The following is a 222,781-nucleotide window of genomic DNA, read 5'->3' on the forward strand; positions in this document are numbered from 1 at the left end:
GCCGTTCAGCTTGGCGACCTCTTCGACGACGTCGCGGGCGATGAGCATGGCCAGCCCGCCCAGCAGCACGATCCGGGCCCCGAAGCGCGCGCTGAGCCGGGCGGAGGCGAACAGCGAGATCGAGCCGATGCCGAGCGCGGCCGGCAACATCGCCAGCCCGGTGTCGAGGGCGCCGTACCCGAGCACCTGCTGCATGAAGAGCGCGACCAGCACCTGGAAGGCGAACATGCCCGACAGGGCCAGCATCTGGGCGAGGTTCGCCCCGGCGACGTTACGCGAGCGCAGCACCCGCAGCGGCATGAGCGGCGCCTTGGCGGTGGCCTGCCGGACGACGAACGCGACCAGCAGGGCCAGCGACACCGCGCCGAGTCCGAGGGTGTGCGTGGCGAGCCAGCCGTACTCCTCCACCTTGACCACGGTGTAGATGCCCAGCATCAGGCCGGACGTGACGAGCAGCGCCCCCAGGACGTCGGCGCCGGCCGACAGGCCGGCCCCGCGGTCGGCGGGCAGCGCGCGGACGGCCAGCGCGATGGTCACCACGCCGATCGGCACGTTGATGAAGAAGATCCACGGCCAGCTGAAGGCATCGGTGAGCACGCCGCCCAGCACCTGGCCGAGTGAGGCGCCGGCGGCTCCGGTGGAGCTGAAGATCGCGATGGCCTTGACCCGCTCACGGGGCTCGGTGAACAGTGTCACCAGGATGCCCAGGACGACTGCCGAGGCCATCGCGCTGCCCACGCCCTGCAGGAATCTGGCCGTGATCAGCAACCCGGGGCCACCGGCCGCCCCGGCCAGGAACGACGCGGCAGTGAAGATCACATTTCCGGCCATGAACATCGTCCGGCGGCCGATCAGATCGCCCAGCCGCCCCGACAGGAGCAGCAGGCCCCCGAAGGCGATCAGGTAGGCGTTCATCATCCAGCTCAGCCCGGCGGGCGAGAACCCGAGATCCTTCTGGATCGCGGGGAGCGCGACGGTCACGATGCTGCCGTCCAGGACGGTCATCAATGCGGTGGCGGACAACACTCCCAGCGCGGTCCACCGCGATGCAGGCAAATACGACACAGTCTCTCCCGTTCGAAGTCGGACAAGAGAGACCGTAACAGATGGTTCCGTTGCAGACGATATGCCTCGGGACTAATTCTTTCGTTCGCGTGCCCTGCGCGCCGGCTGCGGACCCTCCTCGGGGACGGCGAGATGGCCGGCGACCAGCCGGTTCAGCGCGCGGACCAGCACCTCGCGCTCATCTTCCGGCAGGGAGCCGAGCGCGTCCCTGTGCACGCCGTCCACGATCTCCTGGCTGCGTGCGGCGACCTCCGCGCCGGTACCGGTGACCGCGATGATCCGGGCCCGGCGATCGGTGCTGGAGGGGCGGCGCTCGGCGTACCCGGCCTTCTCCAGCGCGTCCACGGTCACCACCATCGTGGTCTTGTCCATGTCGCCCAGCTCGGCGAGCTGGATCTGCGTGCGCTCCGCCTCCAGCGCGTGGACCAGCACGCAGTGCATGCGCGGGGTGAGCCCGATCTCGGCCAGGGCCGCGGTCATCCGCGAGCGCAGCACGTGGCCGGTGTGGTCGAGCAGGAAGGACAGGTCGGTCTGGGTACGAGCGGGCGCCATCGCTGTCATGACCCCAGCCTACCCAGATGGTTTCGGAACGGATTATCTGCGACCGGACCAACCTCTCCTACGGAGCTCCGTCTCCCGTGGCGGAGAAGGCCTGCCGGTAGTGTTCGGCCGCGGCGGCCATGTCGTCGCTGAGGAGCTGGAAGAACCGGCCGGCGGTGCGGAGCCGGTCGCTGGCCGGGGTGCGGCTGCCGAGGACGTCCGCGCCCTCCCTGATGGTGCCGGCCCACAGGGCCATCGACCGGGTGCCCACCAGCCAGGCCCGGTACCAGACGTCGTCGTCGATGAAGTAGCGCTCACGCCGGTTGTCGCGCTCGCGCTTGACGAGCCCCAGCTGCTCCAGCGCGCCGACGGCCTTGGAGACCGACGCGGGGCTGACCCGCAGCCGCTCCGTCAGCTCGGCGACGGTCATGTTGCCGCTGTCGCTGGTGAGCAGCCCGACCAGCACCCTGGCGGCCATCGGCGGCCAGGCGCCCGACAGCAGCGCGGTGAGTTTCTGCTCGTATTCGCGCACCGCCGCGGGGTCACGCTCGGAGACCTCCGTGTGGACCTGCGCGCCGGGCGGCGGGCTGGGCCGGCGGCGGGCACGCCAGGCGGTCGCCTGCTGCGCCCGGCCCGCGTGGTAGCCGTGCGGGCCGCCGTTGCGGGCGATCTCGCGGCCGACGGTCGATCTCGGCCGCTCCAGGCGGCGGGCGATCTCCGCGTACGGGAGCCCTTCCGCCAGCCCGTCGGCGATCTTGCGGCGGTCGTCGTAGCTCAGATGGCCTCCCGGCATGCGCCCCTCCCTGATCGTCACGCACGCACAAGTATGCCCGACTGCTACACGAAGCCAAGGGCTGTTGCATTTGACGGCAAGGTCGTTGCGCCAATAGATAGCGCCTGACCTGCGGTAGCGCTGTTTTCTCATTGCTTGCTCCGCGAACACAGTCGTAGCTTTCCCTGTGCGTGAACGATCGCCGACCGCGTACGGCACGCAGAAGTGGAGAGCCTCGCATGACTGCCAAGATCTGCCTGGTCACCGGCGCCTCATCCGGCATCGGCCAGGCCACCGCGCTGGAGCTCCTGCGCGCCGGCCACACCGTGTACGGCGCGGCCAGGCGCGTGCACAGGATGGCCGCGATCCGCGAAGCGGGAGGTCACCCCCTGCAGGCGGACGTGACCAAGGAGGAGGACCTCCAGCGGGCCGTCGGCGCCGTCCTGGACGAGCACCGGCGGATCGACGTCCTGGTCAACAACGCCGGGACCGTCGTGCACGGCTCGGTCGAGGACACGCCGCTGGCGCTGGCCCGCGAGGCGTTCGAGGTCAACGTGCTCGCGCCGGCCCGGCTGGTCCAGCTCGTCCTGCCGGCGATGCGGCGGCAGGGGTCGGGCACGATCGTCAACGTGTCCTCGATCGGCGGCGAGATCGCCCTGCCGCTCGGCGCCTGGTACTACGCCTCCAAGCACGCCCTGGAAGCCTTCTCCGACACGCTCCGCATGGAGACCGGGCAGTTCGGCATCGACGTCGTCGTCATCCAGCCCGGCATCATCAGGACCGACTTCGAGTCAGGGACCGCCCGGCAACTGCGGGAGATCTCCGGGGACGGCCCCTACCGGCCGATGGCCGAAGCGATGGCGCGCGCGGCCGAGACGCCGATGGGCGAGTACGCCTCCGACCCCGGCGTCGTCGCCACGGCCATCCGGGAGGCCGTCGAGTCGGACCGGCCGCGCACCCGCTACGTCATGGGCTGGCAGGCCGAAGCCCTGCTGGACCTCAACCGGTCGCTCCCGGACCGCGAGTTCGACGCCCGGATCATCGGCCCGCTCACCTGAGCGGGACCGCCTGTACCCCGGCGGGGAGACCAAGGGTCGCCTCCCCGGCCGTGCTCAACGAGACCCGCACATCGGAGAAACCCATGTCCCCTGCAGCCATCGCCACGTCCGGGCTCGTCAAGGCCTTCGGGCCGGCCCGCGCCCTGGACGGGCTCGACCTCACCGTACGCACTGGCGAGGTGCACGGTTTCCTCGGCCCGAACGGGGCCGGGAAATCCACCACCATCCGCATCCTGCTGGGCCTGATGCGGGCCACCTCCGGCAGCGCCCGGCTGCTGGGCGGCGACCCCTGGGCCGACGCCGTCGCGTTGCACCGGCGGCTGGCGTACGTGCCCGGCGACGTGGAGCTCTGGCCCAACCTCACCGGAGGCGAGGCCATCGACGTGCTCGGCCGCCTGCGCGGCGGCCTCGACGCCGGGCGCAGGGACGAGCTGATCGAACGGTTCGAGCTCGACCCGAAGAAGAAGGCGCGCACCTACTCCAAGGGCAACCGCCAGAAGGTCGCCCTCGTCGCCGCCCTGGCCGCCGAGGTGGAGCTGCTGATCCTGGACGAGCCCACCAGCGGCCTCGACCCGCTGATGGAGGCGATCTTCCAGCAGGTCGTCGCCGAGGCCAAGGCCGCCGGCCGTACCATCCTGCTGTCCAGCCACATCCTGGCCCAGGTCGAGACGCTCGCCGACCGGGTCACCATCATCCGCGCCGGCAAGGTCGTGGAGTCGGGGACGCTGGAGCAGTTGCGGCACCTGACCCGCACGACGGTCGTGGCCGGCACCGCCACCCCGGTCACGGGGCTCGACCGGCTGCCCGGCGTCCACAACGCGAAGACCGAGGGCGCCAACGTGCGCTTCAGCGTCGACGCCGACCATCTGGACGCCGCCGTCCGTCACCTCGGCGGCTTCGGCATCCGCTCCCTGGTCAGCCACCCGCCGACGCTCGAAGAGCTCATGCTGCGGCACTACGGGATCAAGGAGGCGGCATGACCGCCACGCTCGCCCCGGCGCACGCTCGCACCGGATCCAAGGCGGCGCGCGGTCAGCTGACAGGCACCGGCGCCATGCTGCGGCTGGCGCTGCGCCGCGACCGGATCAAGCTCACCATCTGGCTGCTGGCCATCACGGCCCTCGTCCCGCGCTTCTACTACGCCGCCGTCGCCTCGGTCATCCCGACGCCGCAGGCCATGGCCGAGGCCTCGCAGATGATCCGGGTCTCGTTCATGAGGGTGCTGGCCGGGCCCATGTTCGGCGCGGAGATCACCGCGCAGCGGTACTTCCTCGCCGCCTACTGGGTGGAGTTCCTGCTGGCCGCCGCTCTGATGAACATCCTGCTCATCACCCGGCACACCCGCGCGGAGGAGCAGAGCGGCCGGGCCGAGCTCATCCGCGCCGCCGTCGTCGGCAGGCAGGCCCAGCTCACCGCGGCGCTGTCCCTCGCGCTGATCGGCAACGTCGTGCTCGCGCTCCTCACCGCCGCCGCGGCGATCAGCATCGGCTTCCCGGCCGGCAGCGCGCTGCTGTTCGGCCTCTCCCTGGCCGCGGCCGGGCTGGTGTTCGCCGCGGTCACCGCGGTCGCCGTCCAGGTCACCGAGCAGCCCAGGGGCGCCAGCGGGCTGGCCGGCGCCGCGCTCTTCGCGGCGTGGCTGCTGCGCGGCGCGGGGGCGATGCAGGCGCAGGAGGGCGGGCCGCTGTTCTGGTTGTCCCCGATCGGCTGGTCCCAGCAGACCCGGGCGCTGGGCGACGAGCGCTGGTGGCCGCTCGCCCTGTCGGCCCTGCTCACGGGGCTTCTGCTGGCGGGGGCCTACGCCCTGGCCGGGCGCCGGGATCTCGGCGCCGCCCTGGTGGCCGCGCGTCCCGGGCGGGCCTCGGCGCCGTCCTGGCTGAGCTCGCCCTTCACGCTCGCCCTGCGGCTCCAGCGGGCGACCATCGTGTGGTGGGCGGCCGCGTTCCTCGCCGTCGGGGTCGTCCTGGGCGCGATGACCGGCGGGATGGCGGAGACCGACCTGCCGATCTTCGCGGGGGCGGACTTCGGGCGGGCCTGGATCAGCCTCATGGTCTTCACCGGGTCGTTGTACACCGGCGTCTTCGTGGTCCTGGCGGTCGTGCGGATGCGGGCGGAGGAGGTGCGCGGCCGGGTCGCCCCCCTGCTGGCCGGCCCGACCGGCAGAACGGCGTGGCTCGGCTCGTCGTTGCTGGTCACCGCGCTCGCGGCGGTCCTGCTCCTGGCGGTGTACGGCATCGCGCTCGGCGCCGGCGCCGCCGCCTCGACCGGCGAGGCCGGTTTCGTGGGCGAGGTCGTTCTGGCGTGCCTGATCCGCGTCCCGGAGGTGCTGGTGCTGCTCGCCATCCCCGCCGTGCTGCTCGGGCTCGCCCCGCGGGCCATCAGCCTCGCCTGGGCCGTGCTCGTGTACAGCGGGTTCATCCAGATCCTGGGGTCCTACCTGGGTGTGCCGTCGTGGCTGGTGAACACCTCGGTGCTCTCGCATCTGCCCTGGCACCCGCTGGGGACGTTCGCGCCGGTCGCCACGGTGGTGCTCACCGTCCTGGCCGCCGCGCTGACCACCCTCGCCCTGTACGGGCTGCGCCGCCGCGACCTCAGCGCCGGTTAGCGATGCCATTCAGAAAACGGGGCTCCCTGTCGATCTGACAAGAAGCTAATGTGTGCTCATGCCCGCCGACGAATGGCGTCCGCCGAGCATCCTGCTCGCGGTCGACCTGGTGATCTTGACCCTCCGTGACGCCCACCTGACCGTCCTGCTCGTCCAACGCGGAACCGACCCCTATCGCGGGGCGCTGGCCCTGCCCGGCGGCTTCCTGCGCGACGAGCACGAGGACATCGAGGCGGCGGCGCGGCGCGAGTTGTCGGAGGAGGCCGGCCTGGCCGACGTGCACCTGGAGCCGCTCGGGGTGTACGGCGAGCCGGGCCGCGACCCGCGCGGCCGCGTCGTGTCCGTCGCCTATTTGGCGATCTCGCCCCACCTGCCGGAACCCGTCGCCGGCACCGACGCCGCCGGCGCCTCGTGGACGCCGGTGGACGACGCCCTGTCCGCGACGACGGCGCTGGCGTTCGACCACCGCCGCATCATCGCCGACGGCGTGGAACGGGCGCGCGCCAAGCTCGAACACACGGCACTGGCCACCGCGTTCTGCGCCGAGACCTTCACCCTCTCCGAGCTGCAGCAGGTGTACGAGGCGGTCTGGGGCGTGGAACTCGACCCCAGGAACTTCTACCGCAAGGTGCAGGGCGCACGCGGCTTCATCGTCGCCGAGGGGCCGATGCGCAAACCCTCCAACGGCCGCCCCGCCCGGCTCTTCCGTGCAGGCCCGGTCAAAGAGCTCTATCCCCCGATGACCCGGCCGTAGGAGGGCCGCAGAACGGCCTGCCCGGCCGTGCGATGTACGGCGGCCTCGGGCGGGTCCGTCTCGTCGAGCACGGCGGCGATTCCCTCGTGGGCCAGCGCCTCCGCGTACCGGTAACCCAGTTTCGGGGCCAGCTCCAGCGCTTGCCGGTGCAGCTTCATGGCCTCCTCAGGCAGGCCCGCCAGCCGGCAGGTCTCGGCGTAGCCGTTGAGGAAGTGGATCTTCCAATGCTCCTCGAACAGCTCGTCCAGCAGGGCGAACGCCTGACGATGGCAGGCGAGCGCCTCCTCGTGGCGGCCTGTCCGCCGCAGCGCGACGCCCAGGCAGTTGAGGCACCACGCCTCGTTGTGCTTGTGCCCGTCCTCGCGGGCCAGCGCCAGCGCCCGCTCCAGGTGCTCCATCGCCTCGTCGGGTGCCTCGTGGGCGATGGCCACGCCGAGGGTGATCCGGGCCGTCAGCGTGGGAGGCCACGCGGGGTCGGCGTGCGGGATGTCCAGCGCCGCGCGGGCCAGCCGCGCCGCCTTCTCGTACTGTCCGAGCTGCAACATCGCCCAGGCCTCGTACGCGGTGGCGTGGGCCGCGCCCATCGGGCAGTCGGCGGCCGTGTACAGCCTGCCCGCCAGCCGGAAGAGGTCGAGCGGCTCCTCGACGTGGCCCTCGTCCCACCTCAGGTAGCCGCGGCGCATGGTCAGCTCGGCCTCGGACCTGGTGTCCCCGGCCCGGGACACCAGCGGCGCCGCCGCGTCGTACGCGGCGCCCGCCTCCGCCATCCGGCCCGCGTTGTAACGGGCGAAGCCCAGGTCGCTGTGCGCCTCGGCCAGCTGCAGCGGGTCGCCCAGGCGCTGCGCGGCGACCAGCGAGCGCTCGAACAGGACGTTGAGGTGCGTCGTGCCGCAGCGCCGCGCGAAGAAGGCCCGCATGAAACGCGGCAGCTCGCACACGTGCGCGTCGGCTCCGGCGGCGACCGCCGCCTCGAAGACGGCCATCAGGTTGGTGTACTCCGTGGCGAACCAGAAGAGCGCCGCGTGCTTGCCGGCGAACGTCGGCAGCTCTGCCGGAGGCCGGCCCGCGGAGACCTCCCGGCTGGGAGGCACGTACGACATCACGGCGTCGGCGGCGGCCGCCGCGTACACGTAGTAGTCGAGCACCCGGCCCAGCGCCTGCTCCAGCTCCGCCGGTGAGTCCTGCTCGGCGGCGGCCCCGCGCGCGTGCCGGCGCACCAGGTCGTGCAGCCGGAAGCGGCCGGCCGCCGGCTGCTGGACGAGGTGCGCGTCGAGCAGGTCCTCCAGCATCGCCCGGGCGCCGCGCAACGGTATGTCCGCCAGCGCCGCCGCGACGTACTCGTCGAAGGTCGAGCCGGGCAGCAGGCCCAGCAACCGGAAGAAGCGGCGCTGCGCCCTGTCCAGCTGCCGTACGGACATGGCGAACGCCGTGTCGAACTCGGTGGCGCCCTCCGCCATCCGCTCGACGAGAACGCCCACGGTCCAGCCCGGCCGGTGCCGCAGCCGGGCCCCGGCCAGCCGCAGGGCCAGCGGCAGATGACCGCACAGCCGCAGCACCTCGGCGGCGGACTCCGGGTCGCGGGCCAGCCTGCCGTCGGATCCGCCCGGGTCGCCGCTGGCGCGGGCCAGCAGTTCGGCGCTCTCCTGCGGGGTCAGCACGTCCAGCGACACCGGGGGCACCTCCTCCAGGCCCAGCAGCCGGTTGCGGCTGGTGATCAGGGCGACGGCCGGGCCGGCGCCGGGAAGCAGCGGGCGGACCTGGTCGGCGTCGGCGGCGTTGTCGAAGACCACGACGGCCCGCCGGTGGGCCAGCTCCGACCGCCAGCAGGCGGCCAGCGGCTCGATGCCGCCCTCCTGCGGGATCTTCTCCGACGGCACGTCGAGGGCGGCGAGCAGGGTGCGCAGCGCCGGATCGGGATCGAGCGGTTCCCGCCCGTCGGTGAACCCGTGCAGGTCCACATAGAGCTGGGCGTCGGGGTAGTCGGCGGCGAGCCGGTGCGCGGCGTGCACCGCCAGGCAGGTCTTGCCGACGCCCGCCATGCCGTCCACGGCGACCACCCTGCTGTCGTGCACCGCGGCGAGCACGGCGGCGAGCTGGACCGCACGCCCGGTGAAGTCGGGCACGTCACGCGGCAGGTCGTTGCGCGGCGGGCGCGGCGCCCCGGCGGGCGGCGACGGGGGCTGGACCTGGCGGCTCGTCTTCGGGGGCGCGGGCAAAGGGCTGGAGGCCCGGTCCCACAGGGGGCGCAGCGGGCGGGGGTCACGCTTGACGAGGCGGCAGAGCGCGATCACCGCCGCCCAGGGCGGCACCGACTGGCCGCTGAGGTAGCGCGACAACGACGACGAGCTGAGGCCCGTGTCCCGCGCGAGGGCCCGCACACCGCGTCCGGACAGCTCCTGCAGCAGGCGCAACCGGGCCGCCAGCTCATCCTGCGGACTGGCCTTCCCCGTCATCCGCTCCTGCGTGACCACCCGTTCCCCGCCTCTCCGTCCCGCCCGGCGTTTCCGGGCCGCTGCTGGTCAGGACTGTTCAGCGGTCCCGTCGCCGTCGTCATAGTAGGCCCCTCCGGCCGTCGCGGAGTCACGCGGTGGTGTCACATATCCGGGCGCTGCCTTGTCTGAGCTGATGCACGGCCGGATCGAGCCGGCCACCGTCGCGAAGGAACCCTGATGAGCACCGATCACGCACACGCGCACCACCTCGAGAACCCCGACAAGAGCGGGCCGCCGCCGAAGATCGACGTGGTCGCCACCGTGCCGGGGGCGCCGCCCGCGCCGGAGGGGGCCGAGGCGATGACGATCCTGGTCACATTGCCGCCGAACAGCCCTGGCGCGCCGCCGCACCGGCACTCGGGGCCCGCGTTCGGGTACGTGGTCAAGGGGGCCGTCAACTTCGAGCTCGAAGGCGAGCCCGTGCGGGTCGTCCGGGCCGGCGAGGCGTTCTGGGAGCCCGGTGGCGACGTGATCCACTATCAGGACGGCAACCACCTCGACGACGACGAGTCGGCCTTCGTGGTGACGATGTTCTGCGCGCCCGGGCAGCCGATGTTGACCCCGGTCAGCGCGGAGGAGCTGGAGGCCCGTCGAGACCGGCGCGCGCCACGGTCATGACCTAGGTCACGGTGCCCGTCGTTCCCGCCTTCAGCTGGGCAGGCTGCGGCCCTCCGTGGCCGTGACGGCGAGCGTGCCGGTGGTGGCGCGCAGGCCGAAGCCGTACCGGTACTGCCGGCGGACCTGCGCGGTCCCCAGCACGCCGGCGACGGAGGCGGTGTGCAGCCGGCGCCATCTGCCGGCGTGCTCGGCGTAGGAGGTGACGGTGTCGCCGGTGAGCAGCAGGGCGAAGCGGTCCCCCTGGCCCAGGGTGAGCGGTATCTCGGTGGGGGCCTTGCGGAACCGCCCGCCCACCCGCAGGTCGAACCCGGTGCTCTTGCGGCTGTTGTTGTACCAGGCCGTGAGGTAGTTGTCCCCGTCCTTCACCCAGCCGACGAAGACGCTGTCCTCCGGCTGGCCGGAGCCGGTGAACGTGCCGGCGGTCAGCACGCTGACGGCCTGGTCGGAGGAGAGCGCCCCCGGGCCCGCCACCATGCCGAAGTACGGCGCCGCGCCGCTCGCGCTGAACCTGCCCCCGCCGACGGCGATCGCCGGCGCGCCCTCGCCGGGGGACGGCCGGTAGGCGGCGTACTGGCGCGAGGTGTCGCCGCCGAACCGGTCTGTCGCGTCGACCTGGGGCAACGCCGCCAGGTCGAGGCTCGCACCGCCCGGCTTCAGTGGCGGCGCACCGCGGAACCAGGTCGGCACGACGAGCACGCCCGCCGCCACCAGCAGCGCCGCAGAAACGGCCAGCACCGCGATCTTCAGCCCGGCGGGACGCCTGCGCACGGCCGATGGGCTGGTCGGCGCGGCTCCCGCGTCCACGAGCGTGTGCCCGTTGCCCGGACGGCCTTCGTTCGGCGTGGCGGCGCCGCCGGTCAGCTCCCGCAGCAACCGGGCGGCGCTCGGGCGCGCGGCCGGGTCCTTGGCCAGGCAGGCGATCACCATCGGCCGCAACGACTCGGGCACGCCGGACACGTCGGGCTGGTCGTGCAGGATGGCGTGCAGGACCGCGGGCACCGTCGAGGCGGGGAAGGCGGAGCGCCCGGTCGCGGCGAAGACCATGGTGCCGGCCCAGGAGAACATGTCGGAGGCCGGGGTGAGCGGACTGTCGGTGAACTGCTCGGGCGGCATGTACGCCGGAGTGCCGGCCAGCTGGACGTTGGTCGTCATGTTGCCGACCGCACGGGCGATGCCGAAGTCGATCACCACGGGCCCCTCGGGGCCGAGCACCACGTTGGCCGGCTTGAAGTCGCGGTGCACGATTCCGGCGCCGTGGATCGAGGCCAGCGCGGTCAGCGTGGAGACCGCCAGCCGTTCCATCCCGCCGCCCGCACGGGGGCCGTCGCGCTTGACCAGCGCGTCGAGTGACGGGCCGGGGACGTACTCGCTGATGATGTACGGCCGCTCGTCCACCAGCCCGGTGCCGAGGACCCTGGCCGTGCAGAAGGTGGCCACGCTCGCCGCGACCTCCGCCTCCCGCAGGAACCGCCGGCGCGTGTCGGGATCGTCGGCGAGCCACGGGTGCAGCAGCTTGATCGCCGCTCGCCTGCCGTCCGGCGACTCTCCCAGGTAGACCGCTCCCTGGCCGCCCTCACCCAGGCGCGCCAGGATCCGGTGGCCACCGATCTGCCGGTATTCCGGTGGGCGATCAACGGTCACAGCATCACTCCGCACGGTTCGGACGATCCGTATATGCCGCCGCTCAGGCTAGCCCACCGGTGCATACCCACCCGAATGCCCGGCGGCGGCGGGCCGACCGCCGCCGCCGGGTGCGCGGAAGCCCGGTCAGCCGCGCAGGACCGCCGGGAGTCGCATGCCTCAGGCGGGGAAGGCGTCCACGTCGCGGTCGTAGTGCCGGTGCCGGATGACGGCGTCGGTGAACGCCCGGGTGAAGCCGTCCCCGGCCGAGGAGTCGATGACGCCCTGGTGGCCGGGCAGAGCGGCGGCCCGCAACAGGGCCTCGCCGTCCGCCAGCGCCCCGATGGTCTTGCCGTGCCGGAAGGCCTCGCGTACGAACTGCACGGCATACGCGTTGCCGGTCAGCTCCTCGCCGCCGGCGCACAACACCGCGTCGTACAACACCGAGGAGGCCGCGCTGACCTGCTTGTCGACCGCCAGCGAGCCGACCATGCCCTCGTGCGGGGCGATCACGTCGCAGACCGCCTTGCCGCTCTCCAGCTCCTGCATCACCGGGTTCAGCGCGGCGGCGTCGGTGCCGTCGCCCACCAGGATCGCGATCTTGCGGGTGGCCAGGCCGGAGGGCTGGCCGGCCTGGCTGAGCGCGGGCGAGCTCTTGCCGTGGTTGGTGGTCCTGGCCGTCGGGGCGGGCAGGCCGAGCCCGGCGGCGACGTGCGCGGCCAGGCCGGTGTCGACGTTCGTCAGCCGCTCGACCACCTGCTCCTTGATGTAGCGGCGCTCCACGTGGCCGAGCTCGAACAGGAACGCCTTGACAATGTGCTCCTTCTCCCAGGGCGACATGCTGTTCCAGAACAGCGTGGCCTGGCTGTAGTGGTCGCCGAAGCTGGGGCTGCGCTTGCGGATCTTCTCGCCTTCGACGCGTTCTGTGTAGTGCCGGAACACCCCGTTCATGTCGCCGGCGAGCACCCCCGTCGCGGGGCAGCCGCCGCTGATGGAGTTCTTGGAGTAGCTCGTGTGGCTGGTGTGGATCATGTGCTGGTGGAAGCCGTCGCGGTTGTCGTTGTGCACGGGCGCGACCGGCCGGTTGATCGGGATCTGCTGGAAGTTCGGGCCACCCAGCCTCAGCAACTGGGTGTCGAGGTAGGAGAAGTTGCGGCCCTGCAGCAGCGGGTCGTTGGTGAAGTCGATGCCCGGCACCACGTTGGCGGTGCAGAAGGCGATCTGCTCGGTCTCGGCGAAGAAGTTGTCCGGGTTGCGGTTGAGGGTCATCTTGCCGACCATCCGCAGCGGCACCTCCTCCTCCGGGATGATCTTCGTGGGGTCGAGCAGGTCGAAGTCGAACTTGTGCTCGTCCGCCTCCGGCACCAGCTGCAGCCCCAGCTCCCACTCCGGGTACTGACCGCTCGCGATCGCCTCCCACAGGTCACGGCGGTTGAAGTCGGGGTCGTTGCCCTGGATGCGCAGCACCTCGTCCCACACCAGCGAGTGGGTGCCGAGCTTGGGCCGCCAGTGGAACTTCACGAACGTGCCGCGCCCCTCGGCGTTGACCAACCGGAAGGTGTGCACGCCGAAGCCCTGCATCATCCGGAAACTACGCGGGATCGCCCGGTCCGACATCAGCCACATGATCGTGTGCATCGTCTCCGGCTGCAGTTGCACGAAGTCCCACAACGTGTCGTGCGCCGACTGCGCCTGCGGGATCTCGTTGTGCGGCTCCGGCTTGACCGAGTGCACGAAGTCGGCGAACTTGATCGCGTCCTGCACGAAGAACACCGGGAAGTTGTTGCCGACCAGGTCGTAGTTGCCCTGCCGGGTGAAGAACTTGGTGGCGAACCCGCGCACGTCGCGTACCGTGTCGGCCGACCCGCGTGAGCCTGCCACGGTCGAGAAGCGTACGAACACCGGCGTGACCAGCGACGGGTCGGACAGGAAATCGGCGCAGGTGTACTCGGCCAGCGACTCGTACACCTGGAACACGCCGTGCGCGCCGGAACCGCGCGCGTGCACCACCCGCTCGGGGATGCGCTCGTGGTCGAAGCGCATCACCTTCTCCCGGAGGTGGAAGTCCTCCAGAATGGTCGGGCCGCGCTCGCCGATCGACAGTGAATTGTCGGTGTCGTCGATGCGGACGCCCTGGTCGGTGGTGTAGCGGGTGTTCGTCGAATCCACTCGGTACTGATCGAGCTGCTGCTGTTTCTGGTTGCTGTCGTCCGCCACGGTGGTCCCCCGGTAGAGATCGGCTCGGCATCGGGGGGCCAGCATTCGTCGTACCCCCGATCGATCCCCTCCCACCACCGCGCCGGAACTGCTCCACGGATGACGGCTAGACTCGCCGTGTGTTCGACTCGCCTGACTTCGATCTGGCGTCCTACGCCGGCTTCGACACGGCGGCGTATGTGCGGCACACGTACAACAGCTGGGACGACGCCGGTTGGCGGTCACTGCTCGTCCAACGCTTCGACCACGCCTCCGAGGCCGAACACCTTCCGCTGCCCGCGGCGTCCGACCTGCACCTCGTGCTCTGCGTGGCCGGGAACGCGGACATGGGCCTGCACACCGGCGGGAAGCCCGTCCGGCGCCGCTGGGTTCCCGGTCACCTGGAACTCATGGTTCCCGGCCGCGCCGCCTCACTCAGCTACCGGGCTACCTCCAGGTTGAGCACCGTCCAGGTGCACATCCCCTCGCCGGCCGTCCAGCGGGTCACCGAAGCACTGGGCGGCCGTGAGCCCGACTTCGAAGCGCTGTCCGCCGCTCTGACGGCGGGAGACCCGGTCGTCGAACAGCTCCTCCGCTCGTTGCCCGGCGCCGGCGGCGCGGGTGACCTGTACGCGGAGTCCGCCGCGGCGTTCCTCGCGACGCACCTGCTGACCCACGGCGGGAACGAGCGCCTGCCCGGTCCCGAGCACGCCGCCGTCCGCGCGGGCGTCGCCATCATGCGGGAGCGTCTGGCGGAGCCTCTGACGCTGGCCGCCATCGCCGCCGAGGTCCACCTGAGCGTGTACCACTTCGTCCGCGTCTTCCGGGAGGCCACCGGCCGGACACCCCACCGGTATCTCACCCGGTTGCGGATTGAGCGGGCGCAGCGGCTCCTGTCCACCAGCTCGCTCAGCGTCGAGCAGATCGCCGGGCGGTGCGGGTTCGCCAGTCCTGGCGCGTTGTCGTCGGCCTTCCTGCGCCAGACCGGCGTCCGGCCCTCGGCGTACCGCAAGAACTGATCGATCCTCGGCAATCGCGCGCATGTCCCTGGACGGCGGCGGTGCCTACGTTGGGGCACATGCCGTACTCCTATGGCGTGACCGCGCGCTCGCAGGCCGCTCCCGATGCCGTCTTCGCGGCGCTCACCCATGCCGCCACCTGGCCGTTGTGGTCGCCGATCGACTCCGCCGACGTCGAGAACGGCGACCCCGCGGACCGCCAGCAGTTCGGCGACACCAGGATCTTCCGCACCGGCCGCAGCGTCGCCCGGGAGCGGATCCTCGAACTGGTCACCGACCGGCGGTTCGTCTACGACAACGCGGGCGGGCCCTTCCGCTCCTACCACGGGACCGTCGATCTCGCCCCGGCACCCGGAGGGGGCACCGACATCTCGTGGTCCGCCACCTTCGAGCCCAAGGTGCCGCTCACGGGCGGTTTCTGGCGATGGTACCTGACCCGCTTCATGCAACGCATGGCCGACGGTCTCGCCGCGTACGCGGACGGCGCAACTGTGTGACCAGGGAGGTAAAGGCAGTCTTTGCCTCCATGGCGGCGGGTATGCGACGCCGGAGGGGAAGCCCATGATGGGGAGGTCATCACCATGGGCGAGGCGAGGCGGGAGACCGGTCGAACGACCACCGTCGCGGTGCTGGGCACCGGGCTGATGGGGTCGGCGATGGCGCGGCGCATGGCCGGCCAGGGCTTGGACGTACACGCCTGGAACCGCTCCGCCGACAAACTGCAGGCGCTCAAGCCCTGGGGTGTGACGGCGGCGGCGAGCGTGGAGGAGGCCGCCGACGCCCGGCGGCACATGCTCGACAGCCCTGTTTCCGGCAGCAGCGAACCGGCCGCGCACGGCAGGCTGACGCTGATCGTCTCCGGCGGCGAAGACGCGCGCGGCCCGTTCTCGACGTGCTCGGTTCACACACCCTGTACGTGGGCGCGGCGGGACAAGCCTCCCGGGTGAAGCTGATCGTCAACAGCTGGATGACGGCATCGGTCGTGGCGATGGCCGACACCCTGCTCGCCTGCGGGCAACTGGGGGTGGATCCGTCCCTGGTGCTGCAGGCGCTCGACGACGGTCCACTCCGCATGTCGTACGCGATGCAGAAGGCCGAGGAGATCCGCGCCCACAACTACCCGCCGGGATTTCCGCTGGAGCTCGCGCTCAAGGACCTGGAACTGCTGGCCGACGAGCGCGATCACCCCTCCCGGCTGTCCGGTCTGCTGCGCACGACGCTGCGACAGGCGGTCGAGGACGGCCACGGCCGCGAGGACATCGCGGCCGTCGCCTCCGTCGCCTCCGTCGCCGAACAAGTGGTGGAGTCCTAGGGCTGACCGGTGCGGGTGGCGGCCTGGACGATGACGGCGGCGACCACGGCCGGGTTGGACACGTACACCGCGTGGCTGCCCGCGGTCTCGGTGACGGTCGAACCGGCCCGTTCTGACATTGCGCGCTGGGCCGGCGGCGGGATCATCCGGTCGTCGGCGGCGACCAGGTACCACGACGGCTTGACCCGCCAGGCCGGTTCGGAGACCACGCCACCCAGGGCGCCGACGCCCCAGGGGAGCTGGGAGTCGGCCATGAAGGCGGCCTGCCGCGCAGGAAGGTCGGCCGCGAAGGACGCGGCGAACTTCTCCCGGTCCAGGAACAGGAGCCCGTCCTTGGGCGGCAGGATCGGCGGGACCGGCGCGCCCGGCGGCGGGTCGGCGATCAGCGTGTTGACCGACTCGCCCTTGTCGGGCGCGAACGCCGCGATGTAGGCCAGCGCGGCCACACCGGGGTGGGTGCCGGCCTCGGTGACGACGACGCCGCCGTAGGAGTGGCCCACCAGCACGGCCGGGCCGTCGAGGCCGTCGAGGATCTGGTGGGTCGCGGCGACGTCACCGGCCAGCGACACGGTCGTGTTCTGTACCACGGCCACCCGGTAGCCGTCCGCGGTCAGGAGCTCGTACACCCCCTGCCAGCCGGAGCCGTCTACGAACCCGCCGTGGACCAGCACGATGTTCTTCACTCCCGAAGCGGCGTTCACGACACTGCCTCCTTCACCCGCGAGTCCTGCTCACGAGCACGGTTGGGACGTGGTCCAAACGGTACACGGCCGGCGCGAGCGCGCATTGCGGCAAATGACGCGGATATCGACCGCCGTTCATGACGTAAGCCAATTGCAGGGCTATGGTTATTGCAAGTTATGTGCAAGCATGTGAGCTTTGGAGGAGAACGATCATGGGTGACTACAGCCTTCCTGACATGCCCTACGACTACGCGGCGCTGGAGCCCGCGATCACCGGCGAGATCCTGGAGCTGCACCACGCCAAGCACCACGCGGCCTACGTCAAGGGCGCCAACGACACCCTGGAGAAGCTGGCCGACGCGCGCGACAAGGGCGAGTTCGGCGGGCTGGTCGGGCTGGAGAAGACGTTCGCGTTCAACCTGTCCGGGCACGTGCTGCACACGATCTTCTGGCAGAACCTGTCCCCCGACGGCGGCGACCGTCCCGACGGTGAGCTCGGCGACGCGATCATTGAGCACTTCGGCTCCTTCGACGCCTTCAAGAAGCAGCTCACCACCGCCACCGCGAGCGTGCAGGGCTCTGGCTGGGGCGTGCTCGCCTGGGAGCCGCTGGGCCGCCGCCTGGTCGTCGAGCAGATCTACGACCACCACGGCAACGTCGGCATGAACAGCACCCCGCTGCTCGTCTTCGACGCCTGGGAGCACGCCTACTACCTGCAGTACCGCAACGTGCGCCCCGACTACGTCGAGAAGCTCTGGGGCCTCATCAACTGGAACGACGTCATCGCCCGCTACGACGCCGCCCGCGGCGCCTAGCCCCATGCCGGTGGCGCCCGCCTGGCACCTGGCGGGCGCCACTCTCGTGGACTTAATGCGAGTTGCTCGCAATTGCGACTTATGAGCAGAATGAGGATGATATTTCGTACGATCGTCCGACCTCTCGCCTCCGGAGACTCATCACATGAGCCGCCCGCCCCGTACCGCCCCAGCCATGCCGACCGTCAGCGCCCTGCTGAAGGCGGTAGCCGGATCATGAGAAGGTTGCTCGTCCTGGTGGCGGCTCTCTCGCTGACCGCCTGCTCGCAGGCGCCCGCCACACAGGAGGCCGGGCAGGCGGCGGCGCCGCAGGCCGGCTTCCCCGTCACGATCGAGAACTGCGGGCGCAAGCTCACCTTCGACAAGCCGCCCGCCAAGGTCGTGACCGGCTATCACCCCTCGCTGGAGACCCTGCTCGCCCTCGGCCTGGGCGACCGGATCGCCGGGCGCACGAACTTCTCGGAGAGCCCGTTCCTGCCGGGGCAGAAGGACCAGTACGCCAAGATCCCGGAGATCTCCGACACGATCATGCCGCCGCAGAAGGAGATCATGCTCGCCCAGGGGGCGGACTTCGTCCTGGACAACGCCATGGCCGGCTTCGACGCCGCCGGCGGGTACGCCACCGTGGAGGAGCTGGACTCGGCCGGCAGCCCGGTGTACATCCTGGGCGGCTGGTGCAGCCCTGAGGAGGTGCTCCAGTTCACCATCGACGACACCTTCACCGACCTGCGCGACCTCGGCGCGATCTTCGGCGTGCCCGACCGCGCCGACACGCTGATCAGCGACCTGCGGGGCCGGCTGGCCGACGTCAAGAAGCGCGTCGAAGGCCGTACCCCCGTCAAGGTGCTGGCCACCGACGGCGGCAAGGGCCCGATCAACGCCTACGGCGGCTCAGGGATCACCAACCAGATGATCGCCCTGGCCGGCGGCGTGAACGTGCTGGCCGACGTCAAGGGCGACTACACCGAGGTCAGCGTCGAGAAGATCAGCGCCGCCCAGCCGGAAGCGGTCCTGGTCAGCGACTACGCCACCCTGCGCGGCGAGGACATGCCCAGCTCCCCCGCCAAGGCCGCCGACGCCTTCGCCATCGCCAGGAACAGCCCGGCCGCCGAGAAGCAGCGCTACCTCGCGCTCCCCGTGGCGGCCCAGCACCCCGGCTACCGCAACATCCTGGCCATCACCGACATCGCCCGCTTCCTGCACCCCGACGCCTTCACCCAGTGACCACCACGACTCAGCAGAACCCGGTGCGGACCGAGCTCCGCCGTACGAGCCGGTTCCTCCTGCTCATCGCCGCGCTCCTCGTCGCCGTCGTCGCCTCGACCTGGCTGGCGGTGAGCATCGGCGCGGTCCCCGTCGCCCTCCCCCAGGCGTGGGGCATCGTCGCCGACCGCCTCGCCCCCGGCCTGGTGCCGCGCACCTGGACCCCGGTGCAGGAGCAGATCGTGTGGGAGTTCCGGCTGCCGCGCGCACTGCTGGCGCTCCTGGTCGGGGCCGGGCTGGCGGTGGTCGGGGCCGTGCTGCAGGCACTGGTACGCAACCCGCTGGCGGACCCGTTCCTGCTCGGGATCTCCTCCGGGGCCTCGTTCGGCGCGGTGCTCGTGCTGATCCTGGGCGCCTCCGCGCTGGGCGGGCTGTCGTTGTCGGCCGCCGCCTTCGCCGGATCCCTGCTGGCCTTGGGGCTGGTGTACGTGCTGGCCCAGCGGTCGGGGCGCATCACCCCGTCGCGGCTGGTGCTGGCCGGGGTGGCGCTGGCGTACCTGTTCCAGGCCGCCTACAGCTTCGTCCTGCAACTCGCCCAGAGCGGGCGGGCCGCCCAGCAGGTGCTGTTCTGGCTGATGGGCAGCCTCGGTGGCGCCCGCTGGCACCTGCTGCCGCTGCCGGCCGTCGTCCTGGCCGCCGGGGTGACGTACCTGCTGCTGCAGCACCGTCCGCTGAACGCGATCGCCGCCGGAGAGGAGAGCGCCATCTCGCTCGGGGTGAACGTGAACCGCTTCCGCCTGACCCTGTTCGTGCTGACCTCGTTGCTGGTCGGCGTGCTGGTGGCCACCAGTGGCGCGATCGCGTTCGTCGGCCTGATCGTGCCACACGCCGCCCGGCTGCTCGTCGGCGCCGACCACCGCCGGGTCCTGCCCGTCACCGCCCTGCTCGGAGCCGTGTTCCTCCAGCTCGTGGACGTCGCCGCCCGCACCGTCAACGCGCCTCAGGAGCTGGCGCTCAGCATCGTCACCGCCCTGTTCGGCGTGCCGTTCTTCCTGTGGCTGCTGCGCCGCCGCTCCGCGGACCGTGCGGTGAACGTCACATGAAGCCGGACCCCGCGTCACATGAAGCCGGGCTCGCCGGATCGGACGGTGAGCGTCACATGAAGCTCGACCTGCGCGGCGTGTCCGTCGCGCTCGATGGCAACCCGATCGTGCACGAGGCCGATCTGCTGGTGGACGACGGCGAGTTCGTGGGCCTGGTCGGGCCGAACGGCTGCGGCAAGTCCACCCTGCTCCGGGCGATCTACCGGGCGCTGCGCCCCGCCGCCGGGCTCATCAGCGTGGACGGCGACGACGTGCACCGGCTCGCCGCCCGCGAGGCCGCCAGGCGCACCGCCGTCGTAGCCCAGGAGACCCCGGCCGACCTGGACTTCACGGTGGCCGAGGTCGTCCTCATGGGCCGCACGCCGTACAAGGCCGATGCTCGAACGGACGAGGAGCTGTGCGCGCGGGCGCTCGACCGCGTCGGCCTGACCGGCGCCGTCCACCGCGTCTTCGCCACCCTGTCCGGCGGCGAGAAACAACGCGTCTTGCTCGCCCGCGCCCTCGCCCAGCAGACCCGCCTGCTCCTGCTGGACGAGCCCACCTCCCACCTCGACATCCGCCACCAGCTGGAGCTCCTGCACCTGGTGCGCGAGCTCGGCATCGCCACCCTGGCCGTCCTGCACGACCTCAACCAGGCCGCCGCCTTCTGCGACCGCCTGTACGTCATGAACGCCGGCCGCATCGTGACCGGCGGCCCACCGGAACAGGTCCTCACCCCCGACCTCATCTCCCAGGTGTACGGCGTGCGCGCCGTACACCGCACCCGGCTCGTCTTCGAACGGCTCAAGGAGGAGCGCTGATCCCCGGATGACCCTCACGCACCGATCAGCTCAAGGCCGACGACGCCCCCGCCGGGCAGATGGGTGAAGACGGCCGCGGACTCGGAGAGCTGGGTCAGCAGCAGGTGGTCGCGCCCGACGGCGATCGCGTACGCCGACACGCGCGAACATACGCGCATCAGTGCACCTCGGCGCGCAGCACACGGGCCAGGCCCGCCGCCATCGGGACGACGACCCACACCAGCCCCGACACGGCCAGCCGGGCGGGGGCGTCGCCCGTCCAGTCGCCGCTGAACAGCACATCGGTGTTGCCGCCCAGGTCGACCCAGTCGGCCAGGGTCTTGCCGAGGTCGCCGAACAGGCGGACGAAGGGCCACACCATGGTGTTGACCAGGCAGATCACGATGGCTGCCGGCGCGTTGAGCAGCAGCAGGCCCAAGGCCAGCCCCTCGGCGGTCATGATGAGCAATACGGCGATCCAGCCGAGGAACGCCTGCGGCGCGAGCTGCCAGGTGGGCTCCTCGCCCAGAACCGCGGCGGAGATCGCGGTGGCAGGAACCGCGATCAGCAACGAGAACAGACAGGCCAGCACCGTCGCGGCCAGCGCGGACAGGCTCTTGGCCGCCACCACCCGCCCCCGCCGTGGCTCCAGCGTGAACGTGGTCAGCGCGGTGCGATGGCTCCACTCGGCGGTGACCGTGAGAATCGCGAGCACCGGCAGCAGGTAGCCCAGGCCGATCGAGGCGGTCGAGGCCAGGGTGAGCAGCTTCGGCGGCCCCACGACGACGCCCCGCCCCACGACGAGCGCGGCCGAGACGAAGACCAGAACCCCCGTCAGGATGACACCGCCGCGCGTGTCAACGAGCTTGCGGGCCTCCACCAGCAGCAGCCTGCGGAACGGGATGGAATGGGAGAGAGTCGTGGTCATGCCAGGCTCCGATCGGCGTCGGCGGTCAGGTCGAGGAAGGTCTGTTCGAGGCCGCGGCCTCGGCTCAGCTCGGCCACCGTGCCCTCGGCGAGCACCCGGCCGCGGCCGATCATCACGATGTGGTCGGCGATCTGCTCCACCTCGTAGAGCAGGTGGGAGCTGAGCAGCACCGCGCACCCCGCTTCGGTCAGGTCGCGCAGCAGCCCGCGCATCCACTGGATGCCCTGCGGGTCGAGGCCATTGGCCGGCTCGTCGAGGATGAGCGCGCGGGGCCGGCCGAGCAGGGCGTGGCCGATGCCGAGCCGCTGCCGCATACCCAGCGAGTAGCCGCCGACGGCCCGCCTGCTCTCCTTGACGGTCAGCCCGACAAGCTCAAGGACCTCCGCCACGCGTGAACGGGGCAGGCCGAGCAGCATGGCGCCCAGGGTCAGCACCTCGCGCCCGGTGCGACCCGGGTGATGGGCGCTGGCGTCGAGCAAGGTGCCGACGTGGTAGCCCGGATGCCCCAGCTCCGCGTACGGAAGGCCGAGCACGGTGGCCGAGCCCGAGGTGGGCCGGGCGAGCCCGGCCAGGATGCGCAGTGCGGTCGATTTGCCGGCCCCGTTGGGCCCGAGGAAACCGGTGACGGTGCCCGGCTGGACGCTGAAGGACACGTCGTCGAGGGCTCGCACCTCTTGGTACGTCTTGCTGACGCGATGGAATTCGATCACGGACCCAGTCCACCGGAGACGCCGCCGCGGCCACATCGGACCTGGGGCGAGAGAACCGATCTGCGAGGCCAGATCCGCCGGACCCGCTGTGGACCCAGGTCGATACGACGATCGCCCCAGGTCGCTAAGAGCTCAGGCCCTCGAACTTCAGGCTGGAAACCATCCACGACCCCGCCACACATCGGCCGTTCCCGGAGAGGCTGGGTGCCGCGCTTCGTTACGGGCCGGCCGCGCTATCACTTCTGCTCTGCTGGTCAGAGACCGCGGCATCGTCTCCGAGCCCTGGCTCCTCGGGATTCTGACCGACATGGGGGCGGGCCTCGCCGGCCTGGCCCTGCTGCGGCGGCGGCACCGCCGGCCTGGTGTCTCCGGCCTTCGCCTCGGCCACACCTGCGTGCTCATTTCTGCCGCGAAGAGGCGCGGAGGTCGTGGCGGGCCGGGGGCGACGCACCAAGGCCCCCGGTGTCCTCTCAGTCACCGATGAAGTCGAGGAGGTCCTGGTTGAGCTGTTCGGCGTGGGTCATGAAGATGCCGTGCGCCGCTCCGGGATACTCCTTGTACACGTTGCCCGGCACCAGCTTCGCCAGTCGCCGCCCGCAGAGATCGATGGGAGCCGAGGCGTCGGCATCGCCATGGATGATCAGGGTCGGCACCTGGAGGGCGGCGGCCTCGTCTCGCAGGTCGGTGCTGAAGCCGATCTCGACCACCTCGACGGCGGCCTTGGCCGAGCAGTCGAGGCACCGCTGCACCGTCCACTCCAGGAGCTCGGAGGAGATCGTGTTGCCGAGGTGCGTCGCGAAGAACGCCTGCGCGTTCCTGGCCATCCACCTCGGGCGGTCTTTGGTCCGGTCCGCCGTCACGGCGTCGAAGATGCTCCGGTCGACACCCTCAGGATTGTCCGGCGTCCTGAGCGCCAGCGGCGCGGTGACCGCGATCAGCACGACTTTGCTCACGCGGTCGTACCCGTGGCGCGACAGGTAGCGGATCACCTCTCCGCCGCCCATCGAGTGCGCCACCAACGTCACCTCACGCAGGTCGAGGCGGTCGAGCAGGGCCGCGAGGTCATCGGCGAGGGTGTCGTAGTCGTACCCGTGGCCGACCCAGTCCGAGCGGCCGTGCCCCCGCCTGTCCATGGCGATGCAGCGCAGGCCCTGATCGGCCAGCGGGAGCATCTGGAACTCCCATGAACTGCTGCTGAGCCAGGCCCCGGCCACGAACACCACCGGCTTGCCCTGGCCCCAGTCGGTGTAGAACAGGTTCGTGCCATCAGAGCCTTCGAAGTACGGCATGGTGAATGTCCTTCCTGAACGCCATGTGCTGCTTATGCGATAACTCTGGCCGGGCGGAGGTCATCGCGTCGATTACCTGGGAGGTAGTGGAAAGCGCGAGCGACTGTCACGTGGGGCAGAGGGTGGCGAACAGGTGACGGTCGCTCTCGGGGGTGCCGGTGACGTCGCCCGCAGGGTCCGCCCGGGGGGACGGCCTGCCAGAGGCGGTTCAGGTCGGCCGAGGCGCCCCCGGGGAGGGGTGCCCATCAGAGCGGGAGCCCATCAGGGAGGGAGCCCGTCAGGGACGGGACCGGTTCGGGAGGGGACCGGTTCGGGAGGGGACCGGTTCGGGAGGGACCGGTTCGGGAGGGACCGGTTCGGGAGGGACCGGTTCGGGAGGGACCGGTTCGGGAGGGACCGGTTCGGGAGGGAGCCCGTCAGGGACGGGACCAGTTCGGGAGGGAGCCCGTCAGGGACGGGACCAGTTCGGGAGGGAGCCCGTCAGGGACGGGACCAGTTCGGGAGGGAGCCCGTCAGGGACGAGACCGATTCGGGAGGGAGCCCGTCAGGGACGAGACCGGTTCGGGAGGGCGGCGATGAGGGCCGCCGAGCCGCAAAGGATCGCCGTCCACGCCAGGGTGGCGTCGGTCGTGGTGTGATCGGCGACGAGCCCGGCGAGCCACGGCCCCGCCGTCTGGCCGGCCGCGAACAACGTGGTGAAGGCCGCCAGGGTGGCGGTCCATCCGGCGGCCGGGGTGTTCTTCTTGATGAGCGCGGTGACAGCGGCGGGAACGCCCATGAACGTGGCCCCGTAGACGATCGCGGAGATGAGGATGACCGCCGGCGTGGGCGCCGTCAACGCCAGTGCCGCTCCCCCGGCCAGCAGGCCCAGCAGGGCGGTCAGCGCCCGGCTGCCCGGCCAGTGGGCGGTGGGGCGGCTCCACAGCGCGGGCGCCGCCACGACGGCCAGGCCCAGCGCCGTCCAGGTGAGCACCACCTGCCCGAGCGAGGCCTGCTGGTCGGCGAGATAGGCGGACAGGAAGGTGATGTAGGTGATGTAGCCGGCGGAGAACAGCAGGTAGGCCAGGGCGATCCCCCAGAGGAGGCGCACGCGCGCCGATCCGGTCGCGGCCGGTTCCTCCTGGCCGCCCCGAGCGGCGGTCCAGCTCACCACCGCAGCCAGAGCTGCCGCGACGCTCAAGCCGGCCCAGGCGAGACTCCAGTGATCTCCGAGCGGTGGGATGGTGGCGCCGCTGAAGACGATGCCCAGCCCGGTGCCCGCGAAGTAGACGGTGATGGGTGTGCTTGACGCGGCGCGGGCGGCGATGCCCGACGCGATCACGCCGCCGGTGATGAACACGGCCGCCCCCGCCGCTCCGGCCACGAATCGCGCGACCAGCAGCAACAGGCGGTCATCGCCGATCGCCGTGGCCGCCAGCGCCAGCGCGGTGAGGACCATGCCGCCACGGAAGGTGGCCGCCGTTCCCCAACGGCGCACGACCCCGGCCGTCACGAGCGCCCCGAGCAGGTAGCCGAATCCGTTGGCGGCACTCATCGCCCCGGCCTCACCCAATGACCAGCGCAGGTCGTCACGCATCTCGGGCAGGAGCAGGCCGTACGCGAAACGTCCCAGGCCGAGCGCCGAAGCCGTGCCCAGGGCCAGCCGCGCTGCCTGCTGCGTAGGCGGGCTGATGACGAGTGGCATGGGGCCTCCAGATCGAACCGTTCGGTACGATCCTGGATCGTAACATTCGATAGAACCGATTGGTACCATCCTGTACATGCCGGTTCCCAAGGGCTCCACAATCGATCCCGAGCGCACGCGCGCCACCATCCTCGACGCGGCCACCCCGTTGTTGTACGAGCGCGGGCTCGACGGCATCGGCGTCGCCGAGCTCTGCGCCCTCCTCGGCGTCTCCAAAGAAACGCTCTACCGGCACTTCGGCTCCAAGGACGGGCTCGTAGAGGCCATGCTGGCGGAGCGCAGCGCGCGCGTGACACGCTGGCTGGCCGAATCCGCCGAGGCCGCGGGAGAGGACCCGCACGACCAGCTCGCCGCGGTGTTCGACGCCCTTCAGCGGTGGTACGACGATCCGGCCTTCCGCGGCTGCGCCATGCTGAACGCCGCCGCCCAGCACCACGTCGAGAACGTGCGTGCGCTCACCGCCCGTCATCTCGACCGCCACCTCGCGCTTCTGACCGGCATCGCCGAGCGTGCCGGAGCCGCCGATCCCTCCGCGTTGGGACGGCAACTGCTCACGCTGGTCGAGGGCGCCACCGTCCTCGCGGCCCATCACAAGGCCACCGGCGCCGCCGATCACGCCCGCCAGGCCGCACTCGCCCTCCTCTCCACCGCCTCCCGCCCCAGCCACTGACACCAGACCCGCCAACTCGCCTTGGGACCGACCCGAGCGAGCGGTCCAGGTCATGCGGCGGACTTCGCAAGCGGGCCCACCGATGCCCAACACAGGCAGGGTGGCGTGGGTCAGTCGGTGGGCTTGGTGAAGTGGGTGGTGAGGAAGGCCAGGATCGTGCGGGTCAGCGCCACGCGGTGGTCGGACAGGGCGTGATCGGTCGGGAAGAGGTGGTGTTCGAGGCGCTCGACCGGGTGGGCCCGGTAGGCGGCCAGGACCGGTTCGTAGTGCATGGGGGCGGGCGTGACGGTGTCGTGACCGGTGCCGATCAGTAGGACGGGCCGTGTGGCCAGGCGTCCGGCGAGCGCGGCCAGGCTCCAGTCTTCGCCCGCCGCCTCCATCTCGGCGACCAGCGCCTCGCCGCTGGTGCCGCGCAGGGGCAGCAACTCGGCCTCGAACGCCTCGACGTACGCCTGCCGGTCCGCGGAGCTGCGACGGCAGGCCGCCGCGCCCGCCCCGCTGTCGAACGCGGCGGCGGAGGCCACGGCCGCGATGGACGGGTCGGCCGCGGCCGTCATCAACGCCGCGAATCCGCCGAAACTGTGGCCGACGAGGACCACTCGATCCGAATCCAGCCGGTATCGCTGCGCCGAGGCGGGATCGCGTACGAAGGCGACGGCCGCGGCCGTGTCCGCCAGCACGTTCGCCCACGAGTACGTGCCGCCCACGCCCCAGGAGCCGCGGTAGTGAAAGACGAGCGCGGCATAACCGGCGCGGCGCAGGCTCTGCGCCACGTCGAAGTTCCGCTCGTTGCCGGGGAAGCCGTGCGTCAGCACCACCACCGGATGCGGCCCCGGCCCCGCAGGCACGTGCAACACCCCGAGCAGCGACACGCCGCCGCTGTCGAAGGCGACCGCGGGCGTGCTCGCGGCGGGCGCGAGACCAGCCGGAGGGTCGGTGACGAGGGGGTCCGCGGCGCTGACCATGACGACTCCTGACTAGATAGAACCAATCGGTACGACGAGACGCTAGCAGCTCCCCGAACCGATCGGTACCATCTACGGTAACTTGGCGATGGCGAACGCCACGAACCGTCATGGCCGCCCGGCGCCGAGAACGGCGAACGCCTGAAACCGTCGTGGTCGCCCAGCGCGGAGAACGCATAAGGCCGGAAACCGTCGTGGCCGCCCAGCGCCGAGAACGGCGAACGCCGGAAAGCATCATGGTCGTTCACCGCGACCACGCTCCTGCTGGACGTGGTCGCACCGCTGGCGGCGTTCTACGGGCTGCGCGCCGCCGGGCAGGCCAATGGACCTCGCTGGCGGTGGCCTCGCTGGCTCCGCTCGTCGGCATCGGCCTGACCTGGAGGCGCCGGCGCCGCCTCGACCCGACCGCCCTGTTCATGATCGCCGCACTGCTCCTGTCCGCCCTGATCACCCTGATCACCGGCGACCCGCGCACGCTCCTGGCACGAGAAAGCTGGATCACCGGCGCGCTGGGCGGGTGGATCCTCGCCTCCCTCGCCATGACCCGGCCCTTCCTGCTCGACGTGGCCATCAAGCTCAGCCCGCCAGGCGCGGGAGAACGATTCGACCACTTGTGGCAGGGCAGCCGCATCTTCCACCGGTGGGTGCTGGTGGCCAGCCTGGCCTGGGGCGTCGCCTTCCTCGCCGACGCGGCGGCACGCGTGGCGATGGCCTACACCCTGCCCGTCGACAGCGTCCCCCTGCTCGGCACCGTGCTGCTGATCGTCCTCATCGTCGCGGCGCAGGGCCTGGTGATGATCCACGGCCGCCGCACCGGCGCATTCGCCGTCCTACGCGAGCACGGGTGAGCCGGTCATATACGCGAGCACGGCCGAGCAGGTCATTTACGCGAGCGCGGCTGAGCAGGTCATTTACGCGAGCGCGGGTGAGCCGGTCATTCGTCGTCGCCTCCGGCCCGCAGGGCGATCTGATCCGCGTGCCCGGCCGGGAATCCGGGACCGGGTGAGGCGACGATCCGCCGTACGTCGATGGGCAGGCCCGTCGTCGCATCCACCACCTCGGGGCGTACCTTCTCCCCCGTGACCTTGTCGCGCAACGCGACCGGAGGCCCTTCGGGCCCGGCCAGCCAGCGGTCCCCCCAGCCGATCATCGCGGCGAGCACGGTGAAGAAGTCGCGGCCCTTGTCGGTCAGCCGGTACTCGTGGCGGGTCGGGCGTTCCTGATAGGGCACGCGCTGGAGCAGGTCCTCGGCCACGAGGCGCTCCAGCCGCTGGGTCAGGACGTTGCGGCTCACGCCCAGCCGCTCCTGGAACTCCTCGAAACGGCGGGCACCGTAGAACGCCTCGCGCATGACGAGCGGAGTCCACCAGTCACCGATCAGGTCGACGGTGCGGGCGATCGAGCAGGGCCAGTCATCGAACCGGGTACGACGCATGCCCACCACCTTAGTTGCTCAAATGAACTCACTCGTGCTTGGATGTCAGTTGTTCTAGAGAACTGACCTCGAGGAGCGCGCCATGCCGATGATCGACCTCACCATGCCCCGCGGTGCGCTGGACACCGACGCCAAGGCCGGGCTCATGCGCGAGCTCACCCACACGCTGCTGAAATGGGAGGGAGCCACCCCGGGGAACGAGGCCGCCGAGTCGATCGCCTGGACCTTCGTCCACGAACCGGAGCTCGTCACGGTGGCGGGCCGTCCCTCCGAGCTGCCGCGCTACCGGGTCGTCGTGGGCGTCCCCGAGGGCTCGCTCGACGACCGTACGCGAGAGGGCCTGGTCGTCGAGGTCACCGACCAGGTGCTCCGTGCCGAGTCGGGCGGAAAGGAGCCGGCCCCCGCCGACGCCCGCCGCGTGTGGGTCATCGTCAACGAGATCCCCGACGGGCATTGGGGCGGCGGCGGGCACATCGTCCGGCTGGCCGACATCATGACTTTCGCGGGCGCGAGCGAGCAGGAAATCCTGCGGCGCACCTCCCGCATCCGCGCCACCGCGTAGGCCGAGTCCAGACCTGTACCACCACGGACGCGCTCACCAGGTGCTCCGGGGCGTCGACCACAACCTGCGCGACGATGCCCACCTGGACGCTCTGCCTCAGCGGGCCATTCTCGGACGGGGCAGGGCGGAGGCGGCCACCTCCAGGGGAAGGTGGACGATGTTGGGTTCGTGCCGGGTTCCGAGCATGCCCAGGCTGGTCACGAGAAGCCCGTCGGCGGCGACGGCGATCGCGCTCGGGCCGTCGAGACCGTCGGCCTCGGTGGCCAGCACGGTCCTGACACCGTCAGGGGTGATGCGCAGGACGGTGTCGCGAGGGTGCAGGGCGAGGTAGAGCACACCGGAGGCGTCGAAGGCGAAGTCGTCGGCGGGGATGCCGTCGTACACCTGCCGCACCTCGCCAGGACCTCCCGCCTCGATGCCGATGCGCAGCACGGTGCCCTGGGCCGAGTTGGTCGCCCACAGGTCGCCGTCCCAGACCTTGACCCCGTTCACGCCCGTGGACGTCATCGGGTCCTCCCGCGTGGTCGGCGCCAGGCGCTCGTCGGCGAGCCACAACTTCAGCGTGTCCTGGCCGGGGGGACAGTAAAGGATCTCGCCCTGCTCGGAGTCCGCCGCGAACAGGGTGCCGTCCTCGGCGAAGGTGATGCCGTTGAGCCCCGCACCGGCCTCAGCGGCGGCGTACCGGGTCCAGTGCCGGCGGGCTTCACGCCGCCAGATTCCCGTCACGGTTCCGTCCGCGCTGCGCACGGCCGAGTAGAGCCGGTGGTCGGCGTCCGAGACGAGGCCCACGGTGATCGCGTCGGTTCGGTCCGGGACCACCCGTTCCGATTCACCATTGGACGACCACACGGCGCCCGACAACAACGACGCGCAGATCGTGCCGTCCTCAAGGACCACGATGTTCTCTGCCATCTCTCCTGCGCTGTAATCAAAGGTTTTTAGGATCATGGATTCACCCTCTCAAGGATTCGGCGTACATGCATCGGCTATGTCGCGGCGGCCCGGAGGCCGAGGACGACGAGCACCACCGCCGTCACCTTTCCCGCCGCCCGCTTGAAGCGGGCCTTGCGCACGAGGTGCGCGCCCTGGTGGATGAGGGCCGTCCAGGTCAGCAACCACACCGCCATCAGCAGGGCGTGGGCGGTGGCGAGGGCGAGGATCTGCCCGGAGATGGGGCGGCCGGCACGATGAACTGCGGGATCAGGGTCAGGTAGATGGAGGCCGCCTTGGGGTTGAGCACGTTCGCGAGCAGGGCTTGGGTGTAGACGGAGCCCGTCCGTTTCCTGGGCGGTTCGTGCGGCGGAGGCAGGGTGGTGGAGCGCCAGGTCCACAGGCCCAGGCCGACGAGGTAGGCCGCGCCGATGAGCTTGACGGCGGTGAAGGCCTGGCTGGAGTGCATGATCAGGGCCGAGAGGCCGGCGATGGCCAGGGTCGCGTGGGCGTACAGGCCGGTGACCGTACCGAGGAGGACGGGGAGGGCGTGCCGGCGACCGCCGGTCGTGACGTGCTGGATCAGCAGGGTCATGCTCGCGCCCGGGGTGGCGATGAGGGGCAGGACCGCCAGGAGGAACCCGGCGATCGCGGACGGGTGGATCATGCCGGGAGTACGACGCGGTAGTGCGTGGTGAGGCGGCGGTCGTCGTCGAGGATGTGGAAGGCGAGGCCGGGCGGTTGGTCGAGGTCGGCGGGCCGGTCGCCCTCCCACGGCAGGCGCAGGGTCCAGGTGACGGCCGGCGAGACGATCAAGGGGCGGCCGGCGAAGGTCGAGGCGGCCGCGGACGTTGCTGAGGCGGCTGCCATCGCCCGCGCCCCCCTCGCCGTCCGACCCGCGGGTGTGGATTCCGGAGAGCGGCCCTGCCCCGCCCCTGAATCACGGTTGCGCCGAGGCGCGGCGGCTGCGGAAGGTGGCGACGCGCGCGCGGTTCTGGCAGGTGACGGAGCAGAACCGGCGCCGGCCCGCAGGTGAGGCATCGATGTAGACGTCCGCGCAGCGCCGGCCCGTGCACACGCCCAGGCGCTGGGATCCGTGGTCGGCCAGGTGCCGGCGCAGCGCGACCGCCGCGGCGGCGAGCACCGCGTCCGCGCCGTCGCCGACGGCCCAGTTCGCGTGCGTGTGATCGCCCATGACGCTCAGGAGGGGCCGGACCCCGGTCTCCACGAGAAGTTCGTTGACCAGCCGGGCCTGCCCGGCCGCGCCGACGGTGGCGAAGACCGGGTGGAGGCGGTCGGCGGCGAGCGTCAGGGCCCGGTCGGTGAGCTCCGGACCGGCAGGCAGGGCGATCCCGGCGATGGGCGGATAGCCCTCGCCGGGATAGTCCACCGCACGTGCCTCGCGGGGAACCGACCCCCACCCGTTGACCAGCTCGACCAGGACGGCCGACGGCATCGCGTCCACTGTCATACCGCCACTGTAACGCGATGAAAGCTTCTTTCGCGTTGCATGCCATAGCCCGACCTTGTAACGTAATAAATCCAATCAATGCGTTACAAGAAAGGTCGGCGTGATCGATCCCCTCGTGCTGCCCGGCTTCCTCGTGACCGTGCTGCTGATCATCGTCGCCCCGGGACCCGACAGCGTCTACATCGTCGCGGTGGCGATGGACCGGGGCTTTCGTGCCGGGCTGCTGTCGGCCGTCGGCATGGCGCTGGGCATGGTGGTGCACGTCGTCGCGGCCACCCTGGGGCTGGCCGCGTTGCTGAGCTCGGCGCCTCGGGCGCTGATCGTCATACAGCTGGCAGGCGGGCTCTACCTCGGCTGGCTGGCGGTGACCACCCTGCGAACGGCCAGAACGTCCGGCTTCGGCGAGCGGATCAGGCCGCCCGATGGGCAGGTCCTGGGCCGGGCGATGCTCACCAACCTGTCCAACCCAAAGATCATTCTGTTCTTCGCCGCGTTCCTGCCGCAGTTCACCCGGACCGGGCATGCCCCGGTCCCGGTGCAGATGCTGACGCTCGGCCTCATCTTCCTGCTCATCGGCCTCGGCTGGGACAGCTTCGTCGGCGTCTTCGCCGGCAAACTGGGCACCGTGCTGGTCAAGGGCAGCCGCGCCGCGATCGCGCTGAGCGTGGGCGCCGGCCTGACCTTCGGCGTCCTGGCGCTGATCCTGCTCGGAGAGGCTCTGTGGGGCGGCTGAGGCCGATCACCGGTCCGTGGTGGCAGGGTGGAACGTGTCGCGGTAGACGCTGGGCGGGACTCCGACGCGTTCTTTGAACAGCGTGCGGAAGTTGGCCGGCGTGCCGAGGCCGCAACGGCGCGCGATGCCTTCCACCGTGAGGTCGGTGGACTCCAGCAGTTCGCGCGCGCGGCTGAGCCTGGCCTCCAGGAGCCACCGCATGGGCGGCTGCCCGGTCTCGGTGTTGAAGCGGCGGATGAGGGTCCTCCTGGACATGCCGGCCCGCTGCGCCAACCGGTCCACGGTGAGTGGCTCGTGCAGGTTGAGCAGTGCCCATTCGTACAACCGCGTCAGACCTGCGGAACGTTCTGGGCGCACGGGCAGGTCGATGTACTGGGCCTGGCCGCCGGCGCGGTGCGGGGCGGTGACGAGCAGGCGGGCCCGCTGGTTCGCCACGCGGGCCCCGAAGATGCAGGCACAGGTCGAGTCCCGCGGCGACTCCCGCCGAGGTCGGTGGACCAGGGCCGCGCGGCCAGCCATTCGATGAGGTCGTAGTTGTCGCGCTGCTCCTGGGCGCTGAACGGGTCGAGGTGGCCGGGCGAGTCGCCGGAGCCGCGGGCGTTGCAGACGGCGGCGTTGTATCCGCGTTCGACGAAGTACGCCGCCGCCCGGCCGAGGCTCTCCAGCTGGTCGTAGGCCGTGTAGTCGTACACGATCACCGGGAAGCGGCCGTCGGCGGCGGGCCGGTGCAGGTCGCAGGCCAGGTGGCCGCCGTCGCGCAGCGGGACCTGGACGCGCTCGGTGCGCACCTCGTACGTGGCGGGCCGGTCGTAGGAGAAGAAGGGGTCCGCCGGGGTGTGTGGCGCGAGAGGCACGGTCAAGGCGGTGGAGAGGGCGGCGAGGATCCGGCCGTACATCATCAAAGGAAGCTCCTCAGAACGAGATGGCGCCGGTCAGGAGCGCGACGACGGTCATGACGACGGTGGTCGCGAACGCCCAGCCGAAGATGAAGCGCTGGTGCTGGCCGAGTTGCACGCCGCTCATGCCGACGAGGATGAAGGTGGCGGCGGTGAGCGGGCTGAGCGGGAAGCCGGTGGTCATCTGGCCGAGGATGGCCGCCCTGGCGATCTCGGCGGACTCGATGCCGAAGCCGCCGGCCGTCTGGGCCAGCACGGGCAGCACGCCGAAGTAGTAGGCGTCCGGGGTGAAGACCAGGCTGAGCGGCATGCCGGTGATCGCCACGAGCAGCGGCAGGTGACCGCCGAAGGAGTCGGGGATGATCCCGACGAACGCGGCGGCCATCTGGTCGATCATCTTGGTGCCGGTGAGGATGCCGGTGAAGACGCCGGCCGCGAAGATCATGGTGGTGACCAGGACGACGCTCCTGGCGTGCTTGTCGAGCAGCGCCTGCTGTTTGTCCCACGTGGGCAGGTTGACCGCGGCGGCGATGGCGAAGCCGAGCACGAACAGCACCGGCAGCGGCATCGCCTGCAGGACCAGCGCGATCAGCAGCACGACGGTGAGCACGAGGTTGAACGTGGTCAGGGCCACGCTCCTGCGCTCGGGGGCGAGCGGTGTGCCGGGCCCGTCACCGCGTACCGGCTCCAGCTGGGGCTCGGGCAGGGTCACGGCGCCGAGGCGGCGGCGTTCGCGCAGCCCGATCAGGTACGACGCCACCAGCACCCACACGATGCCCGCGGCCATGGCCGGCAGCACCGGGGTGAACACCTGCGAGCTGTCCAGCTTCAGCACCGCCATCGCGCGAGCGGTGGGCCCGCCCCAGGGGGCCATGTTCATCACGCCCGCGCCGAGGCAGACGACGCCGGTCAGCACCAGTGGGCTCATGTTCAGCCGCTTGTAGACGGGCAGCAGGGCCGAGACGGTGATGAGGAAAGTGGAGGCTCCGTCGCCGTCCAGGGCCACGCACATCGTGAGGACCGCGGTGCCGACGGCGATGCGCAGCGGGTCGTCCTTGGCCAGGCGCAGGATGCCGCGGATCAGCGGGTCGAACAGCCCGGTGTCGATCATCAGGCTGAAGTACAGGACCGCGAAGGCGATCATGATCCCCGTGGGGGCGACCTTGCCCAGCCCTTCGAGGATCATCGGGCCCATGCCGGAGGCGAAGCCACCCACCAGCGCGGTGACCACGGGGACGAGCACGAGCGCGGTCAGGACCGAGACGCGCCTGGTCATGGTCAGCACCAGGAACAGGCCGATGGTGAGGAATCCAAGGATCGCGATCATCGGGGTCCTTTCGCCGGGCGGGAGGTTACGGGCAAGTTTCCGAGTACCGGCGTTTCACGTCCACCATCAAAAGTGGATTTATCCATGCGTTATGCGCAACAGTGGAGACTGTGGACGCCAGTCTGCGGCAGCTCGCCGCCTATGTCGCCGTGGCCAGAGCCGCCGGTTTCACCGCCGCCGCCGCGCAACTGCGCGTCTCCCAGTCGACGTTGAGCCGCGCCGTGTCCGATCTGGAACGTGTCCTCGGCGTGCAACTGCTGGAACGCGACACCCGCAACGTGCGGCTCACCGCGGCCGGCCAGGAGACCCTGCGCGTGGCCGAGCAGATCGTGGACGCCCACCGGTCGGGCATGAAACAGCTGCGGCGCTACCTGCTCGGCGAGTCCGGCGTGGTCGTCATGGCCACCCTCCCGTCGGTCGCGGCCGTGCTGCTGCCCCAGATGATCTCCACGTTCCGGGGCCGGCGGCCGGGCGTGAGCGTCCGGATCATGGACGGCCTCGAACGGGCCGTCATCGGCAGAGTCCTGAACGGCGACGCCGACTTCGCCGTCACGACCGTCGGCGCGGCCTCCGACCGGCTGGAGCACCGCCCGCTGATCCGCGACCGCTTCCGCGCCGTGCTGCCGCAGAGCCATCCGCTCGCCGCCCGCGACGAGGTCACCTGGGAGGACCTGGCCGCCGAGCCGTTCCTGGCCGTCGGCCCCGAGTCCAGCGTGCGCAGGCTGACCGACGCGGCGTTCGAGCAGGCCGGGGCCATGGTCACGCCTGCCGCTGAGGCCGGCAACGTGGCGACGGTGGGCGGGCTGGTCGCCGCCGGGCTCGGGGTGTCGGCGATGCCCGCCCTGGTGCTGCCCCTGCTGGGGCCCGGGCACGTCGTGCACCGCGAGCTGGTCGGCCCCGTGGTCGAACGGCGTCTGGACATCGTGGTGCGGGCCCGCCGCGCTCTGCCACCCGCCGCCGCCGCGTTCCTCGACCTGCTGGACGAGGTCCGCGCCGAAGGGCGGGAGGTGCCGGCCGGCGCGGCCTGGATCACCCATTGATGCGATAAGCGCATGAATTTATCCACTCAGCCTGCTGGACCCGCATTTCTGGGTCTGTGCACGATGAAGCTCCATCGAACGGGACGAAGGAGTTCATGCGTGGCCTCTGAACAGTGCGGGCAGTTGCGCGGATTGAAGGTGGTGGAGTTCGCCCACGTGGTCGCCGGGCCGCTGGCCGGCTCCATGCTCGCCGACCAGGGCGCGGACGTCGTCCACGTCGAACCGCCCGGCTCCGGCGACGCCGCCCGCGCGATGGGGCCGACACGTGACGGCGTGCCGCTGTGGTTCAAGGTCGCCGGTCGCAACAAGCGCTCGGTCACCCTGGACCTGCACGACCCCGGCGGCCGCGCGGTCGCCCACCGGCTGGTGGCCTGGGCCGACGTCGTGATCGTCACGCTGCGCGCGTCGCGGCTGCGGGCCTGGGAGCTCGACTGGGAGGCCGTGCACCGCGTCAATCCCACCGCCGTCCTGCTGCAGATCTCCGGGTTCGGCGCGACCTCGTCGCGGGCGGACGCCCCCGGCTTCGGCAAGGTCGGCGAGGCCCGCAGCGGCGTGGTGCACCTGACCGGCTTCCCTGACGGGCCGCCCGTGCACACGGGGTTCTCGCACGGGGACGCGGTGACCGGGCTGATGGGCGCGTACGCCGTGCTCGCCGCCCTGCACCGCCGGGCGAACGACCCGTCGTTCGACGGCGAGTGGATCGACCTGGCCCTCTTCGAGCCGCTCTTCCGGCTCGTCGAGTGGCAGGTCATCACGCACGACCAGCTCGGCGTCGTCCCCGGCAGGTCCGGCAATCAGCTGGCCGTCGCCCCCGCCGCCGTCATCAACACCTACCTCTCCGCCGACGCCGACTGGATCACCGTCACCTCCGCCACCCTGCGTTCCGTCCTGAACGTCGTCCGCCTCCTGGGCCTGCCCGAGCAGGAGTACGCCACCACCCGGCAGCAACTCGCCGGGCGCGAACGGCTGGACACCGAACTGCGCGCCTGGGTGGCGGCGCGCGGCACCGAGGAATGCCTGCGCGCGTTCGCGGACGCCGAGGTGGTCGCCTCGCGCGTCTTCACCGCGGAGGACATCGCCTCCGACCCCGTCTACGCCGAACGCGGCGACATCATCACCGTCGACGACCCCGACCTCGGGCCCGTCCGCATGCAGGCCGCCCTCCCCCATTTCCACCAGGCGCCCGGCCGCGTCTGGCGCACCGGGCCCGCGCTCGGCCAGGACAACGACCTGGTCTACCGCGAGTGGCTCGGGCTCGACGTCGACGATCTGGAGAAACGCGGTGTCATCTGAACGCCCGGCGCTGCGCTCCCTGCTGTTCGTCCCCGGCACCAGGACCGGCTGGCTCGCCAAGGCCGAGGCCGCCGGGGCCGACGCGGCCATCCTCGACCTTGAGGACGCCGTCCCACCTGCCGGGAAACCCGCCGCCCGCGACCACGTGGCCGAGGCCGTCGCGAACATGACCGGCGACATGGCGCTCTTCGTCCGGATCAACCCGCTCGACGGCTGGGCGGGCGCCCAGGACCTGCGCGCCGTCGCCCTCCCCCGTCTGGCCGGAGTGGTCCTGCCCAAGGTGAACGGCCCCGCCGACGTGCTACTCGCCGACCGGCTGCTGAGCTGGTGCGAACGCGAGCACGGCCTGCCCGACGGGCACATCGCCCTGGTGCCGCTGCTCGAAAGCGCCGCCGCCCTGAGGGAGGCGTACGAGATCGCGCGCGCCGCCCCGAGAGTCGCCTACCTCGGAGCGGTCACCGGCAAGGGCGGGGACGTCGAACGCGCGATCGGCTACCGCTGGAGCCGCGACGGGACCGAGACCCTGGCCCTGCGCTCCCGCGTCCTGCTCGACGCCCGCGCCGCGGCCGTGCCCTGCCCCGTCGCCGGCCTGTGGACGGACATCGCCGACCTCGACGGGCTGCGCGCCTTCGCCGAGCAGAACCGCTCCCTCGGCTACGAGGGCATGGTAGCCATCCACCCCTCCCACGTCCCGGTGATCAACGAGGTGTTCTCACCGAGCCCCGAGGAGCTCGCCCGCTACGAACGGCTGATCGCCGCCGTGGACCGGGCCCAGGCGGGCGGAGCCGGTGCGATCACCTTCGAGGGCGAGATGGTGGACGAGGCCATGGCGGCCAGAGCACGTGCCGCCCTCGGCGGTGGACCGTGACGTGGTGCGGGTCAGTCGCGGGGCTTCCTTCTGGCCAGGTCTCGTGCGCCGAACACGGCGACGGCCACGGCGACGACGACCACGACAGGGCCGATGATCGCCCAGGTGGTGACGCCGCTCATCGCGCTGCCACCGAGAATGCCCAGCCCTTGCAGCGTCCACACCGCCCCCATCAGGGCGAACAGCACGCCGACGATCAGCAGGATCCATGCCTTCACTGGCGTTCTCATCTCTTCCCGGAAAGGGTCACCGCTCAGTCTGCGCACTCGCGGACGAAGGGGCAAGCCCGCCCGGCAGATGGGGATCCCCTGTCACCAGCCGGGGATCAGGATTTGAGCGCGCGCAGGAGCTTGGGGTCGGCGGCCCGGTCCCAGGCGGGGGCGAGGGCGTGGTCCGCCTCGGCGGCCTCGTGGCGCTCTGTGGCCAGCAGCAGGCCGAGGGTGAAGGCGTCGGCGGTCGTCAGGCCGGGGCGTGTGGCGAGCTCAGTGAGCTGCCGCCGGGCGACCAGCGCGTCTTGACGACGGCCGAGCGCTTCCTGCAGGCGTTCCGCCTGTTTGGCGAGTTTCCTGGCGGGTTTGCCGAGAGAAGGCGTGGCCGCCTCGGCGGTGTAGCGGGCGCGCTTGGCCGCCTTGCGGGTGGAGTGCAGGGCGCGGTCGCTCTCGGGGCCTTCTGGCAGATGCCTGGCCTTGGCGTACTTGCTCAGGACCTTGCGCCAGCTCTTGGCCACCAGCGTGGGCGTGAGGCGGCTGACCTTACGTCTCGCCTGGTCGTGGAAGGGCGGGCCGGCGATGAAGTCGTCGATGGCGGCCAGCACGGCGAAGTAGCGCGGCGTGCGCAGCGTCCTGTTCAGCTCCTGCCGGGCCCTGCGTTCCCGCGCGGCCAGGTGGGCGGGCCATTCCGCGTCCGCCAGGTGTCCCTTGGTGTCGCTCTGGTCGGCGAGGCGCCGGTCGAAGCGGGCGGTGAGCACTTCGAGATCGCGGACCGTGCCCAGTTCGCCGGCCAACCATTTCAGCTCCGCGTCGAAAGCGCCGATCCGGTCGCGGTCCAGCAGCCGGGAGTGGGTACGCAGCAGGCTGCGGATCCGGCGTACGGCCACGCGCATCTTGTGCACCGAGTCGTCGTCGTGGTCGGCCAGCCGTACCAGTGGGTCGTAGGCGAGCAGTTGGTCGCGCTGCCGCCGCACGTACGCGATCAGCACCGTTCCCGCGCTGCGCCCGGGTTCGAGGGCGGGATCCGGGGCGAGGTCGTCGCCCAGCACGCGTGCCAGCTTGGAGCCGGCCGGGGACGGCACCGCCCCGGACTCGCGCAGCCTGGCCTCCACCGTGTCCAGGACGGCGGTGGGGCCGTCCACCAGTTCGACCTCGATCTCGCGCCACGACACGGATCGCTGGTCGCCGTCCAGGCGGCGCCCGTGAACCACGTCGTCGGCCACCTCCGCCAGCACCTCACCGCGGTCGTCACGCAGCCGCCGTATCGTGCGGGTGGTCTCCAGGGTGACGATGGGGACGAGTTCGCGCCCCCGTACGTGGGCCATGACCAGCTTGGCCAGCCGCGCGGGCACCCGATGCGCCCCCGTTCCGAGCGGAGCGCGCACCTCGCGCCTGGATCCCTTGGCCATCGGCAGCTTGAGATGCCAGCCCTCGTCCTGGCCGCCCCGGCGGCGGCGCAGCGTGATGCCGTGGCCGGCCAGGGTCAGGGCCTGGGTGTCGACATAGTCGGCCACCAGCCGCCGGGTCTCCGGCTCATCCACCGTGACCCGGCCGTCAGGTCCGGTGAAGTCCTCGATCGCGACCTCGTCGACGCCGTCGATCTCGTACTTGCGTTCGACCTCCACATGGCCGGCCATCACACGACTCCTCACCTCTCCGAAACACCCCCACTACCCAGGCGAACGGCACGAAACGAGTGAATCGCCCGATTCAGGGGGATGGCGCGGTGTGGTCCTCGTCGTAGATGTCGGACGCCGATCTGACGATCATCGGATCCGGGCAGCCGACCACGTCATGGTCCTTGTCGTCGTAGTCGAACCGGCTCAGCACGTGCCGCATCGCCTCCAGCCGGCCCCGCTTCTTGTCGTTGCTCTTGATGACCGTCCACGGCGCCTCGGCGATGTCCGTGTTGAGGAACATCTCCTCCTTGGCGGCGGTGTATTCGTCCCATTTGTCGAGGGAGGCCAGGTCCATCGCCGACAGCTTCCACTGCCGTACCGGATCGACCTGACGGATGATGAAGCGGGTGCGCTGCTCGGAGCGCGTCACCGAGAACCACAACTTGAACAGATGGATGCCGTCGCGGACCAGAGCACGCTCGAACATCGGCGCCTGCACCATGAACTCCTGGCATTCGGCCTCGGTGCAGAAGCCCATCACCCGCTCCACCCCGGCCCGGTTGTACCAGGAGCGGTCGAACAGCACGATCTCCCCGGCCGCGGGCAGGTGGGAGAGGTAGCGCTGCAGGTACCACTGGGTGCGTTCGCGTTCCGACGGCTTCTCCAGCGCCACCACGGTGGCGCCGCGCGGGTTGAGATGCTCCGTGAAGCGCTTGATCGTGCCGCCCTTGCCCGCCGCGTCGCGGCCCTCGAAGACGATCACCAGCCGTTCGCCGCGCTCCTTGACCCAGTACTGCAACTTCACCAACTCGATCTGCAGGAGTCTCTTGAAGTGGTCGTAGTCCTCGCGGGCCAGCCGCTCGGGGTACGGATAGTGCTCACGCCAGGTGTCCACCCGGGTGCCGTCGGGCCGCACCAGCACCGGATCGTCGTCGTCGCTGTCGTCTACCAGCAGGCCCGGGGTCGCATCCAACAGAGAGCTTTCCTCCACGACACTCCCTCTGCCCTCACGAACGCCCATTAGCGGAGGAAACCGTCCGCGAGCGAGCCGGCCGCCCGACCTGCGCTCTTCGACGATCGACGACGCGTCGGCGTACCCGATCGCGCCGAGCCTCGGCCGGGGTGATCGCTCCAGATCAGGGAGCCGTGATCCGGTACCCCACCCCGGGCGTCGTGGTGATGGCCGCGGGCTCGCCGAGCTTGCGGCGCAGGCGGCCGATGGTGACCGTGACGGTGTTGGTCAGGGGGTTGGCGTACTCGTCCCACACCTGCTCAAGCAGGTCCTCGGCGCTGAGGAAGGCGGGGAAGGCGCGCAGGAGCGCTTCGAGCAGGGCGAACTCCTTGACCGACAGGTCCAGGTGCCGGCCGTCGCGGGTGACGGTCCGGCACAGCGGGTCGAGCTCGATGCCCGCCGCGCGCAGCGTACGGGGCCGGGCGGAGGGCCGGCGGCGGGCCAGGGAGTGGATGCGCAGCACCAGTTCGGGGAAGTGGAAGGGCTTGGCCAGGTAGTCGTCGGCCCCCAGCGTCAGGCCGGCGACCCGGTCCATGGGCGAGTCGGCGGCGGTCAGCATCAGAACCATGGCGCGGTCGTCGCGGTCGGTGATCATCTGGCAGAGCGTGTCGCCGTGGATGCCCGGCAGGTCACGGTCGAGGACGACCACGTCGTAGGCGTTGACGTCGAGCTTGGCGGCGGCCTCCAGCCCGTCGTAGGCCACGTCCACGGCCATCCCCTGATCGCTCAGCCCTTCGACCAGTACGGCGGCGAGGGAGCGGGCGTCCTCGACCAGGAGCACTCTCATGCCGGAACCCGCGCGGTCGCCACGGGCAGCGAGATGGCGGCCCGCAGACCGCCTTCCGGCCGGGCCCGCAGGTCGAGGGCGCCGTCGTGCGCGGCGGCGATGGCCGCGACGATCGACAGGCCGAGCCCTGAGCCGTCGCCGGAGCGGGTGCGGTCGGCGCCGAGCCGCTGGAAGGGCTGGGCCAGCCGATCGACCTGCTCCTGGTCGAGAAGGCGCCCGCCGGTCTCGACGACGAGCCTGGCCGTCGCGCCCTCGGTGGTGGTGGCGAGGTGGATGCGGCCGCCGTGGTGGTTGTGGGTGATGGCGTTGTCGATCACGTTGTCGATCATGCGGGCGAGGAGCGTCCCGTTCCCCTGCGTCCACGCGCCGTCGTCGGCGTCGGCGTGCACGGTGAGGCTCTTGGCGGTGACGTCGGCCGCCCTGGCCTCCAGGGCGGCGCTCGCCAGGCGGCCGAGCGAGAGTACCGTACGGTCGGTCAGGGCGCCGTGCTGGGCGCGGGCGAGCATGAGGAACCCGTCGAGCAGCCGGTCGATCTGGTCGAGCTCGGTGCGCAGCCGGTCGGCCAGCCCGGCGGTCTGCGCCGGTACGGGCTCCGGCTTGGCCATGGCCACGTCCAGGGAGGCGCGCATGGTGGTCAGCGGCGTGCGCAGCTCGTGGGAGGCGTTGGCCACGAACCGGCGCTGCGCCGCGAACGAGCTCTCCAGCCGTTCCAGCAGCCCGTCGATGGTGTCGGCGAGATCTTTGACCTCGTCGGCCGGGCCCTGCGCGGCCAGCCGTTCGTGCAGGTTGTCGGCGGAGATCCGGCGGGTGGCCGCGGTGATCACCCGCAGCGGGCGCAGCACCCGGCCCGCGATGACCCGGCCCATGACGACCGACACCACGGCCATGACCGCCAGCGCCACCGCCGAGCCGATCAGGAGCTGACGCAACTGGGCCGTGTGGGTGTCCGACAGCTGGGCCTGGAGGGAGGCGATGTGGTCGTTGGCGGCGGCGAGCGTGACCGGCGGAGCCCCGGGGAACGTCGTCCGGCTGACCTGCGTCCCGCCGAGGCCCACGAGGTTGGCGATGACCAGCAGCACGACGCCGGACAGCATGAACATGGCACCGTACAGAAGGGTGAAGCGCATGCGCGCCGGGCGTCGCCACTTTCTCATGGGTTCCAGGATGCCGTGCCGGACCTAACAACGATGTGACAGCCTCCGTTCGGCCCCTGTTAGGGCCGGGGCCGTACAACCGATCGCATGCAGGCAACCATCGAAGTCAACGGGCTGCGCAAGCGGTTCGGCCGGACCATGGCGCTGGACGGCATGTCGTTCACCGTGTCGCCGGGACAGGTCACCGGGTTCGTCGGCCCCAACGGGGCGGGCAAGTCCACCACGATGCGGGTGATCCTCGGCCTGGACGCGGCCGACGAGGGTCACGCGCTGGTCGGCGGGCGGCCGTACACGAGCCTGCGCACCCCGCTCAGCCACGTCGGCGCGCTGCTGGACGCGGGCGCGTTGCAACCCGGCCGCACCGCGCGCAACCACCTGCTGTGGCTGGCCCATTCCCAGGGGCTGCACGGCAGGCGGGTCGACGAGGTGCTCGAACTGGTGGGGATGAGCTCCGCGGCCCGGCGCAGGGCGGGTGGCTTCTCGCTGGGCATGCGCCAGCGGATCGGCATCGCCGCCGCGCTGCTGGGGGACCCGCCGGTGCTCATGCTGGACGAACCGGTCAACGGCCTGGATCCCGAGGGCATCGTCTGGATGCGCGGCCTGCTGCGGTCGCTGGCCGATGAGGGGCGTGCCGTGCTGGTGTCCAGCCATCTGATGAGCGAGCTCGAGGACACCGCCGACCATCTCGTGGTGGTGGGCAGGGGCCGCGTCATCGCCGACACCGGCGTGGCCGAGCTGATCACGACCGCCTCCCGCGGCCGGGTCACCTTGCGTACGGCGGCGGGTCCCGCGGCGATGTCGGTGCTGGGTCCCGCCGGCGCCACCGTGGCCGTGACCGATCGCGACACGCTGGTGGTCTCGGGGCTGCCCCCCGAACGCGTCGTGGCCGTGCTCAACGCGAACGCGGTGCCGTTCTCCGAGGTGGCGGCGCATCGGGTGACGCTGGAGCAGGCCTACATGGACCTCACCGGCGACGCGGTCGAATACCGGGGAACGGCACGATGAGCGCCCTCTCCCATCGCTTCTGGCGACTGCTGCGCGCCGAGTGGACGAAGTTCAGGACGGTACGCGGCTGGATGGTCGCCATGACGGCGGCGGCGCTGGTCACCGTGCTGCTCGGGCTGCTGTCCGCGTCCAGCAATCATGCCTCGTGCAGCTCTGGTCCGGTCGAGGTCGCCTGTCCCCCGCCTCTGGTGGGTCCGGGCGGCGAAGCGGTGGACGACAAGTTCTATTTCGTGCACCGGCCGCTGGCCGGGGATGGCAGCATCACCGTCCGCCTCACCTCCATGACCGGCCAGATCCGTAAGCCCGACGTCACCCCAGGGCAGCGCAACGTGGTCGCCGGGGTCGTGCCGTGGGCGAAGGCCGGAGTCATGATCAAGGAGAGCACGAAGCAGGGCTCTGCCTACGCGGCGGTGATGATGACCGGTGAGCGCGGGGTGCGGATGCAGCACAACTTCACCCACGACATGGCCGGTCGGCCGGGCGGCGTGTCCAAGCAGTCGCCGCGCTGGCTGCGGCTGACCCGCTCCGGCGACACCCTCACCGGGTACGAGTCCGCCGACGGCACGAGCTGGGCCCAGATCGGCGCCACGGCCCTGACCGGGCTACCGCAGACCGTCCAGGTCGGAATGTTCGCGACCTCCCCCGGCGACCTCACGGTCACGCAGGGGGATCTCGGCGGGTCCATCGCGGCGGCCCGCTTTACCGAGGCCACCGGCGAGTTCGACCAGGTCAAGCTCCAAGGCAACACGTCCGGCGCGTGGCGCAACGACGACATCGGTGTCAGCGTCGCACCCGACGGGTCGGCGCACCACCCGGGCCGCGCCAGCCAGTCCGGTGGCACCTTCTCGGTAACCGGCGTCGGCGACATCGCGCCGGCCATCGAGGGCTCGCCCCCCGAACGTCCCCTCAGCAGCGCGCTGACCGGGCTGATCCTGGTGATCGTCGTGGCGGTCATGTTCATCACCGCCGAGTACCGGCACGGCCTGATCCGGACGACCCTGCTGGCCGGCCCGCACCGCGGCCGGATGCTGGCAGCCAAGGCGCTGGCGCTCGGCCTGGTCACCTTCGCCGCCGCCCTGCCCGCCACCGCGATCACGTTCACGGCCGGCGGGCGGATCCTGCGCGACAACGGCAACGCCGTCCTGCCGGTGTCCCTGCTCACCCAGGTGCGCGTCGTGGTCGGGATGGCGGCGTTGTTCGCGCTGGCCGCCGTGCTGGCCCTCGCCCTCGGCGCGCTGCTGCGACGCAGTGTCGCGGCGGTCATCACCGCCGTCGCGGTGATCGTGGTCCCGCACGTCCTGGCGACCACCTCGGTCCTCCCCGACAGCGCCGCGCAATGGTTGCTGCGCGTCACCCCGGCGGCCGGCTTCGCCATCCAGCAGAGCATCCCGGAGTACGCGCACATGCTCGGCCACTACGCGCCCATCGCCGGGTTCTACCCGCTGCCACCGTGGGCCGGCCTGGCCGTGCTGGCCGGCTATGCCGCGCTCGTCCTCGGCCTGGCCGTCGTCCAGCTCCGCCGGAGGGACGCATGAGAGAGCACCTGCACGCGGAGTGGACGAAACTCCGCACCCTGGCGGGCACCGGCCCGCTGCTGCTCACGATCGTCGTGCTGACCGTCGCCGTCAGCGTCGCGGCCTGCGCCGTCGTGTCCTGCGCCGCAAAGGGTTGCGGCTACGACCCCGCCGAGATCAGCCTCTTCGGGGTCCAGGTGAGTCAGGCGGTCGTCGCCATCCTGGCGGTCCTGGCGATCACCGGCGAGCACGGCAGCGGCATGATCCGCGTCACCCTGACGGCCATGCCGCGCCGGGCCGGCGTCCTGGCGGCCAAGGCGATCATCCTGGCCGGCCTGACCCTGATCGCCGGGAGCGTCGCCGTGCTCGTCTCCTCGCTGGCCGCACGGCGCATCCTGCTCGGCAACGGCTTCACCCCCGACATGCTCATCCTCACCAGCGGCCCCATGCTGCGCGCCGCCGTCGGCTCGGTCCTCTATCTGGCGCTGATCGCCCTGTTCAGCCTGGGGGTCGCCACCGCCGTGCGGGACTCCGCCACCGCCATCGGGGTCGTCCTCGGCCTGCTCTACCTCTTCCCCGCCCTCATCCTCATGATCGGCGACGATCACTGGCAGCGGATTCTCTGGCGGATCTCCCCCATGAACGCCGGCCTCGCCATCCAGGCCACCACCAACCTGTCCAGCCTGCCCCTCAGCCCATGGGCCGGCCTGGGTGTGCTCGCCGCATGGGCCGCCGCGGCGCTCCTGGGCGGCGGGCTGCTGTTACGGATGCGCGACGCATGACCGCCACTTGACGACGCAGGCTAATGCCATTAGCCTCTCGGTTATAGCAAATAGCCGAGAGGGAAAGACATGACCGAGTTCTTGGAGATCGACGGCGGGCGGCTCGCCTACGACGTGACCGGCGAAGGACCGCTGGTGGTGCTGGCGCACGGGATGGGCGATGGCAGGAAGGCGTTCAGGTTCCTGGTTCCCCAGCTGGTGGCGGCCGGTTTCCGGGTGGCGAGCCCGGACCTGCGCGGGCACGGCGAATCAAGCGCCGATTGGGCCTCCTACACCCGCACCGACGTGGCCGGCGACCTGCTGGCCCTGATCCGCCACCTGGGCGGTCCCGCCGCGATCGCAGGGCACTCGTTCTCGGGCGGAGCGGCCACCATCGCCGCCGCCCAGGCGCCCGAGCTGGTCAGCGCCCTGGTGGAGATCGGCCCGTTCACCCGGGCGCAGAAGATCGACCTGGGCGGCCTGCTGCGCAACGGCCACCACCGCAAGGGCATCACCCTGCTGATGGGCACGGCCATCCTGCGCAGCGTCGGGTTGTGGAAGCGCTACCTCGACCACGCCCTCCCGGGCGCCAAGCCCGCCGACTACGACGACTACATCGCCACCCTGGAGGCCGACCTGCGCAGGCCGGGCCGGATGGCCGTGGTCGCCAAGATGGGCCAGTCCGCCCCGACGGACGCCGGCGCCCAATTGCCTGACATCACCCGCGACGCCCTGGTCATCATGGGCACGCTCGACCCCGACTGGGCCGACCCGCGAGCCGAGGCCGACGGCATCGTCGCCGCCATGCCCGCCGGACGCGGCACCGTCACGATGATCGAGGGCGCCGGCCACTACCCGCACGCCCAATACCCGGCCGAGGTGGCGGCGGCGATGGTGCCGTTCATCAAGGAGCGCACCCGTGGCTAGGGCGGCGCTGTCGCGGGAGAGCGTGGTCGATCTCGCGGCGCTGGTGGTCGACGAGTGCGGGCCCGAGGCCCTGACGTTGTCGGCGGTGGCCGCGCGGGCGGGCGTGGCCACCCCCTCGCTCTACAAGCACGTACGCAACCTCGCCGAGCTGCGCGAGCTGCTGTCGGCACGGGTCACCGACGAGATCTCCGCCCTGGCGGGCGACGCGGTGCTCGGCCGCTCGGGCGACGAGGCGGTACGCGCCCTCATGAACGCCTGGCGCGCCTACGTCCTGCGGCATCCGCACCGCTACGCCGCGGTCATCCAGACGCCTCAGCCCGGCACGCAGGCGGCGGGCGATCGCCTGCTGGACATCCTGCTCGCGTCGTTGCGCGCGTACGGGCTGGGCGACTCCGGCACGATCCACGCGGCCCGCTGCCTGCGTGCGGCGGTGCACGGGTTCGCGGTTCTGGAGTCGGCGGGCGGCTTCGGGCTCGCGGAGAGCACCGACGACAGCTACGACCTGCTGACCCGCATGATCATCTCAGGGGTCGCCCGCGCGGACGAAGACCGCTGAGCCGGGCTCCTCACCAGCTCAGCGCCTTGGACCGGCCGGTCGGCGCCGGCAGCCGATCACGCGGCACCTGAACGCCGAGCGGACTGCCCGAGCGCCAGGCCGCGACGGCCAGCAGCAAGGTGCCGGGGAATGGGCCGACCGAGGCCCAGACCGGCACCCGCCACGCCCCTGTCGAAAGTCAGTTCACAGGTGGTAGACCCGGGTGGCCGTCGCGGAGAACACGTCCCGCTGCTCCTCCTCTGATCGGCCGGAGAGCACCTCCTGCCAGGTGGAGAGCAGGGTGGCCAGGTCGGTCCAGAGCTTCTCGATCGGGAAGTTGCTGCCCCACATGCAGCGCCGGGAGCCGAACAGGTCCAGGCAGGTCGCCGTCACCGTCTCGATCAGCGCCCGGTCCACGCGGTGCACGAAGGTGCCCTGGCCGGTGAGTTTCACCACGACGTTGGGCCGCTCGGCCAGCAGCCTCATGCCGCGGGTCCACTCGCCGAGGACCGCCGCCCCTAAGCCCACCGGCATCCCGGCGTGGACGAGCACGAAGGTCACGTCGGGGAAGTCGGCCACGAGGGCCGCGGCGTCGGCCATCTGCGCGGGGAACACCTGGAGTTCGAACAACCAGCCGAGGTCGGCCAGCGCGGCGATGTTGCGCCGGAAGACAGGGTCCTTCATCCGGTCGGGGCCGGCGGCGAAGCGGAACTCCGGCCGCTCGTGCCAGTGCAGTTGCAGCCGGGTGCCGCGGACGAGCGGGGTGAGGGCGTCCTGGCGGCGCATGACCTCGACCGCGCCCTCGTCGAACAGGTCGGCGGAGCCCACCACGGCGGTGGGCCAGCCGGTCTCGGCGTGTACCTCGCGCAACCACCGCACCTCATCCACGCAGCGGTCGATCCGCCAGTTGGCCTGGACGTAGACCGCAGAGGTGATGCCGCAGGCGGTGGCCTCGGCGGCGTACTCGGACGCGGGATAGTCACGGCGGATCGGCTCGTACGGGCCGAAGATGCGCGGAACCATCTCCCCCTGCAGCCAGGGCAGGTCGGCGGCGCGCCAGATGTGGTGGTGCGCGTCGACGATTTCGGCGGGGGCGTGGGTCATGGCGTCGTTCCCAAGGTTCGCGGGGTGGACCAGCGCCGCGCCGCGAGGTGGCGGGGGCCGGACAGGACGGCGGGGAGGCGTCGGACCTCCGCCAGCATGGTGGCCAGGTCGCGGACGCCGCCGAGGTGGTCCAGGCTCGGGAGCTGGGCGGCCATGGCGCGCGTGACGGGGCGGTAGGCCGGCGAGCAGGCCAGCGGGGACCACCAGACAAGCCGGTGGCTGAGCCGCGACAGGCGAGCCGTGGCGCGCACCATGGGGACGGGGTCGCCGCGTTCGAGCCCGTCGGACAGCACGATCACGAGCGCTCCGCGGGCGAGCGCCACGAAACGCGGGTTGCCCAGGAAGCCTTGCAGCGCCGTGCCGATCGCCGTACCGCCGTCGGCGTCCGTGACCAGCCTCGACACGGCCCGCAGCGCCTGGTCGGCGTGCGGGTGCGAGAGCGCGGCGGTGATCCGGGTGAGCCGGGTGCCGAAGGTGAACACCTCCGTACGTGCCGGCGCCGCGCGCAGCGCGGTGTGCGCGGCGCGGAGCAGGTCCGGGCTGTGCGGCCGGAGCGAGCCGGAGACGTCGATGAGGATCAGCAGCCGGCGCGGGCGCGGTGGGCGGGCGAGGCGGCGTAGCTGGATGATCTCCCCGTCGTGGCGGTGGGCCTGTCGCCACGCGTGCCGCACGTCCAGCCGGTCCCCCGACCGGGCGGGGCGGCGCCGCCGTGACGGGACGGCGGGCAACACGGCGGGCCAGGCGGCTTGGAGCGCGCGCATGTACGCGGCCCGGCCTTCGTCGGTCCTGCCGAAGTCGCGCGTGCCGTGGGTGCTCAAGGTGCTGGCCTCGATCCCGTCGCCCGGCCGCACCTCGCGGGGCGGCGGGTCGTCCGCGCCGGGGCCGCCGGGGGACTGCGCGCCGCCGTCGTCCGCTTCGAGCGGCGGGTCGGCGGGTCCGGGGCCGCCCCGCCGGAACCAGGCATCGAAGACGCGGTCGAAGGCGGGCAGATCGCTCACGTCCTGCAACAGAGTGATCCGGGCGTACCAGTACAGCACGGTCAGGTCGGGCGGCGGGGACTCGGCGATCGTCCGCAGCAGGTCCGCCCGTTTGGTCGGCGCGGCGGGCACGCCCGCGCCGCGCAGCGCGCTCAGGAACCCCCACAGGTGATCCGCCGCGAGCACGGCCGGATCAGGCATCGTCGAAGACCTCCTCCGCGAGCACGGCCGGGTCAGGGATCGTCGAAGACCTCCTCCGCGTGCCCGAGGAGCAGCCGGGTGTCCTCCTCGTCCTTGATCAGCAGGCCGAGTGCCCGGCGCAGCGCCACCGGCCACGGGCTGCCGCCCTCGGCCAGGGCCAGCGCGCCGCGGGCCCACTCCACCGACTCGGCGATGCCGGGGCGTTTGAGCAGCGGCAGGCGGCGTACGCGCTGCACCGCCCGGACGAGGCCCTCCGCCGCCCGCTCCTCCAGCCCGGGCACCGCGGCGCGCAGGATCGCCCGCTCGCGGCCCGGCTCGGGGAAGGCGATCCAGTGGTAGAGACAGCGCCGCTTGAGCGCGTCGTGCAACTCGCGCGTACGGTTGGAGGTCAGCACCACGATCGGCGGTGTGCGCGCCCGTATCGTGCCCAGCTCCGGGATCGTGATCTGGAAGTCGCCCAGGAACTCCAGCAGGAACGCCTCGAACTCGCTGTCGGCCCGGTCGATCTCGTCGATCAGCAGCACCGCGCCCCGCTCGGCCTGCACGGCGCGCAGCAGTGGCCTGCGCAGCAGGAACTCCTCCCGGTACAGGTCGCCGACGTCCTGGCCGCGGCTCTCGGCCACCCGGACCTGGAGAAGTTGCTTGGGGTAGTCCCATTCGTAGAGGGCCTGGCCGGCGTCCAGGCCCTCGAAGCACTGCAGGCGGATCAGGTCCAGGCCGGTGACGCGCGAGAGCACCGAGGCGACCTCGGTCTTGCCGACGCCGGGCTCGCCCTCCAGCAGCAGCGGCCGGTCCAGCCGCAACGCCAGGTGGACGGCCGTGCACAGCCCCTCGTCGGCGAAGTAGCCCTGCGCCTCCAGCGCGGCGGCCAGCTCGTGCTCGCGCAGGAGGCCGGGCGCGACGCCGTCGGTCGTCACAACTGCGCGTGCTCGGTGGTCAGCAAGTGGATGCGCTGTGAGGTGTGCGCCGCGGCGTCGGCCGCCGCGGCCTTGCCGTGCTCGGAGCCGAACGCGGCGGCCCGCGCGTCCTCATCGTCGAAGTACAGCTCGTTCACCGAGTCGTACGCCCCTCCGTCGGCGTTGGTCACGCTCACCGTGTACCTCCGCAGGCCTGGCAGCTTCCTGGCGAACTCGACGTGATCCTCCACCACCCACTTCGCGAACTCCTCGTGGGACAGTCCCTCGGCGCGCTTGAGCAGCGAGACGACCTTCAACATGGTTCCTCCTCAGATTTACGGTGACCGGTGACATCAGCCGCGCAGGTCGTCAAGCCCGCGCAGGACACGCTCGGGGGTGAACGGCATCGAGTCCAGGCGCACGCCGCAGGCGTCGAAGATCGCGTTGGCGATGGCCGGGATCGGGGCGTTCGCCGTCATCTCGCCGATCCCCTTCGCGCCGTACGGCCCGTTCGCGGCCGGGCGTTCCAGGAACAGGCTGTGCTGGACGGGGATGTCGGCGGGCCCGGGCATCAGGTACCCGGCGAAGTCGCGCGGCCCGTGGTCGCGAATCGGGTAGTACGGCTCGGTGGTCTCGAACAGCGCGTGCGACACGCCCATCCAGGCCCCGCCCTCCACCTGCTGCGTCGCCATGGCCGGGTTGAGCGCCCTGCCGACCTCGTAGACGTTGTACAGCTCCACCACCTCGACCACCCCGGTCTCGTCGTCCACCTCGACGACGGCGGCCGTGCACGCGTGCGCCTGGCAGGAGTCGGGGTCCATCTCCCCCGTCTCGGGCACCGGCGTGCTCGGCTCCTTGAGGTAGATGCCGCGTCCGGAGATCGTCCGCCCGTGCTTGAAGTGCGCGGCCAGCGCCAGATCGGTGATGTGGATGCGCTTGTCCTGCGCGCCCTTGAGCTGGATGAAGCCGGTGCCGTCGGTCTCCAGGTCCGCGGCGTCGACCTCCATCTCCTCGGCCGCGACCTCCAGCATCACGCCGCGTGCCTCGGATGCGGCCATGATGACGGCGTTGCCGACGCGGTGGGTGCCGCGGCTGGCGAAGGTGCCCATGCAGTGCGGGCCGGTGTCGGTGTCGGCGGTGTCGACGAGCACGTTCTCGATCGGCAGCCCCAGCGTCTCGGCGGCGCACTGGGCGGCGATCGTCTTGATGCCCTGCCCCAGGTCCACCGAGGACAGCGAGATCACGAACGTGCCCGTGGTCGTGGCGTGGACCAGCGCCTGCGAGGGGTCGCCGCCCAGGTTCATGCCGGTCGGGTAGTTCACCGAGGCGTACCCGCGGCCGCGCAGCTTCGCCATCGTCACAGCCCTTCTCTGCCGGTGGAGGACATGCGGCGGTACGCCTCGGGCAGCTCGTGCCCGGAGATCTCCGCCACCTTCTGGATCACTTCGACCAGGGCCGTGCCCTCGGCGACCTTGCGGTGGGCCTTGAGGTCCCCGTCGCGGTAGGCGTTGAGCAGCCGCAGCCGCAGCGGGTCCAGGTCCAGCGCGCGGGCGATCCGGTCCATCTGCGACTCCAGCGCGAAGTCGGCGATGGTCACGCCGAAGCCGCGCATGGCGCTGGACGGCGTGCGGTTGGTGAACACGCAGTGGCAGTCGGCCCACACGTTCGGGATCGAGTAGGGGCCGGGCAGGTGCGCGGCGGCCTTCGTGGTGCCGTACGGGCTGTGGCGGGCGTAGGCGCCCGCGTCGACGTACAGGGTGACCTTGCGGCCGATGATCCGGCCGTCGTTCATGACCGCGTCCTTGATGTAGATGCGCTCGGCGGCGCGCGGCGAGGAGACCTGCATCTCCTCGGCCCGGTCATAGACGAACTTGACCGGGCGGTCGGCCAGCATCGCGGCCACGCACGCGACCGGCTCGACCACCACGTCCACCTTGCCGCCGAAACCGCCGCCGACCGTGCCGCCGACGATGCGCAACTTGTTGAACGGCGTCTCCAGGATCAGGGCCGTGTTGTCGAGGGTGAAGAAGCACGCCTGGGTGTCGGAGTGGATGCGCAGCCGCCCGTCGGCCTGCGGGACGACGACGCAGCCGGTGGTCTCGACGGGAGCCTGCTCGATCGGCGCGGACTGGTAGCGCCACTCGAAGACGTGGTCGGCGCGCGCGAACGCCTCCTCCACGTCGCCGAACCTGATCCGCCGGCAGTGATGGCCCTCGTAGATGAAGTGGTTCTGCCCGTGGTACTCGTTGACCAGCGGCGCGCCCTCTTCCAGCGCCTCCTCGACGTCGAAGACCGGGGGCAGGTCCTCGTAGGCGACCTTGATCCGGGCCGCGCCCTCCAGCGCCGCCGCCTCGGTCGCGGCGACCACGGCGCAGATCGGCTCGCCGAGGTAGCGCACCTTGTCCACGGCCAGGATGGGCTCGTCGTCCGGCCCGACGCCGATCAGCTTGAGCGGGGTGAAGAGGTTGTTCGGGATGTCGGCGTGGGTGAGGATCCGCAGGACGCCGTGCACGGCCAGGGCCTCGCTCAGGTCCACGTTCAGGATCCGCGCGTGGTGCCGGGCCGAGCGGTGCATCTTGAGGTGGGCGAGTCGCGGCGGGGCCACGTCCTCGAAGAACTCGGTACGCCCGGTGACGTGCCCGCGCGCGTCGGAGCGCTGGACCACCGAGCCGATGACCGTGAGGTCGCCGGCGTCCGCGGCGGCCCGTTCGGCGGCGAAGGTGCTCGTGTCGATCGGGGCGAGCCGGTAGGTCATCGCGACACCACCGTACGGCGGCGCTTGGCCGCCTCCAGGATGGCGATCATGATGGGCCGGTAGCCGGTGCACCGGCAGACGTTGCCCGAGATCGCCTCGACCACGTCCTCCTCGCTCGGATCGGGGTTCCGGTCGAGCAGCGCCTCGGCGACCATGATCATGCCGGCCGTGCAGAAGCCGCACTGGGTGGCGAAACAGTCGACGAAGGCGCTCTGCACCTCGTCCAGCTCACCGCCGGCGGCGACCCCCTCCAGCGTACGGATCGAGCGGCCCGCGACGGTCTCCACCGCGACCAGGCAGGAGACCTCGGGCCGGCCGTCGACCAGGACGGTGCAGGTGCCGCAGGCGCCCTGCGCGCATCCCCGCTTGGCCGCGGTAAGCCCCAGCGACTCGCGCAGACTGGCGAGCAGCGTGGCGCCCGGCGCGGCGATGAACTCGCGTTGCTCTCCGTTGACGACGAGCGAGACGATCTGTGACGGCACGGTCCACCTCTTACTGATGCGGCCTTGCGTTGCTAGGGGAGAAAGGCGCGGCGCAGGTGCACGGGCAGGACCCGCGCCCGGTACCACGCGCTGGCGTAGGCGTCGTCGAAGGGGTCGATGTCGTCACGGGCCGCCTCGCCCGCCTCGGTGAGGGTCTCGTGGGTCAGCGGCCGGCCCAGCAGCAGGCGCTCGGCCGACACCGCGCGCACCGGAAGTGACGCGACGCCGCCCAGCGCGATCCTGGCGGAGGTGACCACGCCGCCGTCGACCCGGGTGACGGAGGCGACGGTCACGATCGCCGCCGAGTTCAGCCGGCGGCGCATGGCCTTGTGGTAGTACCAGTCGCCGGGCTCGGGCAGCGTGGCCCGTACCGCCACGACGACCTCGTCCGCGGCGACCCCGGAGGCCAGCACTTCGGCCACCGATGCGTCGCGCCGGCCGACCGGCCCGGCGATCTCGCAGGTCGCGTCGAGGGCGAGCAGGCAGACGGCCAGATCGCCGTAGGGCTGTGCGACGAACAGATTGCCGCCCACGGTGGCCTGGTTGCGGATGGTCGGGGAGGCGATCGTGCGCAGCGCGGGGCGCAGGAACGCGAGCCCCGGGTGCTCGCCGACGGCGGCGAACGTGGCCGCCGCCCCGATCCTGGCCACCCCGTCGCCCACCTCGACGCCGCCCAGCCCTGCCCGGCGCAGGCTGACCAGCTCGGTGACGGGCGCGGTCCCGCTGTTCACCAGCGGCATCACGGCCGTGCCGCCACCCATGATCCAGCCGCCCCCTGCCAGGCAGGCGATCACGGCGTCGGCTGACTCCGGCACGTGCACCGCGCGGATGACCATGTGCGGGCCTCCTTGGCTATGATTATCGATAATTGATTATCGACAAGTACGCGTCAAGAGCTCCCGCGAACAAAAGGATCACCTCATGACCGAAGAGCCCGCCAAGCTGCCGCGCCTCACGCTGGCGCGGCAGATCCGCGACTCGCTGGTCGCCAGCATCGTGTCCGGCCACTTCGGCCCGGGTGAGCGGCTGGTGGAGACGCGGCTCGCGGCGACCTACGGCACCAGTCAGGCGCCGGTGCGCGAGGCGCTGCGCGAGCTGGAGGCCATGCGGCTGGTGGAGACCCAGCCGCGCCGCGGCACTTTCGTGCGCCCCTTCGTACAGGAGACCCTGCGCGAGAGCTACGTCGTGCGGGCGGCGCTGGAGGAGACCGCCACCCGGCTCGCCCTGCTGGCCGGGACCGTGCCGGTGGAGGCGATGCGGGCGGATGTGGAGACGATGCGGGCCGCCGCGGAGAGCGGCGACGGGGAGGCGTCGGCGCGCGCCAGCGTGTCCTTCCACCGGCGCATCGTCGAGGCCGCGCACAACGAGTTGCTCAAGCTCACCTGGGAGGGCCTGCAGATCGAGGCGCGGACGTCGGTCACGATGGTCGCCACCGAGGTCGACCTGCACGACATCGTCCGGGACCACGCCGGGTTGCTGGCCGCGATCGAGGACGGCGACCTGGAGGTCGCGTGCAGACATGCCCGCGACCACCAATGGCACTACGCCGACCTCCCGCACGACGCCCACGGCCGCACCCGCGACTCCGCCGCCGGCTGACCGCCTGTTCTCATGGGCGCGGGACGCCGCTGAAGGCGTCCCGCGCTGGTGCTGTTCGTCGTCTGGGCCGTCAGGGACGAGTCTCGGCTAGCCGGGCGTCGAGCACTTGGTCGACACGAGTTTCCCGGACTTCTGGTCCACGCATTTCTCGCAGACCCGCTTCGGGTTGGTGGCGGTCGGCGCCGCGGCCGAGGTGCATTCGAGCTCTCTCGGGCCCCGCTCCCTCTTGCCCTCGCAGTACTGGCGCTTCCAGCCGCCCTTCTTTTTCTTGCAGTAATAGCAGCGCTTGTTGCCGTCTTCCATCCACTTGCAGTCGCGTCTATTCGCGGACGTGCAGATTCCGAGAGAGGTGGATACGGCGGACACGCCGATGGCGCGATTTTCCGTGGACTGGGCCGAAGCCGAGGTCGACGGGGCGAAAAGGGCGGCCACGAGGACGCCTATGGCGCCTGCTTCTTTCAGCATGAATCCTCCCGCTGCTGTCCTTCCTTTTGTCCTCTCATCGTGCCGGATCGCTCTCGGGAATCGTCAAGACATATCGGCAATATTCTTTCTCGGCCGATCCGGGTTTCAGCCGGTCCAAACAAATCGCCGGAGAATTCTTGCGTTGTGTTTCCGCTGTCGTCAGGCGTCCTTGGGATTGTCTTTGGCAATTGGCAGAATCTCCACGTATCCCTCGCTGCCGTTCACGCGGATGAGCTGCCCGTCCTCGATGCGCCTGGTGGCGCCCTCCACGCCGACGACGGCGGGGAGGCCGTACTCCCTGGCCACCACGGCGCCGTGCGTCATCACGCCCCCGACCTCCATGACGACGCCCTTGACGGAGACGAACAGGGGCGACCAGCTCGGGTCGGTGAAGACGGTGACGAGGATGTCGCCCTCCTGCACGTCGGCCTGTTCCATGCTGAGGATGACCCGGGCGCGGCCCTCCACGACGCCCGACGACACCGCGATTCCGGCCAGCGCCCCCTCCGGCAGGGTCCCCGCGTCGTATTCGCCGGAGATGACCTCGCCCTCGGAGGTGATGACACGTGGGGGAACGAGCTTCTGGTACGTCTCGTGCGCCTCCCTGCGCCGGCTGATGATCGAGTAGTCCAGCTCACCCGTGCCGACCACCTTCCTGAGCTCCTCAAGGGACAGGAAGTACACGTCCTCGGGCCGCTTGATGATCCCGCGCTCCACCAGCTTGCCCGCCTCTTCCATCAGCGCCCGCTTGTAGATCTCGTACCGCAACAGCAGGGAGTGCTTGGAGTACTCGCGGTAGCCGATGAAGTGGCGGATCAGGCTCATCTTCCTGGCCGCCTTCTTGGCCTTGCCCGCCCCGCCGGGCAGCTTCCTCAGCCTGTCGAGGAGATCGTCGATGGTGCGTCGCGCCTCGGCGCGGCCCTGCTCGGCCTTGCGCTCACGCTCTCCCGGCGGGAAGTTCTTGATGTTGCCGAGGAGCAGCGGGACGAGCAGCGTCGGGTCCTCGCTCCAGCGCGTCCTGGTGATGTCGATGTCTCCGGCGCAGTGCATGCCGTACGTGCGCAGATAGTCCTGGATGGCGTCCTTGACGAGGTCACCGCCCTCGAACCGGGCCAGGCCGGCGAAGAAGGTGTCACGCTCGGCGCTCTCCAGGTAGCGCATGACGTCGGGGTGCTCGCGGACGACGTCGGCGACGTCCAGCAGGCCGAGGCCCATGGCGGCCACGACGTTGTGGTCGGCCGACTGGGAGATGGCGTCGGCGGCGTTCTTCTCGCCCAGCCAGGCTTCCATGTGCTTGTTGACCCAGTTCACCGACTGGATGCCGAGAAAGGCCGCCGCCACGCTGCGCGGGTCGAAGGTGAGCTCGGCCAGCACGTCGTGGTCGTCGATGATGGCCTCGAACAACTCCTCGCCGGATTTGCCGGCCAGGCCACGCCGAAGCCGGTCGACCGTCGCCTCGGTCCGCGCGATGAGGTCGGGCACGACGCCGGGATCGTCCTCGCGGGCGAGCTTGAGGTACTGGCGCACGATCGGCAGCGGGCCGCCCTCACCGAAGTCCAGCATGGAGGTCTTGCCGTGGGCCAGCGAGGCGACGAAGTCCTTCCTCTTCAGCACGGTGCGCAGGGCGTTGGCCATCAGGACGTCGACCTGCCCGAGGCTCTTGAGCGTGGCGGGCCTGGCCCAGGCGGAGGTGAGCTCGGCCGAGACGTCCTTGTAGAACCGGTTGCCGGCCACGACGCCCGCCGTGCGGCCGAGCTTGTCGTGCAGCAGGGAGAACAACGACAGGCCCAGAGGGGCGAAGGCGTCGGTCATCATCTGCCGGTGCCCGTAGGAGACGTACACGTGATTCTTGTCGTCGTGCGCGGGCGGCACGGGGTAGAGCGTGGTGATGGGGCGGCTCTGCAACACGTAGAACCTGCCGTCGCACAGGGCCCACTCGATGTCCTGGGGCTTGCCGAAATGCGACTCGATCCGCCGGCCCAGACTTTCCAGCCGCAGGATCTGGCCGTCGCTGAGCTTCTGGGCGCTGCGCCGCTCAGGTTCGATCGGCTGCTCCTGGGTGCCGCCGGACGCGGAGGCGCGCAGTTCCTTCGTCTGCTCGACGATCTTCTTGTCGATGATCTGCCCGGCCTTGACCCGGTAGTTGTCGGCGTTGACGAGCCCGGAGACGAACGCCTCCCCGAGGCCGAACCCGGCGTCGATCGAGGTCACCCTCCGGTTGGCGGAGACGGGGTCCGCGGTGAACATGATGCCCGCGGCGTCCGGGAAGATCATCTGCTGGACGACCACCGACAGCCGGACCGCGCGGTGGTCGAAGCCGTTCTGGATGCGGTAGGCCGTGGCGCGGTCGGTGAACAGCGACGCCCAGCAGCGCCGCACGCTGTCGATCAGCGCCTCGGTCCCCCGGACGTTGAGGTAGGTGTCCTGCTGGCCGGCGAAGGAGCTGGAGGGCAGGTCCTCGGCGGTGGCGCTGGAGCGTACCGCGCAGGGCACGTCCTCGCCGCCCGCGTCCTGGAGGTGCCGGATGACCTCGTGCTGGATCTCCTCGGGCACGGTCAGGCTCTCGATGGCGGCCCGCAGGCGGGTGCAGGCGGCGGCGATCCCCGCCCGGTCGTCGGCACGCAGCCCGGCCAGCCCGTCGATCAGCGCGCTGATCGACGGGTCCCCCTCCACGACCTCCTGGTAGGCCTCGGTGGTGACGCAGAATCCGTACGGCACGCGAACCTCGCCGATGGCGGACAGTTCGCCGAGGTTGGCGCCCTTCCCTCCGACCAGGGTGAGCTGCGTCTTGTCGATGTCATGGAACCCGAGCACGTACGCACCCATGGTTGCTTCCCGTCTCTTGTGTGGCAATTACAATACAGTACACACCTGCATTCAAATATTACGATACAGTTCTGCTCTGTATTGTATAGTCTCTAGGAAGGCCACTCATGGCGGCCAAGATCTGCCTCGTGACCGGCGCCTCGTCGGGCATCGGCCGCGCCACCGCGCTGGAACTGCGCGAAGCGGGCCACATCGTGTACGGCGCCGCGCGCCGCGTGCAACGGATGGACGAACTGCGCCAGGCCGGCGGCCACCCCGTGGCGATGGACGTCACCAGGGACGACGATCTCGACCGCGTCGTGCGTACGGTGCTGGACGAACAGCAGAGGATCGACGTGCTGATCAACAACGCCGGGATCGGGCTGCACGGCGCCCTCGAGGACGTGCCCGTCGAACGGGCACGGCACCTGTTCGACGTCAACGTCTTCGGGCCGGCCCGGCTCATCCAGCTCGCCCTGCCCTACCTGCGCGAGCAACGTTCGGGGACGATCGTCAACGTCTCCTCGATCGCCGGTGAGATCTCGCTGCCCCTGGTCGGCTGGTACCACGCCTCGAAACACGCGCTGGAGTCGTACTCGGACTCGCTGCGGCAGGAGTGCAAGCCGTTCGGCATCGATGTCGTGGTCATCCAGCCGGGGATCATCAAAACCGAGTTCGAGGAGGACACGCCGCGAGAGCTCCGCGCCGTCTCCGGTCGCGGACCGTACGCGAAGCTCGCCGAGTCGATGGCGAGCCGGGCCGAGAACGCGACCAAGGCCTCCGACCCCGCCGTGGTCGCCAAGACGATCAGGCGCCTGCTCGAATCCCCGAAGCCGAGAGTGCGCTACCCCGTCGGCTACCTGGCCAGAACGATCCTGGCGCTGAACAAGCTCCTGCCCGACCGGACGTTCGACTCCATGGTCACGAAGATCGACAGGACATGACCGGTCCCGTGCACGCTCCGCGCCAGCCTGGGCGGCCGCGCAGCCAGGAGGTCGACACGGCGGTGCTCGCCGCCGCGCTCGACCTGCTGATCGAACGCGGCGCCAGCGACACCAGCATCGAGCAGGTGGCCCAGCGGGCCGAGGTGACACGAGCCACCGTCTACCGCAGGTTCCCCGACAAGACGGCCCTGCTGATCCAGGCCATCGAATCGGTGCACCACGACCACGCTCCGGAATGGCCCGACATCGAGCAGATGCTCGACAACTGGGCGACCTACCTCAGCGATCCCCGCAACCGCCGCATGCTGCGCCGCCTGTACGGGGCGGTGGACGACTACCCCGAGCTGCTGCGGACCTACCGGAACTCCCACGGGAGACGGCGCGCGGACGCCGAGAACGCCACCCTGCGACGCTCGCGCGAGCGCGGGCAACTGCCGCGGGACAAGGACCTGGACGTGGTGCAGCAGATGCTCAACGGCGCGGTCCTGCACCATCTCGGCGCGTACCCCGACACCGAGGGCGCCGATGCCATCAGGGCTTACCTCATGGCGGTTCTCCAGCAGGTCGGCTACCGGCGCGCCTGAGGCCTCACATGCGCAGAGGAAGCTCGACGGTGATCACCGTGGGCCCTCCGCGCGGACTGCGGATGTCGAGCGTGCCGTCCATCGTCCCGACCCGGGCGGTCAGGCCGCGCAGCCCGGATCCGGTGTCCATCGCCGCGCCGCCGACCCCGTCGTCGCCGACGAGCAGCGTCAGCAGACCACCCCTCCCCCGGACGTCGACCGTGGCATGTCCGGCGCCGCTGTGCCTGGCCACGTTGGCGAGCAGCTCGGTCGTGCAGAAGTAGGCGATGGCCTCGATGGCCGGCGCCGGCCGCTCGGGCAGGTCGGCTTTCAGCCGGACGGGGATCGGGCTCCGTGCGGCGAGCGTGGCCAGGGCGGTCTCCAGCCCCTTGTCGAGCGCGGGCGGATGGATGCCGCGGATCAGATCGCGCAGTTCGGCCACCGTCTCCTTGGCGCTGCGGTGGGCGCCGTCGACGAGGGCGCGGGCGCGCTCCAGCCGTTCGGGTTCCCGGGCGTCGTCCAGCTCCTCCTGGGCCATGCCCAGGTTCATGGCCAGCGTCACCAGCCGCGCGGCCGTCCCGTCGTGCAGGTCGCGCTCGATCTGGCGGAGTCTGGCGACCGCGTCGTCCACGGCCAGGGCCCGCGCCCGCTCCAGACGGCGGATCCGCATGTCGCCGGGGCTCGGCCCGAGCAGTGAACGGGCGAGCATGCGCTCCGGGGCCAGCGCGAGAGCGACGCCCCAAGGGGCGAGGAGCAGCAGCGCCACTCCTGCCGTGCTCATCAGAACCGCACCCGGCCAGCCGGTGAGCGACAGGTACGCCAGCGTGAAGGACTGCCACCACAGGGGGCAGAGGAGCAGGAGCAGGCCGCCTCCCCACAACCCGGCAGCGGCGGCGAAGGCGACGAAAGCCGTCGGCAGCCGGAACATCCCGTGGAGGACGGCCCGCCATCCCGTCGCGTCACCGAGCGCCGTACCGACCCAGTTCACCATCCCCCGCGTGGAGCGGAAGGGCAGAGGGTCGGGCACCGGCACGCCGGCCAGCACCCGCGCCAGCCGCCGGTTGGCCGTGCCCAGCCCTCTGGCCGCCCGCAGGCTCACGGCCAGCATCGGCACCCCGACGAGGTTGGCCGTCATGAGAACGCTCACCCCCACGAGGACGAGATGCACCAGGCCGATTCCCGCCATCAGCGGCAGCATCAGCGCGTAGGCGAGCTCGCGCTGCGCCCGCGCCTGCACAGCGGCGGTGAGCAGCACACGCCACGGGCCATAGCCGTCCTCCTCCGCCTGCTCGCCCATGCTCCTCCTCACCTGGCAAACGTCCCGGCTCCGAGCTACAGCCTGACGGACACTCACCGGCGAGAACACCCGGACAGCTTGTGGGGGACATCCCGAAGCCGGTACGGAGGATGTCCCGGTGGCGACTGATCATCCAGTCTCGCCAGGGTGATCACCATGATGACGACCAAGCAGTGGCACCGGCGTGGCAGGACCAGATGGCTGGTCATCGGTGTGGCGGTGGCGGTGGCGGCCATGGCCGGACCGGCGCCTGCGGCCTCCGCCGCCCGGGACGCCCAACCGGCCTGGCGGAGCTGCGCGGGCCAGGGCCTGCCCGCGGGCATGCAGTGCGCCGAGATCACGGTGCCCGTCGACTGGGCCGAGCCGGACGGCAAGAAGATCGAACTGGACCTGGCCCGGCTAACGGCCACCGAGCCCGCACGCCGCATCGGCAGCGTCCTGGGCATCCCCGGCGGACCCGGCGCCGACGGGATCGAGGACCTGAAGCGCGTCGCGGCCGACCTCACCGAGCTGGGGCGCAGGTTCGACATCTTCGGCTACAAACCCCGCACCAGGGTGTGGCTCTCGCAGGTGCCGCCCTCCTGCATGCAACCGGCGACGACGCTGTACGACCCCGATAACCGCAAGGAGTACACCGCGCAGGCCGCGGCGATGAACAAGGCCTTCAAGGCGTGCCAGAAGGCGGACAGGACCGGTCTGTTCGCCCACATGGACTCCCTGTCGGTGGCCAGGGACACCGAAGCGGTGCGCAAGGCCCTGGGCGAAGAACGGCTGAGCTTCATGGCCACCTCCTACGGAGGGGTGACCGCCGCCGCCTACGCCCGGCTGTACCCGAAGCGGATCCGCGCCATGTATCTCGACGGCGTGATCAACCAGGTCCGCGGCTGGCCTGACCAGTACCTGCGGAGTATGTCCGTCCAGGAGCGGGTGTTCACCAAGTTCACCACCTGGTGTGCGGCCACCCCTGCCTGCGCGCTGCACGGACAGGACGCCGCGGCGGTCTGGCGCGAGCTCATCCGGGATGCCGATCGCAAGCCGATCCCGGTCACGTCTTCCGAGTTCGGCAAGGGCGAGCTCACCGGATGGCACCTGAGAGCTCTCGGCTTCACGAACGCCCCGGGGCCGGACGACTCAGGCTGGCTGGCCTTCGCCGAGGCGGTGGTCAAGGCCAGGCGCGGGGACGGCTCCGGATTCGCGGAATTCGTCCTGGGCAACACGCGCACCTGGGTCATGCCCGGCGTCCTGGCGATGAGCTGCGGGGACGAGCGCGGCTACACCGGCTACGCCCAGCTGCAGACCTTCCGTCGTCAGTCGCGGAAGACCTCGCCGAACTTCGGCGGCGGAGCCATGATGGACGCGCTGGCCTGCGCCGGCTGGCCGCTGCCGGTCGCCAACCCGTCCCGCCCGCTGCCGTCCCGCGGCCTGCCGCCGTCCCTGGGAGTCGGCAGCACATGGGGCGACTACACCTGGACGGACAGCTTCACCAAGATGATCCCGGGATCGGTCACGGTGGGCTACGACGGGCCCGGCCATGCCCTGTACCTCCTGGGCAAGAAGTGCCCGATCCAGCACGCCACCACCTATCTGACCGACCTGAGACTGCCCGAGCCGGGCACCACCTGCCCCGCCGAATGATCCCCCTGCCAGGGGAGGCGTTTCGCTCGTACAGGGGATGGCCGGCGCAGGCGGGGCCGCGAGACTCGCGGTCATGCGTGTACATGTCGAGGCGGGCAGACTCAGGTCGCTGCGCCGGGCCGCCGGGATCGCGGCAGCGGCGGCGATGTCCCTCTATCTGCTGGTCAAGGTGATCTGGATCGCCCTGGAGGTGGCGCAGGGCTCGGCCGAGTGGGTGCTGCTCAACGCGGTCACGGTGGTGATGGCCCTGGCCGGGATCGGGCTGGGGCTGGCGCTGGCGCAGCCGTGGGGCATGCGGTTGCCGGCCTGGCTGGTGCTTCCTGTCGGGTGGATCGCCGGCGGGTTTCTGGTGTCCATGCTCCCGTACATGGCCGTCAGCAGCCTGCTGGTGCCGAGCGTGCCCGAGCCCGCGGCGGAGTCCGCCCTGCCGGCCTGGGAGACGGTGTTCATCGGCGTGGGATTCGCCGGGATGGCGGTGGCGTTGGTCGTCGGCCTGCCGCTCTTCCTGCGCGAGCGGTGGCCGTGGGCCTTCACGGGCCGGGTGGGCGGAAACCGGGCGAGCGGCCGTACCAGGTGGATCTTGTTGCCGGTGGCGGCGCTCGCCGCGTTGTGGGCCTACTGGGCCGCGGGCGGGACCGCCGGGCTGGATCCGGCGGCCCTGAGCACGTGGGATGCCAATGCCAGGCTCCTCACCGCCAACAGCGCGCTGGGCGCGGTGTGCGCCGGCTGGAGCCTGTGGGCGCTGGGCCGATGGGGCAGCCCGCGGACGCCGATGTGGCTGCCCATGGCTCTGGGGTTCGTCGCTTCCGGGTCGTTGTTCTCCTGGGGAGCGTGGAAGTCGCTGTGGTTGCTGCTCCCCGGGACCTATCAACCGGCCGAACTACGTGGGGTGGCGCTGATCGAGCATGCCACAGCCGTGGCAGCGGGCCTGGCCATCCTGGTGACACTGCTGGGGGTCTACCGGCGCCGCCGGGCCTCGTCGCGATGACACGGAATGCTCGCGGTGAACGTGGTCGTTGCGCATCGGCGTGACCAAAGATCCGCCTGGCCCTGACGGCGTCAGCCGAAGGAGACCCCGTCGTGAGAGCTCCCTCCGGCGAGTGAGGTGAAAAGCCTGGTCATCCACGACAGTCGTGGGGGCAGTTCACAAATCACCCGCTGGGAGAAACACCATGATCAACGTCCTGTGGCGCACCGCCGGGGTCCTCGTGCTGGCCGCCGCCACGACCGCGGCCGGCCTCTCCCCCGCCGCCGCCTCGCCCGCCAAGACCACCACCGCCTCCATCAAGGGGTGGGCGCGGATGTACTTCCCTGCTCCGGGCAACGACGTCCAGGTCACCGTCGACGCCCATGGGGAATTCACCACGGAGAGCCCTGTCTTCCCCACCCGCGCCTGGGGCACGTTCCGCATTTATCACGCCGTCGACGAGCCGGGGAAGCCGCGCCAGGCGAACTGGGGGGAGGTCGAGGTCGACTGCCTGACCACCGGCGGCCCCACCGCGACCGTCACGGGAACCCTCGTCAAGGCCACCCCTGGCGGCCCGTGGGAGGACCTGGTGGCTCGCAAGGTCCGGATGGGCGTGAGCTTCTACGTCGCCGCCAAGGGCGCGGGCCCCAGCAGGATCGGGCTGGCCGGGGCGACGTTGCCGGGCGAGCCGCCGCTGACCAAGTGCATGGCCCCGGCCCCCGGTTCGCCGGTGACACGGGGCGGCTACGTCCTCAAGGACAAGGGCGGAATTCGGTAGCCCCGCGCGGGATGTTGTGCGAGGGTGCTGCACAAGATCGGGAAGGCGTGGAGCTGATGTGGGACGGGCGCGGTTCTGGCGAGCGCCGGCGACCCGCCACAAGGTGCGCCCGACCATGGCCTTCCCGAGGACCGCGGGGTGCGCCGGTGTTGATGATCGAGGCCGCGACCGAGCGGCGTCGCTTGGCGAACGTACGAGGACCAGCGAGAAATGACCCCCACCGAGCACCCCGAGCGCCTGGAGCAGGGACACCCGTTCCGGCAGTGGAAGACCTGGCGGATACCCGGCACCGAGCTGACCCTCACCGGCTACTCCCGCGCGAACGACAAGACGTTCTTCCACATCCCCGAACTGCGGTGCAGCCTCGACGCGGGCCTGTGCGAAGGACGGCGGGTGGACACGGTCTTCCTGACCCACACCCACCATGACCACTCCAAGGATCTCGACTATCTGGCCGCCAACCCCTCCGGCACGGACATCTACCTGCCCGCCGAGGCGGTCCCGTACGTCGAGTCCTACATCCGCGCCTCCGCCGAGCTCAACCACGGAACGGGGTTCGATCCCGCCCTGGCGAACCACCGCCTGCACGGCGTGAGGCAGGACGACGAGTTCACCTTCGGACGCCGGGGGCACCACGTCCGGGTGATGGAGTGCGAGCACAAAGTGCCCTGTGTCGGATACGCCTTCTCACAGCGGAGCAAGACGCTGCGGCCGGAGTTCGAGGAACTGCGACAGTCTCTGGTACGTCAGGGCAAGGGCGGCGAGTTCGGACGCGTCATGGCACGCAACCGCGAAGAGGGCATCGAGGTCGACACCGAGATCCGCCGGCCGCTCTTCGCCTTCCTGGGCGACACGCACACAAGCGTCTTCGAACGTAACCCCTGGCTGTTCGACTACCCGGTCGTCATCACCGAGTGCACCTTTCTCGAGGACACGGAACTGGAGCGCGCGAACCGGATCGGGCACACGGTCTGGAGCCGGCTGCGGCCCGTGGTCGAGGCCAACCCGCGGACGTTGTTCGTCCTGATCCACTTCAGCCTGCGTTACTCCGATCAGCAGGTTCTCGCCTTCTTCCGGCGGCAGTGGGACTCGTGGCCGGACAACGTCCTGCTGTGGGTCCACCCGGATGGCCACCTGCCAGAACAGCACCAGCACCACAAGTCCTGACCCGGACGGCAGGGCGATCGCCTGTGGGCGAATCCGCGCCTGAACATGGCCCCTGAGCTGGCCAAATAAATCGCTATACATGGGCGGACACGGATTGTATCTTTGCGATGACTCTACGCGTTCGTTTGGCGATGGACACCAGGAGATGTCATGCGACCACGCCTCCGAGACGACGTCCGTTACGTGCCCTGCGACGGGGGCGCGTACGTCCACGCCGACCATGGCGCATGCACTCTGAAAGGCGCGCAGGCGTACGAGTGGCTCGAAAGGCTCGCCCCTCACCTGACCGGCGAGCACAGCCTGGCCGAACTGACCGCCGAGCTTCCCACCGACCGCCGCCGGATGGTCGCCGATCTCGTCCGGACGCTGGCGGACCAGGGATTCCTCATCGACGCCGCCGATGAGGAGCCACACGGGCTGAGCGAGCGCGAACGACAGATCTACGCCGCCGAGATCGCCTTCGTCCGTCACCGTCTGGGCTCGGCCGAGCGACGATTCGAGCGGCTCCGCCAGGCGCGCATCACCCTCGCCGGACACGGCCCGGTGCTGACCGCCCTGCTGGAGGCGGTTCTGGTCTCCGGCTGGCGGCAGATCCGCGTGGTGGCCCCCGCCGAGGAGACCGAAAAGCTGCGGGAGACGGTAGCGCGAGCCCGCCGCGACGAGGACCAGCGAGTACGCGTAGACCCAGCCACCCCCGAACCGCTGCTCCACAGCACCACAGAACCACTACCGACCGGCACCGACGGACCGCGGCCGGCGAGCACGGAAGGACCATTGTCAGCCGACACCACCAGACCGCTGTCGGCAGACACCGCAGAACCCCCGTCAATCGGCACCACCGGACCACTGTCGGCGGGCACCACCGGACCCCTGCCAGCCGGCACCACCGGACCCCTGCCAGCCGGCACCACCGGACCACTGTCACCAGCAACCGCAGGGCCGCAGTCGGCGGGCGCCGACGGATCGTTGTCGGCCGGCGCCGACGGATCGTTGTCGGCCGGTGCCGATGTGGTCTTGCAGGTCGGGACGGAGGTGGCGAGCCTGCTCGCGACGGCACGGGCATGCCCGGCCGATGTGGTGCTGGGCCAGATACTGCTGCGCCCCGCCGAGGCGTGGAGCGTCGGCCCCGGCCCGGCGGCCACGGCGCTCTCGTGCTGGCACCGGCTGGCCGGCCTGCCGCACCGCGATGAGAACGACGACGGCACGAACCTGCTCACCGGCCCGGTCCCCGCGGTGCTGGCCGCCCAGTCAGCCCTGTCATGCTTCGCCCGATTCACCGGCCTGGCACACCCGTCGGAGCCCCCGGCGGCGACCCGGGTGGACCTGCGCACGCTGGAAACGCATCGCCATCGGATAGTGCCCTGGACGTCCCCCGTACGGCACGACGAGGCGAGGCTGCGCGCGACGATCGAACAACTCCAGGCAGCCGAGCCGATCACGCCGGAAACCCTGCTCGAACGCGCGAAGCGGTATGTGGATCCCCGCACAGGACTGCTGGGAACGCTGGACGAGCAGGACCTGGTCCAGGTCCCGATATCGGTATGCCGAGCGATGATCTCCGACCCGCACCGGCTCCTGCCCGGCTGGGCACCCCCACCGCAGGCCATCGGCTGGGGACGGGACCGGCGAACCGCCCGCGTACGCGCGCTACTGGCCGCCTGCGCAACCTACGACACCCTGACCGCCTACGCGACCCACAACTCCCCACCCACCTACCCGACCCACGACACCCTCGCCACTGCGACCTCCTCGACCTCCTCGACCTCTGCGGGCACTGCGGGAACAATGGCCACTTCGACCACTTCGGGCGCTTCGGGCGCTTCGGGCGCTTCGGGCGCTGCAGCCTCTTCAGCCGCTTCGGGCGCTGCAGCCTCTTCGGCCTCTTCGGTCTTCGGCGACGACGCCGGATCATGGGGCCTCGAACCACTCACCGGCCGCACGCGCCGCCTGCCCGCGGCCTCGCTCGTGCCGACTACCTGGACCAACCGCACAACGATCTCCCACCCCACCGAGGGGCCTGCCAGACCGCCGATCGGGGCCGGGGCCGGACTGTCGTGGGCGGCCGCGCTGGCAGCGGGGCTGCGCTCACACGCCGAGGCGCTGCTGCGCGCCCACATCACGGCCAACGCCCCGACACCCACGGAAAACTTCGCCGTATCCACATCCGCAGCCGCAGCCCACGCGGACCCCTACGCCCACGCCCTCGCCGACCTCGCCCCCGACCCCGACCCCGAAGCTGACGCTGAAGACGGGCTCGGAGCCGCAGTCGACGCCGACCCCAACCCCGACGCCCACACCGCAACCGCAGCCAGCCCCCACACCGACGCCGACGCCTCAGTCGACGCTGAAGCCGACGGCGGTGCTGAAGCCGACGGTGAGGCGGCGCACTTGTTGCACTTGCTGCGCGCGGCGGGAGAGCGGCCGCGGGTTCGTGACCTCACCGGCGTTCTCCAGCTTCCCGCCTATGCGGTGACCTGCGGATCGGCGGTCTCGGTGGCGTGCGCCACCACGCCGGTCGTGGCGCTGCGGGACGCGCTGGAGCGCGCGCTGCTGGCCTGGCAGTCGCGGACCGCGCGGCAGCCGGCCTACGCCGATCCCGCGCCCTCGTGGTGGGTGGAGGACGAGGCGCCGGAGTGGAAGGTCCTGGCCGAGGCGCTGCGGGAGGCCGGGCACGTGCCGGTGGTGGTGCCCCTGAACCATGACGCGGCCGCGGCCGAGCTGCTGCCGTACGTGGTCCGGGTGGTGTTGTGCGATGACTGATGTCCTGGCCGGCCCTCCGGCGGTCGGCGAGCTCCGCCCCGCCCCGCCGCGGGTGGCTCTGCAGGGGTCCGGCCGTCTGCGTGAGGCCGTCGCATCGGCGTTGCCGCAGGCGCCCGTGTGCGGCCCGCTGACCGGCGCTCCCAGCGACCTCGACGCGCCTGACGTGCTCGTGACGGCCCGCGATGCCGCTGACACCCGCGACTACGGTTACCTCCACTGGCAGGCCGCCGCGGCGCGGATTCCCTGGTTGCCGATCCGTACGGACAGCGGCTGGGTGCTGATCGGCCCGTCGGCCCGGCCGCCGCTGCCCGGCTGCCCGCTCTGCGCCGAGCGGCGGCGTACCGGCAACCGGGCGGATGCGGGAGCGCGGCGCGCGCTGCGGGAGCGGTACGGCGAGGAGCCGGTCACGCGGCCGTGCGCCTTGCTGACACCGCTGCTGGCCGCCACCGTCGGAGCGCTGGTGGTGGCCGAGACCGGGCTGCTGCACCGCGACCCGGCCGCCGCCCGCACCCATCGGACACTGCTCCGGATCTCGGTCGAAACCGGCACGCTCACCCGGCATCCGGTGCTGCCCGACCCACTCTGCCCCCACTGCGCCCACCTTCCGGCGGATCGGCCCCGCGCTCTGGCGCTCGGGCCGTCGCCGAAGCCCGACCCGGACGTTTTCCGCGTACAGCGCCTGACCGGACGCCAGGCGGACCTGGAACGGCTGTACGTGGACGCCGAGACCGGCCTGATCCAGTCCCTGGCGACGGGGACGGCGGGAGGCGGCGCCACAGCTGTCGCCCGCCTGCAGCCTGGCACCTCGCGGCACGAAAGCGACCACGGCTACGGCCGGTCCCGCGACTTCGCCACGGCCGGGCTCACGGCCCTGGCCGAGGCGCTGGAACGCCACGCGGGCCTGCGGCCCAGGGGCCGCCGCACCACTGTCCGCGCCGCCTACGCCGACGTGGCCGGCCGCGCCCTGGACCCGCGCACGCTGGGCCTCTATCCGGACCCGTGGTACGACCAGCCGGGCTTCCCTTTCGCCCGCTTCGACCCGCAACGGCCGACCTCCTGGGTGTGGGGCTACTCCTTCGCCCGAGCCGAACCGCTGCTCGTCCCGGAGAGCTTCGCCTATTACGGCCCGCGGCCCGAGCGCGATCCCGCATTCGCCTACGAGTGCTCCAACGGCTGCGCGATCGGCGGCTGTCCGGCCGAGGCGATCTTCCACGGCCTGCTGGAGGTCGCCGAACGGGACGCGTTCCTGACCACCTGGTACGCCCGCCTGCCCGCCCCCCGGGTGGACCTGGACTCGGCCGCGGACCGGGCGATCCCGATGGCCGCGGCACGGATCCGGCACGACCTCGGCTACCAGGTCATGGCCTTCGACACCACCCTGGAGCAGGGCTTGCCCGCGTTCTGGGCGATGGCCGTCGATCGGGCGGGCGATCCGGGCCGCCCGTACGCGGTGTGCGCGGCGGGCGCCCATCCCGACCCCGAACATGCCCTGGCCTCGGCGCTGGCCGAACTCGGGCCGGGAATCGAGAGCCTGGCGCACGGCTACGACGCCGGGCGGGCCGCGCGCCTGCTGGCCGAGCCGGAGCGGGTACGCGAGATGGACGACCACGGCCTGCTCCACGGGCATCCCGACGCGTTCCGGCGGCTGGCGTTCCTGCCGGTCGAAGGGCCGCCGCGGCCGATCGCGAGAAAGAGATGGCCCGCCCGCGACGATCTGACCGGCGACCTGGCCGAACTGGTCGGCCGCTATCTGGCGACGGGGCTCGACGTGATCACCGTCGACACCACCGGCCCCGAGTTGCGCGCGGGCGGCTTCGCCTGCGCGAAGGTGCTGGTGCCCGGCACCGCCTCGATGACCTTCGGCCACCGTTTCCGCCGTACGCACGCTCTGCCGCGGCTGTTGCGCATGCCGCGTCTGCTCGGCCACCGGGATCGCGACCTGCTTCCCGGTGAGCTCAACCCCGACCCCCACCCTTTCCCGTGAGGACCGCCATGGACACATCGGGTACGGCGATCCGCGCCTATCTGGAGGCGCTGCGGGACGACCAGGCGGGGCCGGTCGCCCGGGGCGCCGCTCCGGACCGGTGCAAACGCTACTTCGGCGGCACCCGGCTCACCCCGCCGCCTGGTCCGGCCGGGGAGTTGCTGCGTGACCTGCTCGGCCTGGTCCGCGTCGACTGGGTTCATCCGGCGGACGAGCGAGGACGGCCGGTCGAGGAAGCGCCGTGGCTCGTGGTGGGCCGGCCCGCGCCCTCCGGCGGAGGGTTGTATCCGATCGAGTGCTACCTCGCGGCCGGCACCTCCGATCTGCCCGCCGGCCTGTTCCACTACGACCCCGTACATCACGTCCTGGAGACGTTGCGGGCCGGCGATCACCGTCCGGCATTCACCGCCCTGCTCGCCGCGCCCCCGCCGCAGCCCCCCGACCTGGTGCTCGTGTTGTCGGCCGTCTTCTGGCGCAGCGGTGTCAAGTACGGCGACTTCGCCTACCGCCTGCAATGCCAGGAGATCGGCGCCCTGGCCGCGCAGGCGATGGCGCTGGCCGAGAAGCTGAGCCTGTCGGCCTCGCTCCACCTGCGGTTCGACGACGCCACGGCCGACCGGCTGCTCGGCCTGGACGGCGCCACGGAAAGCGTGCTCGCCGTACTCACCGTGCAGGGTCACACCCCCACTCTCCCCGTACGGAGGCACGCCCCCGCCGAAGCGGACGACCTCACCCCCAGCGATCTCCCCGTACGGAGGCACGCCCCCGCCGAAGCGGACGACCTCACCGTCGCGCCCACGGTCAGGTCCACGGGCCCGCAGCCGATCACCGGACTGCTCCCCCACCTGACCGCCCTGCACGCCGCCACCCGCGCCACCGCCCCAGCCCCCGAGACCCGCCCCCACGCCCACAACCACGGCCCAACGCCCGCCCCCACGCCCACGCCCACTCCGACGCCGACGCCGACGCCGACGCCGACGCCGGGGACGGGGACGGGGACGGGGACGGGGACGGGGACGGGGACGGGGACGGGGACGGGGACGGGGATGGGGGAAATGGTTGCTCTGCCGGAGGCCGCTCCGCCGCGGCTCTCCGACGGCATCCCCCACCGGGTCTCGCCCCGGGCCGGTTACCGGCCCGAGCCGATCAGCCCGCGCGAGCTCGCCCAGATCCTCGCCGCAGCCTCCACCAGCTGCCCCGGCGACCTGCCCGGTGACCTGCCCGACCCCTCGCCCATGCTCCACCTGCTCGCCCTGCGCGTGACGGGCGTGCGGGCGGGGATCTACAGCTACGACGCCGAACGGCACGCCCTGACGCCGGTGGCCGGCGAGCCCGTTCAAGGCGGGAGGCTGGCGCCCAACACCCGCCTCGCGCTGCGAAGCGCCGCGGCGGCGCTCATCCCGGTGGGCGACCCGCTGGGTGGCGTCCGGCGGTTCGGCGACCGCTGGTACCGCATCCAGCAGGCCGCGACGGGCCTGGCCGTGCACCGGGCCACGCTGGCCGCCGCGGCCCTCGGCATCGCATCACGCATCCACTCCGACGGCACCACCGCCGCCACTCAGGCGGCACTCGGCCTGACGGGCAGCAACAGGCAGGCGCTGAGCTTCCTGCTGCTCGGCAGGCCCCCCATGGGCCCGTCGCTCATCCGGCCTCTCCCCGCTGCGGCGGTGGACGAGGCCGGTTCAGGCGACGGAATCGCACCTGCGCGACGCGTGGGTGCCGGTCATCCCCCTATATGACGGGAGAAAACCATGTCAGGAAAGCTCAACCTCGACGGCCTCGCGGTGGACAGCATCGAGGTGCTGCCCGCTGACTCCATCGAGTTCCTCACCACCGGCCACGGCATGACCGAGACCGCCGCGTCCTTCGCCTGCCTCTGCGGCACACGCTGCAGCGGCGTGGCTCTACCACTGGACGAGGACTGATCGGGGTGCGCCCGGGCCTCGGGCCCGGGCGCACCGCCCCTTCCAGAAAGGTCGATCGCATTGCCTGGAAGCAGCCGTAGGGATCAGCTCTCGCCCGTGTTCGGGGTGCGGGTGGCGGGAATGCCGGTCGGCGACCTCGAAGCGCTGCGCTTCACGCGTACATGGTCGGTGGTCGACGAGTGGCTGGAGACTTCGGCCGCGGTGGCGAGCGAGGGCGAGGCGTTGTCCGAGGAGTTGCACGAGGTCATCGGCGAGAACGTCAGGCCCGAGCTCAAAGCGCTGCTGGTGGCGCTGCGCCGGGCGCTGTTCCGCGGACGCCTCCCGCAGCCGCGTACCCGATCGGAGGAGGTTCTGGGGGCGCTGCCGAACGACCTCGCCCAGCGGGTCACGGCCTGGTCGCGCCGTGTGGAGCGGCGGGAGGCGCTGCGGGCCGAGCTGCCCGGCGTGCTGGCGGCGGAGCGGGAGGAGAAGACGGCGCGGCTGCGCGAGATCGTCGCCGCCGACGCCTTCCGTCACGGCCTGGCGCAGAGCAGCCCCGTGTTGTCGGCCGAACTGGACAAGTGGCTGACCGGGCGGTCGCGGGCCGTTCCCGGCCGGCAGACGTTGCTGCGGCTGGCCCGCTACGTCGCCCGCGCGGTGGCCAAGACCAGCCCGTACGCCACGTTCACGGCGGCGGGGTTCGGCCGGTGGACGGAGCACGGGCCGGCGGTGGAGCCCGCTCGGTCGCTGGTGCGGCGGAGTGTGGCCGAGCTTCACCCGTTCGTGTCCGAACGAATCTGGCGCGCGCTCGCCGACCGGCCCGAGCTGCGCGAGCAGGTGCGGCTTCGGGTCAACCCCTCGGCGCTGGAGGACGAGGGCCGCATCTGGTTCCTCGGCCCCGGTCCCGGCGAGCCCATCAGCAGCGTGCCCGCGACGAACGCCGTACGCGCTGTCCTGGAGGCCGTCCGCGCCTGCCCGCGACCGGCCCGTCTCGGCGACGACGTAAGGCAGGCGGTGGCGGTTCTGCTGGAGGCGGGCCTGCTGGAGCGGCGGCGAGCCTACGCGGAGCAGTCCGGCGATCCCCTCGGCGAGCTGGCAGGTTGGCTGCCCGCCGGCCACTCCGCCGCGGAAGCGCTGCGGCGGCTCGACGAGGCAGTGGCCACCTACCCCGCTCTGACCTGTCCTGCCGAGCGCGCCCACCGCTCGCGGCAGATCGGCGAGCAGGTGCGGAGCCTGTGCCCGGAGGAGGAGGTCGGCACGCCCAGCCTGGAGACGGCCCTGCTGAGCGGCGTCGTGACCCGGTGCGGCAGGGAGCGGTGGCAGCCGGTCCTCGACGACCTGGGCGCGGTGCGTGAGCTGCTGGGATTGCTGGACACGGACCTGCCGGTCAGACTGGCGGTCGCCGCCTTCTTCCTGCGCCGTCACGGCCGGTCCGGTTCGGTGCCGTTCCTGAGGTTCTACCGGCAGGTCCACCAGGAGGCCGGGCTGGGCGCGCTGTTGCGCCCGTCGCCGGCCAGGAGCCCCGGTCAGGGCCCCCTCGCCGACCTGCGTCACCAGACCTGGCGGACGCTGCGGGCCGCGGGAGAGGACCCGGCGGGCGTGATCCGGGTCGATCCGGAGCTGGTACGCAAGCTCGCCGCCGGTTGGCCGCCCTACGTCCGCCCGCCCCGCTCCATCGGCTGTTACGGCCAGGCGATCGTCACGCCGCAGGGTCCTGGCCTGGTCGTCAACACCATCGCCTGCGGGTACGGCCGTGGGCTCGGCCGCCTGCACCATCTGCTGACGCAGGTCACCGACGAGGTCCCCGCGTTGGACCGCCACGGTGTGGCCGAGAGCCTGGGCGCGTTCGGCACCAGCCTCAACCTGCGGCCGCCCGCCGGACGGGCCATCGACTACCCCTTCACCACCGACGACGACCCGGACGCCCTCACGCTGACGGAGCTGCGGGTCGGATACGACGTGGAGCGCGAGCTGCTCGTGCTCCGCGACGCCGACGACTGCCCCGTGCGTCCGATGCATCTGGGGCTGCTCACCCCCTTCCTGCTGCCTCCCGCGTACGCGTTCCTGGTATGCGTCTTCGGCGAGCCGCCGGTGGCCCTGCCGCCCGGCCGGCTGCTGGGCGGCGCGTCCAGGGGGCGGTCGCCCCGGCTGGACGTCGGGCGGGTCACGCTGTCCCGCGCCCGCTGGCGCCTGCCCGCCGGGGACGTGCCCACCCCTGGCAAGGGCGAGAGCGAGGCGGCGTACGTGCTGCGCTTCGCCCGCTGGCTGGCCGAGCACGGCATCCCGCGCCGGTTCTTCGCCCGTGTCGTCTCCGCGGAGAGCTCGTTCACCAAGGCGCGCAAGCCGCTGTACGTGGACGCGGCCAACTATTTCCTGCTGTTCGATCTGGCCCGCGCCGTCGGCGGCCCCGGTGACCTGGTGGTGCTGGAGGAGGCCCTGCCCGACCCGACGGACGGCCCGTGTTACGGCGACGACGGCAGCCGCGTCACCGAGTACCTGTTCCAGATCACCGCGGCGGCGGAGCACCCATGACGACGTCCTGCGGCTGGATCAGCGCGCACCTCTTTCACGCGGGTTCCCTCGACGCCCTGGTCGAGCACGTCGCCGCGCCCTTGACGGCGGAGCTGCGCGAAGACCTGGCCGGGTTCTTCTTCCTGCACTACTGGGAGGGCGGCCCTCATCTGCGGCTCAGGGTGAAACCGGCTGAAGGGGCCGACGCCGGGCGGATCCGCCGCCTGATCGAACGGCGAGCCGGCGCGTACTTCGCCGCCCACCCGTCGCGGCGCGAGCTCCGTACCGGCGACTACCAGGCGCTCGCGGCCCGCTACGCCCGCGCGGAAGGCCTGGCCGCGTACGACGGCCGCCTGCACCCCAACGACGCGGTGGAGTTCATCGCCTACCTGCCCGAGCGCCGTGCCTACGGCGAGGAAGCCTGCGTCGCCGCGGTGGAGGAACACTTCACCGACTCCAGCCGCCTGGCCCTCGACCTCCTCGCCACCAAACCCGACCAGGGCGGGCGGGCGGCCATCGGCCTGGCGGCGCTCACCCTCACCGTGGCGGCCTGCCTGCCCGACCAGCGGGCGGCGGCTCTGCGGCTCCGCGCGGGCATCCGCTTTCCTCCCGAGGTCGAAGAGGCTTTCCAGCGTGACAGGGACGGCCTGCTGCGGCGGACCCGCCGGTTGTGGGACCGACCGGGCGAAGGCATGCTGGGCGCCTGGTCGTCCTCGCTGCGTACCCTGCGCGACCGCCTGACCGATCTGGGCGCGGCGCCGGCCGACGTGGACACCCCGGCGGCCTTCCTGGCCCGGGTGCTGAGGCCCGAGGCCGCCGCCGTGCCGTACATCCTGCTGCGCTGCACGCACCTGCTGCACAACCGGCTGGGCGTCACCCCCACCGCCGAACAGCGTCTCACCCTGCTCACCCTGCGCGTCATAGCCGCGCTTCACGAAAGCTGACCCGCATGACCACTCTCGCGCCGTCCCGCTGGCACAGCACCCACATCGCCTACCACGACGTGCCCGGCCAGGACGACCTGCTGCTGGACGCCGTCGGCCCGCTGCTGCGCCTCCTGGGCGGGGGCGTCGAAGGCGTCCATGTGCTGCGGCACTGGCGCCGAGGCCCCCACGTACGGCTCAACGTCGCGGCCGACCCCGTCACCTGGGCGGACGTCGCGCGGCCCGCCATCGAGGAGATCATCGGCTCCTATCTGCGCGACAGCCCGTCCACGGCGGTCCTCGACCAGCCGGCGCTGCTCGCCCAGCACCGGGTGCTCGCGGAGCAGGAGCGGGACGACGGCCCGCTCACCCCCTGGTATCCCGACAACTCCCTGCACCACGCCGCCTACGACTCCCGCCACGCGGTGCTGGGCGATGAGGCCGCGGGCCTGCTGGCCGACTTCTACACCGACAGCACCCCGCTGCTGCTCGACATGTTGCGGCACCTCCGATCGGGCCACGACACCAAGGACGGCCTGGCCCTGACGCTCATGCTGGCCACCTCCCACACCGTCATGGGACCGATCACCCGGAGCTTCGTCTCCTTCCGTTCCCACGCCGAAGGGTTCCTCGCCCACTGCACCGACCCCGACGCCATGCGCGCCGCCTTCGATCGGGATTACCAGGCCCGCCGCGACGAGATCACCGGGAAGGTGCGCGCGGTGATCGCCACCCTGGACGGCGCCACCGGCACGCCGGTGCCCTTCGCCTGCGAATGGGCCGCTCTGATGGCCGCGTACGCCGGCCGGGCCGAATCTCTCATCGCGCGCGACGGGCTGATCGACCAGGGCTCCCGCCAGGAGGCCCTGGCCCTTCCCAAGCTCAGCGCCTTCCACCGGCTCATGTACTCCAGCCAGACCTACTACGACCGCGTCTTCGCCGACCCGGCCTTCCTGCGTTACCGCGTGCTGCTCAACTACACCTACCTGCAGAGCACCCGGCTCGGCATCACCCCGCCGGCCCGCTTCCGCCTCTGCCACCTGGCCGCGAGCGCGGTGGAGGAGATCTACGGCGTGTCGGCGTTCGAGCTGATCCGCGCCTTCGTCGAAGCCCACCCGTGAACCGGGGCCGGTCAGGTGACCAGGCCCCTGCGGTAGGCGTAGACCACCGCCTGCACGCGGTCGCGCAGGTCGAGCTTGGTGAGAATGCGCGACACGTATGTCTTGACGGTCTCCGGGCTGATCACCAGCGTCCCGGCGATCTCGCTGTTGGACAGGCCGTTGGCGATGAGGCGTAGCACCTCCAGCTCGCGCGGGGTCAGCGCGACGTCGTCCGGCGTGCCCTTGGGGGGACGGATCCGCGCCGCGTACCTGCCGACGAGCTGCCGCGTCACCTCGGGTGCCAGCAGCGCGGCGCCTGTCGCGACGGTGCGGATGCCCTGCAGCAGCTGCCCCGGTGGGGCGTCCTTGAGCAGGAACCCGCTCGCCCCCGCGCGCAGCGCTTCGTAGACGTACTCGTCCAGGTTGAACGTCGTCACCACGAGCACCTTGATGGGGTGCGCCACCCCGGCGCCGGCCAGCAGGCGGGTCGCCTCGATGCCGTCGAGCACCGGCATCCGCACGTCCATCACCACCATGTCCGGGTTCAGCTCGCGGGCGAGGTCGACGGCGGCGCGACCGTCACCGCACTCGCCCACCACCTCGAGGTCGGGCTGCGCGTCGATGATCGTCGCGAGCCCGGTGCGGATCAGCACCTGGTCGTCGGCGATCAGGACCCGGACCGGCGTGTTCACGATGTGCTCCCCGCGGGGATGCTCGCCTGTACGAGGAAGCCGCCGCCCGCCCGGCGGTCCGCGCTGAATTCGCCGCCCAGGGCGTCGACCCGCTCGCGGAGCCCGGCCAGGCCCCGGCCGCTGCCGCCGGGAGAGGCGGTGCGTGAGCCGGAGCCGTCGGTGCCGACCTGCACGGTGATCTCCTTCTCGCCATAGCGCACGCGGACTACGGTGCGGCTGCCGTGGGCGTATTTGAGGGCGTTGGTGAGGGATTCCTGCACGACCCTATAGGTCACGAACTCGGCGCTGCCGGTCGACTCCGCCGGGTTGCCCTCTTCGGTGAACTCCACCGGCTGGCCGGCCTGGCGGGTCTGCTCCACGAGGGTGTGCAGTTCGCCGGGGGCCGGCGGCCTGACGTCGGTGTCGTGGTCGGGGTTGAGCAGGTCGAGCAGGTGCCGTAGGTCGGTGATGGCGCGGCGGCCGGTGCTGGTGACGGCGCTCAGGGTGGTGTCGAGGCGGTCGGGGGCGGCAGTCAGATAGCGGGCCGCCTCGGCCTGGACGACCATCGCGGTCACGTGGTGGGTCACCACGTCGTGGAGTTCGCGGGCGATGCGGGTGCGTTCGGCGGCCCGGGTGGCCTCGGCGACGTGGCGGCGGCGTTCGGCCTCGGCGGCCCGGGTGGAGCGCAGCCAGCCCCCGATGCCCCACGCGAGGACCAGCGTCAGGTAGAACACCACGAATCCCTCGGGCCCCTCGGCCGAACCGAGCTGGTCGAGCGCGACCGCCAGCGGCACATAGGCCACGGACAGGGCGGCCACGGCGGTGCGCCGGTGGCGTTCCAGATGGGCGCCCGCGCTGATGAGCGCGACGGGCAGTGCGATGCCCGCGAACATGTGGTAGCCGCGGAGCTGGTCGAGGGCGAAGCCGAGTGACACCAGGGCGAGGCACACGGCCGGCCACCGCCGGCGCAGGGCGAGCGGAAGGCACTCCAGGGCGGCCACCACGAGGGTGAGCGCGTCGAAGGGGCGCATCGGCAGGTCGCCGACCTGCGTCCCGTGGCCGTAGAGGGCCGGCAGGAGCGACGCGACGACCAACAGCAGCGCGAACGGAGAATCCCGGAGCGTGACGTCACTTCGCCGCCACAGGTCCTGGACCCGCGTGACGTCACTCCGCCGCCACAGGTCCTGGACGCGCCGGAGGTCGATCACTGGGAGAGCGTAGCGGTCGCGTCGGGCCAGGCGCCGCGACGGAGAGGGACCAGGTTGCCGACCGCCGCGACGGCCACGAGCTGCTTCAACAGCCGCATGACGACTCCTCTGCGAATACCGCGACCTGAGTGCCACGGCTACGCCGAGAACGCTATGGACTCGACGGCCCGGAATCGTCACCGCGCGGTGGACACTCTCGGTAGCTCGCACGGGGGACAGGCGCGCCCCGATCGACCTGGCGCTATGGCCGGCCGGCCGCACGTCCGGCAGTGGTGGAACACGCGGCGGCGGTGCGCACGCGGGCGGGTAGGTGGCGGGCGGCCTGCTCGCGGGCGTGGAGGCGGACCAGGTCGTGCATCCGGTAGCGGTCGGGCCCGGCGGGTTCGAGGAGGCGGGCATCCATGAGGTGGCTGAGCGCGGCTTCCGCCCTGCGCTCCGGCCAGCCGGTGACGGCGGACGTACCGGCCGCCGTGTGGATGGGCGTTTCCAGCAGGCCGAGCATCAGGAACGCGTGGGAGGCGTCATGACCCGCGGGTTCTCTCGGAAGATGCTGGAGGCTGACCGCGATGCTGTCGCGGACGGCCAGATCGGCGTGTTCGAGGGCGTCGAGGCGATGGTCGGGGTCGTTGAGCTGATCGGCCAGACAGGACAGCGTGCGATCGGGCCGGGCGGCCAGGCGCGCCGCCGCGATGCGGAGCGCGAGAGGGAGGCCGCCGCACTGCCGGACGATCTGCTGCGCCGCTTCCGGCTCGTCACGGACCCGGTCGGGATCCGCGATGCGGCCGAACAGCGCGGTGGCGTCGGTGTGATCGAGCCTGGTCAGGTGCAGCTCGCTCGTGCTGTCGAGCGAGGCCATGTTCTGGCGGCTGGTGATGACGACCGCGCAGGCGGGCCCGGCGGGGATGAGCGGCCGGATCTGGCCGACGTCGAGCGCGTTGTCGAGGACGACCAGCAGATTACGCGTCGAGGTGAGCGAGCGGTAGCGGGCGGCGGCCTCGTCCAGGATCGGCGGTATGGCGGCGTCGTCGAGCCCGAGTGAGCGCAGCAGCCGGCAGAGGGCCTCGAACTTCGGTAATGGCTGGAGCCCGGCGGTGGCGGCGCGCAGGTCGACATAGAGGATGCCGTCGGCGAAACGATCGGCGACGGCGTGCGCGACGTGAACGGCCAGCGCGGACTTGCCGACCCCACCGGGACCGTGCACTGTGGCGACGGCCGACAGCCCCGGCCGGGTATCGGTGATCGTCCTGCGCAGCCAGGCTATCTCCGTGGCGCGCGCGGTGAACGCCTGGATGTCGGCGGGGAGTTCGGTGGGGATGACGAGGCCGGTGAGCGTGGCCCGCTGTGCCGGGGCGCCGAGGTCGAGCGCGGGATCTCGCTGGAGCACCGCCCGCTGCAGCCGGCGCAGTGTCCCTCCGGGTTCGATACCCAGCTCGTCGGCCAGGACGCGGCGCGTCTCCTGGTACACGGCGAGAGCTTCCGAGGTGCGCGAGGACCGGTACAACGCCAGCATGAGCTGGGCGCACGGACGTTCCCGCAGCGGATTGGCCTCGACGTGGGCGGTGAGCACCGGTACGACCGCGCGATGATCACCGACTGCCAGGCGCAGGTCGACGTGGTCCTCCAGCGTGGTCAGGCGCTCCTCCTCCAGGCGAGCCGACTCGGCCTGGGCCCACGAGGCGGTCATGCCGGCCAGCGCGTCCCCCCGCCACAGGGCCAGAGCTCGCCGGAACAGCGACTCCGCCGCCGCGATCTCGCCCTTCGCCCTCGCGGCACGTGCCCGGCGGGCCAGCAGCGAGAACAGGTGGACGTCGACGCACTCGCGGGGAAGGTTCAGCTGGTAACCGCCGGAGACGGTCGCGATGATCTCGTCGTCAAGGTGCGGTGAGAGCAGACCGCGAAGTTTCGACACCACGATGTGCAGCTGCTTGCCCGCCGTCATCGCCGTGCTCTCGCCCCACACCTGGGCGAGCAGTTGTTCCGCGGCAACCGGCTGCCCGGCGCTCAGTGCCAGCCTGGTCAGGACCCCGACCCGCCGTTCACCGGTGAGCACGGCCCGCTCGCCGTTCGCCGTGAGCTCCCACGGCCCCAGCAACTTCATCTCCAGTCCCATCAAGGCTCCCTGTCGTGTCGCGAAACTCTGTGCCGAGGGGGCGGGGAATGGAGACGTTCGCTCGTGGGAGTACCCGCTGCCCCCGTGCAGTGGGTATCCACGCGGCCTGGCTGTGGCCGGATCATCACCTTACGGAGACATCGGGCATATCGGTGTCCGGCGAATGCCCGACAAACGGGGGCCTGGACCCGTCGAACCGTGATCACGATGAGGGGCGTTCGCCTGACACGCCCGCGTTCCCGCCATCCGTAGGCTCGCGTCGGGGGCGGAAGGGATCCCATCGTCATGCCTGCCGTGTCAGGGGCCGGCGGGCTCGCCCGTTCTGGAGGTTCGCCGATGTCCACCCCCTACCCGCCGTCCCACGGACATCCGGGTGGCCGGCACGGCGCGCGGGGCCGGCCTCCTGGTGGCTTCCCGCCCTCCGAGCAGGGCCGGCCACCCGGCGGCTTTCCGCCCCCCGCGCAAGGCCGGCCAGGTGGCTTTCCACCTCCCGAGCAGGGCGGACCGGGAGCACGGTGGCCTCCCGGTCCCGGCGGGCAGGGGTCTCCTCCCCCGCGAAACGGGAAGGGGCCGCTGATCGCCGTCGTCGTCGTGCTCAGCGTCGTCCTGATCGGCGGGCTGGCAGGGGGCCGGCTGCTCCTGAACCGTGACGAGACCGGCCCGCCCGCGACCCCGACCTCAGGCCGGAACGATCCGGTACGGTCACCCACGGCCAAGCAGGCAGCGAAACTCCGGGCGATCACCGGTGACCAGCTCTGCGCCGCCGTACCGGTCGATCTCCGTAAGAGCCTGATCGCCGATGCCTATTACGGCGGGACGGACGCGTCCACCGGAGCCGCTTCCGACACCGAGAAGCGGGCGGACTGCAGCTGGACGAACAGCAGGATGGACGTCGGCGGCGGCGCCCTCGGCCATCGCTCGCTGAGCATCTCCGTGCAGGCCAGGAGCGCGGAGACGCGCGGCGCCGTCAAGGACGCCACGGACCGCTTCGGCCAGGACCGGAAGGCGCACGAGCAGCGAGTCAACGTCCGGAACGGCAGGCGGATCGACGGCAGGACCTCAGGCTCGTCGTTCGGCGAGCTCAGGACGCTGAAGCACGGCGACGCCTCCTACAGCCAGACCTCGATCGGGCGGAGCGGCCTCAAAACGGAGGCGTTCGTCCGGCAGGGGCCCTGGCTGATCAAGGTCACCTACGGCGGCGCCAACCGGACCGGCGTCAAGTACCCCTCCGGCGACGAGACGCGGGCCGCGGCCGGGAAGGTGGCCGCGCTCATCGCCGCGGAAATGACGAAGAAGGCCGGCGAGGTGAAGCCCACCGGGCCCTGCGGCATCGTCACCGCCGAACAGATCGAGTCGGCGTTCTTCCCCGCCGCGGGCGGACTGTCCGTCAGGACCAATGTCTCCCGCATCGAGCAGACCACCTGCACCTGGTCGATCAGCGAGGTCGTCGAGCACCGGCCCGGGCAGGACTACACCGCTCGCGGCGGCCGGCTGGACCTCCGCGTGACCGACTGGAGCGGCGGCGGCACCGGATCGGCGGCCCAGTTCGACCGCGATGCCAAGAAGTACGACAACTACCACGACCAGGGCGGCCTCACCGACGATCGCCTGCACACCGCCTACGAGCCCCGCCAGGAGTTGTCCGGGCTCGGCGAGAAGGCCTTCGCCGTGGTCTCCAGCACCACCAAGCAGTACGACAAGAGCGCGCCTCCCACGATGGAGATCCTCATCAAGGTCCTGGCCGGCGATCGGACGGTCGAGGTCACCTTCCGGGGGACGACGACCGGGGGCGGCCTCGTCGACGCCGTCGGCTACCGGGCACCGGTCTTCGAGCCGGCGGTCGCGCGACCGGCCCTGACGAAGGTGGCCAAGCGCTTTCTCGACGGCCTGAAATGACACGAAGCAACGCCCGATGACGCCATTCCAGCCCGAGGAGTGTTCCCTTTCGCAAGACCATTGTCCGTGGCAATGACCGCGTTGACCGTCATGGGTGAACGCCCATGCGTCGGCGGCCGCTCTCCCGTATCGGTTACGAGAACGGCTCGAAGTCCTCCGGGCCGCCGGAGCTGGGGTTCAACGAGAGTTGCCCGACCTCGATCCAGGTCGATGACCTGGCGAGGACCGGCAAATATGCGATCCGCAGCTATTTGAAGTACGGCGCGGAGATGGTCGCCGGCGGCACCAGAGCGAAAAGCCACACACTTGACATCGAGAAGAGCTATTTCAGGTCCTGATTGAGAACTCTTCCAACGGCATGACCCTGCAACCGGTGCGAGCGGCGGGTCGTCGTCGCGTCTTGGGGCGGCTGACGCCAGCCGCCCCATCACCGATATCTGGGGCAATTCGGCCCCGCCGACCGGACCAGGACGAAGACGGCCATGATCACGCACGGCAAGCATTCCTTGCGGAGTGTCCCTTGCCGCATTTCAATATGGACACGGCAGAAAGACCGCCAAAGACCGACATTTTCCGGACTTAGAGAAAATGTAGAGCACTGGATATTGTCACGGGATGTGAGCTACCCAATACGACTACTGAGAAAATTGCGCAAGATATAGCCCACTGGTGTATAACTGTGCAGCGCCCGCCTTATGCGTGTTTGCATGGCGCGGCTCTTTCGCAAACGATCCTCCAGAGAGGCACCCCCTTGAAGACACGTACCCTTCTCACCGCGGGCTTTCTTGCAGCCTCGTGCATCGCCGTGACGGCTCCGGCCGCTGTCGCCGATCCGGCGCCCAGCCCCAGTCCCAGCCCCACTCCTACGACCTCGGAGTCCGAGGCCCCCACCGCCACGCCGAGCGCGGCGAACGCGGTGGAGTGTGGCAAGGTCACCCTGACCTTTACCAACCCGACCAAGTTCGACCACGCCTTCGATTACCGCGTGGACAACCAGCGGGCGAAGTACCGGCCGATTTCGAACGAGACCATCAAGGAAGGCCCGTTCGCGGGCAAGGAATTCAGCCGGCGCTACAATCCGGTCACCGTCGCCGCAGGCAAGACCGAGACGGTGACCGTGCCGTTCCGGGCGCGGACCGGCACCCACCGGGTGAGTTACTGGCTGCAGGTGGGCCCGGAGCAGAAGTGGTTCCTGGCGCCGGTCACCGTGTCGGTGAAGAGCAGTTGCAGGACCGGCACCAAGGCTCCGGAGTTCAAGCAGCCGCGCTGCTCGGACAAGGACGCGCACATCGTCACCACGGCGACGCCGAACGTGCGCTACTACTACCAGACGGGCCGCCGCCGCAAGGCCGCGCTCGTCGACGGTGACAACAAGGTCCGCGCGGGTTCCTCCGGCGTGGTGATCGCCGTGGGCTCCAGCAGGTCGGCGGCCCTTCACGGCAAGAAGAGCTGGTCCATCGAGTTCGAGCAGGCGCCGAGCGCGTACACCTGCTCCTGACCTTTCTTCAGCCGAAGAACCCCCGTCCTGCGTCGCAGGGGCGGGGGTTTGCCTCGGGCCGCACAAATGGCCAATTCGTTGCGATAACAAGATGAGCAAATTCGACTGTCGAAGGCATTTTCCGTCCCCCCATAGCGGCTGTTAACCGGCTGGGATGTCAGTCGAAGTCGAGGTCGCGGAGTTCGGCGCGTACGGAAATCCCGAGTTTGGGGAATGCCCGGTACAGATGCGAGCCCACCGTCCGCGGGCTGAGGTGCATCCGGTCGCCGATCTCGCGGTTGCTCAGTCCTTTGGACGCGAGCCTGGACACCTCCAGTTCCTGCGGGCTGAGCAGGGCGGCGACCGCCCTGCTCCGGTGCGGTACGGCGCCGCCGGCCGCGCGGAACCGGGCGAACGCCCGCCGCGCCCACGGCGCCGCCCCCAACGCCTCGAACGTCTCGCCCGAGGCCCTCAGCAGGGGCAGGGCCTCGGTCCCGCGATGGTTGCGGCGCAACCATTCCCCGTAGAGAAGCTGGGTCCGCGCCCGGTCGAAGGGGCGCCGGTCGAACCCGCCGCTCGCGAGCGCGCCGAGGTAGTGCGATTCGGCGTGCGCGTCGTCCGCCAGGATCGCGCGGTAGCGGTGTTCCCGGCCAGGGCGGCGGGCCCGCCGATGGCGCCGGTCTGAGGTTCCATGGCCGCGGCGACCCGCCTGGCCGGCTCCGGATGGCCGGCGTGTACGGCGGCCTCGACGATGTCCGGGAGCATCGCGAAGGCCACGAAGTCATTGGATAGAGGCGAACCCCGCTCGACCAGGCGCGCCAGCTCCGTGAACGCCTCCTCCGCCGCGCCCTCACCCAGCGCCAGCAGCCCCAGGGCGCCGGTCGCGGTGGCCGCGGCGACACGCTCGCGCAGCGGGAGCGCGATCTCCAGCGTCCGCCGGGCGAGCGCGCGGCATTCCGCGGCCTCGCCGCGCACGGCGGCGAAGCGGGCCGACTGGGCGAGGAAGTTGGCTGTCCATCCCCGCTGGCCGGTCTCGTAGCTCAACCGCAGGCCCTCCTCGGCGTGCGCGGCCCCCTCGGTCCAGAGCCCCAGCCTGAACTCGATGTCGGCGTGGTAGAACAGCACCTCGGTCAGGAGCGCGGGAGAGCCCGCGGCGCGGACCCGGCGGCCGGTGGCCTCGGCGAGCCGGAGTGCCTGGTCGTCGTCGGGCCCCATCCAGCCGATGACGGTCGCCCACATCCACTCCCGCTCACCGCCCCCGCCCCCGGCCTGGGCCATGGCGCCCGGCAGTTCCCACAGCTCCGGCCCGGTGATGACGCCCTCGTAGCCCTTGAGGAGACCTTCGGCGGCGCGAAGGGTCGCCGAGGAGCAGTCCAGGCCGGTGATGCGCCTGGTCGCCACTATCGTCGCCGCCATGTCCCCGGCGTGCAGTGCCGATCCCGCCGCGAGCGTGAGGATCCAGGCCGCCTCCTCGGGTTCGGCGACTGCCATGAGCTCGGCGCACCGCATCAGGTGTGAGTAGGCGATCGCGGGGTCACCGCTGTACAGCTCGATGGTCCCGTTGAGCCGGGCCAGTATCGCGGGGGGCACGGGCTCGGCCATGACCTGGTCGACGAGCGTCCTGGCCAGGCCGGGCCGGCCCGCGTCCAGCGCCAAGAAGGCGGCGGTCACCGTCCTGCGGCAGCGGTCGGCGGGCGACTCGCTGAGCCGCGCGGCCTGCTGCAGGACGGAGATCGCCGCGGCCGCGCCACCGCGCCGCCGGACGGCGTCGGCGCCTCGATCCAGCGCGGCGGCGATCTTCTCATCCGGTACGGTCGTGGCCACGGCGAGATGCCAGGTCGCCTGGTCCTCCTCTCCCGCGGCGCTCAGGTACGCGGCGATGGCCAGGTGCGCAGCGCGGCGGCGGTCGAAAGGGGCGTCCGCGTAGACGGCGGAGCGGATCAGCGGATGCCGGAACCGGATCTCGGCCCCGGTCAGCTGCACCAGCCCCGACCGCTCGGCCTGGTCCAGGGCGTCGGCCGGCAGGCCCAGCCGGGCGGCGGCCCCCAGGACGGTGCCGACGTTCCCGCCCTCCTCCGCCGCCGCCACCAGCAGCGCCGCGCGGCCGTCCGCGGACAGGGCTTCGACCTGGCGCAGGAACGCCGCGCGGACGCGGGCGCCCACCGGCAGGGTTCCGGTCATGGCGAGGTCGGGCAGGGCCCGTTCGGGCTCGTCGAGCCTGGCCAGCTCGATCAGCGCCAGCGGGTTGCCGCCGGTCGCCGCGACGAGGGCGTCTCGTTGACGGGCAGGCAGCGTCCAGCCGTACGCGTCGAGCAGGTGCGCGGCATCCTCGGGGGGCAGTCCGTGCAGCACCAGCTCGCTCAGCCCAGCCGTGTTGACCGGCAGCGGTTCGGGTTCGCGCACGGCGAGCAACATCGCGACGGGCTCGCCGGCCAGCCTGCGGGCGGCGAACAGCAGGGCGGCGGCGGAGGCGCGGTCCAGCCACTGCAGGTCGTCGACCGTGATCAGCAGCGGGCGGTCCGCCGCCACCGCCGCGAGCAGGGTGAGCACCGCCGCCGAGACCAGGAAGTCCGAGGCCGGGTGATCGGTCATGCCGAGCGCGCCGCGCAGCGCCTCGGCCTGGACGACCGGCAGTGCGTCGAGGTGATCGAGCACCGGCCGCAGCAGCCCGAGCAGCCCGCTGAAGGCGTGCTCGACCTCGGATTCCACCCCGGCGCACGAGAGCACCCGCATCGGCTCGGGGGCCCGCGCGGTCGCGACGGCGTGACGGAGCAGCGCGCTCTTGCCGATCCCCGCTTCGCCGCGCAGGACCAGCACGCCGCCGCGTCCACTCCGCGCGCCGGCGAGCAGCCTGGCGACGGCCGCCTGCTCTCCCTGCCGGCCGTGCATCACGCGCGAGTCCCGGTTCTTCGCCGGGGGTCCCCCGAGTGACTGCAGTCGGTTCGACTCTGGCCCCGGATCGGCGTCCCCGGGAGGCTGGCGACGGCCGGGTGCCGCCCGGCAGACCCGACGACGATGAGGAGAGCTTCTGTGGCCACGACGGTGGGGGGACCGGGCCGGATGCCCGACGAGGGCGGGGTGGGAGCGCCGCGTCCGGCCGCACGGCCACAGCGACGGCGCCAGCTTCGCTGGATCATTCCGCTGTTCATCGCGATGCTCGCTTTCGTGGTGTACTTCGTGCCGCCGTACCTCACCTTCGATCCGGCGCAGTCGCGGGTCGAGGTAGCAGGTTCCCCGCCATTCTTCTATCCGCTGCTCGTGACTCACATCATCTGCGGCACGGTGGCGCTGCTGGCCGGGTGCTTCCAGGTGTGGCCGTGGTTCCGCGGCTCGTTCCCCAGGGTGCACCGCTGGATGGGGCGGGCGTACTTCTTCCTCGGGGTCTTCCCCGCCGGCATCGCCGTGCTCGGGGTGGCTCCGTTCGGCCACACGGGGTTCGGGGGGAACACCGGGAACACCATGCTGGGCGTGGTGTGGCTGATCACCGGTGTCGCCGGGTGGCGGATGGCGCGGCAGCGGCGCTTCCCCGAGCACCGCAGGTGGATGATCCGCAGCTTCGCGCTGACCACGTCCATCGTCGCGAGCCGCGTGTGGGCCGGGGTGTTGCTCCTCATCCAGCTTCCGCGGCTGGACAGCGCGTACGGCGGCGACGAGCAGGCGATGATCGAGGCGATCGGGGCCGCCGGTGTCTGGCTGAGCTGGGTCGTCAACCTGGTGATCGCGGAGTGGTGGCTGGAGTACACGAACCACACCGGCAGGCCCAAGTCCCGCGGGCGCCGCTGAACCGTGTACGCATGGGACCAACCTTGCCTCTGGACACCGGACGGTGATCGATGTATCGATAAGACGCGGCCCTGATCACTTTACGCCGCCCTTATGCCAAGTCCTGCACCCCCTCAGTGCACGTCCCGAGCTTGGAGTGGTGAACGTGATCAGTATGCCCTCGCGCGTCTTATGCGTGCTCACCTGTTTAGCCGTGGCGGCGGCCGGGCTCGCACCCGGGTCGCGGAGCGCCGCCGCGCAGACCGTCTCACCCGACTGCATCCCCGGTGCCCCGGCCCCGGCGCAGAGCCTGCCGAGTCCGGCCCTGGCACCCTTGAAAGCCCCCGAACATGAGGCCCTCCGGCCGGCCTTCCTGGCCAGCGCCGACGGCAAGACGGCCCAGACGATCACGTACGACGACGTCCGGCTGAGCATCGGCGCCACGGCGCTGGACGAGCAGACGGAGATCGGGATCACTCCCCTGGCCGAGGGGCAGTTACCGGTGCTGGGCGCCGGGATGGAGAACGTGACCGAGGGGCCGCGCGCCGGCTACCGGTTCATGCCGACACCGTTCGAGTTCGAGCAGGACATCACGATCAGCCTGCCGTACGACGCGGCGGAGTTGGAGACGGCCGGGCTGACCCCGCAGGACGTGCGGACCTTCTTCTTCGACGAGCAGGGCAGTTGCTGGCGAGCGCTGGTGCGCGTCTCCGTGGACACCGAGCAGCAGCTCATCGTCTCCAAGACCGACCACTTCACCGACATGGTGAACGCCACGGTGAACCCGCCGGAGGGCCCGGACCAGATCTCGTTCGACCCGACGCAGATCAGCGGCATCCAGGCCGGCGACCCGTCGTCGAACGTGAACCAGATCGCCACGCCGACGGCCAACGATCTCGGCGAGGCCCGGCTGTCGTACCCGATCGAGTTACCGGCGGGCCGGGCGGGCATGGAGCCGTCGCTGGCGGTGGACTACTCCTCGGCGGCGGTCACCGGCTGGATGGGCGTGGGCTGGGACCTGTCGGTGCCGTCGGTCTCGATCGACACGCGGTGGGGTGTGCCCCGTTACGCCGCCGGGAACGAGACCGAGACGTACATGTTCGGCGGGGAACAGCTGACCCCGGTGGCGCACCGGGGCGCGGCGCGGCCCCGTACCGCCGACAAGGTGTTCCACCAGCGGGTGGAGGGGCAGTTCGCGCGCGTCGTGCGCAAGGGGAACTCGCCGAAGACCTACAGCTGGGAAGTGACCGACAAGTCCGGCACACGCTGGCTGTACGGCGGCGAAGGGGCCGTGCTGGCCGACGACGCCGGCAACATCTTCTCCTGGGCGCTGCGCGAGGTGCGCGACCTCAACGGCAACACGATGCGTTACCAGCACACGACCGTCGAGGACACCGGGGTGAGCAACGGGTCGGTCGTCGGCCGCGCGCTCTATCCGAAGAAGATCACCTACACGGGTGACAAGGACGCCGACGGCCCGTATTCCGTGACGTTCGTGCGGGACCGCGAGCTGGCCGAGGCGCGCAGGTCCGATGTGCTGATCGACGCGTCGGGCGGGTTCAAGCACGTGGTGGCCGATCTGCTCCGCCGGGTCGAGGTGCGGCTGGGCGGCGAGCCGATCCGCCGCTACGACTTCGGCTACACGCAGGGGGCCTTCCACAAGACGCTGCTGAAGACGATCCAGCAGTACGACGCCGCCGGGAAGCTGTTCAACAGCCACGAGCTGGGCTATTTCGACGACATCCGCGACGCCACCGGCAAGTACACGGCGTTCGAGCGGATGAACTGGGCATCACCGGACGACGGCCTGTCCAACGGGCTGGTCAACGGCGTGCGGCCCGGCGCGGGTGAGGCGGGCGCGCTCAACGGCAACACCTCCACCAGCGTGGGCGGGCACCTGTACGTCGGCTGGGGGCCGACACCGAGCAAGTCGCGCTCCGTCGGTGTGAAGACGGGCTTCAGCCGCAGCTCGGACGAGGGTCTGCTGGCGCTGGTCGACGTGGACGGCGACAGCCTGCCTGACAAGGTCTTTGAGGGCGGCGGCGGATACGTCTTCCGCAAGAACCTCTCACGCCCCGGCGGCGAACCCCGCTTCGCCGCGCAGACCACGCCGCTGCGGAACCTGCCGGCGATCTTCGGGCAGAGCTCCAGCTCCCGCACGGTCGGCGTGGAGGCCTACCCGGGCGCCGGAGCGGTCCAGCTCGACTATGTCGACACGATCAGCACCACGGACCGGTATTTCAGCGACGTCAACGCCGACGGCATCGTCGACCTGGTCAATGGGGAGAGCGTGCTGTTCGGGCGGATCGGCGCGGACGGTGTGCCGGTGTTCGGGGCGGTGACGGACACGCCTGTTCCCGTCGGGTCCAGCGAGGTGGACGCGGAAGGTCTGCTGTCGGACTACTCGGCCGACATCGAACGGCGCAAGAAGTCGTTCCCGCTGGTGGACACCTTGCGCCGGTGGACGGCGCCGTTCGACGGCACGGTCAGCGTCACAGGCGCGGTCAGGCTGGCCGAGGTCGAGGGCGAGTTGCCGGCCTTCGCCGACCCCGATGGGGTGCGGGTGGCCGTTCAGCACGAGAACTCCGAGTTGTGGTCGGCCAGGATCACCGACCATGCCGAGCACGCCCCGCAAGGGGTGGACGCCATCCAGGTCAGCAAGGGCGAGCAGCTGTACTTCCGGGTCGGCTCGGTCATGGACGGCGCGGCCGACCGGGTGACCTGGGATCCGAAGATCGCCTACACCGGCCTGCCGGAGACGGCCGACGCCAGCGGCCTGTCGCTGACCTCGTACACCGCGTCGGAGGACTTCACGCTGGCCGGTCGGGCGGCCACGGTCTCGGTGCCGAGGGACGGCACGCTGACCTTGGGCGGCGCGCTCACCAAGACCGCGGCCACCACCGACGACCTCACCGTCGTCATCGCCAGGGCCGGTCAGACCGTCTTCGAGAAGCAGGTGCCGGCCGCGTTCACCGGTGAGGTGCCGGTGGCGGCGACGATCCAGGTCACCACGGGCCAGGCGCTGTCGTGGCGGATCAAGACGGACTCGCCGATCGACGTGACCGCTCTGACGTGGAAGCCCACGGCCGCCTACGCGCAGGCCTCTCCCGTACCGGACGAGTTCGCGCAGGAGTTCAGCGCGCCGTACGACATCGACACCTATTCGCTCTCCAGCGCGACCGCACCGCCGCAGCCGTACGCGGTGCCCGCCGCCGGGACCCTCACCGTCACGCCGCAGCCGGTCGCCGCGGAGGGCGCCACCGGCCAGGTGATCTTCACGGTCAAGAAGCAGGGCGCCCTGCTGGCCAAGCAGGCCGTCACGCTGGGCGCCGAGCCGGTGCCGCTCCAGGTCGAGGCCGCCGCCGGCGATCAGCTGTTCTTCGACTTCACCACGACGGCGCCGGTGGTGCTCACCGGGGCGTCGGTGCTGGTCGGCGGGGTCGAGGAGGCGGCGACCGTGCACAGCACGGCGCCCGAGGGCGTGTACGGGCGGCCCTACCGAGGCTGGGCGTACGTCGGTTACAACGGCAACGGCGATCGGGCCACGCAGCCGATCCGGCAGGCCGACCTGGTGAAGGTCGAGGACGTCCAGGCGCAACTGCCCCAGGACGTCGATCCGGTGCGGGACCGGCCGGAGTTCGAGCAGGACCCGCAGGTCACCCCGCCGAACGCCATCCTCTTCGTGCCGCAGCCGGACCGGAACCGCTGGGCCTCCGGTGAGGACCTGTGGATCTCCGGTGCGACGGTGACCAGTTCGCGGCTGGGCGGGCAGGCGATCGGGCTGCCCGCGGTCGCCGACGTCTCCGGCCCGCGCGCCGTGCCGAGGATGTCCCGTTCGCAGCAGATCTCGGTGACCGGCAGCGTCGGCGGAGGGGTGGGCACCGTCGGCGGCAGCGTCTCCACCGGCACCTCCAGCGGAGAGCTGGACTATCTCGACATGAACGCCGACAGGTTCCCCGATGTGGTGGGCCCGGGCGGCATCCAGTACACCGACCCGAGCGGCGTGCTCGGCGAGACGCGCGGCGACATGCCGGGCGGGACCGTGCGCTCCTCGGACAACGTGTCGGGCAACGCCAGCGCCGGCAGCGCGGCCAGGACGATCACCACCGGCCGCGGCGACGCCGCGCCCAGTGGGACGAACACGGCCAACACCTCTTCCTCCGGCAACGACATGCCGCCGCTGGGTATCGGCGGCAACCTGGGCACCGGGACCTCCGACGCCGAGTCCGACCTGATGGACATCAACGGTGACGGGCTGCCCGACCGGGTGTTCGAGGACGGGCGCGCGGCGCTGAACCTCGGGTACCGATTCGCCGCGCCGGAGCCGTGGCCCGGCGGGCCGCTGAACGACGGCAGCAGCGACAACTCCGGGGTGAACATCGGCTTCAACACCGACTTCTACGGCTTCGCCGGCGGCGCGTCGCTCAACCAGGGCGACAGCACCAGCTCGGCCGCGCTCGCGGACGTCAACGGCGACGGCCTGGCCGACCGGGTCTTCGCCGGCTCGCCGATCAAGGTGGCGATCAACACCGGCAGCGGGTTCGCCGCCCCTGTCGACTTCGCCGGCAGCCTGTCCGGGGTGAACAGCGACGTCAACGCCAGGCTGGGCGCCGGCGCGTACTTCACCATCTCGATCCCGATCGCCTTCGGGATCGGCGGGTTCGTCATCATCAACCCCGGCGCCGACACCTCCACCGGGGCCTCGCGCGCCGCGCAGATGATCCGCGACATCAACGGCGACGGGTTCGCCGACCACCTGGCCTCCAGCGCGGACAACCAGCTCACGGTGGCGGCCAACCAGACCGGCAGGACCAACCTTCTCAAGTCCGTCAAACGGCCGCTGGGCTCGACCGTCGAGCTGGACTACGCCCGTGACGGCAACACCTACGATCAGCCGGGTTCGCGGTTCGTGCTGAGCTCGGTCAGGACCAACGACGGCCTGGCCGGGGACGGGCCGGACGTCCAGCACGTCACCTTCGACTACGCGGGCGGCGTGTACGACCGGCTGGAGCGCGAGTTCTACGGTTACGGCACGGTGAAGACGCAGGTTCGCGACCAGAACGGCGGCGTCTACCGGACCCTCACCTCCGAGTACGACACCAGCGGCCACTACACGCGCGGCCTGGTCACCCGTGCGCTCACGGCCGACGGCCAGGGCAAGCCGTTCACCGAGACGCTGCACACCTACGAGTTGCGCGACGTCGCCACCGGCAGGCCCGGCGACGGCGGCAGCACCACCGCGGTGATCTTCCCCATGCTGGTCCGCACGGATCAGCGCAGGTACGAGGGCCAGAACGAGCCGGGCAAGCAGACCCGCACCGAGACGGTCTACGACGACCTCGGCAACGTCACCAAGACCACCGACTACGGCGAGAGCGGCAGCGCCGACGACGTGGTCGCCACCACCGGCTACACCAACTGCGCCGAGACCTACCTTGTCGGCGCCGCCAACAAGTCCGAAGCACGTGGCGGCGGCAAGGTGATGCGGCGCAGCGAGGCCGACATCGACTGCGCCACCGGCAACCTGACCCGGCATCGGGCCAAGCTGGAGGACAGCGGGCCGATCGCGGTGACCGACGCGACCTACAACCCCGGCGGCACGCTGGCGACGCTGACCGGGCCGGCCAACCACCGGGGACAGCGCTACAAGCTGACCTACGGCTACGACGCGGTGACCGGCACGTACGTCATCTCGACCCGGGACAGCTACGGCTATGAGTCCTCGGCCACCTTCAACCTCAAGTTCGGCGAGACCGAGACCTCCGTCGACACCAACAACCAGCGGGTGATCTACACCTACGACAACGCCGGCCGGATCGCCACCGTGACGGGACCGCTCGACCACACGGCGGGCAAGCCGACCATCGCCTTCGACTACCACCCCGAGGCCACGGTCCCCTACGCCACCACCCGCCACCTGGACCGGGCCACGGACGGATCGGTCAAGGCCGACACCATCGACACCGTCACCTTCACCGACGGTCTGGCCCGGGTCGTGCAGGTCAAGAAGGACGCCAGGATCGGCGGCGTCGACGCGATGACGGTCTCCGGCCGGCTGGTCTTCGACGAGTTCGGCCGCACGGCCGACCAGTACTACCCGGTCAGCGAGCCGAAGGGCGCGGGCAACATCGCGTTCAACCCGGCCTTCGACAGGGTGTACCCGACCGAGCACGACTACGACATCCTGGACAGGCTGGTGGGGACCGTCCTGCCGGACGGGACGGGCAGCACCACGGCCTACGGCTTCGGCGCCGACCGCTCAGGCACGCGGCAGTTCTCGACCGCGGTCACCGACGCCGAGGGCAACACCAAGACCACCTTCACCGACGTGCGGGAGCAGATCACCTCCGTACGCGAGCCGAGCGCGGTGAACGGCGGGCCGCCGATCTGGACGAGCTACGCCTACGACCCGCTCGGCCAGATCACCAAGGTCACCGACGACAAGAGCAACCACACCACCACCGCCTACGACGACTTCGGCCGCCGCACGACGGTGACCAGCCCCGACTCCGGCCGGACCACCACGGGCTACGACCTCGCCGGCAACATGACCAGCAAGGTCACCGCCAACCTGGCCGACCGGAACAAGAAGATCACCTACGACTACGACTTCAACCGGCTGGTCTCGGTCGACTATCCGATCTTCCAGGACAACGACGTCCGCTACACCTACGGCGCGCCAGGCGCGCAGTACAACGCGGCGGGCCGGCTGACCAAGATCGAGGACGCCGGCGGAGTGACCACCCGCCAGTACGGGGCGCTCGGTGAGATCGTCTCGGAGACCAAGACGCTGCCCGGGCCCGGCTATCACCCCAAGACCTTCACCACGGGATACCGCTACGACAGCTTCGGCCGGGTGCTCCAGCTCACCTACCCCGACGGGGAGGTCCTGAGCTACGGCTACGACTCCGGCGGACAGGTGATCTCGGCCTCCGGCGTCAAGGGCGGCTACACCTACCCGTATCTGCGCGACATGCAGTACGACAAGTTCGAGCAGCGTACCCGCGTCTCACTGGGCAACGGCACGACGACCACCTTCACCTACGACGCCGCCGACCGGAGCCTCGCGCTGCTCAACTCCACCCTGCCCACGGGGTACGAGTTCCAGCGCTACCGCTACAGCTACGACGACGTCGGAAATATCACCCGGCTGCAGAACGACACCAACATTCCCGACTCGTCCACGACGCCCAAGTTCGGCGGGCCGTCCACGCAGACCTTCATCTACGACAACCTCTACCGGCTGACCCAGGCCCAGGGCGGGTACACGCCGGACGCCCAGAAGACCGACACCTACGCCTCCCGCACCACGTACGACACCATCCACAACATCGTCGGCAAGCAACAGCGGCACGCCATCGTCGCGAGCAACGGCAGCGAGCAGGTGCAGCAGGACACCACCTACTCCCACGTCTACAGCTTCGGCTCCCGCCCGCACGCGCCCACCGACATCGGCCCGCACGACATGCGGTACGACGACAACGGCAACCTCATCGACCAGAACTCCGACCTGCCGGGCAAACCCCGCCGTCAGCTGATCTGGGACGAGGACAACCGTCTGGCCTGCGTGCACGACACCACCAAGAACGACACCCAGTCGCAGGACCCGTCGGCCTGCAAGGACGACCACAAGCCGCCCACGGTCCGCTTCACCTACGACAGCCAGGGCCAGCGGGTCGTCAAGGACGGCTCCCAGACCACGCTGTACCCGAACCAGAACTACACGGCCCGCAACCAGACCGAGTACAAAAACGTCTTCATCGGCACCACTCGTATCGCCACGAAGACCTCCAAGCCGGGTGCCTCGTTCGAGAAGGACCAATTCTTCTACCACGGTGACCAGATCGGCTCCACCACCTTCGGCACCGACGGCACCGGCCGACTGGCCGAACACCTCAACTACTTCCCCGGCGGTGAGACCTGGGTCGAGGAGAGCCCCGGCCAGCCCAACCCGTACCAGTTCACCGGCAAGGAACTCGACCCGGAAACCGGCTACTACTACCACGGCTCCCGCTACTACGACCCCCGCCTGGGCCTGTGGAAGTCCGCCGACCCCGTCATCGACGACTATCTGAACGGCGACGGCAACGACGGCGTCTACAACCCCGGCAACCTCAACCTCTACAGCTACGGCTATAACAACCCCGTCCAGAACACCGACCCCGACGGTAACCTCGTCTTCCTGGTCCCCGCCGCCATCCTGATCGGCAAGGGCGTCATGTGGGGCATGACCGCCTACAGCGCCTACCAGGGCGCGAGAACGATCGCCGGCACGGTCAACGACATCTCGGAGGGCCGCAAGACCTGGCAGGAAGGCGCCACCGAGGCAGGCTGGGCCCTGGCCGAAGCAGGCGCGGAAGCCACGCTCGGCAAACTGAGAGTGGTCGAACGCAGCGCCGAGTGGGTCGGCAACACCCAGGTCGGCCGGCGCGTCACCAACTGGGCCGCCGAGAAGACCGGCGACCTCTACGACGCGGCCCGTCAGAGATGGGGCAAATCCGGTGGCTGCCTGAACAGCTTCACACCGGGCACCGAGGTGCTGATGGCCGACGGCACCACCAAGCCGATCGAAGAGGTCGAGGTCGGCGACAAGGTCCTGGCCACCGACCCCGAGACCGACCAGAGCGAGCCCAGGCTCGTCACCGACCTCATCCTCGGTGAGGGCGACAAGAACCTGGTCGAGATATCCGTCGACATCGACGGCGACCGCGGCGGCAAGACCGCCGGCATCACCGCGACCGACGGACACCCCTTCTGGGTGGAGAAGCTGAACCGCTGGGTCGATGCCGGGGAGCTCAAGGCCGGCATGTTGCTCCGCACGTCCGCAGGCACGTACGTCCAGGTGGACGCGATCAGCAAGCGGACCGCGGAACAACGGGTCCACAACCTGACCGTCGACGACCTCCACACCTTCTACGTTCTGGCGGGCGCCACACCGGTCCTCGTCCACAACAGCGGCCCATGCCCGATCGGGACCGAGGTCCGCGTCAACAGCGGCGGCCTGGCCAGCATGGCCTTCGAATTCCGGAAGAGCGAGAAGATGGGCACGTCCGGCCGGAACGTCGCGGTGGCGCGGGTCTCCGGATCGGACAAGCCGCTCTTCGGCCGGAGCAATGGCGATCCCCTCCACTCCGAGGACGACATTCTCGCGCAGTTGAAGCCGGGCCAGAAGATCCTTGAGCTGTACTCCGAACGACAGCCGTGCCCCCGGTGCAGTGGCCGGCTCGGCCCGCATATGGCCGACGACGCGTCGGTCAGCTTCTCGGTCCCCTGGGGGGATCCGAATACCGAGCTGGGGAACCTGATAAACACCCAGTCGAACACCCGACTGAAAGAAATGCTGGGCAAAGCCTTCGGCTTCTAGGCTGATTCCCTCTGCCCGGTGACCCGTCGTAGGGCCGGCGTCCGCGGGCCGCCGGCCCTACGTCTTGCTACGCTGGCTCCGTTGAGATCGACTGCCTGCGGAGGGCGGCATTGCTCGAGCATCGGATCCTCGCGGAGAAGGTCAAGTCCACCCTGGCCAGAGCCGGTCTGCCCATCGCGGCGACGTTCGATGACGCTCTTTCCTGTGGCGTTTACCTGGAAATCGAGGACGCTGAGCGACTTCCGCCCGAGGTGTTTCTCAAATGGCGCGTCCACCCGATGGTGAACGAACATTTCAAGCACGTTCCCATCGACCGGCTGCTGAGCGACCCCCAGGTGCGGGAGCTGAAGAACACCGAGCGGGCGATGAACACCGCGATCATCGCCATTCTCGAATTCTCCGGCTTTTCCGCGAGGGTGCTCAAGGAAGAGCGGGTCGGCGAGATCCTCGTCAGCGAGTGACACCGCCGAACTGGTGGACGGCAACGGCAGCGTGCTCAGCGTCTCCACGGCCGGCCTGCCGGACGGCACCGTGCAACTGGGCACGGTTCCCGACATCTCCCGATGGAGCCGTCTATCGGGACAGACCCGGCGGGAGGGTCAAGTGGTCGGTGCGCGCCGAAGCCATGGATGACATGACCAGCGAGGCCGCGCCGATGGCGCCCGCGTCCTCCCCCAGGGTCGTGCCGCGTACCTCGACCGTGTGCACGTCTCTCACGGTGAGCAGCGAGGCGGCGATGGAGGGCATGATCCGCATGTAGGTCCGCGACAGCGCGGACCAGTTCGGGCCGCCCAGGACGACGGCGTCGAGGTCCAGCACGTTGGCGAGCTTGCCGGCGATGCGGCCCAAGGCGCGCGCCGACCTTTCGACGATGGCCGCCGCCGACTCCTCGCCTCCGTCGGCGAGGGCGCAGAGACGGCCGAGCGCGGTCTCGACGGCCAGCGGATCGCCGAGATCCACGGCCGGGATCGTGCCGGCGTCGACGGCCGCGGACACGAGGTGGAGGGGCGCGGAGGTGATCGAGATGCAACCACGGCCGCCGCAGTAGCACCGCACCCCGTCGGGATCGCCGCTGAGGTGGCCGATCTCGCCGAGGTTGTCGGACGCGCCGCGCATCACCTCGCCGCCCAGCACGATGCCCGCACCGATTCCGGTGCCGAGATAGATGAAGGCGAAGTTGGAGAGCGTGCCGCCGCCGGCCCAGTGCTCCCCCGTGGCGGCGGCGATGGTGTCCTTCTCCAGCACGACCGGGAGGCCGACGCGGCTTTCGAGCTCGTCGCGGAGCCGTACGACGCCCCAGCCGCGGAGATTGGGCGGCCCGACGAGGGAGCCGGAGTCCGCCATGATGGGCCCGGGGGCGGAGACGCCGAGGCCGGACACCCGCCCCAACCCGATCTCCTGGCGGTCCACGAGGTCGGCGAAGGCGTCGACGATCGCCTGGAGCACGTCATCGGGGCCGTGCGTGGTCGGGGTCTCGATCGAGGCCCGCTCTTCCACCTCACCGGCCAGGTTGAGGAGCACCAGCGTCATCCGGGCCGGATCGATGTGCAACCCGACCGAGTATTGGCCCCGCGGGACCACTCTGAACATCGTCCGGCGCGCCCCCGTGTCGGCCTCCACGCGGCCGGCGGGCTCGATGAGTCCCGCGGCGACCAGGCGAGCGCAGATGTTGGAGACGGTCTGCGTCGACAGACCGGTGAGCTCCGACAGCTCGACACGGCTGATGTTCTGGCTGCGTCGTACCAGGTCGAGCACGAGCAGCTGGTTGTAGTCGCCAACGCGAGGAAGGTTCGATCCCCGCCGTTTCATCCTGCTCCTCCACGATTTCGACGGCCAGCGCCGCCGCTCGTACCCGCGTGCACGCTACAGATCCTCGGGCGCCGGCACAACCCTTGTAAATCAATTTGATTGTGTTAGCGTCTGGTGCCCATGGCGGCGGGTGAGTCGCCCTGGAGGAGAAGCAGTATGAAGTTCGCGAAACCAGCCGTAGCCGCCGCAATGTTGAGCTGTCTCGTCGTTTCGCTCGCCGCCTGCTCGGACTCCGATTCCGAATCCGAACCCGGCACCGTGACCCTGATCTTCCGTCAGTTCGATCCGGAGAGTGAGGTCGGCGGCCTCGCCACCGCGATCGACGCGTGGAACAAGAGCAACCCGCGCGTCCAGGTCGAGATGCAGACCCTGAGCCCCAACAACGTGCAGCAGTTCGCCCGCGAGGCCAACTCCGGGTCGGGGCCCGACATCGACCAGATCGGCTACACCGACGTGGCCTTCCTCGCCAGACCGAGGATCCTGCTGCCCCTGGACGACTACCTGGCCAAGGACCCGCTGCCCGGAGGCACGAAGAGCCTGCTCGCCACGGACATGGTCAGCGTCGGCGGCAAGACGTGGGCCATCCCCTGGACGGCCGACACCATGGCGCTCGTCTACAACCCCAAGGCGCTGTCCGCCGCCGGCATCAAGAGCCCGCCCACCACCTGGGAGCAGCTCGCGACCGACGCGAAGCAGATCAGCTCATCGAGCTCGGGCAAGACCAGCGGCTTCTGCTTCCCCGCCTCCGGCTCCGCGACGAGCGCCCAGTGGTTCGCGATCAACTACTACCTCTGGTCGCACGGCGGCGCGCTCGTTCGGAAGGACTCCTCGGGCAGGTGGCAGACCGGCGTCTCCCCTGCCTCGCTCACCGCCGCGATCCAGTACTTCGCCGACCTGTTCGCCACCGGTGCCGCGCCGAAGGCGAACCAGGCGGTGCAGGACTACAGCGACCCCACCATCGCCAACGCCCTGGCGACCGGCTCCTGCGCGATGAGCTATGCGCCGCCCTCGACGTTCGGCACGGTCCACCGGCAGGCGGAGACCGCCGGCACGACGCTGATGACCGCCCCGATGCCGTCGGGCCTGACCGACGGCGCCACGCACCTCGGCGGCCGCGCGCTCGGCATCAACCGCAACACCGAGCACCCGGCGGAGGCGTGGTCGGTCGTCAAATACCTGGTCAGCGCCACGACCTTCAAGACCTACGGCCAGTACCCCGCCTCCGCCAAGACCCTCACCGAGTTGCCGGTGCCCAAGGCGCAGCAGGGCTACGTCGACCAGCTGCCGCACTCCCGCTCGTTCGCGCGCTACATCGGCTCGGAGATGACGATCGCCTCGATCCAACTGCTCGTCAACCAGCGCTTCTCCGCCGTCTACTCGGGCCAGTCGACGAGTTCGCAGGCCGCCGCCGCCATCCTCGACGGGCTGGCCGAAGGACTGAAGGGCTGAGTGACGCAGATGGCATCCCCTTCCGCGGGCCGGCGGCCGTACGCGCTGACCCTGCCCGCTCTCATCGTCATCGGAGCGCTCTTCGCGTTCCCGAGTGTCTACAACGTGATCCTGGCGTTCCAGGAGCTGACCCCTTATGACACGCCCGGTGACGCCGTGTGGGTGGGGCTGGAGAACTTCGCCTCGATCTTCACGGACCCGGAGATCGGCTCGGCCGCGATCAACACGGCGTTCTGGCTGACCGCCGTCACTGTGGCCATCCGGCTCGTGCTCGGAATGGCGCTCGCGCTCCTGCTGCAGAGCCCGGTGCTCCACCGGTGGGGCCTGCGGGGCGTGTGCCGCACCCTCGTCCTCGTGCCGTGGATGGTTCCGCCGGTCGTCGCGGTCGCCTGCTGGAAATGGATCTTCGATGCCAACACCGGGGTCCTCAACCAGTTCCTCGTCGGCACGCACATCCTGTCGGAGGGCGTGCCCTTCCTGGCCCAGACGAGCACCGTGTGGTGGTCGGTGATCGCGATCATCGTCTGGCGCGAGCTGCCCTTCGTCGTGGTCGTGATGATGGCGGGCCTGCAGTCCATCCCGAAGGAGCAGTACGAGGCCGCCGCGATCGACTCCGCGGGACGCCGGCAGACCTTCCTCCACGTGACGCTGCCCAACCTGCGGCCCGTCATCACCGTCGTCGTCCTCATGACCGTGATCCAGACCTTCAACAACTTCGTCTACGTCTGGCTGTCGACAGGTGGCGGCCCGGGCACCTACACGCAGGTGCTCGCGACGCAGCTCTACTCCGCCGCGTTCGTCGCCAACAGCCTCGGTGAGGGAGCCGCGATCGGCATGGTCATGACGGCGCTGATGGCGGTCTTCGCCCTGGTCTACCTGCGCGTGACGAGCGACCGGGAAGGACGTCCCGCATGAGACCCGACGCGGCCAGGCGACGCCCGCGGGATCTCCTCGTGATCCTGCCGACCTTCGCCATCCTGCTCGTGATCGTCTTCCCCGTGCTCTGGATGGTCTTCACCTCGCTGCGACCGGCGACCGCGCTCGCGGCCCAGGTCCCGTGGAGCCGGTACTTCGACGGGCTGGGCTTCGGCGCCTACGCCCGGCTGTTCCAGGGCTCCGGCTTCGCCCGGTACATCGGTAACAGCCTGCTCGTCTCCTGCGTCAGCACCCTGTGCACGGTGGTGCTGGCGAGCCTGGCGGGCTACGCCCTGTCGCGGTTCTCCTTCCGGCTGCGGGAGACGATCCTGGTCGTCGTCATCGCGACGCAACTGCTGCCCTTCGTGGTGCTGATCACCCCCCTCTACATCGCCTTCGGCGAGATCGGCCTGCTCGACTCCTACGTGGGCCTGATCCTCGTGTACGTCGCGATGACGCTGCCGCTCGCGATCTACCTGGTGATGGGCTACTTCAACACCATCCCCCGGGTCCTCGACGAGGCGGCGCGCATCGACGGCTGCTCGACCCTGGGCGTCATCTTCCGGGTCATCTTCCCGATCGCGCTGCCCGGCATCGTCACGGTGACCGTCACGACCTTCATCGCGACGTGGGAGGAGTACTTCTTCGCGAGCGTGCTGATGACGAGCGAGAAGCTGAAGACGGTGCAGGTGGGGCTCTCGTCGTTCTTCGGTGAATACGCCAGCGACTGGGGGATGATCATGGCCGCGGCGACGGTGGCCACCATCCCCACCATCGTGCTCTTCTCCGTCGTACAGAAGCGACTCGTCGCCGGAATGGCCGCTGGGAGTGTCAAGGAATGAACCCGACCACCACCGATGGCCCGAATGTGGTCATCATCTACGCCGACGACCTGGGCTGGGGCGACCTCGGCTGCTTCGGCGCCGACGACTTCGACACCCCGGCGCTCGACGGGCTCGCCGCCTCCGGGGTCCGCCTGCCCCAGTGGTACTCGAACGCGCCCGTCTGCTCACCCTCCCGCGCCTCGCTCCTCACCGGCCGCCACCCCGCGCACGCCGGCGTGGAGGCGATCCTCGGCGGGACGCGGCGCACCGCGGGGCTGCCGCCGCAGCCGACTCTCGCCGACGGCCTGCGCGAGCGCGGCTACGCCACCGGCATCTTCGGCAAGTGGCACCTGGGCGCCGACCCGGCCTACGGCCCGCTCCGGCGTGGCTTCGACGAGCACTTCGGTTTCCGCGCGGGCTGCGTCGACTACTACTCGCACATCTACTACTGGGGCGCGCACACCCCGATCCACGACCTGTGGGAGGGCGAGGACGAGGTCTGGCTGAACGGCGAGTACCTCACCACGGTCATCGCGCGCAGGGCCGCCGACTTCATCGAGCGCAACGCCGGACGCCCGTTCTTCTGCTACGTGCCGTTCAACGCCCCGCACTACCCCATGCACGCGCCGGAAGAGTACATGGAGCAGTTCGCCCACCTGCCCACCGGCCGCCGCATGATGGCGGCGATGGTGAAGGCCATGGACGACGGCGTCGCGACGATCCTCGACGCACTCGACCGCCTCGGCCTGCGCGAGAACACGATCGTCTTCATGTCCTCCGACAACGGCCCGTCGATCGAGGAGCGCAACTGGCTCGACGGCGAGGAGGTCTCCTACGACGGCGGCTCGGCCGGCGGACTGCGCGGCCACAAGGGCTCGCTCTTCGAGGGCGGCATCCGGGTGCCCGCCATGATCTCCTGGCCCGCCGGGATCCCGGCCGGCCTGCCGGGCGAGGTGATCGGCAGCATGTCCGACGTCGTGCCGACCGTACTGGAGGCCGTGGACGGCGTCGCGCCCGCCGACGAGACGATCGACGGCAGGTCGGTCCTGCCGCTGCTCAGGAGCGGCGAGTCCGGACCCGATCGCCTGCTGTTCTGGGAGTACGAGGGGCAGCTCGCCGCCCGGCAGGGCCGCTGGAAGGCGGTGCTGAACGCCTGCGAGAGCATGCGGGCTGACGTAGCCGTGCCCGAAGGCCTCTACGACCTCGTCGACGACCCCGGCGAGCAGCGCGACCTGTCGCGGGCCCACCCGGAACGGTTCCGCCGGATGCGCGAGGAGCTCGAACGCTGGGCGGAGCGCTGCGACGGTTGGCGCCGCGAGCAGGCCTCTTAAGCCGCGAGCAGGCCTCTTTAGCCCTCCAATGCCCCATTCTTCTTCAGGAGCCTTGATGCACGACACCCGAGCCCAGATCGAGACGCGCGTCGAGCGCTTCGTACGTGAACGCCTCGCTCCGGCCATGGAACGGCGTCACGTCGCGCTCGATGTGACGGCGTGGGAGGTGCCCGACGAGCCGGTGCCGTTCGCGGAGGCCGTTTCGCAGCACTTCACCCCTTTCACTCCCGGTATGGCGTGGAGCAAGCCGTGGGGCACGACGTGGTTCCACGTCACGGGTGAGATCCCCGAGGGGTGGGGTGGCGCGGGCGTCGCGCTGGAGATGGTCGTCGACCTGGGATTCACCGCGCGGCAGCCCGGCTTCCAGGCGGAGGGTCTGGTCTACCGGCCGGACGGGACGATCGTGAAGGGCATCGAGCCGCTGAACAGCGCCGTCCCCGTCGGGCCTGGGCCCATCGACCTCTACATCGAGGCGGCGGCCAACCCCGACGTGGGCGGAAACTACTTCTATCTGCCCACCCACCTCGGCGACAAGGCGACCGCGGGCGACGACCCCCTTTACATCCTGCGCAGGATCGACCTCGCCGAGCGCGACCTGACCGTCTACGACCTGCTGCAGGACTGCGGGACGCTCACCGGGCTGATGGCCGAGCTGGAGCCGTCCCTGCCGCGCCGCGCCGAGATCCTGCGCGCCCTCGAGCGGATGTGCGACGTCGTGGACCCCGACCGGGTGGCCGAGACCGCCGCCGCGGGCCGGAAGGCGCTGGCCGGCGTGCTCGCCTCGCCCGCCTACCCGAGCGCGCACACGGTGATCGCGGTGGGGCACGCGCACATCGACTCGGCCTGGCTCTGGCCGACGCGCGAGACGATCCGCAAGTGCGCCCGCACCTTCTCGAACGTGCTCGCCCTCATGGACGAGTATCCGGACTTCGTCTTCGCCTGCTCCAGCGCCCAGCAGTACGCGTGGGTGAAGGAGCACTACCCGGCGCTGTTCGAGCGCATCCGCGACAAGGTCGCCGAGGGCCGCTTCGTGCCGGTGGGAGGCATGTGGGTCGAGTCGGACACGAACCTGCCCGGCGGCGAGGCGCTGGCGCGCCAGTTCGTGCACGGCAAGAGCTTCTTCCTGCGCGAGTTCGGCTTCGAGCCCGACGAGGTGTGGCTGCCCGACTCCTTCGGCTACACGGGTGCGCTGCCGCAGATCGCGCGCGCGGCCGGGGCGCACTCGTTCCTCACCCAGAAGATGTCGTGGAACGAGATCAACCCCATGCCGCACCACACGTTCATGTGGGAGGGCATCGACGGCACCCGCGTCTTCACGCACTTCCCGCCGACCGACACCTACAACTCCGACCTGTCCGGCGCCGACCTCGCCCGCGCGCAGCGGCAGTACGCCGAGAAGGGCCTCTCCAACGTCTCACTCGCGCCCTTCGGGTTCGGCGACGGCGGCGGGGGCCCCACGCGGGAGATGATGGAGGCCGCCGCCCGCGCGCACTCGCTGGAGGGATCGCCGCGGGTCGAGGTCGGCACGCCGCGGCACTTCTTCGACCTCGCCAGGACTACCCACCCGTCCCCGAGCACGTGGTCCGGGGAGATGTACCTCGAACTGCACCGAGGCACTTACACCTCACAGGCGAAGACGAAGCAGGGCAACCGGCGTAGTGAGCACCTGCTGCGCGAGGCGGAGCTCTGGTCCGCGACGGCCGCGTGGCGCGGACTCGCGGACTACCCGTACGACGTGCTCGACGACGCGTGGCGCGTCGTGCTGCTGCAGCAGTTCCACGACATCCTGCCCGGTTCCTCGATCGCCTGGGTGTACCAGGAGGCGGAACGCAACTACGCCGCCGTCGCCGCCACGCTCGGCCCGCTGATCGACGAGGCGCAGCGGTCGCTGACCGGCCCCGGCTCGGCGGAGGTCGTCTTCAACGCGGCGCCCGTCGCCGCGGCCGGGGCACCCGCGCTCGGAGCGGCGGCCGGCTCCCCGCCCGCCTTCACCGCCCCCTCGGCGGCCGGCTCCCGCTGGGTGCTCGACAACGGTGTCGTCAGGGCGGTCTTCGACGCCGCCGGCCTGCTCGTCTCCTTCGTGGAGACCTCCTCGGGGCGCGAACTCGTGGCCCCGGGAGAGGCGGCGGCGCTGCTGCAGGTGTTCCGCGACACCCCGAACCAGTGGGACGCCTGGGACATCGACCCGCACTACCGCCACACCGTGACCGAGTTGCGCGAGGCCGACGCGGTGGAGGCGACCGGCGAGGCGCTCGTCGTACGGCGCTCGTTCAACCGCTCGGCGTTCGCGCAGACCTTCCGGCTCGCGGCGGGCTCGTCCGAGCTCGAGATCGAGACCAGCGTCGACTGGCACGAGCAGGAGAAGCTGCTCAAGCTCGCCTTCCCGCTCGCGGTGCACGCCGACCGGGCCTCGTCCGAGGTGCAGTTCGGGCACGTGCGGCGGCCCACCCACGCGAACACGTCGTGGGACATCGCGCGCTTCGAGACCGCGGCGCACCGATGGGTGCACGTCGGCGAGCCCGGTTTCGGCGCGGCCGTGGCCAACGACTCGACCTACGGTCACGACATCACCCGCCGCTGGGCGTCCGACGGCTCGACCATCACGCTGGTACGGCAGTCACTGCTGCGCGCGCCGCGTTTCCCGGATCCCGAGGCCGACCAGGGCGAGCACGTGCTGCGCACCGCGCTGCGGCCCGCCCCGACCGTGCTGGAGGCCCTCGACACCGGCTACCGCCTCAACCTCCCCGTCCGCACGGTGAGCGGCGGCGGCCCCGTGGCCCCGCTCGTGACGGTCTCGTCGCCCGCGGTCGTGGTGGAGGCGGTCAAGCTCGCCGAGGACCGCTCGGGCGATCTCGTCGTACGGCTTTACGAGGCGCTGGGAGGCCGGGCGCGGGCGCGCGTCGAGATCTCCGAACCCGTCGCGCGGGCCTGGACCACCGACCTGCTCGAACGCGACGCCGACGGCCTCACCGACACCACGGTGCAGGTGTCGGCGTGGGAGGCGGGGACACCGATCGAGATCGCGTTCCGGCCCTTCGAGATCGTCACGCTGCGGGTGCGCCGAGCGTAGCGCGACCGCCCGCTCGCGACGCCGCCCACCGGTCCCGGCTCGTGCTGCCGTTCACGGCGCGCAAGGCGGCGGGGCGGAAGCAGGCTGCCGCCGGCTGAGAACCACCGCCGCGGGGTCTTCGGCAAGCGCGGTGCTCGCCGTCTTCATGATCGCTCTTTCGATGAGTGGCCACGCCGATCGTGGCATGGGCGAGCTAACCGCTCCGTTCCCGGCTGGTGCACGAAGTCGTTGATCGAGCGGAGGTTGAGCTGTCTGCCGACGTTGTGGCCGGGTTCGTTGGCGGTGGCCTCCTTGGGTGCGTGGCCGTCGAAGGCGATTTCCAGACGCCAGCCATCGCGCTGCAGGATGACCACGGGGCCGGAGGATCGCGGGACGGTTTGCACATCCCAGCCGTGTCGGTGGGCCCGGTGGGCAAGTGCGTGCGGATTCACCGATTCGTACTCCTTGTTCGAACGGGGTCCAGCGGAGTTGTCCTACGGTATGTCATACGACGGATGCGGTGGGTAGGCGGTTGGTTTATCCCTTCTAACGAGGGGACGGCCGAAAGTCCGATTCGGTTCCATGACGAGGCCATGAGCCGGCGGCGGCGCGGTCATTTCCCCCCCGAGTTGCGGCCCTCTGTGGGGTGGCCCGCGATCGGGGGTAGTGCTCCTGTCAGACGGCATCGGGGGGTGCCGAGTCTTCGGGGGTTGAGCCATGGCGATCGTTCATCATCGTTACGCGAGTGTGCAGGGGCGGCGGTTGTTCTACCGTGAGGCCGGGCCGGCCGACGCGCCGGCCCTGGTGCTCCTGCACGGCTTCCCGACCAGCTCGTTCATGTTCCGCCATCTCGTGCCCGCGCTGGCCGATCGCTACCGTGTCATCGCCCCCGACCACCTGGGCTTCGGGCTGTCGGACGCGCCGCCCGCCGACGAGTTCCGCTACACCTTCGACGCGCTCGCCGACCTGACCGCCGGCCTGCTCGACCAGCTCGGCGTCTCCCGCTACGCCATGTACGTCCAGGACTACGGCGCCCCGATCGGATGGCGGCTCCTCCTGAACGACCCCGGGGCCATCACCGCGATCATCACCCAGAACGGCAACGCCTACGAAGCCGGCTTCGTCGACGCCTTCTGGCAGACGGTCTGGGCGTACCACCGCGAGCAGACCCCGCGGACCGAGGCGGCGATCCGCCAGGCCCTCACCCTCGACGCGATCAAATGGCAGTACCTCACCGGCGTCCCCGACCCGAGCCTGGTCAGCCCGGAGACCTGGCACCACGACTTCGCCCTGGTCTCCCGCCCGGGCAACGACCGCATCCAACTGGACCTGTTCCTGGACTACGCCACCAACCTGCCGCTCTACCCGCGCCTGCAGGCCTGCCTGCGCGCCCGCCAGACGCCCCTGCTGGCCGTCTGGGGCAAGGGCGATGAGATCTTCGCGCCCGCCGGCGCCCGCGCCTTCGCGGACGACCTGCCCGACGCCCGGATCCACCTCCTCGACGGCGGTCATTTCCTCCTGGAAAGCGCGCTCGACGACGTCACCGCACTCATCCGCGACTTTCTCGGCCACACCGACGGTTGACGCGTCCCTTCTCCGCTGTCGGGCGCGGACGTCCTGGGACGGCCGCTCCCAGCCTCAGGCCTCTCTGGATAGCTCCTCGTCAGACCTTCCGAACGCTGCGGGCTTTCACTTCCTACGTGTCCGCGGGCGACGACAGAATTTCAGGCCGGTCGGTATGACGGCACCCCTTGACCGTGTCAGAGGAAGTCGGCAATGATCATCGCCGGACCGCCCGAAAGGTGATCACTTGCGACTCTTCGCAGCAAGAACCGCGGCTTTAGCCGCCGTCCTGACCGCCGCCACCCTCGCCGTCCCCCATCCAGCCTCCGCCGCCGCCCAGCTCATCGCGAACGGCACCTTCACCGGCTCCACCACCCCATGGGCAGCCATCGGCCAGACCACGGTCACGGCCGAGTCCGACCGCATGCGGGTGGACATCAAGCAGGTCGTGGCCAATCCCTGGGACGCGATGGTGGCCGCGCCGACCACCGCCGCCCTGAACCCGGGCAAGAGCTACACCCTCTCCTTCGACGCCTACTCCACCGCCGCCTACACGGCCAAGGCCACGGTCCAGTACACCGCGACGCCGAGCACCAACCAGTCGCTGGCCACGGACGTGCGGCTGACCACGGCGAGCAAGCGCTACAGCATCCCGTTCGTGGCCGCCTCCGCCGCCGCCACGGCGGCCGAGGTGACCTTCCAGCTCGGCGGGTCCGGCGGCAAGCCTGTCATCCGCTTCGACAACGTCTCGCTGATGGAGACACAGGCCACCAGGCCTGAGAGCCTGTACGTGTCCCCGCTGTCGCACCCCGCCCAGTGGGCCGCCGCGAACTCGACCACCACCACGGGCAAGGCCGTCATGGCCGCCATCGGCAGCAAGCCGATCTTCGAGTGGTTCGGCGGCTGGTTCAGCGACCTCACGCTGGCCGTGGACTCCTACGTCGGCGCCGCGCAGGCACAGGATCGGCTGCCGATGCTGGTGGCCTACAACATCCCCAACCGCGACGCGTGCGCGACCCAATCGAACGGGGGCGCGGCCGACGCCGCCGCGTACCACGCCTGGATCACCGAGTTCGCCAAGGCGATCGGCAGCCGCCACTCCGTCGTCGTCCTGGAGCCGGACGCGGTCGCCGCCGCCTCGTGCGTGACGCAGATCGGCAAGGATCCCGAAGCCCAGTACCAGATGTTGCTGGACGCCACTCAGGTGCTGCGTGCCGAGGCGCCGAACGCGTGGGTGTACCTCGACGCGGGCAACGCCACCTGGATCGCGGCCGACAAGATGGCGCCGTTGCTGGTGAAGTCCGGCGTCGCCAACGCGCGCGGCTTCTCCGTGAACGTCTCCAACTACATCACCACCGGCGCGAGCGAGACTTACGCGGTCGCGGTCAACAGCCATCTGTCGGGGACGGTGGGCGCGAAGAAGTACGTGATCGACACCAGCCGGAACGGCAACGGCCCCTACACCGACGACACGCCGGAAGACAACTGGTGCAATCCGCCGAAGCGCAAGCTCGGCACTCCTCCGGTGCGGCAGACGGCCGGCGCCGAATACCTGCTCTGGGTCAAGGTGCCCGGCGACTCCGACGGGCAGTGCGGCATCGGCGGCTCGATCCCGGCCGGCTCGTTCAGCTCGGCCCTTGCCATGGCATTGATCAACGGCACCCCCTGAGAGAGCGATAGACCGGCATCGTCACTCCCGCGGGCGCCTCGCCATCGCGCCCGCGGGGGTGTCTCCGATCCGCCGGTGAGCCGGCTCCTCGCCGTCCTTGAGCAGGTCGCCGACTGCCGTCAGCATCCGCAGGCCGGCCTGGCGGCGCGGCCGGGGCATGGCCTCCAGAGCCGAGACGATCCTGACCAGCTCGGCGTAGGCGCCGTCGCCCGTGAGCGCATGCTGGGCGGCACGGTGGCGGCGCACTACGTGCAGCGCGACCACCGCCTGGTAGGCGAACAGGCCCAGCAGGCGCAGGTCGTCGAACGTCCGCCGGTCGTCGTGGACCGGATCGAGCACCTCCAGCACGCCGCTGACCTCGCCGTCGTACAGGAGGGGGGCGGCCAGGATGCCGCGCGGCACGTATCCGGCACGGGCGGCGGCCTCGGAGGCGAACTGCGGGGCGGCCGACATGTCCCGCACCTCGACCGGTTCGCCGGCGGCCAGCACCCAGCCGGCGATCCCGGCCTCGGCGGACATCCTGCGGCCCAGGATCGCCTCCTGCCCCTCGCCGGCGACGGCCTCGAAGACCAGCTCCTCGCCCGTCACGTCCAGCAGGAGCACCGAGCCGGCCGCCGCGGCGAAGATGGCGCGCGCCGCCTCCACCACCGACTGCAGCAGGAGCCGTTCCTCGCGGGCCGAGCCCAGCGCGGCCTGCGACGCCAAGGCCGTCCACTGTCCGTCGTGGCTCATTCGTGGCTCATTCGTGGCTCCTGACGTTCGACGATGACAGGTAGAGGGCGGTCTTGACCTGGAAGGGCGTCAGCCCGGGATGTTTGCCGCGGATGAGGGCGCAGCGCGCCGCCACGTGGGAGGTGGCGAAGCTGTTGCCGCTGCAGCGGCGGCGACCGCCGCCCGGCGTGGCCACCGGCACGTTCATGCCGCAGGCGAAGAACTCCACCGGCGGGCTGGGGTTGTACAGGATGAGGTCCGGCTCGGGCTCGCGGTGGCTGCCGACGGAGACCACCGAGGCGAACCGCCACGGGTAGCTCTCGACGTGCAGGTTGTGGGCGGCGGCGACGATCAGCGTGTTCCTGAAGTAGGCCTCGTCGGCCAGCTCGCGCAGCGCCGGCACGAAGTCCCGCTGGGTGGTGGAAAGGCTGAGGTTGATCACGTCGAAACCCTCGGCGACCGCCCAGCTCAGCCCCGCGACCAGCACCTCCGCGCGCCCGTGCAGCGCGCCGAGCACCCGCATGCCGACCAGCTCGCAGTCCGGGGCCAGCCGCCTGATGACGCTGGCGCAGGCGGTGCCGTGCCCGGAACGGTCGCCCTGCTCATCGGGCACGGCCCGCAGCCCGTCCCGGTCGGCGATCATGGTGTAGGCGCCGCTGACCGGGCCCACGTCCGCGTGGCCGGCGTCGATCCCGCTGTCCACGACGCAGACCCGTACCCCGGCGCCGGTCGCATCGCCGTAGGCCCACTCGTCGAAGGCCCGCACCGGCCAGTCGGAGGGCACCTCCAGCCCGGCGGGATCGACCTCACCGGTGTGCCAGGACAAACGCGGCCCGCCCAGCTGATCGTTCACCGGCTTGCTCACCCGATTCATCGGCCGTCCTCCCGGGTGACCGGACCGCGCCGGGGGCGCGGTCCGGTCGATTCTCACTCTGGTCAGTGAATGATCACACCGACGTGGTTACCAGGCTGCTCAAGGAGGTGCGCCGACACCTCGGTCGCGGCGTCCAGCCGGTCCTTCACCGAGGTGAGGACCGTCACCTCGGTCTGGGTGAGCGAGGCGAAGATGGCCTGCTGCTCCTCGGGGACCTCCACCAGGGAGACTCCCGCGTCCTGCAGCGCTGTCAGGGCGTCAAACTGTGACATTGCCATTCCTTTCTCTTTGCGTACCAGAGGTTTCCGCCGATGAACGGGTGTCGACGGCGGGTGTGACGCGGCCGAGGCGCCTTCGATCGAGATCTCGTCGCTCGGTGGTTCCGCGGTCACGTCTGTGGCTCCTGGCTCTCCCAGGAGGTGTCCGTCCCGCTTCACTCAGGAGGATCGCCCGCGTGGGCGACGGCCCCGGGCTCCGTGAGAGCGGGAGGGGAAGCCGGCGCGCGCAGGGCCATGAGACCGAGGCCGAGCAGCGCCAGCGCGGTCCCCGCGGCGGTGAAGACGGCGCCCACGCCGAGGTGCACGGCCAGCAGCGCGCCCAGGGGCGGCGCGGCCAACTGCACCACGGTGGGGCCGGCGTTGGCCGTGGCGGACACGCGGCCGACGAGCTCTTCTGGGGTCGCGGTCTGCAGCACGTACGGAAAGGCGATCATGAATCCGGCCGATGACAGGCCGGTCAGGGCGCCGACGGCGACCAGGAGCGCCGGCCACGGGCGGGCCCCAGCCAGCAGGAGGAGCCCCAGCGACGACACCGCCAGGCCGATCCCGGCCTGCCCGAGCCCCATCAGCGTGAGGGGCCGCACGGCGTCGCCGACCCGGCCGACCAGCAGCGCCCCCACCACCGTGCCGGCCCCGACCCCGGCCATGACCACGCCCAGCAGGCCGGGCGCGGCGCCGAGCTCCTTCAGCGCCAGGGGCGACAGCACGTCGTACACGAAGATCAGGAACGTGGTGGCGGTCATCGCGCCGATGGCGGCCATGAGGAGAGCGCTGCGCCTGATGTGGGTGAAGCCCGCGGTCAGTTCGGTCAGGAACGAGGTCCGCTCCGGGCGCTGGCCGCCCGCCGGCCGGATGCCGGGCAGCCGCGTCAGGACGAGCGCGGAGACGGCGAAGGTCGCCGCGTCGCACACGAACACCACCTGCGGGCCGTAGGCGCCGACGAGCACCCCGCCGAGCACCGGCCCGGCGATCTTGGCGGCCTGGTTCACGAACGTGGTCACGGTGATCGCCCGCAGCAGGTCCTCCTCGGGGACCACGCGCTTGACCGCGGCCTGCTCGGCGGGCGCGAACAACGCGCTGAGCGTGTTCTTCGCCGCGATGAGCACCAGCAGCACCCCCAGGTCGGGGGCGAGGAGGTAGCCGAGGACGACGGCCGCGCGGCCCAGGTCGCAACCGATCAGCACCGCTCGCGCGGGCAGCCGGTCGGCCAGCACGCCGGCGACGGGCGCGGCCAGCAGCCACGGCAGCGCCGAGACCACCACGACCGCCGCCATCGCCCCCGGGCCGAGGTTCCAGACGTAGAGCACGAGAACCACCAGGCCGAGCAGGTCCAGCCAGTCGCCGACGGCGGAGACGGCCTGCCCGGTGAGCAGCAGCCGGAACCGCCGGTGCCGTAAGGGCTGGAGCAGCCCGTGCTTCGTCATGCCGATCCGCCGCTCACGCCGCCGCCTCGGCGGTGACCCGGGTCATCAGGTCGTCGACGACGTCCGCGAACAGGACGACCGAGTTCAGGGCGCAGGTGCCCATGGCCGCCCGATGGTGCGGCCGCAGCGGAAGCGCGTCGATGGTGGCGAGCAGGTCCTTGCGGTGGTGTACGTCGAGCCGGGCGTGCTTGAGCAGGTTCTGGAAGCCGGTGCGCGGGTATCCGGTGAGCTCGATCATCCCTTCGATGATCGGGAGGGTGGGCGGATAGCCCTCCATGACGGTGATGTGGCCGAGCAGGGTGACCGGGTGGTAGTGGTTGATCCAGTAGTACTGCGAGCCGACGACCCTGGCCACCGATGGGGGCGGCATCCGGCGCCACGGCTCGTCGGGGTCGCCGCCGATGGCGGCTATGTCCTCGCGTACCCATTCGTCGTGGCCGGTCTCCTCGGGAATGTGCTCGCGCAGGTAGTCGCCGAGCCCGGCGGCCACCTCGTCGTGCGGGGCGAGCTCGGCGCAGCGCTCCAGCGCGCGCCGCATGACCGGCACGGAGGCCCGCACGAGCATGTGAGAGGTGCACAGGTACTCGGGGTAGACGGCCCGGAAGTCCGGCGCGGTGATCATCCGGTGCGTGGCCGCCGCGTAGATCGGCATGACCATCTCGATCTTGCGGCAGAGCTCCTCACTGTGCGTCATGCGCGGTTTCCTTTCCGATCAGTGACAAGGTCCGGTAGAACGGGTCGTCCACGGCGTCCTCCCCCAGCCGCGCCGTCACGGCCCAGCACAGGTGGCAGATGCTCGCGAAGCGCTGTTCGGCCAGGTCGGCGAACTCGGGCAACATCATGAGCGCGCCGAATCCAGGTGCGCGCAGGGCGTGGAAGAAGGCGTGCCTGGTGTAGCCGTCGAGCGCGGCGCTCACCTCCTCGCCCGTACGGCAGCGCCGCCGGATGGCGCTCGGCCCCCGGCCCATGACCACGCCTTCGTTGCAACAGGCCGAGACCACGCCGTCGTAGCGGACGACCGGCACCGCGGCCGCCTGGCAGGTGCCGAAGTCCTTGCCGCGGCGGTGCGGCCCCTCGACGAACAGCGTCTCCGCGCGCCCCTGCCGGACCGGCTGAGTGAGCGCCAACTCGGCGTGGTCGTGCCAGTTCGCCCCCAGCGCCTCCTCCAGCAGGGCCGTGGCCTGGTCCGGCATGCCGTCCATGTCCATGACCTGGACCACGATGTGGGTGCCCGCTTCCGCGATGGCCCGGGCCGCGGCGACGTACCGCTCGCCGGCGATCTGCGAGGCGTGGAAGGCGTCGGTGCTGAGGACGACCGTGTCACACAGGCCCAGCACCCGCTTGGCCCAATCGGGCGGCGGGGCGCCGGCCCGTCCCCAGAACCCGCTGGTGTAGACGACGATCTCCTTGCCGGCGGCGGCCAGCCGCTCGACGGCCAGCGGCAGCCCGCGCCGCTCGACGAACGGCTCACCGCCGGAGATGCCGATGAGCGGCAGGCTGGAGGCGGCGAGCGCGTCGACGATCTGCTCGAACAGCGCGAAGTCGGTGATCTTGGGGCTGTCCGCGCGGGAGTCGACCGAGCAGTGGCCGCAGCCGACGGGGCAGCGGTCGGTGATGAACAACAGCGCCGTCGCCCCCGACTCGCCGCGTGTCCGCGTCAGCCGTGCCGCGCTGACCTTGGTCATGAGCGTGCCTCCTCGCGGTAGCCCAGCGTGATGAGGTCGGCGTAGCGGAGCGAGCCGTACCTGCGGGCGAAGGCCGTGGGCCCGGCCTGCACGTGCAGCTGCTCGACCATCTGCTCCATCGCCCCGAACGTCTCGCCCGCGGTCAGCTCCGACGCCTGCCGCGAGACCTCGGGCTGGTCGGAGAAGCGCAGGCAGGTGCCGCAGAGTCCGCCGTCGGCCGACTCGCCCGCCCGCTGGGCCAGCGGCTGCGGCCCCAGCGTGCGGATGACGCGCAGCAGCGGCGCGCCGGTCAGCCGGCGCCTGATCTCCGGCCAGCCGTCCTCGCCGATGTGGCCCAGACGCAGGTGCTCGGGCCCGCGACGGTCGATGACGTCCTGGTTGCAGCAGGCCAGCACGGTCCCGTCGTAGGCGATGGTGGGCCAGCCGGCCATGTCGCAGGGCAGCGCGGCGGGCACGGCCAGGGTGTGCACGCCGCCCCCGGTCGTCGTCAGCCACTCGGCCGCCCGGCCGGCGCCGCCGACGTGCGCGACCAGCATCGGCACCCGGCCGCCGAAGGTCTCCCGCACGTCGCGGGTGAGCTCCTCCAGGTACGGGTCCTCGTCGTCCAGCCCCACGGCCTGCACACTCACGTCCATGCCGGCCTCCACCAGCCGGCCGAGCACCGCGAACACCGCGCCGCGCGAGACCTGTTCCTCGTGGAAGATGTCCAGGCTGGCCACGAAGTGGTCCACCGACGCGATCGCCTGGGCGATCCGGTCGGGGACGCGGTCCTCTCGGGCGAAGAACATGCCGGAGATGAGGGCGGTACGCGCGCCGGCCCGCCGCGCACGCTCGGCGATCGCGGTCACCAGGCCGGGACGCAGCAGCGGCTCGCCGCCCGTCATGAGCACCAGCTCCGGGTGCTCGTCCGCGGTGAAGGTGTCGGCGAAGCGGGTGAACAGCCCGGCATCGTGCTGCTCGCTGTTCATGAGCGAGTCGGTCGAGCAGTGCCGGCACAGCAGTGGGCAGCGCCGGGTCAGCCCGAGGAAGACCGCCCCTCCCGGCCGTGGCCGTAGGTTGATGATCTCGACCAGATGCATGTGCCCGCCTTCCGACGACGCTCGCCTTCCCGATGACCGGGCCTTACGACGGCATACGCTGGCACGCGGCGTTTGCAGCCGGTGAGCCGTTGGATGACGGCCGGCCACGGCTGTAATCGAGCTGAAATCCCGCTCCCGGCGCGATCCGGCGGAGCGATCGCACCGAAGAGTGTTCGGACGGCGCCCGCTCCTGCCTGCAGCCGCCCGCGTAGGTTCGACTGGTCTGTGGCTTTCTGGCGGAGGTTCAGCGTGACCGACGGCAATGCGAGAACGACCGCCGACTTCCGGGTCCTCGGCCCGCTGGAAGTGCGCGCCGGCGGGCTGCGCCTGGAGCCCCCGGGGCGGCAGATCAGCTCGCTGCTGGCCGCGCTGCTCATCGACGCCCCGGAACCGGTCACAGAAGGCCTGCTCCTGACCCGCGTCTGGGGTCCGGAGGGCGGCAGCACGGCCGCGCTGCGCACCGCAGCCTCCAGGCTCAGGTCCTGGCTGCACCACCACGCGGGTACGGGTACCGCGGTGCGGTTCGCCCTCGGCGGCTACCGGCTCGACGTCCCACCGGAACACATCGACGCGCGCCGCTTCCGCGCCCGCGCCGCCGCCGCCCTCGAACAGGAGGACCCCGTCTCCGCGCTGACCGGCTGTCTGGCCCTGTGGCGAGGCAACGTGCTGGCCGACGCCCCGGAGTGGTTGCGCGGCGACCCGGCGGCGCTCCGGCTCGACCAGGAACGGCTCGCCTGCGCGAGCACTCTCGCCGACCTGGCCCTGACCGCCGGGCGCGCGGCCGAGGCGCTGGCCGCAGTGGAGGCCGTGGCCGTCCAGCTCCCCTACCATGAGGCGATCCAGGCCAGGCTGCTGCGCCTGCTGGGCGCGTGCGGCCGCCGGGCCGAGGCGCTGTGGCTGTTCGAGTCGATCCGTCGCCGCCTGGCCGCCGACCTCGGCGTCGATCCCTCCCCACCGCTCCAGGAAGCGCACCTGGAGCTCCTGCGGGATCCGCCGCGCCCGCCCTCCCCCGAGCGGGATCCGCTGCCGCGTCCGGCCGGCGAGCCGGCCCGCACCCCCTGCCTGCTTCCGCCGGACATCGCCGACTTCACCGGCAGGCAACAGGAGACCGCCGAGCTGAGCCGGATCCTGCTCGGCGCGGAGAGCACGGCGCTGCCGGTCGCCGCGGTGTCCGGGCGGGCCGGCATGGGCAAGACCGCGCTGGTCGTGCACGTCGCCCACCGGCTGCGCGACCGCTTCCCCGACGGCCAGCTGTACGTGGACATGCGCGGCAGCCGGCGCACGCCGACCGATCCCTCCGACGCGCTGGCCAGATTCCTGCGCGCGCTGGGCGCCGGCACCGACGACATCCCGGCGAGCCTGGAGGAGCGGGCTGAGCGGTTCCGGTGCCTGCTGACCCATCGGCGGCTGCTGGTCCTCATGGACGACGCCGCCGACACCGCCCAGATCGAACCCCTCCTGCCCGGCGTGGCCTCCTGCGGCGTGCTGGTGACCAGCAGGAGACGTCTCACCCCGCTGGCCGGCGCCCAGGAGGTCAGGCTCGGCGTGCTCGACCCTGAACCCGCCGTCGAACTGCTGGCCAGGATCGTCGGCGGCGAGCGCGTGGCGGCTGAGGCGGGCACCGCGTACGAGCTGGCCGCCCTCACCGGGCACCTGCCGCTCGCGCTGCGCGTCGCCGGCTCCCGGCTGGCCGCCAAGGCGCACTGGAGCGTACGCCGGCTCACCACCAGGCTGGCCGACGAGCACCACCGCCTCGACGAGCTCGCCTTCGGCAAGCTCGACGTACGGGCCAGCCTCACCCGCACCTACTGCGGCCTGGAACCGGCCGCCAGGCACCTCCTGCACGCGCTGAGCCTGCTGGACGTCCAGGACTTCGCGGCCTGGGTCGCGGCGGCGCTGCTCGACTGCGCCCAGTCCCACGCCGAGGACGTCCTGGAACAGCTCGTCGACGCCCAGCTCCTGGACGTCGACGGCGGCGCGGGGTGCGGGCCGCTCCGCTACCGCTTCCCCGACCTCGTCCGCATCTACGCGAGGGAACGTGCCAAGGACAGCGATCCGCCCGAGAACACCGAGGCCGTACGCCGTGCGCACGGCGCTTGGCTGGCCCTCGCCGAGCACGCCTACCGCGGCGTCCACGGCGGCGACTACCAGGTGGTGCACGGACCGGCCGCCCGGCCGCGGCCCGCGCCCGAGATCCTGGACGCGGTCGCCAAGGACCCCCTGGCCTGGCTGGAGTCAGAACGCGAGGCGGTCGTGACCGTCATCCGGCAGGCGGCCGAGGCCGGCCAGGCGGCCCTGGCCTGGGATCTGGCCTGTACGTGCGCGCCGCTGTTCAGGATCAGGGACCACGTTGAGGAGTCGTCGCGGTCCCTGGCCATCGCGCTGACCGCCGCCCGCGACCACGGCGACGTCCGCGGCCAGGCCGCCGTGCTGTTCCAGCTCGGCCCGCTGCGTACCGGCCAAGAGCGCTACGACGACGCGGCGGCCTGTTTCGAGGAGTCGCTGGCCCTGTTCTCCGGGCTCGGCGACCGGCACGGCCGCGCCCTGGCCCTGTCGCACGCCGCCGCCCTGGACGCCCGCCTCGGCCACACCGACCGGGCGCTGCGCCGCCAGCGGGAGGCGCTGGCCGAGCTGCAGGCGGCCGGCGACCGCGGGGGTGAGGCGTACTGTCTGCGCAACCTCGGCCGGCTCCTCCTCGGCACCGGCGACCTGGACGGCGCGCGCCGGCACCTGGAGCGGGCGCTGGCCGTCAGCGAGTCCAGCGGCTCGCGCAGGAACGCCGCCCAGGCGCGCTACTGGCTCGGCACCCTCCACCTGCGCCAGGACCTGCTCGTGGCGGCGGAGGCCGCCTTCGAGCAGGTGCTGGCCGCGGCCGGCGACCTGGCCGACGCCGTCGGCCAGGCGATGGGGCTGCTGGGCCTGGGCGAGGTACGCCTGCGGCGCGGCGCGCGCGACGAGGCCGTCGAAGGGCTGCGCGAAGCCCTCGACATCGCCCTGGCCATCTCGTCGCGGCGGATCCAGGTCCGGGTCGCGCACGCGCTGGTCCGCGCGACCCGCGGCCCTCATCAGGTGGTGCGGGAGAGCGAACTGCGGGCCCAGCTGGACTGAGGCGGGACGGACCAGCCGCCACCACCCGTGAGGACCGGACACCGCGCACTGATCTCGATCAAACGCCTTCACATCGTCGATCCGCGCTCGCGATCACGTCGAGGGTGAACTCGCCCACCAGGCGAGGCAGTCTGCGGGGATCCGTCAGGGACGCATCGACGCCGACGGACGCCGGCAGTCCGAGACGGCGGGCCAGCGCCAGACGGATCAACGGATGCCAGCGTGCCTCGAAGGTCTCCAGCGCGTACTGCGCCGCGGCCTCCTTCGAGATCACCTCACCCGTCACGATCGTGTGGTGCAGCCGGGGAGGAGCCAGCGCACTGGATATCGCCACCCGATGAGCCGGCTGCAGCGGCTTGCGCGGGGGCTTGCCCGACAGCGCCCTACCGGCCCACGTGGCGAAGTGGCCGTGCAACTGCCGCAGATTCCATTCGCGCAGCTTGCCCGGCTCCGGGTCGAGGCCCAGTTCATGCGGAGCCGGCCCCCGTACCGTGACGCCCCTTTCCAGCAGCACCTTCCACACCACCGGATTCACCTCGAACCCTCGCCCCCGTTTGAAGGACGGCCCGCTGTGGGACGCGATCGGACGGATCCGCGTCACCGGCCTGCCCAGATCGCTCACCGCGACGAAGACGCCGTTCACCGTGCCCGGGATGGACGGCCGGGCCCGGACCAGGGCCTGCCAGGCCGCCGGCACGTTGCCCAGCTTGTGCAGGAGCGCCAGCCGACGCATGTCCCGCTCGCCGAGGTCGCCATCCACCGCGGCGACGAAATCGATATCGCTGCGTCCACTCCGCCAGGCGCCCAGCGCGATCGAGCCGACCACGTAGAACCCACAGATCCGCCCCGGCATCAATCGGTCGGCCACCGACAGATAATGGGAAACCGCACGCGCCACGTCTTCTGGAAGCACGGGACAAAGCTTCCACACCAGGCGCCACGCCGCATAATCCCGTGGCGCAACCGAACAGCCGACGTGCTTCACAATGAGAGCAATGTCAGCTCTCCTCCTCGCGCGGGCCGCAGCCTCTCTCCATGGCTTGGCTCTCGGCGACGCCTTCGGCTCCCAGTTCTTCGTTCCGGCCAATCGTGATGCCCTCTCCTCTCGTCTCCTTCCGCCCGCCCCATGGCAGTGGACGGATGACACCGAGATGGCGTGCTCCATCTATCGCGTCCTGGCCGACCACGGCACCATCGACCAGGACGAACTCGCCGCGAGTTTCGCCACCCGTCACGACTTCGACCGCGGGTACGGTCCCGCGACGAATCGTTTGCTCCGGCTGGTCCGGGAAGGAGGCGACTGGCGGGCGCTCTCGGCGGAACTCTTCGACGGCAAGGGCTCGTGGGGCAACGGTGCCGCGATGCGCGTGGCCCCGCTCGGCGCGTGGTTCGCCGACGACCTGACGCGGGTCGTCCGGCAGGCCGCCCTGTCGGCACAGGTCACCCACACTCATCCCGAAGCGGTGGCCGGCGCCATAGCCGTCGCCGTGGCCACAGCCGTAACCGTCAGCGAACCCGACCTGTCCGCCGGCCATTTCCTCGATCGGGTCAGCGCACACGTGCCCGCGAGCATGGTCCTCGACGGCATCACCGAGGCTCGGCAGCTCCTCACCATCAGCGACCCCACGCTGGCTGCCCGGATGCTCGGAAACGGCCGGCACGTCACCGCTCACGACACGGTCCCGTTCACCCTCTGGGTGACGGCTCGCGTACGCCATGACTTCGAGGCAGCCATGTGGACCACGGCGGCGGCCGGCGGGGACGTCGACACCACGTGCGCCATCGTCGGCGGGATAGTCGCGGTCGCCGAAACCGCCCAGCTGCCGCAGCGGTGGAGAGGAAGATGCGAACCACTACCGGACTGGGCAAGCGTCCCACGGTTGATCACATAAAGTGATGACACACTTGCACTAAGTTCCCCTGCTTCCCTGATCCGCAACAGATCATGAAGAGGTCACGTGATCCACCTCGTTGAGCGCAGCCCGGCATCCACACGTGGCCCGGTGTCGATCACGATCATCTCGTACGTGGCCGCCATCGCCCTCCTGACCTGGGCGACGATCAACGGCCAGCTGGGCGGCTACCTGTACGGCTGGATCCTGATGACGGTGCTGGCCTTCCCGGCCTCGCTGCTCAACCTGTTCCTCGACGGGCCGCTCAGGCATGCCCTCATCGGCGAGCCCTCCAGCGACGAGATCTCCGTCTGGAGCTACGTCATCCTCGCCTGGCCCGGCCTGCTCATGGCGCTCGTGCTGGCCTGGAGCCTGGCCAGGCACCGGACGCGCCGCGTCGCTCACATCGCGGGCTGGGCCCTCGCCGCGGCCGTCTTCCTGTCCGGCATCGTGATCGCCTTCGACCAGTGGGCGCCCCGCCGCCCGTACGGCTGGCCCTTCGTCCTCTGCGGGGCGGGCATGGCCATCGGCCTGCTGCTGACCCGGCGAGCCGAAAGCCGAGCAGGCCGATGAGAGGCCACCGGCCCACCCACGCCCGGTGAGGGGTGGATGGGCCAGGGGATGAACAGCTGTCAGGCGCAGGTGTATCCGCTCGGCAGCGAGGTGTTGCCGTTGGGACGGCTGACCTGGAAGCCGAAGGCGGTGCTGGCGCCCGCGCCGAGGTTGCCGTTGTGGCTCACGTTCCTGGCCGTCACGGTCTGCCCGCTCACGGTCAGCTGGGCGTTCCAGGAGCCGGTGACGGTGTGCCCGGCCGGCAGGGTGAAGGTCACCGTCCAGCCGGTGATCGCCGAGCTGCCCGCCGTCACCCGGACCGGGTCGACGACGTACCCGTTCTGCCACTGAGTCTGGGTGGTCGCGGTCACGGTGCAGGAGCCGCCGCTGTTGCCACCGGTGGTGGTGAAGGTCACCAGCGCCGAGCCGGCCGACAGGTTGCCCGCGCCGTCACGCGCCTGCACGTACACCTGGTACTGCGTACTGGCGGTCAGTCCCGTCAGCGTGATCGAGTTGGTGGCCGACTGACCCAGCTGCGGGTCGGTGGTGCCCTGCTCGCGGTAGACGTTGTAACCGGCCAGGCCGCTGCCGCCCGCGTCCGTGGACGCGGTCCACGTCAGCGTGGCGCCGGAGGAGGTCACGTTGGACGCCGCCGGGGTGCCCGGCGTGGTCGGCGGCGTGGTGTCGGTGCCGCCGCCCGTCTGGGTGGTGAAGGTGACCAGCTGGGAGTTGCCGGACAGGTTGCCCGCGCCGTCACGCGCCCGCACGTACACCTGGTACTGGGTGCCGGCGGTCAGCCCGGTCAGCGTGATCGAGTTGGTGGCCGACTGACCCAGCTGCGGATCGGTGGAGCCCTGCTCGCGGTAGACGTTGTAGCCCGCCAGGCCCGAACCACCGGAGTCGGTCGACGCGGTCCACGTCAACGTCGCGCCGGAGGAGGTCACACCGGACGCGGCCGGAGTGCCCGGCGTGCTCGGCGCGGTGGTGTCGGGGTTCGGGCTCACGCTGTTGAGGGCGGCGAGGACCGAGGTGTAGGCAGGCTTCTTGTTGCCGTTGCCGTCGAACAGGAGTGGAGTGTCGCCGGAGCGCCAGGAATCGCTGTCCCGGACGCCCCAGGTGGTGATGCCGTTGCAACGGGCGACGGCCAGGCAGTCGTTGACCACGTTGGCGTAGGTCGTGGCCGAGGCCCCCTGGATGTCCAGCTCGGTGATCTGGACGTCCACGCCGAGGGCGGCGAAACTCGAGATCGTGGTGCGGAAGTTGCTGTTGTACGGGCTGCCGCTGTTGAAGTGGGCCTGGAGACCGACGCAGTCGATCGGCACGCCGCGGGACTTGAAGTCCCTGACCATGTTGTAGACGCCCTGCGTCTTGTCCCATGTCCAGTTGTCGATGTTGTAGTCGTTGTAGCAGAGCTTGGCGGCCGGGTCGGCGGTCCGCGCGGTGCGGAAGGCCACCTCGATCCAGTCGTTGCCGGTGCGCTGGAGGTTGGAGTCTCGCCGTCCGCCGCCGCTGTCGGCGTAGGCCTCGTTGACCACGTCCCAGGCGTAGATGTTGCCCTTGTAGTGGGCCATGACGCCATTGATGTGGTCGATCATCGCCTGGCGCAGCGTGCTGCCGGACAGGGACTGCATCCAGCCGGGCTGCTGGGAGTGCCAGGCCAGGGTGTGTCCGCGGACGCGCTTGCCGTTCTGCACGGCCCAGTTGTAGATGCGATCGGCATTGGTGAAGCTGAACTGCCCCCGGTTGGGCTCGGTGGCGTCGATCTTCATCTCGTTCTCGGGCGTCACCATGTTGAACTCGCGGTTGGCGATCGTCGTGTAGGCCGACTCGCCAAGCTTGCCGGCGCTGATCGCGGTGCCGAAGTAACGCCCGCTCTGTGCGGCCGCCGCACCGAGCGTGGTCTCCGCGGCATCGGCGGGAACCGACAACGCCAATGGTGCGATCGTGCTGACCAAGCCGAGAACGCCGACGGCCACAACCCGGCGGAAGCCGCCGAAGCCGCCGGAGGATCGTCGGGTTTCAGGGGCGGGTAAGGCGTTGGTGCGCATGCCTGAGCCTCCATTGCTGAATCACGAAGCGAACGCGGAGACACACCCCGCCGGATCGACCGCCGCCCCGACCCAGCAGGGAGGTCACCTCGAGGACCCAGTGTGGAAACCCTCCCGAAATATGTCAAGAATGCTCAAAAAAGTTTCGGCCTCTTCCGACTGGATTATGCACCTAGCACGCTCTCTTCCAGCGGAAATGGTGTCCCGAAACTTTCAGCTGATCTTCGCCAAGTGGGACCGTCCGTGAAAACTTCACCGATACGACGCGCCGCGCGTCACAGCAGGTCCTTCAGATGAGGCGCGGTACGGCTGCGCGAACTGGCGGCGACCTGCGCCGGTGTGCCGGCGGCCACCACGGTGCCACCGGCCGATCCGCCGCCCGGTCCCAGGTCGATGACGTGGTCGGCGGTCGCCACCACCCGCATGTCATGCTCGGCGAGCACGACTGTGCCACCGCCGTCGACCAGGTCGTACAGCCGGTCCATGAGCACGTCGGTGTCGTGCGGGTGCAGGCCGGTGGACGGCTCGTCGAGCAGGTAGATCGTGGAGTCGGCACGGCGGCCCTGCAGCTCGGCGGAGAGCTTGATGCGCTGAGCCTCACCGCCGGACAGCTCGGTGGCGGGCTGTCCCAGCCGCAGATAGCCGAGCCCGACCTCGTGCAGACTCTCCAGAGGACGGCGTACGGCGGGGACGTCGTCGAAGAAGCCGGTGGCCTCGTCGACCGTCATCGCCAGGATCTGGGCGATCGTGCGGTCCCGGTAGGTCACCCGCAGGGTGTCGGGGTTGTAGCGCGCCCCGCCGCAGTCCGGGCAGGGCGCGTAGGTGGTGGGCAGGAAGAGCAGCTCGACCGAGACATAGCCTTCGCCCTGGCAGGTCTCGCACCGTCCGCCCGCCACGTTGAAGGAGAAGCGTGCGGGGCCGTACCCCTGGGAACGCGCGCTGTCCGTGGCGGCGAACAGCCTGCGCACCGTGTCGAACAGCCCGGTGTAGGTGGCGAGGTTGGAGCGCGGAGTGCGGCCGATGGGCTGCTGGTTCACCCACACCACCCTCCTGTCCTCGGCGACGGCCTCGGCGATCGCCTCCAGCAGGCTGCTCTTGCCTGAGCCTGAGACCCCCGTGACGGCGGTGAACGCGCCCAACGGCACGTCGACGTCCACGTCTCGCAGGTTGTTGCGGGTGAGCCCGCGCAACCGCAGCCGGCCGGTCGGCCGGTGCTGCGGCCGTTCCGGTACGACGGTGGCGAACAGGTAGCGGCGGGTCACCGATCCTTCGGCATCACGCAGGCCGGAGGCCGGCCCGCTGTAGAGGACCCGCCCGCCGTCGCCACCCGCGCCGGGGCCCACGTCGACCACCCAGTCCGCCTGACGTACGACGTCCATGTCATGCTCGACGAAGCAGACGGTGTTGCCGCTGTCGCGCAGGCGACGCAGGAGGTCCGACAGCGCGGCGCAATCGGCCGGATGCAGACCTGCCGAGGGTTCGTCGAGCACGTACACGACCCCGAACAACCCGGCGCGGAGCTGCGTCGCGAGCCGGATGCGCTGCAACTCGCCGCTGGACAGGGTCGGCGCGGGCCGTGCGACGCTCAGATAGCCCAGCCCGAGCTCGTCCAGTACGTCGATCCGGTCGAGGATGTCATGGGTGAGCGCCCCCGCCGGCCCTCGTTCGTCGCGGTACGGGCGGAGCAGGCCGGCCAGCTCACTCATCGGCATCGCGGCCAGCTCGACGATGTCCTTGTCCGCATACCTGACCGCCAGCGCCTCGGGACGCAACCGCCGTCCCCCGCAGGACGGGCACGCCCGGCTGGTCATGAACCCTTCGGCGCGCCGGCGGCTCTTCTCGCTGGCGGAGGCCGCGTACGCCTTGAGCACCAGCCGCCGCGCGCTGGCGTATTTTCCCTGGTAGGGGCGGTGGATCCGGCCGGCCTCGCGCACTGGGTGAACCGTCACGACCGGCTCCTCTTCGGTGAACAGGATCCAGTCCCGCTCCTCCTGCGGCAGGCTGCGCCAGGGCCGATGGATGTCATGGCCCAGCGTCGCCAGGATGTCGCGCTGGTTCTTGCCCTGCCAGGCGCCCGGCCACGAAGCGATCGCACCCTCCGCGATGCTCAGCGACGGGTCGGGGACGAGCGACTCCTCGGTGACCTCGTGCAACACCCCCTGCCCCTGGCACCTCGGGCACGCTCCGGCGACGGTGTTAGGCGAGAACGCGTCCGAATCCAGGCGCTGTGCGCCCGAGGGGTAGGTCCCGGCGCGTGACATCAGCATCCGCAACGAGTTGGACACCCTGCTCAGAGTGCCGACCGTGGACCGCGCGGACGGCACCGAGCGCCGCTGACCGAGCGCGACCGCGGGCGGCAGGCCGGTGATGTCGTCGACGTCCGGCATGGGCAGTTGCTGCAGCAGCCGGCGCGCGTAGGGCGCGACCGACTCCAGATAGCGATGTTGTGACTCGGCGAAGATGGTGCCGAACGCCAGCGACGACTTGCCCGACCCCGAGATTCCCGTGAACGCGACGAGCGCGTCGCGCGGGATCGCGACGTTCACGTCCCGCAGATTGTGCACCCGCGTGCCACGTACCTGGATGCGGCCGCTGACCTCGTCTTCCACTCTGTGCAATTTACACATCACTCGCCGCGGGACGGACGACGAGCACGGTGGCGAGCTGGACGACGACAGTTCGACGTGGCGTCGCCATCTCCAGGCGGACGCACACACGCCGCACAGAGCTGCCAACACGGACGTAGCTACCTAGAGTGATTGATCGTTGACGGTTAGTGTTGAGCGATCTATGGTCGCGTCATGAACATCCCTACCGAGCCGATCGGCAGCATCCCGCGGTCCCCCGAACTGCTGGCCGCGCTGCAGGCCCACGCGCAGGGCCACATCGACGACGCCGAACTGGCCGCATCCACCAACCAGGCGGTGGCCGACACCATCAGCCGATTGGAGGAGCTGGGTTCGCCGGTCGTGACCGACGGTGAGCAGTCCAAGCCGAGTTTCGCGACGTACCCGATCGCCGGACTGCCCGCTCTCGACCCGGACGGGGTGGTGATTCCGTTCGCCGACGGGCACACCCGGCAGTTGCCGCGCCTGACCGGCGGGCCGTTCCGGTACGCCGTGCGGGCCGCCCGCTACCTGGAGACCGCGCGGCGGCACGCGAGCGTCCCGGTCAAGCAGGCCGTCATCGCGCCGTCCGCCCTCAGCCTGCTCTATCCCGCCGACGGCATCGACGGCTACTCGCGCGAGGCGTTCCTCGGCGATCTCACCGACCAGGCCGAGGCCGACATTCGCGGCTGCCTCGACGGCGGCGCCCACATGGTGCAACTCGACTTCACCGAAGGCCGCCTCGCGCTCAAGCTCGATCCCTCAGGCAGCGTCCTGGACGACTTCGTCGCGCTCAACAACCAGGTGCTGGAACGGTTCTCCGAGACCGAGCGGGCCCGGATCGGCGTGCACACCTGCCCGGGTGGAGACCAGGACTCCACCCACAGCGCCGATGTGGACTACGCCGGGCTGCTGCCCCGGCTGTTCCAGCTCAAGGCCGGCGCCTTCTACCTGCAACTGGCCAGTGAGCCCGAGCCCGAGAAGGTGCTGGCCGTCATCGCCGATCACCTGCCCGCCGACGGGCGGATCTTCGTCGGCGTGATCGATCCGGTCGATCCTGTCGTGGAGACGCCCGAGCAGGTGCGCGCGCGAGTGCTGGCCGCGGCCCGCCATCTCCCGGTCGACCGGCTGGGGACCTGCGACGACTGCGGGTTCTCCCCCTTCGCCGACGACACCTCCACCTCTCGCGAAATCGCGTTCGCCAAAATCAGGGCCCGGGTGGAGGGCACCGCCCTGGCCGCCCGCGACCTGGGCTTCTGACCGCTCGTCTCCATCGTCACTGTCAGTGGCGCACGCCGTGACCTGGGCGAATGGCAGAGCGCTACTGGCCTGAGGTGCCTGCGCGCCAGCCGTCGAAGAAGTCCTCAGGAAGGTCCGGCTGAGCGCGCCGCAGGGCGGCGACGGGATCGGCGGCGAACAGGGCGGCGTTCGCCGGGCCGGCTTCGAGCCAGCTCATGATGGCGTCGTCCGCCCTGATCGCCCGGCCGATCTCGACTCTCCTCAAGGGCACCGACGGGCACCTCTACCTGTCGCGCTTCGAGAACTTCTACACGTACCGGATCTGCTGTACGCCCCGAGAGGTCAGGGGCGTACGGCGGCCCGGCCCGTTCTAGTCCTTGGTGAGGCGGAAGAGGCGGGGACCCTCGGCGAAGTACACCTCGCCCGAGCTGTGCACCGCCAACTGGTGGACAGGCCCTTGCTTCAGTACGGTGTGCCGCCCCGTCAGCGGGTTCAGCGAGAACACCTCCTGCCCGGCGTGCGCGCCGTACAGGGTCAGGTCCCGCCGGTTGAAGGCCAGCTGCCCGCTCGAGCTCGCGCTGCTCGACAGCGTCACGTGCCGGACGACCTTGCGCGCGTGCGTATTGACGGCGAAGACCTCGCCCCCCGCGATCCCCCACAGCCTGCCGGTCGCGTCGAAGGTCAGCGCCGGGACGGCGGGCTTGCCGGGCGCCGGGACGATCTCCCACAGCAGCTTGTCGTCCTTGACCGACCAGGCGAAGAGCTTGGCCTCCTTCTGCGTGGGCGGGGTGGCCGTCTGGCCGCTGTAGATCGACGTCCCGCCGTACAGGATGCCGTCCCTGTACGCCAGGGAGACGATCGACTGATCCTGGATCACGTTGCGCTGGGTGTGCTTCAGCTTGCCGGAGGACGGGTCCCAGATCGCCAGGACACCGCCGAGGTAACCGAGGTCGGGCATGGTGCCGGCGGCGAGGTAGCGTCCGGCCGAGACCAGCGCACGTGGCCGGATCTGCTTGTCGGCGGCGAAGTCGAACAGGCGCGCCGGGTTGGGGGCGGGACCGGGCTGGGGGCTCGGCGAGTACTCGACACTGTTCCAGGGCAGCTTGGGGTCGTAGGAGTAGACCCTGGCCTCGGGATAGGCGCCGATGTAGAGCTTGCCGTCGTGCAGGGCCATGTCCTCGCTCTGCGAGAACGTGTGGAACTCGGCGACCTTGCCGTCGTCGAGCGCGGCGAAGCCGCCGTTGAGGAAGCCGCCGGCGTACATGCGGCCGTCCGGGCCTTCCGACAGCGCCGTGACGTCGATCGGCTCGCCCTGGATGCCCGTCTGCACGAACGAACTGGCGCCGGTCTGCGGGTTGTAGCGGAACATCATGCCGCGCCAGAGCAGGCCCACGACGCTCCGGCCCGGGTAGTCGGGCAGGCCGAGCTCGGCCCAGCCTATGCCGCGGGTGTTGGCGACGCGGCCCGTGACCGGCACGCCCGTCGGCGTACTGGTCTTCGTCCTGGGGTCGTAGCGCACCAGCTCGCCGGCCTTGACGAAATAGACGCGCCCCTCGTCGTCGGGGGGCGAGACGTCCAGGCCGTGGGCGGTGTCGATCTGGTCGACCCACTGGCCGGCGGCGATGTCCCAGACGTGCAGCCGGCCGGGGTTCGCGCTGCCGAGCCTGACGTAGAGGTAGCCGGCGGCCACGTTCACGTCATAGGCCCACTTGTCCGTGGTGTCCTCGGGGGCCGGGAGCTCCTTGACCGCGCCCGACGCGGCGCCCACCTCGAAGATCTTGGCGGGGGCCTCGGTCCCGGCGTAGATCTTGCCGCCGGCGTAGGAGACGCTGCGGACGTAGGCGTGCGTGGCCGACAGCTTCCCGTAGTCGCGGAAGCCGGTGGCCGGGTCGTAACCGAACAGCTTGCCACCGGGCGACGTCCCGCCGTAGACGGTCGCGCCCGTGCCGGCGGCGAGCGACCATACGAACGTCTCGCCCGTGATCGGGTTCCCCAGATCCTGTACGCCGGCGGGGGTCCAGCGGAAGAGGTGGCTGTTGCCGTACGTGCCGGCGTAGACGCTGCCGTCAGGGGTCGCGTCCACGGCCCACGCACCACCCGCGTCCGGCAGATCGTAGCGGGCCACGGTGCCGCCGGTGCCGGGGTCGACGGCGTTGAGGTGGGCGGGGGTGCCGGAGGAGGCGCTCCAGATCACGGTCTTGCCCTCCGGGCCGGGGGCGACGGCCCCGCCGAGGAGGAGCACGTCCTGGAGTGGGACGCCGAGGTCCTCCACCTGGGGTGCCGCGGCTTGGGCGGGCGCGGCGCCCAACACCGTCACGACCGCCAGCCCGGCAGCTAAGATTCTGATAAGGGTCATGACCGAAAATCTAGAAACCACCGATCCTTGGCGTCAAGAGCCGTTCCGGCCGCGACCGAAACCTGAACCTGTGGCTTTCCTCGCCGTCCATCATGAGGAAGGATCCTGGAAGCCGGCGGATGGCCACCTGGCCCGCCCGGAAATACGGTTCCGTGCTGAACTGGGGTTTTGCTGCACGACCAAGGACGTTGAACTGGTGGTGCTCCGCTGTCAGCTCGGTGGCCGGCCACGGTGGGGTCATGCGCGATGGTCAGGTGGCGGGCATCGACGAGGACGAGGTGACCGCCTGACTGCAAGAGACGGCGGCGAAGGTCTGGCAGCGCTGGCCCCGCGCCGACTGGGCGGGCCGCACTCTGGAGGAGCTATGCCCGCTGACCTACGCTGACTTCGCCGAGTCCTGAGCCTTCCCGCAACCGCCGGCTTCCATCACCGAGCCCGCCTGACCACCGCATACATCCAGCTCAACCACCGAATGGCGGCTGTCGTACCAGGGTTATCGCCTGGTGCACTGATAGGCGATCCAGCGGCCGCCGCCCGCATTGGCCACAGCGTTCCGCTTCGCCCTGGCGGGTGTGCTCCCCCTGCCGCCCCAGTAGACGTTTCTCCTGGAGTTGTAGGCGACAGCGCCACACCCGTTGACGATGGTGACAAGGACCTTGCAGCTGGAGCGGCCGCATTCCTTCAGCGCCCGCCGCTTGGCGGCAGACACCGTTCCGTAGTCCCAGGACCGGCCGGTGCGGCCGTCCCGCGCCACAGCGATGGCACCGTAATAGTAACGTGCTTGACTTTCCTGCGCAGTAGTCGATGTAGCCGCGGTAGCCGCTACGGGAAACGTCGTAGCCAGCACCCCGCTAGCCATAAAGGCGCAGGCGGCGATGGCAGTGAGTTTCTTGCCCAGCTGCATGATGTCCTTCCCTTCATGCCGTCCATGCGGACGGCGGCGTGGTTGGTGAGCAGAGTCTGCAATGTGTCACTTGCAGATCACTGAAACCCATAGATACTAAAGGGAACGACGTGACGACTGTGAGTGGAATTGGTAGGAGTGACCTCAGGGAATCAGGATGATCTTCCCTCGGGTACGACCGGCCTCGCTCCTGCCGTGGACCGCGGCCAGCTCTTCCAGCGGGAGACGCTCGGCGACGTCGACGGTCAGCTCGCCGGCGTCGACGAGGGCGACGATCTGGGCCAGTTGCCCGGCGTCGTTGCGGGTCACGAAGTGCACCGCGCTCTCAGCAGGTAGCGGCGTGGCGATCGACACCGCGGCGCCGCCCGGCCGTACCAGAGCGAGCAGCCCGGCCGCCGCGTCCGGGCCGAGCACGACCAGGTTGATCACGGCGTCGACCCCGCCGGGCAGCGGCTCGCTCGTGTAGTCGACGACCTCATCGGCTCCGGCCGCTCGCACCGCGGCGGCGCTGCGGGCGCCGGCAGTCGCGATCACGGTCGCGCCGGCGCGCTTGGCCAGCTGGACGGCGAAGCCGCCCACACCACCGCCCGCACCGTTGATCAGTACACGCCGGCCGTGGCGAACCTGCGCGTGCTCGTACACCGCCTGCCAGGCGGTCAGTGCCGCGACCGGGATGGCAGCCGCGTCGGCCAGCGGGATGGCGGCGGGCGCGGCGGCCAGGACACTCTGCGGCGCGGTGACATATTCGGCCGCGGCCCCACCCCTGTCCAGGCGGCCGATCACGTGCTCGCCCGGCGCCCACCGCCGCGCGCCGGCGCCGGTCGCGACGACCGTGCCGGAGACGTCCCAGCCCAGCGTGTACGGCAGCGCCAGCGGCAGTACCTGCTGGAGCGCCCCCGACCGCAACGCCGTCTCGGAGGGATTGAACGCGGTCGCGGCGACCTTGATCAGCACCTCGCCGGGACCGGGCACCGGCAGGGCAGCCGCCTCGACGCCGATGTTCCCCGGCCCGCCGTACTCGTGGATCCGCGCGGCCCGCGCGAACGACACGAAGGCATGCGCGTGCTCGGCCACCCACGACCGGAACGATCGCGCCGCCGTCCCGGTGACATCCGTGACGGTGGCGGTGATCGGTGCCGGAGCGGCGGTCATCGCCTCCTGGGCGCGCAGGACGTCCTCCACGGCGTCGGCCGGCCAGCCGAGACCGAGCATCCGCTCTCGCGCCTCCCGCGGATCGCGCTCCTCCCAGCGCACCGGCCGGCCGATCACCTCACCGATGATGCGTGCCTGCTCGGCCTGGGTCAGCGACTGCGGGCCGGTCAGCTCATAGACGGAGCCGGCGTGCTCGTCCCGGGTCAGCGCCGCGACCGCGACCGCGGCGATGTCCTCCTCGTGCACGAGGGACATGGCGGCCGCGCCGTACGGCTCGCGTATCACCTGACCGGCGCGGATCTGCTCGGCCCAGCGCAGGGTGTTGGCCGCGAAGGAGTGCGGCCGCAGAATCGTCCACTCCAGCCCGGACTCCCGGATCAGCCGCTCGGCCTCCCGCTCGTGTTCGCGTACCGCGGCCGAGGACAGGTAGACCACCCGGCGCGCCTGCTCGCCCAGCACGGCGAGCACCTCAGGCAGCCCCTCGGCCGACGCGAACGGCCAGACCAGGAAAACCGCCTCGGCGCCCTCGGCGGCGACACGCAGGGACTCGGGCGCCCGCAGGTCCGCCCGCACGCCGTCGCCGCCGGGTTCCCGGCTCACCGCACGCACCTCGACGCCCGCCCGCAGCAGTTGCGTCCGCACCCGGCGGCCCACCGTCCCGGTCGATCCGATGACCACGATGCGTTGCTTCATCACGTGCCTCCTTGAACATTGTTCGTCAAGCGTAGGAGGCATGGACGGCATGACCAATGCGTCAATGTCCGCTCTTTATACGCGATCGTCTCGTGCTAGCGTCTTCGTGTGGATGTGCTCAGTGATGTGATCGGCCTCATGCGCTCCGGGCAGCCCCGCTCCGCCCGCGTCGCCTGGCGCGGTCCCTGGGGGCAGCGCTTCCCGTCCGTGCCGGGATCGGCGGGCTTCCAGGTGATCCTGCAGGGTCCGTGCTGGCTCATCCCGCCGACCGGCGACCGCATCGCGCTGAGCGTCGGTGACGTCGTGTTCTTCCCCCACGGTCACGGGTACGGCCTGGCCGACAGCCCTTCGACTCCGCTGGCCGAGCCGGCCTGCGACCCGACGGAGGACGCTGAGCTGTTCGTCTCCGACTTCGTCGGGCACGACGGACCGCTGACCGTGACGCTGTGCGGCGGCTACCGGCTCGACCCGCGCCACGCCCACCCGCTACTGCTCGACCTGCCCGAGCTGATCCACCTGCCCGCCCAGATCGGCCGGCACCCCGAGCTGCGCGCCGCCGTCGACCTGCTGGGCAACGAGGTCGGCAACGCACGCCTCGGCGCGGACACCGTCGTGCTCGCCCTCCTCGACATGCTGCTGCTGTACATCCTGCGCGCCTGGTTCGAGGAGCCTCCGGCCCCGGCCAAGGCGAGCGGCTGGGCCACCGCGCTCGCCGACCCCGCGGTCAGCGCCGCCCTGCACGCCATCCACCGCGACCCCGCTCACCCATGGACCGTGCAGTCGCTCGCCGCCCGGGCCGGACTGTCCCGCGCCGCGTTCTCCCGCCGCTTCGCCACCCTGGTCGGCCGGCCGCCGCTGACGTACGTGACGTGGTGGCGGCTGAGCCGCGCGGCCCGGCTCCTGCGCGCCGGCGACGCCCCGCTCAGCGAGGTCGCCACCGGCGTCGGCTACACCTCGGAGTTCGCCTTCGCCAACGCCTTCAAGCGCGAGTACGGCATAGCCCCGGGAAGGTACCGTCGTCATCATGGGGTGAGCCACAGCTCTTGACTTGAGTCCCGGGGATCTTCCTTCGTCAGGACCGCGTCGCCTTCGTGGGGATGGGCCTGTCGAGCATGGCGCAGACCGCACCGTTGATCAGGGCCTGGTTGGGGGCACCGACCTTCGGGTCGGCCAGGCCGAAGATGGTCGTGGTGAAGATCGAGACGGTGCGGCGGCCGGTGCTGTCTGCTTCAGCTGGGCGGGCGGCAACAGCTTGCCGGACATCAGCGCGGTGTCGAAGCGACCCCATTCCTCGGCGGTGGAGACCATGCCCCCGGCGGCCCATTCCGTGCTGAGGTTGATCCAGGTGGTGTCGACGTGGCCGGCGCGGCCGGGACCGGCGAACTTCGTCCCGGGGGGCGTGCCGGGAGGGAGCAGGGGGGCGATGTGGGCGGCGTCGGGCTCGTAGCCGTGGGCGCCTGGTCTGCAGGAACTCGCCGAGCTGTCGTTTCGCGTCCATGGCTCTCAGTATTCTCGCCGGTCCGAAACCCAGCCACACCCTGCCAGGGAGAGGCACGGCGGGTGCGGCGCTGTCGGGACGAGAGAGCACACCACTGTTCTCCTTCTGGACGGTATGAGTTACGTTCGCTTCGAAACGCCAACTTCCGGCGGGTCAACGATCGCGTTCCGCATCGGCCCCGACGAGCGGCGCTACTGAAACGCGGCGGCCGGGGGCTGGGTGACCGACCCGTCGACATTCAACGTCCGGGCCGGCGGCGACTCCACCGCGTCGCTGCCGACCACTTCGAGGTCACAGCCGGATGGCAACCAACCTCATGGCGAAACCGACCGATCAGTTCGTGCGGCACCGGCCTCGCCGAGCGCATCAGCCGTAAGGCATCGAGACAGGGAGGTCCCACCATCATGACCATCAGTCGCCGCAACGTCCTGGCCACCGGCGCGGGCGCCGTCGCCGGCCTGGCCCTGCCCGGCGCCGCCCGCGCCGAAGACCACTCCACCACCAGGGTGAGCTTCGTCCTCAACGCCGAGACGCTCGACGGCGGCGAGCAGATCGTCTCGCTCACCCTCAACACCTCGCGGCTCGGGCCGATCGACCCGGCCGGCCTGACCACCGGCACCTTCACCGTGCATGCCAAGGCCACCAGCCCGATCCCCATCGCCCCCGGAGACCAGATCTTCAGCGAGTACGACCTCGACCGCGCGGTGACCGCGGCACGGCTCGACCGCCACGGCGACATCGTCCTCGATCTCAGCTACGCCGAGGGCCAGATCGGCGGCGGCACCCTCGGCTACATCCTGAGCCGCGGCCGCAACGTCCGGCTCGACCTCGCCTACACCATCACCCAGAACACCCCTCTGGTTCTGAGGCGCGGCCGGCCGGTCACCATCACCCGGTTCGTGCAGGGCCGGCTCGCCAACCCCGAGGTGGACGCGTTCGGCTACGACACCTCCGGCTCCGGCCTCAAGTACCGGCTCTACTTACCCGCCAGGCACGGCCGGCATCCGCTGATCGTCTGGCTGCACGGCGGCGGTGAAGGCGCCTCCCTGCCGGACGGCTACTACGACAACGAGACCACGCTGCGCGCCAACCGCGGCGCCCTCGGATTCGCCACCCCGCAGGCGCAACAGATCTTCTCCGGCGCCTACGTCGTCGCCCCGCAGAGCACCTCCGCCTGGATGCAGGACGGCCCCCGCTTCGCCCCGCTCATCCGCCAGGTCATCCGCGAGATCGTCCGCGAGCACCCCATCGACACCGACCGCCTCTACGTGGCCGGCTGCAGCAACGGCGGCTACATGAGCATGAAGATGACCACGGTCTACCCCACCTTGTTCGCCGCCTCCGTACCGATCTGCGGAGTCGTAGCCGGTGACCCGCCGCTGATCCCCGACGCCGAGCTGGCGAAGATCAGCACCCCCAGCTGGCTGGTCGCCTCCCTCGACGACGACACCGTCGATCCCCAAGCCAACACCGTCCACGCCCACGACCTCATCCCCGGCGCCGAGATGACCCTCTACGACCACGTCATCTGGAACGGCCACACGTTCAGCGGCCACTGGTCGTGGATCTACGTGGCCCGCAACGACCCGAGCATCCGGGGAACCCACATCTGGCAATGGATGGCCCACCAACAACGCTGACCCGCACAGCCGGCACGACTTCAACCTGCGGCCGGGGGGTCTTCATCACCACCCCGGCCCCGGTCAGCGCCCCGACAGAGGCGCCCGCGCCCAGCTCGTCCTTGCGCGCATCCCGCACCAGCCGTTCCAATTCCAGCAGCTCCCGGGTCTCGCCCTCGATGGTCCCACTTTGGTCTGGGCCCGCTCCGGATACAGCTTGACGCGCGACGGGTGCGCCACACCGATCTGCTCGGCCACATAGCCTGATCTGGAGCGGTTCTTCTATCTGGACGCCCCGGCCCCGGCACCGAGGATGATGGCCTTCATGGATGAGCAGAGCGACTCCACCGAGCGCTTCACCGTCACCATCAGCCTGCACGAGGACTACATCGTCGCCCGCGTGGCCGGCGAGCTGGACTACCAAACCTCAGAACTGCTGCACCGCCAGGTGAAGGACGCCTGGGAGGCCACGCACCCCCTGGGCCTGGTCATGGACTTGAGCGGCGTGACGTTCTGCGACTCCATGGGCATCGGCGTGCTGGTGCTCCTCCTCAAGCAAAGCCGCGAACAGCACAGCAACCTGGCCCTGTCGAACATCCCGCCCCTGCTGGAGCGCATCTTGACGATCACCGGCCTGCGCACCGCGTTCCAGGTCGAAGCCTCAGTGGAAGAGGCCGTCCAGACAGTTCAGGCACCGCCCCAACCTGACCCGCCGAAGACGACCAACGCGGATGGCTGACCCCCAGCGCCATCCTGACCATCAAGACCGGTCGAGGTGGAGAAGTCAGCCCAGCGCGGCCGCCTTGCGCAGCAGCACTGAGCGTTCGCGCTGGTTGGCGCACAGCCGGGCCGCCAGTTCCAGCTCGGCGCGCGCTTCCGGTCGCCGTCCGAGCCGGGCCAGCAGCTCACCGCGTACGGTCGGAACCAGGTGCGAACCGGGGAGCCGGTCCGAGGCGATCAGCTCGTCCACGATGGCCAGGGCTTGCGCCGGTCCCGAGGCCATGGCCACGGCGACGGCCCGGTTGAGCTCGACCACCGGCGAGGGCGCGACCCGGCCGAGCGCCTCGTAGAGCACCACGATCCGGTCCCAGTCGGTCGCCTCGACGGAGGGCGCCGACGCGTGGGTGGCGGCGATCGCGGCCTGCAGGCCGTAGGGGCCGAGGCCGCGGGTCGAGGCCTTGGCCAGCGCGGCCAGCCCACGGCGGATCGCCGAGAAGTCCCACCGCCGCCGGTCCTGGTCCTCGAGCAGGATCGGCGAACCGTCCTGGCCGGTCCTGGCCGGGAAGCGCGCGGCCGTCAGCTCGCACAACGCGAGCAGGCCGTGCACCTCGGGCTCGTCCGGCTGCAGCGCGGCCAGCGTGCGGGCCAGCCGGATCGCCTCGTACGCGACGTCGGGGCGCAGCAGCCGGTCGCCCGACGTGGCCGTCGACCCCTCGGTGAAGATCACGTAGAGGACGCTGAGCACGCCGCCCAGCCGTTCCCGGCGCTCGCCGGCCGCCGGCAGCTCGAACGGCACCCCGGCCGCCGCGATCGTCTTCTTGCCCCGGGTGATGCGGGCCTGCACGGTCGGCACGGATACGAGGAACGCCCGCGCGATCTCCTCGCTGGACAGACCGCCGACCACGCGCAGGGTCAGCGCCACCCGGGCCTCCGGGGAGAGCACCGGGTGGCAGCTGACGAACATCAGCGCCAGGACGTCGTCGTCGATCTTGTCGGGGTCGATTTCCTCGTCGACCGCCGGGTCGGCCGCCAGCAGGGCGTATCGGTCCTGGAGGGCGGCCCGGCGGCGGATCGTGTCGATCGCCCGCCGCCGGGCCGTGGCCATCAGCCAGCCGGCCGGACTGGCCGGAGGGGCAAGCGGCCATGACACCAGCGCCTCGGCCACCGCCTCCTGGGCCGCGTCCTCGGCCAGCCCGAAATCGCCGGTGAACCGGGTCAGCGTGGCGACGATCCGCGCCGACTCGATCCGCCAGACGGCCTCGACGTCGGCCGTACCCATCAGATCTGGTCGCCGCTCTCGCGCCCAGCCCGTTCCTTGACGATCCGCTCGTTGTCCTGCGGGACCTCGTCGCTCCCGGCCACCCGGCGGACCTCGATCTTGGACCCGGGGACCGCCGGGACCCGCTTGGCCCACTCGACCGCCTCCTGTTTCGAGGCGACATCGAGCAGGAAGTAGCCCCCGAACAGTTCCTTGGTCTCTCCGTACGGCCCGTCAGTGACCACCGGGGGCTCGCCGCTGAAGTCGACCACGACGCCCCGGTCCGGAGTGTCCAGCCCTTCGGCCGCGAGGAGTACACCGGCCTTGAGCATCTCCTCGATGAACCGGCCGGTCGCGGCCATCGCCTCGTCGATCGAAGCCATCATGGCCGCGTTCGTCTCATCGGTGCCCCGCATGATCAGCATGTACTTCGGCATCGCGTTCTCCTCGTCCAGCGGGGCCGTCTCTCGACCTTCGCACCCACAGGTCGAACGAGCGATCTGCGGATCGACACAGTCCCGAAGAAATCTCTCACCACGACGCAGACATCAGGAACAGTCCGTAGCCCTATTCGACCACCGGCTCCGGTACGGCAGGTGTACGCGACGAGCGGGCCGAGACGACCTCCAGCAGGTTGACGAGCTGATCGAGCTGTTGCGGGTCCAGGCGGCCGGCCGCGGGCGCCAGGGCACGCCGGATGTCGTCCTCCACGCGTTTGGCGAGTTCGAGCCCGGCCGGGGTCATGAACACCTCGACGACCCGGCCGTCCTCGGGGTTCTTGCCGCGGGCCAGCAGCCCCCGGTACTGGGCGCGGTCGACGAGGCCGGACAGCGTGGACTTGTCCAGGCCGAGGTAGGCGGCCAGTTCGGTGACGCGGGCGCGGCGATCGCGGAGGATGCCGAGCACTCGTAGCTGGGTGAGCGACAAATCGTGCTCACCGCCGATGCGGGTCAGGACGCCTGCCACCTCGAAGGTGGTCCGGACCAGAGCGTCCAGGGCATCGTCGGTGGTGGTCATGCCGTCATGCTAACCCGGCATGGTTGGCAATACCAACCATGCCGGGGCGGAGGAAGTCGGGCACCGCCGCCGTCCGGGGACACCCTCGCGAGCGATCCGATCCTGTGCCAGGTGATCGACGGATACGGCACCACTCACACCAGGCCGGGTTGACATGGTTTGTATTCCCAACCATCATGAAGGTTGTTGGTAATACAAACCATCTCCTGGAGGTCACCATGCACGCTGCCGTCATCCCGGCCGCCGACGCCCCGCCGGTCTATCGCGACCACCCCGAGCCTGCGGAACGCCACGGCGACGAGCTGGTCGTCGAGGTCCTCGCGGCCGGCCTGCACCATCTGACCAGAGCCAAGGCCAACGGCTCGCACTACTCCGGCAACGGTGTGTACCCGCTCGTCCCCGGCGTCGACGGCGTCGTACGCGACAAGGAGGGCAACCTGCGCTACGTGGCCCTGGACGACACCCCTCTGGGGACCTTCGCCGATCGCACTCTCATCGACCCTCGCCGCAGCGTGATCCTGCCCGACGGCATCGACCCCGTACAGATCGCCGCCGCGATGAACCCGGCCATGTCGTCCTGGATCGCGCTGCGCCGACGCGTCGACTTTCACGCGGGCCAGCGCGTCCTCGTCCTCGGCGCCACCGGCAACGCCGGACGGATGGCGGTCCAGATCGCCAAGCTGTTCGGCGCCGCCCAGGTCATCGCCGCCGGCCGCGACACCACCCGGCTGAAGGCGCTGACCGCGCTCGGCGCCGACGAGACGATCACCTTCGACCAGATCGGCGACGCGGCCGACGTCGACGTGGTCATCGACTACGTGTGGGGCGAACCCGCCGCCGGCGCCATGATCCCGATGCTCACCGCCCGCGCCGACCGCACCGCCCCGCTGACCTGGATCCAGATCGGATCCATCGCCGGCCCGACCGCGCCGATCCCCTCCGCGGCCCTGCGCTCCACCCGCCTGCAGATCGTCGGCAGCGGCATCGGCTCGGTCCCCGCCCGGGACATCCTCGCCGAACTGCCGGAGCTGGCCTCGGCGGTGGCCGCGGGCGCGATCGACGTACGGGCCCGCGCCGTACCCCTTGCCCAGATCGCGCAGGCGTGGACCGCCCAGACCGACGACCGCATCGTCTTCGTCCCCTGACCGTCACCTTCGAGAAGGAAGCCATGACCGTGTTGAGCAGCAGCAGCAGACGGGCCCTGGTCGTGGGTCTCGGCGTCAGCGGTATCGCCACGGCGATCGGTCTGCGGCGCATCGGCTGGGATCCGGTGATCGTGGAGAGAGCGCCGGGCCGTCGATCGGGTGGTTACTTCGTGTTGTTCGGCGCCGGCCAGGCCGCGGCGCGGCGGCTCGGCATCGGCGCCGGGGACGTCCCTGCACCCGCCGGTCGGTAAAGGCGGATGAGGAGATCGGGGTGCTGCTCGGCCTGGCCCGGCACGCCCGCGACGGCCTTGCCGATCCGGCTTCCGGCCCGAGAAGGCATGAGGATCGGTGAGGCGCCGGGGCTGTGCAGACAGGACATGCACCTGCTGCTGGACTATCGAGTATTGAGCTGCCGGCAGGAGGGGCCGCATGTTCACCTCCGGCGGCGGGCTGTGCCGTCAGGCTGTGGCTCCCAGCGCGAGGGCGGCGACAACCGGCACGAGGTACAGCAGCGGGTAGGCGACAGTCGCGTAGGAGCGTGCGCGGAGCACAGTGACGACAGCCCCGACGAAGTACAGAACCAGGCCGATTCCGGCCAGGATGCCGATCACCGGCACGAACAGGCCGGCCAGCAGGCCCGCTGCTCCCGCGGCCTTGGCGGCACCGAGCCAGGGCCACCATGAGCTCGGGACACCGTACGATGCCAGCGGTTCGACGACCCACGCGGCGCGAGTGAGGATGGCGTAGGCGGAGAAGGCCACCCAGGCGGCGGCGAGAACGGTGACGATGATGTGAACCATGTGGGGCGTTCCTTGCTTCAGTGACGCTGGGCCGGGGCCGCAGCGGCGTGATCGGTGAATCCGTCACTGCCTTGACCCCGCGTCCTTCAGCGATGTGACCGCCGGCGAATATGACGTGCGTCACAGGCAAGGAGCTCGGCGGCGGGAGGTGAATCCCCAGCGATTCACCTCCCGACCCCCGTCAGTCGAGGACTGCCAGATTGAGTCGATCGAGACGATCGGGTTCTGCGATGACGTCGATAGCGGTGATGAGGCCGTCGACGATCGTGAAGGTGAGTGCCACACGCAGGTGGCTGTGAGGAGCCATCACGAGGCCGACGGCACCGTCGAGCAGGGCGGGTCCAGTGAACTGGGCCCGCTGCATGGCGGCCATCGCGCCCTTGGCGACGGGCTCGGCTCCGTGGACCATGACGGGCTCGGCGGTCAGCATGACGGCCGTGTCCGCCCGGAGCATGACATCGGGGTGGAGCAGCGTGATCAGCGCCTGGAAATCCCGGCCGCGGGTGGCGGACAGGAAGGCTTCGACGATCTCCCGCTGTCGGCTCAGATCGACGTGCGGCGCGGGTGCGGCACCCTTGACGCGGCGGCGGGCACGGCTGGCCAGTTGCCTGGTCGCCTCCGGTGATCGCTCCAGCATGGGGGCGATCTCCTCGAACGGCACGGCGAACAGATCGTGCAACACGAAGGCGAGCCGCTCGGCCGGACTCAGGGTGTCGAGCACCACCAGCAGCGCCACCCCCACCGAGTCGGCCATCACCACCTCTTGCTCAGGATTTCCGGTGGAGGCGGGGCCCAGCAACGGATCAGCCGCCTGGATGTCCAGCGGCTCCTCATGGCGGTTACCGCGCGAACGCAGCATGTTCAGGCACACCCGAGCCACCACCGTGGTCAGCCACCCGGCGATGTTCTGCACCTGGCCGACATCGGCACGGCTGGCACGCAACCAGGCGTCCTGAAGCGCGTCGTCGGCCTCGCTCAGCGATCCGAGCATCCGATAAGCCACCGCGCGCAGATGCGAGCGATGCTCGGCGAACCGCTCTGTCAGCCAGTGATGTTCGTCCACGTCACATTCCTCCATCAACCAGTGTCGAAGGAGAACGATACTTATCGGACATATCGACATACGACCTACGGAGGAGTCGTGACGTCACCCATTCCGGACGAGCTGCTCCGGTGACCCGCTTCACCAGCGGATTCACCCGCTGGATCGAACAACGTCTCCTCCACGACGACCCCGACGACCTCACCGAGGCGATCGGGTTCCTCGCCCGCGCCGAAGGCCTCTCACCTGACATGGCAGACCACGTCGCGACCATCACCGGCACCATGGCCAGTGACGTCATCGCCGCCTACCAAGCCGACAACACCGAGTGGGCCGGCACCCAAGCCACCTTCGACCGCCCCGACCTGACCGCCCTCGACGACCATCTCGACACGGTCGCGTACTGCCGCCACCCGGCCTGACAGTGCTCCGCGGAACGCGTCCACAGCGACGACTTCACCGGACTCAGCCCGACCTGGGAAGCCCCCTGGCCGGCACGGACCTCTCCCTCCGCCGCCGGCCGGGTGGGGCCGGAGCACGCGTCGGCACCAAGATCCAGCCTCCGCCCCGTCGACCTCCCGACGATCCCCGGCACGACAGTGACGGCCGGCCAAGCCGCGGTCTTCGTGCGTGGCAGATCCCACCGGGAACCGTACGCGCTCGGTTGGGCCTTACTGGCCGACCATCCGCGCCTGCATCGCCGGCGACTTCGCCCGGCGCAAGGGCGGCGGGTTTCCCCGTCGAGGCGTGGCCCCGGTTCGGCGTGCCGATCCGGGTCAGCTCGAGCCGGTCGAGTTTGTGCAGGCGGCGCTCCAGCGACCTGCGAATACTCAGAACCCCGCAGACTATTACGCGAGGGAGTCGAGACGCTTGCGCCCCTTGTCCGTCAACGACGCCAGGTGCACTCCTACGCCGAAGCTGGTGAGGCCCGACCTGGCCGCTTTCGTGAACTCTGCGATCACCAAGTCTGACGGGAACTCCTTGGCCAGGACGTCATAGGCTGCGAATCCGTGGTCCCGGACGGCGGCGAGGATCATGTCCGTGTTCAGCTCGGAGTGTTCCACGATCTCCTCCAGCAGGTCGCCTTACCCATTACAGTCCCACCGTCTGCCGAGACCTGTCATCCTCAACGACTTTCTCGGTATCAGTCCCAGCTTCTCCGCGATGATCGAGACCCGCTCTTCACCTCCGCCTTCCACCGCGCCGGGGTCGAGGCTCCGTCGCGGTAGGGTTCCGGCGTACTTTCTTCAAGATGGACGGTATGTGTGAGTAAGGCTGATGAGCTGATCGGCGCGGCGATGGAGGCCCTTGCCCGTGAGGATGAGGCAGCCTTCGATTCCGCCGCCGCCTTCCTGGCCGACCGGGACGACGCCGATCGCGTGCTGGTGGAGGTTGTGGCCCGTGCGATCTCGGGGTTGTGGCGCAACGGCTGGCAGCCCGCCGACGTGGTCAGGATCGCGGCCAGGCGGCTGAGCGACCGGCACGGGCGGGCGGCGGCTGACCTCATCGCCTGGGAGATGCGGACCTACGCGCCGGCCACGGTGGATGAGCGCTGGCGCGACCAGCTCGCCGGCCTGGAGGCCGCGGTGTGGTGGAAGGGCGGCTACCTGGCGGCGCGGCAGGCGCGCGACGGGGCCGGCCGGCTGGTGACCGTCTCCGGTGTGCTGGAGCTGCTGGGGTTGCTGACCGGGCTGCCGCGACTGGAGTCGTTGAGCCCGCGGCCCGGGACCGCTCGCCGTACGGTCCAGGCGCGCTCGCACACAGTCAGCGAGAAGACGTTCGCGCGGGTACGGGCGCTGCTTGCCAAGGCGGAGTCGACGACGTACGAGGCGGAAGCGGAGACGTTCACGTCGGCGGCGCAGAGCTTGATGGCGAAGTACAGCATCGACGCGGCGATGCTGGACGCGCAGCCAGGCGGAGGTGAGACTCCGGCGGGCATCCGGGTCGGCATCGACGCGCCGTACGAGCAGCCCAAGGCCGTGCTGCTCAACCTCATCGCCGAGGCCAACAGGTGCCGGGTGATCTGGTCGAAGGAGCTGGGGTTCGCCACCGTGCTGGGGTTCTGGGCGGACCTGTCCTGGGTGGAGGTGCTGTTCACCTCGCTGCTGGTGCAGGCGCAGAGCGCGCTGGTGAACTCGGGCACCAAGAAGCACGGCACCGGCCGGTCGAGGAACAAGACGTTCCGCCAGTCGTTCCTGTCGGCGTTCGCCTCCAGGATCGGGGAGCGGCTCGCCGAGGCCACGGCGGGTGCGGTCTCGCAGGAGAGCGCCAGCCGGGGCACCGACCTGGTGCCCGTGCTGGCGGCCCGCGAACAGGAGGTGGAGCAGGCGGTCGAGCGCATGTTCCCGAACCTGGTCTCGCACGCGATCCGCACGTCCTGGGACCGGGAGGGGTGGGCGGCCGGCCGTACCGCCGCCGATCAGGCCAGCCTCGGGGCGCGAGACCGATAGCGCCTCCTATCCCTGATGCGACGCTTATCACGGGCCAGGCAGAGCGCTCTGACCAGCCTCTATCCCTTCCAGCTGCTTCAAGCCCGGCGACCGGCGCGGGCCGACGCCGCTCACGTCCAGAAATCCGGGGCACACTCCCTGCGCTCTGATCACGGCGGGAGGTCGCGCCAGCGTTCGGCCGACGCCAGAGCGTCCAGGCTGATCCGCTCCAGGAACGCACCGCCCCTGGCCAGGCGGCCTCCCACGGGCGTGTCGATCCCGAGCGTCTCCCCCGCCGCCTTCGCGATCTCCGCCGCCGCGAGCGTCTGCCGCGAGCTGATCACCGTCGAGTGGTACCAGGCGTCGTCGTCGACCACGTAGATGTCGCGGCGCCGCTGCGGATCACGTTCGCGCCTGATCAGCCCCTGCTGGGTCAGGTAGCCCACCGCCATGGAGATCGAGGCGGGACTGACTTTCAGCCCGCGCGACAGCTCGGCCGCGGTGAGCCTGCCGTCCTCGCTCAGCCACAGGCCGATGAGCACGCGCGCCATCATCTTCGGCAGGCCCATCCCGATCGCCATCTCGACGGCTCCCTCTTCCACCTCGAAGACCTTGCCGTCCTGGGGTTCGGCCCCGGGCGAACGTGCCAGGGTGCCGCGCCGCGCCCGCCGCGCTGTCGCCTGGTGCGCCCGCTCGGGGCGATAGTCACTGGGGCCGCCGTTGCGGCCGACCTCACGGCTGATCGTCGAGGTCGGCCGGTCCAGCCGCCTGGCGATCTCGGCGTAGGAGCGGCCTTCGGCGAGGCCGGTCGCGATGCGCTGGCGCTCCTGCCGGGTCAACCTTCCTTCTGGCATCACACCATCATTGCGTTCGGCACCACACAATGCAATGTTTCATTGCATTCAGCTTCATCGCCAACGTATCAATTCATCGGCGTTCACCTGCACTTATAGGAATTGATTGATTGACAGAATTTCTGAAAGCAACGTAGCTTTCAATTGTGATGAACACGTACTATCGCGACGAGCCGGTCACTCCGTCCCTCGACCGCGCATCCGCCTGTCCCTTCGATCCCGCCCCTTCGCTCACCGCCCTGCGCGCAGAGCGGCCGATCGCCCGCCTAGCCGCGCCCGAGGGCGCCCCCGGCGTCTGGATGATCACCGGATACGACCTGGTCCGCCAGATCCTCGCCAACCCGCGGTTCAGCTCCCGCTACGAAACCCACTACCACCCCCTGGCGGGCGGGCACCTGCCGCCCGCCCCCGTCGGCGACCTGACCGGCATGGACGCACCCCAGCACACCCGTTTCCGCAAGCTGCTGGCGGGCAAGTTCACCGTCCGCAGGATGAACCTGCTCACCGAGCGGGTCACCGAGATCACCCGTGAGCGGCTCGACGCGATGGAGCGGCAGGGGCCGCCCGCCGACCTCGTCGAGGTCTTCACGCAGCCGGTCCCGGCGCTGATGATCTGTGAGCTGCTCGGCGTGCCGTACGAGGACCGTGACCGGTTCCAGAGCTTCACCCGGGCCCTGCCGGACGCCGGGGCCGCTGAGGCGCAGTACGCCGCGTTCGTCGAGCTCGGCGCCTACCTGCGGGAGCTCGCGCTCGCCAAGCGGGCCAAGCCGACCGACGACCTGCTCAGCGACCTGGCCGTCGGCGGCGACCTGACCGACGAGGAGCTCGGCGGCGTGGCCGCGTTCCTGCTCGGCGCCGGGCTCGACACCACCGCCAACATGCTCGCGCTCGGCACCTTCGCCCTGCTGCGCAACCCGGCCCAGCTCACCGCCCTGCGCGGCGACCCCGACCTGGCCGTCGGCGCCGTGGAAGAGCTGCTGCGTTACCTGTCCGTCGCCGCCACCGGTATGCGCGGCGTGCTGGAGGACGTGGAGCTCGGCGGCAGGCAGCTCACGGCGGGCGACACGGTCGTCATCGCGATCAACACCGCCAACAGGGACCCGGCCAGGTTCGCAGGCCCCGACGTGCTCGATCTGCGCCGCTCGGCCGCCGGGCATCTGGCCTTCGGCCACGGCGTCCATCAGTGCCTCGGTCAGCAGCTTGCCCGCATCGAGATGCGGGTCGCGTTTCCCGCGCTGCTCATCCGCTTCCCGACGCTGCGGCTCGCCGTACCGGCTGAAGACCTGTCGCTGCGCACAGACCCCTCGCAGGTGTACGGCGTGCACAGCCTGCCCGTCACCTGGGATCGAGGGTGAACGCGATGCGAACCTTCGTCTCGGTGACGGGGCTGCGTAAGTCCTACGGCGCCCACCGCGTCCTGGACGGCATCGACCTCACCATCCCGCAGGGCACCGTCTTCTCACTGCTCGGCCCCAACGGCGCGGGCAAGACCACCACAGTGCAGATCCTGTCCACCCTGATCAAGGCCGACGCGGGCGAGATCTGGGTCGCCGGGTACGACCTGGCCAAGGAACCCGACAAGGTGCGTGCCGCGATCGGCGTCACCGGCCAGTTCTCCGCGGTCGACAGCTTCCTCACCGGCGAGGAGAACCTGCGACTCATGGCCGACCTGCTCCACCTCGGCCGCGCCGAGGGCCGCAGGCGCGTCCGCGAACTGCTGGAGCGCTTCGACCTCACCGACGCCGCGCGCAAGCCCGCGGTCGCCTACTCGGGCGGCATGCGCCGCCGGCTCGACCTCGCCATGACCATGGTCGGCACGCCCAAGCTCATCTTCCTCGACGAACCGACCACGGGCCTGGACCCGCGCAGCCGCCGCACCATGCGGCAGATCGTACGGGACCTCGTCCGGCAGGACGGCGTGACCATCTTCCTGACCACCCAGTACCTGGAGGAGGCCGACGAACTCGCCGACCGCATCGCGCTGCTCAGCCAGGGCCGGATGGTGGCCGAGGGCACCCCTGAGGAGCTCAAGCGAATGGTCCCCGGCGGCCACATCGTCGTGCGCTTCGCCGACCCCGACGGGTACCGCAGGGCGGCCGGCCACGTCGGCGCCACCGCCGGCGACGACGCGGCGCTCACCGTCCAGATCCCCGACTCCGGCGGAGTCAGGACGCTGAGGAAGCTCCTGGAGTGGCTGGACACGCATGCCATCGACGTCGCCGAGCTGTCGGTGCACACCCCCGACCTGGACGACGTCTTCCTCACCCTGACCCAGGAGCCCTCCACCCAGAACCCCTCCACCCAGAACCCCTCCACCCAGAAGCCCTCCACCCAGAAGCCCTCGACCCAGGAGCCCTCGGCCAAGGAGCCCTCCCGATGAGAGCGATCACCGACTCGGCGACGATGCTGCGGCGCCAGGTCAAACACATCTGGCGCTACCCCACGCTGATCCTCACGTTCGCGTCCGTGCCCGTGGTGTTCCTACTGCTGTTCGTCTACGTCTTCGGCGGCACCATGGGCGCGGGCATCGGCGCCGATCGCACCGCCTACGTCGGTTACCTCACCCCCGGCATCATGATCACGACGATCGTCGGGGCCGCGCAGGGAACCGCGATCTCGGTGGCGACCGACATGACCGAGGGCATCATCGCCAGGTTCAAGACCATGGCCATCGCCCGCGTCTCGGTGCTCACCGGGCACGTACTCGGAGCGATGGTGCAGACGTTCCTCGCGATCGCCGCGGTGACCGTGGTGGCGCTGCTGATCGGGTTCCGCCCGTCCGCCTCAGTGCTGGACTGGCTCGGTGTGGCCGGTGTGCTGGCCATGTTCACCTTCGCGATCACCTGGCTGTCGGTCGCGCTCGCCATGGTCACCAAGAACGTGGCCACGGCCAGCAACCTGCCGATGCCGCTGATGCTGCTGCCGTTCCTCGGCAGCGGCTTCGTCCCGACCGAGTCGATGCCGGCTGGTTTGCGCTGGTTCGCCGAGCACCAACCGGCTACCCCTGTCATCGAGACGCTGCGCGAGCTGCTTACCGGACGTCCGGCCGGGTCCAGCTTCCTGGAGGCGGCTGTGTGGAGCGCGGGCATCGCCCTGGTCGGTTATCTGTGGGCACGCAGGCTCTACAACCGGTGAGGTTCACCGGATTCGGTCCGGGATCATACAGGTCACGGCAGGTTCTTCGTCAGAACCGGAAGCGCACGATGCGGGTGGATCGTTTCATGCCCGGCAGCAGGTTCATGAGGCGGTACGCGCGGCGAATGTTCGCGGGGGCCTTGGCCGTCAGTATCGGTGAGTCGTTCATCGGCGCCTCGTCGACGTATTCGAGTCGCGGGTGCCAGTTGGCCAGCTCGGCCGGGTCGTTGAAGCCGCTGTGGAACCGAGCGCCGTATTTGCGCAGCGTGGGGTCCCATTTCGAAGTGCGCCACGCCCAGACCGGCACCGTGTCGATCTGGATCTGGCCGGCGGGGAAGGCGTCGACGACGCTGGTCAGCAGCCGCCGGACGTCGGTCTCGGTCAGGTAGGGCACCAGTCCCTCGGCGATCATCAGCACCGGCCGGTCGTGGGAGACGCGTTCCAGCCAGGCCAGGTCGGTGACGCTGGAGCCGATCAGGGTGTAGTGCTCGCGCGGCGGCAGGAATCGTCGCCGTAGTTCGATGACGGAGGGGTAGTCCAGGTCGTACCAGTCGACGGTGGCGGGCGGGTCGATCCGGTACACCCGGGCGTCGAGGCCGCACCCCAGGTGCAGGACCACCGCGTCGGGATGGTCGGCCAGGAAGCTCCGGGCCCAGTCATCGTGGGCCTTGGCGCGGACCACGGCCGCGAGGCCCAGCTGGCTGGTGCCGAATCTGCGCTTGTCGTAGCCGGGGTCAAGGCACTGCATCACCTGCTCGGCGTATTCGTCGCCGAGGATCGGGTCCGGTAGCCGGTTGTCCAGTGCCTTGGCTTTGAGGACGGGGCTGAGGGTCTTCTGCACTCCGACGAGTTCGGTCTCCTTCACAACAGCGACGGTACTCTCATTTCACGAATTTCGTGAAGTGTTGGAATAGCCTAAACTGTGAGGCTCATGACGAGGAGGGGAGCCGCGGTGACGCGAGCGTACGAGGGCGCCATCGCCGGTTTCAGGGAACGGTTCGCGCAGATCATGGTCGAATCCGGCATGCCCAGGATGGCCGCACGCGTGTACGCCGCGCTGCTGGTCACCGACTCCGGCAAGCTGTCGGCCGCCGAGCTCGCCGAGCAACTGCGCGTCGGCGCACCGGCGATCTCGGGGGCGGTCAAATACCTGGTGCAGGTGCGGCTGGTCGAACGTGGCCGCGAACCCGGTACGCGGCACGACTTCTGCCGGATCCACGAGCACACCTGGAGCCACTTCATCAGCCAGTCCGACCCGATGCTGGTCCGGGTGCAGGCCGGCGCCGACGAGGGCACCATGCTCCTGGGTCTCGACTCCCCCGCCGGGCGACGGCTGGACGAGACCAGCCGGTTCTTCGCGTTCATGCGCGAAGAGATCAAGCAGTCGATGGCGAAGTGGTCGCGGCTCCAGGCGGCCGAACGTGACGCGGGCTGAACGGTCAGCAGGATCTCGCCGAGCGGGCTGCCCGGCTCGTCGGCGTCCTCCACGAGCCCGCCTGCCTCCGGAGCCGACCATGACCCCCCGCCCCGCCCTCACCTCTCACCGCCCTGCTGATCGCCGGCGCGGCCGCGCTGCTGACCGCCTGCTCGGCCTAGGTGCGGTGCGGGCCGTGCGGGGGGAGCGGCGTGCAACTCCTGATGGAGGGGACGGTCGCGGTGCGGGGGCGCACGTACGAGGTGTGCGACCGGCGCGGCGCCTGCGAGTAAGGCGAGCTGCCTGCGCCCCCGGCCGCACCCGTTCTCGTCGTGTTCGTCCCGCTGCCAGGAGAGGCCGCCAGCCATTCGCGCCAGACGATCGGCGCCGTGATCCGCGACGGCGGCGGCCGGATCGTGGGGCGCGGGCAGAGGTGCGTGATGGTCGGTCCCGTCGGGTCCCACGGCACGATTGAGGACCGGGTGCTCACAGGTAGGCGAGGGCCTCCCTGACCGTGATGCGGGAGGCGCGCGTGGCGGCCGCTTCGGTGGCCAGCACCGCGCCCAGCACCGCGAGCAGGAGCCAGATTCCGGCCGCCGGGGCGGAGATCCGGTAGGGCAGGGGCGCGCTCATGAACAGGTTGCCCAGCCCGGCGCCCATGAGCCAGGTGAGTACGAGCGCCGGCACGATCGCGGCCACGCAGCCGGCGAGCGCCAGGAAGACGCCCTCGGCGACGACGACCCTGCGCACGGCCCGGGGGCGGGCGCCGATGGCGTGCATGATCCCGAATTCCCGGGTCCGGTCCAGCACGTTCGCCCCCATGGTCGAGGCCAGCCCGATGACTCCGAGCACGCCCAAGGGCACGGCGATCCCCAGCAGGACCAGCAGCAGCGGCCCCATGTGCCCGGCGTCGACGGCCTGGCCGCGGCTGATCGAGGCCGCCGACTTGACCGTGAAGCCGGCGGCGGTGACCGCCCTGCCGACGGCCGCGGCGACAGCGTCACGGGTCGCCTCATCATGGCCTGAGGTGAACACCTGGAGCTGGTTGACCTCCTGTGGCCGCCCCGTGGCAGCGGCCAGGCCCTCCGCCGTCACGTACACACTGGTGCCACCCCGCTCCTCGACCACCCCGGCGACCCGCCACGACGTCGACCGCCCGCCGACGAACAACCGCACGTTGTCCCCCGCGGCGAGGCTCGGGACGGTGTTCTTCCTGGTGGTCTGACTGATCACGACCGCGCCGGTCTCGCCCGGGTACAGCCAGCGGCCTTCCAGGATCGTCGGGCTGGGGTACGTGGTGGCGTCGCGGGCGAGCGCGGTCAGCGTGATGCGGCCGTGTCCCTGGTCGGGGTAGGTCCGGGTGACAGGGAACCCGAGCGGTCCGGCCAGCCCGACGGGTTCGGCGTCGAGCCCTTCGACGCGGGTCACGCCCGGCACCCGCCGCACCGCGTCGATGACCGTGCCCGCCGTGGCAGGGCCGCTCAACCGCACATCGACATCCCAGGTACGCCGCGCCGCCTGCTCCTGCGAGATCGCGTCCGCGCCTGCTTCGAGGGACATCCCGGAGACGAACACCGCCCCCGCGGTCGCCAGCAACCCGACCGACAGCCAGAACCGGGCCGGTCGCCGCACGGTGTTGCGCAGTGCCATGAGCAGACCACGATCCAGCCGGGGCATCCGGCTGAGCCGGGCCAGGATGCCGCCGGTCGAGCTTGCCCCGGAGCCCGTGCCGCGGTGGTCGATCGCCACGCGTACGGTCGTCCGGCTGGCTCTGACCAGCGGCGGCAGCGCCATCAAGGGCGGCAGACCCAGCCCCGCGGCCAGGATCACCGCGTACGCCCACCAGGGCGCGGCGAGGCCGGCGGGCTGGATGCCGAGCATGGCGAGCAACGTGCCGAGGAACCCCCGGCCGATCACCACGGCCGGGGCCAGGGCGATCAGCGTGGCGACGGCCGCGACCAGCAACGTCATGACGAGGTAGAGCCGCCCGATGGCGCCGGAGCGGGCACCGATCGCCTTCATGATGCCGATCTGCGGGATCTGCTGGGTGAACAGGGTGTTGAGCATGTTCGCCACCAGGATCGTGCTGAGCAGCAGCGCCGCGGCCCCGCCCGCCATGAGCGACAGCAGCAGCACGTCCGACTGCCACTGGTGCGGATGCGCGTACGGCTCGGGCACCTGGATCTCCGCGACCGTCAGACCCTGCTCACGTCGCAGCCAGTCGCCGATCCCGGTGGCCGCGGCCACCACGGCGTCACGGTCCCGGCTCGGCTCGCGTCCGCCCGGGCCGGCGATCTGCAGCTTGACCTGATCCAGCAGCACCGGCTGCCCGACGGAGGTCGCCGACAGGTACCCGCGTCCCCGCTGCTCCTGGGGCGAAGGGGCGAGACTGGGGTCGTAGACCGTTCCCGCCACCCGCAGCGGCAGCGGCCGCCCGTCCGGTCCCCGGACGGTCACCGAGTCTCCTGCCACCACTCCGAGCAGCGCGAGTGAGTCCCCGCCGAGCAGGATCTCCCCTGGTGACGGCGGCCAGCTTCCCTCCTGCCCGACGTCGAACCTCACCATCCGCATCGGATCATCCGCCGCCGCCACGAACACCTGCAACGGAATGTCCAGAGCCTTTCCGCCTACCTCCACCGCGCCCTCGAACTGCGTCCGCCCGGTCGCCTCCAGCACGCCCGGCCGGGTACGGGCGGCGGCCGTCACCGTCCTCATCCGCTCGGGGGTGATGCCCTGGTCGAGCACGATGGTCGCCGAGGCCGGTTCGGTGCTCATGTACGCGCCGCTGGTCTCCCTGCCGATGGCGGCCCAAGCGCTCAGCATGCCCCCGAACACCGTCAGGCTGACCGCGATCGCGACCACCATCAGCACGAACCTGGACCAGCTCGCCCGTAGGTCACGGAGCAGCTTCACCCGCAACAGCCCGCTCATGCCCGCGCCCCCGCCCGGTCGCCCTCGTCGGCGACGACGCGCCCGTCCACGAGCGTGATCTCGCGGCCCACGATGGCCCTGATGTCACGTTCATGTGAGACGACCACGATGGTGCGGCCCTCGGCGTTCAGCCTGGCGAACACGTCCAGAACGGCCTGCGCCGTATGCGAGTCGAGGTTGCCGGTGGGCTCGTCGGCCAGCAGCAACGGCGGATCGTTGGCCAGCGCGCGGGCAATGGCCGCGCGCTGCTGCTGGCCGCCGGACAAGGTGGACGGCAGCTTGCCGGCCTGGTCGGCGATGCCGACCCGCTCCAGCAGTTCCAGCGCCCGGTCTCGGCGCCGCACGGCCGGGATCTTGCCGGCGAAGTCCATCGGCAACATCACGTTCTCGGCCACCGTCAGCGTGGGCAGGAGCTGGAAGAACTGGAACACCAGCCCGACGTTGCGCCCCCGCCACTCGGCCAGCCCGGACTCCGACAACCCACCGAGATCGGCCCCCGCCGCCCGCACCGTACCCGACGTTGGCCGGTCGATCCCGGCGAGCAGGTTGAGCAGAGTCGTCTTGCCGCTGCCGGACCGCCCCACGACGGCGACGAACTCCCCCGCCTCGATCGTCAGGCTGAGGTGATCGACCGCCACCACCTCGCCCTCACCCAGCGGATACCTCTTGACCACGTCACTGATCTCGATCATTCGTGAACCCCCTTCGGCGGAGCGTGACCGCCGGCGGGTGGTGGGCTGCTCGCGCCACCCCCGTGGCTGGGGATCTGATGTCCCAGGCCGCCACCGCCGACGAGCATCATGGCGATGACGAGCAGGATCACGACGGCCGCGACGATCGCGGCCATCTTCACCCAGCGGGGAGCACCCTCACCGGTTCCGGCCATGTGCGCGCCCCTTCCGTACGCTGTCACTGTTGGCCGCCAAACTACGAACGCCGCATCCCGCGCCGAAACGCCCCACGAGCGGGTCTTCGGCATCCCCATTCCGTGGAGGCGGATCCCCCTGTGGGGCGACTCGGGCCGAGGACCTCGGGCGTTACGCTGGCCGTGCCATGCCATCGACGGCCACAGCCCGTTCACGGGCACTCCTCGACGCCGCTTTCACGGTCGCCGTGTTCGTCGTCTCGCTGCTGCTGCTCGCCCACGACGGCCCCATGTCGATCCGCGGGGGTGCCCGCGAGCTCGACCTGCTCGGTGTCGTGCTCGTGGCCTGCGCCGCCGTGCCGTTCGCGCTCTGGCGGCGCTTCCCGCTGAGCGTCTTCGCGGCGGCGGCGGGGGTCAGCGTGCTGTTGGCGGGTTTCGGCTATTCGACCGGACTGTTGCCGGGGCCCGTCGCCGCCCTCTACCTGCTCTCCGCCAACACGCGGTGGACGGTACGCAGCGCCACGGTGGCGGCCGGGCTGCTCCTGGCGTACCTGGGAGCGGCCGCGTACGCACAAGAGGCCGTTCCCGTAGTCGGGCTCGTCCATACCGCGCTGCCCTGGGCGGCGGCATGGTTCGCAGGGGAACGCACCCGGCTGCGACGCGAGCAGGTGGCCGAGTTGCGGCGACGCGCCGTGGACGCCGAGCGCGAAGCGGCGGCGGAACGCCTGCGCGCGGTGCGTGAGGCCGAGCGCGAACGCCTGCACGCGGTACGCGAGGCCGAGCGGGAACGGCGGCTCGCCGTCGCGGAAGAGCGCGCCCGGATCGCCCGCGATCTGCACGATTCAGCCGGCCACACGATCAGCCTCATCGCCGTCCGAGCAGGCGCCGCCCGGCTGCGCCACGACGAGGCCGGAGCGCTGCGGTCCCTGGAGGCGATCGAGGAGCTGGCCAGGCACACGGCGGCGGAGCTCGACCAGCTCGTCGGCTCCTTACGCGAAGACGACCCGGAGCCGGCCACTCCCCTCGGGCTGGCCTCGCTCGACACGCTGATCGCTCACCACGCCGCGGCGGGACTGCGGGTGGACCTCGACGTCACGGGTCCGGCCCGGCCGCTCGGCGGCACCTCCGACCAGGCCGCCTACCGCATCCTCCAGCAGGCCCTCGCCAATGCGGCCCGCCACGGCACCGGAGACGCCCGCGTCGGCCTCGACTACACCGGCCGGGAATTCACCCTCACCGTCACGAACCCGGTAGCTGGAACACCCTCTCGGACGAACGGGCACGGCGTGATCGGCATGCTTGAACGAGCCACCCTGGCCGGCGGCGGCCTCGACGCGACCAGGCTGGAGAGCACCTACCGCCTCCACGCGCGGCTCCCCTATGGAGGACACCGGCCATGACTCGAGTGCTGATCGCCGACGACGATCACCTGATGCGGGCCGGGCTGATCGAACTGCTCACCGCCGACCCCGGCATCCAGATCGCCGGGCAGGCCGCCACGGGTCACGAGGCCGTCGAGCGGGCCGGGAGGCTCGCCCCCGACGTCGTCCTCATGGACGTACGCATGCCCGATCTCGACGGCATCGCCGCTACCAGGCAGCTCTCCCGTACGGCGCCGGAGGTGAAGATCCTCATCCTCACCACGTTCGAGCAGGACGACTACATCTTCAGCGCGCTGCGCGCCGGCGCCTCGGGATTCCTGCTCAAGCGCGCCCGCCCGGAGGAACTGATCTCCGCGGTGCACACCGTCGCCGCCGGAGACGCACTGCTGTCACCGTCGGTGACGCGGCGCGTGATCGACCGCCTGGCGCAGCAGCCCATCCCCGCACTCGCCGACCAGGCTCGGCTCGGCCTGCTGACCCCACGCGAGCGCGAAACCCTCGAACTCATCGCCAGGGGCCTGTCCAACCGCGAGATCGCCACCGCGCTGGTCATCGAGGAATCGACGGCCAGAAGCCATGTGAAGCGCATCCTGATGAAGCTGGGTCTCCGCGATCGCGTACAAGCCGTGATCTTCGCCTACGAGACCGGCATCAACCGGCCACGCTGAAACATGCGGCCGACCGCCGGATCGGTCGTGCGCACCATCCGCTCAGTGCCGTCCTCCCCCAGCCTGACCGCCGTGTCCGGGGTGTCGCAGCTCCGCTCGTACGCCGGGCAGGACGGCGGCGCGGAAGGCGGCGTTCAGCTCGGCAGGTGAGGCGGTCGTCTCGCCGTCCACCCAGGCCCGCAGCAGCCCCATGAACGCGCTGACCACGCAGATCACCAGCAGATCAAGTGAAGCCGACACCTGGCCGCCCGCGGCGATGAGCTCGCCCCTGACGGCGGCGGCGAGCAGTTGCTCACCCCGCGCGTGCACCAGCCCGCCACTGCGCTTGCCCATCAGCGCCCGCACGAGCCGCTCCTGCTCCCGCACGTGCTCGAACATCGGCCGGCTGAACGCGAACAGCTCCCCCGCCCCATCCGCCGGCGCGGGATGCAGGAACGTCAGCTGCTCGAGGTTGCTGAACAGCACGTCCTGCTTGTCGGTGAAGTGGGCATAGAACGTGGACCGGCCCACGTCAGCCTGGTCGATGATGTCGGTGACGGTGACCGCGTCGTACCCCTTCTCCAAGATCAACGCTACCAGCGCCTCCTGGATCAGCCGCCGCGTCCGCCGCACCCGCCGGTCTCCGGACACTTCCCCGCCCTCTGTTCGGTACGGCACACCACGGCCGATCTGCTCGTTGACCGCCTCCCATTATGAACGCATGATTCGTAACCGAACACATCGTTCGGAAATGAGAGGATCCGCCATGGGTCTGGGAAAACTGCTGCAGGGCCACCACGCGCACGCGGACGGGCACATCGATGGGGGCGGCACCATCGATCGGCCGCGAGCCTACGAGGCCTTCGTCTCCATCGCGTTCCTCGGTGCCCGCCGTACCGCCTTCACCCGCCTCGCCACCGCCGCCCGGCCACGACCCGGCGACCACATCCTGGACGTCGGCTGCGGCACCGGCTACCTCACCCGGATCCTCTCCCCCGTGGTCACCCCCACCGGTCACGTCACCGGCCTCGACCCGTCCTCCGCGATGATCGAGCACGCCACCGGACGAGCCCCCGCGAACTGCACCTACGTCGTCGGCGAAGGCCAGAGCCTGCCCTTCCCCGACGGCTCCTTCGACCTGGTGACCTCCAGCCTCGCCATCCACCACATGCCGGCCGAGGCCAGACCCGAGGCACTGCGGCAGATGTTCCGCGTGCTGCGGCCCGGCGGGCGGCTGCTCATCGCCGAGTTCCGCCCACCCACCGGGCATCTCGCCCGGCACCTCATCGGCCTGTTCACCGGCCCCGCCATGCGCCACGACCCCCGCGACCTGCTCGGCACGATGATCCCGGACGCCGGCTTCCGGGTGGAGGCCGAAGGCGATCTGCCGCACCTGATGTACTACGTCCGCGCGATTCACCCTTTGCCGACGGAAATCGGTTAGGGGTTCTGGAAGGCAACCTCAGGATTGGCAGGGGACGGGCCGTCCAGCAGTGGCCGGTGCTCGCCGTGCAGGTGCTGGTCGAAGAAGGCGCCCACGTACGAGGTGATGATCTCGCCCGACAGCGGCGCGGTGGGGTCGGTGATCCCGGCCTGCCCGCCCAGGATGGGCAGGCCGATGAAGGTGAAGTGGCCGGAGCCGGCCACGGTCAGCCAGCGCTTCCACTCCGCCTCATCGGAGGGGGCATTCTCCACCGTCTCGCATGCGACGCAGGTCAGCGTGCGGTCGAGCTTTCCGGCGGTCACTGGGTCGTGGGGTTCGGCTGCACGCAGGAGGCGGCGTCGGCAGGCGAGGACATCACGGAACGCGGGGGCTGGCGGGCCTGGCCGACGGCCGCCCGGCTGTGAGGATGGCGTCACCTGCGTACGTTCGCGGCCATGACCACGAGCGACCCCGGCGCGTCAGTCCGGGTCCGCGCCCACTTCCGCGCCCGTCAGCGACCCCGGCTCGTGGCGGACACCCTGGAGCCTGCCCCAGGCGCTCAGCTCCAGGCGCAGGATGTCCTGGTCGGCGGCGCCCCGCTCCCGCACCTCGCTCAACCGCTCCTCCAGCCAGAACAACGGCAGCTCGATGGTGAAGGGGGCACGTCCGCCGGCCTGTGCCGCCCGTCCCGAGCCGCTGCCCGCCACCGTGGTGAATCTGGCCGCCAGGTCGGCCTCCGGGCCGCTCGCCGGCGCGTCCTCGGCTGTGACGCTCCGCGCCGCGCCGGCCAGGGAGAGAAACCTGCCGGTGCCCGTGAACCGAACCGGGAGCAGGGTGGTGTCCTCGCCCCCATGAGCCCGGGCGGCGGTGATCGCCGCCGCCAGCTCGACCACGGTGACGCACCGCCGCGCGTCCTCGTGATCGGCCGCTTCTTCCGCGGCCAGCATGTCCTCGTACAGGCGGAGCACCAGAGGAGCCACCTGCTCACGGCCGATCCGGCGCAGACGGGTCTCGACTGTCCATCCCTTCGCCGCGGTCGGGTCGAGCAGCACCAGGTGCGGTCGCCAGTCCGCGTCGAAGCGGAGGTAGGCGCGCGTGATGGGCAGCCACTTCACCGCGGAAGGGTTCCGCAGGCGCGGGAAGGGCGGCAGAACGGGCGGCTGCCAGTCAGGGTCCTGCCCGGTGCGCAGCCGTTCCGCGTGGCGGTCGAAGAGCTCGTGGGCGCGGCGCCGGAAGTTGTCGTACTCGGTCTCGTCCGAGTACACCACCAGCAGCAACCCGTGTGGCCCTCGCCGCAGCAGCAGTTGTTCGAACTCCCACAGCGTGCCCTCCGAGTCGCCGGTGGCGAGCAGGACCATGCGGGCGTCGTCGATGAGGGACCGCACGGCCGGGCGCCACCCGTCCCACGGCAGGTACAGGCGGGCGGCTCCGGGCAGCGGCAGCCTCTCCTCGGGCCGGCCGACGGCGATGACCCGGCCCACCTGCCGGAACGAGCGGGCCAGGTTCTCCTCGACCGTGCTGGTGCGCGTGTCGACCAGGGATCCGCCGACCCGGTTGTGGCGGCTGAACGCGTGCCGCATCCGGGACCCGGTCTTGTCCGAGGCGAAGGGGCGCAGGTACAGGACGTACGGCACCCGCTTCGCCTCCTCCATCGTCGTCAGCACGGGCACACCGTGGCGCCGGCCCTGCCACCGCATCCGCCGGCCGAGCAGCAGCAGCGCGGCGCCCGCCACGATGATGGACGCGACGACGGCCAGGTTCGTCCAGTACACCTCGGACGAGGACGTGGGCGTGACGAAGATCGTCCTGGTGCGGTTGTAGGCGACGATGAACATCAGCGACCCGATGCCCGTCCAGGAGGCGCCGATCAGGCGCAGCGCCCAGCCCAGCAGCCGGTGCTGGCGCCGGAGCGGCCTCTCGAAAGCGGTGCCGTCCGCCGCGGCGCGGTCTTCTTCCTCCGTCATACGACAAGAAACGCACAGTCACGGATCATGCGCAAGGCGTTAATACGAAAGATGCTGGGCGATTCCGATCCAGCGTTCCGGCCCGATCGGCTCCAAGAAGGTCAGCCGGCCAGGCGTTGCGGCTCGATGACGATTTTCAGGCTGTCCTGGCTGCGGCCGGGCAACGTGAACGCTTCCGCCGTAGCCTCCAGCGGAAAGTGGTGGCTGACCAGATGCTCGCTGGGCACCCGCCCGCCGGCCAGCAGGGCGATGGCGGTCGGCCAGGTGTGTGCGTACCGGTTGACCAGAGCGAGCGTGACCTCCTGAGGGACGAGCTCGGCCAGCGGCAGCTCCGCCAGTTCGGTCTTCGGCACCCCCACCAGGGCGGCCCGTCCTCCGGGCCGGAGTCGCCGCAGGCCGCTGGTGAGGGCGGGCTGCGCGCTGCTGCACTCGATCAGGACGTCGTGGTCCGGGTCCGCTCGGCCGGAGGGCCGTTCGGCGCGGAGGCCGAGCCGGTCCGCGATCGACAGGCGGAAGTCCGAGACGTCGACGATGGTCACGGTCCGGGCGCCGAGGGCGAGTGCGGCGCATCCGGCGAGGATGCCCACCGGGCCGGCGCCGGTGACCAGTACGTCCTCGCCCGGTCTGAGCCCGCTGCGCCGGCACGCCCAGAGGCCGACAGAAAGAGGTTCGGCGAGCGCCCCCTGCTCGAAAGTCATCGAGTCGGGGATCGGGTAGACGCACCGTTCGGGCATCCGCAGCCGCTGGACCAGGGCGCCGTCGTACGGCGGGGTCGCCAGGAAGGCGAGATCGGCGCACAGGTGGTAGTCGCCCCGACGGCATTCACGGCAGTTGTCGCAGGGGACGCCGGGCTCGATGGCGACGCGGTCACCGGCCTTGACCCGTTGGACCTCGGGTCCGCAGTCGATCACGACGCCGGACGCCTCATGGCCGAGGACGATAGGGCCGTCCACGATCCACTGCCCGATCCGTCCGTGCGTGAAGTAGGTGATGTCGGAGCCGCAGATCCCCACCGCCCTGATCTCGATGACGACGTCCGCCGGCCCGGGTACGGGCTCGGGACGCTCCTCGATGTCGATGCTTCCGAGGCGGTTCATCACCGCTGCCATGTTGGCCATGCGCCTCTCCCTTCGGCCATGCAGGGCTCAGATCAAGGTGTATCCGCCATCGACGAGCAGCTCGCTTCCGCAGAAGAAGCCGGCCTCGTCGCTCAGCAGGAAGGCGATGGCGGCGGCGACCTCCTCAGGCCGGGCGAACCGGCCGGCCGGGGTGTTGCCGAGCCACTGGTCGAACTGGTGCCGCTTGAGACTCAGCAGCGGGGTGTCCACGTATCCAGGGGAGATGGCGTTGACCCTGACGCCCCTGCCGGCCCACTCCGCGGCCAGCGACCGGGTGAGTGCCGAGACGCCCGCCTTCGAGGCGTTGTAGGCGCACTGCTTCTGCGGGGTGTTCACCACGTGGTTGCCGCTCATCGAGGAGATGTTGACGATCCGTCCCTGCCCGCGGTCGAGCATGTGTCGCCCGAACGCCTGGCAGGCGAGGAACACGCCCCGCAGGTTGACCGCGAGCACCCGGTCGAACTGCTCAGCGGGCATCTGCTCGGCCGGTACGTCGTCCTCGACGATGCCCGCCCCTGCGACCAGGCAGTCGACCCGCCCGGCCCGCTCCACCACGGTCTCGGCGGCGGCCCGCACCGAGGTCTCGTCCGTCACGTCCGTCCGGACGAACTCCCCGCCACCGGCATCCACCAGGTCGAGTGCGTACACCCGGGCGCCCTCGTCCCGCAGCCGGCCGCAGATCGCGGAGCCGATCCCGCCACCGGCGCCCGTGACCGCGACGACCTTGTCAGTCAGGCCCTGCATCGTTGTGCCTCCCCGAATGATCCGTTTCCACCGTCGGCCTTTTCTCGGTCACGATTCACGACGCCGGATCCGCACGGCGTCCACGAACACGGCCAGGAAGATCATGGCGCCGCCGACCATGGCCACGTAGTAGGCCGAGATGTTGACCAGTTGCAGGCCGACCTGCACCACGGTCAGCAGCAGCGTGCCGCCGAGCATGCCGAGCACCCGGCCGCGTCCGCCGAAGAGCGACACCCCGCCGATCACCGGCGCGGCGACCGCGTACAGCAGCAGGTCGCTGCCGACGGTGGAGTTCACGCCCGACAGGTACGCCGTGGCGAGCCAGCCGCCGCACCCGGCGAGCAGGCCGGACACCACATAGGCGCTGATCAGCTGGCGATCGGTGCGGATGCCTGCCGCGTAGGCGGCCCGCTTGTTGCCGCCCGTCGCGTACAGCCGGCGGCCCCACGGCGTGCGGTTCAACAGCACGGCGATGACCACGAAGAGCAGCACCAGGGCCAGCGGCATCACCGGCCAGCCGAAGATCGATCCCTGGCCGACGAAGGTGTAGCTCTGCGAGGAGATGGTGATCGTCTGTCCTTTGGTGACCGCCAGCACGGCGCCACCGAGCGCCAGGCCCATCGCCAGGGTCTCGATCAACGAGTTCATCCTGAGCTTGGCGATGCACAGGCCGTTGACCAGGCCGATCACCGCTCCGAGCAGGACGACCAGCAGGATCGCGGCCGGACCGGGAACCCCTTGGTTCACGACCATGGCACCCACCGCGCCGGTGAAGCCCAGAATGCCGATCACCGAGAGGTCGATCTCGCCGAGCAGCAGCGTCAGCGCGATGGCCACCGCGACGAAGCCCAGGGTGGTGGCCTGGACCAGGACGTTCTGCAGATTGGCGACGCTGAGGAAGAACGGGTTCATGAAGTTCGCCAGGACGGCGAACACGACCAGGAGGATCCAGACGATGTTGTCCAGCGCGAGGTCAAGGACGTGGATCTTCGTCTTGGGCCGGTGAGTCGGCCGCCCCTTATCGGAACCGGCGACGGCCGTGCTCTCTTGCGTCAGTTGTTCCATGATCGTCCACTTTCAGCGCACAGATTTGCTGTCATGACTTAGGCTGCCGAGGATGTTGTCGACGGTGATGGCGGAGCCGGTGAGCTCGTGGGCTACCCGGCCGTCCTGGAAGGCCACCACCCGGTCGACCATCCGCACCATCTCGTCCGTGTCGTAGGCGAGCAGGATCACCGCCAATCCCTGCCCGGTCAGTTCGTCGATGAGGCGGTGCACCTCTTCCTTGGTGGCCACGTCGACGCCCAAGGTGGGCTCGTCCAGGATCAGCAGTTTCGGTTGCAGGGCGAGCAGCCGTCCGAGCAGGACCTTCTGCTGGTTGCCGCCGGACAGCTCTTCCGCCGGTTGGTCCGGACCGCTGACCCGGAAGGAAAGACGGTCGTGGTAGCGCCGGTAGGTGTTCATGACGGCCCGCGAGTCGACCAAGCCGCCGCGGAGCGGCCAGTTGCCCAGGTGGATGCTCTCCTTGACCGAGAACGGGCCGACCACGCCCTCGCCGATGCGGTCGTTCGTCAGATAGGCGATGCCGCTGCGCCGCGATTCGCGCAGCCGCCGCAGGTCCACCGGCTCGCCGTCGATCCGGATCGTTCCTGAACGGATGGCTTTCAGCCCGGCCAAGGCCCGGGCCAGTTCCTGGGCGCCTGACTGGGGCAGGCCGGCGAGCCCGACGATCTCGCCCCGGCCGACGGTCAGGTCGATCCCTTCGACGCCGTCGGCGGTCAGGTCGTTGATCTCCACGCGTACCGGGCCGGGCTCGCGGTCGCGGTCGCGTACGAACTCCTTGACCGCCGCCCCCGTCACCACCTCGGAGATCTCCGCTGAGGTCATCGAGCGCGGATCGGCGTCCCTGGAGACCAGCCGGCCGTCGCGCAGCACCGAGCACTCGTCGCAGATGTTCTGAATCTCGTTGTTGAAGTGGGAGATGAAGACGAAGGTCTGGCCGGCGGCGTTCAGCTCGCGGATCCATTCGAACAGCGCGTCGCGCTCGCTCTGGCTGAGCGCCGTGGTGGGCTCGTCCAGCATGGTCAGGGCGCCATCGTCCATCAGCGTCCGCACGATGGACAGCCGGCGCTGATCGGGCACCGGCAGGGCGCCGGCCGGCAGGTCCACGTCGAAGTCGAGGCTGTACTTGTGCAACAACGCCGACGCCCGGCTGCGCATCTCGGTCCGGTCGAGCAGCCCGTGCCTGGTCGGGTAGTCGGGCATCACGAGGTTCTCGGCCACGCTGAGCATGGGCACCACCTCGGCGTGCTGGCCGAGCAGGTTGATGCCGAGCTTGCGGCGTTGGGCCAGGTTGAGTGCCGTGATGTCCTCGCCGCGGAACAACACCGACCCGCTGGTGGGCTGGATCGACCCGGCGATCATGCCGACGAGCGTGGACTTCCCGGCGCCGTTCTTGCCAAGGAACCCGTGGACCGACCCTTCGCGTACGGTGATGTCGGTCGGCTCCAGGGCGGTGGACCGCCCGTAGATCTTCGACAGCCCCCGGATCTCCAGCAGGGCGCCGCCGCTCTTCCCGGTCATGTCTGCGACATCCCCCACTTCTTCGTCACGACGTTGCCCCACTGCCGCGGGTCATCGACGTTGCTCTCGTCGATGAAGTACGGCGGCACGATGCAACTGGGGCCGTTGGGCGTCTGGACGATGGGCGCCTTCTCCCAGAAGTAGTCCGCGTTGGAGTAGGTGCCGATCGGGATGGGTTTGCCCGCCACGACGTACTTGGTCAACATCTCGACGCAGACCTCGCCGTAGGCGATCGGGTCCTGCGAGACCTCCGCGTCGAGGATGCCGTCACGGGTCCACTGCAACGACTGCGGTTCCCCGTCGATCGAGGTCAGGATGACGTGGTTCTTGTGGTCGCGCGGAAGGGCCCTGCCCTTGCCCTTGAGGCTGGTGACGATGCCCCGGGTGATCGAGTCGCTGGGCGCGTGCGCGGCGTCCAGGTCGGGGAACTCCGACAACGTCGCCTCGGCCACGGCCCTGGCCTTGGTCTCGTCACCCTCGGTCGGCCGGGAGATGAGCTGGATGCCGGGATACTTCTTCAGCTCCCCCTCGAAGCCGTCCTTCCTGGCCCGCCAGGCGGAGCTGGACAACGCACCGTACCCGTTGAGCACCTTGCCCTTGGGGGTCCCGTATCGCTTCTGCAGCAGGGTGACGATCCGCTGCGCCGCCATCTGTCCGCCCTTGCGGTTGTCGAACGCGATGGTGAAGTCCACGACGCCCTTGGTCAGCGGGGTGTCGATGATCCCGACCGGGATCTTCTGGCTCTTGGCCCGCTGGGCGAGCGGGGCCAGGCCCTCCGAGTCGATCGGGTCGGAGATGAGGAAGACGGGCTTCTGCAGCAGGAAGGTGTTCCAGTGGTTGTACTGGACGCTGGAGTCGGCCTTGGCGTCGTTGGTCTGGTACTTCAACCCGAGTGCTTCGCTCGCCCGCCTGACCGCCTCGTTCTGCACGACGAAGAAGAAGAAGTCCATGCCCTTGTTGGAGTAGGCCGCGAGACCACCTTTCGTGAGGCCGCCGGACGAGGACGCGGAGCCGCAGCCGGTGAGCATCGCGGCTCCGGCCAGGCCGAGGGCTCCAAGGGCGAACTCACGCCGGCTCATGCCGGATGGAAACTGGGTGGGCACGATCGTGCCTCCTCTGAGCTTGTTGCAGTGGGGGTGGTTCGGGATGGAACGAGCGGTCAGTGCTCGTCCGCGCTCACCGGGGCGTTTCTTCGCGCACGTCGCAGGCGACGGAGATGTTCCTCGGTCGCGTGCCGGGCGCCGAACGTGTCGCCACGTCTGATGGCGCTGAGGATCTCGGTGTGTTCTTCCAGGGTCCGCCGCGGGTCCGACGGATATGAGGCCCGGTTCCTGTAGTGGCTGCGCATGAACTCGTTGATGGGCTTCGACACCAGGCCGAAGTACGGATTGCCGCTCGACTCGGCCAGCAGTTCGTGGAAGGCCATGTCGAACTCCAGGAACCGTTCGCGCTCGTCGATCGACGCCTCGCCGCGGTCGATGGTCTCCTGCATCGCGGCGATCAGGTGAACGACCTGGCCTTCCGCGGCCAGGACGGCCATCTGCACCTCGATGGCCAGGCGCAGCTCCAGGAGTTGGTCGAAGGTGCCGTTGCTGGCCTGCATCAGCATGGCGAACTGCTCGGAGATGAGCTTGCCGTCGAACCTGGCCACCACCATGCCTCTGCCGGGAGTGACGGTGACCAGTCCGCGCTGGACGAGCAGGCGGGCCGCCTCCCTCACGACCGTGCGACTCACGCCGTAGCGCTCGACGAGCTCGACCTCGGTGGGAAGACGGTCGTCCGGCTGTGCGCCCGTCTCGACGATCTCCCGCTGCAGGCGATCGGCGATCACCTCGGGGAGCCGTTTCCGTGAGCCAGGCGTCTGAGACATGTCCGAAAACGTATGACGAAGATACTACGTTGGCAAGCCCTTCATATGATTTATCTTCAGCCGGATTTCATCTTTGCGCTGTTCAGCGGGCAGCACGGGAGAAACCGGCGGTCATTGACGGAGTCATTTGTACGATGATAGGAACGAAAAGGTCGTACCTCTACGCCGTCCTGATTGACACCCCTCCGCCGTACTCGTATCCCCCCGTGCGGAGTGATTTTGGAGGAAGCCCATGGCGTCACCCGCCGATCACCTCGACCGCGTGCTGCCGGTGGACGCGCCGGACGCGACGCTCGTCGGCCGGCTGTTCGATCCCGCGCTCGGTGGCCCCTGCGTGGTCGCGGTCCGCGGCGACACGCTGGTGGATCTGACCGGCCCGGCCACGGCGACGATGGCCGATCTGCTGGATCGCCCCGACGTCGTGACGATCGCGCGCACCGGGGGCGATGGCCGGTCCTGGCCGCTCCGCGAGGTGCTCACCGGCACCCTGGCCGGGGAGCGCGGCCGGCCCCACCTGCTCTCCCCCTTCGACCTGCAGGTCCTGAAAGCCGCAGGGGTGACCTTCGCGCGGAGCATGCTGGAGCGGGTCATCGAGGAGCAGTCCAAGGGTGACCCGGCGCGGGCCGAGGAGATCAGGGGCCGGTTGTCCGACGTGATCGGCGGCGCGATCGCCCAGGTCAGACCGGGCTCCGAGGAAGCCATCCGGGTGAAGGAGGTGCTGGTCGCCGAGGGACTGTGGTCACAGTACCTGGAGGTCGGCATCGGCCCCGACCCGGAGATCTTCACCAAGGCGCCGGTGTTGTCGTCCGTCGGCACCGGCGCCGACGTCGGTGTCCTGGCCCGGTCGGTGTGGAACAACCCGGAGCCGGAAGTGGCCCTGGCGGTCACCAGCGCGGGCCGGGCCGTCGGCGCCACACTGGGCAACGACGTGAACCTGCGGGACTTCGAGGGCCGCAGCGCCCTGTTGCTGGCCGAGGCGAAGGACAACAACGCCTCCTGCTCGCTCGGTCCGTTCATCCGGCTGTTCGACGACGGCTTCACCATCGACGACGTACGCGCCGCCGAGCTCACCATGCGGGTCGAGGGCCCCGAGGGCTACCTGCTGGAGGCGGTGAGCCCGGTCAGCGAGATGAGCCGCGGCTTCGAAGAACTCATCACGCACGCGCACGGGCGGCACCACCAGTACCCGGACGGGTTCGTGCTCTTCACCGGCACGATGTTCGCCCCGATCGACGACCGCGACGCGCCGGGGCAGGGGTTCACCCACAAACGCGGTGACGTGGTGAGCATCTCCGCCGACCGGCTCGGCTGCCTGGTGAACACCGTCGTGGCCGCCGAGGAGGCCGCCGAGTGGACCTTCGGCATCCGCGGCCTGATGGCCAACCTGGCGGAGCGGGGACTGCTGGTACGGGGTCAGCGCCGATGACCAGGCTCGTCGTCACCGACCAGTGGTTCGGCAACACCCGGCACGAGGAACTGCTGGCCCGGCAGCGGGGTGTCGAGTTCGCCGGCCACCAGTGCGACAGCGAGGCGGACACGATCGAGGCCGTCCGCGGCGCTTCGGTGGTGCTGGTCAACTTCGCCCCGATCACGGAGGCGGTGCTCGCGGCGCTGGCCCCGGGCGCGACCGTCGTACGGTACGGCATCGGGTTCGACAACGTGGACACCGGCGCCGCCGCCCGGCTCGGCGTGGCGGTGGCGAACGTCCCCGACTACGGCATCGACACGGTCGCCGACCACGCCGCGGCGGCGCTGCTCTGCCTGCTGCGCCGGCTGCCCCTGTTCGACCGCAAGATCCGGGACGAGGGCTGGTGCGAGCCCGGGGCGCTGGGCGGGATCCCGAGTTTCCGGTCGACCGTGATAGGGCTGATCGGGGCCGGGCGGATCGCCCAGGAGCTGGCCGGCCGGCTGGCTCCGTTCGGGTTCACGATCCTCGGCCACGACCCGTACGCCCGGCCGGAGAGCGTCCCGGGGATCAGCCTGCGACCCCTCGCCGACGTGCTCGGGCAGGCGCACGCACTCTCCCTGCACGTACCGGTCACCGGCGAGACCCAGCAGCTCGTGGACGCGGGTTTCCTGAAGCGGATGCGGCCGGGGGCCGTGCTGGTCAACACCTCACGCGGGGCGCTCGTCGACGAGGAGGCCCTGGCCGACGCCCTGGCCTCGGGTCACCTGACGGCGGCGGCGCTCGACGTCTACGACCCGGAGCCGCCGGCCGCGGACTCGCGGCTGCGGCACCTGCCCAACGTGGTCCTCACCCCGCACGCCGCCTTCTACTCCGACGACTCCCTGGAGGCGTTGCAGCGGCTGGCCACCGAGGAGGCCGGGCGGGCACTGGCTGGTGAACCACTCAGATGCCGGGTGGCCTGAACCCCGCCCAACCGAACCCGGCAGAAAGCGATCAGGAGAGCACAATGACCAGCTTGCGGAGACAGGACAACTACTTCGACGGAGGCTGGGTCGCCGCCGACACCACGTCGACGTACACGGTGGTGAATCCCGCCACCGGTGACCCGGTCACCGTCATCCCTGAGACCTCGGAAGCGCAGGTCGACCAGGCGGTACGGGCGGCGGCCGAGGCCTGGCGCACCTGGCGCCGGACGAATCCCTTCAAACGGGCCGGGCTGCTGCACCTCATCGGCGATCGGGTGGCGGCGGCCGTCGACGCCATCGCCACGGAGATCACCGTCGAGATGGGCAAGCCCCTGAACGAGGCCCGCGGTGAGGTACGCAAGCTGGCCCAGGCGTTCCACTTCTACGCCGAGGAGACGACCAGGACCTTCGGCTCGGTCGTGCCCAACGCGGAGGACGGGTTCACCAGCATCGTCCAGCGCGAACCGGTCGGCGTGGTGGCCGCGATCACCCCGTGGAACTACCCGGTCGAACTCGTCGGCTGGAAGCTCGCGGCGGCCCTCGGCGCCGGGTGCACGATCGTCGTCAAGCCCTCCGAGTACTCGCCGTCCTCGGCGGTCGAGGTCTTCCGCTGCCTCGACGAGGTGGGCCTGCCTCCCGGAGTGGCCAACCTGGTGCTCGGCGCGGGGACTCCCGGGCGGGCACTCGCGTCGCACGAGCTCGTCAACAAGATCGCCTTCACCGGCTCGGCCGCCACCGGGGCCGCGATCACGCGGTCCAGTTCCGGAGTGGTCCCGATGTCGATGGAGCTGGGAGGCAGTTGCCCGCTCATCGTGACCGCGCACGCCGACCTGGACGCCGCCGTCACCGGTACCGTACGCCGGAGCTTCCGCAACGCCGGGCAGATCTGCATCGCGATCAACCGGGCGTACGTGCACGAGGACCTGTACCCGGCCTACCTCGACCGGCTCAGGGAACGGATCGCCGCCCTCGTGGTCGGCGACGGGATGAAACAGCCGGACGCCGACATGGGGCCCGTCACCAACCTGGAGATCCTCGAGCGCTGCGACCGCCACGTGGACGACGCCCGGCAACAGGGTGCCCGGGTCGTCACCGGCGGCGGGCGCCTGGAGAAACTCGCGCCCGGCTACTTCTTCGAGCCGACGGTGCTGGCCGACACCAAGCAGGACATGCTGGTGATGCACGAGGAGACGTTCGGTCCGCTGCTGGGCGTGACGCCCTTCCGCGACCTCGCCGACGCGATCGGCGCGGCCAACAGCACGCCGGCCGGCCTGGCGGCGTACGTCTACAGCAACGACCTGGCCGAGACGTTCCGCCTCGGCAGGGAGCTCGACTTCGGCAACGTCGCGGTGAACAACGTGGACGCCGGCATCATGAACGCGCCCTATGGCGGCCGGAAGGGCAGCGGATACGGCTACGAGCACGGCCGCGCGGGACTCGATGGATATCTGCAGCTCAAGCATCTGCGGATCCGGCACGGAGACGGCCATGACTGACTACTGGCTGGGCATCGACATCGGCACCTCGGGGTGCAAGGTGATCGCCATCGACGACCGGGCCCACGTCGTCGCCACCTCGCTGACCGAGTACCCCCGCTACACCCAGCGTCCCGGCTGGTCCGAGCAGGATCCAGCGGACTGGTGGCAGGCCACCTGCGTGTCCGTACGGGAGGTCACCGCGCGGCTTCCTGACCCCGGCGAGGTACGCGGCATCGGCCTGTGCGGGCAGATGCACGGGCTGACCGCGCTGGACCGGGCCGACGCCGTCGTCCGGCCCGCCATCCTCTGGAACGACCAGCGCAACGAGCGGCAGTGCCGTGCGATCGTGGAGACGGTCGGCGGGCCCGAGGCGCTGCTCGGCCTGACCAACAACCAGATGCTGCCGGGCTTCACCGCCGGGAAGATCCTCTGGCTGCGTGATCACGAGCCCGAGTCGTTCCGGCGGATGCACCGGTTCCTCAACCCGAAGGACTTCCTGCGGCTGCGGATGACCGGTGACCACGCCACCGACGTCTCGGACGCGTCGGGAACGGGACTGTTCGACGTGCGCCGGCGGGTCTGGTCGGCCGGCCTGATCGCGGCCATCGACCTGCCGGAGCGGCTCTTCCCGCGGGTCGTCGAGTCGCACGAGGTCACCGGCGCCCTGCTGCCCGAGGTGGCCAAGGACTGGGGGGTGCCCGCGGGCCTGCCGGTCGTCGGTGGTGGCGGCGACGCCGTCCTGCAGACCACCGCCATGGGAGTGACCGGCGGGAGCCGGCTGGGCATCACCCTGGGCACCGCCGGCATCGTGGCCGGCGCCACGGACCAGTGCCCGGACAACCGGGGCGGGCTGCTGCAGATCTCCTGCGGCAACGCCGCGGACCGTTGGCACGTCATGGGGGTGGCGCTCAACACCGGCGGCGCCTTCCACTGGCTGCGCGGCGCGCTGGCGCCGCTGGCGGGCGACAGCGAGCTCTCGTACGCACGGCTGGTCGAGCTGGCCGAGGCCGCTCCGCCCGGCGCCCGTGGGCTGCTGTTCCTCCCCTACCTGCTCGGCGAGCGCTGCCCGCACGTGGCCCCGGACGCCCGCGGCGCCTGGATCGGTCTGACGCCCCAGCACGGCGCCGCCGAACTCGTGCGCAGCGTCATGGAGGGCGTGCTGTTCAACATGCGGCAGATCGTCGACCTGTGCGCCGCCGCCGATCTCGGCATGGACGAGATCCGGGTCTCCGGTGGCGCCACCGGGGAACGGCAGTGGCTACGGCTACTCGCCGACATCCTCAACTCCCCCGTCAGCACCGTGGCCGGTGGTGAACAGGGTGGCGCGCTCGGGGCGGCGCTGCTCGCCGGAATCGGCACCGGGCGGTGGAAAACGCTCCACGACGCCACCGGCGTCATCGGGACGGCGACGACGGTTCGGCCGCGCGCGGAGACCTCGGCCGTCTACCAGGACGTCTATCAGGACTTTTGCTCGCTGTTCGACCACCTTGATCCGCTGTTCGCGCGGCAGCGGCAGAAGCATGAGGAGAAATGATCAGCCAGCACGACCCCAACGGAATCCGCGGCATCGTCTTCGACCTGGACGGCACGCTCGTCGACTCGAGCGTCGACATCACCAGGGCGATCAACGCGATGCTGAGCGAACGCCGGAAGGAGCCGCTCGAACCGAGCCAGGTCGCGCCGCTGCTCGGGGAGGGGGCTCGCAACCTGGTCGCGAGCATCCACCAGATCGTCGGCCTCCCGTCAGGCGACGCGGAGCTCACCCGTGACACCGCCCGCTACCTGGAGCTTTACCAGCGGGAGCCGGTCAGGGACTCGGCACTCTTCGCGGACGCCCGGCAGGCGCTCGAACACTTCCGCGAGCGCGGCCTCCGGCTCGGGGTGTGCACGAACAAGGGCCAGCGGCTCGCGCTCCAGGTCCTGGAGGCGCTCGACGTGCTGCCGTTCTTCACGGCCGTGGTCGGCGGCGACCACCTTCCGGTACGCAAGCCCGATCCGGAGCACCTGCTCGCCACCGTCCGGCTGCTCGGGCTGGGGCCTGAGCAGACCTTGTTCGTCGGCGACTCGCCGATCGACGTCGAATGCGCCCGGCGGGCCGGCATCCACTGCCGGGTGGTGGACTGGGCCGAGATCGAGTCGGACGGTCTCCGCGTGCGCCGTTTCATGGACCTGGCAGAGCTCACCGCCGGCACACCTCCCCAGGACAGTACGACAACGTTCCCAGGCACCAGCACACCGGACAGCACAGTGACAGAGGTACAGCGATGACCGACCTGACCCCCCAGGACCGCGCGAAGATCGCCGCGGGCCGCCATGCCGCCGAGACCTACTGCCGCGACGGGATGCGGCTGGGTCTCGGCTCCGGCACCACCTCGCACTTCTTCGTCCGCGCGCTCGGGGAAAAGGTCAAGCAGGGCCTGGACATCGTCGGCGTGCCGACCTCCACCGCGACTCGCGACCTCGCACTCGATCTCGGGATCCCCCTGGTCGACCTCGACGACGTCACCGAGCTGGACGTCTGCGTCGACGGGCCCGACGAGATCGACCCGGACGGGAGCATGATCAAGGGAGGCGGCGCCTGCCTGCTGTGGGAGAAGATCGTCGCGACGGCGTCCAGGAAGATGGTCGTCGTCGCGGACAACTCCAAACTCGTCGCCCGGCTCGGCGCGTTCCCGCTGCCCGTCGAGGTCGTCCGGTTCGGCCACGAGAGCACCACGCGGGCGGTTCGCGCCCTGCTCGGTGACTTCGGGCACGCGGAGGTCCGGACGACGCCGCGGATGCGGGACGGGGCCCGGCTGGTCACCGACAACGGGAACTACATCATCGACGTGCACCTGGGCCGCATCGACCGGGCGGGCGAGCTGACGGTCGAGCTGAACCGGATTCCCGGCGTCGTCGAGAACGGCCTCTTCGTGGGGATCGGCGACGAGGTGGTGTTCGGGTACCCCGACGGGAGGGCGGAGGTGCGCGAACTCCCGATGGCGACGGCCTGACCTGCCGCGCACCCTGTGCCTTCGGCAAGCGCTACCGGGCCTTACCGCGCAGGCCACCACCGCGGCCTGCACCGCCCGGGCCCGCACACGAAACCGCGCGCCACGGTGCTCTTGAACCATAGGCTGCTGATCACCCGCCCATCGGGCAGGGTGTGCTGAGCAGGACCGTTCGCCGGCGTGAACCCGGCCTTGAGCAGGGATCCCCGGCAGGCGATGTTGCCGACCTCGGCGCCCGCGTAAATGTCCGACAGTCCCAGGTGCTCGTGCGCCAGGATGGCGCCGAACGTGAACAGCTGTGCTCCCAGCCCCTGTCCCCGGTATTGCGGCGCCAAGCACCCGCCCATTTCGAACCGGCCGCCTTGCCGCGCGAGCACCACGAAACCCATGATTCGTCGGTCGCGCTTGCCGACGAGCGCAAAGTGATGAGGGTCGGCGGGTTCTGGCCCGTCGTCCAGCACACGGTTGAGAAGGTCGTTCCGCAATGGCTCGTAGCTCCGCACCACCTCGGGCTGCCAGCCCAGCCAACGCTGCGCATCCGCGTCGCACGCGGTCGCATGGGCTGCCTTCAGAGCCCAATCCCCGGAAGTCCTCACCACGAACTCGTCGGCTTCCAGCACATGGAGCTGTTCCGAGCAGGCGACGCGTATCATGATCGGTAAGGTACGGGAAGCACGATCCCCCCTGCATCGCGGTCAGATCTCGAACGGGGAACGAGCCCGTTGCCACCCCTCACGCACCGCCGCGCCATGGACGGCCTCCCACGTGGGCGGTGAGGGCTCCACTGGATCGCATTGATCGTGACTTCCTCCGCCCGGCGCTGCCCGCCGCGGCGCGACTGACCGCCAGGAAGACCTGACCCACGCTCCCGGGCGAGAATCTCTCGCCGCTGTGCGATCCCGATCCCTACGTCTACAGCCTGCGCTCCTCAGCGAGGTCGAGTTCGAAACACACCCCGCTCTCCCCATGCACCCAGCTCGACACGTGCTCGGCCATCTCCGCGACTTCGGTCGCCCGGTCGCTGCGCCCCGACTCCTCGAAATCGACAATCCTGACGCGCACACCGTCCCACAGGAAGTTCGCCGTATTGCCATCACTGGCCCCGAACACCGGCCGAACCCCACGCTCGCCGGGCTCCCACCGCACGCCCTCTCTGACGGCTTGATCTGCGAGCTCGTTCTTCGGTTGCCACCGCCCGGCCCACGCGAGCAATTGATCCCTGAGCCGCTCCACCGGCCACAACCGCTGCGGTATCCGGTCGAGTACCTGCCGGGGCACGGCGCCATGCAGCCGGTCCACCGCCTCCACCAGTTCTTTCTCCGGTACGGCAGGCAGCAGGAAGAGCGGCGTGCCCTCGATGCGCGGCATCACCACCAGATCGGTCCCGTACTCCACGGGTGCGGGCGCGAGCCCAGGCGCGTGCTCCGCCAGCAGCCGCAGCGCCCGCCATTCCCGCTCGGCGCCGCCAGGCTTGCCGTCGATGAAGCGTTTGCGCACCAGATCGCCGTCGATCCGCACATCGTGGCTCTGCATGAGTGGATATTGAACCAGCCATGGGGTGATGGCACGGTCGTCAAGGATCTCCCACCGTGCCGGTTCCCGCAGCGGCGGCGGTTACGGTTGCGGGCAATGCATAGTGGTCACTCGCTCTGAGCCGGCCGCTGGATCTCGGTGTGCAGGACGAGGCTGCCGCCGGGGGCGGGCCGGAACCCCAGCCCGGCAAGGGCGACATCGTCGATCTCGGTGACCACGCGCCGGGCCCCGGCTTCGGCCGCCTCGCCGACCGCGAGACGTACCAGCGCGTCGCCTACCTCCGGTGGAACGCCGGGCAGGATGTGCACCAGGTCGAGCCGGACGGTGGTGCGCCGCTCGTTCTCCCAGGACGCGGCCGCATGACCGACGAAGGGCCTGCCGCGCTCGTTGTCAACGTAAGCCTGCAGCCAGCAGGCGAGTCTGCCGCGGGCGATCAGCTGTCTGGGGACGATCACGTCCAGCCCCGCCTCGGCCAGCCAGGAGCCGGCCTCCGTCGGATGCGAGGGAACCGAACCGATGAAGTAGCCGGTGGGGCAGACGTCGGGTGCATCGCGGGGGTCCAGCAGGACGTACCCGCTGTGGATCGTCCGGCGGCCGCGGCGGACCAGCCCGGTCGCGAGCTCCTCCGCGAGCCGGCCCGCGACGTCCGCGGCCCATTCGTAGGCCGAGTGCACCGGCAGGCCGGTCCACGGACTCCGTGGCGCCGTCGGATACTCGACTGCGATGGCGTAGAGGTTCGGGTCCCGCCGCCAGCGAAAGATCACCATCATCCCGTCGGGCTCCGGTCTGACATCGACGGCGGAGTAGCCCTCCGTCACGGTGCCTGTACGCGACAGGCATGTCCTGACCGCTGCGAGGACCTCCTGCCGGGACCACTCGATCGCCATGTGTCCAGGCTCCCACGCCCCCTTCTCTCACTGAACGGGTCGCTGGGGGTTCCGGGGACTGGTGGCGAAGAATCCAACGATTTATTCTGCTGGCTTCTCAAGAAGCTTGCAGGCTTACAAGACCGCAGGCGTCGCGCACAAGGCCTGAGTTCCTGCTACGCCGAGCGGATATAAAGGACCATTGGCGCATCAGGGCCCTGACTCCCGAGGAGGTCCGGTATTCATGACCACGACGTTGGGTGCGATCGGCAGTGGGAAGCGGACGCGGTTCTTCCTGCGGCTGGCTGCGATGATGCCGGATCGGCTGCGGGTCAGCGGCATCGTGACCCGCAGCGCGGATCGAGGCAGGGAGGTCACCGATCAGTGGGGCGTACCGGCCTTCGCCTCGCTTGACGAGCTGCTCCGGCACGAGCGGCCCGACTACGTCGCCACGGCGGTGCCGTGGGAGGCGATGCCGGACGCGATCCGCGAAGTGGCCGGGCACCGGATTCCGGTCCTGGCCGAGACGCCGCCCGCGCCCGACCTGGCCGGGCTTCGCTCGTTGTGGCGGGACGTGGGCGGCACCGGTCTGGTCCAGGTGGCGGAGCAGTACCTGCTGATGCCGGGGCACGCGGCCCGGCTGACGCTCATGCGGGAGGGCGTGATCGGCGAGCCGACCTCGGTCCAGGTCTCCTCCACCCACCTGTACCACGCGGTGTCGCTGATCCGCGGCCTGCTGGGCATCGGGTTCGACGCGGCCGAGGTACGCGCGGGCGCGTTCGAGGCGCCGCTCGCCGACCCTCTGGGGTTCGACGGGTGGACCGGCGACGACACGCCGCGACGGCTGACCACGACCATCGCCACCCTCGACTTCGGCGGCCGGATGGGCCTGTACGACTTCACCGACAACCAGTGGTGGAACCCCCTCAGGATGCGGCGGGTCGTGGTGCGCGGCTCGATCGGCGAGCTGGTCGACGACCGGGTGGTGCGGCTGGCCGACCCGACGACGCCGGTGGAGTCGCTGCTGATCAGGCGGGACACCGGCGTCGACCTCAACCTGGAGCTGCGCGACCTCAAGCACATCAGCTTCGACGGGCGGGTGGTCTACCGCAATCCGTTCGCGGGCGCGTCCCTGTCCGACGACGACATCGCGGTGGCGGACATCCTCGAACGCATGGGCGCCTGGGCCCGCCAGGAGGGCCCGCCGCCCTACCCGCTCGCCGACGCCTGCCAGGACCACCTGATCAGCCTCGCCATCGGTCAGTCGGTGAGAACCGGCGGCCCGGTCACCACTGGCAAGGAGGCGTGGGCCGCCTGACCCAGGGCGCTCTTATAAGCGAGTCGCGACTCGCGGAAGACGGCCGTGGCGACGAGCATGGAGTGGATGATCTCGATGTCGAAACCCTCCCGCTCACCGACGCCCGACCCGGCGGCGCGGGCCGGTGGCGCGGTGGTCGATGTGCTGGCCGTGCGCGTGCCGCCGTACACGCGCCAGGTGCTCAACGGGGAGCTCGGCTACGACCTGCCTGCCCCCTTGGTGCCGGGGCCCGCGTGTGTGGGGCGCGTTCGGGCGGTCGCGCCGCGGGGGTTTCCGTCCCATAACCCACTGTGGTGCCAGGTCGCCTGTGATCGCGCGGCGAGACGAGTGGAGAGGAAAGTGCGTTTGCGTGAGGCCCATCGACTACGGTCGAGCGGCCCTTGATCAGCTGACAGCATCCGGGACACACTGGCATCCCGAGTCCGCGCCCGCAGGGAGAAGCCGTGATGTCCGTTGTCGCATGGGGGCTCGGAGCTTTCGGGCTTGCCATGGCCTCCTTTGACCTGTACCGGGTGCGGACCGGCCGCCTGCTCGGCAGATGGGTGCGGGAGGCCGGGCCCGCGGCGGCGCGGCAGCGTTCTGTACGGCGTTTCGTGTACGCGGGTCTGCTGGCAACTCTCGCGGCGGTGATCGGCGTGCTCGACCTCCGGCTGGCGGAGGCTCTTCCAGTGATGCTGCTCGGCGCCGCTCTGGGGGTGGCGCACAGCGTCACCGACCTCGTCCTGTGGGTGAAGGCATCGCGTACGTGGGAGCAGATTCAGCGGTCGGCGCCGCAGTCGCAGCTCTATGACGAGAACCAGCTCGATCTCGGTGCGGGAGCTGCCGCCACCAACAGGCGGAGGCGATGGAGTCGGTGACGGAGTAACCGGGCCGGGAAGTCCCGTAGACGATTCCGCACACGTAGGTCCGGGCGAGAAGACGGCGGAATGATCTCGGATGTGGAGTTCGAGCGCGGACCTGGGTGACTTCGGGACGACAGTACGACTGCGCAACGAGGCCGCGAACCGCATCCGCGCGGCGGACCGGCCAGCCGACGGACGAGGACCTGGAAGGTGAGAGCGGGCGACCTTGTGGCCCCGCGCCTCGAGTTCGGCCTTGCGGCCGGCGATGGCGTCGGTGATGCGCGCGGCGTCCCGCGGAACCTTCCAGACCTCGCCGCTGACGTTGATGACGTGGGTCTCCACGCCCATCGTCTTGTTGAGCAGGTAGTTGCCGCGGGACTCGCCGAGCTCACCGTGACGGGGCACGTTGCGCGTCAGGACCAGGATCGGCGTGATCCGTGCGCTCAGGCAGGCGGCAGCGAACTGCAAACCCGAGTTGGTCAGATACGCGCCCTGGGTGATCAGGTGCGTTACCCCATCTTTGAGGGCCTGGCCCAGGATGAACTCGGCCAGACGCGTCTTGCTCCCACTGATCGCACCGGGGCCTGCCAGGTCCTCGCGTTTCATGAAGAGGTTGATCCCGTACGCCGCACGAGGCCTCCCGGTGGCGTTTCGACCCGCGCCATCTGCAGACTCTCGAGGCCGTGGTGCGGCTCGGCTCGTTCGCCGCAGCGGTGCAGGAGCTCGGCTACACCCAGCCCGCGATCTCGCAGCAGGTCGCGGAACTGGAACGACGGATCGGCGCGCGAGTCGTGGTCCGGCGTCCCGTCCGTGCGACCAAGGCCGGGAAGGTCCTTCTCGAGACCGAGGCCACGATCAGCGCCTCGATGAGTCGCGCCGCCACCGAGCTCGCGGCGCTCGCGGAGGGCACCCTCGGCGAGGTGCGGCTTGGCGCGTTCATCTCGGCGGCGGCCTCCGTCGCTCCTCCCGCGCTCGCGCGCCTGCGTTCGTCCCACCCGGCGGTCCACATCACGCTGCACGAGCTCGAGCAGCACGAGGCGTATGCGCTGTTGTTCCGGGGTGAGCTCGACCTGGCCATCACCGTCGACTACGAACACGCTCCCGAGTCGGCGCCGGACGGGATCTTGCAAAAGCACCTCATGGACGACCCGATCATGGTCGTCCTTCCCGTTGGTCACCCTCTTGCGGGAGCCGACAGTGTCGATCCGGCCGATCTACCGTCAGAGGAGTGGATCAACACCGTGGTTGACGTCGCCGGCTTGACGCCTTCGCCCGTGGACGACGGCCCGGGTACGGGACACCGTCTGGACTTCCAGGGCCAGGTGGGTGCGGCGCCGTCCAGCGCCAGATCACCTTCCGCCGGGCGTCGGCGTTGAACAGAGAGACCGCTGAACGGCGCGGAGGGACAGTGGGAGCTCATTCTCACTCCCGCCCTGGGGCATGCCATCCGCCCGCGGCGTCCTCAGCCTCCCAGCGCAGCAGGTCGCCCGGCTGGCACTTGAGCACCTCGCAGAGCGCGGCGAGGGTCGTGAAGCGCACCGCCTTGGCGCGGCCGTTCTTGAGCACCGCCAGGTTGGCGGGCGTGATCCCTACGCGGTCCGCGAGCTCGCCCACGGACATCTTCCGCCTGGCCAACATCACGTCGATGTCGACGACAATCGGCATCAGATCATCTCATCCAGCTCGGCCCGCATCTGCGCCGCTTCGACGTCGCGCGCGACGGCCTGGGCGAGCAGCATCCGCAGCACGAGCACGATGAGCGCGACCCCCAGGATGGCCACGCCGATCCCGCCCATGATGAGGGTGACGCCCGGGTCGGCCCGCTGGCCCGGCGCATTGAGGGCCGTGACCCCGAACCACAGGAGGGCAGCCGCCACGATCGCGCCGATCACGACGTCCACGTACCGGAAGGCGGCGTCGGAGAACACGGTTCCGCGTCGCACCATCGCCACCAGCCGCCATACGCAGACCAGAGCGGCCTGGACCGACACCATGCCCAGGATCGTGATCACGCGCAGCGAGGTCAGCGGGAGCGACCCGTCCTCCGGATCGCTCCCGCTGACCAGCACCCACACCATCGATGCCTGTACGAACACGGTGCCGGCGAGCACCACCACGAGCACGGCGCGCAGCGCACGCACTGTCAGTTTTCCCATGGCCCATCCTTCCATCGAGTTACGATGAGAATCTATCGAATATCGATAAGGTGAAGCAAGGGCTGGGACGGAGGGCAGGCGGGCTTTCCCCGCACCTCGGCTCAAGCGAGCCCTGAGGGCTCGGCGGATGTGAAGATGTCGCCGAACGTGGCGGTCGGCGACGTGCGCGGGCCCACCCGGCTCGTCGCGATGGCCGCCCGTCTGCGCAGCCGCCAGGGTTCGGGCACCTATCCTTGCTTGCATGGGTGACGTACTGAAGGGGCGAGGTTGCGCGTGGGAGTTCGAGGACGGGGGGCTGCGCATTACGCCTGAGCCGGGTAAGGCGTCGAAACTGAGCATGGAGCTCGGTGAGCGGTTCGTGCCGTACGACGCGCTGGCCGATGTCATGCTGGAGCCTGGTGCACGCGGCAGGATGGTGTTGCGGGTGGTTCCCCGGGAGGGAGCCGATCCGGTCATGTCCGCGGCAACGGGGCAGCTCCAGGAGTCGCTCGATCCGTACCGGCTGGTGCTGCCCGCCGCCACGGAGACGCTGGCCCACCAGTATGCCGACGAGATGCGCGCGGCCCTGTCCGAGCGCGGCCCGGCTGAGCGGTTCCTGATCGCCGGTCCTTCGGTGCCGCGTAGTTTCAAGGCATGGGACGGTGAGGCCGCCTTCGACGGGCAGGCTGTCACCTTCACCTGGTTGTCGTCCACAGCTTCCCCGGCCAAGTACACGGCAGGTGACCGGCGTTACCCGATCACCGAGATCGAGGGCGTCGAGTGGCATGCGCTGGAGGACGCTCGCGGGTCGTTGCGGCTGCGCATCCGTGGGCACCAGCGCCTCTCCAACCCCAACAACGATCCCGCCTCCGTGGTGTTCGGCATTGGCTGGGGAGCCACGCATCACTCCCTGCCCTTCGCCGCCGCCGTGCTGGCCGCCGTACAAGCTCACATGATCGAACAGGTCGCGGCGGAAGGCTGAGCCGCTGTCCCGTATATGACTTTTGTGCGCGTTGGTGCCTTGGAACTCAAGGCACCAACGGCCCGCCGGCAGCACGCAGGAGAGCGTCCGGCGGTGGCATGGCGCTCGGCGCGGCGCACGGCGGTGGCCGCCTCGCGCGCGACCTGGATGGAGAGCCGATCCGAGCCCGCCGTTCCCCGTGGGTGGGTCTCCGGCGGAAAGTTCAGAGGCCACACCCCACCCTGGCGTTATAAGGCATTCGCGTCACGGCCACATCTGGACCGTGTCGTGAAGAAAGGTCTCTCGGGGCAGGTTGTTAAGCGGTGAGCCCAGACGGTCAGCCGTCATGATTCACGTTCCGGACGCTGGTGCAAGCGGGGCCGCTGGTCTCCCAGGTGCTGGTGAAGATGCGGAGCGCGAGTCCGTAGAGCAGCCCCGGTGGCCGCGCGACCACGCACGGCGAGTTGCGGCCGTGTTCGGTCTCCCCGTACAGGGTGATGTAGGCGACCTCGTCGGTCAGGATGATGCGATACAGGTTCGGCAGGTCGTAGAAGCGCAGTTCGACGACGTCCAAGTGCTGCGCTGCTTCCCGCACGTACTCGGCGTTGTTGCGCACCTGCTCCTGCAGCATGCCCGGGCGCAGCCCTCGGTCAAAGCGTCGCAGTGACTCCTCTCGCCTGACCAGCCAAGAGCCCGGCCGGGGGTCGGGCAGCAGCACCCGGACCGCGTCGAGCGGCCGTACCGCACCGGACCAGATGGGGAGGAAGGCGTCTCGGGTGAGCTCGTTGCCGCGCCCAGTGAGCACACCCACCCACCGAGCCCTGGCCAGGTCGGCGGCCAGATCGTCCGCCGCCTGCCGCTGCTGGCGGTGCAGCTTGCGCACCCCCAGTCCGGAATATCGAGAGAGTGCGGCGACGGCCCAGTCTCGGGCACGGGCGGAGAGGACCCATCCCACCGCGACGGAGAGCACTGTTGCCGCCATCGAGCTGACCACACCCAGGGTGAAGTCGTTCATCGTTTGGTCTCGAAGTACGGGAGAAGGAGCCGCAGGACCTGGGCGGCGTGCCAGGCCGCGACTCGCTGAGGTGTGTCGGACTTGTTCCGGTCGGCGCGGTCGGAGATGCCGCGTACGACCATCCATCGGTGCTGCCGCCCGGAGGCGGCGGAGCGTTCATGGCAGGCCTGCCCGAGCCCGCCCGCCTCCATGTCCACGGCGAGGATCTTGTCGTTGAACGAGGCCAAGAACGCGATCTCGGCGGCGTCCTCGTCCGCGATGACCGCTTCTCCTGACCCGATGGGGCCCGCGTGCACCATCAGTGAGCGCGAGGTTCCCTCGGGGTCCGCGATCGTCAGACGGCGGGGCGGGTCGAGGTCGGTGAGGAAGGCGTTGATCGCGTGCCCGACGGCCGCGGGCACCGGCCGGGTCTGGCCACGGCGAGGGGTGCCGGTGGGCGTGACCTTGCGCAGGTCGTAGTAGACCATCTCGGTGGCCAGGATCACGTCGCCGATGGCCACCGACTCGTGAATGCCTCCGCCGATCCCCGCCAGCACGGTGATCTCGGGGTCGAAGGCGCCGACGAGGTTGGCGTAGGCGGCCATGGCGGAGCGTTGTCCCTGTTCGAGGGCCATGGTGGCGGCCACCGACACCCCGTTCACAACCGCCCGGTAGAACGTCAGATCTCCGACGCGTTCACTGCGCAGGCCAAGGGCGAGCCGCACAGCCTGGGTCTCGAGCGGGAGGATGGTGATCACTCCCACCTGGGCGCGCTCCGCAGCTCTGTCACGCGGCACCGCGGCGCCCCGTACCACCTTGGCGTTGCTGCCCACCGCCGAGTCGTGCACGGTCATGGTGCCGCCGTAGTTCAGAATGCCGTCGACGTGCTGCTGGGTCACGATCGTTCACCATCCTTATGGTCGTCGGGTTCCTGTTGCTGATTGGGCCGGTACTGGTTGGTCCGGGAGGCGTTCTGGCCGATGGCCGAGTCGCGGATTTCCATCCGGCCCATGTTGAGCACGGTCGCGCTGATGATCGTCTGTGCCTGCCTCTTGAAATTGGAGGTGTCCACACCGTGCGCCTCGAGGAACTTCTCCGTCGCCCATAAGAGCCGCTGCTCGATGATCTTCATCAGGCCGAGGATCTCGGCGCGGTCGTGCTCGGCGTCATGCCACGGGGTCGCGCGATCCTCACGCACCCGGTGCGCCGTCCCGACGGCCGAACCCCTGTGCGGCAGGACCGTCCAGTCGACGCGTGCCAGCAGCCAGCCCAGGAACAGTCGTGGCAGACCGGCGATTCGCCTCATGGCGAGGATCTCGTCCGGCAGGCGCAGGACCGCTTTGAGGCCCTCCCGCACCACGGATACCCATCCTCGCTCGCCGTAGTGATCGAGGATCTCGTAGTTTCGAGGGAGCCGGGTCAGGGCGCAGGCCGCGAAGTCAAGACAGAGCGTCCTGGCCTTGATGGTGACGCGGACGAACACTGTGACAACCACCTCTCCGGTCGGCGAGGTGGAGATCTCCAGGAAGTGGTGGAAGAGGCCGTAGGGAGCGTTGATGATCTTCCTGCGCTCCTCCGGGTCGAGCGGGCGGCGCAGGCGGTCCCGGTCGTTGGACAGGACCATCTCCTCAACGTAGATGCGGTCCCCGATGCTGAGGCCGGGCAGCGAGGTCGGCTCGCCTCCGCCCCCGACCTCCTCAACGGCCTTGTGCAGGACGTCAACCAGCTCGTCCGGCTCGAAGTTGCGCACCCTGTCCGCGCCCTCCGACGTGTCCGGCTTCGGAAGCAGGGGGACGGTCAGCGGGGGCAACCACTTGTGCACGAGTTCTCCCGCTCCGACGAAGATGTCCTGCCGATCTTCGAAGTAGCTCATCAGACGCGGTGGAATGTCGTCCTCGTCCTTGCCCTCGTCGTCTTCCTCGCCCTCCGTCACGGGCCGACGGTAGATCGCGTACTCGGACGCCTGCTGCTCGCGAATGCGTTGCATGCGTCGGCTCGGCCGCCCGGTTCCCAGCGGCTCGGACACCCACATGCGGTTGGCGCTCAGCCGCCGGCTTGCGGCGGCGGTGAAAGCGAACAAGGCCAGCGCGGCGACGAGCAAGGCGGCCACGCCAAGCACGTTTTCGACAGGCCGATGCTGCAGCGCCGCCGCCAGAAAGGGCACGGCAAGGAGCGCGATGCAGGCCATGGCGAGCAGCTTCACTTCACGTCGCAGTTCCTTCAGTCCGCGCTTGTGCCGGCGGTATCGGGTGCGGTGCAGGAAGTCGTCGATGGCCTCCAGCGCCCGCCGCCGCCCGACCGCGGGGAGCGTACGAGCCAGGCGCCGCAGCGCCAGCCAGAGCAGCAGGATGCACACCACCGTGACAGCCAGAGCGGGAAGGGCCAGCCACGCCCCGACGAACACGGACAGAAATCCCAACCGCTCGCAGACCTCCAGCATCAGCGCGCGCTTGGCATGCCCGACCACGGGAACCAGGTCGAAGCCGTACGAAGGAGCGACCCGGTGCGCGGGATCAAGCAGCACCCGCCAGATCACCGAGTCGCGGAAGTCACGGTCGAAGTAGACGCCGGCGCACAGTTGCCGGGCTGCCTTGCCCCGCGAATGAGCTGGTTGTCGGCCAGGTGAATGCGCATCGTCGCTCATGCCACCCCCACCACAGAACGAATTTAGGTAGCTATGACCTTAATCCCGGCGGATATAAAGTCAAGATGACCTAAAGGGAGAGAATCTTGTCACGCGAGCACCAACAGGGGGCTGACGTCACCGTCGACCTCGTGATCCTCACCATCCGGGACAGTGAGCTCCATGCTCTCCTTGTAGAGCGCGGAAACGAGCCGTACAGAGGCTGCCAGGCGCTCCCCGGTGGCTTTCTACGACCAGGCGAAACCCTGGAACACGCCGCCCGGCGGGAGCTGAAGGAGGAGACGGGCCTGGACACGGCCCTGCTGCATTTGGAACAACTCCGCGCCTACAGCGAGCCGGACCGCGACCCCCGCGGTCGCGTGATCACCGTGGCCTTCCTGGCCCTCGGCCCCGATCTGCCCGTTCCCGAGGCCGGCACAGACGCCTCCAACGCTGTGTGGGCGCCGGTGCCGTCGATCTTGGCCGAGCCTGGCCAGCTGGCCTTCGACCACATGACCATCCTGCGTGACGCGTTGGAGCGCGCCCGGTCGCAACTGGAGTACACAACGGTGGCCACCGCGTTCTGCCCCGAACCGTTCACCATCTCCGACCTGCGCAAGGTTTACGAGACCGTATGGGGGCTCAAGCTCGACCCGAGCAACTTCCGTCGCAAGGTCACCCGCGCCGACCGGTTTCTGGAAGCCACAGGGGAACGGCGGCTCACGGAGCCGGGCCGTCCCGCCCCCCTCTACCGCCGCGGTCCCGCCCACCTTCTGCACCCGCCGCTGCTGCGCGAGGGGCACCTTGCCCGCATCCACACGACCTCACCTGCCCTCCGTTGAGGGCCTCTGAACCGCCGGCTATCTCACCCGCCGTTTCCTCGCTGCCGCCGATCCACCTGCACGGCATCAGACACGATGCATGGACGTGCCGCCGTTTCAGCAGATCGCGGTGCCAACGCAGGACGGTATCTGGGCTGACGAGAAGCCGTAGCCGGCGCAGGACCTCGCGCGGCAGCGTTGCCAGGAGGGCGACAAAGGAAGGCCCGATCCTCTGGGACGAATCTCACCCTGGTGCCGACGCCTAATTGTCGTTCAAGGTCACGTCCACGGACGTGGTGTATGAATCGATCTTCGCGTGATCCTGTTTCTGCAGGTTAAGCGGTAAGTGTTGCGGGAGCGGGTTCTGAACCGGTGTGTCGCCGGCGATGAGTCGGACGCGGGCTTTGGCGAGGTGTCGGCTACGAAGGCGTCCGTGACTTCTACCGGGAATGGTTCGTAGGGCGGAACGCGGCCGACGTGTCCATCGAGTCGCTCAGCCGTACGGTCGGGGACGCGAGCATCGTCGATGAGATGATGATCACCTTTATCCATGACCTAGAGATTCCGTGGATCCTGCCCGGCGTGCCCGCGACGGGCAGGCAGGTACGCGTCCCGGGGATCGCGATCGTGGGCTTCGAGGGAACAGCCGTCGCGAGCGAGCGCATCTACTGGGATCAGGCCTCCGTACTCGCCCAGGTGGGCCTGCTCGATGGCGAAACGGTGAAACGACTGCCCATCGTCACCGATCCCCAGGGGTTGCTGGCCGGCACCGTGGCCCCCAACCAGTTGGCGCGTCCCCGGTAGCGCGGGTTACCGGTTCTGTACCGGCCGGAAGATCCCTGCTTCGTGCCGGTGTCAGCGGCCGGTCCCGCCGCTGGGGACGGCCGGCTCGGGATGGGCGTCGAGCGCGTCGAGCACCGCGTCGCCGTGCTCCCTCGCCCACTCGGTCAGCATGTGGATCGGCTCGATCAGCGTCTCCCCGAGCGGGGTGAGCTCGTACTCGACGCGGGGCGGCACCTCGGCGTAGGCGTGGCGGCGGATGAGCCCGTGCGCCTCGAGCCGGCGGAGCGTCTGGGTGAGCACCTTGCGGGAGATGCCGCCGATCAGCCCGGCCAGCTCGCCATGGCGTACCGGGCCCCTGCTGAGGCCGTACAGCACGACCACCGTCCACTTGTCCGCGATGAGCTCGACCGCCAGCCGCGCCGGACAGTCGGCGAGAAAGAGACCGCCGGAACCGAAACCGCTCATGGCGCCAAAGGTACCTGGTGGTTCCTATCGCAAAACATAGCCTGGCCTCTCCTCCCCCTCCCAGGCCAGGAGAGTCATGCGAATCATCACCCAGCAGAAGCTCGGCGGTCCCGAGGTGCTCACCATCGTGGACGCGCCCAAGCCTCAGCCCCTCCCGACCGAGGTGCTCGTCCGCGTCAAAGCGATCGGGCTGAACCCGCTGGAGGCGCTGATGCGCGCCGGCAGGTTCCCGCTGATCGGCCGGCCGCCGTTCATCCTCGGCTGGGACGTCAGCGGCGTGGTCGAGGAGACGCGGACGTGGAGGTTCAGGCCCGGCGACGAGGTGTTCGGGATGCCGTTGTTCCCGCGGGCGGCGAACGCCTACGCCGAGGTCGTGTCGGCGCCGGCGATGCACCTGGCGCGCAAGCCGGCGTCGCTCTCACACGTCGAGGCGTCAGCGCTGCCGGTCGTCGGGCTGACGGCGTGGCAGGGCCTCGTCGACCTCGGCGGCGTGACCGAGGGCGACCGCGTCCTGGTCCACGGCGGTGGTGGCGGGATCGGCCACGTCGCGATCCAGATCGCGAAAGCGCTCGGCGCGTACGTGATCGCGACCGCCGGCGGGAACAAGCGGGAGTTCGTCGAGGGGTTCGGCGCCGACGAGGTGATCGACTACACGGCGGCCGACTTCACCGAGGCAGTCCACGACATCGACATCGTGCTCGACACGATCGGCGGCGACACCGCCGAGCGGTCGCTCGAAGTGCTCCGCCCAGGCGGCCACCTGGTGACGGCGGTCGCCATGGAGGATTCGGAGCTCGCCGCCAAGTACAAGGCGGCCGGCATGCGCTTCAGCGGCATCGCGGTCGACCCCGATCCGGCTGCCCTGCGAGCTCTCGTCGAACTCGTCGAACAGGGTCGGCTCCGGGTCCACGTACAGGAGACGTTCCCGTTCGAGCGCGTCGCCGACGCGCACCGACTGCTCGACGGCGGTCACCTCCAGGGCAAGCTCGTCCTGACCATCTGATCCCGTCGCGGGGCCTTCACGTGCCGATGAAGGCGGTGTGCCCGAACACCTCCAGGACCACGAGGCCGTGTCCCGCTCGAAAATACGGTTTCGTGCTGTGAGCTCAGGTTTTACCGCATGATCAGGGCGGTGGCTGCGACCATCTCGAGGTGTTCTTGTCGTTGGCTTACCGGTTGGTGGGGGGCTTGTTCGGCCTGCTGACCGTGCTGATCCGCTCTGATCTGTCCAAGGATGTTGAGCTGTTGGTGCTTCGTCATGAGAACCAAGTGCTCCGCCGCCAGCTCGGCAGTCGATCGCGGTGGCGCCACCTCGACCGGCTCGCTCGCGGCATCGGAGAATCCAGGGTGAGTTGGCGCGCCTGGGCTACTCGATAGCGGCCTTCACGGTCGGGGAGATCCTGCACGCGTCTCCACCAGAACGAATACGCCCTCAGCGCTTGATCAACCAGTCACTGCAGAAGAGCTGCACTCTTCTCCAACTGTCACATGTGGCTGCGACACTCGCCCCCATGACGACACAACCACGCTGGACCGACGACCTGTTTCCGTTCCCCACCCCACCTGCACTCGTCAAGGTGATCGACATCGCCTGGGAGGAGGGGTTCCTCACGACGGACCTGTACGAGGAGGGCCTGTACGACGCTTCCCGTGTGCAGACCAGCTTTGCCTTGCCCTTCGACCTGTGCGAGGTACCCCTCGCGCCTCCGGGATGGGAATACTGCTACGCGGGGGAAGTGTTCCGCCGGCACCATGTCCCGTTCATGTCCGTACCGGAACTCCTGCCCTTCGCGGACCTGGGCAATGGCACCTGCATCGGATGGGTGGTCCCCGCACCGGAACTTGGGCGCACCGACCATCCCGTTGCCTCCTTCGGCCACAAGGAACCAGGCGTCATCGGCCGGAACACTCTGGACGGCCTCACCTTTCTGCTCTCCCTCGCTCTGCGCAGCGGAGGAGAGCGCAGGCGCACCCAGGTGGCACGACTGTCCACCGAACTCGGCATCCAGCCCACCCCGGAGTACGGGGTCAACCCCGGCGGCGGCGATGCGGAGATCCCCCTCGATCTGGCGCCGCCGGCCGGCTGGCGCCACGAACCCGACCCGTCCGGTATCGGTATCGGCGTTCTTGCACCAAACGACGCCTTTGCCGACGACTACCCCTTGTTCACCGGGGAGACAGACATCATCCTGACCGACGCCTCCCGAATGCTCGATGCGGGCCACCCGGCGAGCGCTCTTCTGGGACTCACCGCCGCCCACCACGAGGATGTCCAGCGCTTCCCGGCTCTCCATCCCTTGTGGGCCCGCGCTTACGACGATCTCGGCCGCACGCTGCTCCGAGAACGTCTCGACGTCATGCTGGAGAACCACCAGTGAGACGACCTTGGGCACACTCCGGTTCAGCCCAGACCTGCCACAGGTTCCGTCGCCTTGCTCCAACGGCACCAGGCGCTTTGCACCCGCTCTGGGAGCGGCATCCCAATCAACCAGTCACGACCACAAAGCCCGGCTCAGAAACTCACTGAGAACGACGAGCTACACCCCAGCCGATCTGGCCCTCCACCCCGCCCTTCTCCTGCGCGCCGATCAGGCCGGGCGGCAGTAGTAGGCATCGATCACGGCCCAGCTGCGGAAGACCACCCATCGCTCCGACTCCACCCGGGTCCGGGAGAAGCCCAGCACCTTGGCCACCGCGGGCTTGACGTTGTCGTAGCGCACCCTGCCCGCGGCCAGCCCTTTAATATGCGGGTCTCGTTGTCAAGCTTCGCGGCAGGAGAAGGGCGGGCGCGACGGTGAGCTCGCGTGACGAGGTGTGGCGTTTGATGCGTCGGGACGACTTGGTCGGTGAGATCACGATCGAGGATGCGGATGGGCCGTGGCTCAGCGGTCGGTTCATTGCCGGGACTGCGTTCCCTGACTTGGAACCGCTGTTCCAGCAGGAGCTGGTGCTGCTCGACACTCTCGATGAGGACTATGAGCGGTGGGAAGCGATCTATGGCGAGATCACGCGAGCGGTGCAGCTGGTAGCGCCTCATGGTCCAGTGGCAGAGTTCGTGCTTCATGTTCAGGACGGTGAGGCGTGGTTCCGTTGGAGCGACGAACCGTTCGCTGAGGAGTAGGAGCTGGCTGGCTGTGACCGATGCTGCGGCTGAGCCCAAGAAACGTTTCCTGGTCCTGCATGACTATGGCATGGGCGGGGCGTGGTGGTGGGTCCATGCGACGTCGTCCCGGGAGGTCTTGGAGACGTTCGCCGAAGTGGAGGTCATCGACAGTCCGCAGGCTGTTGACCAGGCTGAGGGATGGGATCTGGCCGAGGTCGATATCGACTCTCACGCCATGCCCGGGGGCTTGGATGACCTGCGGGCCAAGCGGGACGCTCAGCGTGCTCTGCCCGGCTTCGGCGCGTTCGCGGACAGGCCTGTTCTCTATCTGCGGGAGCGTTGGGATGGCGGCGACGGTGTGGACCCGGCGACCTATCTGATGGAGATCGGATCCGGTGGCCGCCGGCTCCGCCAGGTGGAACAGGCTGACGACGGCACCGCTATCAAGAGTGATCCGAATGATTGGCAGTTCAATCCGCCTGTCGTGGATCTCTTCGATCCTGAGCTGGTGGAGATGGAGATCAGCCCAGACGAGTTCGAGGGAGCGTGGCTGAGCGCAAGGAGGGAATCCTCTTGGTAGTCGCGCCCCTGCCGCCTTGATCATTAGATGATGCCGCCAGCGTCCGGCAGGCTGTGCGTTCGGTCACGACGCCTGTCCGTCGAGGCGGTTGAGCAGGCCATTGGAGATCTGTTCGCGGGCAACTTGCCCCTTGGCCGCGACGTCGTCGCGTTGACGTTCAAGAGTGGGTCGGAATTCGATGGTGGTGACGAAGAAGGTGCAGGACTCGCAGATGGAATCCCACGCGAGCGCCCACCCGACCACGCCCGGCTCCACGTGCGACTTCGAGCCGATCCGCACCATCCAGGTCCTGCCCGCTCCGGCAGGAATCCGCTTCCCGCACGTCAAGCAGGTCTTTCTGGTCGAACGCCACGTCTACGGCCTAAGCTGAACGCCCCTGTCGAGCGTCGCGGTGCTGGGCGTCACCAACCTGCCCGCGACGCTGGCCGGCCCACGTCGCCTGGCCGAGCTGGTCAGGGGCGAGTGGTCGATCGAAAGCAAAGATCATTACGTAAGAGACGTCACCTTTGGGGAGGATCGATGCAAGGCCCGGACCACCTCGGCTCCGTCGATCCTGGCCACCATGCGTAGCTACCCGATCGGTGCGTTACGCCTGCTTAACTTCACCAACATCGCCGACGGCACCCGCTGAGCCCGCGACCTGAGACCGGACGGATCAAGCCTGGTTGCCCGTGAAACCGGCGACCACCAGCGGCAGCGCCTTGCGGACGGTCTGGTTGTGATCCACGCTGCCCGCGTCGGTGAGGGTCTGCGTGGCGCCGTGAGAACGCAGTTGACGCCGGCAGTACAGCGCGTTGTCATACGCGACGTCCTGGTCGCCCTTGGCGTGATGCAGACGGACCGGAACGGCCGGCTTCCAGTTGCAGGTGGAGTCGAGCGCGGTCAGCAATTCTTTCAGTTTGCCGGTCGGCTTGCGCACCCTGTCCAGGAACTTCGCGGTGAACAACTTCTCGGACGTCGGCGGCAACGCCTGAGCGATCTCCGCGGCCTGGTGGTTCCCGTCGAACAGCTCCTCCACCTGCTTGTCGTACGGGGCGCGGAAGGCCTCGCCCGGCGTGCGGTAGACGTCGGTGTAGCGGTCCGCCGAGATCACGAAGTAGGCCAGGTAGAGCGAGGCCATCCGAATCTTGTCGTCCGCCGCGGCGGCCTCGAAAGAACTCAGGTCGAACGGACCGGCGATCGGAGCCAGGCCGCCCAGCCGGAAGTACGGGTCCTGCCCCTGCTGCAGGAAGCGCCCCACCATCATGGTCGCGGGACCACCCTGCGAGAAGCCGCTGACCAGCACGCGCGAGTCGAGCCGGCGCTCGTGGCCCCTGGTGAAGGCGCGGGTGGCGCGCAGGGCGTCCACCGGGGCCGAGACCGTGGTCCGCGGGTCTCCGTAGGTGTGATATCCGGGGCCCGTGCCCAGGCCGAGATAGTCAGGGGCGGACACCGCATGCCCGGCCCCCGCGAACAGCAGCGCCGCGGCGCGATCGGTGGATTTCTCGTTCACTGAGGCCACATCGCCCCGGTAGACGGTGGTGCCGTGCAACCAGGAGACGACTCGCAGGTCGCGCCGGGTGTTGTCAGGCAGGGCGACCAACTGGCTGGCGGTGGTGGACCGGCCCTTGGCGTCCACGGTGCGATAGACAACGCGATAGGCGCTGACCCCGTATTTCACCTGCGTCGCATCAATGCCGGCCGCCTTGAGCCGCTCGGCGACCTGGCCCTTGTCCAGCTTCTCCACGAGGGTCGAGGAGACCACAGCGCCGCGCGCCACGGTTTGCGCCGCTGAGGCTTCGGCGGGGAACGTGGTGGCAAGGCAGCCCAGGGCGAGCCCGGCGGTCACTATGGCGCGAGAAAAGGTCATGCCGAAACCCTAGATACGGCCGCATAGAGCGGCATTGCTGGCGACACCCTGGTTCTTGGTAGTGCCAGCCTTACCCCTGCGCCGCCGTGGAGCGTGAACGGCGTCTTCGTCCCGCCTGGCCACCGCATATACCCAGCTCAGCTCACGACTGGCCGCTGCCGTACCAGGTCATGGACCGCTGCGGTCCAAGCGTCTGCGACGGTTGGCGCATCGCCTAGGAGTTGAACCTTTCAACGGCTGCAGAGCGAGCTTGCTCGGCCTCGGCCATGCGAACTTTCCCCGTCTCTTCGTCGAGTGGGAGGGTCTTCGACCCGGTCGGTGCTTGGCGCTTGTGTAGGAAGAGCTCTTTGGTTGCATTTGCGAATCGAGGTGGGCGTTTGAGGCGCTGTTGATCCCATCGGACAGCTTGTTTCCTCCGCCAGCGGCTCCGGGTCGGTGGTCGATGTAACCACGAGGGCCCCGACGGCCCCGAGCGGCCAAGCTCACCGCCCAGCGCAAGGAACGCGCTCGTCTCCGCAGGGAGAAAGGCATCCGCTGGGACGGACGCCCCTCGCAACCGGAGCCTGACCAGAACGTCAGATCCTCGCACCACAGGCGATGCGGTACAGCACGTTCGGACGCAGTGGCCCTTCGGGCGCGGTGGGGTCGTCGAAGTCGTCGGCCGGGTCCCGTGTCATGCCGATTCGGCGCATCACCGCCTGTGAGCGGAGGTTGGTGGTCGTTGTCACAGCAAGGATCTCGGGAAGTTCAAGAGTGTCGAAGCCGTAGGCGAGGACTGTCAGCGCGGCCTCGGTAGCGTAACCCTGGCCCCAGGCCGAGCGGGCGAGCCGCCAGCCGATCTCCACTCCTGTGAACGGCATGTCGTCATCCACTGGATCCAACCCCGCAAAGCCGATGAACTCACCCGTGGCCCGCACCTCAACCGCCCACCACCCATAGCCTCGCTGGTCGAACTCGGCCTGGAACCGCGCCACACTTGCATCGCTCTGTTCTCGGGTAAGCAGGTCGCCCAAGTGCTCCCGAACCTCCAGATCGGCATTCATCGCCGCCCATGGTTCAAGGTCGGAGTCACGCCATCGACGGAGCATGAGGCGATCGGTACGCAGTTCAGCCATGTCGCCCAGCCAACGTGAGCTCTGGCCTCGATGCAATCCCTTTTTCTGGTGACACCGCGACGCAGAAAGAACATGCACTTGGGTCAATCCCAGGCCACTGTACGAAGCGACCATCGACCCGGCGAACCTATGCGGTCACAGCACCAGCAATCACGAACCCAGTGGGCCTCCTACACCAACCACCCACGCTGCCCGTAGGCCACAGCGACAGCATGGCCGCCTACACCGCACGCCTACCGGCCGCCGCACGCCCTCACGGGCCTTTGGTCGTGGCCTGCCGCGCGCGACCCAGGACCACGGCGGACCGCGCGGGATGACGCCCCAACCGGGGGCGTAACAGCATCCGGCATAGCGCCATCCGACACCGGAAGAACGCCTATCCGGCGGGTGAGCTGCACGTTTCTTCCCCGAAGCTCGCAGTCACGCAGAGCGATGTGTCCGATACTGTTCGGGAAGATACCCGGCGGCACGAGTGAAGGAGACGCCCCCGTGTGCGCGATGCGGTTCGCCCCGTCCCAGCTCATCGTCAGCCTCTCCTACGACCTGAACAACCCGATGAAGATCCGCGCCAAGCACAAGGTCGCCGGCATGCTTCTACTCGATCGTGAGCACGCCAACCGTCTTCGAGCGAGGCTGGAACGTGCCGGGCGTCTACCTCCTGCTCGACCGGCCGAACGCCGAGGGCCGCTGGGGCGCCTACGTCGGCACGGCCGCCACATCCGGACTACGCCACCGCGTCCTGCGCCAGCTCAAGGACCGCGCCCGCATCGCCGCAGGTCAGAACATGATCAAAGCGCGCCCTGCAGGATTCGAACCGCGACCGTCGAATTAGAAGAAAGATCTTTTGGTGTCGCGCGGTGCCGCCTGGTGGTGATTCGTGCCGCCTCCACACATTTTGCGGGTCCGGCAGTGCCGGGCACTGACAACACGTGACGGGGCGCACGAGCACTCGCCGAGCACGGCGACATCCCGGACCATGGCCGCTACGACGTTCCCCGCCATCGAACCGTACAGCGCGCCTCGCCGACGGCCCCACTTGCCGCGGCGCCCAGCATTTGCGCTCGTCGAGGTGCCCTCCACGCCAGACCCGCAGGACCTCGATCACCGATCAACGTGCGCACACACAGAGTCCCGATCCACCTAAAGACACGAGCCGTGGGCCGGGGCATGCAGTTTCATCGAGAGGCAGGTCCGCCCAGACAGCAGACGTCCTCGACGGAGACGTCGGGACTCGCGCGGCCAGGCTGTACACAGCCGGCTCTCATCACGCAGGCAGTCGCAGTTGCCGATCACGATGGAGGCAGGATTCTGCCGCGCTCCGTAGATACCGTTCCGGTATGGAGCGGAGACACCGCTCACCGCAACCACACGTGAACGCATAAAGTAATCAAGTGATTGCGCTAAGTCCCTTAATTGTTCCCCTGCTTCCCTTCGGCGGCCTGGCACAGGTCGCACCCACACCGCCGGGATACGCAGATCCAGCCACGGGAAGCTGGCTGACCAGTGCCATCGACCTGTCCGAGGACGGCCTGCTGGTTAGTCGCAACCACACCATCGGTCGACGCGGAGACCCCGTCCGTACCAACGAGCGCGTCCTGGGACCCGGCTGGCAGCTACAGCCGCTAGGCGGCATGCTGGGCAGCCGATTGTATGACCACAGCGACCACGGCTATATGGACATCGAGCTCAACTCGGGCGCCGAGTCTCACCGCTATCTCGCCGATCCGTCCCGGCCCAGCACCTTCGTCTACTCCAGCGGCATCATGGTGAGAAACGGCGACGGCACCTTTACGCACACCGACGAGACCGGCCTGGTCATCACCTGGTCCCAAGTGCGCGGCCAATTCCTCCCGGTCTCGGTGGGCCTGGCAGACGGCGACTTCCAGAGCGTCACCTACGACGCACACGGCCGAGTACATCGCCTGATCTCCCCCGCCACTCCCGGGGCGGACTGCCGGAAACCCGACTCGGCGTTGTGCTCCACGGCGACCTTGATCTACGCGCACAGAACCACCGCGACACCGTCCACCTTCGGCGAGGTGAGCGGGCTGCTCGCCTCAATCGACTACGACGCCGCCGGTGACACACCACCAATGACCGCGATCACCTATCGCTATGACGCCCTTGAACACTTGCGCCAGGTCCGCGACTTGCGTCGGCCAGGCGCAGCCGGTGATCCGGGGCGTCGGTTCGCATACACCTACTCCGGAAGCGGCGACATCACGAAGATGACCACGACGGAGGAGGGATCATGGCACCTCACCTACTCCTCTCCCGGCACATTGGCGAACGCGGCACGGCAGACCATGAGGCTCGGCGCCCGAGCCTGCCCCTCCCCCTACGCCGCCGATTACATGCTCCGAGGCATGTGCAAGACCAACGTCGACGTTCGACAGGGTGCGAGCAAGGTCATGCGGCCCCCGTTCTGGAAGGGGACATTGACCGGCGGATCGGTGATGGGCATCACCAACGACGGCTGCAGCGCGCCCATCGTCGGCAACAAGCCCACCTACTGGCTGGACTTCCGCGCCGCATGCGACTCTCACGACTACGGTTACGGCCTGATCCGCAACAGACTGAACGGCGAGCAGAACGGCCTGGACCGCTCCCGGCGCACCCACGTCGACGCCGTCTTCCTGGCCATCATGAAGGAACGCATCTGCGCCGGCATCACCGGCACGGTCGCCGACCCCTTCCGCGGCACCCAGTCGTCTAAACGGTCCATCTGCCTGAGCTACGCCAACACCTTCTACAAGGCCGTTCGAGCCAAGGGCGATGGCGCACTGTAAGCCACCACCTCATGAAGAGGACACATGATCCACCTCCTTAACCACGGCCCGACGTCGACTCGCGGCCCGGTGGCACTCACGATCACCTCATACGTGGCCGCCGTCGCCCTCCTGACCTGGGCGACGATCAACGGCCAACTGGGCGGCTACCTGTACGGCTGGATCCTGATGACGGTGCTGGCCTTCCCGGCCTCGCTGCTCAACCTGCTCCTCGACGGCCCACTCCGGCATGCCCTCATCGGCCAGACCTCCGGCGACGAGATCTCCCCTTGGAGCTACATCATCTTCGCCTGGCCCGGCCTGCTCATGGCACTCATACTGGCCTGGAGCCTGACCACGCACCGGCCCCATCGCGTCACTTCCATCGCAAGCTGGTCCCTCACCACGGTGGTCCTCCTGGCCGGCATCGTGATCACTTTCGACCAGTGGGCCCCCCGCCGCCCCTACGGCTGGCCCTTCGTCCTCTGCGGGACAGGCATGGCCATCGGCCTGCTGCTGACCCGGCGAGCCGAAAAGCGAACAGGCCAGTGAGAGCCCCAGCGACAGGAAAACGCGGAGTGCCGCCTGTGCGTGCAGCGGTGACGCTGAGCGTGCTACGGAAGGCGCTTACGCGGTTTCGGAACAGCACGAAAATCGGCGGCCACGGCGATGTTCCCTCCGCTGGTGACGGCAGTCGTCGCTGTTCAGAACCCGCCGTCCACCCTCGCTCACGAAAGGGATCAGACACCCCGCGGGCTGCCCATCCTCAAAATGAGGCGGTGGGGCGGGCCAAGAAAGAAGCACTCGACCACCGGCAAGACGACCGAGATCCCCTCACGCCATACGACGGTGTCTTCGGCCAGGGAGGACTCATTCGCGCGGCGCGGCTGGGACCGCACGCTGCGCCATACTCTGAACGCTATGCAGGAGAAGTTGCGGGCGTTCACCGAGTGGGTGGGCGGAGGCCGGAAGCTGACCCAGACGGGGAAACTGACGCTGTCGGACGCGCGGGCGCTGGTGGCGCTGCTGGAGACCGGCGACGAGATCGACCCGAAGATCGGCGACCGGGTGTTCCGGACGAAGAGCAGCACCGAACTGCCCGGCTTGAACCTGATCGCGGAATGGGCCAAGGCGGCTGGGCTGGTCCGGGTGGTCAAGGGGCGACTGCTGCCGGTGAAGAAGGCGGCGCCACTGCTGAAGGACTCGAAGCGGTTGTGGGAGGCGTCGTTCACGGCGCTGGGGAAGATGAGCGAGGCGCTCTTCCCCAAGAACTACTGGTACACCTCGCTGGTCGGCGAGAAGTTCACGCTCATCTGGCCGGCGCTGCTGCGCAGGTTGAACAGCGGGCCGGTGCCCGTTGCGGATCTGCGGGAGCTGGCCTGGGAGATCGCCTCGCCGTACTACGAGATGCACGACCCGCAATCGCAGCGGCGGATGGCCGGCCAGGACCTCGATCGCCTGCTGACCGTCCTGGTCCGGATGGGCGCGCTGGAGCTCACGGAAGAGACGGCGACTCTGACCCCGGCGGCGATGAACACCGTGCGGCGCAGCCTGGGTGAGGCCGCACCTGGAGAGCCGATCTACCAGATCCGGGTGACGCTCCAGGAGAGTGCGGATCCGGTGATCTGGCGGCGCTTGCTCATCTCACCCGAGATCACGATCGACAGGCTGCACGACATCCTGGTCGCGGCCATGGGCTGGGAGAACCGTCATCTCCACCTGTTCACGGTGAGCGGTGTCCTGTACGGCGAACTGTCACCCGAGTGGGATCTGGACGTTCTGGACGAGAAGAAGACCTCGCTGGCGGAGGCGCTCGCCCAGGCCGGGACAGCCATTGAGTACGAGTACGACCTGGGTGACAGCTGGCGGCATGACATCGTGCTGGAGGAGATCCTCACCGCGGAGGAAGGGGTCCGTTACCCGGTGCTGGTGGACGGGGCAGGCGCTTGCCCGCCAGAGGACGTCGGCGGCATCGGAGGCTACGAACACTTCCGTCTGGTGCTGGCCGATCCCGAACACGACGAGCACGACGAATATGTCCACTGGGCCGGTCTGGAGAGCGCGCAGGAGTTCGACCCGGCCCGGTTCGCCTTTGAAGCCGCCCGCCGAGCGCTGGCTTCGGCTGAGTGATCAGATGCACATCACAGACGCGCAGCCCGCGCGCCTCCCCGCCGTAGCAGTCGCCCCGCACATCAACGGCTGAAACGCCGCGAAGCGGATTCCTGCACGGAAACCCTGGTGGTGTCCGGTCGGGACCCACCGCGGCAGCGCCGACCGCCACACCCTGAGTTCCCCCCGTACTCCGGACACTTGGCTCGCGACTTTCCTGGCCGGCATCGCGCAGGACGACTTGTATGCCGCTTGGTGGCTGGCCGCGCTGCGCGGCCTGCGCCGGGGCGAGCTGGCTGGCGATCTGCAGGCCGCGGAGCTGACGGTGGCACAGCAGCGGGTGCACGCCGACGGCCAGGTCGTGGCCGGGCCGCCGAAGAGCGCCGCCGGCTGCCGGGTGGTGGCCCTGGACGCGCAGACCGTACGGGTACTGACCCGGCAGCGCGAGCGGCAAGAGAAGCTGAGCGCGACGGCGGGCACCCGCTGGCAGCACTCGGGATACGTGTTCACCACCGCGACGGGTGCGCCGCTGCGGCCGGACTACCTCACCGGCCGCTTCCGCCGGCTGGTGGCCGCCTCCGGACAGCCATCAATCCGGCTGCACGACCTGCGGCACGGCGCCGCCACCCTGGCGCTGGCCGCGCACCCCGATCCGGAGGTGGTGCAGGCCATGCTCGGGCACGCCAGCATCGTACTGACCGCCGACACCTACGTCTCGGTGCCGCCGGAGGTGGCCCACCAAGCCGCCCGGGAAACGGCTCGGCTGGTGCGGCAAACCAATGCCCGCCTACATGGAAGTCAGCGTGTCCGTTGACACAGGGTCCGCGAGTGAGCGTCGCATGGTGAATTTGCGGCGTCCTTCCGCCGGCCGGGATTCACGTCGCCATCACGACCCGTCATCACTTGCCAACGAAGCAGTGCGGAACGGGCGTCAGGCTGGAAGCGTGAAGGCGTGACGATCGAAGATCCCATCCACATGCTGGGACGCTTACGGCTGGGGAGGGAGGAGTACTGCCAGCGCCTTCTGAGCATGTTGATCGTGAGCGGCTCTTATCCCCGATGGAACAGTCGTACTCACCCGTCACCCCAGGGTGTCCAGTTCCTGCGGTCGCTGGATGAGCTGTCTTTCGGACGGAGTGAGTGGAGCGGGCAGCCGCTGTTCGTGGACGAGTTCGAGTTGCGCCCGCGCCACGACGACGAGCAGGGCGGAGCACCCGACTACGCGGTGCTGTGGAAGGAACGACTGTGGATGATCGAATTGAAGACCGAGAGTTCAAGCCACCGGCGAGACCAACTCTCCGGTTATTACGCGCTCGCCGGTCATCATCATCCGAATCTCACCGTGGATCTCACGTACCTGACGCCACCGCTCACCTTCACGCCGCCCACCGAAGGGAACGGCAGGAGGTTCGCTCATGTGACCTGGGCCCAAATTCTCCCTCTGCTGCAGGATGCCTGGAGCCAGGGCACGGACGTAGAACGGCAGGTCCTCACGACGCTGCTGGCGGCGTTGGACAGCATCGGGTCGAACTGGGCCGACTGGCGGGCGCAGCGGCTTGGCGCCAGGAGAGACGAGCCGCCGGCAGTCGAAGTCCAGGCGATGGCCCTGGCTGAGGCGACCGCGAGGGACGGACGGCAGCGAGCGGTGGATCACCCGACAGCGGACCTGGAAGAACTGCAACGTCTCCGCCTGGCCCTGCGAAAGGCCATCTGCGCTGGTCCGGGACAGTCCCCTCTCCGCCACGTACAGCCCTGGCTATGGAACCTCACGACCAGCGGCGGTCACGCACTCACAGCCTCCGGCCAGGACACAGGGTTCGAGCTGCGCCTTTCCCGATACCAAAAGCCAATGTGCTAGCGACCGCGGTACGCAGCCACCCATCGCGAAACCTCCCGCCCTCACCATGGCTCAGGCAAGCCGTTTGACGATGGCACGACTGATCCGCTGCAGTTCCTCGTCGTTGTCGATGCTCGCGAACCGGCCTCCGCGCTGGGGACGGGTCAGTTCCGAGCGGAGCCGCGGCAGGGCAGGCGCAGCGGCGGGGCCCATCCGGTCCAGGCACGCCACCACATGATTGGCCGTTGCCGGGTTCTGCTCCCATGCCTGGAGCAGGGTATCCAGAACAACCCGCGCCTCAGCCTCACCGCCGATCTCCCAGAGCGCCGCCGCACCATGGACACGGACCCATTCATAGTTGTCGGTCAGCAGCTCCCGCACGCGCGGCAGCGCGGCCGTAACAGGCGGGCCGATCTCGCCGAGCACATCGGCTGCCAGCGTCTTCCAAAAGAAGACGCCGCTCCCAAGCAGATCATGAAGTAGCGGCATCACCTCCTCCTGGTCCCCGCTGACCGCCCACACCGCGCCAACCGCAGCGTGCCGCACGTGAGCGTCGGAGGCCGCGGTCAGTGACCGGATCGCCGGAAGTGCGGGCGCCGCCGCAGGACCGAACGCCGCCAACGCCTTCAGAGCCGAGCACGTGGTCGACCACTGCTCGTGACGTACGGCCGCAACGAGGGTATCGGTGATCACGGGCAGCGCTGTCTGATCGTCGAGCGCGGCCAGAGCGGACATCAATGAACCGGCGCTCATGCCCAGCCGCTGCTGAGCATGGTCAATGCGGCGCACATGGTCGCACAGCCGAGGCACCAGCTCCTGCGACGCCTCCGGCAGGGCACCGGTGACCTCCACCGCGCGCCAGTCGTCGACGCCGCAGTCCAGCGCCGCCAGAAGACTGGGCACCGCGCGCACATCACCGAGGCGGGCAAGGGCTCTGACCGCGTTCTGATAGGCCCGGCGCAGCTGCTGCTGTGGCGCGCTCCACAGGTCCGGCGCGTACGCGGCGACATACGCGGCGAGCAGCTCGCAGGCCGGCTCGGCGATTGGGTGACAGGTCTCAAGGACGGCTGCCGCCTCGGCCGCGACTTCGTGGTCGCCCGTGCGGAGTTGTCTGGCGACCTGGGTGATGAGCCAGGTGTGGTCACCCCGCCAGGACGTCATGAGCTTCTGGCTCATCCGAATCGCGTCCAGACGGGAACCGGGATCAGGGCTGGCCAGTTGCTCCGTGAGCAACGCCGTACGCTGGGGTACCCGCGTCGCCAGCGCCTCGTGGAACGTGCGCAGTAGATCCGTGGTCGGCGCGTGTACGCGCCCTTGTCGGTCAAGGTCTTCGAAGGCGGCGACGATCTGCGGTGGCACTCTGTTCGCTGAACCCGCTGAAGGCGCCTGCCGGGGTGCATTCCGCCACGCCGGATAGCCTGCCGCGCCGTGCGCCATCTGCCGCAACAGGCCAATCGTGGTCGGGACGGCATCCTCGCCGATCTGTTCCGGGGCGCAGCGGGCCTGCTGCACGACGGCCGCCAGCCTGATCCCCGGGTCCAAAGTCGCATCGGCAGCCAGCCCAGCCAACCGGGCCATCACCTCGTTCGCCGACGTGGGCAGGCGCAGGGCCAGCGTCCCCATCGCCTCCACGATCAGCAGTCGCTCGACCAGCCCCGCCTCGGCCGACAGCCGATTCCGCAGCACCGCCCCGGCCCGGTCCGCGTCATCGAGGAACAACCCCAGCCCCGGAATCGCGGCCCGGCGCACGTGGCGATCGGCATCTGCGGCGAAGGCGACGAACGTCTCCGCCCGCTCGCGGACCACCGTCGCGGCTCCGGCGAAGTCCACCAGGTCGGCGTATTCTTCTTCGCACTCCTCGACGGCTACGCGCCCGATGCTGACCAAGAGCTCGACGATCGCGGTCCGCTCGGGGGCGGTGGGATCACCCGCCAGCTCGAACAGAAACGGCAGACTCGCTGTCGTGCACGGCACTACCATCCCCTGATGATGGACGGCACTGTAGAACCTGCTGAGAGCTTTGTGCCGCTCCTCCCTATCAGTGGAGCGCAAGGCCAGTAGCAGCTCCGGAACCTCATGTGCCGGGCCGTACGCATGCTCCATCGATGCCCAGTCGATGTCGTGGAGTCCCTCGAACATGCGGGCCATGATGCCCGATCACACTGACACTGGATCACCGCGCTGAAGGCTGGGGCAGCGCCACAAGCGTAGGCCTCCGGGCCGTAGCGAGGTCAGGGGCCGCATCGCGGTCCCCGAACAAACCCGGCGCAGTTCAGTGCTGGCCCACCTGGGCATGCTGAAGGTCGTCGTCCGCCAAGACCAGAAGATCAGCCCACGGTTGCAGGAGCGGGCCACGCGAATCCGGAAGACGGCTCGACCAGTGCTCGGCGCAGCGCCGGCTGAAGCTCAAGGGCTGATTCAGCTTCGCCTCGCATCTGCCCCATACCGCCGCAGGGCGCGGGCGCTGCTTAAGTTTCCGCGGGTGGAGAAGCGCGCCCTGCAGGATTCGAAGCTGCGACCGTCGGAATAGAAGGCGGGGCCGGGTCCTGACGGCGTGTGACGGGGCGTACGAGCACGCACCGAGCACGGCGAACATCCTGATGCGGTCATTGCCGAGCACCGGGATCAGGTTCGGGACCATTTCGGCGAGCAGGACGAACAGGATGAAGGCGGCGTCACGACTCACCCACCCGCGTAAACCGTGAACGCCACGCCTTCAGTAGATCATCCCGTGTCAGGGCTTGGCCGCGGCGCTGACGATGCGGCCGGCTTCCTCCTTGGTGATGAGGCGGGCGGCCACCAGTTCGGCGGACTTCTTGGCGACGTGGGCGATGAGCTGGGGCCCGGTGTACTTCTCGTCCTCGATGAGGTCCTCGATCGTGCAGCCGTCGGGGCGGTAGCGGTTGGCCACCCCGGTGTCGCGGCCCTTGATGGTGACCGTCGGGGTCAGGTCGGAGCCCTTGCAGGCGTCCGCCGGAGGGGTGTAGCGGAGCAGACGGGCGCCGCCCTGAACGGAGCCGAGGGCGTCCTTGGTGCCGCTGCGGAACCAGATGTTGCCCGAGCCGTCCTGGGCGCCCCGGTAGAGGCCGGACTCGACGGCGGTCGTGAACGTCTTCGACAGCGGGTCGATGCGGAACACCTTCCCGTCGAGGGAGGCGTAGACGTGCTCGTCGGGGTTGACGTGCAACTCGTCCGAGACGCCGGTGTATCCGGCGGGGAGCTTGACCTGCTTGACCACGTTGGCCGTGGCCGGGTCCATGATGAACACCGTGCCGTCGGCGAGGCCCCAGAGCAGCCCGTCGGGGCCCTTGACCAGCGCGGTGATCGACTTCGCGCCGGGCACCGGCGTGTGCTCCGATCGCTTCTCGCCCGAGGCCAGGTCGTAGGTGAACACCTTGGCGTCCGTCGCCTTGGGCGTGGTGCCGCCGCCGCCATAGATCGACGTGCCGCCCCACAGGGTGTTCCCGAGTACGGCCAGCGAGGTGACGCCCTGGTCGGCGACGGGGGCGCGCCGTACCGTGTGCTCGCCTGAAGCCTCGTCGTAGACGGTGAGCGCGCCGCCCCAGAGGCCGTAGTCGGGGGTGCTGCCGATGTAGACCTTGCTCCCGGCGGCGGCGAACGCCACGGGCCGGTTCTGGCCGTCGCCGATCAGGCGGAACAGCTCACGCGGGTTCGTGTCCGTGACGAACGGCTGGGCCGGGTCGTAGTGCATGATCGCGCCGTTGGGATAGGTGCCCAGGTAGAGCTTGCCATCCTTCCAGAACCACCCGTCGGTCTGCGCGGCCCGGCCGAGCTGGGTCACCTTGCCGGTGGCCGGGTCGAGGACCGCGACGTTGCCGTTGATGTAGAGGTTCGTGTAGATCCGGCCGTCCGGCCCGGCAGTGACATTGTTGATGTCGATGGGCTGGTACGGAAACGGCAGCTTGAAGCGCTGGGACGCGCCGGTACGCGGGTCGTAGGAGAACGCGTCGCCGTTGTAGTTGCCGATCCCCGCGTAAAGCGTGCCGTCGATGAAGCCCCAGCCCACCCCGGCACCGCCCGAGGCCACCCCCGGCACCGCTTCCGGCCGGTCGGCGGCCAGGTCGTAGCGCCACAGCTCGGTGCCCGAGGTGAAGTAGACGTAGCCGCCCTCGGCGACCTTGGTCGTGCCGCGCGAGTTCATCGTGAACCCGTCGGCCAGCACCGCCCCCGAGTCGGGATCGAGGACGAGCGCCTGCCCCTTGCTTCGCTTGACGAACAGCTTGCCCGCCACCAGGTTCAGGTCGTACGGATAGCTCGGATCGCCGCGCAGCGCCTCGGGCCAGATGTCCCGCTTCTCCCCGGTGGCCAGGTCCAGCCGGATCAGATGCCCCGCCGAGCCGACCGCCGCCCACAGCAGTTGCCGGTCGGTGTCGACCGCGACATCCGGCGTGTACTGCTGGCCCTCGACCATCACTCCGAGGTCGCGGAACCCTTCACCCGGGGTGTACGAGAACGCCTTGGCCCCCGGATACGTCCCCCCGTAGACCTTGCCGTCCTTGCCGACCTGCAGCCCGTAGGCGTACAGCTCCCCCGGCACGACCTGCCCCAGATCGGTGGCCTGCTCCTGGCCCGGCTTGAAGGAGTACAGGTGACCGTTGGGGTAGGTCCCGGCATAGACGGTCCCGTCGGCGGCCTGGGTGATGCCCCACCCGCCGGACGAGCCGGGCAACTCCACGGTGTCCCTCAGTTCGCGGGTCACCGGATCGACTTCGGCAACGACCCCTGGCGTACCCATCTGAACACTGAAAACGGCCGGCCGCCCGTCCTGGCCGGTGCCGAAGTGCCCCTCGAAGACGGTGAGCGCGGTCGACTGGACGCCGAAGTCGGTCACGGTTCCTTGAGCTGGGAAAGCGGCTAAGAGAGCGGACAGCAGGGCGGAGAGGACACGCATGGGTTGCACTCCTGGGAAATTACGGTCATGAGCGGAACTGCTTGGTCGGGGCCGGTATCGGCCCCATACGAGATAACGGCCCAGACCGTAAAAAGTCAACAACCGGCCGAGGAACGCGGCCTGTGCGGCGTCAGAAGTGCTCCCTGGCACTTGACCCGGCCTTCTATCCTCGGCACTCGTGTTGCGACGCCTGTCCCGCTCGAAAACACGGTTTCGTACTGTGAGCTGGGGTTTTGCTGCGCGATCAGAGCGGTGGCTGCGACCATCGCGAGGTGTTGTTGTCGCTTGTCCACCGGTTGGTGAGGGGCTTGTTCGACCTGCTGACAGTGCTGGTCCGCTCCGATCTGTCCAAAGATGTTGAGGTGCTGGTGCTCCGTCACGAGAACCAGATACTCCGCCGTCAGCTCGGTGACCGGCCGCGGTGGGGTCACGCCGACCGGCTCTGGCTTGCGGCATTGTCGAGGCTGATTCGCCGTCGCCGGTGGGCGGAGGTGTTCCCGCTCACCCCGGCGACGATCTTGCGCTGACAACCTGGTGGCGGGTAAGGGGACCTTCACCGACAGGCGGCGCCCGGGACGGCCCTGCACCCGTCGGCCGGTCCAGGCGCTGATTATGCGGATGGCGCGGGAGAATCCGACCTGGGGGCACAGGAGAATCCAAAGCGAGTTGGCCCGGCTGGGCTACAACGTCGCGGTCTCCACGGTGTGGGAGATCCTGCACGCCGCCGGTGTCGATCCGGCGCCCCGCCGGGCCGACCTGGCGGCAGTTCCTGACCGCTCAGGCCCACGCGATCATCGCGTGTGACTTCCTCGTGGTCGAGACGATCATGCTCAAACGGTTGTACGTGCTGGTCTTCATCGAGCACGGCACCCGGAGACTGCACCTGGCCGGAGTGAGCGCGCACCCGACCGGAGCATGGACGATGCAGCAGGCCGCAACCTGGCGATGGACCTGAGCGACCGCATCACCGGGCTACGCTTCCTGATCCACGATCGGGACCCGCTCTTTACCTCGGCGTTCAGGGAGGTCTTCACAGTTGAACGGCCGCGGATCATCACAACGCTGCCGCGGACGCCGAGGATGAACGCCATCTGCGAGCGCGTCATCGGCACGCTGCGCCGTGAGCTTCTGGACCGGATCCTGATCCTCAACGAACCCCACCTGGCCCTCGTGCTCCAGGAGCATCTCATCCACTACAACGGGCACCGGCCACACCAATCCCGGCAGCAACGTCCCCCGGACATCGCAACGCCGCCCGCTCACGACGTGACCGACCTCAACGATCAGCGGATCGTCCGCCGGAAACCCGTCCTTGCCGACATGCTCAGCGAATACCACCACTCCGCGTAACCGCAGCTCAGACTACGTAACTCAATATTCGAGCGGCACAGGCTCGGCGGCGTCCTCCACGAGTACTCACATGCGGCTTGAACTGCATGGATGAATTTTCGGCAGGCGCAGTGTCGGAGACCCGCAACGCTGGCCGTAATCCACGCACCCTCTCCGAACCGCGGGACCCACTCCTTCGTTTGGGCCCTCCGCTCCCGAACACGTCCCCAACCGCCAGATAGCGGAGGGCTCTGCCCCCAGAGCGTTCCTCAACCCGCGTTAGCCCGACGTTAAAAGCCCTGGCGGCCCTCTCTCAGAGAGTAGATCAGAGGTTGAGGATATGCTGCTGGACGGTCGGCCATTCCATCCCAAGAGCTTCTTTGGCAAGCTGAAGCGAAGACAATTTGGGGTTGCTCTGTTCGATCTCTCTAAGCGCAACTCGGATGGCAATCCCAGCCCTCCATCGCAACCTCATGAGCTCAGAGTTCGCAGCGAACGATTCATATTCATTGGTAGCCTCCAGCCAATCTCGACCGAGGCGAAGTGTGCGGTCCATGACCTCTGTGTGGAGCGCCTCCTCGGGGACATACCCTGAGCCGTAAGCGATACGAGCCTCTGAAATTTCCGGCCATTCAAAGCCGAATTTCGTGACAAGCAGGTCAATAATCCAGAAGAGTAGTTCAGACTTCTTGCTGTGCGGCCACGCATCCGTAGAATTCGGAATAGTTGGTTGTGAAGCGATGGCACCACTGTGTACCGAATCGCCGTCGCCGACCGGAACATCGACGTAGACGACTTCGTGGGTTGAATTTAGCCACTCTTCAGTAATGCGAAGTCCTGACCTAGCTTCCAGTATTGCCAGCGCCGCCGCCTTTTGCGCGACAACGCCAGCAGGACTGTCCTCGGAAAATTGGTGGATGAATTGCAGCTCTTGGCTAAGTGCTTCCGGATTTGTTCCGCCAGCGAGCTCGCGCGAGAAACCTTCGGGGAAATACGCGACGATATCCCCATCCTCGGCATACGCAATGGCCTCCCAAGTTTTGCCGCCCCACTCGATTCCCAGCACCGACGCACCACTGCTCAGAGCGCGGCAATAGTCTCTTAGAGAGGTGGATTCAGCGGATAGGTTGAGGATCGATACCGTCCCATCTCCTGCGGATCGATGGACAAAGAATGCCGCTATCGGACAGTGCAGCGCTATTGGAAGTTCGTATCCGTCTTCTTGACGAACCTCTGGCGGAGTCCCACCTGCGAGAGCTTCGTGGATATCGTCGATCTCAATCGATTGATGAGCTTTTGGCGTGACAGAGATCCACCACATTCGATCGGATAGCCACTGAACAGAACTGGAACGCAGCAAGGGTAGATAGTAGTTGATTGCAGCAAGATCGTACATGATGCCCGATACTCCTCGATAAGTCGATTGGGAAGACGGTTCACGTCGAGCCGGCCCGGGAGCGCTGAAGCTTCCATTTTGGCACCCGTGCCAGCTCAAACAGGGTGTGCTTATCGCTTGACGCTAGAGGGTGTGCCGCTCGAATATTGAGTTACGTAGTCTGAGCTGCGGTTACGCGGCGTGGTGGTATTCGTTGATCGTGCCTGCGACGACGGGTTTTCGGCGGACGATCCGCTGGTCGTTGAGGTCGGTCTCGTCATGAGCGGGCTGCGTTGCGATGTTCGAGGGTCGTTGCTGCCGGGAATGGTGCGGCCGGTGCCTTGAGAGGGGCACGCCGGGTGCGGGAAGCGGTCCGGGGAAACGGCCCGGCCGAAAGGCCGGAACCGCGCCCCGGGCCGACTTCACGGCCTGAGCCTGGACGATGCGGGTTTCGACGCCAGTGTGCTGAGTGAGTTCCGCTCCCGGGTGATCGCGCATGAGCTGGAGGAGAAGCCGCTGGATCTGCGGCTGTCGGCGTTGCACGAGCGGGGCCTGCTGGCGGCGGGTGGCCGGCAGCGCACCGACTCCACGCACGTGATCTCCGCGGTGCGCGATGTCAACCGGGTGGAGCCGGCCGGGGAATGCGTGCGGGCGGCGTTGGAGGCTTTGGCGGTGGCGCGCCCGGCTGGGTGCGGCAGGTGCTGGAGGTGCCCGGCTGGGCCGGACGCTATGAGTTGCGGGTCGATTCCTGGCGGATGCCCGCACAGGATTGGAACGGTCAGTGGCGTGGCCAAGCCGGACAGGCCGCGAGACCGTTCGGGTCAGTGGGCGAGCTGGTGGAGCCAGTCGCGTAGGAGGGCGGTCTCGGTCGGGCGGAGCGGGAGAGGGGCCCCTTCTGCGGCGGTGAGGGCGGCATCGAGGGCGAGGGCCCGGGAGGCGAGGCCGGTGTCCGTGACAGGGGGCGGGTCGGCGGTGAGGGAGTCGATGAGGGTGTCACGCATTCTCGCGGAGATCTCCGGCTCTCGGTCCTCGGCGGGGGCGCCGATCAGCGACAGGGTGACGCCGGTGACGGCGGCATGCAAGAGGCGGGCGGCGATGAGGGACGGGACCCGGAGGCGGCCGGCGGCGGCGGCGCGGTCGAGGAACTTCAGCAGGAGATCGTGGGCCTCCTGGGCGGCGGGTGGGCGACGGCCGGGGCGGTCGGTGCCGAACATCAGCACGTAGAAGGCGGGGTGGCGCAGGCCGAAGTCGACGTGTATGTCCCAGCCGCGACGCATGTCGTCGACCGGGTCGTCGGCCGGGTCGTCGGTGTGCGCAAGCTCGTGCTTCTCGGCCAGGTAGAGGTCGAAGCCGTGGATGGCCAGGGCCGCGAGGAGGGCGTCCTTGTCGCCGAAGAGCTGGTAGAGGGAGGCGGCGCGGATATCGGCCGCCGCGGCGACTGAGCGGGTGGAGACCGCCTGGGCGCCCTCTCGTTCCAGGATGCCGGCCGCCGCCTTGAGGATCTGCCGCCGGGTATGGGTCTTCGCGTCATCCACGGTTGCAATGCTACGGCATTTGGCGTATCACTGAAACGCTCAGTGCTACGCGGATCGGCGTGGCAGTGATACATCGAGGGAGAAGCCAATGAATCGTGTCGGATACGGCGCCATGCAGCTCGCCGGGCCGAACGTTTTGGGGCCGCCGGACGACCCCGAGGCGGCGCGGCGGGTGCTGCGCCTGGCGGTCGAGCTGGGAGTCACGTTCTTCGACACCGCGAACGCCTACGGGCCGCGTACGGTGAACCGGCTGATCGGGGAGGCGCTGCGGCCGTTGCCGGAGGGGGTGATCGTCGGTAACAAGGTCGGCGCCGGGCGGGGCCCGGACGGGTCGTGGATCATCACCGACCACCCCGACACGGTCCGCCGGCAGGTCCACGAGGCGCTGGCCGACCTGGGTACGGAGGCGAGTGAGCTGACGTACCTGCGGCTTGCCGGCGACACTCCGGGAACGCACAGCGACGTGCCGATGGAGGATTCGCTCGGCGTGCTCGTCGAGTTGCGCGACCAGGGGCTCATCCACCGCATCGGTCTGTCCGGCGCGTCGCCGGAGATGTTGGCCCGCGCGCAGAAGATGACGCCGATCGCGGCCGTGCAGAACCGCTTCAACCTGCTCGACCGCAGCGGTGTTCAGATCCTCGCCGACTGCGAGGCACAGGGCATCATGTTCGTCCCCTACTTCCCGCTGGCCTCTGGGCAGCTCACCAGCCATGACGAGCTGGCAGGCCCCGCGGAGCGCCTTGGCGCGACGCCGACCCAGGTCGCGCTGGCCTGGCTGCTACGCCGTTCTCCCGCCATGGTCATCATCCCCGGCACGACGAACCCGGCTCACCTGCGCGCCAACATCGTCGCGGCCGAGGTCGCCAAGAACTTGACCGAAGCCGAGGTAGCTCGCCTGACCGGCCTCGTCGACGAGTCGAAGGCCGCCCTTGAGCAGCCGCACCAGTCCACGCTCGACGCGCTCAGGTCCGCGGCGGAAAGCCACCGCTGAGCAACCGCTCGACGGCCACGGCCACCTCGCCGACCAGCCGTCGCTCGTCGAGCCCGCACCCGACGATCAGGGAAAGATCCCTCACCCTCTCCGAGCACCACCCGCTGAGCCTGGGCGAACTCGATCGCGTGTACCTGGTCGCACGAGTCTTACCGGCACCCCAACAGGCTGCTGACCGAGGCCCAGGCCGGGGAGCGCCGGCCGGGTTCGCGCGGACGTTCACCAGCAGTCTCGACACCACGAGCCTGTCCTGGAACCAGACGTTCTCCCTCGGGGTGCCGCCCGGCACCGAGGTGCTCTCCGTACTGCTGACGGTCGTGGCGGCCCGGCACCGCCATCTTTCCGCGACCTCGGCGGTGGGGGCCGCCGCGCCGAGCCGGTCCGCGAACGCGGCGGTGACCTGCCGTGCCAGCGCGGGGGTGCTGTGCAGCCCTGGCACCGAGTGGGCGATGGCCCGCCGGAACAGTCCGCGCGCGGACTTCATCGTCAGGAGGGCGGCGACCGACCCCGCCCCGGCGGACTGTCCGGCCACGGTGACCTGTGCGCCTGCCGATTATTGCATCCGCCCAGGTCATGGCCATGGAAGGTCTTCGCGTGGCGGCGCGAACTCCAGGCACCCAGGAGACGGAAACGCGCGGCAGGATGATCGGTCGTGCTCCTTCGCCTGGCCTACCTCACCGTCACGAACACCTTCGCCGCGCTGCGTTTGCTGCCCATGGGCGATCGGGATAAGGACGTGGAGATACTCGCCCTGCGCCACCAGATCACCGTTCTTGAACGCCAGCTCGGCGCCGACACCAGAGCCAGATTCGCGCCCGAGGACCGGGCCTTTCTCACCGCGCTCCTGACCTCACTGCCCCGCGAGGTCCTGCGCCGACTGCGGCTCCTCGTCCGCCCGGACACCGTCCTGCGCTGGCACCGCGACAGCCGGGGCCTTGCCACCTGCCGACGCAACACCGCGCGCTGATGCCGCAAGAGGAGGATCTCCGTGTCCTTCGACCTCTGCGAGCGAGCCGGCAACACCAGCCGACCCGCGATCCAGACAAAGATCAGATATGGCAACCTCAGCGCCATGAACAACGATCATGCCCGCCAGAATGGGAACGCCAAACCCCAGGTCAACCCCAACGGCCGAGTTTCGGGCACCCACGGGCATGACAGGGATCCGCGCATGCCGAGGACAACGCATGGCGGTGATGGGGCGCGCGCTCAGCCGCGCGCCCCGGGTGGAAGCTGTTAGGGACGATGCGGGCGACGCAGTCTGGCACCGGGGTGACCAGCACCCGGCGGCGGTCCTACTGGTCGGAGGCGCGGACCACGTAGCCCCGGGCCCCTCGTTCGAGCCGGTCTATCAAGCGTGTCGCCGCCCGGGGGGTTGCGCGTGCGGGCTCGTGTGCCGGGTCATCGGGCCGCTTGGCCTCGGCCTGCGGTGATGGCGAGCGTTGTGTCGCTCAGCCGGATGTCGCCTCGGAATGTCCGGACGGGCTCAAGCGGTCGGTCAGGAAGGAGAGGATCTCGTCCCTGGCCTTCAGCGTGGGATGTCCGTCCTCGTCGACGAGGTGGGCGGTGACAACGCTGTGGGGGTACCCGACCACGTCGCGAAAAAACGGTGGCGGGCTGGTCTTCGCGGAACTGCCCGGAAGAACGCGGCCGTCGAAGGCGTCGCCGAGGAGCGCCTGGTAGGCGGCGAAGCGCTGGCCGGTGCACCAACGGTCGTCGTCGAAGCGGTAGGCGAGAACCTTCAGTCCGTCGCGCGCGATGCGGTCCCGGACCGCGCGCGCGTCCGCGTCGCTGATCTCGAGTCCGGCGGGGTCGTCCAGCGGCAGCGACGGGTGGTTGACCACTGGCGCGATGACAGCCGGCTCAAGCGCCATGGTGAGAGCGAAGTTGCCGGTGAAGCACAGTCCGATCGCGCCGACTCCCGGACCGCCGCATTCGGCATGGGCTTGGCGCGCCAGCCCACGCAGCCACGCCGTGACGGGGCTGGTCCCGCCCCCGGCGAACGCGCGGAACTCGGCGCTGACACACGCGCGGCGGATGACCTCCTTACCGCCCTCAACCGTGGGATAGGCACCGTCGATCCCGAAGAGTGAGGGGACATAGACGGTGAAGCCCGCATCCCGCACCCACCGCGCCAGTCGAAGGACGTCAGGACTGATGCCGGGCATCTCCGGCATCAACACGACGGCCGGTCCGGAACCTGCGGCGTACACCGTCTTCACCACCCCCTCCACGCCCACGAGCCGTCGGGAAAAGTCCGTGATCACTTCGTCAGGTTGTCCGCTGGCAGCGCTCATAGCGGCAGTGTGGACCGACTCCCCCGCACCAGGCGAGAGGCCAGATCGCCATGTATGCGGGTAATCTCGCCAAAAGACATGGTTGAGAGAAGGTGAGCGTGAGCGCGCTGCGGGTCGGTGTCCTGGCCTATCCAGGCTGCTTCGCCTCCGAGGTGTTCGGCGTCCCCGATCTCTTGACGATGGCCACGCACGTTGCCGGACCGGACGGCTCCGGATACGAGGTGTCGATCGTTTCGCCTCGTCGTCGTGTCGCCGCATCGGGTGGTACGGCGTTGGGCGTCTCCCCACTGCGCGAGGTAGATGTCCTTGTCGTGCCAGGGTTCGAGCTCCTGCCGGGCCTGGACGTGGACGCGAAGCTCGCACCCCTCGCCCCTGAAATCGCGGCGATCCGCTCACACGCTGCTGCGGGCACTGCCATCGTCTCGATCTGTGTCGGTGCGTTCCTGCTCGCCGAGGCTGGACTCCTCAACCGACGCCAGGCTACGACAGCCTGGCTCCTCGCGGACGAACTGGCTCGACGCTGTCCGGACGCTGACGTCCGACCCGAGCGTCTGGTCGTCACCGACACCGGGGTGACGACGACGGCAGCCTTCAGCGCCATGTACGACTTCGCGCTGGAACTGATCCGCCGACACAGCGGTGCCGGCGTGGCACGCACAACCGCGAGGGTGGCTCTCGTCGACGATGCGCGATCGTCCCAGACTCCATACGTTGACGCACGATTTCTTCCGCAGCCCGGAAACGAGTTCTCCCACAAGGTCATGCGACAGCTTGACCAGAACCTTGCCGCCCGATACGACCTCGCCGCGTTGTCGGATACGTTCAGGGTCAGCACTCGGACGCTGCAGCGGCGCTTCGCGGACGAGACCGGCCAGAGCCCGCTCGCCTATCTGCAGTCGTCGCGCGTCCGTCGCGCCCGCCACCTCCTTGAGACCACGAACCGAACCGTCGCCAGCATCTCCGCCGCGGTCGGGTACGGGGACCCCAGCACATTCGCTGCCCTCTTCGCCAAGCACACCGGACGACGCCCGAGGGACTACCGCGCGGCCTTCCGTCGCCTTGCCTGATTGTGCAACCCCGGATTCATTGCTGCCCGGTTTTGACGGTGTCCCGCTCGGAAATACAGTCTCGTGCTGTGAACTGCGGTTTTGCTGCGTGATCAGAGCGGCGGCTGCGACCATCGCGGGGTGTTGTTGTCGCTTGTCCACCGGTTGGTGAGGGGCATGTTCGGCCTGCTGGCGGTACTGGTCCGCGCTGATCTGTCCAACAATGTTGAGCTGCTGGTGCTCCGTCACGAGAACCAAGTGCTCCGCCGCCAGTTCGGCGACCGGCCACGGTGGGGACACGCCGACCGGCTCTGGCTTACGGCATTGTCGCGGCTGATCCACCGCCGCCAGTGGGCGGAGCTCTTCCCGGTCACTCCGGCGACGATCCTGCGTTGGCATCGTAGCCTCGTGGCGCGTAAGTGGACCTTCACCGACAGGAGGCGCCCGGCACCCGCATGCCGGTCAAGGCACTGATTACCTGTTCACCGAGCAGGGATACGACGCCACCACGGTGGCGCAGATCGCCGAGCGCGCCGGGGTCACCAAGAGCACCTCCTTCCGGCACTTCTCGGACAAGCGTGAGCTGCTGGTCGCCGGCCAGGAGACTCTCAGCAGGCTGCTCGCCGACGGGATCACCGAAGCGCCTGCAGACGCCAGTCCGCTCGAAGCGGTCGCGGCCGGCCTGGAGCGCACCTCGAGCGCCATGGGTCCGGCGAACCGCGAGCTCGGTCCCCGCCTCAAAGCGCCGTGGCGGCCAGCACCGAACTCCAAGAGCGCGATGCCCTCAAGAACGTCGGTCTCGCAGCCGCCATGACAGCCGCACTTGTCGCTCGGGGAGTGCCGGGCCCGACTGCGCATCTCGCCGGCGAGCTGGAGGTCCTCGCGTTCAAGCGCGGCTACACCCAGTGGTCCGAAGGCGACCGCGATGACGTGCGCGAGTTCTTATTCGGCGAGATCGGCGGCGTGTCGGCGGAGGGCGTGGACGAGGGCGTCCGTCGAGGGCGTGGTGGGGCCCGGCAGGCGAACCAGGCTGACGCGGCGTCGTTCCTCTGGGAGATCGTCGATGGTGACGAGGCGGACGCCGGGCGGGATCGCGGACAGCAGCATGGAGGGGACCGTGGTGATGCCGACGCCGGCTGCGACCAGGTGCAGCTTGGTCAGCCAGTCGCGGGTGGCGTGGTGGACCCGGGGCCGTCCGGGCAGGCCCGGCCAGATGCCCAGCAGGGGCTCGTCGGTGCTGGACGGGCTGGCGATCCACGTCTCGCCGGCGATGTGCTGAGCGGTGACGCTGGCGCGGTCGGCGAACCGGCCGCTGACCGGCACTGCCAGGACCAGACGGTCTTCCAGCAGCGGCTCCGCATGCAGGGGTGGATCGTCGGCGTCGGGTGAGCGGTGCGGCGGCCGGGAGGACAGCAGGGCGACGTCGAGGACGCCGGCGCGCAGCGCCCTCAGCAACGATGGGGTGGTTCCCTCCCGAGTGGTGACTTGGATGCGGGGGCATTGCCGGCCCAGGGTTGTCAGAGCACGGGCCACGAGCACGGATCCGACGGCTGGGAAGAAGCCGAGCCGCACCTGACCGGTGTCGTCCTCTGCGCCGCTCAGTTCCCGGTCGGCCGCGTCCAATGCGTCCAGCGCGGTCACGGCATGGGGCAGCAGGGCTCGGCCCGCGGTGGTCAGTCGTACACCGCCTGGATAGCGGTCGAACAGCCGGACGCCGGTGGCCTGCTCCAGGCCGGCCACCTGCCGGGAGATGGCCGACTGCGTGTAGCCCAGTGCATGAGCCGCGGCCGTGAAGGTGCCCCGCTCGGCTACCTCGCGCAGCACCCGCAGTCCGACCACCGTGAAGTCCATGAGGAATCAGCATACCCAGCATGCGGTGCATTCGCTGGCAGAATGTCTGTCGGAGTTCCTAACCTGAAAGGCATGAACGAACAGCCCACCCACGGGACCTCCGGATTGGGCGGCCGGTTGCCCCTCCTTCGTCCCGACGCCCTCGATGAGGCGCAGCGCGCCGTCCATGCCAGACTGCAGGTCACGCGCCTGCCCAGTGCAGATGGGGCGGGCTACACGGCCGCGCTGCCCGATGGGCGGCTGATCGGCCCGTTCAACGTCATGCTGCGCAACCCGCGCATTGCCCAGCCCCTGCTGGAATGGGCCCAGGCGATCAGCAAATCCGGCATTCCGGCCGACGTCCGCGAGGTGGTCATCCTCACCGTGGCCGCCCATTGGCGGGCCGAGTACGCGCTCTACGCCCACACCGCGGGAGCGGAGCGTGCCGGCGTGCCCCAGGCCGCGGTCGTGGCGCTCCGGCAGGGCGACGACACGCCCTGCGGTCTGCGCGCCGAGGCAGACGTCGCCCACCGCGTGGCCACCGCCCTCGTCCGCGACCACCACATATCGGACGACCTCTATGCCGAGGCCGTGGCCACGTTCGACACGGACAGCCTCGTCGCCCTGGTCAACCTCATCGGCCAGTACATGAACACCTGCGCGCTGCTGACCTGTTTCCAGGTCCCCGCCCCTACCCAGCACCGCACCACGGCACCCACCGCCTGACCCATCTCCAAATACCGCATCGGAAAGAGACCGACAATGCCGCTGATCAACGTCTACCTGCGCCAGGGCACCACCCCCGAATACCGCCGCAACGTCTCCGCCGCCCTCCACAAGGCGATGGTCGACGTACTGAAGATCCCCCACGACGACCAGTTCCACGTCTTCCTCGAGGTCACGCCCGACAACTTCCACATGCAGCCGGTCGTGTTCGGCCTGTCGCGCAGCGAGCGCACCATGCTCATCCAGCTGTCCTTCAACCAGCGCACAGCCGAGCAGAAGAGCGAACTGTTCCGGGCGATCGTCAACAACCTCCGGCTGCTCGCCGATGTCCCCGAAGAGGACGTCATGCTGATGGTCGTCGAAACGGCCCGCGAGAACTGGTGGGCCGCCGGCCGTGTCGTCAACCCCGAAACCGGCTACGACACGCGCATGACCGAGGTCCCTGCCGAAACTGCGGTCCCGAACTGACCGCGTGCGGCCAGACGATCCGGCCAGAGCGGTGCCGATGTTGAGGTAGCACTGCTCGACCTGAGCGGCGAGGTCGCCTTCGCCGACCGTGACCCCATCGGCGTCCCAGGCGACCTGCCCGGTCTGCAAGGCAGTGCGCAGCAGGTCGAGGGCATCCCCCTCTAGTGTGATGCGTCGGAACCGACCGTTGCCAGATGCGGTGTCCCCGGCCGGTCGCGGCGTGTGTTCGAGGGTGGCCAGGAAGCTCTCGGCCGCGTACTGGACCCAGTCCCGGTCGCCGGTGGCGAGCAGGTCCAGCAGCAGCCCGCGGATCGTCGCGATCAACAGGGTGGCCGTGCGCGCCGCCGTCGCCAGGTCGGGCTGCGCGCCCAGTGTGTCGCTGCTGGTGGCTTCGAAGATGCGCTCCCGCAGCCGCCCGGCGCTGACCGCCGACCTCAAGGAAGGTCACTACTTCGGAGGCCGCCCTCCGGCGGGGCGAGGAGGCCGAGCCGGCGCCGTGGGCGGCGGCCACGGCCGTCACGATCGACAGGCCCAGGCCCGGTGAGCCGGTACGTTCGCCGCCGAGCCGCTCGAAGGGCTGCGCCAGCCGATCGACCTCCCGCCCGGTCGAGGACGGGCCATCGACGATCAGCGCCGTCCCCTGCGCGTCCGCGGCCCTGGTGATCTCGATCCATCCGCCGTCCTCGCTGTGGGTCACGGCATTGTCGACGACGTTGCCCACCAGCCGCGCCAGCAGCGCCGGGCTGCCATGGTCGCCGTTGACGGCGGCACGTCCACCGTCACGCTCAGTCCCTTCCGCCCTACGTCCGCGGACCTTTCCCCGGTTGTTAACGACACCCCGAGATAGCGGTCCTCCTCCGCCGCCTACCGCGGCGTGCCAGGCGCGAGAGCCGAGCTGCTGCCCGGCATCGGGCACTCGCCCCAGCCCGAGGATCCGCCACGGACCGCCACGGCGATGCCGGCCTTCACCGCCGGCCACGCCGCGCGGCGGTAGGCGCGGCCGCGATGCGTCCCTGACTCCAGATGGTCATAACCCCGTCAATGTTTATGGGGTGTTCACGCAGTTCTTGTCTGAGCTGGAGATGATCACATCTCCAGCTGTGGAGGTGCGCGTGAATACGCAGAGAACGACCGGCCGGGTGGCCTTGCTCTTGTCCATCGTGGTGACGCTGTTACTGGGGTTGACACCCCCGGTGACCGCGATGGCGGCGCCGCAGTTAGCCGTGCCGAGCGGTTCACTGGGGAACTTCGCCGTGGTCCCGGCGAAGGATTCCGTCACCTTGAGCCTGGACCTGGGCAGCTACGACGAGGAGCGGGTGCGCCGGCTCCTGCAGGAGACGCAGAGCCGCAACCCGCGCATCAGCGATACGGCCCGCCAGGACTTCGAGGACAATCCGCACGCCATGCCGGGGGGCGGCGTCGATTTCGACGGCTGGGTCGACTTCCACGGGCAACTGTCGGCCACGAATACCGGCATCGCGATAACCATCGAAACCGGTCAGCTGGGCACGAACGCCAATCTCTTGCAGCAGGCGCTGGCCACTGCTGCGGGCATTCTGACCGGGATCGCGCTGCGGGCCATCTGCCTCGGCTTCGCGCCCGAGGCAGCCGTCCTGTGCGTCTCCTTGGGCGGCTTCTTCGGCAGCATGACCCGTAGCATCATCCTCCAGGCCGTCGACGACCAGCTGAATGACCCCAAGGCGTGGGCCGCGTCGCTGGTCAACGCGCTCGCCTTCGCGGCGGGGGGAGCCGCTTGGGAGGCCGGCATCGGCAAGTGGGCCAAGACCGCGCTGCCCGGCCACATCAAGTGGCTCGGGGAGGCGCTCGTCGCGCTGGGCCAGAAACTGGGCAGTTGGTGGAACACCTTCGCGGCGTACTGCCGCTCCGCCGGCCAGTTCGTCATGGACGTCGCCAGCGATATCGCCGACCAGGTCTCCCGGATCCGGAGGCCGGCCACGCTTCGGGTGATGCCGCTCGGAGACTCGATCACCTACGGCGTGCAGAGTTCCGACGGGAACGGCTACCGCGACGAGTTGTACGACTACCTGAAGGTCATCACGCCTGAGGTCAACTTCGTCGGATCGAAGCAGGGCGGCTCGATGAGTGACCCCGACAACGAAGGTCACTCGGGCCGCCGGATCGACGAGATCACCCAGCACGCCGAGTGCAGCGTGCCGCGCTACCGGCCGAACCTGATCCTCCTGCACGCCGGCACCAACGACATGAACCAGAACTACAAGCTGTCGTCCGCGCCTGACCGGCTCAAGGAGCTGATCAACCACGCGCTGGACCACTCGAAACGTGCCACGGTGCTGGTCGCCAAGCTCATCCCGACCGACAAGCCCGGGCTGCAGCCCCGTATCAACGCCTACAACGCGGCGCTGCCCGGCGTGGTACGGGACCTGCAGGGCGAGGGCAAGCACGTCCTTCTGGTGGACATGAAGCGGGTGCTGGTCAGAGACGGATTGCAGAACGACGCACATCCGACGGACACCGGCTACGCCAAGATGGCCGGCGCCTGGGCCGGTGCCGTACAAGAGGCGTTCGAAAAGGGCTGGATCGCACCCCCGGAGATCGAGGGGCCGCCCAACGGCTGCAACCCGGCCGACTCCGACGACACCAACCCTGGCGTCGGGGACGGCACCACGGCTCTGGGCGAGGGATGGCGCAAGCTGGGCGTGATCGCCCCCGGATACGGTCACGACGTGGGCCGTACGATCTTCGCCGAGCTCAACGGCGACAAGCGGGCCGACTACCTGCAGGTCCGGCAGGACGGCAGCATCCGCGCGTCGATGAACACCGTCGGCTCACCCGGGTTTCCCAACTGGGTGGACCTGGGCGTGTACACCCCGGCAGACAACCCAGGCGACGGGGGGCAAAAGGCCGATGTCGATCCGGACGCGGTGCGCTTCGCCGACCTCAACGGGGACGGACGCGACGACTACCTCGTGGTCAGTGACGACAGCAAGGTACGGGCCTACCTCAACTTCGCCGCGACAGGCGACAAGCTCAACTTCGTCTACCAGGGGATCGTCTTCGACGAGGAGCCGTTCAACCGGGCCAACCTCCGCTTCGCCGACGTCACCGGGGACAAGCGCGACGACATCCTGCGGGTCAGCGCGGACGGCGCGGCCCACGTATACCTGAACGGGTGGGAACCCGGCAGCAACCCAGGCAATGGCAATGTCGGACCCTCATACTGGAAGCTGTGGCTCAACTGGGCCGGCGGCACCAAGGGCTCGTCGCTGGAAGCCGTCCGGTTCGCCGACGGCGACGGCGACAACAAGGCCGACTACCTGCAGGTCAGCGTCGAGGGCGCGGTGCACGCCTTCCTCAACAGGGGCGGCGGGGGCAACGGCAGCTTCGAGCCCCGCCATGACTGGGCCCACGCCTCCAAGTACCCCCGCAAGTACGTCGAGTTCGCCGACATCAGCGGTGACGGCAGGGCCGACTATCTGGTCGTCTACGACGGCGGCTCGGTCCGAGCCTGGCTGAACCGGGGCGGCAACTAGAAAGCCTGGCTGCCGCCTGTGAACGGCTCCTGTCCAAGCGCACAGCATGCTTGCCAATCGTGCGATTCACGGTGCGGTTGGATAGGAGCCATAGGCAGTTTCCTTCCGGCGTCAGGAACTCGCCGCAGGGTGAGAAGGCTTATCTTTTCGGAGTTTCTGGTCTGGGCTGGTGGGTGTCCGGCGCCGTATCGGCGGGAAGTGGTTCGCGGTGGTCGGCGCGCAGGCCGTCGAGGGAGATGCGCAGCAGCCTGTGCCACATGTGCGGGCGGCAGCCATCGGTGATCTGGACGGCGTGGCCCAGTGAGACCAGCAGGAGCAGCAGGTCGTCGGTGGTCACGCCGGGGCGCAGCAGGCCCGTGGCGCGGGCGCACAGCTCCTCGATGACGAGGCGGAGCTGATGGAGGCCCTCCAGGTCGGGGGCTGACCAGGTCAGCGCGAAGCGCTCCTGGATCGCGCGGTGGCGGGCGTAGCCGCTCAGGGCCTGCTGGTAGAAGTCGGTCAGTGCCGCCCAGGGGTCCTCGGCGTCGATCGCCGCCTGGCGCGCGGACTCCGCCCACCTGGAGAATTCCTTGCGCAGGACCGTATCGACGAGATCTTCCTTCTTCGGGAAATGCCGGTAGAGGGTTCCCATGCCCACCCCGCTGCGGCGGGCGATCTCGCGCACGTCCACCGTGGTGCCCTGCTCGGCCAGCACTTCGGCGGCGGTCTCGATGATCGCTTCCCGGTTGCGGATCGCGTCCACGCGTGGTGCGCGGCGCCGGGTGGTGTTTTCCGGTTCAGCCACTGCCATGTGACCGAGCATACCTCTTTATGCGGAGCGCATGCTCCACTTCGTGCTATTTTGAGGAGCAAGTGCTCCGCATAGCGAGGGGAATGTCATGTCCGACCCGTCCACGACCACCGCAAACGAGGTCAAGGCCACCGGCGGCAACATATGGAACGACCAGATCATCGCCGAGTTCCGAGCGAACGGCGGGTACGTGCGTTGGAGCAGCGAGGAGGAGTTCGCCGCGGGCCGCCCCATACCGCCCCGGGTTCCCGGCTTCGACGAGCGAGGCATGCCGCTCATTCTGGTGCACAACATCGGGGCCAAGACGGGGCGCGCGCGGATCAACCCGTTGTTCTACCAGCCGGTCGGCGATGGCTGGGCCGTCTTCGGCACCCACGGCGGCAGTCCGCATCATCCGGTCTGGTACCACAATCTCATGGCGAATCCGCAGGTCGCGGTCGAGGTGGGTACGGAAACGGTACCGGCCGTCGCTCGGCTCGCGGAGGGCGCGGAGCGCGAGCGGCTCTGGGCGAAAGAGATAGCGCTCGTTCCGAAGTTCGCCGAGTTCGAGGCAGCCGCCGGCAGGCAGATCCCCGTCGTCGTGCTGGAGCGTGTCCAAGGACATGCCTCCGGCTCGCAGCCCCTCCCCGGAAAATGACCCCGGCCCTGCGCCGGCACTTCACGGTGGTCGACCATGGCAGCCTTTCCCCGCAGGCGTCACTCGGTGCGCGGGGCCAGTGTGTCGTGAGGCCGTGAAGCCATCAGCGGGTTACCCGTTCCCTCGCGTCCGGGGCTAGGACTTCGGGGCCAACCTGATGGGCCGCAAGCGAACGTTGGTTCTCGGCCTCGCCAGGCTCGCAGTCGTACCCCATCGCTGAGTCGCGCAGGCCCTCACGCTCACCAGGACCGCCACCCTCCCTGGCATCGCCAACCAATCTCATCACAAGGGCCCGGCGGTCAGCCCAAGCTGCTACGCGCACTTTTCCAAAGGAAAACACAATGACTACCCCCACAGAATCCGGTTCCGTCCAAGAGCTCCTCGACAGGGCCGCCATCGCTGAGCTGATCTACACCGTCGCACGCGCCATGGACGTCCGCGACTGGGATCTGCTCACGACCTGCTACGCCCCGGAAGCCGAAGGCGACTACATTAACGCTGACGTCCATGGTCGTGAGGCGATCATCGCAGGAGCCAAGGGATTCCTTGAGCCCCTTGGCGCTACCCAACACCTCGTGGGCAACATCCAAATCACTGTCGAAGCCGACATCGCCACCACGCATGCCACCTTCATCGCTCAGCACGAGCGCGCAGAAGCGACCGGCAGCGGACAGTACATCATCGGTGGCAACTATGACGACCACCTCCGCCGAACGGACGAAGGCTGGAAAATCACCAGGCGTCAAATCCGAGGAATCTGGAGCAACGGCGACCCCTCGGTGCTGACCATGCCAGGGCGTGCGGAACTGGGGAAGCTGTCCTTCTCGGACAACGCGGACAAGGCGCTGACAGTAGCCGTGCCGCTCAACCCCCTTGTCGGGTGAGGACGGCGCATTACTGCGCCGCCCTCACCTCAGAACCGGGCGTGCGGGGTTTCCCCGGACCTCGGCTCAAGCAAGCCCCGGAGGACGTCACAGGATCGGTGATGTTGTTGCCGGTCTCCTGCGGTCGCGTGCTCGGAGGCTATGGGACGGCAGTGAGCACCTCGGTCAGCGCCAGAACAGGCCGACAGCCACTGCGCCTCCGCAGCGCTCACCCGCCCGCCAGGTTTGCCCCACCAGCGCCGGATTCCCCCTCGCTCTCCTGAACGGGAACCTTCGCCGCGGTTCCCGGGACACGGTCCGCATCCGGCAAGGAGGGCCGGCACCCCTCCCCGGCCACCGTCCTGCGCATGCTTCGCGACCACGATGAGGCGAATGCCACGGCGCCATCGGCGTCGGATCCGGGATGAGCCACTGGGTCTCAGGTCAGCATTTCCGCTGGTCAGCCAAATGTGTTGGATGTTCGGCGGATGCTACGGCAACCCCATACTCACCCGTGATCACGAAAGGGAAGAACTGGGGAGACCGATGCAAGATCATGCAAGCAGATTACGGCGCGGATGGGGCAAGCGGCATTCTGGATAGCCAGGTTGCCATCTCAGGCGCTCAGGCATGGATCCTCCAGCGGCAGGTCGTTGGCCGGATCTGGCGGACGGCCTCGGCCAGACGCGGCAGCGCCCCTGCGCACGAGCCGCATACTGGGCGTTCCACCTCATCACGATGATCGTCGCCATGAGGTGACAGCTCCTCAGCGTCCCACAGTCGGCAGGTCGATCAGGTCCAGGCGGCGGTCGGTCCGTAACTGGCTCTCGCCATACAGGCTCATGTCCGAATGGGAGATCGGAGTCAGGCCTCGCCGGTCGGCGTCGGTGAGCACGTGCCTGCCACTCCGGTGAGGGCGAGCGTGTCTTGGATCACGAGCGTGTTTACCTGGTGACTGAGCTAGCCAGGGTGTCATCCCGATGTACGGCTCGCCGGGCACCTGCCCGTAGAGCAGCAGGTAGCCACACCGGTCGTAGATCGGCGTGCAGGCCTTGAGCAGGGCGGCGCTCGCTCCGGCCCGGCTTCGGCTCCGGCGTCAGGGTTGAGCGCGCTGGTCGAAATCGCGTTGGCGTGCTTGGATCTCGGGCGCGTTGGCGACTGTCCAGTCGTAGAGGCGGCCGAACGGCTCACGCAGGCTCTCCCCGAGCGGGGTCAACGAGTATTCGACGCCGACCGGCGAGGTCGGCAGCACCCGGCGCTCGACCATCCCGTTGCGTTCGAGCCGGCGCAGGGTCTGCGTGAGCACGCGCTGAGTCACGCCTTCGAGGCGGCGCTTGATCTCGTTGAACCGGCGCGGCTCGGCCAGGACCGCCATCACCATCATCGACCACTTGTCGGCGATCTGATCGAGGATCGGCCGGCTCGCGCAATCGGACCGGAACACAAGATCCTGCTCGGCGATAGCCCGGTAAACGGTCTCAGAAGCGGCCATGGCGGTATCCTCCACGATCCCTGGGATGTCTGAAGTGCGTTATTGACGCAGCTCATCATGGGTTTAACAGTAGGTATACAACAGGAACCAAGGTCTTGCCAGATACCTAAGGAGACCAGATGAACCACGACGAGTACCAGACTCTGCGGGTCAGCCGGAACGACGGGGTCGCGCACGTCACGATCGACAACCCGCCGATGAACATCCTCGGCGTCGCCGTCATGACCGACCTGCGGCACCTGCTCACCACGCTGGCCGGTGACGACACCGTACACGTGATCGTGTTCGACAGCGCCGACCCGGACTTCTTCCTTGCCCACGTCGACATGACCCTCACCCCGGAGGATCTCGCCGGGCTCATGGCCGACCTGCCGGAACACGTCAATGTCTTCCAGGCCGTAGGGGAGCAGCTACGCCACCAGCCCCAGGTGACCATCGTCAAGCTCGCCGGCAAGGCGCGCGGCGGCGGAGCCGAGTTCGTCGTGGCCGCCGACATGGCGTTCGCAG

At 69.9% G+C, this 222,781-nt stretch carries 218 protein-coding genes (1 of these 218 cut by a window edge); 111 read left to right on the forward strand and 107 right to left on the reverse strand.

Going from position 1 to position 222,781, the window contains the following annotated elements:
* The 3 genes from ACFPZ3_RS19040 to ACFPZ3_RS19050 form a co-directional block, all read right to left on the reverse strand.
* Positions 1–1,065: MFS transporter (locus ACFPZ3_RS19040; protein WP_379515474.1), on the reverse strand; the 1,065-nt coding region annotated here is incomplete at its 3' end.
* Positions 1,066–1,137: 72 nt separating this feature from the next.
* Positions 1,138–1,626 carry a MarR family winged helix-turn-helix transcriptional regulator gene (locus ACFPZ3_RS19045; protein WP_379515475.1) on the reverse strand — a complete coding sequence of 163 codons (489 nt, stop codon included), beginning with the start codon at positions 1,624–1,626 and terminating at the stop codon, positions 1,138–1,140.
* Between the two features lie 58 nt (positions 1,627–1,684).
* Positions 1,685–2,398 (reverse strand): GbsR/MarR family transcriptional regulator, encoded by a 714-nt coding sequence (locus tag ACFPZ3_RS19050; RefSeq protein WP_379515476.1) that lies wholly within the window; start codon positions 2,396–2,398, stop codon positions 1,685–1,687.
* A 218-nt stretch (positions 2,399–2,616) separates the two neighbouring features.
* Between ACFPZ3_RS19050 and ACFPZ3_RS19055 the strand changes: the two genes are divergently transcribed.
* From ACFPZ3_RS19055 to ACFPZ3_RS19070, 4 genes are all read left to right on the forward strand, one after another.
* Complete coding sequence (locus tag ACFPZ3_RS19055) at positions 2,617–3,435, forward strand: oxidoreductase (RefSeq protein WP_379515477.1); 819 nt, start codon at positions 2,617–2,619, stop codon at positions 3,433–3,435.
* An 83-nt stretch (positions 3,436–3,518) separates the two neighbouring features.
* Positions 3,519–4,415: an ABC transporter ATP-binding protein gene (locus tag ACFPZ3_RS19060; RefSeq protein ID WP_379515478.1), complete on the forward strand. Its 897-nt coding sequence runs from the start codon at positions 3,519–3,521 to the stop codon at positions 4,413–4,415.
* Complete coding sequence (locus ACFPZ3_RS19065) at positions 4,412–6,037, forward strand: ABC transporter permease (protein WP_379515479.1); 1,626 nt, start codon at positions 4,412–4,414, stop codon at positions 6,035–6,037. The genes ACFPZ3_RS19060 and ACFPZ3_RS19065 overlap by 4 nt, the downstream gene beginning before the upstream one ends.
* Before the next feature lie 58 nt (positions 6,038–6,095).
* The gene (locus ACFPZ3_RS19070; protein WP_379515480.1) at positions 6,096–6,791 is read left to right on the forward strand and encodes an NUDIX hydrolase; all 696 of its coding nucleotides are present in this window, start codon (positions 6,096–6,098) and stop codon (positions 6,789–6,791) included.
* Here ACFPZ3_RS19070 and ACFPZ3_RS19075 read toward each other — a convergent pair.
* Positions 6,767–9,244: an ATP-binding protein gene (locus ACFPZ3_RS19075; protein ID WP_379515481.1), complete on the reverse strand. Its 2,478-nt coding sequence runs from the start codon at positions 9,242–9,244 to the stop codon at positions 6,767–6,769. The genes ACFPZ3_RS19070 and ACFPZ3_RS19075 overlap by 25 nt on opposite strands.
* 216 nt (positions 9,245–9,460) lie before the next feature.
* On the opposite strand from ACFPZ3_RS19075, the gene ACFPZ3_RS19080 reads away from it, so the two are divergent.
* The gene (locus ACFPZ3_RS19080; RefSeq protein ID WP_379515482.1) at positions 9,461–9,901 is read left to right on the forward strand and encodes a cupin domain-containing protein; all 441 of its coding nucleotides are present in this window, start codon (positions 9,461–9,463) and stop codon (positions 9,899–9,901) included.
* A gap of 30 nt (positions 9,902–9,931) precedes the next feature.
* Here the strand turns inward: ACFPZ3_RS19080 and ACFPZ3_RS19085 are convergent, their stop codons facing one another.
* The gene (locus ACFPZ3_RS19085) at positions 9,932–11,542 is read right to left on the reverse strand and encodes a serine/threonine-protein kinase (RefSeq protein ID WP_379515483.1); all 1,611 of its coding nucleotides are present in this window, start codon (positions 11,540–11,542) and stop codon (positions 9,932–9,934) included.
* A 159-nt stretch (positions 11,543–11,701) separates the two neighbouring features.
* The gene (locus ACFPZ3_RS19090) at positions 11,702–13,783 is read right to left on the reverse strand and encodes a catalase (protein ID WP_379515484.1); all 2,082 of its coding nucleotides are present in this window, start codon (positions 13,781–13,783) and stop codon (positions 11,702–11,704) included.
* A gap of 74 nt (positions 13,784–13,857) precedes the next feature.
* Here ACFPZ3_RS19090 and ACFPZ3_RS19095 point away from each other — a divergent pair, with 74 nt between their 5' ends.
* From ACFPZ3_RS19095 to ACFPZ3_RS19110, 4 genes are read left to right on the forward strand one after another with little or no spacing between them, the layout of a single operon-like run.
* On the forward strand, positions 13,858–14,736 hold the full coding sequence (locus tag ACFPZ3_RS19095) for an AraC family transcriptional regulator (protein ID WP_379515485.1): 879 nt from the start codon (positions 13,858–13,860) through the stop codon (positions 14,734–14,736).
* A gap of 59 nt (positions 14,737–14,795) precedes the next feature.
* Positions 14,796–15,233: an SRPBCC family protein gene (locus ACFPZ3_RS19100; RefSeq protein ID WP_379515486.1), complete on the forward strand. Its 438-nt coding sequence runs from the start codon at positions 14,796–14,798 to the stop codon at positions 15,231–15,233.
* 21 nt (positions 15,234–15,254) lie between these two features.
* On the forward strand, positions 15,255–15,683 hold the full coding sequence (locus ACFPZ3_RS19105) for an NAD(P)-binding domain-containing protein (RefSeq protein WP_379515487.1): 429 nt from the start codon (positions 15,255–15,257) through the stop codon (positions 15,681–15,683).
* Positions 15,629–16,048, forward strand: a complete 420-nt coding sequence (locus ACFPZ3_RS19110) for an NAD-binding protein (protein ID WP_379515488.1) — start codon at positions 15,629–15,631, stop codon at positions 16,046–16,048. Before ACFPZ3_RS19105 ends, ACFPZ3_RS19110 begins: the two co-directional genes overlap by 55 nt.
* Here the strand turns inward: ACFPZ3_RS19110 and ACFPZ3_RS19115 are convergent.
* Positions 16,045–16,749, reverse strand: coding sequence for an alpha/beta hydrolase (locus ACFPZ3_RS19115; RefSeq protein ID WP_379515489.1), 705 nt, complete (start codon positions 16,747–16,749; stop codon positions 16,045–16,047). The genes ACFPZ3_RS19110 and ACFPZ3_RS19115 overlap by 4 nt on opposite strands.
* A 194-nt stretch (positions 16,750–16,943) precedes the next feature.
* Between ACFPZ3_RS19115 and ACFPZ3_RS19120 the strand changes: the two genes are divergently transcribed.
* From ACFPZ3_RS19120 to ACFPZ3_RS19135, 4 genes are all read left to right on the forward strand, one after another.
* A complete protein-coding gene (locus tag ACFPZ3_RS19120) occupies positions 16,944–17,546 on the forward strand; it encodes a superoxide dismutase (protein ID WP_379515490.1) in 603 nt (200 codons plus the stop codon).
* A gap of 216 nt (positions 17,547–17,762) precedes the next feature.
* Positions 17,763–18,770: an ABC transporter substrate-binding protein gene (locus ACFPZ3_RS19125; protein ID WP_379515491.1), complete on the forward strand. Its 1,008-nt coding sequence runs from the start codon at positions 17,763–17,765 to the stop codon at positions 18,768–18,770.
* Positions 18,767–19,852: a FecCD family ABC transporter permease gene (locus ACFPZ3_RS19130; protein ID WP_379515492.1), complete on the forward strand. Its 1,086-nt coding sequence runs from the start codon at positions 18,767–18,769 to the stop codon at positions 19,850–19,852. The genes ACFPZ3_RS19125 and ACFPZ3_RS19130 overlap by 4 nt, the downstream gene beginning before the upstream one ends.
* 56 nt (positions 19,853–19,908) lie before the next feature.
* A complete protein-coding gene (locus ACFPZ3_RS19135) occupies positions 19,909–20,652 on the forward strand; it encodes an ABC transporter ATP-binding protein (protein ID WP_379515493.1) in 744 nt (247 codons plus the stop codon).
* A 14-nt stretch (positions 20,653–20,666) separates the two neighbouring features.
* On the opposite strand, the gene ACFPZ3_RS19140 is transcribed toward ACFPZ3_RS19135, so the two are convergent.
* From ACFPZ3_RS19140 to ACFPZ3_RS19160, 5 genes are all read right to left on the reverse strand, one after another.
* Positions 20,667–20,810: a hypothetical protein gene (locus tag ACFPZ3_RS19140; protein ID WP_379515494.1), complete on the reverse strand. Its 144-nt coding sequence runs from the start codon at positions 20,808–20,810 to the stop codon at positions 20,667–20,669.
* On the reverse strand, positions 20,810–21,559 hold the full coding sequence (locus ACFPZ3_RS19145; protein ID WP_379515495.1) for an ABC transporter permease: 750 nt from the start codon (positions 21,557–21,559) through the stop codon (positions 20,810–20,812). Before ACFPZ3_RS19145 ends, ACFPZ3_RS19140 begins: the two co-directional genes overlap by 1 nt.
* Positions 21,556–22,269 (reverse strand): ABC transporter ATP-binding protein, encoded by a 714-nt coding sequence (locus ACFPZ3_RS19150; RefSeq protein ID WP_379515496.1) that lies wholly within the window; start codon positions 22,267–22,269, stop codon positions 21,556–21,558. Before ACFPZ3_RS19150 ends, ACFPZ3_RS19145 begins: the two co-directional genes overlap by 4 nt.
* A gap of 470 nt (positions 22,270–22,739) precedes the next feature.
* Positions 22,740–23,558, reverse strand: coding sequence for an alpha/beta fold hydrolase (locus tag ACFPZ3_RS19155; RefSeq protein WP_379515497.1), 819 nt, complete (start codon positions 23,556–23,558; stop codon positions 22,740–22,742).
* Between the two features lie 544 nt (positions 23,559–24,102).
* Positions 24,103–25,242: a YbfB/YjiJ family MFS transporter gene (locus ACFPZ3_RS19160; RefSeq protein ID WP_379515498.1), complete on the reverse strand. Its 1,140-nt coding sequence runs from the start codon at positions 25,240–25,242 to the stop codon at positions 24,103–24,105.
* 76 nt (positions 25,243–25,318) lie between these two features.
* On the opposite strand from ACFPZ3_RS19160, the gene ACFPZ3_RS19165 reads away from it, so the two are divergent.
* The gene (locus tag ACFPZ3_RS19165) at positions 25,319–25,912 is read left to right on the forward strand and encodes a TetR/AcrR family transcriptional regulator (protein WP_379515499.1); all 594 of its coding nucleotides are present in this window, start codon (positions 25,319–25,321) and stop codon (positions 25,910–25,912) included.
* 110 nt (positions 25,913–26,022) lie between these two features.
* On the opposite strand, the gene ACFPZ3_RS19170 is transcribed toward ACFPZ3_RS19165, so the two are convergent.
* Positions 26,023–26,877, reverse strand: coding sequence for an alpha/beta hydrolase family protein (locus tag ACFPZ3_RS19170; protein ID WP_379515500.1), 855 nt, complete (start codon positions 26,875–26,877; stop codon positions 26,023–26,025).
* A gap of 236 nt (positions 26,878–27,113) precedes the next feature.
* Between ACFPZ3_RS19170 and ACFPZ3_RS19175 the strand changes: the two genes are divergently transcribed.
* Positions 27,114–27,725, forward strand: a complete 612-nt coding sequence (locus ACFPZ3_RS19175; RefSeq protein ID WP_379515501.1) for a VC0807 family protein — start codon at positions 27,114–27,116, stop codon at positions 27,723–27,725.
* Positions 27,726–27,811: 86 nt separating this feature from the next.
* Here ACFPZ3_RS19175 and ACFPZ3_RS19180 read toward each other — a convergent pair whose 3' ends face one another.
* Entirely contained in the window at positions 27,812–28,312 is a 501-nt protein-coding gene (locus ACFPZ3_RS19180; RefSeq protein WP_379515502.1) for a winged helix-turn-helix transcriptional regulator, read from the reverse strand.
* An 82-nt stretch (positions 28,313–28,394) separates the two neighbouring features.
* Between ACFPZ3_RS19180 and ACFPZ3_RS19185 the strand changes: the two genes are divergently transcribed.
* A complete protein-coding gene (locus tag ACFPZ3_RS19185) occupies positions 28,395–28,874 on the forward strand; it encodes a tautomerase family protein (protein ID WP_379515503.1) in 480 nt (159 codons plus the stop codon).
* Positions 28,875–28,970: 96 nt separating this feature from the next.
* Here ACFPZ3_RS19185 and ACFPZ3_RS19190 read toward each other — a convergent pair whose 3' ends face one another.
* From ACFPZ3_RS19190 to ACFPZ3_RS19210, 5 genes are all read right to left on the reverse strand, one after another.
* Entirely contained in the window at positions 28,971–29,786 is an 816-nt protein-coding gene (locus ACFPZ3_RS19190) for an SMP-30/gluconolactonase/LRE family protein (RefSeq protein ID WP_379515504.1), read from the reverse strand.
* 74 nt (positions 29,787–29,860) lie between these two features.
* On the reverse strand, positions 29,861–30,001 hold the full coding sequence (locus ACFPZ3_RS19195) for a hypothetical protein (protein WP_379515505.1): 141 nt from the start codon (positions 29,999–30,001) through the stop codon (positions 29,861–29,863).
* Positions 30,001–30,471: a LysE family translocator gene (locus ACFPZ3_RS19200; RefSeq protein ID WP_379515506.1), complete on the reverse strand. Its 471-nt coding sequence runs from the start codon at positions 30,469–30,471 to the stop codon at positions 30,001–30,003. The genes ACFPZ3_RS19195 and ACFPZ3_RS19200 overlap by 1 nt, the downstream gene beginning before the upstream one ends.
* Positions 30,468–30,674, reverse strand: a complete 207-nt coding sequence (locus ACFPZ3_RS19205) for a hypothetical protein (RefSeq protein ID WP_379515507.1) — start codon at positions 30,672–30,674, stop codon at positions 30,468–30,470. Before ACFPZ3_RS19205 ends, ACFPZ3_RS19200 begins: the two co-directional genes overlap by 4 nt.
* A gap of 70 nt (positions 30,675–30,744) precedes the next feature.
* Positions 30,745–31,275 carry a CGNR zinc finger domain-containing protein gene (locus ACFPZ3_RS19210; RefSeq protein WP_379515508.1) on the reverse strand — a complete coding sequence of 177 codons (531 nt, stop codon included), beginning with the start codon at positions 31,273–31,275 and terminating at the stop codon, positions 30,745–30,747.
* A gap of 100 nt (positions 31,276–31,375) precedes the next feature.
* On the opposite strand from ACFPZ3_RS19210, the gene ACFPZ3_RS19215 reads away from it, so the two are divergent.
* A complete protein-coding gene (locus tag ACFPZ3_RS19215; RefSeq protein WP_379515509.1) occupies positions 31,376–32,008 on the forward strand; it encodes a LysE family translocator in 633 nt (210 codons plus the stop codon).
* A 6-nt stretch (positions 32,009–32,014) separates the two neighbouring features.
* On the opposite strand, the gene ACFPZ3_RS19220 is transcribed toward ACFPZ3_RS19215, so the two are convergent.
* From ACFPZ3_RS19220 to ACFPZ3_RS19230, 3 genes are read right to left on the reverse strand one after another with little or no spacing between them, the layout of a single operon-like run.
* The gene (locus ACFPZ3_RS19220; RefSeq protein ID WP_379515510.1) at positions 32,015–32,443 is read right to left on the reverse strand and encodes a GlxA family transcriptional regulator; all 429 of its coding nucleotides are present in this window, start codon (positions 32,441–32,443) and stop codon (positions 32,015–32,017) included.
* Complete coding sequence (locus tag ACFPZ3_RS19225; protein ID WP_379515511.1) at positions 32,338–32,907, reverse strand: CocE/NonD family hydrolase; 570 nt, start codon at positions 32,905–32,907, stop codon at positions 32,338–32,340. Before ACFPZ3_RS19225 ends, ACFPZ3_RS19220 begins: the two co-directional genes overlap by 106 nt.
* A gap of 13 nt (positions 32,908–32,920) precedes the next feature.
* Positions 32,921–34,231, reverse strand: coding sequence for a CitMHS family transporter (locus ACFPZ3_RS19230; RefSeq protein ID WP_379515512.1), 1,311 nt, complete (start codon positions 34,229–34,231; stop codon positions 32,921–32,923).
* A 110-nt stretch (positions 34,232–34,341) separates the two neighbouring features.
* On the opposite strand from ACFPZ3_RS19230, the gene ACFPZ3_RS19235 reads away from it, so the two are divergent.
* The 3 genes from ACFPZ3_RS19235 to ACFPZ3_RS19245 all read left to right on the forward strand — a co-directional run bounded on the left by ACFPZ3_RS19235 (position 34,342) and on the right by ACFPZ3_RS19245 (position 37,432).
* Positions 34,342–35,271 (forward strand): LysR family transcriptional regulator, encoded by a 930-nt coding sequence (locus tag ACFPZ3_RS19235; protein WP_379515513.1) that lies wholly within the window; start codon positions 34,342–34,344, stop codon positions 35,269–35,271.
* A gap of 99 nt (positions 35,272–35,370) precedes the next feature.
* Positions 35,371–36,564, forward strand: coding sequence for a CaiB/BaiF CoA transferase family protein (locus ACFPZ3_RS19240; protein ID WP_379515514.1), 1,194 nt, complete (start codon positions 35,371–35,373; stop codon positions 36,562–36,564).
* A complete protein-coding gene (locus ACFPZ3_RS19245) occupies positions 36,554–37,432 on the forward strand; it encodes an HpcH/HpaI aldolase/citrate lyase family protein (protein WP_379515515.1) in 879 nt (292 codons plus the stop codon). Before ACFPZ3_RS19240 ends, ACFPZ3_RS19245 begins: the two co-directional genes overlap by 11 nt.
* An 11-nt stretch (positions 37,433–37,443) precedes the next feature.
* On the opposite strand, the gene ACFPZ3_RS19250 is transcribed toward ACFPZ3_RS19245, so the two are convergent.
* The 5 genes from ACFPZ3_RS19250 to ACFPZ3_RS19270 all read right to left on the reverse strand — a co-directional run bounded on the left by ACFPZ3_RS19250 (position 37,444) and on the right by ACFPZ3_RS19270 (position 42,213).
* Positions 37,444–37,650, reverse strand: coding sequence for a hypothetical protein (locus tag ACFPZ3_RS19250; protein ID WP_379515516.1), 207 nt, complete (start codon positions 37,648–37,650; stop codon positions 37,444–37,446).
* A gap of 107 nt (positions 37,651–37,757) precedes the next feature.
* Positions 37,758–39,278, reverse strand: a complete 1,521-nt coding sequence (locus ACFPZ3_RS19255; RefSeq protein WP_379515517.1) for a CYTH and CHAD domain-containing protein — start codon at positions 39,276–39,278, stop codon at positions 37,758–37,760.
* 73 nt (positions 39,279–39,351) lie between these two features.
* Positions 39,352–40,233, reverse strand: coding sequence for a polyphosphate kinase 2 (ppk2, locus tag ACFPZ3_RS19260; RefSeq protein WP_379515518.1), 882 nt, complete (start codon positions 40,231–40,233; stop codon positions 39,352–39,354).
* 163 nt (positions 40,234–40,396) lie between these two features.
* Entirely contained in the window at positions 40,397–41,059 is a 663-nt protein-coding gene (locus ACFPZ3_RS19265; protein ID WP_379515519.1) for a response regulator transcription factor, read from the reverse strand.
* Positions 41,056–42,213, reverse strand: a complete 1,158-nt coding sequence (locus ACFPZ3_RS19270; RefSeq protein ID WP_379515520.1) for a sensor histidine kinase — start codon at positions 42,211–42,213, stop codon at positions 41,056–41,058. Before ACFPZ3_RS19270 ends, ACFPZ3_RS19265 begins: the two co-directional genes overlap by 4 nt.
* 87 nt (positions 42,214–42,300) lie before the next feature.
* Here ACFPZ3_RS19270 and ACFPZ3_RS19275 point away from each other — a divergent pair, with 87 nt between their 5' ends.
* From ACFPZ3_RS19275 to ACFPZ3_RS19295, 5 genes are all read left to right on the forward strand, one after another.
* Complete coding sequence (locus ACFPZ3_RS19275; protein WP_379515521.1) at positions 42,301–43,218, forward strand: ATP-binding cassette domain-containing protein; 918 nt, start codon at positions 42,301–42,303, stop codon at positions 43,216–43,218.
* Positions 43,215–44,753: a DUF1349 domain-containing protein gene (locus tag ACFPZ3_RS19280; RefSeq protein ID WP_379515522.1), complete on the forward strand. Its 1,539-nt coding sequence runs from the start codon at positions 43,215–43,217 to the stop codon at positions 44,751–44,753. Before ACFPZ3_RS19275 ends, ACFPZ3_RS19280 begins: the two co-directional genes overlap by 4 nt.
* Positions 44,750–45,514 carry an ABC-2 transporter permease gene (locus tag ACFPZ3_RS19285; protein ID WP_379515523.1) on the forward strand — a complete coding sequence of 255 codons (765 nt, stop codon included), beginning with the start codon at positions 44,750–44,752 and terminating at the stop codon, positions 45,512–45,514. Before ACFPZ3_RS19280 ends, ACFPZ3_RS19285 begins: the two co-directional genes overlap by 4 nt.
* A 69-nt stretch (positions 45,515–45,583) precedes the next feature.
* The gene (locus ACFPZ3_RS19290; RefSeq protein ID WP_379515524.1) at positions 45,584–46,420 is read left to right on the forward strand and encodes an alpha/beta fold hydrolase; all 837 of its coding nucleotides are present in this window, start codon (positions 45,584–45,586) and stop codon (positions 46,418–46,420) included.
* Positions 46,413–46,976, forward strand: coding sequence for a TetR/AcrR family transcriptional regulator (locus ACFPZ3_RS19295; protein ID WP_379515525.1), 564 nt, complete (start codon positions 46,413–46,415; stop codon positions 46,974–46,976). The genes ACFPZ3_RS19290 and ACFPZ3_RS19295 overlap by 8 nt, the downstream gene beginning before the upstream one ends.
* Before the next feature lie 10 nt (positions 46,977–46,986).
* On the opposite strand, the gene ACFPZ3_RS19300 is transcribed toward ACFPZ3_RS19295, so the two are convergent.
* From ACFPZ3_RS19300 to ACFPZ3_RS19340, 9 genes are read right to left on the reverse strand one after another with little or no spacing between them, the layout of a single operon-like run.
* A complete protein-coding gene (locus tag ACFPZ3_RS19300; RefSeq protein WP_379515526.1) occupies positions 46,987–47,133 on the reverse strand; it encodes a hypothetical protein in 147 nt (48 codons plus the stop codon).
* A 26-nt stretch (positions 47,134–47,159) separates the two neighbouring features.
* Positions 47,160–48,059, reverse strand: coding sequence for an amidohydrolase family protein (locus ACFPZ3_RS19305; RefSeq protein ID WP_379515527.1), 900 nt, complete (start codon positions 48,057–48,059; stop codon positions 47,160–47,162).
* A complete protein-coding gene (locus ACFPZ3_RS19310; RefSeq protein WP_379515528.1) occupies positions 48,056–49,237 on the reverse strand; it encodes a vWA domain-containing protein in 1,182 nt (393 codons plus the stop codon). The genes ACFPZ3_RS19305 and ACFPZ3_RS19310 overlap by 4 nt, the downstream gene beginning before the upstream one ends.
* Positions 49,238–49,269: 32 nt before the next feature.
* A complete protein-coding gene (locus ACFPZ3_RS19315; RefSeq protein WP_379515529.1) occupies positions 49,270–50,154 on the reverse strand; it encodes an AAA family ATPase in 885 nt (294 codons plus the stop codon).
* Positions 50,151–50,453 (reverse strand): EthD family reductase, encoded by a 303-nt coding sequence (locus tag ACFPZ3_RS19320; protein WP_379515530.1) that lies wholly within the window; start codon positions 50,451–50,453, stop codon positions 50,151–50,153. Before ACFPZ3_RS19320 ends, ACFPZ3_RS19315 begins: the two co-directional genes overlap by 4 nt.
* Before the next feature lie 33 nt (positions 50,454–50,486).
* On the reverse strand, positions 50,487–51,488 hold the full coding sequence (locus ACFPZ3_RS19325) for a xanthine dehydrogenase family protein molybdopterin-binding subunit (protein WP_379515531.1): 1,002 nt from the start codon (positions 51,486–51,488) through the stop codon (positions 50,487–50,489).
* A 2-nt stretch (positions 51,489–51,490) separates the two neighbouring features.
* On the reverse strand, positions 51,491–52,888 hold the full coding sequence (locus ACFPZ3_RS19330; protein ID WP_379515532.1) for a xanthine dehydrogenase family protein molybdopterin-binding subunit: 1,398 nt from the start codon (positions 52,886–52,888) through the stop codon (positions 51,491–51,493).
* Positions 52,885–53,370 (reverse strand): (2Fe-2S)-binding protein, encoded by a 486-nt coding sequence (locus ACFPZ3_RS19335; protein ID WP_379515533.1) that lies wholly within the window; start codon positions 53,368–53,370, stop codon positions 52,885–52,887. Before ACFPZ3_RS19335 ends, ACFPZ3_RS19330 begins: the two co-directional genes overlap by 4 nt.
* Positions 53,371–53,402: 32 nt before the next feature.
* Positions 53,403–54,206, reverse strand: a complete 804-nt coding sequence (locus ACFPZ3_RS19340; RefSeq protein WP_379515534.1) for an FAD binding domain-containing protein — start codon at positions 54,204–54,206, stop codon at positions 53,403–53,405.
* A gap of 85 nt (positions 54,207–54,291) precedes the next feature.
* Between ACFPZ3_RS19340 and ACFPZ3_RS19345 the strand changes: the two genes are divergently transcribed.
* Positions 54,292–54,969, forward strand: coding sequence for a GntR family transcriptional regulator (locus ACFPZ3_RS19345; protein ID WP_379515535.1), 678 nt, complete (start codon positions 54,292–54,294; stop codon positions 54,967–54,969).
* A gap of 87 nt (positions 54,970–55,056) precedes the next feature.
* Here ACFPZ3_RS19345 and ACFPZ3_RS19350 read toward each other — a convergent pair whose 3' ends face one another.
* Both ACFPZ3_RS19350 and rph read right to left on the reverse strand, forming a co-directional pair.
* Complete coding sequence (locus tag ACFPZ3_RS19350; protein WP_379515536.1) at positions 55,057–55,434, reverse strand: hypothetical protein; 378 nt, start codon at positions 55,432–55,434, stop codon at positions 55,057–55,059.
* Positions 55,435–55,593: 159 nt separating this feature from the next.
* A complete protein-coding gene (gene rph, locus ACFPZ3_RS19355) occupies positions 55,594–58,260 on the reverse strand; it encodes a rifamycin-inactivating phosphotransferase (protein WP_379515537.1) in 2,667 nt (888 codons plus the stop codon).
* 107 nt (positions 58,261–58,367) lie between these two features.
* Between rph and ACFPZ3_RS19360 the strand changes: the two genes are divergently transcribed.
* Together ACFPZ3_RS19360 and ACFPZ3_RS19365 are read left to right on the forward strand one after the other, a co-directional pair.
* Positions 58,368–59,183, forward strand: coding sequence for an oxidoreductase (locus tag ACFPZ3_RS19360; protein ID WP_379515538.1), 816 nt, complete (start codon positions 58,368–58,370; stop codon positions 59,181–59,183).
* Complete coding sequence (locus ACFPZ3_RS19365; protein WP_379515539.1) at positions 59,180–59,767, forward strand: TetR/AcrR family transcriptional regulator; 588 nt, start codon at positions 59,180–59,182, stop codon at positions 59,765–59,767. Before ACFPZ3_RS19360 ends, ACFPZ3_RS19365 begins: the two co-directional genes overlap by 4 nt.
* 4 nt (positions 59,768–59,771) lie before the next feature.
* Here the strand turns inward: ACFPZ3_RS19365 and ACFPZ3_RS19370 are convergent, their stop codons facing one another.
* Positions 59,772–61,043, reverse strand: a complete 1,272-nt coding sequence (locus tag ACFPZ3_RS19370; protein WP_379515540.1) for a sensor histidine kinase — start codon at positions 61,041–61,043, stop codon at positions 59,772–59,774.
* 156 nt (positions 61,044–61,199) lie between these two features.
* Between ACFPZ3_RS19370 and ACFPZ3_RS19375 the strand changes: the two genes are divergently transcribed.
* The 11 genes from ACFPZ3_RS19375 to ACFPZ3_RS19425 all read left to right on the forward strand — a co-directional run bounded on the left by ACFPZ3_RS19375 (position 61,200) and on the right by ACFPZ3_RS19425 (position 76,793).
* Complete coding sequence (locus ACFPZ3_RS19375) at positions 61,200–62,678, forward strand: alpha/beta fold hydrolase (RefSeq protein WP_379515541.1); 1,479 nt, start codon at positions 61,200–61,202, stop codon at positions 62,676–62,678.
* 73 nt (positions 62,679–62,751) lie between these two features.
* On the forward strand, positions 62,752–63,666 hold the full coding sequence (locus ACFPZ3_RS19380) for a hypothetical protein (protein WP_379515542.1): 915 nt from the start codon (positions 62,752–62,754) through the stop codon (positions 63,664–63,666).
* Positions 63,667–63,850: 184 nt separating this feature from the next.
* Positions 63,851–64,423, forward strand: a complete 573-nt coding sequence (locus ACFPZ3_RS19385) for a hypothetical protein (protein ID WP_379515543.1) — start codon at positions 63,851–63,853, stop codon at positions 64,421–64,423.
* Positions 64,424–64,633: 210 nt separating this feature from the next.
* Positions 64,634–65,590, forward strand: a complete 957-nt coding sequence (locus ACFPZ3_RS19390) for an MBL fold metallo-hydrolase (RefSeq protein ID WP_379515544.1) — start codon at positions 64,634–64,636, stop codon at positions 65,588–65,590.
* A gap of 150 nt (positions 65,591–65,740) precedes the next feature.
* Positions 65,741–68,350 carry a hypothetical protein gene (locus ACFPZ3_RS19395; protein ID WP_379515545.1) on the forward strand — a complete coding sequence of 870 codons (2,610 nt, stop codon included), beginning with the start codon at positions 65,741–65,743 and terminating at the stop codon, positions 68,348–68,350.
* Positions 68,343–70,334: a TOMM precursor leader peptide-binding protein gene (locus tag ACFPZ3_RS19400; RefSeq protein ID WP_379515546.1), complete on the forward strand. Its 1,992-nt coding sequence runs from the start codon at positions 68,343–68,345 to the stop codon at positions 70,332–70,334. The genes ACFPZ3_RS19395 and ACFPZ3_RS19400 overlap by 8 nt, the downstream gene beginning before the upstream one ends.
* Before the next feature lie 8 nt (positions 70,335–70,342).
* The gene (locus ACFPZ3_RS19405; protein ID WP_379515547.1) at positions 70,343–72,073 is read left to right on the forward strand and encodes a SagB family peptide dehydrogenase; all 1,731 of its coding nucleotides are present in this window, start codon (positions 70,343–70,345) and stop codon (positions 72,071–72,073) included.
* A 12-nt stretch (positions 72,074–72,085) separates the two neighbouring features.
* Positions 72,086–72,259 carry a thiomuracin/GE37468 family thiazolyl RiPP peptide gene (locus ACFPZ3_RS19410; protein ID WP_379515548.1) on the forward strand — a complete coding sequence of 58 codons (174 nt, stop codon included), beginning with the start codon at positions 72,086–72,088 and terminating at the stop codon, positions 72,257–72,259.
* Between the two features lie 96 nt (positions 72,260–72,355).
* Positions 72,356–74,770, forward strand: a complete 2,415-nt coding sequence (locus ACFPZ3_RS19415; protein WP_379515549.1) for a lantibiotic dehydratase — start codon at positions 72,356–72,358, stop codon at positions 74,768–74,770.
* Entirely contained in the window at positions 74,767–75,693 is a 927-nt protein-coding gene (locus ACFPZ3_RS19420) for a lantibiotic dehydratase C-terminal domain-containing protein (RefSeq protein ID WP_379515550.1), read from the forward strand. The genes ACFPZ3_RS19415 and ACFPZ3_RS19420 overlap by 4 nt, the downstream gene beginning before the upstream one ends.
* Positions 75,694–75,698: 5 nt before the next feature.
* On the forward strand, positions 75,699–76,793 hold the full coding sequence (locus ACFPZ3_RS19425) for a thiopeptide maturation pyridine synthase (protein ID WP_379515551.1): 1,095 nt from the start codon (positions 75,699–75,701) through the stop codon (positions 76,791–76,793).
* An 11-nt stretch (positions 76,794–76,804) separates the two neighbouring features.
* On the opposite strand, the gene ACFPZ3_RS19430 is transcribed toward ACFPZ3_RS19425, so the two are convergent.
* The 3 genes from ACFPZ3_RS19430 to ACFPZ3_RS19440 form a co-directional block, all read right to left on the reverse strand.
* The gene (locus ACFPZ3_RS19430; protein ID WP_379515552.1) at positions 76,805–77,464 is read right to left on the reverse strand and encodes a response regulator; all 660 of its coding nucleotides are present in this window, start codon (positions 77,462–77,464) and stop codon (positions 76,805–76,807) included.
* Complete coding sequence (locus tag ACFPZ3_RS19435) at positions 77,461–78,648, reverse strand: sensor histidine kinase (RefSeq protein WP_379515744.1); 1,188 nt, start codon at positions 78,646–78,648, stop codon at positions 77,461–77,463. Before ACFPZ3_RS19435 ends, ACFPZ3_RS19430 begins: the two co-directional genes overlap by 4 nt.
* A 244-nt stretch (positions 78,649–78,892) precedes the next feature.
* On the reverse strand, positions 78,893–80,761 hold the full coding sequence (locus ACFPZ3_RS19440) for an AfsR/SARP family transcriptional regulator (protein WP_379515553.1): 1,869 nt from the start codon (positions 80,759–80,761) through the stop codon (positions 78,893–78,895).
* Positions 80,762–81,352: 591 nt separating this feature from the next.
* On the opposite strand from ACFPZ3_RS19440, the gene ACFPZ3_RS19445 reads away from it, so the two are divergent.
* The 3 genes from ACFPZ3_RS19445 to ACFPZ3_RS19455 all read left to right on the forward strand — a co-directional run bounded on the left by ACFPZ3_RS19445 (position 81,353) and on the right by ACFPZ3_RS19455 (position 84,155).
* Positions 81,353–82,657 (forward strand): hypothetical protein, encoded by a 1,305-nt coding sequence (locus ACFPZ3_RS19445; RefSeq protein ID WP_379515554.1) that lies wholly within the window; start codon positions 81,353–81,355, stop codon positions 82,655–82,657.
* Between the two features lie 104 nt (positions 82,658–82,761).
* A complete protein-coding gene (locus ACFPZ3_RS19450) occupies positions 82,762–82,995 on the forward strand; it encodes a hypothetical protein (RefSeq protein WP_379515555.1) in 234 nt (77 codons plus the stop codon).
* Between the two features lie 413 nt (positions 82,996–83,408).
* Positions 83,409–84,155, forward strand: a complete 747-nt coding sequence (locus ACFPZ3_RS19455; RefSeq protein WP_379515556.1) for a hypothetical protein — start codon at positions 83,409–83,411, stop codon at positions 84,153–84,155.
* A gap of 157 nt (positions 84,156–84,312) precedes the next feature.
* On the opposite strand, the gene ACFPZ3_RS19460 is transcribed toward ACFPZ3_RS19455, so the two are convergent.
* Together ACFPZ3_RS19460 and ACFPZ3_RS19465 are read right to left on the reverse strand one after the other, a co-directional pair.
* Positions 84,313–84,648: a response regulator transcription factor gene (locus ACFPZ3_RS19460; RefSeq protein ID WP_379515557.1), complete on the reverse strand. Its 336-nt coding sequence runs from the start codon at positions 84,646–84,648 to the stop codon at positions 84,313–84,315.
* On the reverse strand, positions 84,606–87,023 hold the full coding sequence (locus ACFPZ3_RS19465; RefSeq protein WP_379515745.1) for an AAA family ATPase: 2,418 nt from the start codon (positions 87,021–87,023) through the stop codon (positions 84,606–84,608). Before ACFPZ3_RS19465 ends, ACFPZ3_RS19460 begins: the two co-directional genes overlap by 43 nt.
* A 141-nt stretch (positions 87,024–87,164) precedes the next feature.
* Between ACFPZ3_RS19465 and ACFPZ3_RS19470 the strand changes: the two genes are divergently transcribed.
* The 3 genes from ACFPZ3_RS19470 to ACFPZ3_RS19480 all read left to right on the forward strand — a co-directional run bounded on the left by ACFPZ3_RS19470 (position 87,165) and on the right by ACFPZ3_RS19480 (position 97,721).
* The gene (locus ACFPZ3_RS19470; RefSeq protein WP_379515558.1) at positions 87,165–87,917 is read left to right on the forward strand and encodes a DUF2306 domain-containing protein; all 753 of its coding nucleotides are present in this window, start codon (positions 87,165–87,167) and stop codon (positions 87,915–87,917) included.
* A 313-nt stretch (positions 87,918–88,230) separates the two neighbouring features.
* Complete coding sequence (locus ACFPZ3_RS19475; RefSeq protein WP_379515559.1) at positions 88,231–97,260, forward strand: SpvB/TcaC N-terminal domain-containing protein; 9,030 nt, start codon at positions 88,231–88,233, stop codon at positions 97,258–97,260.
* A gap of 110 nt (positions 97,261–97,370) precedes the next feature.
* On the forward strand, positions 97,371–97,721 hold the full coding sequence (locus ACFPZ3_RS19480; RefSeq protein ID WP_379515560.1) for a hypothetical protein: 351 nt from the start codon (positions 97,371–97,373) through the stop codon (positions 97,719–97,721).
* 112 nt (positions 97,722–97,833) lie between these two features.
* On the opposite strand, the gene ACFPZ3_RS19485 is transcribed toward ACFPZ3_RS19480, so the two are convergent.
* Positions 97,834–99,069, reverse strand: a complete 1,236-nt coding sequence (locus tag ACFPZ3_RS19485) for an ROK family transcriptional regulator (RefSeq protein WP_379515561.1) — start codon at positions 99,067–99,069, stop codon at positions 97,834–97,836.
* Positions 99,070–99,225: 156 nt separating this feature from the next.
* Between ACFPZ3_RS19485 and ACFPZ3_RS19490 the strand changes: the two genes are divergently transcribed.
* The 5 genes from ACFPZ3_RS19490 to ACFPZ3_RS19510 are packed head-to-tail and all read left to right on the forward strand — an operon-like array spanning position 99,226 to position 106,658.
* The gene (locus tag ACFPZ3_RS19490) at positions 99,226–100,518 is read left to right on the forward strand and encodes an ABC transporter substrate-binding protein (RefSeq protein WP_379515562.1); all 1,293 of its coding nucleotides are present in this window, start codon (positions 99,226–99,228) and stop codon (positions 100,516–100,518) included.
* A gap of 9 nt (positions 100,519–100,527) precedes the next feature.
* A complete protein-coding gene (locus tag ACFPZ3_RS19495; RefSeq protein WP_379515563.1) occupies positions 100,528–101,433 on the forward strand; it encodes a carbohydrate ABC transporter permease in 906 nt (301 codons plus the stop codon).
* Positions 101,430–102,275 carry a carbohydrate ABC transporter permease gene (locus ACFPZ3_RS19500; RefSeq protein ID WP_379515564.1) on the forward strand — a complete coding sequence of 282 codons (846 nt, stop codon included), beginning with the start codon at positions 101,430–101,432 and terminating at the stop codon, positions 102,273–102,275. The genes ACFPZ3_RS19495 and ACFPZ3_RS19500 overlap by 4 nt, the downstream gene beginning before the upstream one ends.
* On the forward strand, positions 102,272–103,588 hold the full coding sequence (locus ACFPZ3_RS19505; protein ID WP_379515565.1) for a sulfatase-like hydrolase/transferase: 1,317 nt from the start codon (positions 102,272–102,274) through the stop codon (positions 103,586–103,588). The genes ACFPZ3_RS19500 and ACFPZ3_RS19505 overlap by 4 nt, the downstream gene beginning before the upstream one ends.
* 55 nt (positions 103,589–103,643) lie before the next feature.
* On the forward strand, positions 103,644–106,658 hold the full coding sequence (locus ACFPZ3_RS19510) for an alpha-mannosidase (protein ID WP_379515566.1): 3,015 nt from the start codon (positions 103,644–103,646) through the stop codon (positions 106,656–106,658).
* Positions 106,659–106,801: 143 nt separating this feature from the next.
* On the opposite strand, the gene ACFPZ3_RS19515 is transcribed toward ACFPZ3_RS19510, so the two are convergent.
* Complete coding sequence (locus tag ACFPZ3_RS19515) at positions 106,802–107,011, reverse strand: hypothetical protein (RefSeq protein ID WP_379515567.1); 210 nt, start codon at positions 107,009–107,011, stop codon at positions 106,802–106,804.
* Positions 107,012–107,354: 343 nt separating this feature from the next.
* Here ACFPZ3_RS19515 and ACFPZ3_RS19520 point away from each other — a divergent pair, with 343 nt between their 5' ends.
* Entirely contained in the window at positions 107,355–108,221 is an 867-nt protein-coding gene (locus ACFPZ3_RS19520) for an alpha/beta fold hydrolase (protein ID WP_379515568.1), read from the forward strand.
* A 226-nt stretch (positions 108,222–108,447) separates the two neighbouring features.
* Positions 108,448–109,869, forward strand: coding sequence for a glycoside hydrolase family 6 protein (locus ACFPZ3_RS19525; RefSeq protein ID WP_379515569.1), 1,422 nt, complete (start codon positions 108,448–108,450; stop codon positions 109,867–109,869).
* Positions 109,870–109,890: 21 nt separating this feature from the next.
* Here the strand turns inward: ACFPZ3_RS19525 and ACFPZ3_RS19530 are convergent, their stop codons facing one another.
* From ACFPZ3_RS19530 to ACFPZ3_RS19560, 7 genes are all read right to left on the reverse strand, one after another.
* Entirely contained in the window at positions 109,891–110,601 is a 711-nt protein-coding gene (locus ACFPZ3_RS19530; RefSeq protein WP_379515570.1) for a GAF domain-containing protein, read from the reverse strand.
* Between the two features lie 7 nt (positions 110,602–110,608).
* Positions 110,609–111,454: a S8 family serine peptidase gene (locus ACFPZ3_RS19535; RefSeq protein WP_379515571.1), complete on the reverse strand. Its 846-nt coding sequence runs from the start codon at positions 111,452–111,454 to the stop codon at positions 110,609–110,611.
* 62 nt (positions 111,455–111,516) lie between these two features.
* Positions 111,517–111,726, reverse strand: a complete 210-nt coding sequence (locus ACFPZ3_RS19540; protein ID WP_379515572.1) for an aroma-sacti cluster domain-containing protein — start codon at positions 111,724–111,726, stop codon at positions 111,517–111,519.
* A gap of 161 nt (positions 111,727–111,887) precedes the next feature.
* Positions 111,888–113,156, reverse strand: a complete 1,269-nt coding sequence (locus ACFPZ3_RS19545) for an MFS transporter (protein ID WP_379515573.1) — start codon at positions 113,154–113,156, stop codon at positions 111,888–111,890.
* 13 nt (positions 113,157–113,169) lie between these two features.
* The gene (locus ACFPZ3_RS19550; protein ID WP_379515574.1) at positions 113,170–113,850 is read right to left on the reverse strand and encodes an iron-containing redox enzyme family protein; all 681 of its coding nucleotides are present in this window, start codon (positions 113,848–113,850) and stop codon (positions 113,170–113,172) included.
* Positions 113,837–114,841, reverse strand: a complete 1,005-nt coding sequence (locus ACFPZ3_RS19555) for a radical SAM protein (protein ID WP_379515575.1) — start codon at positions 114,839–114,841, stop codon at positions 113,837–113,839. The genes ACFPZ3_RS19550 and ACFPZ3_RS19555 overlap by 14 nt, the downstream gene beginning before the upstream one ends.
* Positions 114,838–115,920, reverse strand: a complete 1,083-nt coding sequence (locus tag ACFPZ3_RS19560; RefSeq protein ID WP_379515576.1) for a radical SAM/SPASM domain-containing protein — start codon at positions 115,918–115,920, stop codon at positions 114,838–114,840. Before ACFPZ3_RS19560 ends, ACFPZ3_RS19555 begins: the two co-directional genes overlap by 4 nt.
* Before the next feature lie 249 nt (positions 115,921–116,169).
* Here ACFPZ3_RS19560 and ACFPZ3_RS19565 point away from each other — a divergent pair, with 249 nt between their 5' ends.
* The gene (locus tag ACFPZ3_RS19565) at positions 116,170–119,028 is read left to right on the forward strand and encodes an ATP-binding protein (RefSeq protein WP_379515577.1); all 2,859 of its coding nucleotides are present in this window, start codon (positions 116,170–116,172) and stop codon (positions 119,026–119,028) included.
* Positions 119,029–119,086: 58 nt separating this feature from the next.
* Here ACFPZ3_RS19565 and ACFPZ3_RS19570 read toward each other — a convergent pair whose 3' ends face one another.
* Positions 119,087–120,013 (reverse strand): aminoglycoside adenylyltransferase domain-containing protein, encoded by a 927-nt coding sequence (locus ACFPZ3_RS19570; RefSeq protein WP_379515578.1) that lies wholly within the window; start codon positions 120,011–120,013, stop codon positions 119,087–119,089.
* Between the two features lie 10 nt (positions 120,014–120,023).
* Between ACFPZ3_RS19570 and ACFPZ3_RS19575 the strand changes: the two genes are divergently transcribed.
* Positions 120,024–120,920 carry an ADP-ribosylglycohydrolase family protein gene (locus ACFPZ3_RS19575; RefSeq protein ID WP_379515579.1) on the forward strand — a complete coding sequence of 299 codons (897 nt, stop codon included), beginning with the start codon at positions 120,024–120,026 and terminating at the stop codon, positions 120,918–120,920.
* Between the two features lie 111 nt (positions 120,921–121,031).
* Positions 121,032–121,493 (forward strand): hypothetical protein, encoded by a 462-nt coding sequence (locus ACFPZ3_RS19580; protein WP_379515580.1) that lies wholly within the window; start codon positions 121,032–121,034, stop codon positions 121,491–121,493.
* 59 nt (positions 121,494–121,552) lie between these two features.
* Here the strand turns inward: ACFPZ3_RS19580 and ACFPZ3_RS19585 are convergent, their stop codons facing one another.
* Positions 121,553–123,520 carry an endo-1,4-beta-xylanase gene (locus ACFPZ3_RS19585; protein WP_379515581.1) on the reverse strand — a complete coding sequence of 656 codons (1,968 nt, stop codon included), beginning with the start codon at positions 123,518–123,520 and terminating at the stop codon, positions 121,553–121,555.
* 275 nt (positions 123,521–123,795) lie between these two features.
* Positions 123,796–126,129 (reverse strand): ATP-binding cassette domain-containing protein, encoded by a 2,334-nt coding sequence (locus tag ACFPZ3_RS19590; protein WP_379515582.1) that lies wholly within the window; start codon positions 126,127–126,129, stop codon positions 123,796–123,798.
* Positions 126,130–126,321: 192 nt separating this feature from the next.
* Here ACFPZ3_RS19590 and ACFPZ3_RS19595 point away from each other — a divergent pair, with 192 nt between their 5' ends.
* Positions 126,322–127,386, forward strand: a complete 1,065-nt coding sequence (locus tag ACFPZ3_RS19595; RefSeq protein WP_379515583.1) for a cobalamin-independent methionine synthase II family protein — start codon at positions 126,322–126,324, stop codon at positions 127,384–127,386.
* Between the two features lie 61 nt (positions 127,387–127,447).
* Here ACFPZ3_RS19595 and ACFPZ3_RS19600 read toward each other — a convergent pair whose 3' ends face one another.
* Entirely contained in the window at positions 127,448–127,582 is a 135-nt protein-coding gene (locus ACFPZ3_RS19600; protein WP_379515584.1) for a hypothetical protein, read from the reverse strand.
* Here ACFPZ3_RS19600 and ACFPZ3_RS19605 point away from each other — a divergent pair.
* Positions 127,581–127,739, forward strand: coding sequence for a hypothetical protein (locus ACFPZ3_RS19605; protein WP_379515585.1), 159 nt, complete (start codon positions 127,581–127,583; stop codon positions 127,737–127,739). The genes ACFPZ3_RS19600 and ACFPZ3_RS19605 overlap by 2 nt on opposite strands.
* Here ACFPZ3_RS19605 and ACFPZ3_RS19610 read toward each other — a convergent pair.
* Positions 127,736–129,721: an NHL repeat-containing protein gene (locus tag ACFPZ3_RS19610; RefSeq protein ID WP_379515586.1), complete on the reverse strand. Its 1,986-nt coding sequence runs from the start codon at positions 129,719–129,721 to the stop codon at positions 127,736–127,738. The genes ACFPZ3_RS19605 and ACFPZ3_RS19610 overlap by 4 nt on opposite strands.
* Positions 129,722–129,840: 119 nt before the next feature.
* On the opposite strand from ACFPZ3_RS19610, the gene ACFPZ3_RS19615 reads away from it, so the two are divergent.
* Entirely contained in the window at positions 129,841–130,011 is a 171-nt protein-coding gene (locus tag ACFPZ3_RS19615) for a hypothetical protein (RefSeq protein WP_379515587.1), read from the forward strand.
* A 203-nt stretch (positions 130,012–130,214) separates the two neighbouring features.
* Here the strand turns inward: ACFPZ3_RS19615 and ACFPZ3_RS19620 are convergent, their stop codons facing one another.
* Together ACFPZ3_RS19620 and ACFPZ3_RS19625 are read right to left on the reverse strand one after the other, a co-directional pair.
* Positions 130,215–130,625, reverse strand: a complete 411-nt coding sequence (locus ACFPZ3_RS19620; protein ID WP_379515588.1) for a DUF4189 domain-containing protein — start codon at positions 130,623–130,625, stop codon at positions 130,215–130,217.
* A 144-nt stretch (positions 130,626–130,769) separates the two neighbouring features.
* Complete coding sequence (locus tag ACFPZ3_RS19625; RefSeq protein ID WP_379515589.1) at positions 130,770–132,470, reverse strand: zinc-binding dehydrogenase; 1,701 nt, start codon at positions 132,468–132,470, stop codon at positions 130,770–130,772.
* A gap of 108 nt (positions 132,471–132,578) precedes the next feature.
* On the opposite strand from ACFPZ3_RS19625, the gene ACFPZ3_RS19630 reads away from it, so the two are divergent.
* Entirely contained in the window at positions 132,579–133,517 is a 939-nt protein-coding gene (locus ACFPZ3_RS19630; protein ID WP_379515590.1) for an AraC family transcriptional regulator, read from the forward strand.
* 25 nt (positions 133,518–133,542) lie between these two features.
* Here the strand turns inward: ACFPZ3_RS19630 and ACFPZ3_RS19635 are convergent, their stop codons facing one another.
* Positions 133,543–133,758 carry a hypothetical protein gene (locus ACFPZ3_RS19635; protein ID WP_379515591.1) on the reverse strand — a complete coding sequence of 72 codons (216 nt, stop codon included), beginning with the start codon at positions 133,756–133,758 and terminating at the stop codon, positions 133,543–133,545.
* 614 nt (positions 133,759–134,372) lie between these two features.
* Here ACFPZ3_RS19635 and ACFPZ3_RS19640 point away from each other — a divergent pair.
* Complete coding sequence (locus ACFPZ3_RS19640; protein ID WP_379515592.1) at positions 134,373–135,608, forward strand: prolyl oligopeptidase family serine peptidase; 1,236 nt, start codon at positions 134,373–134,375, stop codon at positions 135,606–135,608.
* Between the two features lie 304 nt (positions 135,609–135,912).
* Entirely contained in the window at positions 135,913–136,326 is a 414-nt protein-coding gene (locus tag ACFPZ3_RS19645) for an STAS domain-containing protein (protein WP_379515593.1), read from the forward strand.
* Positions 136,327–136,371: 45 nt separating this feature from the next.
* Here ACFPZ3_RS19645 and ACFPZ3_RS19650 read toward each other — a convergent pair whose 3' ends face one another.
* The 3 genes from ACFPZ3_RS19650 to ACFPZ3_RS19660 form a co-directional block, all read right to left on the reverse strand.
* A complete protein-coding gene (locus ACFPZ3_RS19650; protein ID WP_379515594.1) occupies positions 136,372–137,586 on the reverse strand; it encodes an RNA polymerase sigma factor in 1,215 nt (404 codons plus the stop codon).
* On the reverse strand, positions 137,586–138,002 hold the full coding sequence (locus ACFPZ3_RS19655; RefSeq protein WP_379515595.1) for a YciI family protein: 417 nt from the start codon (positions 138,000–138,002) through the stop codon (positions 137,586–137,588). Before ACFPZ3_RS19655 ends, ACFPZ3_RS19650 begins: the two co-directional genes overlap by 1 nt.
* A gap of 130 nt (positions 138,003–138,132) precedes the next feature.
* Positions 138,133–138,582 (reverse strand): MarR family winged helix-turn-helix transcriptional regulator, encoded by a 450-nt coding sequence (locus ACFPZ3_RS19660; protein WP_379515596.1) that lies wholly within the window; start codon positions 138,580–138,582, stop codon positions 138,133–138,135.
* A 218-nt stretch (positions 138,583–138,800) separates the two neighbouring features.
* On the opposite strand from ACFPZ3_RS19660, the gene ACFPZ3_RS19665 reads away from it, so the two are divergent.
* Positions 138,801–139,727 carry a quinone oxidoreductase family protein gene (locus tag ACFPZ3_RS19665; protein ID WP_379515597.1) on the forward strand — a complete coding sequence of 309 codons (927 nt, stop codon included), beginning with the start codon at positions 138,801–138,803 and terminating at the stop codon, positions 139,725–139,727.
* Between the two features lie 23 nt (positions 139,728–139,750).
* Complete coding sequence (locus ACFPZ3_RS19670) at positions 139,751–139,978, forward strand: hypothetical protein (RefSeq protein ID WP_379515598.1); 228 nt, start codon at positions 139,751–139,753, stop codon at positions 139,976–139,978.
* 207 nt (positions 139,979–140,185) lie between these two features.
* Here ACFPZ3_RS19670 and ACFPZ3_RS19675 read toward each other — a convergent pair whose 3' ends face one another.
* Together ACFPZ3_RS19675 and ACFPZ3_RS19680 are read right to left on the reverse strand one after the other, a co-directional pair.
* The gene (locus ACFPZ3_RS19675; RefSeq protein ID WP_379515599.1) at positions 140,186–140,527 is read right to left on the reverse strand and encodes a DoxX family protein; all 342 of its coding nucleotides are present in this window, start codon (positions 140,525–140,527) and stop codon (positions 140,186–140,188) included.
* Between the two features lie 181 nt (positions 140,528–140,708).
* Complete coding sequence (locus ACFPZ3_RS19680) at positions 140,709–141,590, reverse strand: sigma-70 family RNA polymerase sigma factor (RefSeq protein WP_379515746.1); 882 nt, start codon at positions 141,588–141,590, stop codon at positions 140,709–140,711.
* A gap of 110 nt (positions 141,591–141,700) precedes the next feature.
* Here ACFPZ3_RS19680 and ACFPZ3_RS19685 point away from each other — a divergent pair, with 110 nt between their 5' ends.
* On the forward strand, positions 141,701–141,991 hold the full coding sequence (locus ACFPZ3_RS19685; protein ID WP_379515600.1) for a hypothetical protein: 291 nt from the start codon (positions 141,701–141,703) through the stop codon (positions 141,989–141,991).
* 426 nt (positions 141,992–142,417) lie between these two features.
* Here ACFPZ3_RS19685 and ACFPZ3_RS19690 read toward each other — a convergent pair whose 3' ends face one another.
* Positions 142,418–142,633, reverse strand: coding sequence for a hypothetical protein (locus ACFPZ3_RS19690; RefSeq protein ID WP_379515601.1), 216 nt, complete (start codon positions 142,631–142,633; stop codon positions 142,418–142,420).
* Between the two features lie 201 nt (positions 142,634–142,834).
* On the opposite strand from ACFPZ3_RS19690, the gene ACFPZ3_RS19695 reads away from it, so the two are divergent.
* Entirely contained in the window at positions 142,835–144,019 is a 1,185-nt protein-coding gene (locus ACFPZ3_RS19695) for a DUF2786 domain-containing protein (protein ID WP_379515602.1), read from the forward strand.
* 149 nt (positions 144,020–144,168) lie between these two features.
* Here ACFPZ3_RS19695 and ACFPZ3_RS19700 read toward each other — a convergent pair whose 3' ends face one another.
* Positions 144,169–144,852 (reverse strand): helix-turn-helix domain-containing protein, encoded by a 684-nt coding sequence (locus ACFPZ3_RS19700; RefSeq protein WP_379515603.1) that lies wholly within the window; start codon positions 144,850–144,852, stop codon positions 144,169–144,171.
* A gap of 149 nt (positions 144,853–145,001) precedes the next feature.
* Here ACFPZ3_RS19700 and ACFPZ3_RS19705 point away from each other — a divergent pair, with 149 nt between their 5' ends.
* The 3 genes from ACFPZ3_RS19705 to ACFPZ3_RS19715 are packed head-to-tail and all read left to right on the forward strand — an operon-like array spanning position 145,002 to position 147,987.
* Entirely contained in the window at positions 145,002–146,207 is a 1,206-nt protein-coding gene (locus ACFPZ3_RS19705) for a cytochrome P450 (RefSeq protein ID WP_379515604.1), read from the forward strand.
* A gap of 5 nt (positions 146,208–146,212) precedes the next feature.
* Complete coding sequence (locus ACFPZ3_RS19710) at positions 146,213–147,232, forward strand: ATP-binding cassette domain-containing protein (protein ID WP_379515605.1); 1,020 nt, start codon at positions 146,213–146,215, stop codon at positions 147,230–147,232.
* Positions 147,229–147,987 carry an ABC transporter permease gene (locus ACFPZ3_RS19715; protein ID WP_379515606.1) on the forward strand — a complete coding sequence of 253 codons (759 nt, stop codon included), beginning with the start codon at positions 147,229–147,231 and terminating at the stop codon, positions 147,985–147,987. Before ACFPZ3_RS19710 ends, ACFPZ3_RS19715 begins: the two co-directional genes overlap by 4 nt.
* 49 nt (positions 147,988–148,036) lie before the next feature.
* Here ACFPZ3_RS19715 and ACFPZ3_RS19720 read toward each other — a convergent pair whose 3' ends face one another.
* Positions 148,037–148,852, reverse strand: a complete 816-nt coding sequence (locus ACFPZ3_RS19720) for a class I SAM-dependent methyltransferase (RefSeq protein ID WP_379515607.1) — start codon at positions 148,850–148,852, stop codon at positions 148,037–148,039.
* Between the two features lie 87 nt (positions 148,853–148,939).
* Here ACFPZ3_RS19720 and ACFPZ3_RS19725 point away from each other — a divergent pair, with 87 nt between their 5' ends.
* On the forward strand, positions 148,940–149,422 hold the full coding sequence (locus tag ACFPZ3_RS19725) for a GbsR/MarR family transcriptional regulator (RefSeq protein WP_379515608.1): 483 nt from the start codon (positions 148,940–148,942) through the stop codon (positions 149,420–149,422).
* Between the two features lie 465 nt (positions 149,423–149,887).
* Here ACFPZ3_RS19725 and ACFPZ3_RS19730 read toward each other — a convergent pair whose 3' ends face one another.
* Genes ACFPZ3_RS19730 through ACFPZ3_RS19740 form a run of 3 tightly spaced genes read right to left on the reverse strand, consistent with a single transcriptional unit; the run spans position 149,888 to position 153,218 of the window.
* Complete coding sequence (locus ACFPZ3_RS19730; protein WP_379515609.1) at positions 149,888–152,332, reverse strand: ABC transporter permease; 2,445 nt, start codon at positions 152,330–152,332, stop codon at positions 149,888–149,890.
* The gene (locus ACFPZ3_RS19735; RefSeq protein ID WP_379515610.1) at positions 152,329–153,024 is read right to left on the reverse strand and encodes an ABC transporter ATP-binding protein; all 696 of its coding nucleotides are present in this window, start codon (positions 153,022–153,024) and stop codon (positions 152,329–152,331) included. The genes ACFPZ3_RS19730 and ACFPZ3_RS19735 overlap by 4 nt, the downstream gene beginning before the upstream one ends.
* Positions 153,021–153,218, reverse strand: a complete 198-nt coding sequence (locus ACFPZ3_RS19740; protein ID WP_379515611.1) for a hypothetical protein — start codon at positions 153,216–153,218, stop codon at positions 153,021–153,023. The genes ACFPZ3_RS19735 and ACFPZ3_RS19740 overlap by 4 nt, the downstream gene beginning before the upstream one ends.
* Positions 153,219–153,385: 167 nt before the next feature.
* On the opposite strand from ACFPZ3_RS19740, the gene ACFPZ3_RS19745 reads away from it, so the two are divergent.
* Both ACFPZ3_RS19745 and ACFPZ3_RS19750 read left to right on the forward strand, forming a co-directional pair.
* Positions 153,386–154,597 carry a histidine kinase gene (locus tag ACFPZ3_RS19745; protein ID WP_379515612.1) on the forward strand — a complete coding sequence of 404 codons (1,212 nt, stop codon included), beginning with the start codon at positions 153,386–153,388 and terminating at the stop codon, positions 154,595–154,597.
* Positions 154,594–155,247 (forward strand): response regulator, encoded by a 654-nt coding sequence (locus ACFPZ3_RS19750; protein WP_379515613.1) that lies wholly within the window; start codon positions 154,594–154,596, stop codon positions 155,245–155,247. Before ACFPZ3_RS19745 ends, ACFPZ3_RS19750 begins: the two co-directional genes overlap by 4 nt.
* Positions 155,248–155,289: 42 nt before the next feature.
* On the opposite strand, the gene ACFPZ3_RS19755 is transcribed toward ACFPZ3_RS19750, so the two are convergent.
* Positions 155,290–155,877, reverse strand: a complete 588-nt coding sequence (locus ACFPZ3_RS19755) for a TetR/AcrR family transcriptional regulator (protein WP_379515614.1) — start codon at positions 155,875–155,877, stop codon at positions 155,290–155,292.
* 115 nt (positions 155,878–155,992) lie between these two features.
* Between ACFPZ3_RS19755 and ACFPZ3_RS19760 the strand changes: the two genes are divergently transcribed.
* Positions 155,993–156,670, forward strand: coding sequence for a class I SAM-dependent methyltransferase (locus ACFPZ3_RS19760; protein WP_379515615.1), 678 nt, complete (start codon positions 155,993–155,995; stop codon positions 156,668–156,670).
* Here the strand turns inward: ACFPZ3_RS19760 and ACFPZ3_RS19765 are convergent.
* Complete coding sequence (locus ACFPZ3_RS19765; RefSeq protein ID WP_379515616.1) at positions 156,667–156,972, reverse strand: hypothetical protein; 306 nt, start codon at positions 156,970–156,972, stop codon at positions 156,667–156,669. The two genes, ACFPZ3_RS19760 and ACFPZ3_RS19765, sit on opposite strands and share 4 nt — an antisense overlap.
* Positions 156,973–156,978: 6 nt before the next feature.
* On the opposite strand from ACFPZ3_RS19765, the gene ACFPZ3_RS19770 reads away from it, so the two are divergent.
* Entirely contained in the window at positions 156,979–157,074 is a 96-nt protein-coding gene (locus ACFPZ3_RS19770; protein WP_379515617.1) for a hypothetical protein, read from the forward strand.
* 54 nt (positions 157,075–157,128) lie between these two features.
* Here ACFPZ3_RS19770 and ACFPZ3_RS19775 read toward each other — a convergent pair whose 3' ends face one another.
* The 7 genes from ACFPZ3_RS19775 to ACFPZ3_RS19805 all read right to left on the reverse strand — a co-directional run bounded on the left by ACFPZ3_RS19775 (position 157,129) and on the right by ACFPZ3_RS19805 (position 164,928).
* On the reverse strand, positions 157,129–158,613 hold the full coding sequence (locus ACFPZ3_RS19775; RefSeq protein ID WP_379515618.1) for a hypothetical protein: 1,485 nt from the start codon (positions 158,611–158,613) through the stop codon (positions 157,129–157,131).
* 101 nt (positions 158,614–158,714) lie between these two features.
* Positions 158,715–159,731, reverse strand: a complete 1,017-nt coding sequence (locus ACFPZ3_RS19780; RefSeq protein ID WP_379515619.1) for an NAD(P)-dependent alcohol dehydrogenase — start codon at positions 159,729–159,731, stop codon at positions 158,715–158,717.
* 27 nt (positions 159,732–159,758) lie between these two features.
* The gene (locus ACFPZ3_RS19785) at positions 159,759–160,475 is read right to left on the reverse strand and encodes an SDR family NAD(P)-dependent oxidoreductase (RefSeq protein WP_379515620.1); all 717 of its coding nucleotides are present in this window, start codon (positions 160,473–160,475) and stop codon (positions 159,759–159,761) included.
* 48 nt (positions 160,476–160,523) lie between these two features.
* Positions 160,524–161,540 carry an ABC transporter permease gene (locus ACFPZ3_RS19790; protein ID WP_379515621.1) on the reverse strand — a complete coding sequence of 339 codons (1,017 nt, stop codon included), beginning with the start codon at positions 161,538–161,540 and terminating at the stop codon, positions 160,524–160,526.
* A 12-nt stretch (positions 161,541–161,552) separates the two neighbouring features.
* On the reverse strand, positions 161,553–163,058 hold the full coding sequence (locus tag ACFPZ3_RS19795) for a sugar ABC transporter ATP-binding protein (RefSeq protein ID WP_379515622.1): 1,506 nt from the start codon (positions 163,056–163,058) through the stop codon (positions 161,553–161,555).
* The gene (locus ACFPZ3_RS19800; RefSeq protein WP_379515623.1) at positions 163,055–164,161 is read right to left on the reverse strand and encodes a sugar ABC transporter substrate-binding protein; all 1,107 of its coding nucleotides are present in this window, start codon (positions 164,159–164,161) and stop codon (positions 163,055–163,057) included. The genes ACFPZ3_RS19795 and ACFPZ3_RS19800 overlap by 4 nt, the downstream gene beginning before the upstream one ends.
* 56 nt (positions 164,162–164,217) lie before the next feature.
* Entirely contained in the window at positions 164,218–164,928 is a 711-nt protein-coding gene (locus ACFPZ3_RS19805) for a FadR/GntR family transcriptional regulator (protein ID WP_379515624.1), read from the reverse strand.
* A gap of 232 nt (positions 164,929–165,160) precedes the next feature.
* Between ACFPZ3_RS19805 and ACFPZ3_RS19810 the strand changes: the two genes are divergently transcribed.
* Genes ACFPZ3_RS19810 through rpiA form a run of 6 tightly spaced genes read left to right on the forward strand, consistent with a single transcriptional unit; the run spans position 165,161 to position 171,772 of the window.
* Positions 165,161–166,354 (forward strand): fumarylacetoacetate hydrolase family protein, encoded by a 1,194-nt coding sequence (locus ACFPZ3_RS19810; protein ID WP_379515625.1) that lies wholly within the window; start codon positions 165,161–165,163, stop codon positions 166,352–166,354.
* Positions 166,351–167,298 carry a C-terminal binding protein gene (locus tag ACFPZ3_RS19815; RefSeq protein ID WP_379515626.1) on the forward strand — a complete coding sequence of 316 codons (948 nt, stop codon included), beginning with the start codon at positions 166,351–166,353 and terminating at the stop codon, positions 167,296–167,298. Before ACFPZ3_RS19810 ends, ACFPZ3_RS19815 begins: the two co-directional genes overlap by 4 nt.
* Positions 167,299–167,342: 44 nt before the next feature.
* The gene (locus ACFPZ3_RS19820) at positions 167,343–168,797 is read left to right on the forward strand and encodes an aldehyde dehydrogenase family protein (RefSeq protein ID WP_379515627.1); all 1,455 of its coding nucleotides are present in this window, start codon (positions 167,343–167,345) and stop codon (positions 168,795–168,797) included.
* Positions 168,790–170,313, forward strand: a complete 1,524-nt coding sequence (gene xylB, locus ACFPZ3_RS19825) for a xylulokinase (protein ID WP_379515628.1) — start codon at positions 168,790–168,792, stop codon at positions 170,311–170,313. Before ACFPZ3_RS19820 ends, xylB begins: the two co-directional genes overlap by 8 nt.
* The gene (locus ACFPZ3_RS19830) at positions 170,310–171,047 is read left to right on the forward strand and encodes an HAD-IA family hydrolase (protein ID WP_379515629.1); all 738 of its coding nucleotides are present in this window, start codon (positions 170,310–170,312) and stop codon (positions 171,045–171,047) included. Before xylB ends, ACFPZ3_RS19830 begins: the two co-directional genes overlap by 4 nt.
* Positions 171,044–171,772, forward strand: coding sequence for a ribose-5-phosphate isomerase RpiA (gene rpiA / locus ACFPZ3_RS19835; RefSeq protein ID WP_379515630.1), 729 nt, complete (start codon positions 171,044–171,046; stop codon positions 171,770–171,772). The genes ACFPZ3_RS19830 and rpiA overlap by 4 nt, the downstream gene beginning before the upstream one ends.
* Positions 171,773–171,813: 41 nt before the next feature.
* Here rpiA and ACFPZ3_RS19840 read toward each other — a convergent pair whose 3' ends face one another.
* The 3 genes from ACFPZ3_RS19840 to ACFPZ3_RS19850 form a co-directional block, all read right to left on the reverse strand.
* Positions 171,814–172,422 carry a GNAT family N-acetyltransferase gene (locus tag ACFPZ3_RS19840; protein ID WP_379515631.1) on the reverse strand — a complete coding sequence of 203 codons (609 nt, stop codon included), beginning with the start codon at positions 172,420–172,422 and terminating at the stop codon, positions 171,814–171,816.
* A 259-nt stretch (positions 172,423–172,681) separates the two neighbouring features.
* Positions 172,682–173,302, reverse strand: coding sequence for a phosphotransferase family protein (locus ACFPZ3_RS19845; protein WP_379515632.1), 621 nt, complete (start codon positions 173,300–173,302; stop codon positions 172,682–172,684).
* Between the two features lie 107 nt (positions 173,303–173,409).
* Positions 173,410–174,189, reverse strand: a complete 780-nt coding sequence (locus tag ACFPZ3_RS19850) for a hypothetical protein (protein ID WP_379515633.1) — start codon at positions 174,187–174,189, stop codon at positions 173,410–173,412.
* Between the two features lie 223 nt (positions 174,190–174,412).
* Here ACFPZ3_RS19850 and ACFPZ3_RS19855 point away from each other — a divergent pair, with 223 nt between their 5' ends.
* The gene (locus ACFPZ3_RS19855; protein ID WP_379515634.1) at positions 174,413–175,486 is read left to right on the forward strand and encodes a Gfo/Idh/MocA family protein; all 1,074 of its coding nucleotides are present in this window, start codon (positions 174,413–174,415) and stop codon (positions 175,484–175,486) included.
* Here ACFPZ3_RS19855 and ACFPZ3_RS19860 read toward each other — a convergent pair.
* Positions 175,429–175,671, reverse strand: a complete 243-nt coding sequence (locus tag ACFPZ3_RS19860) for a hypothetical protein (RefSeq protein ID WP_379515635.1) — start codon at positions 175,669–175,671, stop codon at positions 175,429–175,431. The genes ACFPZ3_RS19855 and ACFPZ3_RS19860 overlap by 58 nt on opposite strands.
* A 261-nt stretch (positions 175,672–175,932) precedes the next feature.
* Between ACFPZ3_RS19860 and ACFPZ3_RS19865 the strand changes: the two genes are divergently transcribed.
* Both ACFPZ3_RS19865 and ACFPZ3_RS19870 read left to right on the forward strand, forming a co-directional pair.
* Complete coding sequence (locus ACFPZ3_RS19865) at positions 175,933–176,343, forward strand: hypothetical protein (RefSeq protein ID WP_379515636.1); 411 nt, start codon at positions 175,933–175,935, stop codon at positions 176,341–176,343.
* 650 nt (positions 176,344–176,993) lie between these two features.
* Complete coding sequence (locus ACFPZ3_RS19870; protein ID WP_379515747.1) at positions 176,994–177,704, forward strand: LysR family transcriptional regulator; 711 nt, start codon at positions 176,994–176,996, stop codon at positions 177,702–177,704.
* Positions 177,705–177,750: 46 nt separating this feature from the next.
* Here ACFPZ3_RS19870 and ACFPZ3_RS19875 read toward each other — a convergent pair whose 3' ends face one another.
* The 3 genes from ACFPZ3_RS19875 to ACFPZ3_RS19885 form a co-directional block, all read right to left on the reverse strand.
* Positions 177,751–177,993 (reverse strand): helix-turn-helix domain-containing protein, encoded by a 243-nt coding sequence (locus ACFPZ3_RS19875; RefSeq protein ID WP_379515637.1) that lies wholly within the window; start codon positions 177,991–177,993, stop codon positions 177,751–177,753.
* Positions 177,993–178,484: a DUF2975 domain-containing protein gene (locus ACFPZ3_RS19880; protein WP_379515638.1), complete on the reverse strand. Its 492-nt coding sequence runs from the start codon at positions 178,482–178,484 to the stop codon at positions 177,993–177,995. Before ACFPZ3_RS19880 ends, ACFPZ3_RS19875 begins: the two co-directional genes overlap by 1 nt.
* Before the next feature lie 101 nt (positions 178,485–178,585).
* Positions 178,586–178,711, reverse strand: coding sequence for a hypothetical protein (locus ACFPZ3_RS19885; RefSeq protein WP_379515639.1), 126 nt, complete (start codon positions 178,709–178,711; stop codon positions 178,586–178,588).
* 14 nt (positions 178,712–178,725) lie between these two features.
* Between ACFPZ3_RS19885 and ACFPZ3_RS19890 the strand changes: the two genes are divergently transcribed.
* Positions 178,726–179,445: a DUF4429 domain-containing protein gene (locus ACFPZ3_RS19890; RefSeq protein ID WP_379515640.1), complete on the forward strand. Its 720-nt coding sequence runs from the start codon at positions 178,726–178,728 to the stop codon at positions 179,443–179,445.
* A gap of 316 nt (positions 179,446–179,761) precedes the next feature.
* Here the strand turns inward: ACFPZ3_RS19890 and ACFPZ3_RS19895 are convergent, their stop codons facing one another.
* Genes ACFPZ3_RS19895 through ACFPZ3_RS19905 form a run of 3 tightly spaced genes read right to left on the reverse strand, consistent with a single transcriptional unit; the run spans position 179,762 to position 182,885 of the window.
* Positions 179,762–180,439, reverse strand: coding sequence for a hypothetical protein (locus ACFPZ3_RS19895; protein WP_379515641.1), 678 nt, complete (start codon positions 180,437–180,439; stop codon positions 179,762–179,764).
* Positions 180,436–181,317: a 5'-methylthioadenosine/S-adenosylhomocysteine nucleosidase family protein gene (locus ACFPZ3_RS19900; protein ID WP_379515642.1), complete on the reverse strand. Its 882-nt coding sequence runs from the start codon at positions 181,315–181,317 to the stop codon at positions 180,436–180,438. Before ACFPZ3_RS19900 ends, ACFPZ3_RS19895 begins: the two co-directional genes overlap by 4 nt.
* Positions 181,314–182,885, reverse strand: a complete 1,572-nt coding sequence (locus ACFPZ3_RS19905; RefSeq protein ID WP_379515643.1) for a hypothetical protein — start codon at positions 182,883–182,885, stop codon at positions 181,314–181,316. The genes ACFPZ3_RS19900 and ACFPZ3_RS19905 overlap by 4 nt, the downstream gene beginning before the upstream one ends.
* Positions 182,886–183,148: 263 nt before the next feature.
* Between ACFPZ3_RS19905 and ACFPZ3_RS19910 the strand changes: the two genes are divergently transcribed.
* Together ACFPZ3_RS19910 and ACFPZ3_RS19915 are read left to right on the forward strand one after the other, a co-directional pair.
* On the forward strand, positions 183,149–183,883 hold the full coding sequence (locus ACFPZ3_RS19910) for an NUDIX hydrolase (protein ID WP_379515644.1): 735 nt from the start codon (positions 183,149–183,151) through the stop codon (positions 183,881–183,883).
* A 456-nt stretch (positions 183,884–184,339) separates the two neighbouring features.
* Positions 184,340–184,666: a hypothetical protein gene (locus ACFPZ3_RS19915; protein ID WP_379515645.1), complete on the forward strand. Its 327-nt coding sequence runs from the start codon at positions 184,340–184,342 to the stop codon at positions 184,664–184,666.
* Between the two features lie 51 nt (positions 184,667–184,717).
* Here the strand turns inward: ACFPZ3_RS19915 and ACFPZ3_RS19920 are convergent, their stop codons facing one another.
* Positions 184,718–185,110, reverse strand: coding sequence for a winged helix-turn-helix transcriptional regulator (locus ACFPZ3_RS19920; RefSeq protein ID WP_379515646.1), 393 nt, complete (start codon positions 185,108–185,110; stop codon positions 184,718–184,720).
* A 76-nt stretch (positions 185,111–185,186) separates the two neighbouring features.
* On the opposite strand from ACFPZ3_RS19920, the gene ACFPZ3_RS19925 reads away from it, so the two are divergent.
* Both ACFPZ3_RS19925 and ACFPZ3_RS19930 read left to right on the forward strand, forming a co-directional pair.
* Complete coding sequence (locus tag ACFPZ3_RS19925) at positions 185,187–186,113, forward strand: NADP-dependent oxidoreductase (protein ID WP_379515647.1); 927 nt, start codon at positions 185,187–185,189, stop codon at positions 186,111–186,113.
* A 508-nt stretch (positions 186,114–186,621) separates the two neighbouring features.
* Positions 186,622–187,488 (forward strand): hypothetical protein, encoded by an 867-nt coding sequence (locus tag ACFPZ3_RS19930; RefSeq protein ID WP_379515648.1) that lies wholly within the window; start codon positions 186,622–186,624, stop codon positions 187,486–187,488.
* A gap of 210 nt (positions 187,489–187,698) precedes the next feature.
* Here ACFPZ3_RS19930 and ACFPZ3_RS19935 read toward each other — a convergent pair whose 3' ends face one another.
* Complete coding sequence (locus ACFPZ3_RS19935; protein ID WP_379515649.1) at positions 187,699–187,830, reverse strand: hypothetical protein; 132 nt, start codon at positions 187,828–187,830, stop codon at positions 187,699–187,701.
* A 104-nt stretch (positions 187,831–187,934) separates the two neighbouring features.
* Here ACFPZ3_RS19935 and ACFPZ3_RS19940 point away from each other — a divergent pair, with 104 nt between their 5' ends.
* Together ACFPZ3_RS19940 and ACFPZ3_RS19945 are read left to right on the forward strand one after the other, a co-directional pair.
* Positions 187,935–188,231 (forward strand): hypothetical protein, encoded by a 297-nt coding sequence (locus ACFPZ3_RS19940; protein WP_379515650.1) that lies wholly within the window; start codon positions 187,935–187,937, stop codon positions 188,229–188,231.
* Positions 188,232–188,244: 13 nt separating this feature from the next.
* Positions 188,245–188,793, forward strand: a complete 549-nt coding sequence (locus tag ACFPZ3_RS19945) for a hypothetical protein (protein WP_379515651.1) — start codon at positions 188,245–188,247, stop codon at positions 188,791–188,793.
* A gap of 63 nt (positions 188,794–188,856) precedes the next feature.
* Here ACFPZ3_RS19945 and ACFPZ3_RS19950 read toward each other — a convergent pair whose 3' ends face one another.
* Positions 188,857–189,075: a hypothetical protein gene (locus ACFPZ3_RS19950; RefSeq protein ID WP_379515652.1), complete on the reverse strand. Its 219-nt coding sequence runs from the start codon at positions 189,073–189,075 to the stop codon at positions 188,857–188,859.
* A gap of 109 nt (positions 189,076–189,184) precedes the next feature.
* Here ACFPZ3_RS19950 and ACFPZ3_RS19955 point away from each other — a divergent pair, with 109 nt between their 5' ends.
* On the forward strand, positions 189,185–189,424 hold the full coding sequence (locus tag ACFPZ3_RS19955) for a hypothetical protein (RefSeq protein ID WP_379515653.1): 240 nt from the start codon (positions 189,185–189,187) through the stop codon (positions 189,422–189,424).
* A 24-nt stretch (positions 189,425–189,448) separates the two neighbouring features.
* Here the strand turns inward: ACFPZ3_RS19955 and ACFPZ3_RS19960 are convergent, their stop codons facing one another.
* Both ACFPZ3_RS19960 and ACFPZ3_RS19965 read right to left on the reverse strand, forming a co-directional pair.
* Positions 189,449–190,642: a lipase family protein gene (locus ACFPZ3_RS19960; RefSeq protein ID WP_379515654.1), complete on the reverse strand. Its 1,194-nt coding sequence runs from the start codon at positions 190,640–190,642 to the stop codon at positions 189,449–189,451.
* A 575-nt stretch (positions 190,643–191,217) separates the two neighbouring features.
* Positions 191,218–191,757, reverse strand: a complete 540-nt coding sequence (locus ACFPZ3_RS19965) for a GNAT family N-acetyltransferase (RefSeq protein WP_379515655.1) — start codon at positions 191,755–191,757, stop codon at positions 191,218–191,220.
* A gap of 604 nt (positions 191,758–192,361) precedes the next feature.
* Here ACFPZ3_RS19965 and ACFPZ3_RS19970 point away from each other — a divergent pair.
* The 6 genes from ACFPZ3_RS19970 to ACFPZ3_RS19995 all read left to right on the forward strand — a co-directional run bounded on the left by ACFPZ3_RS19970 (position 192,362) and on the right by ACFPZ3_RS19995 (position 198,492).
* On the forward strand, positions 192,362–192,589 hold the full coding sequence (locus ACFPZ3_RS19970; protein ID WP_379515656.1) for a hypothetical protein: 228 nt from the start codon (positions 192,362–192,364) through the stop codon (positions 192,587–192,589).
* A gap of 559 nt (positions 192,590–193,148) precedes the next feature.
* The gene (locus ACFPZ3_RS19975) at positions 193,149–194,546 is read left to right on the forward strand and encodes a phospholipase A2 (RefSeq protein WP_379515657.1); all 1,398 of its coding nucleotides are present in this window, start codon (positions 193,149–193,151) and stop codon (positions 194,544–194,546) included.
* A gap of 24 nt (positions 194,547–194,570) precedes the next feature.
* Positions 194,571–195,077, forward strand: a complete 507-nt coding sequence (locus ACFPZ3_RS19980; protein WP_379515658.1) for a hypothetical protein — start codon at positions 194,571–194,573, stop codon at positions 195,075–195,077.
* A 369-nt stretch (positions 195,078–195,446) separates the two neighbouring features.
* A complete protein-coding gene (locus ACFPZ3_RS19985) occupies positions 195,447–196,655 on the forward strand; it encodes a plasmid pRiA4b ORF-3 family protein (RefSeq protein ID WP_379515659.1) in 1,209 nt (402 codons plus the stop codon).
* A 220-nt stretch (positions 196,656–196,875) separates the two neighbouring features.
* The gene (locus ACFPZ3_RS19990; RefSeq protein WP_379515660.1) at positions 196,876–197,448 is read left to right on the forward strand and encodes a site-specific integrase; all 573 of its coding nucleotides are present in this window, start codon (positions 196,876–196,878) and stop codon (positions 197,446–197,448) included.
* Between the two features lie 138 nt (positions 197,449–197,586).
* On the forward strand, positions 197,587–198,492 hold the full coding sequence (locus ACFPZ3_RS19995; RefSeq protein ID WP_379515661.1) for a hypothetical protein: 906 nt from the start codon (positions 197,587–197,589) through the stop codon (positions 198,490–198,492).
* A gap of 51 nt (positions 198,493–198,543) precedes the next feature.
* On the opposite strand, the gene ACFPZ3_RS20000 is transcribed toward ACFPZ3_RS19995, so the two are convergent.
* The 3 genes from ACFPZ3_RS20000 to ACFPZ3_RS20010 form a co-directional block, all read right to left on the reverse strand.
* Positions 198,544–200,610, reverse strand: coding sequence for a hypothetical protein (locus ACFPZ3_RS20000; protein WP_379515662.1), 2,067 nt, complete (start codon positions 200,608–200,610; stop codon positions 198,544–198,546).
* 133 nt (positions 200,611–200,743) lie between these two features.
* Complete coding sequence (locus ACFPZ3_RS20005; protein WP_379515663.1) at positions 200,744–201,157, reverse strand: hypothetical protein; 414 nt, start codon at positions 201,155–201,157, stop codon at positions 200,744–200,746.
* 48 nt (positions 201,158–201,205) lie between these two features.
* Positions 201,206–203,323 carry a hypothetical protein gene (locus tag ACFPZ3_RS20010; RefSeq protein ID WP_379515664.1) on the reverse strand — a complete coding sequence of 706 codons (2,118 nt, stop codon included), beginning with the start codon at positions 203,321–203,323 and terminating at the stop codon, positions 201,206–201,208.
* Between the two features lie 368 nt (positions 203,324–203,691).
* Here ACFPZ3_RS20010 and ACFPZ3_RS20015 point away from each other — a divergent pair, with 368 nt between their 5' ends.
* Genes ACFPZ3_RS20015 through ACFPZ3_RS20030 form a run of 4 tightly spaced genes read left to right on the forward strand, consistent with a single transcriptional unit; the run spans position 203,692 to position 204,733 of the window.
* On the forward strand, positions 203,692–203,910 hold the full coding sequence (locus ACFPZ3_RS20015) for a hypothetical protein (protein ID WP_379515665.1): 219 nt from the start codon (positions 203,692–203,694) through the stop codon (positions 203,908–203,910).
* A gap of 7 nt (positions 203,911–203,917) precedes the next feature.
* Positions 203,918–204,187, forward strand: coding sequence for a helix-turn-helix domain-containing protein (locus ACFPZ3_RS20020; protein ID WP_379515666.1), 270 nt, complete (start codon positions 203,918–203,920; stop codon positions 204,185–204,187).
* Entirely contained in the window at positions 204,111–204,338 is a 228-nt protein-coding gene (locus ACFPZ3_RS20025) for a hypothetical protein (protein WP_379515750.1), read from the forward strand. The genes ACFPZ3_RS20020 and ACFPZ3_RS20025 overlap by 77 nt, the downstream gene beginning before the upstream one ends.
* Positions 204,299–204,733, forward strand: a complete 435-nt coding sequence (locus ACFPZ3_RS20030; RefSeq protein ID WP_379515667.1) for an integrase core domain-containing protein — start codon at positions 204,299–204,301, stop codon at positions 204,731–204,733. Before ACFPZ3_RS20025 ends, ACFPZ3_RS20030 begins: the two co-directional genes overlap by 40 nt.
* A gap of 304 nt (positions 204,734–205,037) precedes the next feature.
* Here ACFPZ3_RS20030 and ACFPZ3_RS20035 read toward each other — a convergent pair whose 3' ends face one another.
* Positions 205,038–206,108 (reverse strand): DUF6461 domain-containing protein, encoded by a 1,071-nt coding sequence (locus ACFPZ3_RS20035; RefSeq protein WP_379515668.1) that lies wholly within the window; start codon positions 206,106–206,108, stop codon positions 205,038–205,040.
* Between the two features lie 800 nt (positions 206,109–206,908).
* Positions 206,909–207,622, reverse strand: coding sequence for a TetR/AcrR family transcriptional regulator (locus tag ACFPZ3_RS20040; protein WP_379515669.1), 714 nt, complete (start codon positions 207,620–207,622; stop codon positions 206,909–206,911).
* 88 nt (positions 207,623–207,710) lie between these two features.
* Here ACFPZ3_RS20040 and ACFPZ3_RS20045 point away from each other — a divergent pair, with 88 nt between their 5' ends.
* Positions 207,711–208,613 (forward strand): aldo/keto reductase, encoded by a 903-nt coding sequence (locus ACFPZ3_RS20045; protein WP_379515670.1) that lies wholly within the window; start codon positions 207,711–207,713, stop codon positions 208,611–208,613.
* Here the strand turns inward: ACFPZ3_RS20045 and ACFPZ3_RS20050 are convergent.
* Complete coding sequence (locus tag ACFPZ3_RS20050) at positions 208,585–209,145, reverse strand: carboxylesterase family protein (protein WP_379515671.1); 561 nt, start codon at positions 209,143–209,145, stop codon at positions 208,585–208,587. The two genes, ACFPZ3_RS20045 and ACFPZ3_RS20050, sit on opposite strands and share 29 nt — an antisense overlap.
* A gap of 120 nt (positions 209,146–209,265) precedes the next feature.
* Here ACFPZ3_RS20050 and ACFPZ3_RS20055 point away from each other — a divergent pair, with 120 nt between their 5' ends.
* Complete coding sequence (locus ACFPZ3_RS20055; RefSeq protein WP_379515672.1) at positions 209,266–209,580, forward strand: hypothetical protein; 315 nt, start codon at positions 209,266–209,268, stop codon at positions 209,578–209,580.
* 484 nt (positions 209,581–210,064) lie between these two features.
* On the opposite strand, the gene ACFPZ3_RS20060 is transcribed toward ACFPZ3_RS20055, so the two are convergent.
* A complete protein-coding gene (locus ACFPZ3_RS20060) occupies positions 210,065–210,910 on the reverse strand; it encodes a dienelactone hydrolase family protein (protein ID WP_379515673.1) in 846 nt (281 codons plus the stop codon).
* A 98-nt stretch (positions 210,911–211,008) separates the two neighbouring features.
* Here ACFPZ3_RS20060 and ACFPZ3_RS20065 point away from each other — a divergent pair, with 98 nt between their 5' ends.
* The 3 genes from ACFPZ3_RS20065 (at position 211,009) to ACFPZ3_RS20075 (ending at position 212,770) form a co-directional block, all read left to right on the forward strand.
* Positions 211,009–211,977, forward strand: coding sequence for a GlxA family transcriptional regulator (locus ACFPZ3_RS20065; RefSeq protein ID WP_379515674.1), 969 nt, complete (start codon positions 211,009–211,011; stop codon positions 211,975–211,977).
* Between the two features lie 156 nt (positions 211,978–212,133).
* The gene (locus tag ACFPZ3_RS20070) at positions 212,134–212,430 is read left to right on the forward strand and encodes a hypothetical protein (protein WP_379515675.1); all 297 of its coding nucleotides are present in this window, start codon (positions 212,134–212,136) and stop codon (positions 212,428–212,430) included.
* 4 nt (positions 212,431–212,434) lie between these two features.
* Positions 212,435–212,770 (forward strand): TetR/AcrR family transcriptional regulator, encoded by a 336-nt coding sequence (locus ACFPZ3_RS20075; protein ID WP_465263560.1) that lies wholly within the window; start codon positions 212,435–212,437, stop codon positions 212,768–212,770.
* Positions 212,771–212,898: 128 nt separating this feature from the next.
* Here ACFPZ3_RS20075 and ACFPZ3_RS20080 read toward each other — a convergent pair whose 3' ends face one another.
* On the reverse strand, positions 212,899–213,807 hold the full coding sequence (locus ACFPZ3_RS20080) for a LysR family transcriptional regulator (RefSeq protein ID WP_379515677.1): 909 nt from the start codon (positions 213,805–213,807) through the stop codon (positions 212,899–212,901).
* A 72-nt stretch (positions 213,808–213,879) separates the two neighbouring features.
* Here ACFPZ3_RS20080 and ACFPZ3_RS20085 point away from each other — a divergent pair, with 72 nt between their 5' ends.
* Together ACFPZ3_RS20085 and ACFPZ3_RS20090 are read left to right on the forward strand one after the other, a co-directional pair.
* Positions 213,880–214,512: a carboxymuconolactone decarboxylase family protein gene (locus ACFPZ3_RS20085; protein ID WP_379515678.1), complete on the forward strand. Its 633-nt coding sequence runs from the start codon at positions 213,880–213,882 to the stop codon at positions 214,510–214,512.
* A gap of 36 nt (positions 214,513–214,548) precedes the next feature.
* The gene (locus ACFPZ3_RS20090) at positions 214,549–214,980 is read left to right on the forward strand and encodes a tautomerase family protein (protein ID WP_379515679.1); all 432 of its coding nucleotides are present in this window, start codon (positions 214,549–214,551) and stop codon (positions 214,978–214,980) included.
* Here the strand turns inward: ACFPZ3_RS20090 and ACFPZ3_RS20095 are convergent.
* Positions 214,913–215,896 carry an ATP-binding protein gene (locus tag ACFPZ3_RS20095; protein WP_379515748.1) on the reverse strand — a complete coding sequence of 328 codons (984 nt, stop codon included), beginning with the start codon at positions 215,894–215,896 and terminating at the stop codon, positions 214,913–214,915. The genes ACFPZ3_RS20090 and ACFPZ3_RS20095 overlap by 68 nt on opposite strands.
* 196 nt (positions 215,897–216,092) lie before the next feature.
* Here ACFPZ3_RS20095 and ACFPZ3_RS20100 point away from each other — a divergent pair, with 196 nt between their 5' ends.
* Positions 216,093–218,492, forward strand: coding sequence for a GDSL-type esterase/lipase family protein (locus ACFPZ3_RS20100; RefSeq protein WP_379515680.1), 2,400 nt, complete (start codon positions 216,093–216,095; stop codon positions 218,490–218,492).
* Between the two features lie 139 nt (positions 218,493–218,631).
* On the opposite strand, the gene ACFPZ3_RS20105 is transcribed toward ACFPZ3_RS20100, so the two are convergent.
* On the reverse strand, positions 218,632–219,282 hold the full coding sequence (locus ACFPZ3_RS20105; RefSeq protein ID WP_379515681.1) for a TetR/AcrR family transcriptional regulator: 651 nt from the start codon (positions 219,280–219,282) through the stop codon (positions 218,632–218,634).
* A gap of 88 nt (positions 219,283–219,370) precedes the next feature.
* Here ACFPZ3_RS20105 and ACFPZ3_RS20110 point away from each other — a divergent pair, with 88 nt between their 5' ends.
* Positions 219,371–219,919 carry a nitroreductase family deazaflavin-dependent oxidoreductase gene (locus ACFPZ3_RS20110; RefSeq protein WP_379515682.1) on the forward strand — a complete coding sequence of 183 codons (549 nt, stop codon included), beginning with the start codon at positions 219,371–219,373 and terminating at the stop codon, positions 219,917–219,919.
* 341 nt (positions 219,920–220,260) lie between these two features.
* Positions 220,261–220,803, forward strand: coding sequence for a nuclear transport factor 2 family protein (locus tag ACFPZ3_RS20115; RefSeq protein WP_379515683.1), 543 nt, complete (start codon positions 220,261–220,263; stop codon positions 220,801–220,803).
* 1,075 nt (positions 220,804–221,878) lie between these two features.
* Here the strand turns inward: ACFPZ3_RS20115 and ACFPZ3_RS20120 are convergent.
* On the reverse strand, positions 221,879–222,274 hold the full coding sequence (locus ACFPZ3_RS20120; RefSeq protein WP_379515684.1) for a winged helix-turn-helix transcriptional regulator: 396 nt from the start codon (positions 222,272–222,274) through the stop codon (positions 221,879–221,881).
* 119 nt (positions 222,275–222,393) lie between these two features.
* On the opposite strand from ACFPZ3_RS20120, the gene ACFPZ3_RS20125 reads away from it, so the two are divergent.
* A protein-coding gene (locus ACFPZ3_RS20125) for an enoyl-CoA hydratase/isomerase family protein (protein ID WP_379515685.1) crosses the window boundary here: on the forward strand, positions 222,394–222,781 show its start. Its footprint extends 440 nt past the window's final position; the window shows 388 of its 828 coding nt (coding positions 1–388); the start codon lies at positions 222,394–222,396; its stop codon lies beyond the right edge, outside the window.

It is taken from the genome of Nonomuraea insulae, assembly GCF_042656245.1.

Excerpts from the sequence above, each read along its gene's own strand:
- ACFPZ3_RS19960 (WP_379515654.1), bottom strand. The coding sequence starts at position 190,642 with ATGACCTTTTCTCGCGCCATAGTGACCGCCGGGCTCGCCCTGGGCTGC.
- ACFPZ3_RS19080 (WP_379515482.1), top strand. The coding sequence starts at position 9,461 with ATGAGCACCGATCACGCACACGCGCACCACCTCGAGAACCCCGACAAG.
- ACFPZ3_RS19785 (WP_379515620.1), bottom strand. The coding sequence starts at position 160,475 with ATGCAGGGCCTGACTGACAAGGTCGTCGCGGTCACGGGCGCCGGTGGC.
- ACFPZ3_RS19180 (WP_379515502.1), bottom strand. The coding sequence starts at position 28,312 with ATGCGTCGTACCCGGTTCGATGACTGGCCCTGCTCGATCGCCCGCACC.
- ACFPZ3_RS19620 (WP_379515588.1), bottom strand. The coding sequence starts at position 130,625 with ATGCAGCTGGGCAAGAAACTCACTGCCATCGCCGCCTGCGCCTTTATG.
- ACFPZ3_RS19255 (WP_379515517.1), bottom strand. The coding sequence starts at position 39,278 with ATGGCCGGCCATGTGGAGGTCGAACGCAAGTACGAGATCGACGGCGTC.
- ACFPZ3_RS19175 (WP_379515501.1), top strand. The coding sequence starts at position 27,114 with ATGGTCGTTCACCGCGACCACGCTCCTGCTGGACGTGGTCGCACCGCT.
- ACFPZ3_RS19810 (WP_379515625.1), top strand. The coding sequence starts at position 165,161 with ATGGCGTCACCCGCCGATCACCTCGACCGCGTGCTGCCGGTGGACGCG.
- ACFPZ3_RS19330 (WP_379515532.1), bottom strand. The coding sequence starts at position 52,888 with ATGACCTACCGGCTCGCCCCGATCGACACGAGCACCTTCGCCGCCGAA.
- ACFPZ3_RS19410 (WP_379515548.1), top strand. The coding sequence starts at position 72,086 with ATGTCAGGAAAGCTCAACCTCGACGGCCTCGCGGTGGACAGCATCGAG.
- ACFPZ3_RS19160 (WP_379515498.1), bottom strand. The coding sequence starts at position 25,242 with ATGCCACTCGTCATCAGCCCGCCTACGCAGCAGGCAGCGCGGCTGGCC.
- ACFPZ3_RS19285 (WP_379515523.1), top strand. The coding sequence starts at position 44,750 with ATGAGAGAGCACCTGCACGCGGAGTGGACGAAACTCCGCACCCTGGCG.
- ACFPZ3_RS19310 (WP_379515528.1), bottom strand. The coding sequence starts at position 49,237 with ATGCCTGATCCGGCCGTGCTCGCGGCGGATCACCTGTGGGGGTTCCTG.
- ACFPZ3_RS19270 (WP_379515520.1), bottom strand. The coding sequence starts at position 42,213 with ATGAGAAAGTGGCGACGCCCGGCGCGCATGCGCTTCACCCTTCTGTAC.
- ACFPZ3_RS19865 (WP_379515636.1), top strand. The coding sequence starts at position 175,933 with ATGTCCGTTGTCGCATGGGGGCTCGGAGCTTTCGGGCTTGCCATGGCC.
- ACFPZ3_RS19820 (WP_379515627.1), top strand. The coding sequence starts at position 167,343 with ATGACCAGCTTGCGGAGACAGGACAACTACTTCGACGGAGGCTGGGTC.
- ACFPZ3_RS20115 (WP_379515683.1), top strand. The coding sequence starts at position 220,261 with ATGACTACCCCCACAGAATCCGGTTCCGTCCAAGAGCTCCTCGACAGG.
- ACFPZ3_RS20110 (WP_379515682.1), top strand. The coding sequence starts at position 219,371 with ATGTCCGACCCGTCCACGACCACCGCAAACGAGGTCAAGGCCACCGGC.
- ACFPZ3_RS20105 (WP_379515681.1), bottom strand. The coding sequence starts at position 219,282 with ATGGCAGTGGCTGAACCGGAAAACACCACCCGGCGCCGCGCACCACGC.
- ACFPZ3_RS19450 (WP_379515555.1), top strand. The coding sequence starts at position 82,762 with ATGCGTCGGCGGCCGCTCTCCCGTATCGGTTACGAGAACGGCTCGAAG.
- rph (WP_379515537.1), bottom strand. The coding sequence starts at position 58,260 with ATGGGTGCGTACGTGCTCGGGTTCCATGACATCGACAAGACGCAGCTC.
- ACFPZ3_RS19420 (WP_379515550.1), top strand. The coding sequence starts at position 74,767 with ATGACGACGTCCTGCGGCTGGATCAGCGCGCACCTCTTTCACGCGGGT.
- ACFPZ3_RS19600 (WP_379515584.1), bottom strand. The coding sequence starts at position 127,582 with ATGAGCTGGCTCGAAGCCGGCCCGGCGAACGCCGCCCTGTTCGCCGCC.
- ACFPZ3_RS19830 (WP_379515629.1), top strand. The coding sequence starts at position 170,310 with ATGATCAGCCAGCACGACCCCAACGGAATCCGCGGCATCGTCTTCGAC.
- ACFPZ3_RS19895 (WP_379515641.1), bottom strand. The coding sequence starts at position 180,439 with ATGAACGACTTCACCCTGGGTGTGGTCAGCTCGATGGCGGCAACAGTG.
- ACFPZ3_RS20030 (WP_379515667.1), top strand. The coding sequence starts at position 204,299 with ATGGACGATGCAGCAGGCCGCAACCTGGCGATGGACCTGAGCGACCGC.
- ACFPZ3_RS19200 (WP_379515506.1), bottom strand. The coding sequence starts at position 30,471 with ATGATCCACCCGTCCGCGATCGCCGGGTTCCTCCTGGCGGTCCTGCCC.
- ACFPZ3_RS19605 (WP_379515585.1), top strand. The coding sequence starts at position 127,581 with ATGATGGCGTCGTCCGCCCTGATCGCCCGGCCGATCTCGACTCTCCTC.
- ACFPZ3_RS19560 (WP_379515576.1), bottom strand. The coding sequence starts at position 115,920 with ATGCATCTGGTCGAGATCATCAACCTACGGCCACGGCCGGGAGGGGCG.
- ACFPZ3_RS20120 (WP_379515684.1), bottom strand. The coding sequence starts at position 222,274 with ATGGCCGCTTCTGAGACCGTTTACCGGGCTATCGCCGAGCAGGATCTT.
- ACFPZ3_RS19655 (WP_379515595.1), bottom strand. The coding sequence starts at position 138,002 with ATGCCGAAGTACATGCTGATCATGCGGGGCACCGATGAGACGAACGCG.
- ACFPZ3_RS19635 (WP_379515591.1), bottom strand. The coding sequence starts at position 133,758 with ATGGGGTCGCTTCGACACCGCGCTGATGTCCGGCAAGCTGTTGCCGCC.
- ACFPZ3_RS19440 (WP_379515553.1), bottom strand. The coding sequence starts at position 80,761 with ATGGGACTGGAGATGAAGTTGCTGGGGCCGTGGGAGCTCACGGCGAAC.
- ACFPZ3_RS19325 (WP_379515531.1), bottom strand. The coding sequence starts at position 51,488 with ATGGCGAAGCTGCGCGGCCGCGGGTACGCCTCGGTGAACTACCCGACC.
- ACFPZ3_RS19290 (WP_379515524.1), top strand. The coding sequence starts at position 45,584 with ATGACCGAGTTCTTGGAGATCGACGGCGGGCGGCTCGCCTACGACGTG.
- ACFPZ3_RS19780 (WP_379515619.1), bottom strand. The coding sequence starts at position 159,731 with ATGGCCAACATGGCAGCGGTGATGAACCGCCTCGGAAGCATCGACATC.
- ACFPZ3_RS19055 (WP_379515477.1), top strand. The coding sequence starts at position 2,617 with ATGACTGCCAAGATCTGCCTGGTCACCGGCGCCTCATCCGGCATCGGC.
- ACFPZ3_RS19380 (WP_379515542.1), top strand. The coding sequence starts at position 62,752 with ATGCGTGTACATGTCGAGGCGGGCAGACTCAGGTCGCTGCGCCGGGCC.
- ACFPZ3_RS19120 (WP_379515490.1), top strand. The coding sequence starts at position 16,944 with ATGGGTGACTACAGCCTTCCTGACATGCCCTACGACTACGCGGCGCTG.
- ACFPZ3_RS19170 (WP_379515500.1), bottom strand. The coding sequence starts at position 26,877 with ATGGTCAGCGCCGCGGACCCCCTCGTCACCGACCCTCCGGCTGGTCTC.
- ACFPZ3_RS19500 (WP_379515564.1), top strand. The coding sequence starts at position 101,430 with ATGAGACCCGACGCGGCCAGGCGACGCCCGCGGGATCTCCTCGTGATC.
- ACFPZ3_RS19070 (WP_379515480.1), top strand. The coding sequence starts at position 6,096 with ATGCCCGCCGACGAATGGCGTCCGCCGAGCATCCTGCTCGCGGTCGAC.
- ACFPZ3_RS19890 (WP_379515640.1), top strand. The coding sequence starts at position 178,726 with ATGGGTGACGTACTGAAGGGGCGAGGTTGCGCGTGGGAGTTCGAGGAC.
- ACFPZ3_RS19950 (WP_379515652.1), bottom strand. The coding sequence starts at position 189,075 with ATGGTGCGGATCGGCTCGAAGTCGCACGTGGAGCCGGGCGTGGTCGGG.
- ACFPZ3_RS19645 (WP_379515593.1), top strand. The coding sequence starts at position 135,913 with ATGGATGAGCAGAGCGACTCCACCGAGCGCTTCACCGTCACCATCAGC.
- ACFPZ3_RS19190 (WP_379515504.1), bottom strand. The coding sequence starts at position 29,786 with ATGGCAGAGAACATCGTGGTCCTTGAGGACGGCACGATCTGCGCGTCG.
- ACFPZ3_RS19790 (WP_379515621.1), bottom strand. The coding sequence starts at position 161,540 with ATGGAACAACTGACGCAAGAGAGCACGGCCGTCGCCGGTTCCGATAAG.
- ACFPZ3_RS19100 (WP_379515486.1), top strand. The coding sequence starts at position 14,796 with ATGCCGTACTCCTATGGCGTGACCGCGCGCTCGCAGGCCGCTCCCGAT.
- ACFPZ3_RS19850 (WP_379515633.1), bottom strand. The coding sequence starts at position 174,189 with ATGGCGATCGAGTGGTCCCGGCAGGAGGTCCTCGCAGCGGTCAGGACA.
- ACFPZ3_RS20000 (WP_379515662.1), bottom strand. The coding sequence starts at position 200,610 with ATGTTCGAGGGACTCCACGACATCGACTGGGCATCGATGGAGCATGCG.
- ACFPZ3_RS19195 (WP_379515505.1), bottom strand. The coding sequence starts at position 30,001 with ATGGCGGTGTGGTTGCTGACCTGGACGGCCCTCATCCACCAGGGCGCG.
- ACFPZ3_RS19505 (WP_379515565.1), top strand. The coding sequence starts at position 102,272 with ATGAACCCGACCACCACCGATGGCCCGAATGTGGTCATCATCTACGCC.
- ACFPZ3_RS19750 (WP_379515613.1), top strand. The coding sequence starts at position 154,594 with ATGACTCGAGTGCTGATCGCCGACGACGATCACCTGATGCGGGCCGGG.
- ACFPZ3_RS19405 (WP_379515547.1), top strand. The coding sequence starts at position 70,343 with ATGGACACATCGGGTACGGCGATCCGCGCCTATCTGGAGGCGCTGCGG.
- ACFPZ3_RS19965 (WP_379515655.1), bottom strand. The coding sequence starts at position 191,757 with ATGGCTGAACTGCGTACCGATCGCCTCATGCTCCGTCGATGGCGTGAC.
- ACFPZ3_RS19670 (WP_379515598.1), top strand. The coding sequence starts at position 139,751 with ATGACCGTGTTGAGCAGCAGCAGCAGACGGGCCCTGGTCGTGGGTCTC.
- rpiA (WP_379515630.1), top strand. The coding sequence starts at position 171,044 with ATGACCGACCTGACCCCCCAGGACCGCGCGAAGATCGCCGCGGGCCGC.
- ACFPZ3_RS19090 (WP_379515484.1), bottom strand. The coding sequence starts at position 13,783 with ATGCTGGCCCCCCGATGCCGAGCCGATCTCTACCGGGGGACCACCGTG.
- ACFPZ3_RS19225 (WP_379515511.1), bottom strand. The coding sequence starts at position 32,907 with ATGATGTACGGCCGGATCCTCGCCGCCCTCTCCACCGCCTTGACCGTG.
- ACFPZ3_RS19520 (WP_379515568.1), top strand. The coding sequence starts at position 107,355 with ATGGCGATCGTTCATCATCGTTACGCGAGTGTGCAGGGGCGGCGGTTG.
- ACFPZ3_RS19360 (WP_379515538.1), top strand. The coding sequence starts at position 58,368 with ATGGCGGCCAAGATCTGCCTCGTGACCGGCGCCTCGTCGGGCATCGGC.
- ACFPZ3_RS19775 (WP_379515618.1), bottom strand. The coding sequence starts at position 158,613 with ATGACGGAGGAAGAAGACCGCGCCGCGGCGGACGGCACCGCTTTCGAG.
- ACFPZ3_RS19485 (WP_379515561.1), bottom strand. The coding sequence starts at position 99,069 with ATGAAACGGCGGGGATCGAACCTTCCTCGCGTTGGCGACTACAACCAG.
- ACFPZ3_RS19185 (WP_379515503.1), top strand. The coding sequence starts at position 28,395 with ATGCCGATGATCGACCTCACCATGCCCCGCGGTGCGCTGGACACCGAC.
- ACFPZ3_RS19880 (WP_379515638.1), bottom strand. The coding sequence starts at position 178,484 with ATGGGAAAACTGACAGTGCGTGCGCTGCGCGCCGTGCTCGTGGTGGTG.
- ACFPZ3_RS19305 (WP_379515527.1), bottom strand. The coding sequence starts at position 48,059 with ATGACCCACGCCCCCGCCGAAATCGTCGACGCGCACCACCACATCTGG.
- ACFPZ3_RS19125 (WP_379515491.1), top strand. The coding sequence starts at position 17,763 with ATGAGAAGGTTGCTCGTCCTGGTGGCGGCTCTCTCGCTGACCGCCTGC.
- ACFPZ3_RS19075 (WP_379515481.1), bottom strand. The coding sequence starts at position 9,244 with ATGACGGGGAAGGCCAGTCCGCAGGATGAGCTGGCGGCCCGGTTGCGC.
- ACFPZ3_RS19705 (WP_379515604.1), top strand. The coding sequence starts at position 145,002 with ATGAACACGTACTATCGCGACGAGCCGGTCACTCCGTCCCTCGACCGC.
- ACFPZ3_RS19530 (WP_379515570.1), bottom strand. The coding sequence starts at position 110,601 with ATGAGCCACGACGGACAGTGGACGGCCTTGGCGTCGCAGGCCGCGCTG.
- ACFPZ3_RS19795 (WP_379515622.1), bottom strand. The coding sequence starts at position 163,058 with ATGACCGGGAAGAGCGGCGGCGCCCTGCTGGAGATCCGGGGGCTGTCG.
- ACFPZ3_RS19665 (WP_379515597.1), top strand. The coding sequence starts at position 138,801 with ATGCACGCTGCCGTCATCCCGGCCGCCGACGCCCCGCCGGTCTATCGC.
- ACFPZ3_RS19700 (WP_379515603.1), bottom strand. The coding sequence starts at position 144,852 with ATGCCAGAAGGAAGGTTGACCCGGCAGGAGCGCCAGCGCATCGCGACC.
- ACFPZ3_RS20070 (WP_379515675.1), top strand. The coding sequence starts at position 212,134 with ATGTTCGGCCTGCTGGCGGTACTGGTCCGCGCTGATCTGTCCAACAAT.
- ACFPZ3_RS19155 (WP_379515497.1), bottom strand. The coding sequence starts at position 23,558 with ATGCCGTACTTCGAAGGCTCTGATGGCACGAACCTGTTCTACACCGAC.
- ACFPZ3_RS19490 (WP_379515562.1), top strand. The coding sequence starts at position 99,226 with ATGAAGTTCGCGAAACCAGCCGTAGCCGCCGCAATGTTGAGCTGTCTC.
- ACFPZ3_RS20085 (WP_379515678.1), top strand. The coding sequence starts at position 213,880 with ATGAACGAACAGCCCACCCACGGGACCTCCGGATTGGGCGGCCGGTTG.
- ACFPZ3_RS19145 (WP_379515495.1), bottom strand. The coding sequence starts at position 21,559 with ATGACCACGACTCTCTCCCATTCCATCCCGTTCCGCAGGCTGCTGCTG.
- ACFPZ3_RS19740 (WP_379515611.1), bottom strand. The coding sequence starts at position 153,218 with ATGGCCGGAACCGGTGAGGGTGCTCCCCGCTGGGTGAAGATGGCCGCG.
- ACFPZ3_RS19135 (WP_379515493.1), top strand. The coding sequence starts at position 19,909 with ATGAAGCTCGACCTGCGCGGCGTGTCCGTCGCGCTCGATGGCAACCCG.
- ACFPZ3_RS19350 (WP_379515536.1), bottom strand. The coding sequence starts at position 55,434 with ATGCTGAAAGAAGCAGGCGCCATAGGCGTCCTCGTGGCCGCCCTTTTC.
- ACFPZ3_RS20045 (WP_379515670.1), top strand. The coding sequence starts at position 207,711 with ATGAATCGTGTCGGATACGGCGCCATGCAGCTCGCCGGGCCGAACGTT.
- ACFPZ3_RS19615 (WP_379515587.1), top strand. The coding sequence starts at position 129,841 with ATGGCCACCTGGCCCGCCCGGAAATACGGTTCCGTGCTGAACTGGGGT.
- ACFPZ3_RS19205 (WP_379515507.1), bottom strand. The coding sequence starts at position 30,674 with ATGGCAGCCGCCTCAGCAACGTCCGCGGCCGCCTCGACCTTCGCCGGC.
- ACFPZ3_RS19370 (WP_379515540.1), bottom strand. The coding sequence starts at position 61,043 with ATGGGCGAGCAGGCGGAGGAGGACGGCTATGGCCCGTGGCGTGTGCTG.
- ACFPZ3_RS19710 (WP_379515605.1), top strand. The coding sequence starts at position 146,213 with ATGCGAACCTTCGTCTCGGTGACGGGGCTGCGTAAGTCCTACGGCGCC.
- ACFPZ3_RS19575 (WP_379515579.1), top strand. The coding sequence starts at position 120,024 with ATGTCAGCTCTCCTCCTCGCGCGGGCCGCAGCCTCTCTCCATGGCTTG.
- ACFPZ3_RS19985 (WP_379515659.1), top strand. The coding sequence starts at position 195,447 with ATGCAGGAGAAGTTGCGGGCGTTCACCGAGTGGGTGGGCGGAGGCCGG.
- ACFPZ3_RS19735 (WP_379515610.1), bottom strand. The coding sequence starts at position 153,024 with ATGATCGAGATCAGTGACGTGGTCAAGAGGTATCCGCTGGGTGAGGGC.
- xylB (WP_379515628.1), top strand. The coding sequence starts at position 168,790 with ATGACTGACTACTGGCTGGGCATCGACATCGGCACCTCGGGGTGCAAG.
- ACFPZ3_RS19495 (WP_379515563.1), top strand. The coding sequence starts at position 100,528 with ATGGCATCCCCTTCCGCGGGCCGGCGGCCGTACGCGCTGACCCTGCCC.
- ACFPZ3_RS20035 (WP_379515668.1), bottom strand. The coding sequence starts at position 206,108 with ATGTACGATCTTGCTGCAATCAACTACTATCTACCCTTGCTGCGTTCC.
- ACFPZ3_RS19275 (WP_379515521.1), top strand. The coding sequence starts at position 42,301 with ATGCAGGCAACCATCGAAGTCAACGGGCTGCGCAAGCGGTTCGGCCGG.
- ACFPZ3_RS19375 (WP_379515541.1), top strand. The coding sequence starts at position 61,200 with ATGATGACGACCAAGCAGTGGCACCGGCGTGGCAGGACCAGATGGCTG.
- ACFPZ3_RS20060 (WP_379515673.1), bottom strand. The coding sequence starts at position 210,910 with ATGAGCGCTGCCAGCGGACAACCTGACGAAGTGATCACGGACTTTTCC.
- ACFPZ3_RS19745 (WP_379515612.1), top strand. The coding sequence starts at position 153,386 with ATGCCATCGACGGCCACAGCCCGTTCACGGGCACTCCTCGACGCCGCT.
- ACFPZ3_RS19940 (WP_379515650.1), top strand. The coding sequence starts at position 187,935 with ATGCGTCGGGACGACTTGGTCGGTGAGATCACGATCGAGGATGCGGAT.
- ACFPZ3_RS19805 (WP_379515624.1), bottom strand. The coding sequence starts at position 164,928 with ATGTCTCAGACGCCTGGCTCACGGAAACGGCTCCCCGAGGTGATCGCC.
- ACFPZ3_RS19925 (WP_379515647.1), top strand. The coding sequence starts at position 185,187 with ATGCGAATCATCACCCAGCAGAAGCTCGGCGGTCCCGAGGTGCTCACC.
- ACFPZ3_RS19065 (WP_379515479.1), top strand. The coding sequence starts at position 4,412 with ATGACCGCCACGCTCGCCCCGGCGCACGCTCGCACCGGATCCAAGGCG.
- ACFPZ3_RS19365 (WP_379515539.1), top strand. The coding sequence starts at position 59,180 with ATGACCGGTCCCGTGCACGCTCCGCGCCAGCCTGGGCGGCCGCGCAGC.
- ACFPZ3_RS19550 (WP_379515574.1), bottom strand. The coding sequence starts at position 113,850 with ATGACGCACAGTGAGGAGCTCTGCCGCAAGATCGAGATGGTCATGCCG.
- ACFPZ3_RS19395 (WP_379515545.1), top strand. The coding sequence starts at position 65,741 with ATGCGACCACGCCTCCGAGACGACGTCCGTTACGTGCCCTGCGACGGG.
- ACFPZ3_RS19715 (WP_379515606.1), top strand. The coding sequence starts at position 147,229 with ATGAGAGCGATCACCGACTCGGCGACGATGCTGCGGCGCCAGGTCAAA.
- ACFPZ3_RS19340 (WP_379515534.1), bottom strand. The coding sequence starts at position 54,206 with ATGGTCATCCGCGCGGTGCACGTGCCGGAGTCAGCCGACGCCGTGATC.
- ACFPZ3_RS19165 (WP_379515499.1), top strand. The coding sequence starts at position 25,319 with ATGCCGGTTCCCAAGGGCTCCACAATCGATCCCGAGCGCACGCGCGCC.
- ACFPZ3_RS19760 (WP_379515615.1), top strand. The coding sequence starts at position 155,993 with ATGGGTCTGGGAAAACTGCTGCAGGGCCACCACGCGCACGCGGACGGG.
- ACFPZ3_RS19555 (WP_379515575.1), bottom strand. The coding sequence starts at position 114,841 with ATGACCAAGGTCAGCGCGGCACGGCTGACGCGGACACGCGGCGAGTCG.
- ACFPZ3_RS19265 (WP_379515519.1), bottom strand. The coding sequence starts at position 41,059 with ATGAGAGTGCTCCTGGTCGAGGACGCCCGCTCCCTCGCCGCCGTACTG.
- ACFPZ3_RS19660 (WP_379515596.1), bottom strand. The coding sequence starts at position 138,582 with ATGACCACCACCGACGATGCCCTGGACGCTCTGGTCCGGACCACCTTC.
- ACFPZ3_RS19385 (WP_379515543.1), top strand. The coding sequence starts at position 63,851 with ATGATCAACGTCCTGTGGCGCACCGCCGGGGTCCTCGTGCTGGCCGCC.
- ACFPZ3_RS19400 (WP_379515546.1), top strand. The coding sequence starts at position 68,343 with ATGACTGATGTCCTGGCCGGCCCTCCGGCGGTCGGCGAGCTCCGCCCC.
- ACFPZ3_RS19840 (WP_379515631.1), bottom strand. The coding sequence starts at position 172,422 with ATGATACGCGTCGCCTGCTCGGAACAGCTCCATGTGCTGGAAGCCGAC.
- ACFPZ3_RS19545 (WP_379515573.1), bottom strand. The coding sequence starts at position 113,156 with ATGACGAAGCACGGGCTGCTCCAGCCCTTACGGCACCGGCGGTTCCGG.
- ACFPZ3_RS19675 (WP_379515599.1), bottom strand. The coding sequence starts at position 140,527 with ATGGTTCACATCATCGTCACCGTTCTCGCCGCCGCCTGGGTGGCCTTC.
- ACFPZ3_RS19540 (WP_379515572.1), bottom strand. The coding sequence starts at position 111,726 with ATGTCACAGTTTGACGCCCTGACAGCGCTGCAGGACGCGGGAGTCTCC.
- ACFPZ3_RS20090 (WP_379515679.1), top strand. The coding sequence starts at position 214,549 with ATGCCGCTGATCAACGTCTACCTGCGCCAGGGCACCACCCCCGAATAC.
- ACFPZ3_RS19875 (WP_379515637.1), bottom strand. The coding sequence starts at position 177,993 with ATGCCGATTGTCGTCGACATCGACGTGATGTTGGCCAGGCGGAAGATG.
- ACFPZ3_RS19425 (WP_379515551.1), top strand. The coding sequence starts at position 75,699 with ATGACCACTCTCGCGCCGTCCCGCTGGCACAGCACCCACATCGCCTAC.
- ACFPZ3_RS20080 (WP_379515677.1), bottom strand. The coding sequence starts at position 213,807 with ATGGACTTCACGGTGGTCGGACTGCGGGTGCTGCGCGAGGTAGCCGAG.
- ACFPZ3_RS19210 (WP_379515508.1), bottom strand. The coding sequence starts at position 31,275 with ATGACAGTGGACGCGATGCCGTCGGCCGTCCTGGTCGAGCTGGTCAAC.
- ACFPZ3_RS19640 (WP_379515592.1), top strand. The coding sequence starts at position 134,373 with ATGACCATCAGTCGCCGCAACGTCCTGGCCACCGGCGCGGGCGCCGTC.
- ACFPZ3_RS19535 (WP_379515571.1), bottom strand. The coding sequence starts at position 111,454 with ATGAATCGGGTGAGCAAGCCGGTGAACGATCAGCTGGGCGGGCCGCGT.
- ACFPZ3_RS19625 (WP_379515589.1), bottom strand. The coding sequence starts at position 132,470 with ATGAAGCAACGCATCGTGGTCATCGGATCGACCGGGACGGTGGGCCGC.
- ACFPZ3_RS19320 (WP_379515530.1), bottom strand. The coding sequence starts at position 50,453 with ATGTTGAAGGTCGTCTCGCTGCTCAAGCGCGCCGAGGGACTGTCCCAC.
- ACFPZ3_RS19815 (WP_379515626.1), top strand. The coding sequence starts at position 166,351 with ATGACCAGGCTCGTCGTCACCGACCAGTGGTTCGGCAACACCCGGCAC.
- ACFPZ3_RS19650 (WP_379515594.1), bottom strand. The coding sequence starts at position 137,586 with ATGGGTACGGCCGACGTCGAGGCCGTCTGGCGGATCGAGTCGGCGCGG.
- ACFPZ3_RS19930 (WP_379515648.1), top strand. The coding sequence starts at position 186,622 with ATGACGACACAACCACGCTGGACCGACGACCTGTTTCCGTTCCCCACC.
- ACFPZ3_RS19845 (WP_379515632.1), bottom strand. The coding sequence starts at position 173,302 with ATGCAGAGCCACGATGTGCGGATCGACGGCGATCTGGTGCGCAAACGC.
- ACFPZ3_RS19280 (WP_379515522.1), top strand. The coding sequence starts at position 43,215 with ATGAGCGCCCTCTCCCATCGCTTCTGGCGACTGCTGCGCGCCGAGTGG.
- ACFPZ3_RS19980 (WP_379515658.1), top strand. The coding sequence starts at position 194,571 with ATGATCCACCTCCTTAACCACGGCCCGACGTCGACTCGCGGCCCGGTG.
- ACFPZ3_RS19920 (WP_379515646.1), bottom strand. The coding sequence starts at position 185,110 with ATGAGCGGTTTCGGTTCCGGCGGTCTCTTTCTCGCCGACTGTCCGGCG.
- ACFPZ3_RS19510 (WP_379515566.1), top strand. The coding sequence starts at position 103,644 with ATGCACGACACCCGAGCCCAGATCGAGACGCGCGTCGAGCGCTTCGTA.
- ACFPZ3_RS19230 (WP_379515512.1), bottom strand. The coding sequence starts at position 34,231 with ATGATCGCGATCCTTGGATTCCTCACCATCGGCCTGTTCCTGGTGCTG.
- ACFPZ3_RS19595 (WP_379515583.1), top strand. The coding sequence starts at position 126,322 with ATGAACATCCCTACCGAGCCGATCGGCAGCATCCCGCGGTCCCCCGAA.
- ACFPZ3_RS19045 (WP_379515475.1), bottom strand. The coding sequence starts at position 1,626 with ATGACAGCGATGGCGCCCGCTCGTACCCAGACCGACCTGTCCTTCCTG.
- ACFPZ3_RS19855 (WP_379515634.1), top strand. The coding sequence starts at position 174,413 with ATGACCACGACGTTGGGTGCGATCGGCAGTGGGAAGCGGACGCGGTTC.
- ACFPZ3_RS19345 (WP_379515535.1), top strand. The coding sequence starts at position 54,292 with ATGACCGAAGAGCCCGCCAAGCTGCCGCGCCTCACGCTGGCGCGGCAG.
- ACFPZ3_RS19465 (WP_379515745.1), bottom strand. The coding sequence starts at position 87,023 with ATGCACGGCCGGCAGGGAGAGCAGGCGGCCGTCGCCAGGCTGCTCGCC.
- ACFPZ3_RS19730 (WP_379515609.1), bottom strand. The coding sequence starts at position 152,332 with ATGAGCGGGCTGTTGCGGGTGAAGCTGCTCCGTGACCTACGGGCGAGC.
- ACFPZ3_RS19140 (WP_379515494.1), bottom strand. The coding sequence starts at position 20,810 with ATGCGCGTATGTTCGCGCGTGTCGGCGTACGCGATCGCCGTCGGGCGC.
- ACFPZ3_RS19610 (WP_379515586.1), bottom strand. The coding sequence starts at position 129,721 with ATGACCCTTATCAGAATCTTAGCTGCCGGGCTGGCGGTCGTGACGGTG.
- ACFPZ3_RS19060 (WP_379515478.1), top strand. The coding sequence starts at position 3,519 with ATGTCCCCTGCAGCCATCGCCACGTCCGGGCTCGTCAAGGCCTTCGGG.
- ACFPZ3_RS19390 (WP_379515544.1), top strand. The coding sequence starts at position 64,634 with ATGACCCCCACCGAGCACCCCGAGCGCCTGGAGCAGGGACACCCGTTC.
- ACFPZ3_RS19585 (WP_379515581.1), bottom strand. The coding sequence starts at position 123,520 with ATGCGCACCAACGCCTTACCCGCCCCTGAAACCCGACGATCCTCCGGC.
- ACFPZ3_RS19050 (WP_379515476.1), bottom strand. The coding sequence starts at position 2,398 with ATGCCGGGAGGCCATCTGAGCTACGACGACCGCCGCAAGATCGCCGAC.